This is a genomic window from Pseudomonas sp. ABa2, assembly GCF_056676075.1.
Genome location: NZ_CM155239.1, coordinates 2053246 through 2279249, shown reverse-complemented (window position 1 = coordinate 2279249; position 226004 = coordinate 2053246). Strand labels below are relative to the sequence as shown.

The window sequence follows — 226004 nt, the reverse complement described above, 5'->3', positions numbered from 1 at the left end:
TATCGCCAGACGAATTAAACGTTCGCCCCGAATATTGTCCGGACCAACTTATCGACAGCGCACCCACAACTTAACTATTCACTCGACAACAAAGAGGATAATGAGTGATGAGATGCAAAGCATCGGGCTTTATCAAGCCCCCTTATCTGCTGTTGCCGCTGAGCTGCCTGATCGGCTCGGCCGCCGCGGCTAACTTCCAGTTTGGCGAACTCGAAGCCCAACTGGATTCTTCGCTGTCGATCGGCACCAGCATCGCCACCGCCAATCCCGACCCGAAGCTGATGCAGAGTGCCAGCGGCGACGACGGTCGGCGCAATTTCGGCGCAGGCGACGCCTTCTCCGGCATCTTCAAGGGCACCCACGACCTGGAGCTGCGCCATGGCGACTTCGGCGCCTTCCTGCGCGGCAGCTACTGGTACGACTACGTGCTGCGCGACCGCGAGCAGCCGTTCAAGGACGTGGTCGACAACAACCGCAAACGCTCGGCGAAATCGGCCGGCGCCGAGCTGCTCGACGCCTTCGTCTACTACAACTACGCCGTCGCCGATCAGCCCGGCTCGGCCCGCCTGGGCAAGCAGGTGGTGAACTGGGGTGAGAGCACCTTCATCCAGGGCGGGCTCAACACGGTCAACCCCTACAACCTGTCGGCGCTGCGCCGGCCGGGCGCCGAGGTCAAGGAGGGCCTGGTGCCGGTGAACATGTTCTACCTGTCGCAGAACCTCAGCGACGCGCTCTCCGGCGACTTCTTCTACCAGCTGGACTGGGAGCAGACCCAGCTCGACAACTGCGGCACCTTCTTCTCCAGCAACGACTTCATGGCCGACGGCTGCGATGGCCTCGACGTCGGCAGCGTGCTGACCGGCATCCCGGCGGCGGTGGCGGCGCTGACGCCGTTCGGCGTCAACCTCACCGACGAGGGCATCCGCATCCCCCGCGGCCAGGACCAGGACGCCCGCAACGGCGGCCAGTGGGGCCTGTCGCTGCGCTGGTTCGCCGCCGAGCTGGATACCGAGTTCGGCGCTTACCTGGCCAACTACCACAGCCGCCTGCCCTATCTGGGCACCATCAGCAGTCCGTACTACAACAGCCCGGTATTCGGCAACGCGCTGGACAACGCCCTGCGCCTGGGCACCTCGCAGTACGTGGTGCAGTACCCCGAGGACATCCGCCTGTACGGCCTGACCTTCTCCACCAACCTGCGTACCGGCACGGCGCTGCAGGGCGAGGTCAGCTACCGGCCGAACATGCCGATCCAGTTCAACGGCACCGACGTCATCCAGTCGCTGCTCAACGACGCCGCGCGTTCGCCGCTGGTCGCCGAAGGCATCCGCCCGGCGCAGGCCGACAGCCTGTTCAACGGTTACCTGCGCAAGGAGGTGACCCAGGCCCAGGTCACCGCCACCCATTCCTTCAGCCAGGTGATGGGCGCCGATCAGCTGGTGCTGGTCGGCGAGGTCGGCGGCACCTGGGTCGGCGGCCTGGAAGGCAAGTTCGGCCCGCGCTACGGGCGCAACGGCACCTTCGGCAACGGCATCCTCGCCAGCGGCGCCTGCGCGTCCATCTCGAAGACGCCCGAGCACTGCAACGACCAGGGTTTCCTCACCTCCTTCTCCTGGGGCTACCGGCTGCGCGCCACCTGGAGCTATGCCAACGCCATCGCCGGCATCGACCTGCGCCCCAGCCTGTCGTGGCAGCACGACGTCGACGGCAACGGCCCCGGCGAAGGCTCGGCCTTCAGCGAAGGCTCCAAGGCCATCAGCCTCGGCCTCGATGCCACGCTGAACAACACCTACAACGCCAGCCTGGCGTACACCGACTATATCGACGGCGACTACGGCACCCGCGGCGATCGCGACTTCGTCTCGATCAGCCTGGGCGTCAATTTCTAAGCGGAGTCCCTGATGAACCACACCAAAACCCTGCTGCGCGGCGGCGCCCTGCTCTGCACCCTGCTGCTGGCCGGCTCGGCCCTGGCAGCCGTGACCGCCGAACAAGCGGCGCAGCTGCAAACCACCCTGACCCCCATCGGCGCCGAGCGCGCCGCCAGCGCCGACGGGCGCATCCCCGCCTGGGACGGCGGCCTGGCCAAGGCCAACCTGAGGCTGCTGGCCAACGGCATACCGGCCGATCCGTTCGCCGATGAGCAGCCGCTGCTGACCATCGATGCGAGCAACTACACCCAGCACCAGGAGCACCTCAGCCCCGGCCAGATCGCCCTGCTCCGGCGTTTCCCGGACAGCTACCGGCTGCCGGTCTACCCCAGCCACCGCAGCGTGGCGATCTCCGAGTCCGTGGCCCAGGCGGCCGCGCGCAACGCGGTCAACGCCAAGCTGAGCAATGGCGGCAACGGCGTGGAAGGTTTCGCTAGCGTGGTGGCCTTTCCCATTCCGCAGAACGGCCTGGAAGTGCTGTGGAACCACCTCACGCGCAACCGCAACCCCAGCTTCAGCCTGATCACCGACAGTGCCGCGCCGCAGAAGGACGGCGCCTACACCGTCATGACCACCCAGCAGTACTTCACCCGTGGCGAGGCGGTGCAGGGCCAGGCGCCCGACAAGGCGCGCAACATCCTCTACTACTACAGCCACAAGCTCACCGCGCCGGCGCGCATGGTCGGCGAGGTGGTGCTGGTGCACGAGACCCTCGACCAGGTCGCCGAGCCGCGTCTGTCCTGGGTCTACAGCGCCGGCCAGCGCCGCGTGCGGCGCGCGCCGAGCGTGGCCTACGACAGCGCCGGGCCGACCACCGCCGGCCTGCGCACCGCCGATGGCCGCGACATGTTCAACGGCGCGCCCGACCGCTACGACTGGCAGCTGGTCGGCAAGAAGACCCTCTACGTGCCCTACAACAGCTACCGCCTGGCCTCGCCCGAGCGCAGCTACGAGGCGCTGATCCAGCCCGGCCACGTCGCCCCCGAGGCCACCCGCTACGAGCTGCATCGGGTCTGGGAGGTGGTCGCCACCCTCAAGCCGGGCATGCGCCATATCTACAGCAAGCGCCATTACTTCATCGACGAGGACACCTGGGCGATCCTCGCCGCCGACCACTACGACAACCGCGGCGAGCTCTGGCGCGTCGGCGAGGCGCACAGCTTCTACCACCCGACCGGGCAGGCCGCGGTCAACGCCATGGAAGTGACCTACGACCTCAACAACGGCCGCTATCTGGCCTCGGGCCTGGTCAACGAACAGCGCCAGCCGTTCGACTTCAGCTACCGCGCCAGCGCCTCCGACTACTCGCCGGGCGCCCTGCGCAGCAAGGGCCTGCGCTGATGCTTTACCCGACTGCCGGCCCGTTGTGGGTCGGCGGTTTTTTTTGTGGCGGCCGCCCGAGATTCATCCGCGCCAGGCGCGACGCGCAGCCTTGTAGGCAGGGCCGGGCGGCGATCCGCTTTAGCCCACGCGGACTACCACTGGTGGGCTAAAGCCCACCCTACGGGACTTTGCCGACACTTAACGCAGACATAGCCGATAAATTCGCGCCCACAGGCGCCTTGCTCTGCCCCTCGCTCTGCAATCTGCCTCCGATCTTTCCGGTGCCCCATGATCCCTCCTCCTTTGCGCAAACCCCTGGCGCAAGCGCTGCTCGGCGGCGAAGAGCCCGACCCGCGTTTCACCCTGGCCAACGAACGCACCTTCCTCGCCTGGGCCCGCACCGCGCTGGCCCTGCTCGGCGGCGGCATCGCCGTGGAAACCTTCGCCGGTCAGGCCTTCGCGCCCTGGTTGCGGCTGTCGATCACCCTCAGCCTGCTGGCGCTGAGCCTGCTGCTGAGCCTCGGCGCCTGCCTGCGCTGGCTGGCGGTGGAGCGTGCCCTGCGCCACCGCAGCGCCCTGCCCCTGCCCGCTCTGGTGCCGGCGCTGGCGATCGGCGGCGGCCTGGCGGCGCTGTTGCTGCTGGTGCTGTTCGGGTGGCACGGGCATGGTTGATGCGGGGCTGCAGGCCGAACGCACCGAGCTGGCCTGGCGCCGTACCCAACTGTCGCTACTGGTGGTCGCCTGCCTGGCATTGCGCGGCGCACAGCCGGCGCTGATGCTGCTGGCGCTGGCCACCGCCCTGGTGCTCTGGGCCGGGCAGCGCAGGCGCTATCGCCACAGCCTGGCGATGCTCGACGCGGAACGCGGCCGGGCCAGGATCGGCACGGTGCTGGGCATCGGCCTGGTGCAGGTGAGCCTGTGCGTGCTGGCGATAGAAGCGGCCCTGGCAGGCCGCTGAAAGGCAGGCGCGACGCCCCTGGCGGGGCGCCGCGTGCAGCTCAGGGGGTGACCAGGTTGAAGTTCGACTTCGGCTGTTCCAGCCCGCCCAGCAGCTTGAACAGCTTCTGCCGCTCGCCGCTGACGACGATGGCGCCGTCTTTCGTCGCCTGGGCGAAGCTGGTCTGCTTGAGGGCGATGCGATCGAGCAGCGCCTTGCTCATGCTCAGCTCGATATCCGCCTGGGCATGGCGCGCGCCGCTGCGGTGGGTGAGCACGCCGTGGCGCAGGGTCAGGGCGTGCTCCTGCTCCAGGTCGGTGAAGCGCCAGTTGATCTGCAGGTCCTCGTCGGCTGCCTTGAGCGCATCGATGCGCACCGCCAGGTAGTCGAAGAACATGCTCGGGGTCAGCGCGCGCACCATGTCCGGCGCGCCGTTGCCCGCTCGCTTCGGGTTGACGCCCTGGCGCAGTTCCTGGGCGCCGCTGAGGTAGATGTTGCGCCAGGTGGCGTTCTCGCTCTGGTAGCCGAGCTGCTCCAGGGTGTCGGCCTGCAGTTCCAGGGCGGCGCGGTTGTCCGGCTCGTCGAACACCAGATGATTGAGCAGTTGCGCGCTCCAGCGGTAGTCGCCGGCGGCGAAGGCCTGGCGGGCGGTGTCCAGAACAGCCGCCGCGCCGCCCATGGCCGCCACGTAGCGCCGGCCCGCGGCTTCCGGCGGCAGCGGGTCGAGGTTGGCCGGGTTGCCGTCGTAGAAGCCCATGTAGCGCTGGTACACGGCGCGCACGTTGTGGCTCAGCGAGCCGTAGTAGTCGCGGCTGTACCACTTGCTGGCCAGGCGCGGCGGCAGGCTCTGCAGCTGCTCGGCGATCTCGGTGGAGGTCAGCCCCTGGTTGATCAGGCGCAGCGTCTGGCTATCGAGAAAGGCGTACATGTCGCGCTGGTCGGCCAGGTACTCGCGAATCCTTTCGCCACCCCAGGTCGGCCAGTGATGCTGTGCGAACAGCACCTCGGCCTCGTCGCCATAGCGCGCCAGCGACTCGCCCAGGTAGTGCGACCAGATCTTCGGATCGCGCACCAGCGCGCCGCGCAGGGTCAGCACGTTGTGCTGGGTGTGGGTGGCGTTCTCGGCCATGCACAGGGTCTTGAACTGCGGGAAGTACAGGTTCATCTCCGCCGGCGCCTCGGTGCCGGGGGTGAGCTGGAATTCGATCTCGACGCCGTCGATGCGGCGGGTCTCCAGCGGCTGGGCGATCAGCTCGCTGGGCGCGATCAGGGTCACCGTGGCATTGACCGGGGTGCTCTTGCCCAGGCCGGCATCCACCTGTCCGCGCTCGCCGCGCGGCAGCAGCGAGCCGTACATGTACTGCGCGCGGCGCATCATCGCCGGCCCGGCCAGTACGTTCTCGCTGACCGCGTGCTCGTAGAAGCCCTCCGGCGCGATCACCCGCACCTTGCCGGCCTTGACGTCGGCCTCGTCGATCACCCCGCGCACGCCGCCGAAATGGTCGACGTGCGAATGGCTGTAGATCACCGCCCGCACCGGCTTGCGCGGGCGGTGCCGGTAATACAGCTCGAGCCCGGCGCGGGCGGTCTCGGCGCTGATCAGCGGGTCGATCAGGATCAGCCCGCTGTCGCCCTCGATGATGGTCATGTTGGACAGGTCCATGCCGCGAATCTGGTAGATGCGTTCGCGCACCTCGAACAGGCCGGCGATGTTGTTCAACTGCGCCATGCGCCACAGGCTGGGGTTGACGCTGGCCGGCGCAGCGTTGCCGTCGAGGAAGTTGTAGGCCATGCGGTCCCACACCACCTGGCCCTTGGCGTTCTCGACGCGGCCGGCGAAGGCCTCGATCAGCCCGCGCCGGGCATCCGCGAAGCTGGTCTGATCCTCGAACGGCAGGCGTTGCAGCCAGGCCTGGTTGAGCGTGCGGGTGCTGTCGCTGGCCGGCTTGGCCGTCGCCGCGTCGGCCTGCGCCGCGGCGGAAAAAACGAGCGCCAGGGCGAGGGCGCTGAGGCGGAAAGTAGTCATGGGAAGTCCCGTGCTGTTCTTGTTGGAGTCGGTCGCGCCCGACTCTAGGGCGGCCTCGGCGCCCGCGCCAATATCAGAGGCGCATGCCTGCCATAACGCCCTGCAATGGCTCGCCCCCGGGCGGCGAACGTCAGCGGCGCCGTTGCAGGCCGCGGCTTCGTTCGACATAGGCGGCGAATTCCGCGTCCGGCACCATGCTGCCGCCGGTTCCCCAGATCAGGTGCGTGGCGTTCGCCAGCTGCGTCGCGGCGACGCCGATGCGGTCGAGGTAGGCGTCGGCGCCCAGCACCCTGAGCATCCCCGGCGCCCCCGCCAGGGCCGAGGGCTCCAGGCGCACCCGCTCCTCCTGATGGGCGATAGCCAGGAGCCGGTACAGCTCCTCGTCCGTGACCGTGTAGTAGCCGTCGATCAGCCGCTGCATCGCCCTGCCGACGAAGCCGGAGGGCCGGCCCACCGCCAGGCCGTCGGCCGCGGTGAGGTTGTCGATGCCGAAGTCCTGGACGCTGACCGCGTCGTGCAGCCCGGTGTACACCCCCAGCAGCATGCAGGGCGAATGGGTCGGCTCGGCGAAGATGCAGTGCACGGCATCGCCGAACACCAACTTGAGGCCGAAGGCGACGCCGCCGGGGCCGCCGCCGACGCCGCAGGGCAGGTAGACGAACAGCGGATGATCGCCATCGACCACCACCCCGGCCTCGGCGAACTGCCCTGCCAGGCGCTCCGCGGCGACGGCATAGCCGAGAAACAGCTGCGGCGAGTTCTCGTCGTCGACGAAATAACAGCTCGGGTCGGCCGCTGCCTGGCGACGGCCCTGCTCCACCGCGACGCTGTAGTCCGCTGCGTACTCGACCACCGTCACGCCATTGGCGCGCAGCTTGTCCTTCTTCCATTGCCGCGCATCCGAGGACATGTGCACGCAGGCCTGAAAGCCGAGCTTGGCGCTGATGATGCCGATCGACAGGCCGAGGTTGCCGGTGGAGCCCACCGCCACCTTGTAGCGGCCGAAGAACTGCCGCGCGGCATCGCTGGCCAGGGCCTCGTAGTTGTCGTCGAGGCGGATCAGGCCGGCCTGCAGGGCCAGATCCTCGGCGTGCTTGAGCACCTCATGGATGCCGCCACGCGCCTTGATCGAACCGGATATGGGCAGTTCGCTGTCCAGCTTGAGCCACAGCGAGCCGCTGCCAGGCAGGCCGGCCTCGTCCAGCAGCCGCTGGTGCAGCCTGGGCAGCGGCCGGATTGCCGACTCGATGATCCCGCCGCTGGCGGCGGTTTGCGGAAATACCTTGGCCAGGTAGGGAGCGAAGCGCTGCAGCCGCGCGCTGGCCCGGGCGACATCCTCCGCGCCCAGCCCCACGTCGGCCAGGGCCTCGGCGACCGGCGCGCTGGCCGGGTTGAACCAGGCGGTTTCGCGCAGCGCGACCAGCTCCTTGAGCAGCGGGTGACTGGCGTACCAGGCATCGAGGGTTTTGCCGTGAATCATCGTTGTTCCTGTCGACAGCTCTGCGCGACAAAGAGGCGCCGCGCACGTGTCGAACTTATCCGGCAAATCGCGGCGTCGAGCAAGGCGGCCGAGGCCGCGTGCCGTTACCGCGTCGCCCGCCCAGCGGTACGGGCACCTAGCCCTCCTCGGCCGGCGCGAGCATCCCTCCTGGGTTCAGGGCAGCGCCTGCGGCTCGCCGGGAACGCCGGCGACCGCTTCGACCAGGGGCGCCTGGCCACTTTGCAGGCGGATCTTGCGGAGCTGCTCGACCCGGCGCAGGTTGTCCCAGGCCAGGGCATAGTGAGCCGGCGATTGCTCGATGGCGCTGTGAAAGAACTGCTCGGCGATATCCAGCCGGCCCTCGATCAGGCAAACGTAGCCCACGTCGTTGCTGGCCTCGGCCCGACTGCCGACCTGCTCGAAAGCCGACAACGCCTCCTCGTAGCGCTCGCTCCTGGCCAGCAGCAGGCCGTAGTTGCGCCATAGCGGCTTATAGTTCGGCGCCAGGTCGATGCCGCGGCGATACTGACGCTCGGCCCCCGACCAGTCACCGGCCAGATACTGGGAATAGGCCAGGCTGTTGTGGGCCAGCGCCGAACCCGGGTCGATGCGCAGGCTCAGGCCGTAGTAGAGGGCTGCCGCGGCGAAATCGTTACGCAGATCGGCCAGCACGCCCATGCCGTTGTAGAGTTTGAGCGGCGACTGGCTGTCGACCTGCAACGCCTCGCCGGCGAAGCGTTTCTGGTCGATGGCCACTGCCGCGGTCAGTATCTGCGCGGCCTTCTCCTGACGGCGCAGGGCCAGTTGCAGCAGGCCCATTTCGGTCAGCGCCGCGAGGTTTTCCGCATCCTTGCCGAGCACCTCGGCAAAGGCCATCTCCGCCAACTGGTTATTACCCCGCTCGCGGTGGATGCGTCCGACCCAAACCAGCGCCGCGTAGCGCTCCGGGTCCAGTTCGAGGGCGCGCAGGTACTGGTACAGGGCCTGATCCAGGTCGCCCGCCCTATAGGCCATGGCGGCGATCTGCATGGCCTGCTCGGGCGAGTTGGCTTGCTTCTTCACCTGGTAGAGCAGCGAATTGTCGCCGGTATAGATCGAGCGCGTATTGCTCAACGGCTCCGGTCCCATGCTCTGACACCCGGACAGCACGACCATCGTAGTCAGTAGCAGACTGATCCTGTTCATTTCACACCTTCCCGAAGGCTTTGAGCACTCCAATGAGTGCGGGACCGATGGCCACCAGGAAAAAGCTCGGCCACAGGCAAAAGATTAGTGGGAATACCAGCTTGGTACCGATTTTCGCGGCCGCCTCCTCGGCTTTCTGGGTGCGCCGGTCGCGAAACTCTTCGGCATAGATACGCAGGGTATCGGCGACGCTGGTGCCAAAGCGGATGCTCTGTGCCAGCAGGCTGACCAGCCCGCGAATGTCCTCCAGACCGGTGCGCTCGGCCAGGTGTTTGAGCGCCTCGGTACTAGGAATGCCGGCACGGATTTCTGCGTTGACCAGGGCCAGTTCCACCGCCAGTTCCGCCTGACTGACCGACATTTCCTCAGCCACCCGTTCGATGGCCTGGGGCAAGGCCAACCCCGACTCCACGCAGACCACCATCAGATCCAGGGCATCGGGAAAGGCCACCAGTAGCCGGGTCATCCGCGCTTCCTTGCGCTTGTCCACATATACCGCTGGCGCCAACCAACCTACTACGAGCGCTCCTGCTGCCAACAACAGGCCACTGGTCAGGGAGACTTTAGGCAGTAAGGGCAATAACAACACTGCAGCTCCCAGCAACGATAGCGGCAGCAACAGACGGATTGCCCAGTACATTTGTACGGCTGAAGGCGAACGGTAACCGGCATGCATCAAAAGGTTGCGAGTGGCGGAAAGCTTACTGCCCTCGGTAGAGGAAAAACGCTGCCCCACCTGCTCCAACAGCAGTTGCAGGTTGCCCAGGGGGCGCGGGCCAGCGGACAGGTATCCATGGCCATGCTTGATCAAAGCTAGGCGACGCTGAACCGGATCCCGCAAGCCCATCACCAGTAAGGTTACTGTGATAACAGCGATCCCTACGCTCAAACCAATGCAGCCGATAAATACCAGGCGCGCTAATTCCTCGTTGCCCACGATACGATTGATCAAACTAAGCAGATAGTCCATGACAAACTCCCTCCCGTCGATGAGCAACCCTTAAACTTGGATCCGAATAATTTTTCGTATCCAAAAAACCCCCAGCAACATTGAAGCGAATGCCACCATAATCAGCTTCTGCCCAAGAGAGTCCATAATCATCACTGGCATGTACTCTGGGGTGGTCAACATGATCACAGCAGTCAAAACAAATGGGACAGACACCAGCACCCAGGCCGACATGCGTCCCTCAGCGGACAAGGTCTTGACCTTGCGCTGGAAACGAAAGCGTCCGCGAATCAGGCTGCTCAACCGTTCCAGTACCTCTGTCAGGTTGCCGCCGGTGTCGCGGTGGATCAGCACCGAAGTCACCAGCATCATCACCGTCATGCTCGGCATGCGTTCGAGCAGGCCGAGCATGGCCCGGCGCACGTCGTTGCCATAGTTGATATCGGCGAAGGTCAGGCCGAACTCATGGGCCACCGGGCCGCGGTGCTCCTCGGCCACCAGTTGCAGGGTCTCGTTGAACGGATGGCCGGCGCGCAGGGCACGGCACATCGCATCCAGGGCATCCGGCAGGCCCTCCTCGAACTGTGCAAAGCGCCTGCCGCGGTCGCTGGCGATCTTCAGCACCGGCAACCAGCACACCGCCAAGGCCACCGGCAAGGCCAGCCACCAGAACCGGGTGAACCACCACAGCAGCAGGCCGGCGGCCACCCCCAGCAGCAGACCGAGCAGCACCACCCGATAGGCGCGGTAATGATGCCCGGCCTGCTCGATCATCTGCGCCAGCGCTTCCATGGCCGGCAGCTGCTCCAGCCGCGCCTCCAGCGGCGACAGGCGACGCAGGTACTTCTGCCGCAGGATCGTCTGCATGTTCGGCAGGTTGCTGGCCTGCTCCAGCACGTGCAGACGCCCGCGGATGCGCTTGCGCACCTTGCCCGCCTCGCCGAACACCGGCACCACCAGTCCCTGGCTGAGGAGGAACACCGCGGCGAAGACCATGCCGAGGAAGGCCAGGATGAATTCGCTGGGAATCTGGTTCATGACTGTCCCTCCATCCATTCCGGACGGAACAGGTTCAGCGGCAGCTCGATGCCACGCTTGGCCAGCACGTCGCGGAAGGCCGGCACCATGCCGGTCGGTCGGTAGTCGCCGAGCACTTCGCCCTGCTCGCCGATGCCGCGGCGGACGAAGGCGAAGATCTCGGTCATGGTGATGATCTCGCCCTCCATGCCGTTGATCTCCTGCACGCTGACCAGCCGCCGCCTGCCATCCTCCTGGCGCTCCAGCTGGATCACCACGTCGATGGCCGAGGCGATCTGCTGACGCAAGGCCTTGATCGGAAAGGTCGCGCCGGTCATCGACACCATGTTCTCGATGCGCCCCAGGGCGTCGCGCGCGGTATTGGCGTGAATGGTGGTCAGCGAGCCGTCGTGACCGGTGTTCATCGCCGTCAGCATGTCCAGCGCCTCGGCGCCGCGCACCTCGCCGATGACGATGCGGTCTGGGCGCATGCGCAGGCTGTTGCGCACCAGCTCGCGCTGGTTGACCTCGCCGCGGCCCTCGATGTTCGGCGGCCGGGTTTCCAGGCGCACCACGTGCGGCTGCTGCAGTTGCAGCTCGGCCGAGTCTTCGATGGTGACGATCCGCTCGTTGTGCGGAATGAAGCTGGACAGCACGTTGAGCATGGTGGTCTTGCCGGTACCGGTACCGCCGGACACCAGCACGTTCAGCCGCCCGCGCACGATGGCCTTGAGCACCAGGGCGATGGCCGGGGTCAGGGTACCCATCTGCACCAGGCTCTCGGTGTTCAGCAGGTCCACGGCGAAACGCCGGATCGACATGCTCGGCCCGTCGATGGCCAGCGGCGGGATGATCGCGTTGACCCGCGAGCCATCCTTGAGCCGGGCGTCCACCAGCGGCGAGGACTCGTCGATGCGCCGCCCCAGGCTGGAAACGATGCGGTCGATGATGTTGAGCAGGTGCTGGTCGTCACGAAAGCGCACGTCGGTGCGCTGCAGCTTGCCGTGGCGCTCGACGTACACCGAGGCATGGCCATTGACCAGGATGTCCGACACGCTGTGGTCGGCCAGCAGAGGCTCCAGCGGGCCGAGCCCCAGCACTTCGTCGGTGATCTGCTTGATGATCAGTTGGCGGCTGCTGGCGCTCACCGGCGCCGAATGCTCGTCCAGCAGGCGCTGGCTGAGCTCGCGGATCTGCCGGCCGGCTTCATCCGGCTCGAGGGAGTCGAGCAGCGACAGGTCCATGACCTTGAGCAACTGCTGGTAGATCCTCTCCCGCCACTCGGCTTCCATCGGGTTGAGTCGCGACTTGGTCTCGTAGAGCGCATCCGGCGCACTGTTTTCCCAGGCCATGGGCGCCTCGGCGCTCTGTTCGCCGAGCACAAGCTCCTCGGGCACGGCCGTCGGCGGGCTCTTGACGGCTTGCTGGCGTAGGCGATTGCGAAATTCACTGAGCATGGTCTATCCCCTGAACAGTCGGCCAAAGGTGCGTTTCAGCAAGCCCTGCTCGGCAGCCTTGGTGCCGAGCAGGGCCTGGCTCAACTCGCGCATGCCGAGGGTCAGCGGGGCGCGCGGCGCATGCAGCTCCAGCGGTACCCCGGTGTTCTGGCTCTCGCTGACCACCAGGTAGTCGTTGGGCAGTTTCTTCAACGCCGTGCAGCGCAGCGCTTCGGCGATGTCCTGCAGGCTCACCGGCGCGGCCTTGTCGTAGCGGTTGACCACCACCTGCAAGCGCTCACTCTGCACGCCCAGTTCCTCACGCATGATGCGCACCAGACGGGTGGCGTCCTTCAGGTGGCTGAGGCTCTGCTGGACCAGGATATAGACCTGATCGGCCTGCTCCAGGGTAATGCCGGTGAGGTGGTCGATCTGCCGCGGCAGGTCCACCACCACCCAGTCGTAGGTGCTGCGTGCCAGCCGCAGCAGCGCCTCCAGCTGCTCCAGACGCACGTCCTGCGGCAGGCACAGCTCGCCGGAGCGGCCGCCCAGCACATGCAGGGTCGGGCTGAAATGGCTGCAGAAGCCGCGCAAGGCGACACCGTCCATGTCCTCGATCTGTTGCAGCACATCCACATGGCTGTGCGTCGGCAGCACGTCCAGGCAGTGGGCCACGCTGCCGAACTGCAGATCCAGGTCCAGCAACAGGGTATTGCCGCCGCGCGCACTCAACTGGTGGGCCAGGTTGCAGGCCAACAGGGTGGCGCCCGAGCCACCCTTGGCATTGATCACCGCGATCAGCTTGCCGCCCGAGGTTTGGCCGGCCTGGGTTTCCTGGATCATCCGCCCCAGGGCGGCCAGAAGTTCGTCGGCGGCCACCGGCTCGGGCAAAAAATCGCGGGCGCCGGCCTGCATCGCCAGGCGGATGCCTTCGCGCTCCTCCAGCGGGCCACAGACTAGCAAGGGCGGCCGCTCATGGGCCGGGCGCAGGAGCAAGGCCGCCAGCTCCTCGCGCCACAGATGGCTGACCCGCAACAGCAGGAAGTCGGGCATCCGTTCCAGGTCGTATAGCGGGTCGGTATGCCCGTTGCTAACCAGTCGCGTGCTCACCTGCAGGTTTGGCAGACGCTGGCTCACCGTGCGCAGATGATTGAGGGCAGACGCGTCGCGGCTGCTGATCAGCAGCTGCAAGCCACGCTTGCCGGCCGCGCGCGCGGCCGTCGGCGCTTCACTGGACTTCAACATGATGTGTCTCCACCCTCGCCATCGGAGCCGAGGCTTTCGCGGGGCAAGGTCGCCCTGAACACCGGCAGGCTGACGCCCCCAGCGAATCCAGGAATGAGTAACGTAAAGGCAAAGTTCTCGATGCTGAGCTGAACGAAACGGATCGAACTCAAGTTCGACGGATCATTGGGGCTGGCTACCACGGCGCCGTTCTCGTCCAGATAAACCAGATTCAGATCGGCCGTATCCAGGTTGCCGATCAGATCGCTGGCACCCTCGTCGTTCGCCGCATTGAAGATCGCCCGCCGCAGCACCACCGGGTCGCTGATCTGGCAGACCGCCGCCAGCCGCGCACCCCGCCGCACCACTTCGTTCAAGGTGCCGACGGTGAAGTACAGGCGGCCCATTTCCAGCACGCCGAACAACAGGGTGAACAGCAGCAGGCCGATGATGGCGAACTCCACCACGTACACCCCCTGCATGCGTTTTCCGTTCATCACAGCACCCTCATGACCACGCTGGAATTCAGCGTGATGCCCAGGACAATCGGTTCGCCGAAGAAGGTCGGCAGTGCGGCGCCGATCACCGGACGGAACAGGTAGGCGATACTGACCCGCACGTGCTCGCCGCCGACCGGCTCGACCGTCACGTCGGCGGTCGTCAACTGCGGTACCACCGGCGGGTAGCCGCCTGGGTTGGCCGGCACGCCATAGACGGCGACGCTCTTGGTCTTGCTCTGCAGATCGCCGTTCAGATCGATCTGCCCCAGGGTCGCATTCCAGGCTTGCCCGGCGACATAGCGACCGGCGTCGCGGCTGGCCTGCAGCAGGCTGTTGTAGTGGTAGAGCATGCGGCCGAACTCGCCGATGGCCAGCAACAGCAACAGCAGCAACGGCAGGGCGATGGCGAACTCCACCATGGCCACGCCGCGCTGAGCCTGGTCGGGCTTGAATGAATGAACGTGCATAAGCACCTCCCAGTAACTGGGTCCACCGCGTAGCCCGGAAGCAATCCGGGAACGGAGTTGCACGGGGCTCCTGCCTCCCCCGGATTGCATCCGGGCTACAACGACCGCTAACCGGTCGACACTGCGCCTAGGAATCCGGGCTCGGCGTCGTCGGGTCGAGATAGGTCTTGTAAAGCTGAATGATCTTCGGCCCCACGTCGTCCAGTACCGGCCCGGGCACGCTGTCTCCAGCACAATCGGTGACGAACTGGCCGAAGATCTGCGCCTGGTTGCCTTGCTGGCTGACCGTCTGCACCAGAAAGAAGCAGCCGTAGCCCAGCACCGGCACCGAGGTCTGTCCGCCGGAGGCGCCGTCGCAGTCGCCCACCACTATCTTCAACAGGCGTCGCTCGAACACCCCGTTGGCCTCGCAACCGCTCGGGCAGCCGGCAACGCTGTCAACCCAGTCGTTGTAGTCGAGCAGTGCGCCGCTGCTGGTGTACAGATCGCCGCCACTGGATTGGACCTGCTGGTTCTGGTGCACCACATTGGGCTCGGCGTAGGTCATGCGCGGGGTGGTGAAGCTGGTCACCAGATCCGGCGGGCAGGCCGCGGCACTGACCGGCCCGTTGTACACCCCGAAGCGGGTATTCAGACCCTGGGCCACCGGGCCCACGCTGTTGCCCGGCTCGGTCTCAACCGGCTCGCCCGTGGTCAGACACTGGTCGATGCCCTCGCACAGGGCGTCGCGGATATCGTCGGCACCGGTGTTGTCGCCCAGACGGATCAGCTGGAAGTTGCCGGGGCCGATGGCCGGCGCGTTGCCGGCGGCGCTCTTCAACACTTCCAGGTCGCCGAAGCGATAGCCCCAGAACAAGCCATTGCCCGGGTCGTACTGATCGGCATCGCCACAGACCATCAGGGGCGCCAGGTTGCAGGGTGCGGTCTGGCTCGGCCCGGCGGTGGCGATTGCCGCCACCGCCTTGTCGCCGAGGTTGCTCGCGGCGAACGCTTCGGCGAAATCCCAGAAGAACCGGCTCAAGGAATAATTGGCCACCGTCACCCGCACGAAACGGGCATCGGTTGGCCCCGGGTAGGCGAAAGGCCCTTCGACGCTGGTGGCCAGCTGCACCACGGCAAAGGCGCCGACGCCACCGGCGGCGCTGATGGCGTCGGCCAGTTCGCCGTTGCCGGCTGCGTCGGCATTGAGCGCCAGGGTAGCGAGCGCCGCATCGCGCGCCAGGCTCGAGGCATTGCCCGAGCCCATGACCTGGCTCAGGGTCTTGGCGCCGCTCAGCGCCGCGGCGTCCACGGCACTCTGCAGGCGGGTCTTGTTCACCAGCATATGGCCGCCGTCCAGGGCCAGCGCGGCCATCAGCAACATGGCCGCCAGTGCTACCACGACCAGCACTATCACCGCCCCCCGCTGACGACGTGGCAGCGGACGAAACGACCGGTGCATACGGGGGTTCATGCTCGTGCCCTCAGTTGCCGATATTGATCTGGATGGGCTGACCGACCTGCTGCGCGTCACCGGTCACCCCGCGATAGCTGTCCATGACCTTTTCCGTCAAGGGTCCATCGGTACCCGTGGCGGAGACATCGCTACCAGGAGCGGCCGCCTGCGCCTTGTCGGCGATCTGCTGGTAGTGGATGTCATAGATGGTGGAGCCCAACGGGCCCACCCGGCCCTCGTCGTAGCTCATGCAGCCGGCCAAGGCTGACGCCAGCAGGCACAGGGCAATCGTGGTTTTCATGGTCGCTGCCTCCAATCGTTGCTCTTGCGAGGCCCGCCAGGGCGAACCTCATTGCACATTTGCAGCCCGTGTAAGCGCCAGCTTGACGATCCGGCACACCGGCTATCCCTTGCTGCATCGCCAGCAAGCTGGCGCCTGCAGCTGTAACTACTCAAGATCGTGGCCGAAACTTCCCTCGCTGACGCCCAGGCTGACGGGTACCTGCCGCCCCATTTGGCGTCCCTTGGTCTTGCCGAGCAGGTAGAAATCCAGATCGCTCGGCTCGACGAACTTCTCGGTGGGCAGACGCACGCTGCGGGCATCTATGGGTTTGGCCAGGTGCGGCGTTACCAGGATCACCAGTTCGGTTTCGCCATTGAGGAACTGCTGGCTGCGGAACAGGTGACCAAGCACCGGGATATCGCCCAGTCCCGGAAAACGGCTGACGAAATCGCGGGTGTTCTCGCTGATCAAACCGGCAATGGCGATGGTCTGGCCGTTGCCCAGCTCGACAGTGGACTGCGCGCTGCGCTTGGTCAGCGACGGAATCACCTGGGTCACCCCGTCGCCCAGAACGCTGTCCAGGCCGGTGTCCAGCACCAGCGAGTTGACGTTGGAAAGTTCGCTGACCGAGACATTCAGGTTGAGGTTGATACGCCCCGAGTCGAGCACCACCGGGAGGAATTTCACCCCCACGCCGAACTCCTTGAACTCGATGGTGATGCCATCGTCCTCGGTGATCGGCACGGGAAACTCGCCGCCGGAAATGAACTCCGCCTGCTGCCCGGTGAGGGTGGTCAGAGTCGGTTCCGCCAGGACCTTGGCCGAACCGTTGTCCTTGGACGCCTCCAGTACCACGTTGAACAGGAACTCGTCGGAGAGGAACTGGGCGAAGATGCCCTTGCCGCTGCCGATCAGGCTGGTCGGGTCGGGAATGATGAAGCCGTCGTTCACCGGATCGGGGACGAAGCCCAGGGGAATGCCGCCCGCGCCGGTGCCACTGTTGAAACCGCCGCCGGACCAGCGTCCGGAGGAGCCGAAGTCCAGGGCGTTGAAGCGCACGTTGAGGTTCTTGAACAGGTTGCGCTGGATCTCCGCCACCTTGACCTCCAGCATCACCTGCTGGCTTCCGCCGACGGTGAGCAGGTTGATCACCTCCAGCGACTGCGTCGGCGCCGCCGCGGCTGCCTCGCCCTCGCCCTGCACCACGCTGGCGCTTTGCGCGGTGTAGCTCTTGGCCAGCTTGATCGCGGTATCCATCACGGCGGCGCTGCTGACCTGACCGCGCAGCACCAGGGCGCCCTGGGCGCTGAACACCTCGATGCGCTCGTTGGGCATCAGCTGATGCAGCTTGCCTTTCAGGCCGCCCAGATCGTGCACCACTTCCAGATCGAGGCTGTCGATCAGGCGGTTGTCGCCATCCCACAGCAGCACGTTGGTGCTGCCCAGGGAGCGACCGAGCAGATAGAGCTGGGTCGGGCTGGTGATCAGGATATCGGCGATCTCCGCATTGCCCACCGAGACCCGTTTCACCGGCGCACGAGTGGTCAGTACCCGCGACTTGTATATCGGCACCTGGATATTGCTGATATTGGCGGCCGGCATCGCGGCCACCGCCGATGGCGCTTCGGCTGCCTGCACCGCGGCACCCGACAGCAGCCAGGCGCCTAGCACGTACAACGCAAAGGTCCCGAGTCTCTGGATGTTATCCATGTCCTGCTCCTTTCTGGGTATGCCGCTTTGCCTGATTGCAGGGGGCGTCGAACGGTTCCGATGCCGGCACCTGGCCTCTCTACAGCTGTACCTTGCTCACCTCGACAGCGGTGCCGCGGATAATGGTGACGCCGCCGCCATCACTGCCGCGGCGTACCGCCGGCTTGAGCGCCTTGACGACCGGAGCCGGTGCAGGCGCCGCAACCGGGGCCACCGGCTTGTCGACGACCTCCGGCTTTTTCTGGTCGTTCAGCGGGTTGCGCAGCGCCAGCTGCAACTTGCCTTCGGTTTGCGCCTTGACCAGTACCTCGGCCTCTTCGCTGGTCATCTCCAGGGTCACCGCGCGCACCACCACCGGTTGGGTCTTGTCGGTGCTGGCGGTCTGGTCGACGGCGAGCACCCGCAGGTCTTCGAGGATGGTTTTCGATTCGGCTTCGTTGTTGTTGCCACTCTTCTTGGTGGCCAGTACATCGACGCGGTTGCCCGGCAGCAGGAAGCCGCCAACGCCCACCACATCGTCGACCCGCACCGACACTGCCCGCTTGTTCGCCTCGATCAGCGAGGCCAGGGTGCTGCCGCCCAGGTGCTCGGCCAGGCGCGCACCACGCAGGATGTCGCCGCGCAACATGGTGAAGGTGGCGATCTTGCCGACCACCTTGTCCGCGGCATCGAAGGCATCGTCCGGCGCGGTGCCCCTGGGCATGCGCACCACGGTCACGTGCTGGGCCTCGACCATCTGCCCGAATGGAATCTCCACGGTGCTGACCACCACGTTCTGCAGGTTGTCGTCCGGGCTGGCATTGAGCCGGGCGCTGAGCCAGTTGTTGGCCATCCAGGCGGCGCCCAGGCCGAGCATCAGGGAAAGGGCTACCAGGGTGAGAGTACGCGCGCTCATGTCTGTATCTCCTTATCCAAGAAAGTCGAGTTGGACGAAGTAGTTGCGCCAGGCCCACTCCAGCTCGCGCGGGGACAGCGGCCCGGAGCCATCGAGGTAACGCTGGCGATCCAGCGCCATGCCCAGCAGGTCGCGCGGGTGGCAGGGCACCAGCGGCATGCCCTCGGTCTCGTACAGACCTTGCAGCACATAGCGCAGCAGGATCGGGTCGTAGGCGATACCCAGGCGCTCGCATTCCTGGCGCCAGATGCGCTCGTACTCGTGGGGTTTGAGGTAGTCGAAATGCAGCTTGTAGCCGATGCGCCGGAGGAAGGCCTCGTCGGCCAGCTCCAGCGGGTTGAGGTTGGTGGAGAACACCAGCACCAGGTCGAACGGCAGCTCGCAATGCCGCCCACCGCCGAGATTGAGGAAGTCGCGTTTCTCCTCCATCGGCACGATCCAGCGATTGAGCAGCTCGGCCGGCGCCATGCGCTGGCGTCCCATGTCGTCGATGATGAACAGGCCATTGCTGGCCTTGAGCTGCAGCGGCGCCTGGTACTGGCGGCTGAATGGGTCGTAGCGGATATCCAGCTGCTCCATGCTCAGCTCGCCGCCGGTGATCACCACCGGGCGCCGGCAACACAGCAGACGGCGGTCGATGCCTTCGTTGAGCATCAGGCTGTTTGCCTGCCCGTCGTCATCCAGACGCTGATGCACCTGGGGATCGTAAATTTCGATCACGGCGTCGTTGATGGCGATGGCGTAAGGCACCCAGACGGCCTCGGCGAACAGACGGATCAGACGGCTGCTGATGTAGGTCTTGCCGGTGCCGGCCGGGCCGTAAATCATTATGGCGCGCCCGGAATTCAAGGCCACGCCCAGTTGATCGAGCATGGCCTCGGACAGCACCACGCTGGCGAAGGCCGCATGCATGTCCCGCGAGGTGATGCGGCCATGGTGGATGGTCTGCACCTTGAGCAGCGAACGGTAGCCGCTCACCGGATAGGGCGCCGCGCCGATATAGCCGCTGCGCGTCAGGGCATCGCGGGCGGCGCTGCGGCCACGCTCGGTCAAGCCATAGCGCAGCCCCTGGCTGGCCGCCTGCGCGCCGGCCTGGCCCAGCACCTCGACCCGGCCATCCTTGCGCAGAAAGGCCAGAATCTCGTCCAGCACCGCGCCGGTCAGCGCAAGACGCTCGACCAGCTGCGGCATGGCCAGCACCCCGGCATCGTGCAGGTGCTTGCACACCAGGTCGCCGAGAAAGTTGTCCGCCAGGCCGGTTTCACTGATGCTCCGCGGCTGCGGAGCCAGGCGCTCTACGGCTTCGCGTTCGCTGGGGTAGGCATCGCTGTCGCTGACTGCATACATGACGTGCCTCCCGGGTCATTGGGCGAAATGCAGCCAGTACAGACTGGCCAGGGTGCCCAACAAAATCGCCACCGAATAAGGAAAGGGCTTGCCGGCCACTTCATCAGCCGCCGGGGCCAGATAGGCGCGGGCCTTGAGCATCAGGCCGTAACGCCCCAGGGTCTGTAGCAATTGACCGTTTAGCAGCACGATCAACAAGCCGCACAGGCCTCCGGCAATCAGGCTGAACAGCGCCGCCCACAACGCACTGCTCGGCGTCATAAACACTCCGACCATGGCCATCAGCTTGACATCGCCGGCAGCCATGCCACCTAAAGCGTATAGCGGTAGCAGAACCGCAAAACCGACCAGCATGCCCAATAATCCATCGGCAACCCCTGCTAGTCCCCAGAAATAGGCTTGGCTTGCCAAGCCAGAACCAAGCCCTACCAGAACCAATAGGTTAGGTATGCGGTGCCACCGCAGATCCCACAGCACCGCAGTACCCAGTAGCACCAACAGCAGTGCAACTGAGCCCAGTTGCACTACCCAAACGTCTGATATGTCCATATCCGTTCAGGCGTCCATCAAGTCGCAGGAAGATCAAGCCGCCAGAACAGCAATAATTCCCGCAATCTCCGCGGCAACTGCCGCACCTAAGTTGGTGAACGCAGTTACCAATGCTGCAACGATCAAACCTCCGGCTACGGCATACTCAACCGTGGTCAAACCTGCTTCATCCCGCACGAACTTCATCACCGAAGTCTTGATTGCTTGAAAAGTCATTTCGCCCACCTCACTCGAAAGTTGTTCTTCCAGGAAATCGGCGGCACTACCTGCCCCGCCTGCTTGAACCCTAGTCAGGCGGGCAAGCAGGGAGTTAGGAGTTTTTTGCGAATCGCTAGGACTTTTTTGCCGCACTGGCAGGCTCGCCCGGAGGCCATCGCCGCCCTCCTCGGCCGGCCAGGAAAAGTCCAGCTAAAGGAATAACTTACGGATGATTCTGCAACTAATTCTCAAGCGACCGGCGGTAGTTGGCCAATATATCCAGAAAACACGAGGAGTCCGCGTGGCACTAGGCACGCAGATAAATCTAGAGCGTAAGAACCTAAGCCACCTATTTCTTATTTTTATTCGATCTTTACAGTAGTGGCACAGTGACAATACTCAAGGCGGGGAGGCGCAACAACAGAGGCGCAGAGCTAAGGGTATGAAGTCTAACTCGGCCACAAAGCCATTCTTGCTATGGCTCGATCTGACGCACGACCGATCGGTGGAAGAACTGATCGGCCATTTCCGTTCAACCTGCGATTGTCGTCTGGCCAAGAACTCCGCTCTGCCCGAGCGCACCCATGAACAGCCGGACATGATCTGCATGCATTTCGACCGCCCGGATGCACTCGGTCTCAACCTGTTGCTGGAGGTCAAACGTACCGCGCCCTCGATCCCGATCACCATGTTCACCGTGCAACACTCGGAGGAGTTGGCCGTATGGGCCATGCGCTCGCGGGTCTGGGAATACATGGTGCTGCCGCTCTCGGCGGCGGAGAAAAGTCGCTACCTGCACTCCCTGCAGCAACTGTGCGAGCTACGCCGCAGTGTCAGCGGTCACTCCAGGAAACCGCTGGTGGAGCGTCACCCGACCCTGCCGGAAAGCATCCGCTTGACCAGCGAGCACCAGAAGCAGCAGCCGCTGCACAAGGTGTTGCAGCATATCGATCAGCATTTCCGTGAGAGCGTCGACCAGAAGGATCTGGCGCAGCGTTGCGGCATGACCCCCTTCCGCTTCAGCCGCCTGTTCAAGGACGTCGTCGGCGTCGGTTTTATGGAGTACATCCTGAACAAGCGCATGGACTTCGCCAAGGAGCTGCTCGACAACAGCCAGATGCCCATCACCAGCATCGGTTACGAGGCCGGCTTCAAGGACCCCTCCTACTTCGCCCGCGCCTTCAAGCAGTCCTGCGGTTGCACGCCCAGCGAGTACCGCCAGGCACACCGCCCCGGCCAGGTCATCGCAGACGAGCCGCACATGCCGGCGCTCGACAGCCTGGTCCTGGGCAGCCACACCTGATCGGCCCTGCCGCCAGCCCGCCTGCCGCTCCGGCCGAACGGCTGCACGCCGTGCACCGCTAGTCGCCCCGCGCGTCTCCGTAGCCTTACGGATGGCAGCCCCCCGAGGCGGCTGGCATGATATCCGCCGTGAAGCCCCTGACCGACATCCGCACCCTGGTTCTCTGGCTGGCCCTGTTCGCTCCCGTGGCGGTCTGGATCGGCTGGCAGGAGCAGGCCGAGCGCTACGAGCGCTTCTTCCAGGACACCAGCATCGCGCAGCGCATGCTCAGCCAGAAGGTCGTCCAGCACGAAGCGGTACTGGCCACACTGAGCGCGCTGAGCCATCCGCCCAGTCCCGCCCAACTGCTGCCCAGTCTGCAGCCGGCCATGCCGCAGCTGCTGGGCCTGGGTTACCTGCGCGGCGGCGCCTGGGAGGGCAGCGGCGCAGCTCCGGCGGGCATGCCTGGCGCGCAGGAACAGGCCCGCCAGCTGCAGCGCCCCGTCACCCTGGCGGTGGATCGGGAGCGTTATTGGCTGGTGGCCCCGTCGAGCTGGAGCCTGTTGCTGGATGCCCGGCGCTTTATCCCGGCCGGCGACTTTCCCCCGACGCTGGCCAGCCTGACGCTGGACCTGGGCATGGGGCCGCTGACGCTGCTGGCGCGCCAGCCCGCTGGCGGCTCGCTGGGCGGCACCATGAGCCTGCACAAGCCCCTGGGCGCGGCCAGCCAGCCCTTTCCCCTGCACAGCTGGCGCAGGCTCACACCCAGCGACTGGCCCTGGAGCGAATGGCTGGCCTGGGCGCTGGCCAGTTACCTGCTGGCCGCGGCCAGTGCGGCCTGGCAGCGCTCGCGCGCCGAGGCGCGACGCCGGCAGGAAGAGGTCCGCCTGGCGGCGATGACGCGCCTGAACACCCTAGGGGAAATGGCCGCCGGTATCGCCCATGAACTGAACCAGCCGCTGACCGCCATCCTCGCCCAGGTACGCGCCGCCGAACGCCTGCTCGACGACGAGGAGGAGCGCCCCGCGGTGCGCCAGGCCCTGCTCGCCAGCGCCGGCCAGGCGCGCCGGGCGGCGGACATCATCAGCCGCATGCGCGGGCTGGTGCAGCCCTGCGCGCCCTCCCCGCGCGCGGCGGTAGACCCCGATGCCCTGGCGGCTTCGCTGCTGTTCCTGCGCGAAGAGGAGCTGAGCCGCCGCGGCATCCGCCTCAGCTGGCACAACGCGAGCCCCGGCGCCCGCCCGCTGGGCGACCGGGTGGCACTCGAACAGATCCTGCACAACCTGGTGCAGAACGCCGTCGATGCCCTGGCCGACTGGCCCGCCTCCCGCGTCATCGCCCTGAGCGGCGGTCGCGACGGCATGGAATACCGGTTCGAAGTCAGCGATAACGGCCCCGGCATCCCCGACGAAGCCCTGCCGCGGCTGTTCGAGCCCTTCTACACCACCCGCGCCCAGGGCATGGGGCTGGGCCTGGCGCTGTGCGAAACCCTCGCCGGCGCCATGGACGGCCGGATCACGGCGCGCAACCTCGACCCGGCGGGCGCCTGTTTCACCCTGCGCCTGCCTATCGCCGGAGCCGCTGCATGAGCCTGCCCGACCATTCCCCGCTGGTCCATCTGGTCGACGACGATGACGCCGTGCGCGAGGCCCTGGCGCTGTTGCTGCGCAGCGTCGGCTTGCGCAGCGAGGGCCATGGCGACCCTCAGGCCTTCCTCGCCTCGCTGTCGCCGCACGCGATTGGCTGCGTGGTGCTCGACATCCGCATGCCCGGCATCGGCGGGCTGGACGTGCTGGCCAGGCTGGCAGAGCTGTCCGACCTGCCGGTGGTGATGCTCACCGGTCACGCCAACGTCGACCTGTGCCGCCGCGCCTTCAAGGGCGGAGCCATGGAGTTCCTGCAGAAACCGGTGGACGACGACGTGTTCCTCGACGCCGTGCAGGCCGCCGTGCGCAGCCATATCGCCAGCCGCGAGCGCCTGGCACTGACCCAGGCGGCCGTCGAACGGCTGGCGCGCCTCTCCGGGCGCGAGCATGAGGTGCTGGTGCGTATCGTCCAGGGCATGAGCAACAAGGAAATCGCCCGCGAACTCGATCTGTCGCCACGCACCGTGGAGACCCACCGGGCCCACGTCTTCGACAAGCTCGCGGCCGACTCGCTGGCGCAGCTGATCCGCCAGTACGCCGGCCTGCTGGACGCGCCGCCTCCGTAGCACTACGGAGCCCCGGGCGTAGTCGAGCGAATACCCCGGCTGACTGGCGCTGGTCACACTGACGACTCCTCACCTCGATCCACGACAAGGAGTTAGCCATGCCCCGTTTTTCGCTCGCCGCCCTGTTCTGCGCCCTGACGTGCGCCGGCGCCGCCAATGCCGCCGTGCTGCAGGAACGCAACCTCTCCAGCGCCGACGCCCAGCAACTGGCGGCCGCCACGGTCGCCGCCTGCCAGGCCAAGGGCTACAACGTCAGTGCGGCGGTGGTGGACCGCGCCGGTCTGCTCAAGGCCTTCGCCCGCGCCGACAACGCCGGCCCGCACACCATCGAGGCCAGCCGCGCCAAGGCCTTCACCGCCGTATCGGCGAAGACGCCGACCCTGGCCATCATGGAAAACGCGCAGAAGAACCCGGGCGCCGGCAACCTCACCGACATCCCAGGCTTCCTCCTGCTGGGCGGCGGCGTCCCGGTGAAAGCCGGCGATAACGTGATCGGCGCGATCGGCGTGGCCGGTGCCCCGGGCGGCCACCTGGACGCCCAGTGTGCCGACGAAGTCCTGGCCGCCAACGCGGCCCTGTTCCAGTAAGCGAAGGTTGCCCCGACGCGGCGCAGGCGCGCCTGCAGCCTGCCGCAGTGTTGGGCAGGCTGCAGCACTAGCGAGAAGATCGCGAAAACGGCCAGTGCTAACTGGGGCTCAACAAAGCCCTGCGGGCTGCTCCCGCAAGAACGCCCGAACATTGGCAAAGGCTTCGCCGAAGTAGGCCTCGTAGCTGTGCCGCTCGACGTAACCGAGATGCGGGGTGCAGAGCACGCGCGGGTGCCTCAGCAGCGGATGGTCAACCTGCAGGATCGGCTCCTGCTCGAACACATCCAGCGCGGCCTGCCCCGGCCGGCCGCGATCCAGCGCCTCGAGCAGTGCCCCGGGTGCGATCAGCTCGGCGCGGCTGGTGTTGACCAACAGCGCGTCGGGCTTCATCCGCGCCAGGTCGGCGGCGCCCACACAATGCCGGGTTGCCGGCAGCAGGCGCAGATGCAGGCTGAGCACGTCGGCCTGCTCGAAGAAGGCCTCGCGCGTCGGCGCGGCCTCATGGCCATCGGCCACAGCGGCCTGGCGTGAGGCCTCGCTGCCCCACACCAGCACGCGCATATCGAAGGCAGCTGCATAACGCGCCAGGCGCCGGCCGATCTTGCCGTAGCCCCAGATGCCCAGCGTCTGGCCATACAGACGTTGGCCCAGGTTGACCTGCCAGTGCCCGGCGTAGAGGCCGTTCATGGCTTCACGCAGCTGGCGCCGGGCATTGAGGATCAGCGCCCAGGTCAGCTCGGCCGCGGCGATGGGCGAACCGCTGCCCTCGGCCACGGTCACGCCGCGTTCGCGACAGGCCTGCAGATCGAGATGCGGCCCGGCTCGCCCGGTCTGGCTGATCAACTTCAGGTTCGGCAGCCGCGCCAGCAGCGCGGCATCGATACGGGTGCGTTCCCGGGTCAGCACCAACGCCTGAGCGTCGGCGAAGCGCTCGGCCAGCAGGTCCGGATCGCAGACGTGATCGTGATACACGCGGACGTCGAAGCCCTCCAGCAGGCGGAAGCAATCCAGAGACTGCACGACCCGCTGATAATCGTCCGGTATCACCACACGCATGCGCATCCTCCTTCGCCGCCAATCAGGCCAGGCTGGCGGCGGTTTGCCGGCGACGTGCGCGCCAGGCGCGCCAGAACGGCAGCAGGATCATCACCGCCACCAGGCCCCAGACCACCCAGGTGATCGGGCTGGCGAACAGGATACCGATGTCGCCGCTGGACAGGGACAGTGCCCGGCGCAGGTTCTGCTCCATCATGCCGCCCAGGATGAAGCCGAGCAGGATCGCCGACAGCGGGAAGTCCAGCTTGCGCATGACGTAGCCGAAGATGCCGATGGCGATCATCAGGTACAGGTCGAAGGTCGTGGCATGCACCGCATACACCCCGATGGCGGTGATGATCGCCACCGCCGGTACCAGCGCCCAGTAAGGCACGGCCAGCACCTTGGTGAAGACCTTGATCATCGGCACGTTCATGACGATCAGCATGAGGTTGGCGACGAACAGCGAGGCGATCAGGCCCCAGACGATGTCCGGCTGGTTCTGGAACAGCAGCGGGCCCGGGGTGATGTTGTACAGCGTCAGGGCGCCGAGCATCACCGCGGTGGTGCCCGAACCCGGCACGCCGAGGGTCAGCATCGGCACCATGGAGCCACAGGCTGCGGCGCTGTTGGCGGTTTCCGGTGCGGCCAGGCCACGCAGGTCGCCGTTGCCGAACTTGTTGTCCTTGACCGCCAGGCGCTTCTCGCTCATGTAGGACACCGCGCTGGCCAGCGTCGCGCCGGCGCCAGGCAGCACGCCGAGGACGAAACCGACCACGCCGCTGCGCAGGTTGGTGGCCAGGACGAAGCCGCCCTCCTTCAGGCTGAACAGCATGCGCCCGCTGGCCTTGATGGCTTTCTGGCCATGGTGGGTGCGCTCGAGCAGCACCAGCAGCTCGCTGACCGAGAACAGACCCAGCACCAGCACCACGAACTGGATGCCATCGGCCAGCCCCAGGCTGCCGAAGGTAAAGCGATAGACGCCGCTGTTGGCATCGATGCCCACGCACGACAGCAACAGGCCGATCAGCGCGGCTATGGCGGTCTTCAACGGCTTGTTGCCGGCCATTCCCGCCAGACAGGTGATGGCGAACACCATCAGCACGAAGTATTCGGCGGGACCGAAGGCCACCGCCCAACTGGCCAGCAGCGGCGCGAACAGCACCACACCGACCGTGGCGATCAGGCCGCCGATGAACGAGCTCCAGGCCGACAGCGACAGTGCGACGCCAGCCTGGCCCTGACGCGCCAGCGGGTAGCCGTCGAGGGTGGTCATCACCGCGGACGCCTCACCCGGAATGTTGAGCAGGATCGAGGAGATGCGCCCGCCGTATTCGCAGCCCAGGTATACGGCCGCGAGCAGAATCAGCGCGGTTTCCGGCGGCAGGCCGAGGGCAAAGGCCACCGGGATCAGCAGCGCCACGCCGTTGATCGGACCGAGGCCCGGCAGCAGGCCGACGATGGTACCGATCAGGGTGCCGCACAGCGCAGTGACCAGGTTGTAGGGGCTAAGCGCCACGCCGAAGCCATGGCTGAGATAACCGAAAGTATCCATGGGTTCAGCTCTCCAGGGTTGCAAGGATGCCAAGCGGCAGTGGTACCGCGAGGGCTCTGTCGAACAGCAGGTAGAGGCCGAGGGCCAGAACGCCCCCGCTGATCAGGCTTTGCAGCCAGCTACCACCGTAGAGGCGCGCCATGCCGATACCGAACAGCACGCTGGCGGGGATGAAGCCGAGCGTTTCGAACAGCACTGCATAGCCGATCATCAGGCCGAGGAAGGCGAGCGCCTTGAACATCACCTCCCGGTTCAGCGGCGGTTCCTCGCCATGGGTATCGCTGCTCGGCTTGAGCAGCAGTTGCACGCAGCCAAAGGCGATCAGCAGCAACAGCAGCAGCGGGAAGGCCTTGGGCCCCACCGGCTCATAGGAAAAGGATGCGCTGTAACCCCAGGCGAGGAATGCCAGGACACAGCACAGCAGCAGGGTGATCCCCGCGAAGATACGATCATGCATGTGGATGCGCTCCAGAATGCTGCGCCGTCGGTGACGGCGCAGGAGGACTCGACTACTCGACCAGACCGAACTCGCGGCCCAGCTTGCGGTACTCCGCAACCTGGCTTTTCACCAGGGCTTCGAGCTCCGGACCGGTGACGTAGTAAGGCAGCACGTCGCGGTCGGCCAGGTAGGCCTGGAAGTCGCTGGAGGCGTTGAGCTTGGCGAAGCGCTCGCTCCACCAGGCCACGTCCTGCTCTTTCACATCCGGGCCGAGGAAGTAGCCGCGAATCAGCGGCCATTGGATCTCGTAGCCCTGCTCGCGGGCAGTGGGAATGGAGGCCAGCTCACCGCCCAGACGCTCCTCGCTGAAGATCGCCAGGGTACGGATCTTGTTGCCCTGCTGCGCACGAATCTCGCTGGCGCTACCGGTGACCAGATCCACGTGCCCGCCCATCAGCGCCATGTAATGCTCGGCCCCGCCCTCGAAGGCGGCATAACGCAACTCGCGCGGGTCGACGCCGGCTGCACGGGCCAGCAAGGCGATCTTCACCCAACCCTGGCCGCCGACACTGCCACCACCGCCGACCACGATGCTTTTCGGGTCTTTCTTCAGCGCCTGCACCACATCGTCGAGGTTCTGGTAAGGCGAATCCTCGCGCACCGCCAGGGTGCCGTAGTCGTTGCCGACAGTGGCCAGCCATTTCACCGCGTTCTCGTCGAAACGACCGTATTTGCCCAGGGCCAGGTTGAGCAGCGAGGCGCCGGAGAAGGCCACCAGGGTGCCGGGCTCGGCACGGCGGTTGGCGGCGATGGAGTTGTAGGCCACGGCGCCGATGCCGCCCGGCATGTAGGTCACGCGCATCGGCGCCTTGAGCAGACCCTCGTCCTTGAATCCGGCCTGGGCCAGCTTGCAGGTCAGGTCGAAGCCGCCGCCCGGCTTGCTCGGAGCGATGCACTCCGGACGCGAAGGCTCGCCGGCGAGCACCGAACCACTGGCGAGCAACAGGGCGAGGGAAAACGACAGAGTACGGCGAATGGAGCAGGTGATCATGGTGAGGTTCCTCTTATTAGACTTGTATGCACAGCCGGCGCTTTACCAGAGCGGCACGATGTAACTCAGGATCAGACGATTCTCGTCCAGGTCGCGGACGAAGCTCGAACGGTAGGTGGCGTTCCTCCAGGTCACCTTGAGATTCTTCAGCGGGCCCTCGACGAAGGCGTAGGCGATATCGGTGTTGCGCTCCCACTCCCGCCCTTCGCCGACGGCCAGGTCGACCTGATCGCCGCGCACGTAGCGGGTCATGAAGGTCAGGCCGGGCACCCCGACACGGGCGAAATCGAAGTCGTAGCGCAGCTGCCAGGAACGCTGGTCGGGGCCGGCGAAATCGTTGATCTGCAGGAAGTTGGTCAGATAGGGCGTGGCCCCGTCGACATAGGTGAAGGCGTCGTCGCCGAGCATTTTCTGGTAGGCCAGCCCCAGCGCATGGCCGGCGATGCTGTAGGTGAACATGGCGTTGATGACCTGGTTGTCGATGTCGCCCACCAGTTTCCGCCCGGCTTCGCTGTTGTTGAAGTAGCGCAGGTCGCTTTTCAGCTTGCCGTCGCCCAGCGCCAGGCCGTGCTGCAGCCCGACGAAGTGCTGGCGATAGACGTCGCTCAACTCGGCATAGTGATAGCTGGCCAAAAGTTGCGGATTGATCGCGTAATCCACCCCGCCGAAGCGCAGCTCATCGCTTTCAGGGCTGGCGCCGAAGCGGCGGTTCTTGTTGTTCAGCGCCAGCTTCTCGGAGCCCGAGACGCTGCGCTGCACCACGCGGTCGATCTCGCCGAGGGTGAAGGTGGCGCGCTCGAGGTCCTTGCTCTGCAGCTGCCAGCCCTCGAACACCTGCGGCAGCAGGCGCGCGTTGCTGTACTGCAGATAGGGCATCTTCGGCAGCAGGGTGCCCACGTGCAGCTGGCTCTCGGCGAAACGCGCCTTGCCGGTCACGCCGAGCTTGCTGTAGTCGTCCTCGGCGCGGTTGCGGCTGTTGCGCGGCAGCAGATCGGTGCCGCTGCGATCCGGCGAGGAGTCGAGCTTGACGCCAAGCATGCCGAGGGCGTCGAGGCCGAAACCGACCGTGCCCTGGGTGTAGCCGGACTCGAGGTTGAGGATGAAACCCTGCGCCCATTCCTCGCGCTTGTTCTGCCCGGCATCCTCGCGAAAGTCACGGTTGAGGTAGAAGTTGCGCAGCTCCAGGCTGGCCGTGCTGTCCTCGATGAAACCGGCGGCGTGAACGCTGGCGCCAGGCAGTGCCAGAACCGTGATGCCGAAGGCGGAGCAGCTTAGGGATTTTCTTCTTGTCATTGTGGTTGGCCCTAGGGGTGTGGGTGTGGTGAGGCGAAGTCAGCTGCCCGTACGCCGCAGGCTGGGGATGTAAACCTCGCCCGAGAACAGACGGCGCGCGGTGCGCACCAGCGAGGCGCGCAGGTTCTCGGGGTTGCCGTCGGCGGCAGGCTGCAGGGAAACCTCGATCTGCCCGCCCGGATGCTCCAGGCGCACCAGCGCCTCGCCTGCAATGGGCGCGACATCCTGGGCGACGCTGCCGGGCACGGCGCAGGCCGTGGCCAGGCCGATGGCGCCGGTGGCGGCGACCGAACGGTGGCAGTTGTGCGGCATGAAATAACGCACGCTCAGCGTGCCGCCATTGCGCGCCGGGGCCAGCAGCACCGGCTTGGGAATGACCATCTGCGCAACGTCCCCCAGCCCCATGGCCAGCCCGGCCTGCAGGCGGATGCGCTCCAGGCGCTGGAGGAACGCCGTGTCGGCATCCAGTTCGGCCGGCGACTCGTAACCGGTCTTGCCCAGCGCCTCGGCATGCAGCAGCACCATGGGCATGGCCATGTCGATGCAGGTGACTTCGACACCGTCGAACAGGTCGCGCACCCGGCCGGTGGGCAGCAGGCGGCCGGTCTTGGCACCGGCGGCATTGAGGAAGGTCAGCTTGATCGGTGCAGCGCTGCCGGGCACGCCATCGATGGTGGTATCGCCGTCGTAGCGCACGCGGCCGCCCGGGGTCATCACGTCGGAATCGACGAAGGTATTGGTGTTGAGGTTGCGGATGCGCACCCGGGTCATCGGCGAGCCCGCGTTCACCAGCCCGTGCTCGATGGCGAAAGGCCCGATGGCGCAGAGCATGTTGCCGCAGTTGGGCGCGGTGTCGACCCGGCGCTGGGTCACCATGACCTGCACGAACAGGTAGTCGACATCGGCATCCGGGTGCGGCGAACGGCTGACGATCGCCACCTTGCTGGTCTGCGGACTGCCACCGCCGATACCGTCGATTTCCAGCTCGTGGCCCGAGCCCATCAGGCTGAGCAACAGCTCGTCGCGCTGCAGCGGGTCAGTGGGCAGGTGGTTGGCCAGAAAGACCGGCCCTTTCGAAGTACCGCCTCGCATGAGTACGCAAGGTACCGTCCGCATGATGCCTCCAACGCAATAAAGCTAGTGATTGTTGCTTTGCGTCGATTATGGGGAGCAACACTTTCTTCTGTAAAATGCATATATTTCGATATTTATTGCATTATGCGCATTAATGCATGGGGATATTCCCTCGCTTGCCAGTCCTCAGCGCAAAGACTAGGGTTCATTGGTAATCTGCAGACAAAAATACGACCGACTAATAACCAAAGCGCATGAATTACGAACTTCAAGACATCCGCGCCTTCGTGAAAATCGCCGAGTTCGGCAATTTTCACGAGGCCGCCAACGCCATCCATCTGTCCCAGCCGGCGCTGACCCGGCGCATGCAGAAGCTCGAGGAAAGCCTCGGCATCCAGCTGCTGGACCGCACCACGCGCCGTGTCAGCCTGACCGCCGTGGGCCGGGATTTTCTGCCCAAGGCGCAGCGCCTGCTGGACGACTTCGAACGCTCGATCCTTGGCATCCGCGAGCTGGCCGAGCGCCAGTCCGGCCAGGTCACCCTGGCCTGCATCCCGACGGCGGCCTTCTACTTCCTGCCCACGGTGATCCGCGCCTTCAATCAGCAGTACCCGAAGATCCGCATCCGCATCCTCGATCTCAGCGCCCATGAGGGGCTGGAGGCGGTGATTCGTGGCGAGGCGGATTTCGGCATCAACATGCAGAGCGGACAGAGCGCGGAAATCGACTTCACCCCACTGGTCAACGAACCCTTCGTGCTCGCCTGCCGGCGCGACCATCCCCTGGCCAAGCAGCCGGAAGTGGCCTGGCGTGAGCTCAGCGACTACCGCCTGATCGGCGTCGGCCGCCTGAGCGGCAACCGGGTGCTGCTCGACCACGGTCTGGCCCATCTCGACTGGCGCCCGAGCTGGTTCTACGAGGTGCAGCACCTGTCGACCTCGCTGGGCATGGTCGAGGCCGGCCTGGGCATCGCCGCCCTCCCCAGCCTGGCCATGCCGGCCGAGGACCATCCGATCCTGGTCAGGCGCCCGCTGGTCGACCCGGTGATCAGCCGCACCCTGGGCCTGGTGCGCCGCCGCGGCTCGTCGCTGTCGCCGGCAGCCGAGCAGTTCGTCGAAACCCTGCTGCGGCAATGGCCCAATTACACCTCGCTGGGTATCGACAGCGAATCGAGCTGAACGCGGGCGCGCGCAATCGCTCGCGATTGCGCCGGTGCATGCCGAGCAGCCAAATACAGGAACAAAATCAGCGCCTCGCCCGCCACCCGTCTGCAATCCTTGCCGGGAAGCGACGGACACCTGAGCGGCCGGGATGGGTAATCAGACGCTCACCGGCATAACGAGGCAAACCCAAACGTTCAACCCATGAGCCCATGGACCTGGCCTGGTGCTTCGCGACCATCCGCCATCCAGACATCGCCTAAGCTGGAACCAGGCGCTGCAATCTGGCAGCAGGAGGGAGCAATAGTGATCGCCCGCTGCATCCTCACCCTGACCCTGAGTCCCGCATTGGATCTGGCCACATGCGTGCAGCACCTGCGCCCTCACGACAAGCTGCGCTGTAGCGCACCGGTGTACGCGCCTGGGGGTGGCGGGATCAACGTGTCGCGGACGATTCGACGACTCGGCGGAGAGACAGTGGCCCTGTTCCCCGTTGGCGGCTCCACTGGCGAACACCTGCTTGAATTATTGAAGGCTGAGGGCGTGCCTTTTCATGCGGTCTCGGTGTCCGGCTGGACACGCGAGTGCATCAACGTCACCAACCGGGCCGACAGCCAACAGTACCGTTTCGTCCTCCCGGGAAATCCACTCTCACCCCAGGAGCAGACAGCCGTGCTGTCGGCTTTGGAGACATTGCCCGCCGCGGATTTTCTGGTCATCAGCGGCAGCCTGCCAGAAGGTCTGGCCGCGGACTTCCTGCCGCGTCTGCTGGGCAATGCACAACGCCGGGGTTGCCGCTGCGTGGTAGACAGCAACGGCAGCGCTCTGCGTCAGATGCTGGATATCGGTGGCCTGCTGCTGATCAAGCCGAATCTGGACGAACTCGCAGCCATGCTTGGTGAGCCTATCGCCGGACCGGAACATCTGAATCAAGTGGCCCGGGATCTGGTGGCAGCGGGACGCACGGAAGCCGTGCTGGTTTCCCTTGGTGCGCAAGGGGCGCTGCTGGTGACCGCCGACGTCTGCGAGCGCATTCCGGCTCCGACCGTGCCGCGCCGCAGCACGGTTGGTGCAGGCGATAGCCTGCTGGCGGCGATGGTACTCAAACGCGCCTCAGGGGCGAGCTGGTCAGTGGCGGCACGCTACGGTGTGGCGGCCGGCACAGCGGCGATCATGGCCGAAGGCAGCGAGCTGTCCCGACTCGAAGACACGGAGCGCCTATACAGCTGGTTAGCTGCCTCCCGTTAGGAACCAGGCTAACGGTATACCGTTGCAGCTTTAAAAGGCTCACCAGTGTGACATCCCTTTCTAGATACGGGCTTATAAAGACGGGAATGAGTCGCAGCCCGCAATTAAACAAGACAGGGCGAATGGATGTACACCTTGGCGCTCGCCAGCCATTCGCTACCATTCATGGAACGCGCTGGCGTCGGAGCCATACCGATGAAATCTGCCCGAACCGCCCTGCTCAGCTTATGCAGCACGCTGGTGCTTGGCGTTTGGCTCTGGTCTGCAATCAGCCCGGTGAGCCGTCAGGATTGGTTGCTGGAGAATCTCCTGGTGTTCGCCCTGGTCGCCCTGTTGCTGATCACTCGGCGGCGCCTCGTGCTCTCATCGGTATCCTACGGCCTGCTCAGCCTGTTCCTCGTTCTGCATCTGTACGGTTCGCATTACACCTACTCGGAAACACCCTTCGGCTTCTGGCTCAGCGAACAGCTTGAACTCGAACGCAACCATTACGACCGCCTGGTGCATTTCGCCTTTGGCCTCCTGCTGACTTACCCCCTGCACGAGCTGCTGCAAAAAACCGCCAGGGTCTCCGGGCTGTGGCTGATGCCGCTTTGCCTGGCCACGGTGATGGCTCTGAGCAGCCTCTACGAGCAAATGGAAATGCTCGCCGCGCTGGTGGTGGCCCCGGATCTGGGCACGGCCTTCCTCGGCACCCAGGGCGACGAGTGGGATGCGCAGAAGGATGCAGCTCTTGCCATCCTCGGTGCCCTGCTCGCCTTGCTGCTGATCCGTCTGCTCAACCGCCCGTCCTGTCATTGACCGAGCAAGACGGAGCACGGCTGTTTTGCTGTGCAAACCCTTCCGCCGCCAGTTCGCCGACAGCCAAAGCGCACGCCTGCCGCTGGCCCTCGAGGCTACTGAGCCAGTGGCTGCTCGGTCGCACGACGGTGCCGGCCGCTGCTTGATGCACATCAATATGGCCGCCGCGAAAGCGGCGCAAAAGGACAGAACAGCGGGGATTGCCTCGCCCCAGACAATGAGGAGCGCGTCATGGACAAACATCAGCAGAGCCAGAGGAACAAGCTGTTCAAGCCGGCCCAGGACGACCCCTACCTCGAGATGCCGGGAGGCAGCGCGCACTGCCCGCAATGCGGCGCCGTGCGCCACCAGGGCCGCTGGAGCTGGCAGCAGGCGGTACCGGAGGATGCCCAGGCCCATGCCTGCCCGGCCTGCCGGCGCATCGCCGACGACCAACCGGCCGGCACCCTGCGCCTGACCGGCAGCTTCCTGGCGGCACACCGTGAGGAGGTGCTCGGCCTGATCCACAACACCGAGGCCGCTGAGAAGGCCCAGCATGCGCTGGAACGCCTGATCAAGGTCAGCGAGCGAGGGGACGGCCTGCAGGTCACCACCACCGGCATACACCTGGCCCAGCGCCTCGGCCATGCCCTGACCGGCGCCTTCAAGGGCGAATGCAGCTACCAGTATGCGGACGACGAGCACCACCTGGCGGTACATTGGTCGCGTGACTGAAACCTGGGGGCACGCCCCGCCGTGCCAAGCCCAGTTGACCCGCTGGCTGTCATTCACGGGCGCGCGGCCTGCTCGGCGGCTGGCGCAATTGGCCGAGTCGCAGGGCTTGCACTAGGTTGACAGAGGCGAGCCGCCTGGCCGAAGGCGTGCTTCACACCGCCAGGCAGTCGCGCGACCTGCCGGGAACTGGAGTGCAGACCGTGGAGAAATCGCACCGCAGGCTCGAGTGCGCGCCTGCAACAGCGCCGGGGGGCCTGGTACCACGGCCTCTGCCACCGGTTGCTCGATCCTCGGGCCGGGCACTTACGCGCAGCTACCGGAACCAGTCATCCTCCCCGGAGCCGCCTTGAACATCTCGTCTAGCTGGCTCAGCCTGGTTCTGCCTGGCATCGCCCTGCTGGCCTTTTCCGGCGGCTTGCTGCTGCGCGGCCTCGGTCAGGGCGACCTCGCCACCCTGCTGTGGAGCGGCAGCGCCCTGCTGGCCGCGGGCCTGCTGCTGGTGGAGATTCTGGCCCGCCTGCGCCGCAAGGAGATCGGCGTCGACCTGATCGCCCTGCTGGCCATCGGCACCGCCGTGTTCTTCGGCCAGGCCCTGGTGGCCGCGCTGGTCGCCCTGATGCTGGCCAGCGGTCGCGCGCTGGAGAGCTACAGCGCGCGGCGGGCCGAGCGCGAGCTGCGCCGCCTGATCGACCGTGCCCCGCGCGTGGCCTGGCGCTATCGCGGCAGCGAACTGGAACAGGTGCCGGTGGAGCAGGTCCAGGCCGGCGACCGCCTGCTGCTGCGCCTGGGCGAAGTGGTGCCGGTGGATGGCGTGGTACTCGACAGCACTGCCACCCTGGACGAGTCGGCGCTGACCGGCGAGCCGCTGCCGGTGCGTCGCGCCCCCGGCGAAGCCTTGCGCAGTGGCGCGCTGAACGCCGGCGCGCCGTTCGAGATGCGCGCCAGCCACCCGGCGACCCAGAGCACCTACGCGGCCATCGTGCGGATGGTCGAGGCCGCACGCCTGTCGCGCGCGCCCTTCGTGCGCCTGGCCGATCGCTACGCCCTGCTGCTGATCCCCGTCACCCTGGCGCTGGCTGGCCTGGCCTGGCTGATCAGCGGCGACCCGCTGCGCGTGCTGGCGGTGCTGGTGGTGGCCACGCCCTGCCCGCTGATCCTGGCGGTGCCGGTGGCGATCATGTCCGGCATTTCGCGCTGCGCGCACCGCGGCATCCTGGTCAAGGATGGCGCCACCCTGGAGGCGCTGGCCCGCGCCCGGCTGCTGTTTCTCGACAAGACCGGCACCCTGACCACCGGGCATGCCAGCGTGCTTTCCGTGGAAAGCGCGGGCAGCTACTCGCAGGAGCAGCTGATGCACCTGGCCGGCTCGCTGGCGCAGTCCTCGCCGCACCTGGTGGCGCAGGCCATAGTCGAGGCCGCGCGCAACCACGGGCTGAGCCTGGAGCCTGCCCTGGAGGTGCAAGAGCAGCCCGGGGCCGGCCTGTGCGGGGTGGTCGACGGGCACGCGGTGATGCTCGGTGGCCATGACTATGTCGCCGCAGCCACCCCGGCCGTGCCCTGGACCGAGGGCATGCTGCGGCGCATGGCCTACGAGGTGGCCGGCGCCAGCTTTATCGCCATCGACGGCGTGATGGCCGGCGCCGTGCTGTTCTCCGACCGCCTGCGCCTGGAGTCACCGCGGGCTTTGCGCCTGCTGCGCCAGGCCGGCATCCGCCACATCGTCATGCTCACCGGCGACCGTTCGGAGGCGGCGCAGACCATCGGCATGGCCGTCGGCGTCGACGAGATCCGGGCCGGCCTCTCACCCGCCGGCAAGGTCGCGGCCATCGCCCAGGGCAAGAGCGACGGCACCCGCCTGATGGTCGGCGATGGCATCAACGACGCCCCGGCCCTGGCGGCGGCCGATGTCGGCATCGCCCTGGGCGCCGGCGGTACCAGCGCCTCCTCCGAGGCGGCCGGGGTGGTGCTCTTGGCCGACCGTCTGGACCGCGTCGCCGAAGCCCTGCGCATCGCCCGCCGCTCCCGGGGCATCGCGGTGCAGGGGGTCATGGTCGGGATGGGCCTGTCGCTGCTGGCCATGCTGCTGGCAGTCGCCGGTTATCTGCCGGCACTGGCGGGAGCGATCGTGCAGGAAGTCATCGATCTGGCGGTGATCGGCAATGCGCTGCGCGCGCTCGGCGCGGGCTGGCGCGAACGGGCCGCCCCCGCGCTCACCGGCGAATGGATCGACAGCCTGCGCCAGGAGCATGCCGCCCTCCTACCCTTGCTCGAACGGCTACGTGCGGCGGCCGAAGGCCTCGACGACATGTCGCCCGAGCAGGCGCGAGGGGAACTGGCCGGCCTGGTCGAGGCCCTGCAGCGCCAGCTGATCCCCCATGAGCAGGCCGACGAGGACAGCCTGTATCCGCAACTGGCCAGGCGCCTGCCGGGCGACGACCCGCTCGCCGCGCTGAGCCATACCCATCGGGAAATCTTTCGCCTGGCGCACCTGCTGGCCCGCATGAGCACGGACCTGTCAGCCGATGCCAAGGGAACCTCGCTGACGGAAATCCAGCGCCTGCTGCTGCGCCTGGACACCCTGCTGAGCCTGCATTTCGCCCAGGAAGACGAGCTCTACCACAGCCTCGACAGGCGCTGAGGCGATGCATCTCAGGCGCGGCGAGCGAGATAGGCCACCAGCGCGTCCAGGCTGTCCAGGCGCCGGTAGTCGGCTTCGGCAATGTTCACCCCCAGGCGCTGGTGCAGCGCACTGAGCAGGCGCAGCCAGTCCATCGAGTCCAGGTCCACCTCGTCGCGCAGCGGGCGGTCGCCGCGCAGCTGTTCGGGCTCCAGCTCCGGGGCTATGCGTTGCAGCTCTTCGAGCACCAGGCGGCGGATCTCTGCGGCGTCCATCGCACCCTCCTCAGAGCCGCTCGGGCTCTTGCAGCAACCGGCCGATGGCGCCGAGAAAGCGCGCGCCCAGGTGACCGTCGCTGGCGCGATGATCGGCGGCCAGGCTGGCGACCACCTGCGGCCGCACGCAGAGCTGCCCCGCCTCGACCCAGGGACGCTCGCCGATACCGCCGAAGCCGACCAGCGCGACCTGCGGCGGATAGATCACGCCGAATACGCTGTCCACGCTCTGCTCACCCAGATTGGTGACGGTCAGGCTGGCGTCGCTCAGCTCCGAGCTGCGCAGGGAGCCACTGCGCGCGCGTTGTACCAGATCGCTGAACTCGCTCATCAACTGCACCACCGGCTTGTCGGCCACGTCGTGCAGCGCCGGGGCGATCAGCCCACCCTGGCGCAGCGCGATGGCCACGCCCAGATGAATGCCCGGCGCCGCCTGGAAGGTGTCGTCGCGCCAGAAGCCGTTGAGCTGCGGATACTCGCGCAGCGCCAGGCCCACCGCCTTGAGTAACAGCGCCGCCGGGAGCAGACGCTGCTCCGGCGGCAGCTCGGCATTGTGGGCCTGCAACCAGGCCATGAGCTGGCCTAGGGCGATAGTCTCGCTCAGGTAGTAATGCGGAATTTCGCGCTTGGAACGGCTCATGGCCATGGCGATCGCATGGCGCATGCTGGCCTGACGGTCCACCGGCACGGCTGCCCGAGCGGCTGCCTCGACGTCTTCCAGACTGACCACGCCATGGGGGCCGCTGCCCTTGAGGGTGGCGACGTCCAGCCCCAGTTCGGCGGCCCGCTTGCGCGCCGCCGGCGAGATGCGCGGCCGGGTCGCCTCAGCCAGCGCGGGTGCGACTGCCGTCGCAGCGGGTGCCGCAGGGGTGGGTTGCACCGGGCTCGGCGCCTTGCGCCGCGCGGTCTCGGGGCTCTCGCCGGGCTCCAGCAGCGTGGCGATGGGCGTGCCCACCGGGACCTTCGCGCCGGGTTCGATCAGCAGCTCGAAGACCTCCCCCTCCTGCCAGCACTCCACGTCGACCGCCGCCTTGGCGGTATCCACCACGGCGACCACCTGGCCGCGCGTCACCCGCTCGCCGGGCTGCACCTTCCACTCCAGCAGGGTGCCCTCGTCCATGTCGGAACCGAGCGATGGCAGTTTGAACTCGATCATCGGTCTTCTCCCGCGCTAACCGCACAGTGCCCGCGCCGCCGCCACGATGGCCGGCACCTGGGGCAACGCGGCTTCCTCCAGATGTTTGGCATAGGGGATCGGCACCTCGGCGCTGCACACCCGCGCCGGTGGTGCATCCAGTTCATAGAAACCCTGCTCGCTGACGCGGGCGATAACCTCGGCGGCCAGGCTGCCGCTGCGCCAGCCCTCGTCCACCACCAGCAGGCGCCGGGTCTTGCGCACCGACGCCAGCAGGGTCGCGTCGTCCAGCGGGCGCAGCACGCGCAGGTCGATGACCTCGGCGTCGATGCCCGCACCGCTCAGTTCCTCGGCCGCCGCCAGGGCCTTGCCCAGGGTGCCGCCATAAGCGACCAGGCTCAGGTCGCGACCGGCGCGGCGCACCCGCGCCGAGCGGATGTCCACCACGCCGCCCTCCTCCAGTTCGCCCTCCAGGTTGTACAGCTGGGCGTGCTCGAAGATCAGCACCGGGTCGGGGTCCTGCAGCGCCGGCCAGAGCATGCCGCGGGCGTCCTCCAGGGTGGCCGGGGCGAGAATCTTCAGCCCGGGGATATGCGCATACCAGCCTTCCAGGCTGTGCGAATGCTGCGCCGCCAGCTGGCGCCCGGCGCCGGTGGCCATGCGCAGCACCAGGGGCACGGAGAACTGGCCGCCAGACATATGCCGCAACGTCGCCGCAGTATTCATCAGCGGGTCGAGGGCGAGCAGGCTGAAGTTCACCGTCATCACCTCGACGATCGGCCGCATGCCACCGAGCGCCGCGCCGATGCCGGCGCCGACGAAACCCAGCTCCGACAGCGGTGTGTCGCGGATGCGCTCCGCCCCGAATTCCGCCAGCAAATCCCGCGACACCGCGTAGGTGCCGCCATAGCGGCCGACATCCTCGCCCATCAGAAATACCCGGTGATCGCGCTGCAGCGCCTCGCGCAGGGCCTGGCGCAACGCTTCTCGATAAGTGGTGCGCGTACTCATGCCACGTCCTCCGGGGTATGCACATCGCGCAGCAGGTCGCCAACCGGTTCCAGGCTGCCGGCCTCGGCGAAGGCCACCGCCTTCTCCACCTCGACATCCACCTCGGCGGCAATGCTCAGGAAACCCAGCTCGTCCAGCAGCTCCAACGCCTTCAACCGGGCGCTGTAGCTGTGGATCGGCCCGCGCTCCTTCCACTTGGCCACCTCGGCCTTGTCGCGGTACAGCTCGGGGTCGAACATCGAGTGGGCGCGGAAGCGATAGGTCTGCAATTCGAGAAAGTACGGTCCCGCGCCACCGCGCACCTGCTGCACCGCCGCCGCAGTGGCCTGCTGCACCGCAACCACGTCCATGCCGTCCACCACCTGGGCCGGCACCCGGTAGGAGGCCGCCTTGGCACACAGGTCGGTCTGCGACTCGGAACGCGCCAGCGCGGTGCCCATGGCGTAAAGGTTGTTCTCGCAGCAGAACAGCACCGGCAAACGCCACAGCGCCGCCAGGTTGAGCGCCTCGTGGAAGGCGCCCTCGACCATCGCGCCCTCGCCGAAGAAGCAGGCGACGATGCGCGAGCCACCCTGCATGCGTTCGGCCAGGGCCAGGCCGACCGCCAGCGGCAGGCCACCGGCGACTATTGCGTTGCCGCCGAAGAAGCGGGTGGCGGCGTCGAACAGGTGCATGGAGCCGCCACGGCCGCGCGAGCAACCCTCCTGCTTGCCGTACATCTCGGCCATGATCGCGTTCATCGATACACCCTTGAGCAGCGCGTGGCCGTGCTCGCGGTAGGTGGCCACCACCGCGTCGTCCGCCGCCAGGGCGTGCAGGGCGCCCACCGCCACCGCCTCCTCGCCGATATACAGGTGCAGGAATCCGCGGATCTTGGCCGCGCCGTACAGCTCGGCGGCGCGCTCCTCCAGGCGGCGGATGCGCAGCATGTCGTGCAGCAGGCGCAGGGCGAACTCGCGGGAAAATGGCAGCGGCGCGCTCATCTCGGGTTCTCCAGGGTCGAGGTGTCACCCTCCGGCAGGCCCAGCTCACGGGCCTTGAGCAGCCGGCGCATCAGCTTGCCGCTGCGGGTGCGCGGCAGGTCCGGCAGAAACGCCAGGGCCTTGGGCGCCACCGCGGCGCCCAGGCGCTTGCGCCCATGGCCGAGCAGTTCATCGTGCAGCGCCGCACTGGGCTCGATGCCGCTCTTCAGGCTGACGAAGGCCTTGACCGTCTCGCCGAGCAGCGCGTCGGGCAGGCCGATCACCGCCGCCTCGGCCACCGCCGGGTGCTCCAGCAGCGCGCTTTCCACCTCGAACGGGCCGATCAGGTGGCCGGCCGACTTGATCACGTCGTCGCTGCGGCCGACGAACCAGTAGTAACCGTCGGCGTCGCGGCGGGCCAGGTCGCCACTGAGGTACCAGTCACCGACGAAGCAGCGCCGGTAACGCTCCTCCTGGCCCAGGTAGCCACGAAACAGCGCCGGCCAGGGCTGCTTGAGGGCCAGCTCGCCGACTGTCTCGTCGCCCAGCAGGATCAACCCGCCCTGCTCGTCGCGAGACACGATGGCCGCCTCGACACCCGGCAGCGGCTTGCCCATGGAGCCGGGCTTGATCGGCATGGCCAGGGTGTTGGCGAGCATGATGCCGCCGGTCTCGGTCTGCCACCAGTTGTCGTGGATCGGCAGGCCGAGCACGTCCTGGCCCCACCACACCGCCTCGGGATTGAGCGGTTCGCCGACGCTGGCGATAAAGCGTAGGCGTGGAAAACGGTGCCGTCGGGCCAGCTCGGCGCCGGCCTTCATTAGCATGCGGATGGCCGTGGGCGCGGTGTACCAAACGCTGACCCCTTGCGTCTCAAGGATGCTGTACCAGCGCTCGGCATCGAACTCGCCGCTGTCGACCACGCTGGTCACGCCGAGCAGCAAGGGCGCGAGGATGCCGTAGGAGGTGCCGGTGACCCAGCCGGGGTCGGCGCTGCACCAGTAGATGTCGTCGGGGTGCAGGTCGAGGGCGTACTTGCCGGTGACCAGGTGGGTCAGCGCCGCGCCGTGCACGTGCAACGCGCCCTTCGGCGTGCCGGTGGTGCCGCTGGTGAAGTGCAGCAGCGCGGGCGTGTCGGCAGTGGTCGGCGTAATGGCAAAGTCGTCGCTTGCCTCGGCCAGCAGCTGCGCCAGGCTCAGGGTGCCCGGCGGGGTATCCACCGCGCCGCCATTGCCCTCGTACAGCAGCACCTGCCGGAGCTGCGGCAGGCGCTCGCGGATACCCGCCACCTTGCGCCGGTACAGCGCCTCGCTGGTCAGCAGCACGCTGCCCTCGCCGATGCGCAGGCGGGTCTCGATCGGCTCCGGGCCGAAGGCGGAAAACAGTGGCGAAACCACGCAGCCCAGCTTGAGCCCGCCGAGCACCCCGAGGTACAGCTCCAGGCCGCGCCCGCAGAGCACGAACAGGCGCTCCCCGGGTTGCACGCCAAGATTCTTGAGCAGGTTGGCGAAGCGGTTGCTCAGGCTGCTCAGGCGCGCGTAGCTGATGTCGCAGCGGCCGCCGTTGCGGTCGAGAAGGCGCAGGGCGACATGCCGCCGCCGGCGCCCCTGGGCGTGGCGGTCGACCGCCTCGAAGGCCAGGTTCAGGCCGCCGCCCGGCAGGCCGCTGAGCTCGCCGGCCTGCGCCTGCCAGGAGAAGGCGGCGCGGGCTGCGGCACTGTCGTCCCAGTTGGGCGTGACCGACTGCTCGGCGGGTTTGCGGATGATCGCTGGACGCATGGCTAGCCCTCGTCGGCGAAAGGTCAGCAGAAGTTGTGTTGCTCTACCCTGGGCCGAATGTAGCCCTGGCTGAGCAACTGCAAGAAGCGGTCATAGCGGTAGGTCGGCCCGTCCCGGCAGACATAGCTGGAACCCAGGTAACAGTGCCCGCACAGGCCGTCCGCACAATGCATTCGCCGCTCCAGCGAGAGCCATACCCTATCGGCGCTCAGGCCGCGCTGCAGGCAGGCCTCGGCGGTCGCCAGCATCAGCGGTTCCGGGCCGCAGCAGAGCACCGCATCGGGCGGCGCTACGCCGAACAGCTCGTCGAAATGCGCCAGCGGTGAGCCCTGGCGCATCCCTGCCGTGGCCTCGTCGAGCGTCTCGATGCAATGCAGGCGCTGGCGCCACACGGCGCGCTCGCGGCCGAGCACCTGAGCTCCGGCATGCTTGGCCCCGTAGACCAGGCTCAACTGCATCTGCAGGCAATGGCTGATGGCCTCGTTAATCACCCCCGCCAGCGGCGCCAGGCCACAACCGCCGGCCACGGCCAGCACCCGGTTGGCGCCGAAGAACAGCGGCCAGCCCTTGCCGAACGGACCGCGATAGCCCAGCACGGCGCCCTCGGGTTGCTCGAACAGAGCATCGGTCAACCTACCCACGCGACGAATCAGGGCGGTAAAACATCCACTGCTGTCCGGCAGGCTGACATAGGTGAAAGAGGCCTCGCCGAAGCCCGGCAACGTCAGCATAAAGAACTGACCAGGCATTACCGCCAGATCGCCGGGCAACGGGAAGTTGATGCGGAAGCTGAAGTGCCGCGCATCCTCGCCATCGGCATAGTGGTCGAGCAAGTGCAGTGTGCGCGGCGTTAAGTCATTCATCGCAAGCCCACCTCGCGCATCACGCCATGCACGCCGATGCCGCCGGGACAGACCCGGTCGCAACGGCCGCAGCCGACGCAGCCATAGCGCTTGAAGCGTTCCTTGAAGGCGTCGCCGAACTTGTGCGTCCAGAAGCGCTGTACCCGCTGCCCCGGGCGAGCGCTGGGGTTGTGGCCACTCGCCTCGCGCTGGAAGCCTTCGTACAAACAGGAGTCCCAGACCCGTTCGTGCTGCACGCCGTCCTCGCCGCTCGGCAGGTCCAGCGGCGCGAAGCAGGAACAGGTCGGACAAACCGAGGTGCAGCCCGAGCAGCCCAGGCAGCGCAACCCCAGTGCCTCCCAGGTGGCGGCGGCGACGCCCTCGCCGTTGAGCGTCGCTATCCCCTCTAGCACCTCGCGCTGCTCGCCCTGCTCGGCTGCCACGCGCTGGCTGTTGGCAGCCCGTTCGGCTCGCCAGTCGCACTTGGCCGCCGGTAGCCTGAGACCATTCATGGCCTTGCGCCCGGCTTCGGAGGCGACCAGCACTAGCCAGGCGCTCGATGTGTCGCGATGCGGCAGGAGAATCAGGTCGGCGGTCTCTGCATGCACCGCGGGGCCACTGTCCAGCCGGCTGCAGAAGCCGCCCCGGCAACTGTGCAGGCAATCGACCCCGACCAGCAGGGTGGCCTGGCGGCGCGCCTGGTAATGGGGGTCGGCGGCAAAGAACTGGTCCTGGTAGGCGATCGCGACCAGATCGCAGGCATGCACACCGAACAACACCTGCGCAGACACCTCCGGCAGCGCCGAGTAGAACTGGCCGCCGTCGAAACGGAACAGCAACTCGCGCTCGGCGAAAAAGAAGCTCTTGGCGGAGAACGGTGGTGGCTCGGCGGTGGCGTCGAAGGCCACCAGATCCTCGGCACCGACCAGCTGCCAGTGCGCGCCGCCCTGGCCGTCGGCACGTACCTCGTAGAGCCGGCGCGCGCGCGCCAGATGAGCGCGCAGGCGCTCGGGAAGGTCCAGGCTAAAGGCTTGCATGACCCGCGGCTCCCGCCGCCCTGCCAGCCACTGGCAGCGGCTCTACCGCCACCGCGCAGGCCTTCAGCTCCGGCATCTTGCTCTGCGGGTCCTGGGCGGCGTTGGTCAGCCGGTTGCAGGGCGCTTCGCGGAAGTGATAGGGCATCGCCAGGGTGCCCGGGGGCACGTCGTCAGTCAGGTGCACGCGGGTTTCCAGGCGACCGCGGCGCGAACGCACCGCCACCGCCTGCTGGTCGCGCAGGCCCAGCCTGGCGCCGTCGTCGGGGTGCATGAACAGCAGCGCGGCCGGCGTCTCGCGCTCGAGCAGCGGCGACTGGCGGGTCATGGAGCCGCCGCCATAGTGGAAATGCAGACGGTGGGTGGTGAAGGCGAACGGGTAGTCGGCGTCCGGGCACTCGTCGGGTTCGACCTGGGTCACCGGCAGCAGCCGCGCGCGGCCGATGGGAAAGCCCTGGCCATGCAGCAGCGGCGAGCCCTGCGGGTGCTCGCCATCGCAGGGCAATTGCAGGCCGTGCTGACGATCCAGCGCCGGATAGCTCATGGCGGAATAGATAGGCGTCAGCCCGGCCATCTCGTCGAACACCGCCTCGGCATCGGCCCAGGCCATGCCCGGGTAACCCAGGCGCGCGGCCAGCTCGCCGAGGATCTGCCAGTCGCAACGGGCTTCGCCGGGCGGCGCGATGGCCTGGCGCACGCGCTGCACGCGGCGCTCGCAGTTGGTGAAGGTGCCATGCTTCTCGGCGAAGGACGCCGCCGGCAGCACCACCTCGGCGAGCTTGGCGGTCTCGGTCAGGCTCAGCTCCACCACCACCAGGAAATCCAGCGCGGCCAGGGCGCGGGCCACGTGGCCCTGGTCCGGGTCGGTGAGCACCGGCTCCTCGCCCATGATCATCAGCGCGCGCAGCGCGCCGTCCAGCGCCGCCTTGGTCATGCCCAGGGAGGTCAGGCCCGGATGTTCCGGCGCAGGCCGGCCCCAGGCGTTGGCGAACTTGGCCCGTACCACGGCATCGGCGGCATCCTGGTAGCCGGGATAGACATTGGGCAGGCAACCCATGTCGCAGGCGCCCTGCACGTTGTTCTGCCCGCGCAGCGGGTTGATGCCGGTGCCGGGGCGGCCGACCTGGCCGCAGGCCAGGGCCAGGTTGGATACCGCAATGACATTGTTGGTGCCGCTCTGGAACTGGGTGATGCCCATGCCGTAGGCGGTATAGGCGCTACGCGCGTGGCTGTACAGGTAGGCCACCTGCTCCAGCTCGGCCACGCCGATGCCGGTCAGGGCGCTGGTGAGTTTCGGGCTCAGCTCAGCCAGATGCCGGCGCAGCGGCTGGATATCCGCGCAGCGCGCCTCCAGGAAGGCGCGGTTCTCCCAGCCGTTGGCCAGGATGATCTGCAGCAGGCCGTTGAGCAGGGCGATATTGCTGCCCAGGCGCAATTGCAGGTGGATATTGGCCAGCCGCGCCAGGCGGGTCTTGCGCGGATCGACGACGATCAGGGTGGCGCCGCGAGCCTGGGCGCGCAGGATGCGCGCGCCGATCATGGCGTGGTTCTCGGTGACGTCGGCGCCGATCACCAGGATCAGCTCGGCCTCGTCGATATCGGCGATGCTGTTGGTCATTGCCCCGGAGCCCAGGGTCAGCGCCAGGCCGGCCACCGACGGGCTGTGGCAGATGCGCGCGCAGTGGTCGATGTTGTGAGTACCGAGCACGGCGCGGGCAAATTTCTGCGCGGCGTAGTTGTCCTCGTTGCTGGCGCGGGCGCAGCTGATCACCCCCACGCCTTGCGGCCCGGCCTCCTCCAGCGCGGTGCGAAATGCCTCGGCGACCCGCGCCAGCGCCTCGTCCCAGCTCGCGCAGCGGAAGTGGCCATGCTCCTTGATCAGCGGCTCGGTCAGGCGCTTGGCCGGGTCGATGGCGAAGCTGGTGGCCCAGCCCTTGGCGCACAGCTGGCCCTGGCTGACCGGATGTCCCGGCTGCGGCTCGACGCCGATCACCCGGCCGTCCTGCACCCTCAGGCCGATGCCGCAGCCGACCCCGCAGAAGGTGCAAACGCTCGGAATCACGCGCATCGCCAACTCCTAGCCCAACCCAGTCGATTCAGCCTAGGCGGCTCAGCGAGGGCGCTGTTTGATCTTAATCAACGAACCCCGATAAGCATGTCGTCAGCTCTTGATCGAGATCAAAGTCGCCTGCCTGCGCCAGCACAGAATCAATCCTGTCCATATCAAGACTGACAAAATGGAAGGTTAAACAATGGCCAATACTGCTAAGAATGTACCCATTGCTCATCGACAGTCCGCCAGTGGCAGGCCAAGTCCGCTGACCTCCTGGTTCAACCTTCATAACCTGCGGCGCCAGATAGATCACCTGTTCGAAGCGTTCTCCCAGCGCTCGCTGCACCTTCCGTTTCGCCGCCGCGATGCGGATGTCGAGCAAGTCTGGCAGCGTGGGCTGAGCCTGTACGGTATGCCGGTGGTGGATATCGCGGAAAAAGAAACAAGCTTTGAGATTACCGCCGAACTGCCTGGCATGGATGAAAAGAATATCGAGATAACCTTGTCCAACGGCAACCTGGTAATCAAAGGCGAGAAACGGGAAAGCCTTGAAGAACAGAAGCAGGACTATTATTTGTCCGAACGCCGTTACGGCGCCTTCGAGCGAACCTTCCCTCTTCCCAAGGGCATCGATGCCGACCAGATCGATGCCAGCTTTGCCAGGGGCGTATTGACCGTATCACTGCCTAAGCAACCGGAGGCGATCAAGCCAGAGAAAATCATTCCGGTTAAATCCAGTTGAATCGCCATGGCAGATAAACGCCTGTTCCAGGATGCCTACCAGCCACGACAGATTGCCCAGCGCGTCAAGGAAATGGGGGTAGCCAAGGCACGCGCGAAGCTGCTTACGTTGTTCGTGTTAGCGGTGCTTGCGGGTGCATTTATATCACTCGGTGCTCTGCTTTTTACCGTGATAGTCACCGAAAGTAACTTGGGCTTCGGCGCTACCCGTCTACTGGGTGGACTTGGCTTTTGCCTTGGCCTTGTCTTGGTCGTAATCGGCGGAGCGGAGTTGTTCACCGGCAACAATCTGCTGGCGATGGCTTGGGCCAGCCGCTTGATCAGCGTGCAAGAGATACTGCGGAACTGGTGCATGGTCTATCTGGGCAATGTCGTCGGATGCCTGGGCACCGTGCTGCTGGTATCTTGTGCCGATACAGCCAGTATGGGGGGAGGCGCCGTGGGTGATACCGCTCTGCAGATAGCCCGAGATAAAGTTGAGCTGTCATGGCTGGAAGCCTTTGCCCGCGGAATACTCAGCAACACCCTGGTGTGCCTGGCAGTTTGGCTGGCGATGGGCGGACACAGCGTCAGCGACAAGATTCTCGCCATTCTATTGCCCATTAGTGCGTTCGTTACGGTCGGCTTCGAGCACTCCATCGCCAACTGGTTCTTCCTGCCCTACGGCCTCACGTTAGAAGGGGCAGGTATCTATGATCTGTCCAGCATCGCCGGCAACCTTATTGCAGTTACCTTCGGCAATATCGTCGGCGGCACGCTATTGGTTGCCGGCGTATATTGGCTTGCGTACCTGCGCGACGACGATGGCCAAATAACCTGAGAGTGACGCGGCGCGGTCTGAACTAAACCCTGATCGCTAAAATGCTACATGGCACCTGGTACAACAGATGCTCAGTCGTACTACCGACTAACTTGTTCAGCCCTTTGCGCTGTGACGTCCCCATCACCATGACATCGGCCTGAACTTGGCTGGCAAAATCGGCGAGTGCAGTGGTCGGTGGCCCTATGATGAAGTGCCTGCGTTCCGCAGGAACCCCATAGCGTTCAGCTAGCGCCTCAAGAGTTGCTTTCTGCGACGCCTGCATCTTCTCAACCAAAGCCGGCCAGACCCCACTTCTGGCATCAGTCTCGGTAAGAAAGACCGAGGATAGGTCGTAGCTATACACCAGATGCAGTTCTGCATTGCATTGCAGTGCAAGCCCGGTTGCCTCCTGAATGATTCGCTGGTTGAGGCCGCTGTTCTCTGACTCCGGTGACGAGGGGTCGACCGCCGCGACCACCTTACGCGGCAACGCATGGGTTAGCGCTCCGATCAGGTGAACTGGCGCCGGGCACTCGCGTAGCAGGTGCCAGTCCAGCGGCGTGACGAACGCACGTTTCAGTGCCGGCTCATGCTGCACATCCTTGATCAACAGATCCGGTTGCATTTCCGACACATGCAGGAGGATCTCCTTGAGCGTTTGGTTGGTCCAGACCGCCTCGGTGGTCACCTTGAGTCCCTTGCTGCGCAGCAAGCCGGCCTCGTCCGCCAACCATTCGCGATGTTCGCGCAGATGATCCTCGCGGATCTGTTCGCGAACGCTCTTTTCCAGCAGCGCGAAGGTGGCGAAAGGTTCGACGAAGGCGGTGATATGCAGCGCGGCGCCGCTCGCCTCGGCCAGGGCCGCGGCCCGCTGCAGCGCCTGCGAGTGGCGCATGGCCGGGTCGGCGATCAGAAACAGGCGTTGATACTGCCCCATGGGACACCTCCGCAGGCTGGTTGGACCGAGTGACCGCGCCATGGAGCGCGGCCGGTGCATGTCTACAAAGTGCGCCGCGGACGCTGCCCCGGTGTTGATGCACGTCAAGCGGAAGCATTGCGGTTGATCGCTATCAATATCGCCGTGGCGACGGTAGGCGCATGCTGTGCTGGTAGCGCCGATTGCCGAGCAAGGGAGAAGATCGATGCCGCTCGTTCGCACGCCCTACGCGCAAGGCTTCTTCCGCGTCGCAGCCTGCACTCCAGGGGTCGCACCGGCCGACCCGCGGGCTAACCTGCTCGCCACTCTGGAGTTGGCCAGCCAGGCCGACCGGCAGCGGGCGGGGCTGGCGGTATTCCCGGAGTTGGGGCTGTCGGCCTACAGCAACGACGACCTGTTCTTCCAGGATGCCCTGCTCGACGAGGTCGAGCGCTGCCTGCAGGAACTGTGTCGGGCCAGCCTCGAACTGCTGCCGATCCTGCTGGTCGGCGCGCCTCTGCGGGCGCAGGGCGCCCTGTTCAACTGCGCGCTGGCCATCCATCGCGGGCGCATCCTCTGTGCGGTGCCCAAGACCTACCGGCCGAACTACCGCGAGTTCTACGAGAAACGCCACTTCGCCTCGGCCAAGGACGCCCTCCAGCCGATGCTGCGGATCGCCGGCCAGGAGGTGCCCTTCGGCAGCGACATCCTCCTCGAAGTGCCGCAGGTGCCAGGCCTGGCCCTGCATATGGAGGTCTGCGAGGATCTCTGGGTGCCGCTGCCGCCGAGCAGCTATGCGGCGCTGGCCGGCGCCACTCTGCTGACCAACCTGTCGGCGAGCAACGCCACCATCGGCAAGGCCGACTACCGCCGTCTGCTCGGCGCCGCCCAGTCCGGTCGTTGTATCGCCGCCTACGTCTACAGCGCTGCCGGCTTCGGCGAGTCGACCACCGATCTGGCCTGGGACGGCCACGCGATGATCCACGAGAACGGTGAGCTGCTGGCCGAGAACCAGCGCTTCTCGCCTGCCCCGCAGTTGATCCTGGCCGATATCGACCTCGACCGCCTGCGCCAGGATCGCGCCCGCACCACCAGCTTCACCGATTGCGCCAGCCTGCAGCGCGAACGCCTGGCCGGCTGGCGACGGATCAAGGTGGAGTTCGATCCGCCACACCAGCCCTTGGCCCTGCAGCGCCGGGTCGCACGCTTTCCCTTCGTGCCCGACGACGCTGGCAGCCTGGATACGCGCTGCGCCGAGGTCTACGCGATCCAGCAGCAGGGCCTGGCCAAACGCCTCGCGGCCAGCGGCATCCGGCGTGCGGTGATCGGCATTTCCGGCGGCGCCGATTCGGCCCAGGCGGCGCTGGTCGCCGCCGGCGCCTTCGACCTGCTCGGCCTGCCGCGCCAGCAGATTCTCGGCTACAGCCTGCCGGGACTGGCCACTGGCGAACACACCCGGCACAACGCCATGGCGCTGATGCAGGCGCTGGGCTTCAGCGCCGCGGAAATCGATATTCGCCCCTCCTGCCTGCAGATGCTGCGCGATATCGACCATCCCTACGCGCGTGGCGAGGCGCTCTACGACATTGCCTTCGAGAACGTGCAGGCCGGCGAGCGCAGTTCGCACCTGTTCCGCCTGGCCAACCAGCACCAGGGCCTGGTGATCGGCACCAGCGACCTGTCGGAACTCGCCCTGGGCTACACCACCTATGGCGTCGGCGACCAGATGGCGCATTACGCGGTGAACGCGTCGCTGCCGAAGACCCTGATCCGCCACCTGCTGCACTGGCAGTCGGCGCGCCAGCCGAAGGTGGTCCGCCGGGTGCTGCAGGCCATCCTGGCCACACCGGCTTCGCCGGAACTGGTGCCGGATGCCGGCGGGCACGGTTTGCAACGCGCCGAGGACACGGTCGGCCCCTACCCGCTGCAGGACTTCTTCCTCTATTACCTCAGCCGCTTGGGCTACCGGCCGAGCAAGGTCGCCTACCTCGCCGAGCAGGCCTGGGGCGATGCGCGCCGCGGCGAGTGGCCGAGCGGCCTGCCCGCCGCCGAACGGGTGGCCTACTCGCCAGAGCAGATACTCGGCTGGCTGGAGGTGTTCTGCCGGCGCTTCTTCGCCGCCAGCCAGTTCAAGCGCTCGGCCCTGCCCAACGGGCCCAAGGTCGGCTCCGGCGGCTCACTGTCGCCGCGCGCCGACTGGCGCGCGCCCAGCGATGCCGGCGCGGCCCCGTGGCTGGAGGAGTTGGCGCAGCTGCGGGCCCGCCAATGAGCGGCTAAACGGGAAACGGCGGCGGCGCCGGGCTGTCCTTCTCCGCGATCTCGGTCATGGTCGCCTCGGTCAGCAGCAGCACGCTGGCCACCGAGACGGCGTTCTCCAGGGCCACGCGTACCACCTTGGTCGGGTCGATGATGCCGGCCTCATACATGTCCACGTAGCGGTTGGCCGCCGCATCGAAGCCTATGCAGCCCTGTTCGGCAAGCATCCGCGCGACCACCACGCCGGCATCCACCGCCGAGTTTTCGGCGATGATCCGCGCCGGCGCCTCCAGGGCGCGGCGCAGGATCTGCAGGCCAGTCCTCTCATCGCCCTCGCGTTCGGCTTCGGCGGCGACCAGCGCCGGTACGCAGCGCAGCAACGCCAGCCCGCCACCCGGGACTATGCCCTCGGCCACCGCCGCCTTGGTCGCCGCGATGGCATCGTCGAGGGCGTCCTTGCGTGTCTTCATCTCCGCTGTTGCAACAGCCACTCGACCCTGTCTCGGGCTCGCCGCTGCGCATCGGCAGGCATCTGTGGCTGATGAAACTTTTCTTGCATCGTCGCCCCTCCTGTCCTCTCCACGCAGCGCTGATGCCTTGGACATGCGCCCCCCCACCCGCCTGCATGCCGCTGCGAGTCGCGGCCGTTCTTCGTACTTTGCTCGGCGGTCAATCGGGGTTATTGATGCAGCTCACTTTTTATCGAATCGGGTGCTCTGGCCACCCAGGCCTTGCGCACCCCCTCCAGCAACGCCATGGCCAGGGCGAAAGGCAGCATGAACAGCCAGGCGGCCGCTGGCAGTGGTGCGCTGCCGAACAGCCAGTTGCCCAGTGGCGTATAGACGATGAGCAGGGTCAGTACGATCTCGAAGGCCAGGCCCGCCCAGATCAGCCTGTTGGGACGCCCCGTGCCGAACGGCGAACCCCGCTCGCTGCGACAGAGGAACAGGTTCATCACCTGCATCAGCACGATCGCGCCGAGGCAGGCCGTGGTGGCGGTGCGGTAGAGCTCGGTGTCGCTGGCCAACGCAGCGCCGTACTGCCAACCGCCGCTGTCGAGCACGAAGAAGAACGCGGCCAGCGCGGCGACGGCCTCCATCGGCCCGAGGAACAGATAGGCGCGCGCCAGCAGGCGCCTGTCCAGCAGGTGTTCGTGGGCCGAAGGGGGTGGACGTTGCATGAGCTCCGCCCGGGGGCGCTCGGCGCCCAGGCCCAGCGCCGGCAGCATGTCGGTACCCAGATCGACCGCCAGAATCTGCACCACGGTCAGTGGCAGCGGGATGCGCAGCAGGACGAATGCCAGATAAGGCACGATCTCGGGAATATTCGAGGTGAGGATGTAGGTCATGAAGCGGCGGATGTTCTGGAACACCGCCCGCCCCTCTTCCACCGCCGCCACTATGCTGGCGAAGTTGTCGTCGAGCAGCACCATGTCCGCGGCTTCGCGCGCCGCATCGCTGCCGGAAAGGCCCATGGCGATGCCGATATCGCCCTGGCGCAGGGCCGGCGCATCGTTCACCCCGTCGCCCGTGACCGCGACCACCTCCCCCTTGGCCTGCAGCTCCTTGACGATCAGCAGCTTCTGCTCCGGGTCCACCCGGGCGAAGATCAGTTCACGCGCCTCCAGCGCCAGGCTCAGCTGGCTGTGGGACATGGCCGCCAGGGCCGCGCCGCTGATGACCCTGGGCTGCCCCCTGGTCAGGCCGATTTCCCGTGCCACCGCTACCGCCGTGCGGGGATGGTCGCCGGTCACCATCAGGATGCGGATGCCCGCCTGTTGGCAGCGCTGGACGGCGACCGGCACCTCCGGCCTGGGTGGGTCTTCGAGCCCCACCAGGGCGATTAGTACCAGCCCCCGCTCCAGTTCGGTGCGCAGGTAGCCCTCGTCCACCGACCGGTAGGCGAAGGCCAGTACCCGCAGCCCACGATCCGCGAGGCGCCGCTCCGCCTCGCGCCAGCGCTCGCGTTCGGCATCGTCGAGCGGGCGCTCGGCGTCTGCGTCCTGCACCCGAGACGAGAGTGGCAGCAGGGCCTCCAGCGCGCCCTTGCTGAAGAGCAGCAGGCCCTGCTCGGCGCGGTGCAGGGTCGACAGCATGCGCCGCTCGGCGCTGAAGGGCAGCTCGTCGACGAGGGGCAGATTCACCTGCCCGCCCGCGTTCTGCGCCATGCGCAGCAGCGCTTCCTCCAGCGGATCGCCGACCAGCACCTGCCGGCCGTCGACCTCCCCCCGCTGCAGCGTCTGGCACAGCGAGGCCACCGCGCGCAGGCTGTGCGGCAGGGTCGCAGGCTGCCTGCTCAGGTCGATCTCGCGGCCCGCGCACACGGCCACGCGCGCCTCCATCCGGTTCAGCGTCAGCGTGCCGGTCTTGTCCGTACAGATCACCGTGGCCGAGCCCAGCGTCTCGACGCTCGGCAGGTGACGGATCAGCGCCTGCTTGGCCGCCATGCGCTGGGCGCCCATCGCCAAGGACAGCGTCACGGTGGGCAACAGGCCCTCGGGCACGTTCGCCACTATGATCCCGATGGCGAACAGGAAGCTGTTCCAGAAGCCGAGCCCGATCCACTGGCCGAGGCCGAAGAACACCAGCCCGAGCAGCACCGCCAGCATGGCGATCAGCCGGCTCAGGCGGTTGATCTGGCGTTGCAGCGGGCTTTCGACGTCGCCACCGGCCTGGATCAGGTGGGCGATGCGGCCGAACTCGGTGCGCATGCCCGTGGCGTAGATCAGCGTCCGCGCCTCGCCACTGAGCAGCGTGGTGCCGGCCAGCAGGATATTGCGGCAGTGCAGCAGATCGGGCGCATCGCTGGGCTCGGCATCCCGGGCCACCGGGTAGGACTCGCCGGTCAGCGCGGCCATGTTGATGCGCACATCGAAGGCTTCCAGAACCCGGCAATCGGCCGGCACGTTGTCCCCGGCCGACAGCAGCACCACATCGCCGGGCACCAGCAGCGCGCGATTCAGCTTGCGCAGGCGCCCGTCGCGCAGCACGCGCACGCTGTCCGGCATCAGGCGCTCCAGGGCGAGGATCGAGCGCCCCGCCCGGTACTCCTGCCAGTAGGAGAACAGTGCATTGATCAGGATGACGCAGATGATGGCCACGCCCAGCGTCGCCATGCCCTTGCCCGGATCGCGCCATTCGGCGAAGAAGGCCAGCCCCGCGGCCAGCCACAGGACAATCGCCAGGAAGTGGATGAAGCCCGCGACGAACCGCCGCCACCAGGGCGCGGCCCGCAGATGCAGGATTCTGTTGGCCTGGAATGTCGCAAGCCGCCGCTCGGCTTCCGCCTCCGCGAGCCCCTCCGGGCCACTCTGCAGACTGGCCAAGGCCTCCTGCGGCCCGAGCGTCTGAATCTTCATCCGCGCGTCCTCGCCTCAGCTTTCATTGGCCGTGCCGGTACGCCTCGAATCCTTGGCCGCCGCGCTCCCCAGATGCGGCTTAGCGAATGCCGCAGAGTGCTCACGCCCTTCCATGCCGCGCTATCGTTTCAGCCTAGGCGGCCATCCCCGCTGTCGGTTTGATGGGTATCAAGAAAACCGCGCAGCCTTGGCGGTTCGCGCACGATGGGGCGGTGCGGCCGATTGCGCCTATATTCCAGGCTAGTGACGACGCACCGCCTCGTCTGCAGCCAAGGAGATGCCCATGTCGCCGACTGTCAACGGACCAGAGCGCATCAGTTTCGAAACCGCGGCGCAGCACGCGACGCGGGACATACCGGTATTCACCCCCGAGCAACGGGTTGATGACGTCCGTGCAGCCCTGATGCAACAGCGCTACGCATGCGCCAGCCATATCGTGATCTGCACGGGCCGACGCTTCCTCGGCCTGCTCAGGATCGAGGACCTGCTGGGCGCGCCGGCCGATCTGCGCCTCGATGCCCTGATGGACCGCGAGGCTCCCCGGGTGGCGCCGGGAGTGGACCAGGAGATCGCCGCCTGGCGCGCCGTTTGCCATCAGGAGTCGGCGCTCGCCGTGGTCGACGCCGACGATGAGCTGATCGGGGTGATTCCGCCCCATCGCCTGCTGGCGGTGCTGCTGAGCGAGCACGAGGAGGATCTCACCCGCCTCGGCGGATTCATCAAGGGCACCGAGGCCGCACGCGCCTCGAGCGAGGAGCCGGTGATCCGCCGTTTTCGTCATCGCATCCCCTGGTTGCTGGTCGGGCTGGTGGGCGCGCTGCTGGCGGCCGACTTCGTCGGCCGTTTCGAGGCCCAGTTGCAGGACAAGGTCATGCTGGCGTTCTTCCTGCCGGGGATCATCTACCTGGCCGATGCCGTCGGCACCCAGACCGAGACCGTGGTGGTGCGCGGCCTCTCGGTGGGCATCGGCATGCGCAGGATGCTCGGCCGCGAACTGCTGGTGGGCCTGGCCATCGGCCTTGCCCTGGCGTTGGTCGCGGGGCCGCTGGTATGGCTGCTGTGGCATGAAGCGGACATCGCCCTGTGCGTCGGTCTCGCGGTATTTGCAGCCTGCGGGACCGCAACCCTGGCCGCCATGGCTCTGCCCTGGCTACTCAGCGCCGGGGCCATGGACCCGGCGTTCGGCAGCGGCCCGCTGGCGACCGTGGTCCAGGATTTACTGTCGATCCTGATCTACCTGGGTATTGCGAGCCTGCTGATTTGAGGTCGAGCCCTGGCGGTTGAGAGCCAGCTCAGCGCCTGGCGCCGCGCTGGAGCGCTGCGCTCAGATGCTGTTCGAACCATCCAGCGGCCAGACGCGCGACCTCCTGCAGCGTGCCCGGCTCCTCGAACAGGTGCGTGGCGTCGGGAATTACGTCCAGTCGCTGTTCGCAGGCCAATGCCCGGCTGACTTGACGATTGCCGCCGAGCGTAGGTAGGTCACGAGCACCGACGATCTGCAGGATGGGCGCTCGCAGCCGCTCGAGTTGATTACCTGCCAGATCGGTGCGTCCGCCGCGACTGACGATCGCCTGCACCCGGTCCGGTCGCTCGACGGCGGCCAGGATCGCCGCGGCGGCGCCGGTGCTGGCACCGAACAAACCCACCGGCAGATAGCTCAGCTCAGGGTCGGCGGCAATCCAGTCAAGGACGCCGACAAGGCGGTGCGTTAACAGTGGAATGTCGAAGCGTAGCTGACAGGTGACCCTGTCGATACGCTCCTCGGATTCGGTGAGTAGGTCGAACAACAGGGTCGCCAGCCCCTGCTCGCTCAGATAGCGCGCCACCTGCTGATTGCGCGGGCTCAAGCGGCTGCTGCCACTGCCATGCACGAACACCACCAAGCCCTTCGCTTCGGTAGGTAACCACAGGTCGCCCACCAATCGCACATCCGGCAGTTCAATGCTCAGTCGAGCTTGGTGCATCACTGGCCTCCCCGCGCTTAGTTGACACTCGGCAACTTGCGCTGCCAGGCATGTTGCAGCAGGCGCATCACCGCTTGATCGCTGACCTGTGAAAAATCCACATACCAGCGCCCGATAGCCGTGAAGAACTCGGGGGCAAAGGGACAGATGACCTCATCCACCTCCTCCCGCAGCTCGGCAATGGTGTCGCTTGGTGCTACCGGCACGGCGATGACGATGCGCGCCGCCCCCCGATTGCGCACCGCTTGCACCGCCGCGCGCATGGTGGCGCCGGTCGCCAGCCCGTCGTCCACCAGAATCACCTGCTGGTCGCGCAGCTCCGGCAAGGGGTGATCGCCGCGATAGACCCGCTCCCGGCGCTGCAGCTCCAGCAACTCCCGCTGCGCCACCGCATCCAGGGTGGCCTCGTCGATATCGTGCATGGCCAGCACGTCTCGGTTGAGCACGCGCACGCCGCCACTGGCGATGGCGCCCATCGCCAGCTCATCGTGATACGGCAGCCCCAGCTTGCGTACCGTCAACAGGTCCAGACGCAACTCCAGCGCGCAGGCGATCTCGTAGGCGACCGGAACGCCACCGCGCGGCAGGGCCAGGACAATGGTGTCGGCGCGGCCGCGGTACGCGTCCAGCATGGGCACCAGTGCCTGACCGGCCGCCCGCCGATCGGGAATCGGAATCTGCAGTGCGTGGCTATGGTTCATCCTGCGACCCTCGTGCAGCGCGTGAGCCATTCAGCCAGATTCGGGGCGTATGGCCAGGACGCTCCCGGGGAGCCGGTAGAGCACCGACTCCGTCGTACTGCCAATCCACTTGTTCAGCACTCTCCGGTGAACGCGTCCCATCACCACGACATCCACCTGTTGCTCTTGAGCAAATTCGATGATGCCGGCAACCGGCTGACCGGTAATGAAGTGACGCCGCTCCTGGGGGACGTCATGCCGATCGGCCAGGGCCACGAACGATTGATGCAGCGAAGCGCGCAACTGCTCGGTGATTTCTGCCCAATCGGCCACCGCTTCGCCATCGGCGACATAAGCCGGCATGTTTTCGTGGATGTAGAGCAACTGAAACCCGGCACCACATTGCGTGGCCAGGCTGGTACCGGCTGCAATGATCTGGTCGTTGAGGCCCGAGTATTGTGCATCCGGATCAGCCAGATCGACTGCCGCCGCCACCACGCGGGGTTTGGGATGACGGGCATCGCTCACGAGGTGAAGTGGCACAGGGCAACTACGTAGCAGATGCCAGTCCAAAGGCGTGACGAAAGCCCGTTTGAGCATTGTCTCGCGCTGGATGTCCTTCACCAGCATGACCGGCTGCAACTCGCGAACCTGGCAAATGATTTCCTCATGCACGTTCTCAGCCCAAGTTACCGAGCAAGTAACCTGGAGACCCTTGCTTCTGAGGGGCTCGACTTCCTTGTCCCAACTCCGCCGCTGTTCGTTGAGCATGCTTTGACGCACCTGATTCCTGATCTCGCTCGCCAATAACGAGTAAGTCATGAAGGGCTCAACTAGAACGGCGATATGCAATGGCGTATCGCCAGCCATCGCAAGTGCGACCGCCCTTTGCAAAGCCGCGGACCTGTGCTGCTCCGTATGACCCACCAGCAGGATTCTTCGAGTTTGGTTCATGCCCCACCTCCACCTGACGAGCGCTCGATCTGATGCCACCAAGACCAACTACAGATTGCGGTTCGAGGAGCAGAAACAGATTGATACAGGTCAATTTTCGCTGCGGAGGTGGGGCTGACTGTCCGGCAGAAAAGCATTGCTTACAGCGTCTTAGCAGTGCCGTTTATCTCCTACTCGGCGGATGCGTCATCGTTCCGACGAAAGGCCGCGCCCGCTGAAATATCCTGGCGGCGGCAAAAACTGAGTGCAACACCTGACCTTTCCGGTACGGTGCTGCCCCTATGTCTTATACCGAACTCAGCGTTGAAGAGCGCGCCACCATTCAAATCGGTCGTACCCAAGGCTTCAGCCTGCGCAGGATTGCCTGCTTGATCAACCGATCCCCTTCGACCATCAGCCGTGAGCTGCGCCGTAACCGAGGTGCTTGCGGTGGCTACTCGGCCCGCCTGGCCCAGCAGCAAATGCAGGCCCGCCGCCAGGTTTGTCGACCGATGCGAAAACTGTTGCCGGGTAGCGAGCGCTTCGAACTGGTGACCCATATGCTGCGTGAGCGTTTGTCTCCCGAGCAGATTGCCGGCAAGCTGCGCAGCATGAACATACCCAACCTGCGAGATGCCTACGTCTGTCGCGAGACGATCTACAACGCGATCTATGCCCTGCCAGTGGGTGAGCTGCGTAAGGAGCTGATCATCTGTCTGCGCCAAGGCAAGACGACGCGCCGGCCGCGCTCTGGTGGCGTGGATCGGCGCGGCCAGATCCCCGAGATGGTCAGTATTCATGTGCGCCCGCCGGAGATTGAAGACAGGCTGATGCCGGGGCATTGGGAAGGCGACCTCATCAAGGGTAAGGCCAACGCCTCGTCCGTCGGTACGCTGGTGGAACGCACCAGTGGCTACCTGATGTTGGTGAAGATGAACGACGCGACGGCGACTTCGGCGCTGGAAGGCTTCAGCGCCGCGCTCAATAGCATGCCGCTGGAGATGCGCAAGAGCATGACTTACGACCAGGGCCGGGAGATGGCGCGACACGCCGAGATCACCCAAAGAACCGGCGTGGCGATCTACTTCTGCGACCCGCACAGCCCCTGGCAGCGCGGCAGCAACGAAAACATCAACGGCCTGATTCGCCAGTACTTGCCCAAGGGCACAGACCTGTCGGTACATAGCCAGGAGGAGCTGGACGCCATTGCGCTGCAACTGAACATGCGACCGCGCAAGCGCTTCGACTTCAAATGCCCCATCGAGGTGATGGGAGAGGTCATGCAAAATGCCATGGCAATGCGGCATGATGCTCCGGCTTCAATTCAATAACCGTGTTGCACTCAGCTCCTGCAACCGCCCCTCTTATAAATTTACTATTCCTGCTTACGAAAGGTATTCGCGATGATTGATCGTTCGTCTGGTGGGCCAGAACCATCGCGCCTAGCACACTTAAGTTGTCATGACTGCTCTTTGGCCCGCTTGTGCCTTCCTCTCTGCCTTGACGAGACCGATATAGGTCGCCTCGAGGGCATCATCAAACGTTCCCGCCCGCTGCATAAGAACGAATACCTGATTCGTGCAGGCGATACGGTGCAGCATGTGTATGCCGTGCGCTCTGGAGCTCTCAAGAGCTACCTGCTCAACCCCGATGGCGCTGACCAGATCACCTGCTTTCACTTGCCGAGTGAACTCATAGGTCTCGATGCCCTGGGGGAGGAACGCTACCCCAGCTATTCTGTTGCTCTGGAAACCTCAATGGTGTGCGTAATACCCATACACCAACTCGAGGAGCTGGCCGGCCAAATTCCGGGGCTGCGCAAACAGCTACTTCATACCCTGAGCCGGGAAATCCATGAAGAACACGAATATCGCAGTCATGCGCGTGAAAGTGCCGAACGGCGTCTGTCGGCTTTTCTGCTCAATCTCTCGGCCCGTTATAGCCAACGCGGGCTCTCGCCCCTGCAATTCGTGCTGCCCATGAGTCGTGGCGACATCGGTAACTACCTGGGTATGACTACCGAAACGGTCAGTCGTCTGTTTACTCGCTTTCGTGAGTTGAAGCTAATTGCCGGCAGCGGCCACGAAGTGCATTTGCTGGATATTCAGCGGCTGTGCAGACAGGGTGATACCAGCGGTGCAAAGCAGTTCTAAAACAATGGGGATGCAACCGGAACCAAACCTCCGTTTGGCCGGTTCGCGATCATCGCCGGTGCGCTAGAAAACCTACTCGCCAGACTTTGACTCGGGTCGATTCGCTCTCCTGACCGATGTACAGCGTCAGACCTTCCATGGGAAGTGCTCCATTCTCGTCTCGGATAAGCTCGGCAAGCCGGCCGAATGCCGCCCCCATGTGCCCTGCCGCTCGAGGCTCCGCTCCCGATAACCTTCAGTACCGCAGAGTCGGCACGGAACCGCTGCGCAACGTCGTCGACTTACTGCAGCCGATGCAAGGCACTCGATGCTGCCCTCAAGTTGATCCCGATCAATCCGCCGCGCTGCCATGGGAGTAGAAATTTAGCGGACCACCTCCCAACGGAGTACGCAACATGCCTTCGCTCCACGACACTCAGCAGACAAACGCGCGAGTCGACGAACACTGGATCGAGCACCTGAACGATGGCAGCCACGTCCTGATCCGCCCGATCAGACCAGAGGATCGGGAGCGTGAAGCCAAGTTCATCCGCAATCTGTCACCCGAAACGCGCCATTTCCGTTTTCTTGGCGCGGTGAAGGAAGTCAGTCCTGCCCTCCTCGACTCTCTCCTGCAAGCCGACTACAGCCACAGCATGGCCTTTGTCGCCCTTGTTCACCAGGATGGGGAACTGATCGAGGTCGGGGTCAGCCGATATGCCTCGACCGGGGAAAACGGACAGTGCGAATGCGCGGTGACCGTCGCCGATGCCTGGCAGCATCGCGGGCTCGGCACCGCGTTGATGCGCCATCTCATCGATACTGCCCGACAGAACGGCTTCAAGCAGATGTACTCGGTAGATTCCGCAGCCAATAGCCACTTGCAGGCCCTGGCCCATGAGCTGGGCTTCCAACATGCCCGCGATCCTCAAGATGCCACACAGGTAATTCACCGTCTGGAACTTTAGTCGGGGGCTGACGCGCGATCCTTTGATGAAGATCAAGAATCGTCCAGGCAGGCGCTCCAAGATTCCTGGCAGGAAGAGATGAAATGGAGGTCGACCAGCGAAACAGCACCCTAAGCAGGAGGACATGAAAATGGCACATCCCGTAAAGGAAGTCCCTGAAAAAGCAGCGCCACAAACCACCAGAAGCCCTGCTCTGAGCGATCCCTGGCGGCCACTGGATACCCTGCGCACTGAGGTGGATCGCCTGTTCGAGGACTTCATCCGCCCCCCTCTGAATTTCCCCTTCGGCCGCAGCTCATTCGACATCGAGCCGTTCTGGAAACGCAGCATGTCCGGATATGGCATACCGGCGGTGGACATCGCGGAAAAGGACAAGTCGTTCGAAATCACCGTCGAACTACCGGGCATGGAAGAAAAGGACATTCAGATCAGGCTCGCGAATGGCAACCTGTCCATCAGCGGCGAGAAAAAGGACGAGAAGGAAGAAACGCGTAAGGACTACCATCTCTCGGAAAGGCACTATGGCTCGTTCGAGCGTATTTTCAGCCTTCCCAAAGGCGTCGACGTGGATCACATCGAAGCGAACTTCAGCAAGGGGGTCCTGGCGATCTCCCTGCCCAAACGCCCCGAGGCAGTCAAACCGGAGAAAGTCATCCCGGTCAAGTCGCGCTGAGCGCCGTTGCGCAGGCCCTGCATGCGTCAGGACCTGCGCCTCTCCCAGAGCCCCTGGCTTCGAGGAGGTGCGATCATGTTCAATGCAGCCCCTCTGCTTTTCGCTCTTCATGAAAGTCACTCCTTTGCCACCCGCGTAGCCCGGCACCTCGGATTGCCTCTCGGCACAGTGGGAGAGCATGAGTATGAGGACGGCGAGTACAAGTGCCACCCGCAGGAGGCTGTGGCCGGCAGGCGTGTCGTGGTCTTTGCAGGGCTCTACCCCGAATGCGGGCTAAGCGTGCACGACAAGCTGTGTCGCTTGCTGTTTCTCTGTTCCGCGATCAAGGATGCTGGGGCTCGACATCTTCAGGTGGTGTCCCCGTACCTTTGCTACTCACGTAAAGAGCAACGTATTCACGCACAGGATCCGGTCATCACGCGCTATCTCGCCATGCTGATGGAGGCGAGCCGCATCGACAGCCTGACGACCCTGGATATGCACAACAAGGCAGCCTTCGATAATGCTTTCCGCATTCCCACCCAGCATCTTGAGAGTACGCTGCTCTTTGCTGAGCACTTCATCCGCGACCACCGGGGCGAGGCACCGGTGGTCGTTTCTCCAGACCTTGGCGGAATCAAGCGCGCCGAGCGTTTCCGCCAGGTTTTAGAGCGGCGACTGGGACATTCGGTAGCCCGCGCCTGCGTGGAAAAATACCGCAGCGACGAGGCCCTCAGCGGGAGCCTGCTGGTGGGCAGTGTCGAAGGACGTAACGTCGTCCTCATCGACGATATGATCAGTACCGGGTCGACCCTGATGCGCGCCGCCGAAGCCTGCCACAACAGCGGTGCCAAGTGCGTATGGGCGATGGCGACTCACGCGCTGCTCACAAGCGGCAGCGAGTCTTTCCTGAAGAGCCAGCTGTTCGAGCGGATCGTGGTCAGCGACAGCATTCCGTCTCCCAGGATGGAGTCATTTGTACAGGCCGGTCGCGTCGAGGTGCTGGACACTTCCGCCGCAATCGCAGCAGCGCTGGAGAGCCAGTACGCGATCGGGGATGCCGGCCGATGAACGACGCCAACACGCACTGCCTATACGACGCCCAGGAACTCGATGAGGTTCTGGCATGCATGGCGCGCCAGCTGGCGGTGTTCTTCCACGGCCAGCCGTTCGCCATGGTCGGCATCCTGCGCCGGGGAGTGCCCCTGGCGACTATGCTGCAGCGGCATTACAGCAGCCAATCCGGCAAGCCGCAGCCGCCAATCTACAGCCTGAAGGTTCAGCGCTATGCAGACGACCTCAGCCTTCTGCACCCAGGCACGGCGCTCACCGAAAGCCCTGAACTGGCGGCGCTGGACCTCGCCGCTACGCCCCTGCTGGTGGTTGACGATGTCCTCTACGAAGGACACTCGCTGTTGCGCTCCTGCGCCTACCTAGCGCAATTGGGGGCACGCCGGGTACACACCGCGGTGCTGGTGGACCGTTGCGTCAGAACCCAACCGATCCAGGCAGACGTAGTGGGGATCAGGCTGCAAGTCGCGCCCGACGATATCGTCGAGTGCCATGTGCCACCCTACGAGGCGGACTTGCGCATCGAGATTGTCCGCCACGGCCAGCATCCTCTCCCACCCGAAGATTCCATGCCGCCTCGAACCAGTGGCAGGAACTAACGCCATGTCCATGTTCGATGAAATCCTCGAGCACGTCCTGAAAGCCGAGATCGCGCTTTACCACGCCCGCTGCCGCCTGCAGGCCAGCACCGACGGCGAAGCCCTGCATGACCTGAGGATTCAGCTACGACGGTTGCGAAGCCTGCTGAGGCCTTTGCGCAGGATCGACTCGGTTGGGCGCCTGGACAGCGCAGCCGCTGCGGTGGGAAACCTGACCGTCCCTGTAAGAGACCTCGAAGTACTGATTAACGAATTGGAACAAAAGGGATATCGCGAGCTGGCAGCATCCAGGCGGGCTGCCCTGAGGACATCGGTTGAGCGGGTGCTGCAAAGTCGGGCACTGGCGATACTCTTTGCCGAGCTGGATGAGTGGCCGAGGTCGTTTCGCGCCGAGCGAATGGCAGGTAAGGCCAGGAACTTGGGCAAGCTGATCAGCAAACGCTTGGACAGACAGGTTCAACAATTGGCCCAAGCGCTTGGAGATCCGAAATACGATCGCCACAAACTGCGAATTCTGGCTAAGCACGCCCGCTACATGATTGATGCCTATCCGCGGCAAGCCGCGGTTTCGCAGCAGGCAGTGCGTTCGTTGAAGGCCGTGCTGTCAGCACTCGGAACCTGGCATGACCTGTCCCAGTGGTGTCTCAAGGCTGCTTCCGAGCGGGATCTCCAGCCCTTGTTAGCGGGCTGGCAGAAGGCGTCGATCAGCGCCTTGCAAGATGCCGAAGCCGAGATTCTTCGATTGCGCCTCAACCTGGGGCACGAAAGCGGATCGGCTCATGAGCACCAGGTGTCGAGAGATCCACTCCTGCCGGTGCCTATCTCAGCCTAAGCCTGAGGGTCGCATCAACGGCTACGCCGCAGCAGCTCACGCAGTTGCGTCAGACTTCGAGTATTCAACACGTCGGCGCGCTCCAACCACCCCCGCCGAGCCTGGCCAATGCCAAAATCAAGCAGGGCGAAATCCGCCAAGCGATGAGCATCCGAGGAGATGCTCAGCAACACCCCCTCATCCTTGGCGAGTCGACAATGGTATTCGTCCAGATCCAGGCGCTGCGGTTGCGCGTTGAGCTCGAGGAAGCAACCGCGCTGCCGGGCATGCCTGATCACCGCATGCATATCCAGGACGCATGCCTCGCGCTCCAGCAGCAGACGGCCGCTGGGGTGCGCCAGGATGGTGAAATAGGCTGAATCCATGGCCCGCAGGATACGTCGAGTTTGCTGTTTGGCAGACAGCTGGAAGTTGCTGTTCACGGCGCCTACCACTATGTCCAAGCGCGCCAGGATGCTGTCATGCAGGTCCAACTTGCCGTCGGGGAGGATGTCCACCTCACACCCCTTGAGCAGGGTCAACGAATCCAGCTCATCGTTTAATCGGTCGATCTCATCGAGCTGCCGAGCCAAGCGTCCGGCATCCAGACCATGACCGATGCTCAAGCGTTGCGAATGATCGGTGATTGCCAGGTATTCCCAACCCAAGCGCTGCGCAGCCAGAGCCATTTCACGCAGGCTGTTGCGACCGTAGCCGGCACGCGTGTGGCAGTGCAGGTCGCCACACAGATCAGCCGTCTCGATCAACACCGGCAGCAGATTGTCCTCGGCGGCCGCGATCTCCCCGTTGTCCTCGCGCAACTCAGGAGCGATCCAGGGCAGGCCGAGCGCCTGGTAGGTGCCCTCCTCGGTCTCGCCGGCAAGCTGCTCGGCGCCACGGAAAACGCCGTACTCGTTGAGTTTGCAGCCCAGCGTGCGAGCCCGACGGCGCAGTGCGATGCTGTGCGCCTTGCTGCCGGTCAAGTAGAGCAATGCCGAGCCAAAACTTTCCCGGCCAACTATCCGGACATCCACCTGCATGCCACTGCCCAAGCGCAGGCTGCTGCGCGTCGCGCCGGATGCCATAACCTCGGCGACCAGGGGATAAGCCAGCAGCGCATTCATAAGCTGCTGGGTATTGCCCTGGGTGCACACGACGAAATCCAGATCGCCAACGGTATCTCGACGTCGGCGCAGGCTACCGGCCACCCGTACCTGCTCCACGCCTTCCAAACCATGGATGAAGTTCAACAGGGCCTCTGCCTGAGCTTTGGCATCGATTTGCAGGTGTCGGCGCTCGCGGGCGCTCCTGATCCTCAACGCTTTGTCTAGCTGGTCTAGCAGGCGCGGCCCGAAGCCGTGCAGATGCGCCAGACGACCGCTGCGCAAGGCTTCCTGCAAGGCCGCAAGCGAGTCGACCCCCAGCTCCCGGTGTAACTGGTGAACCCGTCTCGGCCCGATATGAGGCAACTGCAGCAATTCGATCTGGCCAGCGGGAACTTCGCCATGGAGGAGCTCGAGTAGCGGGCAACGGCCGGTAAGACTGATCGTTCGTATTTTTTCTGTCAGATCCGCGCCAATCCCCGGCAGCTTCGGCAGCGGCTTGCCAGCCCGTACCTGTGCGGTGAGTTGAGCCTCTGCGCCACGCACGCTGCGGGCGGCATTACGGTAGGCACGAATGCGGAACGGATTGGCATCTTCGAGTTCAAGCAGATCGGCTATTTCTTCAAACACATGGGCAATGTGTTCATTGTCCGGCAGCGCCCCGGCGTCTATGCGTGGATGAGCGGGCATGATCACGCACCTAGAAACCTTGGCTGCGCGCGCGTTCTGCGCGCATGCGACGGCCACCCGGCGGATAGGCAATAGTCAGAGTGGATCTGGTGGGCACGGTGCTATGGACGTCGCGACTGCAGCATTTGCCAAGGCGCATGACTGATCCCCCATAACCAAAGTGGCGTGACGGCCTTTAAACGATGGCAATGACAGTCACCGGCCATTTTGATTTACGTCAGCCGACCTCAACGCCGTGGATCGTTGACAGTAATGAGCGGACGAATGGTATTCATGAAGGCGCTAGTAAAGGCCATGAGCCACATCCGTCAAAGCGGCACCATGAACAAATGCGCGAGCGAGTCAGACGCGGCGTGGTAGCTCCAGGCTAGCCCGCAGGCCGCCGCCCTCGAGGTTGCTCAGGTGCACGCTGGCCGCATGCCGGCGGGCGATGCTCTGCACTATGGCCAGTCCCAGGCCTGCGCCCTCTCCATTACTGCGGCCATAGAAACGCTCGAATACCCGCTCGAGATCTTCGGCGGCAATGCCCGGGCCCTGATCCTCCACCTGCAGCAGCAGACGGTCACCCCTGGCCTGCAACAGCACTCGCAGCTTGCCGCCAGGCGGCGAATGGTTGACTGCGTTGCTCACCAGGTTCTGCAGGGCGATGCCCAGGCCTCCCGCATCGGCGGCCATGCGATAGTCACCCGGCTCGGCTTCCAGCGACAGTTCCAGCCCCTGCCTGAATACCCAGGGAGTCAGCTCGGCCAGGGTCTCGCGCACCAGAGCCAGCACGTCTACCTGGGGCAGATCGCCTGGTTCCAGCAGCGGCTCCACGCGCGCCAGGGTGAGCAGCTGGTTGACCACTCGGGTGGCGCGGTCGATGCCGCCGAGCAGGTAGTCCAGCGACTGTCGGCGTTCGCTCTCGGCGCTGGCCTGGAGGGCGTTCTGCGCATGCACGCGCAGCACCGCCAGCGGCGTACGCAGCTCGTGGGCGGCATCGGCGATGAAACGCCGTTCGCGTTCCAGCAGTTGTTCGATCTGCCCCAGCAGGCGGTTCAGCGCGGCCTGCATGGGCGCCAATTCGCTGGGCAGCGGTTCGAGCTGCAGGGGTTCCAGCGAGTCGGCATGCCGGGCACGAATCACCGCGGCCATGTTGCGCAGCGGCGCCAGCCCCCAGCCGATGGCCCACCACAGCAGCGCGGCGAGCAGCAGGCTGCCGAGCAGGGTCGGAAACAGGGTATGGCGCACTATGCTGGTCACCAGCTCGCGGCGCACGTCGTCGCGCTCGCCGGTCCAGATCAGCAGCCCGTGCTCGGCGTCACGCAGCAGGAAACCACGCCACTCGTGCTCGCCCTGGACGAGCATGGCGAAGCCCTCGGCCAGGGGCGGGCCGGACAGGGACGGCGCTCCGGCGCTGTGCACCAGCAGGTTGCCGGCGGCGTCCCAGACCTGGAAGGCCAGTTTGCTCTCGTAAGGGTGACCCGGCTTGCCCGGCACCGCCTGGGCCAGGGCCTCGTTGAAGGCGCGGTACAGGCCGGCGCGCTCCTCCTGGCGCACCGGCGTGCGCATCAGCCCCTGCAGCAGCCGGGCGCTGTGCGCCAGCTGGGCATCGTAGATTTCCTCGACCTCGTGAGTGCTGTCGAAGTAGTTGAACAGCGTCGTCGCCAGGGTGCCCAGCAGCATCAGCCCGAGTACCAGCGCCAGGGTGCGGCGGCGCATGGAAATCATGGCGCGTCCTCGACCAGGTAGCCGACGCCGCGCACCGTGCGGATCAGGCCGCTGAACAGCTTCTTGCGCAGGTGGTGGATGTGCACCTCCAGGGTGTTGCTCTCGGCTTCCTCGTCCCAGCCGTAGAGCAGCTGGGCCAAGCGCTCGCGGGTCAGCACCTTACCTGGCTGCGACAGCAGTTCGTGCAGCAGCAGGTACTCCTTGGGCGTCATCGGCACCGGCTTGCCCAGGTAGCTGACCTGCTGGCTGGCCGGGTCGAGACTGACCCCGGCGTGTTCGATGCGCAGCTCGGCGCGCCCGGCGCTGCGCCGTAGCAGCGCACGCAGACGGGCCTTGAGCTCATCGAGATCGAAGGGTTTGACCAGGTAGTCGTCGGCGCCGGCATCCAGCCCGGCGATGCGGTCCTCGGTGGCATCGCGCGCGGTGAGGATCAGCACCGGCAGCGCCGAGCCGCTGCGGCGCAGCTCGCGCAGCACCTGCAGGCCGCCCATGCGCGGCAGGCCGAGGTCCAGCACCAGCAAGTCGAAGTCCTCGCTGAGCAAGGCGTGCAGGGCACTGGCGCCGTCCTGCAGCCAGTCCACCGTGTAGCCTTCCTGACGCAGCCCGAGGCGCAATCCCTCGCCCAGCGCCTTGTCGTCCTCGACCAGCAATAAACGCATCCCGCCTCCTCATCTGAGCTTGCCGTTCACTTCCCGCAGCAACTGCTCGATCTCGCCCCGGCGGCCGCTGTCGGCCAGCTCGCGTCCCGGCCGCGGTGCGGCCTGCCTAGCCTTCTCCAGCGCGGCCTTGGCCTCAGCATACTGGCCCTGGCGCAGCAGGTGATCCCCCCAGAAGTAAAGACTGTCGATGCCGGCGGGGTTGACCTTGAGCGACTGGCGCAGCAGTTCGTCGGCCTTGTCCTCGTCGCCGAAGCCGATGGGCCATCCCGGCACGCGGTCGTAGAGGGTGCCCAGGCTGGTGTAGGCCGACCCCTGCAGGGCGTTGGGGTCGAGGGCGATGGCCTTCTCCAGGTAGCGCTTGGCGTCCTTGGCCTTGCCCAGCGCGCCCAGCCCGCCCTGGGCACCAGCCCAGCTGCTGGTGACGATGCCATGCCAGACCCAGGCCTCGGCCGCCTGCGGCTGTTCGCGGGTGAAGGCGGCGCTGTCGACCGCGAGTTTCTCCAGCGCGGCCTCGCGCTGGGCCTCGGGTAACTGGTACTGGATCTCTGCCCAGCGCGTCTGCACCGCGTGCAGACGGGCCTGGCCGGCCGCGTCGAGGGCCCAGGCGGGCAGGCTCAGAGCGGCCGCGAGCATCAGGATCAGCAGGCGTTTCATGGGCGCATCTCCTTGTGAGTGAATTGACGAATCAGCGGCAGCTGCTTGCGCAGCGCCTTGTCCACCAGGCCCGGCAGCAGGCCGTTGAGGCGGACGAAGAACTTTTCCGGCCACCCCAGGTAGAGCTCGCTGCGATCCAGCTCGATGGCGCGCAGTACTGCGTCGGCGACGCTTTCGGGCGGGTCCATGGCCACCTTGAGGGCGCTGTTCAGGGCCACCGCCTGCGCACTGTTCATCGCGGTGCGGGTGGCACGCGGCGCCACGTAGAGCACGCCAACGCCGGTGTCGGCCATCTCCCGGCGCAACGCCTCGGAGAAACCGCGCAGGGCGAACTTGCTGGCGCAATAGGTGGCATAGCCGGGGTAGCCGATGGAGCCGTAGATGGAGCCGACGTTGACCAGCAGCGCCTGCCGTTGCTGACGCAGCAGCGGCAGCATGGCGCGGGTCAGCTGGATGGTGGCGAGCAGGTTGATGCCCAGCAGCTCGGCCACGGCCTGGTCGTCCAGCTGCTCCAGCAGGGCGAAGCGGTTGACCCCGGCGGCATTGATCAGCAGGTTGACCCCGCCGACTGCCCGCGCGGCATCCACCACCGCCTGGCGACCACCGGCGCTAGTCAGATCGGCTGCCACCACCCGCACCTGCTTCGGGTAACGCCCGCGCAGCTCACCCAGCGCCCCCTCCTGGCGGGTCACCGCGATCAGTTGCGCGCCGCCGGCGCAGAGCCGCTCGGCCAGGGCCAGGCCGATACCGCCGCTGGCCCCGGTGAGCACCGCACGGCACTCAAGCAAACGCATGCTGCACCTCGCTCTGCACCGTGCGCGGCAGGCCACGGAACATGTCGGCGTAGAGGCGATAGACCAGCTTGCTGACATGGATGACGGCCGCCTTGTCCTCGTCGCGTTCCAGGCGGTTCATCAGCTCGCGGAAATGCTGCATGTGGCCGATGTCCAGGGCGCCGTGCGAGGTCAGGTAGCTGAACGCCTGTGGCGGCAGGGCCAGGCGCTGCTGGATGATGCCGGCCGCCTGGGTGGCCAGGGCGATGCTGGTGCCCTCCAGCACGTTGACCATGCCGAACAGGCCGACCGGATTGCCACGGGCGATGCTGTCGTACAGGTAGCTGACCATCAGCTCGATGGCCTGGCTCGGCTGCCCCAGGCGCACCGCCTCGGCGTCGCCACCGCAGGCGGCGATGTCGTTGAGGATCCACTGCTCGTGGCCGTACTCCTCGTCGATGTATTCGCACACCGCCTTGCGCAGCCACTCCAGCGAGGACGGCAGGCGTGCACCGCAGGCCATCATCAGCGGCACGGTGTGGCGCACGTGGTAATAGGCCTGGGTCAGGAAGGCGACATAGCCTTCCAGGCCGACCTGGCCAGCCAGCGCCTCGCGGATCACCGGCACGGCATAAAGGGCTTCGCGTTCCTCGCGGGTGGCGTCCTGCAGTTGATCGAAGAAATTCATGGGGATACCTCAGGCGTTGACGGGTTCGGAAAGGTGTTCGCGGTAGCGCGCCAGGATGGCGTCGCGTTTAGGTCGGCCATTGGCCGTGAGCAAACCGTTGGCGGGGCTGAAAGGCGTGTCCAGGCGCACCCAGCGCCCGACTCGGGCGTAATCCGGTAGGCCGGCATTGGCCTTCTGTACGGCGGCCTCGATGGCCGCATCGGCGCAGTTCGGATCCAACGGCCAGAGCAGCGCGATGTTGCTCGGCAGGCTCTCGCCATAGACGAAGGCCTGCATCAGCACACCGCCCTGGGTCAGCTCGGCCTCGACCCACTCGGGATTGACGTTGCGGCCGAAGCTGGTGACGAACTGGTGCTTCTTGCGGCCGCGCAGGCTCAGGTAGCCGTCGGCATCGAACTCACCGATATCGCCGGTGGGCCACCACTGCCCCGCGAAGGGCGTGTCCCCCAGGTAGCCGAGCAGGGTTGAACCGGCGACCAGCACTTCGCCATCTTCGGTCAGGCGCACCTGCACATGCGGCAGCGGCCGCCCGACAGTGCCGGGGCGCTGGGCGCCGGGACGATTGAGGCAGACCACGCTGGCGCACTCCGACAGGCCGTAGCCCTCGAACACCGGCAGGCCGACGCGCTGCGCCCGCTCCAGCAGCTCCGGCGAGACCCGCGCGCCACCGACGGCGATAAAGCGCAAGCCGGCTGCCGGGACGAAGCCGCGCTCCACCGCCACTACCAGGCCGAACAGAAGCTGCGGCACCAGGATCAGGCTCTGGCAGCCACGCTGGAGCATCTGCCCGAACAGCTTCGGCCACTCGACGGAGCCGGCGACGCTCATGCCCAGCTCCTGCTGGGTCGGCAGATGCAGGCTAGCGCCGGTGATCAGCGCGGCGTACAGGCCGAGGTTTTCCAGCAGCACGGCCAGCGGCAGCACCGCCATGTAGCGCTGCGGCGCGCACTCGCGGCTGGCCAGCTCCAGCTCGGCGGCGACCCGCAGCATGGCCTCGCCACTCAGGCACACGCCCTTGGGCGCGCCGGTGGTGCCGGAGGTGTAGGTGATCTTCGCCGTACCGGCAGGCAACAGCAGGCCGTCCGGCGCGCTTTCACGCCGCCAGAACTCGCCGGCGCCGACGAAGCCCAGCTGCGCCAGTTCCTCGGCGAACGGCCCTTCGGCCAGCGCCAGGGTGGCGCCGCTCTGCTCCAGGCAGTGGGCGCGCTGCGCCGGGCTGAAGAACGGCGGCAGGCTCAGGCAGGCCACGCCGGCGCGCAGCGCCGCCAGGTCCCAGATCAGCGCCTCGCAGCCATTGTCCAGAGCCAGCGCCAGCAGCGGCACCTGCAGGGCGCGCAACTGCTCCGCGCGGGCTTCCACCTCCAGCCACAGCTGGGCGTAATCGACCTGGCGCTGGCTGTCGCTCAGCGCCAGGGCTGAGGGGCACTGCGTGGCGTGGTGCGCCAGCGCGGCGAACAGAGGATCAGGCTGCATGGGGCGCCTCCGCACAGGCCGAGTGCAGTCCCAGGCGCTGCGGGATACCGCGCTCGTACAGCTGGCGATAGCCGAGCTGGATGCTGCCGGCGAATACCTGCGGGCGCTGCTCGTAGTACTGGCCCCAGTCGTGACGCTGCTCGCCGAGCACGGCCGGATCGGCCGAGCACAGGCGCAGCGGCTCCAGACCGAGGCGATGGAAGCTGTTGATCAGCGACGCGGCGCCGGTGAACACCACCCACTGCAGGCCGCGCCGGGCCAGCAGGCAGGTCATGATGACGATGATCATGCGCGCGCTGCCGGCGCTGATCGACGCCAGGTTGCCCACTTCGACTATGTCCTCGCGGGCCACCGGGCGCTCCGCCAGGCGGGCGATGGTCTGCTCGACCGGCGCATCCAGGTACTGTTCGAGGAACAGCGGTTGCTCGACGGCCAGGCGTGCGCCGCAGGCGGCATTCAACTGCTGTCGGGAATCGTAGAGACCGAACAGATCTGGCATAAAGCTGCTGATCCGGGCGCCATGCACTTCGTCAAAGCGTTGGTGTACGAAGCGCTCGAGGACCAGACGCTGAAGGTCTCCGACCTGCGCCAACCACAAGGTGGCACTAGGTTCTGGGTCGCTACCAAGCCGTAGTGGAAAATAGCTATTCCAATCGAAATGCCCCATGGAACTCCCCTCGGGTTTGCATTGAGGGGGGAGTATCGTCAGCAAGTCTTAATGAATCCTGAAGCTTGCCAGCACCTGCGTTGTCCGAGCCCTACGGAACTTCGTCTGCTTCTAGAAATGCCGTGAAAGGTCAACGCTGTATGAGCCCCACCTTGATCAGGCTGCATGCAGCCTGCACGCACAACGCCACTGTCATCCAGCGCGAGAGCTTCATGCCAAGCAAAGGGTTTGCAAATTTTGAAAGCTCCGCCCTATCCAATCGCAAGCGCGCCGATTATGGCCTTTAGGCCAGCAGGAATCTGTCTGGCCAAATCCAGAACCTGGAGCTGCCGAGGCTGACGGAGCCTTGGGTGATGGGTGCGCAGGTGCTGCCAGGCATCGCCAAAGATCCAAGAACTCGATCAAGCTGCCAGTGCCCGGCGAGCAGCGGTCTTCCCTCTGTGCCGGGTGACGCCTCTGACCGGCGCCAAGAACGCGCTCAAGGGCGTTGATTTCTTCCTTGGTGGCACCATGCTCCAGCTCCCGGCGGGGTGTTTCAGACCCAATGCCTGGCGGCCAGACTGCGGCTAGCGAGGGCCTTCGTACGGGCCGCCGCACTGATTTTCACGGGGCTATCGCGGCACCGGCCGACGCGATCAGGCGCAGGCTTCGGCGGCGCCCGGGTATACCGGCGCGAAGCCGCCGCCGGGGGTACGGAAGTTGGTGGTCTGGCCCTGGTACAGGCGTGCCGCTACCCACTGCACCTGGCCCTTGTAGACGTAGGCGCGCAAGTCGTACTTGAGCGCCGGAGCTGCGTCCGACAAAGCGCGCTGCCCCGGCAGAACCAGAGCCTGAGCCACATAGTCGCCGGCCAGAATCTCCTGCCAGACCCGCTGCGTCAGCTTGTCGCCACGGTAAGCAGCGCGACTGCCGTAACCGGCGCTGGGCTTGAAGAACAGTTGCTTGCGCGCGCGCCACAGGCGCTCGGCGTTGCCCGCCCCCACCGCTTCGGTGGTCGGAATCGCCGCCTGCAGCAAGTCGCGGGTGGCCGGCGGCACGCCGAGCTGTTCCAGCTGACGGGCGTCGCCGAGCAGAGTCAGGTTGTGCTTGTCAGCGTATAGGGCATGAGCGCGCGGATGCGGGGTAAGCAGCACAGCACCGTCCAAGTAGGCCTGGCGCAAGACGCCAAGGGCCGGCGCCTGCAGGGCGAAGTCGGTTAGCCGGTTGTAGACCAGGTCGATGGCCAACTCGCCGTGCCACAGCCGCCCGTCGCGCAGCTGCAGCTCGCCCGGATCGGCAATCACCGCCTGCAGCCCGTGACGCTGGAACAGTTGCTGGAACAGCAGGAACTCCGGGTAGAGGTACTGCTGCTCGGGCGCCTGATCGACGATGGCAATGCTGAGCAGCGGGCGCGACTGCCCGGTTCTGGCCCATTCCTCGTGGAACATGGCAATTATCGCCTGCTCCAGTGCCTCGGCCTGGCGCACCGGCGGCAACAGGCGCTCAAGGGCCGGGCAGCAAACCTTCTGTGCCCGCGCCAACAGCGCGTTGAGCATGGCGCCACCGGCATTGCTGTTGATCTCGATCAAGCCGAAGCCTGCCTCGGTGACATGGAAGTCGTAGCCGAAGAACACGCCCCGGGCACCGGGATCGTGCCGGGCGATGACCGGCGCTCGCGCCAGTACCCGCTCGCGGTAAGTCGGCAGCGCCACCACCGATTCGACCGCGGCGATCACTTCGGCCATGCGCTGCAGCTGGGCAGGAGCGACGAACACCGGCTGGGCGGCGAACAGATAAGGGCAGCGCTCGCGCACCAGGCGATATAGCTCGGGCCGGCCCAGGCTGCACTGCAAAGCGACGCGCAGCGCCTCGTCATCGAGGCTGATGCAGAAACAGCGGCTGTTCAGCGTCTCGACACTCAGCCCGGCCAGAGAAACCAGATGCGCCAGCGGCTCCATGGAAAGGTTCTCGTCCATCGTTCGACTCCACCCATGCCGGCCCATGGCCAGCCCTATCGGGATCAACGGATCGCGCCGGACGCCAGGTAGGCGCGAATCTCCTCCGCCGTGCTGCAAGCAGTGCGCGCGACGATGGTCATGACAAAACACTAGATCAGAGAGCGCCGAGGCAAAGAGGTATCGCCAACAAGATAATTGCGGAAAAAATAGAATTGCAGACAAACTGGCGCGACCCAGAAAATCCGTAAGCACTTGAGTTGAAGTGGTGCCCGAAGCCGGACTCGAACCGGCATGCCATTGCTGGCGAGGGATTTTAAGTCCCCTGCGTCTACCGATTTCGCCATTCGGGCGGTAGCGCTGCGCTGAAGGGCTGGACTATATACAGCGCCTACAGCAGCCGCAAGGCATGGGGATTGCCTTGGGGTAATAAAAAAGCCTCGTAAATCATGGATCTACGAGGCTTTTTTGAATTGGAGGCTGAGGTCGGAATCGAACCGGCGTTCACGGATTTGCAATCCGGTGCATAACCACTCTGCAACTCAGCCTTAAATCAAACGAGCCGCCGTGGCGACTCGTGTAAAACTGGAGCGGGAAACGAGACTCGAACTCGCGACCCCGACCTTGGCAAGGTCGTGCTCTACCAACTGAGCTATTCCCGCTTGTCTTGGTGACGGGCGCCATTCTATAGAATCGAATCGCCGCGTCAACCCTTTGATTCAAAAATACTTATTTCTTTTCCGAGGTGGTGCGCAGGTGCGGCCAGGCGGCCAGCAGGTAGTGCAACATCGACCACAGGGTCAGCACTGCGGCGATGATCAGCAGGGCATAACCGAGCAATACCCAGAAGGTGAATTGCGGCGGATTGGCCAGCAGGATCACCAGCGCCACCATCTGCGCCGCAGTTTTCCATTTACCCAGATTGGACACCGCCACATGCGCGCGCGCACCCAGTTCGGCCATCCATTCGCGCAACGCGGAGACCACGATCTCGCGTCCGATGATGATCGCCGCCGCCAGGGTCAGCCACAGGTTGGAATGCTCGGCGGTGAGCAGCACCAGCGCCACCGCCACCATCAGTTTGTCCGCCACCGGGTCGAGGAACGCGCCGAACGGCGTACCCTGTTCCCAGCGCCGCGCCAGATAGCCGTCCAGCCAATCGGTCACGGCGGCGATGGCGAAGACGGCGCTGGCGGCCCAGTAGCTCCAGGAAAACGGCAGGTAGAACAGCAGGATGAAGACCGGGATCAGCAGAACCCGGAGCACGGTAAGCAAGTTGGGGATATTCATCGGCACAACTGGGCTGCGAGGTGAGCGGGCATTCTACTCGCTGTGCAAGGTGGCATAAATCAACTCGGCGAGCTTTTTGCTGATTCCCGGTGCCTTGGCGATTTCCTCGGCGCTGGCACGGGACAGTTCCTGCAGGCCGCCGAAGTGGTTGAGCAGTTCGCGCCGGCGCTTCGGGCCGACCCCGGCCACCTCTTCCAGGCTCGAAGTGCGCCGTGCCTTGCCACGCCGGGCGCGGTGACCGGTGATGGCGAAACGGTGCGACTCGTCGCGAATCTGCTGGATCAGGTGCAGCGCCGGCGAGTTGCCCGGCAGAGTGAATTCGTGCTCGGCATCGTTCAGATAGAGCACCTCCAACCCCGGCTTGCGCGTGCTGCCCTTGGCTACGCCGAGCAGGATCAGGTCGGGCACCGCCAACTCCTGCAGCACCTCGCGGGCCATGGCCAGCTGGCCCTTACCGCCGTCGACCAGCAGCACGTCCGGCACCTTGCCTTCGCCGTCCTTGACCTTGCTGAAGCGCCGGGTCAGCGCCTGATGCATCGCCGCGTAGTCGTCGCCGGCGGTGACGCCCTCGATATTGAAGCGGCGGTAATCCGATTTGAGCGGGCCTTCCGGGCCGAACACCACGCAGGACGCCACCGTCGCCTCGCCGCTGGAATGGCTGATGTCGAAGCACTCCATGCGCTGCGGCGGCTCGTCCATCTGCAGCACCGCGGCCAGCGCCTCGAAACGCTCGACCAGATGCTGACGATTGGCCAGGCGTGCGGTCAGCGCCTGTTCGGCATTGGTCACCGCCAGCTGCTGCCAGCGCGCGCGGGTGCCGCGCACGCGATGGCTGATGCTCAGGCTGCGTCCGCGCAAGGATTCCACCGCCTCGATCAGGGTGGCGAAGTCCTCGTGCGGCACGTTGACTATCAGCTCGCTGGGCAGGTCGCGCTCGACATTGCCCAGGTAGTACTGGGCGAGGAAGGCCATCAGCACCTCGCCGCCCTCCTCCTCGATCGCCACCTGGGGGAAGAAGTTCTTGCTGCCCAGCACACGGCCACCGCGCACGCTGATCAGATGCACGCAAGCGCCGCCGGGATTGAGCATCACCGCGATCACGTCGACATCGCCGCTGCCGCCCTCCATGCTCTGCTGGTCCTGCACTCGGCGCAGCAGGGCGATCTGGTCGCGCAACTCGGCGGCGCGCTCGAACTCCAGGGCCATGGCGGCCTTTTCCATGCTGGCGGAGAGCTCGTCGCTCAAGGCATTGCTGCGCCCTTCGAGAAACATCACCGAGTGGCGCACGTCCTCGGCGTATTCCTCGGGCGTGACCAGGCCGACGCAAGGCGCCTTGCAGCGCTTAATCTGGTACTGCAGGCAAGGTCGCGTGCGGTTCTTGTAGTAGCTGTCCTCGCACTGACGGACGAAGAAGGTCTTCTGCAGCAGGCTGAGGCTCTCACGGATCGCCAGCGCGCTGGGATAGGGGCCGAAGTAGCGTCCCTTGGCCTTCTTGGCGCCACGGTGGATGCCCAGGCGCGGGAAGTCTCCGTCGGAGAGGAACACGTAGGGGTAGGATTTGTCGTCGCGCAGCAGGATGTTGTACGGCGGCCGCCATTCCTTGATCAGCGTTTGCTCGAGCAGCAACGCCTCGGTCTCGTTGGCGGTGATGGTGGTTTCGATCTGCGCGATACGCGCCACCAGCGCGGCGGTCTTGGGCGCCTGGCCGGTCTTGCGGAAATAGCTGGCCAGGCGCTTCTTCAGGTTCTTCGCCTTGCCGACATAAAGCAGCCTGGCCTCGCCGTCGAACATGCGATAGACGCCGGGGCGACCGCTGCAGGTCGCCAGGAAGGCACTCGAATCGAAGGGCGCAGACATCTTCAGCTGACGGCGTCGACCATGCCGTGGCGCACCGCGAGCAGCGCCAACTCGACGTCGCTGGTGATGGAGAGCTTCTCGAAGATGCGGTAGCGGTAGGTGTTGACCGTCTTCGGCGACAGACACAGCTTGTCCGAGATGTTCTGTACCTTGTGGCAGTTGGCGATCATCAGCGCGATCTGGATCTCGCGCTCGGACAGCAGGTCAAACGGTGAGCCGCTGCTCTGCGGCTGGAAGGACTTCAGTGCCAGTTGCTGGGCGATCTGCGGGTCTATATAGCGCTGGCCGGCGAACACTAGGCGAATGGCCTGGACCATCTCCTCCAGCGCCGCGCCCTTGGTCAGGTAACCGGCGGCACCGGCCTGCAGCAGGCGCGTGGGGAACGGATCTTCCTCGCACACGGTGACGGCGACGACCTTGATCTCGGGGTGGCTGCGCATCAGCTTGCGCGTGGCTTCCAGGCCGCCGATGCCGGGCATCTTGACATCCATCAGCACTACGTCCGGCTTGAGCTCGCGCACCTTGAGCAGGGATTCCTCCCCGGTGCTGGCTTCGCCAACGACTTGCAGGCCGTCGATATCGGCGAGCATGCGAGTGATGCCTGTGCGAACCAGATCGTGGTCGTCGACCACCAGCACCCTAATCAATCGGCCACCTCGTTGCACCTTGTCGGCCACCGCACACGGCGGTGAAGTTGAGCTTGTCGATCACCTTAGCAAAAAGCCAAAGCCTGACCTAGCTTGGCGCACGACAGTCAAAAAGCAAGCGTCAGATAAAGGTCAGAAATTGCGTCATAGCAAAAGAGATTGGCGGAGGCGGTGAGATTCGAACTCACGGATAGTTGCCCATCGACGGTTTTCAAGACCGTTGCCTTAAACCACTCGGCCACACCTCCGCTGCAGTGCGGGCGGCAATCTTACCGGAACGCAACACACTGTCAAACTCTGCGCCTTGGCACCGCACACGGCTCTGCTATGATCCGGGGCATTCGAATATCGGAACCCTTGTGCCACAGGAGCGTCGCCATGCAAGAGCAAGACTACGTACTCAATCACTCGCAGGCCGAGCAGCTGGAAGTCAGCCGCGTCCTGCGCAATACCTACGGCTTGCTGGCCATCACCCTGGCCTTCAGCGGCCTGGTCGCCTTCCTCAGCCAGCGCGCCAACCTGCCCTACCCGAACTTCTTCGTGGTGCTGATCGGCTTCTACGGCCTGTTCTTCCTCACCTACAAGCTGCGCGACTCGGTCTGGGGCCTGGTTTCCACCCTGGCGCTGACCGGCTTCATGGGCTACACCCTCGGACCGATCCTCAACCGCTACCTGGGCATGGCCAACGGCGCCGAGGTGATCAGCTCGGCCTTCTCCATGACCGCGCTGGTATTCTGCGGCCTGTCCGCCTATGTGCTGACCACCCGCAAGGACATGAGCTTCCTCAGCGGCTTCATCACCGCCGGCTTCTTCGTCCTGCTCGCCGCCGTGCTGGCCAGCTTCTTCTTCCAGATCAGCGGCCTGCAACTGGCCATCAGCGCCGGCTTCGTGCTGTTCTCCTCGGTCTGCATCCTCTATCAGACCAGCGCCATCATCCATGGCGGCGAGCGCAACTACATCATGGCCACCATCAGCCTGTACGTGTCGATCTACAACCTGTTCGTCAGCCTGCTGCAGATCTTCGGCATCATGGGCGGCGACGACTGATCCTTTTCGTCCCCCTTCAAGCCCGCCTCGGCGGGCTTTTCTTTGCGCGCTTGTTGGCGCAAAGCCCGCGCCCACCAAGGCACCGTCAAGGACTCTTTGTCTGCCATACGCCCCTGGCCTTATCATTGCCGTCAGTTTGCCTCGCGGGACGCTCCATGAAATTCGCCATCGCCCTGTTCGCTGCGCCCCATCTGCCCGCCTCCCGCCGTGCCCTGCGTTTCGCCCAGGCCGCGCTGGCCGGCGGCCACGAGATCGTGCGCCTGTTCTTCTACCAGGACGGCGTGCACAGCGCGGCCAGCAACGTGGTCAGCCCGCAGGACGAGCTCGACCTGCCGCGGGAATGGCGCGAGTTCGTCAGCGAGCACGGGCTGGACGCCGTGGTGTGCATCGCCGCCGCCCTGCGCCGCGGCGTGCTCGATGCCGATGAGGCGCAGCGTTACGCACGGCCGGCGGCCAACCTGCAGGCGCCCTGGGAGCTGTCCGGCCTCGGCCAGTTGCATGAGGCGGCGCAGCAGGCCGACCGCCTGATCTGCTTCGGAGGCCAGTAATGAGCAAGTCGCTGCTGATCATCAGTCGCCAGGCGCCCTGGAGCGGCCCCGGGGCCCGCGAGGCACTGGACATCGCCCTGGCCGGCGGCGCCTTCGACCTGCCCATCGGCCTGCTGTTTCTCGACGATGGCGTGTTCCAGCTGGCCGCCGGCCAACAGCCCGGGGCCGTGCAACAGAAGGATCTCGGTGCCAACCTGCAGGCCCTGCCGCTGTTCGGCGTGGAGGCGCTATATGCCAGCGCCCGCAGCCTGAGCGAACGCGGCCTCGACGATGCCCAATTGCAACTCGCGGTGCAGCGCCTGGACGACGGCGCACTGACCAGCCTACTCGACCGCTACGACCAGGTGATCACCCTCTGATGGCCACCCTGCATATCCTCTCTCACTCGCCCTTCGCCGACAGCCGCCTGGTCAGCTGCCTGCGCCTGCTCGGCGCGAACGATGCCCTGCTGCTCACCGGCGATGCGCTCTACGCGCTGCAGCCAAACACCGCCAACCTGCAGGCGCTGCAACTGCTGCCGAGCGGCATCGCCCTCTATGCGCTGGACGAAGACCTCGCCGCCCGCGGCCTGACGGCGCCCGAGCGGGTGCAGGCGGTGGACTACCCCGGTTTTGTCGAACTGTGCAGCCGTTACGCCAAGGTCAACAGCTGGTTATGAACGTCCTGAACCTCGACGGCCGTGAAATCGCCCTGGACAAGGACGGCTACCTGGTCGACCTGCAGGACTGGTCAGAGCCGGTCGCCGAGGCCCTGGCCGCGGCCGAAGACCTGCCACTGAGCGCCGAGCACTGGGAGATTCTCCAGTTGCTGCGCGCCTTCTACGCCGAATTCCAGCTGTCGCCGGCCAACCGCCCGCTGATCAAGTACGTGGCCCTCAAGCTGGGTCCGGACAAGGGCAACAGCCTGCACCTCAACCGCCTGTTCAAGGGCACCCCAGCCAAACTGGCGGCCAAGCTCGCCGGCCTGCCGAAACCGACCAATTGCCTATGAACCTGATCACCCCCGCCGAACACCCCTTCGCCCAGTTCGTGCGCATCCTCGGCAAGGGCAAGCGCGGCGCGCGCAGCCTGACCCGCGAGGAAGCCCGCGAGGCCATGGGGCTGCTGCTCGACGGCAAGGCCGAGGACACTCAGTTGGGCGCCTTCCTCATGCTGCTGCGGCACAAGGAGGAAAGCGCCGAGGAACTGGCCGGCTTCACCGAGGCGGTGCGTGCGCGCCTGGCAACGCCTGCCATCGATGTCGATCTGGACTGGCCGAGCTACGCCGGCAAGAAGCGGCATCTGCCCTGGTACCTGCTGGCGGCCAAGGCGCTGGCCGCCAGCGGCGTGCGCATCTTCCTGCATGGCGGTGGCGCGCATACCGCCGGCCGCCTGTACTGCGAGCAGTTGCTGCAGCCATTGGGGATTCCCCTGTGCCGCGACTGGTCGGCGGTGGACGCCGCCCTGCAACAGCACCGCCTCGCCTACAGCCACCTGGGCGACTGGATGCCAGCGCTGCAGCGCATGATCGACCTGCGCAACACCCTCGGCCTGCGCTCGCCGATTCATTCCCTGGCACGTGTGCTCAATCCGTTCGGCGCACGCTGCGGCCTGCAGAGCATCTTCCATCCCGGCTACCAGGCGGTGCACCGCGAGGCCAGCCAGCTGCTCGGCGATCACGCCATAGTGATCAAGGGCGAAGGCGGCGAGATCGAGGTCAATCCCGATGCCGTCTGCCACCTCTATGGCACGCAGGACGGCCAGGCCTGGGACGAGGAATGGCCGGCGCTGTCGGCGCAGCGCCACGTCAAACCGGAAAGCCTGCAGCCCGAACAGCTGCTCGCCTTCTGGCGCGGCGAGCGCGAAGACGCTTACGCCCGTCTGGCGGTGATCGCCACCATGGCCCTGGCCCTGCGCGGCCTGGGGCTGCCGCGCGAGCAGGCGTTCGCCGAAGCCGAGCGGCGCTGGAGCCGCCGCCTCCAATCGAACTGATCGAAGGGTTCAACCGGCTTTTTCCACCTTTCCATCGAGCCTCTGGCGCTAGACTCCAGATTCATTCGAAACGGAGGAAGGCGCGATGGGCTTGTTGATCGATGGACGCTGGCACGACCAGTGGTACGACACCGGGGACAGCGGTCGCTTCCAGCGCGAGAACGCCCAGCGCCGCCACTGGATCACCGCCGACGGCAGTGCCGGGCCGAGCGGCGACGGCGGCTTCAAGGCCGAGGCCGGACGCTACCACCTCTACGTGTCGCTGGCCTGCCCCTGGGCCCACCGCACGCTGATCCTGCGCAAGCTCAAGGGGCTGGAGCCACTGATCGAGGTTTCGGTGGTCGGCTGGCTGATGCGCGAGCATGGCTGGACCTTCGACCGCGCCTTCGGCTCCAGCGGCGACCGCCTCGATGACCTGCGCTACCTGCACCAGCGCTACACCGCCGACGACCCGCACTACAGCGGCCGGGTCACGGTGCCGGCGCTGTGGGACAGGCACACCGGCGGCATCGTCAGCAACGAATCGGCGGAGATTATCCGCATGTTCAACTCGGCCTTCGATGAGCTGACCGGCAATCGCCTGGATTTCTATCCCGAAGCGCTGCGCGAGCGCATCGACCAGCTCAACGAGCGCATCTACCCGGCGGTGAACAACGGTGTCTACCGTGCCGGCTTCGCCACCACTCAGGAGGCCTACGAGGAGGCTTTCGACGAGCTGTTCGCCGCCCTCGACGAGTTGGAGGCGCTACTGGCCGAGCAACGCTACCTGGCCGGTGTGTACCTGACCGAAGCCGATATCCGCCTGTTCACCACGCTGATCCGCTTCGATGCCGTCTACCACGGGCATTTCAAGTGCAACCTGCGGCGCCTCGAGGACTATCCGAACCTGTCCAACTGGCTGCGCGAACTCTACCAGTGGCCAGGGATCGCCGAGACGGTGGACTTCACCCATATCAAGTCGCACTACTACGCCAGCCACGCCAGCATCAACCCGACCGGGGTGATTCCGAAGGGGCCGAAGCTGGACTTCAATCACCCCCATAATCGCCAACGCTTGCCGGGCAAGGGCGTGTTCCAGCGCTAGGAATAGGCTGATTCGCGGCTGCCCCCCAGGAGAAGCCACCATCCGGCAGGGTGGATCGCGCTTTATCGATCCACTCTGACAGGAGTAACGGTGGATGCAGAAGACCTCATCCACCCTGGGTGCTGAGCACAAACGCACTCCGCTCAGACGTCGCTCTGCGCCCCTTCGAACCAGGCCAGCTTGTCACGCAACTGCACCACCTCGCCGACTATCACCAGGGTCGGCGCATGCACCTCATGCTCGGCCACCAACTGCGGCAGGCTCGCCAGGGTACCGGTGAACACCCGCTGGTTCTGCGTGGTGCCCTGCTGGATCAGCGCCGCCGGGGTGGTGGGCGCACGGCCATGGGCGATCAGTTGCTCGCAGATGCCGGCCAGCCCCACCAGCCCCATGTAGAACACCAGGGTCTGGTTGGGCGCCACCAGATCCTGCCAGGCCAGGTCGCTGCTGCCGTCCTTGAGGTGGCCGGTGACGAAGCGCACCGACTGCGCATGGTCGCGATGGGTCAGCGGGATGCCGGCATAGGCCGCGCAGCCGGAGGCGGCGGTGATACCCGGCACCACCTGGAAGGGAATGCCCTCGGCGGCCAGCTGCTCGATCTCCTCGCCGCCGCGGCCGAAGATGAAGGGATCGCCGCCCTTCAGGCGCAGCACCCGCTTGCCCTGGCGGGCCAGGTCGATGAGTAGCTGGTTGATCTGCTCCTGCGGCACGGCGTGGTCGGCGCGGCGCTTGCCGACGTAGATGCGCTCGGCGTCGCGGCGGCACAGCTCGATGATGGCCGGCGCCACCAGGCGGTCGTAGAGCACCACATCGGCCTGCTGCATCAGGCGCAGGGCGCGGAAGGTCAACAGGTCGGGATCGCCCGGACCGGCGCCGACCAGGTACACCTCGCCCAGCGCCCGCGGTGCGGCGCCAGCCAGACGCGCTTCAAGCAGACGCTCGCCCTCCTCCGGCTTGCCGGCGAACACGCTTTCGGCCACCTGGCCCTGGAAGACGTCCTCCCAGAACACACGGCGCTGCTGCACATCGGGGAACAGCTGCTTGACCCGCTCGCGAAAGCGCTTGCCCAGGTTGGCCAGCTGGCCATAGGTGGCCGGAATCCAGGTCTCGATCTTGGCGCGGATCAGCCGCGCCAGCACCGGCGCGTCGCCGCCGCTGCTGACCGCGACGATCAGCGGCGAGCGGTCGACGATGGCCGGGAAGATCACGCTGCACAGTGCCGGCGCGTCCACCACGTTGACCGGAATCCCCAGTGCCTGGGCCTGCACGGAAATCTGCGCGTTGAGCGGCTCGTCGTCGGTGGCGGCGATCACCAGGGCCACGCCCTGCAGGTCGCTGGCCTGGTAGCCACGCAGGAAGATACCGGCCGGTCCTGCCAATTCCTGCAGCTCGCTGCGGATCTCCGGCGCAACGACGCGCAGACGGGCGCCGGCGTCGCTCAGCAGGCGCGCCTTGCGCAGGGCGACTTCGCCACCGCCGATCACCAGCACCGGGCGATCCTGCAACTTGTGGAACAGCGGAAGGAATTGCATCAGATCAGCCTCGTAAGAGGTAGTAAGGCGAGCTTAGTAGGGGGCGCCATGCGCACCCTACGCGCGACGATCATCGTCCGGCATTCCGCCTAAAAAACGGGGTGGCCGCGCCACCCCTATTCTGCACCGGCTCAGCCGATCACTTCGATGCCGCCCATATAGGGCTTGAGCACCTCGGGCACGCGGATGCTGCCGTCGGCCTGCTGGTAGTTCTCCAGCACGGCCACCAGGGTACGCCCCACCGCCAGCCCGGAGCCGTTGAGGGTGTGTACCAGCTCCGGCTTGCCGGTTTCCGGGTTGCGGTAGCGCGCCTGCATGCGGCGGGCCTGGAAGTCGCCGCAGTTGGAGCAGGAGGAAATCTCGCGGTATTTGTCCTGGCTCGGCACCCAGACTTCCAGGTCGTAGGTCTTCACCGCGGAGAACCCCATGTCGCCGGTGCACAGGGCCAGCTTGCGGTATGGCAGCTCGAGCAGTTGCAGCACGCGTTCGGCGTTGGCGGTCATGCCTTCCAGCGCCTCGAAGGACTTGCTCGGCTCGACGATCTGCACCATCTCCACCTTGTCGAACTGGTGCTGGCGGATCATGCCGCGGGTATCGCGACCGGAGGCGCCCGCCTCGCTGCGGAAGCAGGGGGTGTGGGCGACGAACTTCAGCGGCAGCTGCTTGGCGTCGAGGATCTCGCCGGCGACGATATTGGTCAGCGACACCTCGGCGGTGGGGATCAGGTAGAAGTCCGCCTCGCCTTCGCGGGCGATCTTGAACAGGTCTTCCTCGAACTTCGGCAGCTGGCCGGTGCCCTGCAGGGCCGGGGCCTGCACCAGGTACGGGGTGTAGGCCTCCTCGTAGCCGTGCTCGTCGGTATGCAGGTTGATCATGAACTGCGCCAGGGCGCGGTGCAGACGGGCGATGGGGCCGCGCAGCAGGGCGAAACGGGCGCCGGAGAGCTTGGCGGCGGTCTCGAAATCCAGCCAGCCGTGCTGCTCGCCGAGGGCGACATGATCCTTGACTGCGAAATCGAAGCTGCGCGGGGTGCCCCAGCGCGATACTTCGACGTTGCCGTCCTCGTCTTCGCCGACCGGCACCGACTCGTGCGGCAGGTTGGGAATGTTCAGCAGCAGGTTGTCCAGCTCGTTCTGGATGGCATCGAGTTCACGCTTGCCCGCTTCCAGGTCACTGCCCAGCTGGTCTACTTCGGCAAGCAGCGGCGCGATGTCCTCGCCGCGCGCCTTGGCCTGGCCGATGGCCTTGGAACGGCTGTTACGCTCGGCCTGCAGTTGCTCGGTGCGCACCTGCACCGCCTTGCGCTGACTCTCCAGGGCCTCGAAGCGGGCGACGTCGAGGACGAAGCCTCGCGTGGCGAGGCGCTCGGCGATTTCGGTGAGTTGCGTGCGGACAAGTTTGGAATCGAGCATGTTCGGGTCTCAAGACAACGGCGAAATGGTGGTGGCCAGCAGTGTGGCGCGGGTTGTGGAGTGTAAAGCCTTAGCGGGTCAGGATGCCAATCGGGCCAGGCTCAACCCGGCCCAGGCCGCCAGCAGACCGCCGATGATGCTGAACGCCAGGTAGCCGAAGGCTTCGACGGCGCGACCGCCCTCCATCAGCTTCAACATCTCCAGACTGAAGGAGGAAAAGGTGGTGAAGCCGCCCAGCACTCCGGTAATCAGCCCGGTGCGCAGCTCCAGCGGCAGATCGCTGCGGGTGAGAAACAGGCCGGACAACAGGCCGATCAGCAGACAACCGAGGAGGTTCACCGCGAAGGTAGCCAGGTAGAAATGCCGCGGCCAGTGACCGGCGACCCAGCTCGCGACCAGAAAGCGCATAACCGAACCGGCCGCGCCACCCAGGGCCACGGCAAGCGCCACGCGAACCATCATTTTCGCCGCCGCCTCGGACTGCTGGCGTCCAGATTGCGCAGGTGCTTGAGCTTGTCGCGAATCTTCAGCTCCAGGCCACGCGGTACCGGGTCGTAGTACTGGCGCGGTTGCAGCGCCTCGGGGAAATAATCCTCGCCGGCGGCATAGGCATCCGGCTCGTCATGGGCATAGCGATACTCGTCGCCGTAGCCGAGCTGTTTCATCAGCTTGGTCGGCGCATTGCGCAGGTGCAGCGGCACTTCCTGCGAGCCCTGTTCGGCGGCGTCGCGCATGGCCGCCTTGAATGCCGTGTACACCGCGTTGCTCTTCGGCGCGCAGGCCAGATAGACGATGGCCTGGGCCACCGCCAACTCGCCCTCGGGACTGCCCAGACGCTCCTGCACGTCCCAGGCGTTGAGGCACAGGGTCAGGGCCCGCGGGTCGGCATTGCCGATGTCCTCGCTGGCCATGCGCACCACCCGCCGGGCGATATACAGCGGGTCGCAGCCGCCATCGAGCATGCGCGCGTACCAGTACAGCGCGCCGTCGGGACTGGAGCCGCGCACCGACTTGTGCAGGGCGGAAATCTGGTCGTAGAAGGCCTCGCCGCCCTTGTCGAAGCGCCTGCGGCTGTCGCCCAGCAGGTTCTGCAGCAGCTCCACGCCGATCTCGCCGCCATCCTCGGCCAGGTCGGCGGCGTTCTCGAGGAAGTTGAGCAGGCGCCGGCCGTCGCCGTCGGCGGCGGCCAGGAGAATCTGGAAGCTCTCCTCCGGCAGGCTCAGGTTACGCCCGGCCAGGCCCTTCGGCTCGCTCAGCGCACGACCCACCAGCTTGCGCATCGCCGCCTCATCGAGGCTCTTGAGCACGTAGACGCGGGCGCGCGACAGCAGCGCGTTGTTCAGCTCGAAGGAGGGGTTTTCCGTGGTGGCGCCGATAAAGATCAGCGTGCCGTCTTCCACATAGGGCAGGAAGGCGTCCTGCTGGCTCTTGTTGAAGCGGTGCACTTCGTCGACGAAGAGGATGGTGCGCCGGCCGTACTGGGCGGCGTGCTGCTGGGCCACCTCCACCGCCTGGCGGATCTCCTTGACCCCGGAGAGCACCGCAGAAATGGTCTCGAAGTGCGCATCGGTGACCTTGGCCAGCAACCGTGCCAGGGTGGTCTTGCCCACTCCCGGCGGGCCCCAGAAGATCATCGAGTGCAGGGCGCCCTGCTCCAGCGCCTCGCGCAGCGGCTTGCCCGGGCCGAGCACGTGTTCCTGGCCGACGTACTCGTCCAGACTGGTCGCGCGCAGGCGCGCGGCCAGGGGTTGTGCGACGGGTTGCCGACCGAACAGGTCCACGCCTTACTCCTGAATGACGTCCGCCCCTTGCGGAATGTCGAAGCTGAACAGGTGATCTTCGACCGGCTCGTTCATCTTCACGTTGAGGAACAGGATATTGGTGCGCTGGCCGATGCTGTCGATCAGCTGCATGTCGTTGAGCACGCGGTTGCGGAACGACAGGCGCAGGCTGTCGAACAGGCTGTCCTTGGCCTTGGGCTTGAGGATGAAGTCGACCACACTGCCGCCTTCCTTATAGCTGATCTCGAAGTTCTCGCGGATCTGCGACACGTCGCCGGACAGCAGCAGCGCCGGGGTATGGGTCAGGCGCTGGTCGAGAGTCTGGATGGTCACCTGCTCCAGGTCCGGGTCGTACAGCCAGACCTTCTGGCCGTTGGACACCAGCAACTGCTCCATCGGCTCGTCGGTGTGCCAGCGGAACAGCCCTGGACGCTTGAGCACCAGCTGCCCGGCGGTTTCCTGCAGCTGGGTGCCGCTGGCGTCGAGGGTGAGCTGGGAGAAACGGGCACTGATGGTCTGCGCCTGGTTGAGCAGTTCGGTCAGGCGCTGGGTGGCCGCCTCTTCGTCGGCCTGGGCGGTCAGCAGGGTGAAACTCAGAGCGGCCAGCATCAGCAGGCGGATAACACGCATATAAACCCCTTGAAGGATGGCGGGACGTCCACGCCCCGCATTGCTCGGCCGCCGCTGGGGCCGCCGTGGAATCTTGTAGACCGCGAATCCGCCGATTTGTCCGCGGTCGCCGCGCTCAGCGGTTGTGAAGAAATCGTAGCGAGCGAAGGCAGGTCGCGTTTCGCCGGAGCGCAGTAGATTTATTCACAACCTCTCAGTCGCGCGACGGCCCGGGTGCGATCACCTCGCGCGAGCCGTTGGTGTTCATCGAGCTGACCACGCCGGCCATCTCCATCGCCTCGATCATCCGCGCGGCGCGGTTGTAGCCGATCTTCAGCTTGCGCTGCACCGCGGAAATGGAGGCGCGGCGGCTTTCCAGGACGAAGTTGACCGCTTCGTCGTACAGCGGATCTTCCTCGCTGCCCTCGCCGCCTTCGCCACCACCGCTGCCGCCCTCGAAGCCGCTGCCGGCCTCTTCGACGCCGGCGAGAATGTCTTCGATATAGTCCGGCGCGCCGCGCTGCTTCCAGGCCTCGACGACGCGGTGCACCTCGTCGTCGGAGACGAAGGCGCCGTGCACGCGGATCGGCAGGCCGGTGCCGGGCGGCAGATAGAGCATGTCGCCATGGCCGAGCAATTGTTCGGCGCCGCCCTGGTCGAGGATGGTGCGCGAGTCGATCTTGCTCGACACCTGGAAGGCCATGCGGGTGGGGATGTTGGCTTTGATCAGGCCGGTGATCACGTCCACCGAGGGGCGCTGGGTGGCGAGGATCAGGTGGATGCCGGCGGCGCGCGCCTTCTGCGCGATACGGGCGATCAGTTCTTCGACCTTCTTGCCGACGATCATCATCATGTCGGCGAATTCGTCGACCACCACGACTATGGTCGGCAGCGGCTTGAGCTGTGGCGCCTCGTCCTCCATGCTCTCGCGGCGGTACAGCGGGTCGGTCAGCGGCGTGCCGGCCTCGATGGCGTCCTTGATCTTGCGGTTGAAGCCAGCCAGGTTGCGCACACCCATGGCCGCCATCAGCTTGTAGCGGCGTTCCATTTCGGCCACCGACCAGCGCAGGGCGTTGGCCGCCTCCTTCATGTCGGTGACCACCGGGCAGAGCAGGTGCGGAATGCCCTCGTAGATCGACAACTCCAGCATCTTCGGGTCGATCATGATCATCCGCGCCTCTTCCGGCGTGGACTTGAACAGGATCGACAGGATCATCGCGTTGACCCCCACCGATTTACCCGAGCCGGTGGTACCGGCCACCAGCAGGTGCGGCATCTTGGCCAGGTCGGTGATCACCGGGCGACCGCCGATGTCGTGGCCCAGGGCCAGGGTCACCGGCGACTTGGCATCGTCGTACTCGGGCGACGACAGCACCTCGGAGAAGCGCACGATCTGCCGGTCTTCGTTGGGAATCTCGATGCCCACGGTGGTCTTGCCGGGGATCACCTCGACCACACGCACGCTGACCATGGCCATCGAACGCGCCAGGTCCTTGGCCAGGTTGGAGATGCGGCTGACCTTCACCCCCGCCGCCGGCTGGATCTCGAAACGGGTGATCACCGGACCGGGATGCACGGATTCGACCACCACCTCGACGCCGAACTCCTTGAGCTTGATCTCCAGCAGGCGCGACATGGCCTCCAGCGACTCAGGCGAGAACTGCTTCTGCTTCTTCTCGGCGACGTCGAGAATGGAAATCGGCGGCAGGCTGCCTTCGATGGCCGTGTCGACGAACAGCGGCGCCTGTTTTTCCTTGAGCACGCGCTTGCTCGGCTCGGCCGCCTTGGGCGGCGCGGGCGGGGTGATCACCGGCGCCGGGCGTTTCTCGCGCTCGCTCATGTGCTTGCTCAGGGATTCTTCGCGCTCGAGCAGGCGCTCCTTGACCTTGGCCTGCTCGCGGCGATCGCTGACCACCGGCGCGGCCACCTCGCTGACCCGCTCGTCCAGCTCGCGCAGCTGCACTTTCATCTGCTTGCGTTCGTTGCGCGCGTTCCACCAGCCGGTGATGGCGCCGTTGATCAACTCGATCAGGTCCAGGGTGATCTTGCCGGTCAGGTCCATCACGCGGAACCAGGACAGGTCGGTGAACACGGTCAGGCCGAACAGGAACAGCGCCAGGAACAGCAAGGTGCTGCCCTGCACGTTCAGCGCGTGCACGGCCAGGTCGCCGAGGCTGGCGCCGAGCATGCCGCCGCCGGAGCCCTGCATGCCGGCCGCGGCCGTGAAATGAATGTCGCCGAGCGCCGCGCCGGACAGAATCAGGAATACCAGGCCGATGCTGTGCCAGGAGAACAGCCAGCCGTTCCAGTGCCAGGGCTGGTTGCGCGTGCGAAACACCTGCCAGGTCTTGATGCCCAGCAGCAGCGGGAAGATGTAGGCGAAATAGCCCAGGGCGCCGAACAGCGCGCTGGACAGCCAGGCGCCGATGCTACCGCCGGCGTTAAGAATGCGCTCGACCTGCACGCTGTTGTCCCAGGCCGGATCGGCGACGTTATAGGTCAGCAGCGTCATCAGCAGGTACAGGCACAGCGCCGCCAGGGCAATCAATGCGCCCTCCTTCAGTCGATACTGAAGTTTCTGCCGCCAGTCCGGAATCTGCGTGGTGGAATTCTTCAAAACAGCCATTTCCTGCGCCCCTGGCGCGTCCATCTGATGGTTAACCGCAGAACGCGGACATTGTACGGATTTACCCCAGGCCCGTCGCCCACCGGCCAATCGCCAAGCTCCCGCACCCGCCCCGCTTCGGTGTAGCATAGCCGGCAGCAGCTTCCATGCGGCTCAATTGGAGCACGCATTCTCTTTTGTGACAAAGGCTTATGGGGTTTTTTTATGAGCGAAGTCAAGCATTCACGCCTGATTATCCTGGGCTCCGGCCCTGCCGGTTATAGCGCAGCCGTCTACGCCGCTCGCGCCAATCTCAAGCCCGTGGTCATCACCGGCATCCAACCCGGCGGCCAACTCACCACCACCACCGAGGTGGACAACTGGCCGGGCGACGTCGAAGGCCTGACCGGCCCGGCGCTGATGGAGCGCATGCAGAAGCATGCCGAACGCTTCGACACCGAGATCATCTACGACCACATCCATACCGCCGAGTTGCAGAGCCGTCCCTTCGTACTCAAGGGCGACAGCGGCACCTACAGCTGCGACGCACTGATCATCGCCACCGGCGCCAGCGCCCAGTACCTCGGCCTGCCCTCGGAAGAAGCCTTCTCCGGCAAGGGCGTATCGGCCTGCGCCACCTGCGACGGCTTCTTCTACCGCAACCAGGTGGTGGCGGTGATCGGCGGCGGCAACACCGCCGTGGAAGAGGCGCTGTACCTGTCCAACATCGCCAAGGAAGTGCACCTGGTTCATCGCCGCGACAAGCTGCGCTCGGAGAAGATCCTGCAGGACAAACTGTTCGACAAGGCCGCCAACGGCAATATCAAGCTGCACTGGAACCACACCCTCGACGAGGTGCTGGGCGACCAGACCGGCGTCACCGGCGTGCGCCTGAAGAGCACCGAGAACGGCGCCACCAAGGAACTGCCGCTGGCCGGCGTGTTCATCGCCATCGGCCACAAGCCCAACACCGAGCTGTTCACCGGCCAGCTGGAGATGCGCGACGGCTACCTGCTGATCAAGGGCGGCAGCGAAGGCAACGCCACCACCACCAGTATCGACGGCGTATTCGCCGCCGGCGACGTGGCCGACCACGTCTACCGTCAGGCCATCACCTCCGCCGGTGCCGGCTGCATGGCTGCACTGGACGTCGAGAAGTTCCTCGACAGCCATTAATCCACCCGGGCGAGCCGCGTCGCTCGCTCTCTCCCCTGCCCTGCTCCGCCGGACACCCCGCATGCTGACCTGGCTGCAACGCGACTCCCTGGTATTCCCGCCACTGGCCAAGGCCATGCGCGAGCCCAACGGTTTGCTCGCAGCTGGCGGCGACCTCAGCGCCGATCGTCTGATCGGCGCCTACCGCCACGGCTGCTTCCCCTGGTTCCAGGACGGCCAGCCGATTCTCTGGTGGTCGCCCGATCCACGCACCGTGCTGTTTCCCGACGAACTGCATCTCTCCCGCAGCCTGGCCAAGCTGCTGCGCCAGCAGCGTTATCGGGTCAGCTTCGACCGGGATTTCGCCGCGGTGATCCGCGCCTGCGCCGCACCGCGCGATTATGCCGACGGCACCTGGATCACCCCGAGCATGCAGGACGCCTACCTGGAGCTGCACCGCCGCGGCATCGCCCACTCGGTGGAGGTCTGGCAGGGCGAGGAACTGGTCGGCGGCCTCTATGGCCTGGCCATCGGCCAGCTGTTCTTCGGCGAATCCATGTTCAGCCGCGCCGACAACGCCTCCAAGGTGGGGTTCGCCACCCTGGTCGACAAGCTGCGCCAGTGGGGCTTCGTCCTGATCGACTGCCAGATGCCCACCCAGCACCTGCACAGCTTCGGCGCCCGCGCCATCCCCCGCGCGGCTTTCGCCGACTACCTGCAGCGCCATCTGGACCTGCCCAACACGGCAAACTGGCTCGCCTAGGGCGTCGCGGGCACCGATCCGTGCGCGAAGCTGCAACGCCGTATGGCCCGACGGACTGTCCGCCGGCGCTGCAAGCGCTCGGCGCTCCGATCCGCCCTACACCCCCGAATCCACTCGCACCACTGGCAGCCTGAGGGCCTGTAGCTTGCAGCCGAACTTGGCTTACACTCTTAGGCAAGGCTTTACCGAGACACCGCCATGACCGAGCTGGCCCGCCTGAAGTTCTACGCCACCCAGCCTCATCCGTGCAGCTATCTGCCCGAAGAACAGGCCACCACCCTGTTTCTCGACCCCAGTCAGCCCATGGACGTGCTGGTCTACGCCGAACTCTCGGAAATGGGCTTTCGCCGCAGTGGCGACCACCTCTATCGCCCGCATTGCCAGCAGTGCACCGCCTGCGTTCCGGCGCGCATCCCGGCCTCGGTGTTCACCCCTAATCGCCAGCAGCGGCGTATCCTCAAGCGCAACCAAGACATCAGCGTGCGTCCCGTGCGCCCGGCCTTCACCGAGGAGTACTACGCGCTCTACGTGCGCTACATCGAGCAGCGCCACGCCGATGGCGACATGTATCCGCCGAGTCGCGACCAGTTCTCCACCTTCCTGGTACGCGACCTGCCGTTTTCGCGTTTCTACGAATTCCGTCTGCGCGGTCGCCTGGTAGCCATAGCCGTGACCGACCTGCTGCCCAACGGGCTGTCAGCGGTCTACACCTTCTACGACCCCAGCGAAGAGCGCCGCAGCCTCGGCCGCTTCGCCATCCTCTGGCAGATCGGCGAAACCGCGCGCCTGGGACTGCAGGCCGTCTATCTCGGCTACTGGATCAAGAACTGCCGCAAGATGAACTACAAGACCCAGTACCGCCCCATCGAGCTGTTCGTCAATCAGCGCTGGACCCTCCTGACCTAGAGCCTCGCGCGCACCACCGAGCAAGCTCTCCCCGCCAAGCCCCTTGGCGCAGCCTCCTGTTTTCGGGCACAATGCACGCCGCTTTTGCCTGGCGCCAGTTGCACCGGGCCATTTCCTGGATACCGAGGGCTTTACTGCATGTCGAAAGAAGACAGCTTCGAAATGGAAGGCACTGTCGTCGACACCCTGCCCAACACCATGTTCCGCGTGGAGTTGGAAAACGGGCACGTCGTTACCGCGCACATCTCCGGCAAGATGCGCAAGAATTACATCCGCATTCTCACTGGTGACAAGGTGCGCGTCGAGCTGACACCTTATGACTTGAGCAAGGGCCGCATCACCTACCGCGCCCGTTAAGCCAAGCACCAAACGAAAACGCCCGGCATATGCCGGGCGTTTTCGTTCGTCTTTCCAGCCGATCAGGCGACTTCTGCCGCCGTCTCGTACTCGAAGCTCGGCTCGCCATCCTTGATGTCGATGTGCACCACACCGCCATGCTCGGCCAGCTCGCCGAAGAGGATTTCCTCCGCCAACGGACGCTTGATCTTGTCCTGGATCAGGCGCGCCATCGGCCTGGCGCCCATCATGACGTCGTAACCGCGCTCGGCCAGCCAGCCGCGCGCCGCATCGCTGACCTCCAGGGTGACGCGCTTGTCCTCCAGCTGCGCCTGCAGTTCGGTGAGGAACTTGTCGACGATGCTCTTGATCGTCTCGTGGCTCAGGCGGCCGAACTGGATGATGGTGTCCAGGCGGTTGCGGAACTCCGGAGTGAAGCTCTTCTTGATCACTTCCATGGCATCGGTGGAGTGATCCTGCTGGGTGAAGCCGATCGACGCCCGCGCCGCAGTTTCCGCCCCGGCGTTGGTGGTCATGATCAGGATCACATTGCGGAAATCCGCCTTGCGCCCGTTGTTGTCGGTCAGGGTGCCGTGATCCATCACCTGCAGCAGCAGGTTGAAGACTTCCGGATGGGCCTTCTCGATCTCGTCGAGCAGCAGCACGCAATGCGGCTGCTTGGTGATCGCCTCGGTCAACAGACCGCCCTGGTCGAAACCGACGTAGCCGGGCGGCGCGCCGATCAGCCGCGACACGGTATGCCGCTCCATGTACTCGGACATGTCGAAGCGCACCAGCTCGATGCCCATGGCCTTGGCCAACTGCCGGGCGGCCTCGGTCTTGCCCACGCCGGTGGGGCCGGCGAAGAGGAAGGAGCCGACCGGCTTGTCCGGCGCCTTGAGCCCGGCGCGCGATAGCTTGATCGCCGTGGCCAGCGAGTCGATGGCGGCATCCTGGCCGAATACGGTGAGTTTGAGGTCGCGCTCCAGGTTGCGCAGTAGCTCCTTGTCCGAGCTGGATACGTGCTTGGGCGGAATCCGCGCGATCTTGGCGACTATGTCCTCGACCTGCGCCACCTCGATGCGCGGCACGCGCTTGTCTTCCGGCTGCAGGCGCTGATAGGCGCCCGCCTCGTCGATCACGTCGATGGCCTTGTCCGGCATATGGCGGTCGTTGATGTAGCGCGCGGCCAGCTCGGCCGCCGCACGCAGGGCCTCGTCGCTGTACTCGATATGGTGATGCTGCTCGAAACGTGCCTTGAGCCCCTTGAGGATGCCGTAGGTGTCGTCGACCGACGGCTCGACCACGTCGACCTTCTGGAAGCGCCGAGCCAGGGCGCGATCCTTCTCGAAGATGCCGCGAAATTCCTGAAAGGTGGTGGAGCCGATGCAGCGAATCTCACCTGAGGACAGCATTGGCTTGAGCAGGTTGGAAGCATCCATCACCCCGCCGGACGCCGCACCGGCGCCGATGATGGTGTGGATCTCGTCGATGAACAGGATGGCGTGCGGGCGCTTGCGCAGCTCGTTGAGCAGCGCCTTGAAGCGCTTCTCGAAATCGCCGCGGTACTTGGTACCGGCCAGCAGCGCGCCGAGGTCCAGGGAATAGACCACACTGTCGGCCAGCAGATCGGGCACCTGCTCGTCGACGATGCGCTTGGCCAGGCCCTCGGCGATGGCGGTTTTGCCGACGCCGGCCTCGCCGACCAGCAGCGGGTTGTTCTTGCGCCGCCGGGCGAGGATCTGCGCCACGCGCTCGACCTCGTGCTCGCGACCGACCAACGGGTCGATGCGCCCCTGACGCGCCAGTTCGTTGAGGTTACTGGCGTAGGCGTCCAGCGGATTGCCGGAGGCCGAGGCCTCGCCACCCTCTTCGTCCTGCATCTCCTGGTCGTTCTCGTGATGATCGCCGTGCCCCGGCACCTTGGAGATGCCGTGGGCGATGTAGTTGACCACGTCGATACGCGCCACGCTCTGCTGCTTGAGCAGGAACACGGCCTGGCTTTCCTGTTCGCTGAAGATCGCCACCAGCACGTTGGCGCCGGTGACTTCGCGCTTGCCCGAACTCTGCACATGGAACACCGCGCGCTGCAGCACGCGCTGGAAGCCCAAAGTTGGCTGGGTTTCGCGCTCTTCGTCGTGCTGGGGAATCAACGGCGTGGTGGAGTCGATGAACTCCTGCAAATCATGGCGCAGCTTGTCGAGATTGGCTCCACAGGCGCGCAACACGCTGGCCGCCGCCTCGTTATCCAGCAAGGCCAGCAGCAGGTGCTCGACCGTCATGAACTCATGACGCTTGGCGCGCGCCTCCTTGAAAGCCAGATTGAGGGTGACTTCGAGCTCTCGATTCAACATAGCTTCACCTCATACCCAAGTGGCCGGCATTAACCGTCCTTCTCGATCTCACAGAGTAGCGGATGCTGGCTTTCCCTAGCGTACTGATTGACCTGCATGGCCTTGGTCTCCGCGATATCACGGGTGAACACGCCGCATACCGCCCGCCCCTCTGTATGGACGGTCAGCATGATCTTGGTCGCCAGCTCCCGGTTCATGCCGAAAAACACTTCGAGCACTTCGACGACAAAATCCATCGGGGTGTAGTCGTCATTGAATAAGACCACCTTGTACATCGGTGGTGCCTGTAATGCTGGCTTGGATTCCTGAACAGCAACGCCGGAGGAATCGTCCTCATGCTCTGCCGGGTGATCCTGATTGAATGTTAGTCGAATCTGGCTACTTGCATGCATGCTGAAATCAGAGGTTCAGGGCCGGACGAACAGGGATGCTAGAGGGAGTTTGACTGACTTCTCAGCCGTCCGCCGCATAGCCTTGACTATCGGCAAAAGGGTGTTACAAACAATAAATACCCATTAGTGGGTATCAGGGGTTCCGCGCCCTCGCCCAGCCTGGTTGGTTTTCGCGCGGAATCGAAGTGGATGATACTCCAGAGATGGAGTCCTTTGCAGAGGGATATCAGCATGCTCAGCGGTAAGGTCAAGTGGTTCAACAACGCCAAAGGCTATGGATTCATCCTGGCCGACGGCCGAGATGAGGACCTGTTCGCCCACTACTCGGCCATCCAGATGGAAGGTTATAAAACACTCAAGGCCGGCCAGCCGGTCCGCTTCGAGATCGTGCAGGGCCCGAAAGGACTACACGCCGTCAATATCAGTGCCGCCGCCCAGGACGCCCCTGCGGCAGTACCCCAGGCGCAGAGTACCGCTAGCACTGTCGAAGTCTGAGTATCCTGGCAAATCGCCGCGAAAAAGGCCGGTCAATTGACCGGCCCTTCTTTAGACAACCCGCCGTTACATGTGCGCGATCATCGCGTCACCGAACTCCGAACAGGACAGCAGGGTCGCCCCTTCCATCAGGCGCTCGAAATCGTAGGTCACGGTCTTGGCGGCGATGGCGCCGTTGGTACCCTTGATTATCAGGTCCGCCGCCTCGATCCAGCCCATATGCCGCAGCATCATCTCGGCGGAGAGGATCACCGAGCCCGGATTGACCTTGTCCTGGCCAGCGTACTTCGGCGCGGTGCCGTGAGTCGCCTCGAACATGGCCACCGTGTCGGACAGGTTGGCGCCCGGCGCGATACCAATGCCGCCGACCTCCGCTGCCAGGGCGTCGGACAGGTAGTCGCCATTGAGGTTGAGCGTGGCGATCACGTCGTACTCGGCCGGACGCAGCAGGATCTGCTGCAGCATGGCGTCGGCGATCACGTCCTTGACCACTATGTTCTTGCCGGTGCGCGGGTTCTTGAACTGCATCCACGGGCCGCCATCGAGCAGCTCGGCGCCGAATTCGTCGCGGGCGATCTCATAGCCCCACTCCTTGAACGCACCCTCGGTGAATTTCATGATATTGCCCTTGTGCACCAGGGTTACCGAGCTGCGGTCGTTGTCGACGGCGTACTGCAGCGCCTTGCGCACCAGACGCTTGGTGCCCGCCTCGGAAACCGGCTTGATGCCGATGCCACACATGTCGGTGAAGCGGATCTTCTTGACGCCCATTTCCTCGGTGAGGAACTTGATGACCTTCTCGGCCTCGGGGCTGCCGGCCTTCCATTCGACGCCGGCATAGATGTCCTCGGAGTTCTCGCGGAAGATCACCATGTCCACGTCACCGGGCTTCTTCACCGGGCTGGGCACGCCTTCGAACCAGCGCACTGGACGCTGGCAGACGTACAGATCGAGTTCCTGACGCAGAGCCACGTTGAGCGAGCGGATGCCGCCACCCACCGGCGTGGTCAGCGGGCCCTTGATCGACACCACGTAGTCGCGCACCGCTTCGAGGGTTTCCTTGGGCAGCCAGGTGTCCTGATCGTAGACCTGGGTAGCTTTCTCGCCGGCGTAGACCTCCATCCAGGAGATCTTGCGCGCACCGCCATAGGCTTTCGCGACGGCGGCGTCGACCACCTTGATCATCACCGGGGAAATATCCACGCCGATACCATCACCCTCGATGAAGGGGATGATCGGGTTGTTCGGCACATTGAGCGACATGTCGGCATTGACGGTGATTTTGTCACCGCTGGCTGGCACCTGGATCTTTTGGTATCCCATGCTGGACTCCATCTTGTGGTTAGAACTGTGCGCAATCCCCCGAGAGTAGCGCAGTTGAATCGGGTGGAACCACATGTTCGTTGGTCTTATACAACTGGGCATTCTGCGACGCGGCGTCGCAGTGATATACTGCTTAGGTGACTAACGAGTCATAAGGGGCGCCCGTCCCGAACCGGACGGCAACCTCTTGAAACCGGCCAGTGGCTATCACCGCTGGCTGGCTCGAAATGCTCGACACTCTACTGGTGCATCCAACATCACCGCGGCGAGTCCTCGACTCCAGCCCGATCAATGACCGGGTTCAGGCGCCTACCCGCGCACGTCGAGTTTCTGTGCACGCTCAGCAAAGAAGAGAGTTAACTCTAAATGTCCACCCCTTCGAAGATCATCTACACCTTCACCGACGAAGCTCCAGCCCTCGCCACCTATTCGCTTCTGCCCATTGTAGAAGCTTTCGCCGCATCGGCTGACATCTCCGTCGAAACTCGCGACATCTCTCTTGCTGGACGGATCCTGGCAAGCTTTGCCGACCAACTGGGCGCCGACAAGCGCATCGAGGACGACCTCGCCAAGCTGGCCGAACTGGCCACCCAGCCCGAAGCCAATATCATCAAGCTGCCCAACATCAGCGCTTCGGTGCCGCAACTCAAGGGCGCCATCGCCGAGCTGCAGGCCCAGGGCTACGCCCTGCCCGACTACCCGGAAGACCCGCAGAGCGACGCCGAGAAGGAAGTCCGTGCCCGTTATGCCAAGGTACTCGGCAGTGCGGTGAACCCGGTGCTGCGCGAAGGCAACTCCGACCGCCGCGCCCCGGCCGCGGTCAAGGCCTATGCGCGCAAGCACCCGCACAGCATGGGCAAGTGGAGCATGGCCTCGCAGTCCCACGCCGACTACATGCGCGGCGGCGACTTCTTCTCCAGCGAGCAGTCGATCACCATGGCCAAGGCCGGTGACGTGCGCATCGAGTTCGTCGGCAAGGACGGCAAGGTCGAGGTCAAGAAGCAGCTCGCCCTGCAGGAAGGCGAAGTGTTCGACAGCATGTTCATGAGCTGCCGCAAGCTGCGCGACTTCTTCGAGAAGACCCTGCAGGACTGCAAGGAAACCGGCGTGATGTGGTCCCTGCACGTCAAGGCGACCATGATGAAGGTCTCCCACCCGATCGTCTTCGGCCACGCCGTCAGCGTTTACTACAAGGACGTGTTCGACAAGTACGGCGAGCTGTTCAAGGAGCTGGGCGTCAACCCGAACAACGGCATCAGCAGCGTCTACGACAAGATCAAGGCCCTGCCCGCCTCGCAGCAGGAAGAGATCCTGCACGACATCCACGAGGTCTACGCCCATCGCCCGGAAATGGCCATGGTCGACTCGGTCAAGGGCATCACCAACCTGCACATCCCGAGCGACGTGATCGTCGACGCCTCGATGCCGGCGATGATCCGCAACTCCGGCCAGATGTGGGGCAAGGACGGCAAGCAGAAAGACACCAAGGCCGTCATGCCTGAGAGCACCTACGCGCGCATCTATCAGGAAATGATCAACTTCTGCAAAACCAACGGTGCGTTCGACCCGACCACCATGGGCAGCGTGCCGAACGTCGGCCTGATGGCGCAGAAGGCCGAGGAATACGGCTCCCACGACAAGACCTTCGAAATGACCGCCGACGGCACCATGCGCGTCGTCGCTGCCGACGGCACCGTGCTGATGCAGCACCAGGTCGAGGCCGGCGACATCTGGCGCGCCTGCCAGACCAAGGACGCGCCGATTCGCGACTGGGTCAAGCTGGCCGTCACCCGCGCCCGTCAATCCAACACCCCGGCGATCTTCTGGCTGGACCCGGAGCGCGCCCACGACCGCGAGCTGCAGAAGAAGGTCGAGCTGTACCTGAAGGACCACGACCTGAGCGGCCTGGACATCCGCATGATGGGCTACAACGAAGCCATCCGCGTGTCCATGGAGCGGATGATCCGCGGCCTGGACACCATCTCGGTGACCGGCAACGTGCTGCGCGACTACCTAACCGACCTGTTCCCGATCATGGAGCTGGGCACCTCGGCCAAGATGCTGTCCATCGTGCCGCTGATGGCCGGCGGCGGCATGTACGAAACCGGCGCCGGCGGTTCGGCGCCCAAGCACGTGCAGCAGCTGGTCGAAGAGAACTACCTGCGCTGGGATTCGCTGGGCGAGTTCCTGGCCCTGGCCGTCTCCCTGGAAGAAACCGGGATCAAGACCGACAACCTCAAGGCCAAGATCCTCGGCAAGACCCTGGACGAAGCCACCGGCAAACTGCTGGACAATAACAAGTCCCCGGCGCGCAAGGTCGGCGAGCTGGACAACCGTGGCAGCCACTTCTACCTGGCGCTGTACTGGGCCCAGGCCCTGGCCGCGCAGAACGAAGACGCCGAGCTGAAGGCACGCTTCGCCCCGCTGGCCAAGACCCTGACCGAGCAGGAAGCGACCATCGTCGCCGAACTGGCCGCTGTGCAGGGCAAACCTGTGGACATCGGTGGCTACTACCGCTCCAACCCCGAGCTGACCAGCCAGGTGATGCGCCCCAGCGCCACCTTCAACGCCGCTCTGGCCGCGCTGAACGCCTGATAAGGGCTCGGCAACACGGAGAACCCCGGCCATAGTGCCGGGGTTCTTTTTTTGCATAGAGATCACTGGAGAAGCAGAAATGGAGTGGCAGCCCCATATCACCGTGGCCACGATCATCGAGGACCAGGGCCGCTTCCTGTTCGTCGAGGAGTTCAAGGCTGGCCGCCTGGTGCTCAACCAGCCCGCCGGGCACCTGGAGGCCAACGAATCGCTGCGCCAGGCCGCGCTGCGCGAAACCCTCGAAGAAACCGGCTGGGAGGTGGCGCTGAGCGGCCTGCTCGGCATTTATCTCTATACCGCGCCGAGCAATGGCGTGACCTACCAACGGGTGTGCTTTATCGCCCACCCGCTGCGCCATGATCCGGCCCGCGCACTGGACAGCGACATCCACGGCATCGCCTGGTTGAGCCGCGACGAACTGGCCGCGCAACCCGAGCGCTGGCGCAGCGAACTGGTGCTGCGCTGCGTGGACGATTACCTGGCCGGCATCCGCGGGCCGCTGGAGCTGGTGCGCGATTGAAACAATAGCCCGCGTTCGGCGTACTGCTTCGCGAGTACGCCCTACACGTCGGGTGCAGGCTTTCTGGTAGACTCGCCAGTTTTTCAGGCTTCACTCGCAGACTCCCATGCAAGCACCTAGCACCCAACGCGTGATCGTCGGCATGTCCGGCGGCGTCGACTCGTCCGTTTCCGCCCTGCTGCTGCTGGAACAGGGTTATCAGGTCGAAGGCCTGTTCATGAAGAACTGGGACGAAGACGACGGCACCGAATACTGCACCGCCATGGACGACCTGGCCGACGCCCAGGCCGTGTGCGAGCGCATCGGCATCAAGCTGCACACCGCCAACTTCGCCGCGGAATACTGGGACAACGTGTTCGAGCACTTCCTGGCCGAATACCAGGCTGGGCGCACGCCGAACCCGGACATCCTGTGCAACCGCGAGATCAAGTTCAAAGCCTTCCTCGACTACGCCCTGTCGCTCGGCGCCGACCTGATCGCCACCGGCCACTACGTGCGCCGCCGCGACGTCGACGGCCGCACCGAGCTGCTCAAGGGCCTGGATCCGAACAAGGACCAGAGCTACTTCCTGCATGCCGTCGGCGGCGAGCAGATCGCCAAGACCCTGTTCCCGGTCGGCGAGCTGGAAAAGCCGCAGGTGCGCGCCATCGCCGAGAAATACGAGTTGGCCACGGCGAAGAAGAAGGATTCTACCGGCATCTGCTTTATCGGCGAGCGCCGCTTCAGCGATTTCCTCAAGCAGTACCTGCCGGCGCAGCCAGGTGATATCGAGACCACCGAGGGCCAGGTCATCGGCCGCCATCACGGCCTGATGTACCACACCATCGGTCAGCGCCAGGGCCTCGGTATCGGCGGGCTCAAGGACGCCGGCGACGATCCCTGGTACGTGCTGCGCAAGGACCTGACGCGCAACGTGCTGGTCGTCGGCCAGGGCAACGAACACCCCTGGCTGTTCTCCCGCGCCCTGCTCGCCTCGGATATCTACTGGGTCAACCCGGTGGACCTGAGCAGCCCGCGCCGCCTGAGCGCCAAGGTGCGCTACCGCCAGGGCGACCAGGCCTGCACCCTGGAGCAGACCGCAAGCGGCTACCGCGCGATCTTCGACGAGCCGCAGCGCGCCGTGACGCCCGGCCAGTCCGTGGTGTTCTACGACGGCGAGGTGTGCCTCGGCGGCGGCGTGATCGAGACCGCCGAGCCCTGGTACGAGGACGCCCGATGAACCCGACGCAGGAACAACTGGTCGCCCTCGGCGCCGTGTTCGAGGCCGCGGTGCTGGCCGACAAGATCGCCCGCACCGGCCAGGTCAGCGAGGCGTCGATGAGCTGCATGCTCGGCAGCCTGCTGGTGCGCGATCCGAAGAGTACGCTCGACGTCTACGGCGGCGACGACCTCAACCTGCGCGACGGTTATCGCGCGCTGGTCAGCTCGCTGGAGCGCAACCCCGCGGCGCTGCAGCGCGAGCCGCTGCGCTACGCCCTGGCCCTGCTCGGCCTGGAGCGCCAGCTGGACAAGCGCGGCGACATGCTGCAGGTGATGGGCAGCCGCCTGGATCAGATCCAGCAGCAGGTCGAGCACTTCGGCCTGGTCCACGACAACGTCATCGCCGCCTGCGGCGGGCTGTACCAGGACACCATCAGCACCTTCCGCCAGCGCATCCAGGTGCACGGCGACATGCGTTTTCTGCAGCAGCCGAGCAACGCGGCGAAGATCCGCGCCCTGCTGCTCGCCGGCATCCGCTCGGCGCGGCTGTGGCGCCAGCTCGGCGGTCACCGCTGGCAGCTGGTGTTCAGCCGCGGCAAGCTGCTCAAGGAACTCTACCAACTGATGCGCAGCTGACCGCCATGGGCGCCCCGAGCCGCAGCGTCAAGCCGCTGCAGGGCGCCCTGCTGCTGGCCCTGTCCGCTCTGCTGTTCGCCCTTACCGGCGTCGGCATCCGGGAAATCTCGGCCAGCGTAAACAACGAGTCGGTGGTGTTCTTCCGCAACCTGGTCGGCGTGCTGTTCTTCCTGCCGCTGCTGCTGGTGCGCGGGGTACGCCCGCTGCGCACGACACGGCTGAAATCGCACCTGTGGCGCACCACCTACGGCCTGGCGGCGATGTACTGCTTCTTCTACGCCATCGCCCACCTGCCGCTGGCCGACGCCATGCTGTTCACCTACTCGGCGCCGGTGTTCACCCCGCTGATCGCCCACTTCTGGCTCAAGGAGCCGCTGACCCGGCGCATGCTGCTCACCAGCCTGATTGGCCTGTTCGGCGTGCTGCTGGTGGCCAAGCCCAGCGCCGCGCTGTTCGAGGGCCCGGCGCTGATCGGCCTGGCCGCCAGCCTGCTGGCCGCCTTCGCCTTCGTCTCCATCCGCGAGATGAGCGACAGCGAGCCGGCGACGCGCATCGTCTTCTACTTCTCGCTGTTCAGTGCCCTGTTCTCCGCCATTCCGCTGAGTTGGAGCTGGCAGCCGCTCGCAGCCAACCAGCTCGGCTGGCTGCTGGGCATCGGCCTGCTGGCCACCGCCAGCCAGATCATCATGTCGCGCGCCTACGGCCTGGCGCCGCCGGGGCTGATCGGCCCGATCGCCTACCTGGCCATAGTCTTCGCCGGGCTGATCGCCTGGCTGCTGTGGGGCGAGATGCCCGATCGCCTGTCGCTGCTCGGCGCCGCACTGATCTTCGCCGCCAGCCTACTGTCGGTCGCCCGGCGCAACGCATAGGCGGTCAGCCGGACGTTTTCATGTATGATATGCGCCCTTTTCGTCAGAGGCCGTCCAGGCGCCTGAGCTAGAGCCCGCTTCATCGGAGCAGGCACGATGCGCAGCAAGCCGGATGGCTTTTCAGCCCGACAGCTCGAGAACGCCCATATGCAGCTTTCCTCGCTCACCGCGGTTTCCCCCGTCGACGGCCGCTACGCCGGCAAAACCAGCGCCCTGCGCCCCATCTTCAGCGAATACGGCCTGATCCGTAGCCGTGTGCTGGTCGAAGTGCGCTGGCTGCAGCGCCTGGCCGCCCACGAGGGCATCGCCGAAGTCGCGCCCTTCTCCGCCGAAGCCAACGCCCTGCTCAACCAGCTGGCGGAGAACTTCGCCGTCGAGCACGCCGAGCGCGTCAAGGAAATCGAGCGCACTACCAACCACGACGTCAAGGCGGTGGAATACCTGCTCAAGGAGCAGGCCGCCAAGCTGCCGGAACTGGACAAGGTCAGCGAGTTCATTCACTTCGCCTGCACCAGCGAGGACATCAACAACCTGTCCCACGCCCTGATGCTGCGCGAAGGCCGCGACACCGTGCTGCTGCCGCTGATGCAGCAGCTGGCCGACGCCATCCGTGAACTGGCGGTGAAGTTCGCCGAGGTGCCGATGCTGTCGCGCACCCACGGCCAGCCGGCCTCGCCGACCACCCTGGGCAAGGAACTGGCCAACGTGGTCTACCGCCTGGAGCGGCAGATCGCCCAGGTCGCTGCGGTGCCGCTGCTGGGCAAGATCAACGGCGCCGTGGGCAACTACAACGCCCACCTGTCCGCTTACCCGGCCATCGACTGGGAAGCCAACGCCCGCCAGTTCATCGAAGGCGACCTGGGCCTGACCTTCAACCCCTACACCACCCAGATCGAGCCGCACGACTACATCGCCGAGCTGTTCGACGCCATCGCCCGTTTCAACACCATCCTCATCGACTTCGACCGCGACGTCTGGGGCTACATCTCCCTCGGTTACTTCAAGCAGAAGACCGTGGCCGGCGAGATCGGCTCCTCGACCATGCCGCACAAGGTCAACCCGATCGACTTCGAAAATTCCGAAGGCAACCTCGGCATCGCCAACGCGATCTTCCAGCACCTGGCCAGCAAGCTGCCGATCTCCCGCTGGCAGCGCGACCTGACCGACTCCACCGTGCTGCGCAACCTCGGTGTCGGCTTCGCCCACAGCGTGATCGCCTACGAAGCCAGCCTCAAGGGAATCAGCAAGTTGGAGCTCAATGCTCAGCGTATTGCTGAAGATCTGGACGCCTGCTGGGAAGTGCTCGCCGAGCCGATCCAGACCGTCATGCGCCGCTACGCCATCGAGAACCCCTACGAGAAGCTCAAGGAGCTGACCCGCGGCAAGGGCATCAGCCCCGAGGCGCTGCTGGCCTTTATCGACGGCCTGGACATGCCGGCCGAGGCCAAGGCCGAGCTCAAGCAACTCACCCCGGCCCGCTACATCGGCAACGCGGTGGCCCAGGCCCAGCGCATCTGATCCGTACCAGCCTCGAGGACGCCCGGCTGAGCCGGGCGTTTTTGTTTTAAGGTTTTTTTCTATTTCAAGGGCTTACTGATGAATCCTGATACTCCGCTGCAACTGCTGGGTGGCCTCACAGCCCGTGAATTCCTGCGCGACTACTGGCAGAAGAAACCGCTGCTGGTGCGCCAGGCCGTGCCCGGCTTCGAAAGCCCGATCAGCCCGGACGAGCTGGCCGGCCTGGCCCTGGAGGAAGAAGTCGAGTCGCGCCTGGTCATCGAGCACGGCGAACGCCCCTGGGAACTGCAACGCGGCCCCTTCGCCGAGGACAGCTTCCAGAACCTGCCCGAGCGCGATTGGACCCTACTGGTGCAGGCGGTCGACCAGTTCGTCCCGGAAGTGGCCGAACTGCTGGAGGACTTCAAGTTCCTGCCCAAGTGGCGCATCGACGACCTGATGATCAGCTTCGCCGCGCCCGGCGGCGGCGTCGGCCCGCATTTCGACAACTACGACGTTTTCCTGCTGCAGGGTTACGGTCATCGCCGCTGGCAGATCGGCCAGATGTGCGACTCCGAAAGCCCGCTGCTGCCCCACGCCGATCTGAAGATCCTGGCCGAATTCGAACCAACCGATGAATGGGTGCTGGCACCCGGCGACATGCTCTACCTGCCGCCGCGCCTCGCCCACTGTGGCACCGCTGAGGATGATTGCATGACTTATTCCGTGGGTTTCCGCGCGCCGAGCGCCGCCGAAGTCCTGACCCATTTCACCGATTTTCTCGGCCAGTTCCTCCCCGAGGAGGAGCGTTACAGCGACGCCGATATCCAGCCGAGCGAGGATCCCAACCAGATCCAGCGCGACGCCCTGGAGCGCCTGAAGGCCCTGCTCAACGAGCACATGAGCGACGAACGCCTGCTGATGACCTGGTTCGGCCAGTTCATGACCGAGCCCAAGTATCCGGAGCTGGTCGCCGGCATCGAGATCGACGAAGAAGAATTTCTCGGCAGCCTGGAAGACGGCGCCGTGATCATCCGCAACCCCAGCGCGCGCATGGCCTGGTCGGAAGTCGGCGAGGATCTGGTGCTGTTCGCCAGCGGCCAGAGCCGCCTGGTGTCGGCGCGCCTGCGCGAGTTGCTCAAGCTGATCTGCAGCGCCGATGCGTTACATATCGATAACCTTGGCGCCTGGCTGGCCGATGACGAGGGGCGTACCCTGCTCTGGGAACTGGTCAAGCAAGGTAGTCTGGGGTTCGCCGATGAGTGAGATCCGAGTTCGCGTCGCGGACTGGCACAAGGACAACGCCGAGCTGCGGCGTATCCGCGAAAGCGTGTTCGTCGCCGAACAGGCGGTGCCGCCGGAGCTGGAATGGGACGCCGAAGACGCCGAAGCGGTGCATTTTCTCGCCGAGGAAGGCGACTACGCCGTGGGCACCGCGCGCCTGCTGCCGGACGGCCATATCGGCCGCGTCTCGGTACTCAAGGACTGGCGCGGCCTCAAGGTCGGCGAAGCGCTGATGCAGGCGGTGATCGCGGAAGCGGAAAAACGCGGCCTGGATCGGCAAATGCTCAGCGCCCAGGTGCACGCCACGCCGTTCTATGAAAGGCTAGGCTTCGAGATAGTCAGCGGCGAGTACCTCGACGCCGGCATCCCGCACGTGGACATGGTGCGCACCCGCCAGTAGAGGCCGCAATGGACGACCAAGACGCCCCGCTCGAGACGAGCGATACCCCGCAGCCGGCCGAGCTCGCGGCTATCGAGTTCGAATCGCCGGGGCGTTTTGCCGTGCACAACCCCGAGCCGGCGACAGCGGACGCCCCGCAATGGGAGCCGGCGCCCTTCGTCCTCGGCGCTCACGAGCGCCTGGAGCGCTTCAGCCAGCCACAGCAGGCGCGTGCCCATGTGCTGGCGCTGATCCAGCAGGCGCAGCGCAGCCTGTGCCTGTACAGCGACGACCTGGAACCCTGGCTCTACCATCACGGCAGCGTGCAGCAGGCCTGCACCCGCTTCCTTCTGGCCAGTCCGCGCGCGCGCCTGCGCATCCTCGTGCGCGACCCGACCCGCGCGGTCAAGGAGGGGCATCGCCTGCTCGGCCTGTCGCGGCGCTTGTCCTCCAACCTGCATATCCGCAAACTCAACCCGGATTATCCCAGTGAAGAACTGGCCTACCTGATCGCCGACGACCAGGGCCTACTGCTGCGCCCCGAACTCGGCCAGCAGGCCGGCTACGCCCTGTACCGCGACCCGGCGCGGGTGCGCCAGCGCCAGGCGCAGTTCGACCAGGCCTGGGATACCAGCATCAGCGATCCCGATCTGCGGAGTTTCCTGCTATGACCCTGCGTGCCCTGCTCGCCGCCCTGCTTCTCGGCCTGTGCCTGCCGCTGCAGGCGGCCACCGAGGTGATCCCGCTCAATTACCGCACCGCCGACGAGGTGATCGGCGTGGTGCAGTCGGTGCTGGGCAACGAGGGCCGGGTCAGCCCCTACGGCAACCAGCTGATCGTCAACGCCTCACCGGCCAAGATCGACGAGGTGCGCCAGTTGCTGGAGCAGCTCGACACCCGCCCGCGACGCCTGCTGATCAGCGTGGAGAGCAGCGACAGCAACTACCAGAGCGACCGCGGCTACCGGGTCGACGGCAGCCTCAGCGCCGGCGACGCCGAGGTGCAGGTCGGCCGCGGCGAAGTGGGTGGCCGCGACCAGGTGCGCATCATCCGCCGCAGCACCGACAGCCGCGGCGGCGGCACCCAGCAGGTGCAAGCCACCGAGGGCTATCCGGCGCTGATCCAGGTCGGCCAGAGCGTGCCGCTGACCACCACCAGCACCGGCCCCTACGGCCAGGTCTACCAGGACACCCAGTACCGCGATGTGACCCGCGGCTTCTATGTCACCGCCACCCTCTCCGGCGAGCTGGTGCACGTCAGCATCAGCAGCCAGCGCGACCGCCTCAACGCCCACCGTCCCGGCGTGATAGACGTGCAGAGCACCGACACCCGGGTCAGCGGCCGCCTCGGCGAATGGATCACCCTCGGCGGGGTCAACGAGGACACCGCCTCCAGCAGCCGCGACATCCTCCAGCGACGCACCACCCAGGGCCGCGAAGACATGACCCTGCGCCTGAAGGTCGAAGCCCTCGACTGACCCCGACCAAAGTCGCAGCCCCTCGCCGCTTTCGACCAATGGACAGCCCCCGCAATCCCGCGCAACGCTGGAAACGCCCGCACCAGAGGGTTTCCACCATGACCAGCCGGTCGTCTTGAGAATATGTAGTAGTCAAAAAAAACCACTACAAAACGTTTGACGAAGCTTTTGCCGAGAGGCATGATGGCCTCGCTCCCGCTAGCCAGGGGTCCTGAAAAGGATCTCCAGATCGCCAACGAAGCACTTCGTAGCGGTCCGTGTCCCAACAGCCCACAAGGCCGTACGACGAGGTTGCGACTGGAACGAAGTTGTCCTGAGGGACGGGGAAGCGTTTAGCGTCAGACAGATCGACAGCCCGGCAGGTGCCCAAGGTTTCCACGAGCCGACCGGCCCACGCCAAGCGCCCGAACTGTTCGCCACATCCCCCCTCCTCGCGGTCAATCCTCGCCCCAGCCGTTTTCTCGCCGTCAAAGTGGAAGCCTCCCGCAGCCGCTGCATCCGTGCACGCATTGAGTGGGTAGTCGGTGCTCAACCAACACATTTTTTGAAGGATTGACCATGTCCGCATATCAAAACGACATCAAGGCTGTAGCCGCTCTGAAAGAGAAGTTCGGCAGCAGCTGGAGCGCTATCAACCCCGAGTCCGTCGCCCGTATGCGCGCTCAGAACCGTTTCAAGACCGGTCTGGAAATCGCTCAGTACACCGCTGACATCATGCGCAAGGACATGGAAGAGTACGACGCCGACTCCTCCGTCTACACCCAGTCGCTGGGCTGCTGGCACGGCTTCATCGGTCAGCAGAAGCTGATCTCGATCAAGAAGCACCTGAAGACCACCAACAAGCGCTACCTCTACCTGTCCGGCTGGATGGTCGCGGCCCTGCGCTCCGACTTCGGCCCGCTGCCGGACCAGTCGATGCACGAGAAGACCGCCGTCTCCGACCTGATCGAAGAGCTGTACACCTTCCTGCGTCAGGCCGACAGCCGCGAGCTGGACCTGCTGTTCACCGCCCTGGACGCCGCTCGTGACGCTGGCGACCACGCCAAGGCGGCCGAGATCCAGAAGCAGATCGACAACTACGAAACCCACATCGTGCCGATCATCGCCGACATCGACGCTGGCTTCGGTAACCCGGAAGCCACCTACCTGCTGGCCAAGCGCATGATCGAAGCCGGTGCCTGCTGCATCCAAATCGAGAACCAGGTTTCCGACGAGAAGCAGTGCGGCCACCAGGACGGCAAAGTGACCGTTCCGCACGCCGACTTCCTCGCCAAGATCGCTGCCGTTCGCTACGCCTTCCTCGAGCTGGGCATCGACAACGGCGTGATCGTTGCGCGTACCGACTCCCTGGGCGCCGGCCTGACCAAGCAGATCGCCGTGACCAAAGAGCCGGGCGACCTGGGCGACCTGTACAACAGCTTCCTCGATTGCGAAGAAGTGTCCGCTGCCGAGCTGGGCAACGGCGACGTGGTGATCAACCGCGGTGGCAAGCTGCTGCGTCCGAAGCGCCTGCCGTCCAACCTGTTCCAGTTCCGTGCCGGCACCGGCGAAGACCGCTGCGTCCTGGACTGCATCACCAGCCTGCAGAACGGCGCCGACCTGCTGTGGATCGAAACCGAGAAGCCGCACGTTGGCCAGATCAAGGCCATGGTTGACCGCATCCGTGAAGTCATCCCGAACGCCAAGCTGGTGTACAACAACAGCCCGTCCTTCAACTGGACCCTGAACTTCCGTCAGCAGGTGTTCGACGCCATGGTTGCCGAAGGCAAGGACGTTTCCGCCTACGACCGCGCCAAGCTGATGAGCGTCGAGTACGACGAAACCGAACTGGCCCAGATCGCCGACGAGAAGATTCGCACCTTCCAGCGCGACGGTTCGGCCCACGCCGGCATCTTCCACCACCTGATCACCCTGCCGACCTACCACACCGCCGCGCTGTCCACCGACAACCTGGCCAAGGGCTACTTCGCCGACCAGGGCATGCTGGCCTACGTCAAGGGCGTACAGCGTCAGGAACTGCGCCAGGGCATCGCCTGCGTCAAGCACCAGAACATGGCTGGCTCCGACATCGGCGACAACCACAAGGAGTACTTCGCTGGCGAAGCTGCTCTGAAGGCGAGCGGTAAAGACAACACCATGAACCAGTTCCACTAAGAACGGTTTCCCCGCTGCGGGCCACGCACCCGCAGCGTCTCGTTTGCCTAATCCGCCCCGGCCTTGCCGGGGCTTTTTTTATGCCTGAGTCGCGGGCCGCCGGGGTCGTGCGCAGCGCTGCCGCTGGCAACGACTGGTGCGCACGACGCCCCCTACGGCCCGTCCTCTGGGCAGATTTGTGCAGCAGCGCACAGCCGCTGTCACTTTCCCGTCGTCTTGCTTGGTTAGCGTCATGGCTCCGTCGATCCGCCTCAGGAGCCCCCCATGCGCAATGAACACGAGCAAGACGTGCTATTCGGCAACGGCGACGAGCCGCTCAGCAACGCCTCCGCCAATCCCCATATCAACGAGTTGATCGAAGCCGGCCTGAGCCGGCGCCAGGTGGTCGCCGGCGGCGCCGCACTCGGCGTCATGGGTTTTCTCGGCGTGGCCCTGCCCGGCAGCGCCGAGGCCGCCGGCAACCCGCTCAAGGAGCTGCTCGAGCGCCTGGACAAGCGTGGCAGGCGCCTGCCGTTCAGCCCGGTGGCGGTGACCCGCGCCGACACCATCAGCGTGCCGCCCGGCTACAAGGCCACGCCCTTCATTCCCTGGGGTACGCCGATCCGCGGCAGCTTTCCGGCCTTTCTCGACAACGCCGGCAACAGCGCCGCCGACCAGGCCGACCAGATCGGCATGCATCACGACGGCATGCACTTCTTCCCCATCGACGGCCAGCGCGGCGGCGGTCGCAACAGCGACCACGGTCTGCTGGTGCTCAACCACGAGTACATCGACGCGCCGCTGCTGCATCCCAACGGCCCGAGCCTGGTGAACGGCAAGCGCAGCAGCGCCGACGAGGTGCGCAAGGAAATCAACGCCCATGGCGCCTCGGTGGTGGAAGTGCGCCGTGTGCGCGGCCAATGGGAAGTGCTGCCCAGCGCCCGCAACCGCCGCATCACCGGCGCCACGCCGATGCAGATCGCCGGCCCGGCGCGCGGCCACGCCCTGCTCCGGACCCGCTACAGCCCCGACGGCACCGCCACCCGCGGCACCCTGAACAACTGCGCCAACGGCTTCACGCCCTGGGGCACCTACCTGACCTGCGAGGAGAACTGGGCCGGCTACTTCGCCAGTGGCGACGCCGAGCGCCCGCGTGAACTGACCCGCTACGGCGTCGGCAGCGCCAGCCGCTACGGCTGGGACCACCTGGCCGGCGACGAATTCCAGCGCTTCAACGCCACCCGCCTGGCCGCCGAGGCCACAGGCGACTACCGCAACGAGCCGAACCACTTCGGCTGGATCGTCGAGATCGACCCCTTCGCCCCGGAATCCACCCCGGTCAAGCGCACCGCGCTGGGCCGCTTCGCCCACGAGGGTCTAGTGTTCGCCCCGGTCAAACCGGGCCGGCCGGTGGTCTGCTATTCCGGCGACGACTCGCAGAACGAGTACATCTACAAGTTCGTCAGCCGCGGCAAGTACCTGCCGGGTCGCAGCGACGGCAGCCTGCTCGACGAGGGCACCCTCTACGTGGCGCGCTTCAAGGCCGACGGCAAGGGCGAATGGCTGGCGCTGGACCTCCAGGACAAGGCCTTCCAGGCCGCCTGCCAGGCCGCCGGGGTGAGCTTCGCCGACCAGGGCGAGGTGCTGATCAATACCCGCCTGGCTGCCGACATCGTCGGTGCCACCAAGATGGATCGCCCGGAATGGGGCGCGGTCAACCCGCACAACGGCGAGGTTTACTTCACCCTCACCAACAACAGCTCGCGCACCGTCGCCGATGCCGCCAACCCGCGTCCGGCCAACGCCTACGGCCATATCATCCGCTGGCGCGAACTGAGCCGCGACTACGCCGGCCGCGCGTTCGCCTGGAGCCTGTTCCTGCTGGCCGGCCCGGAAGGCGACAGCCTGGATGTCAACGGCAAGCCGCTGAGCGCCGACAACCGCCTGGCCAGCCCGGACGGCCTGTGGTTCGACGACGATGGCCGACTGTGGATCCAGACCGACATGAGCGGCAGCCAGCTGGCCAGCGGCCCGTTCGGCAACAACCAGATGCTGGTGGCCGACCCGCGTACCGGCGAGATGAAGCGCTTTTTGGTCGGCCCGGTGGGCTGCGAAGTCACCGGCATCGCCGCCACCCCGGACTTCCGCACCCTGTTCGTCAATATCCAGCACCCGGGTGAAGGCTCCACCCCCACCAACTTCCGCAGCACCTGGCCGGACGGCCCCGGCCGGCGCCCGCGCTCGGCCACCGTGATCGTCACCCGCGACGACGGCAAACCGCTGCTGTAAGCCCCCGGCGCCCTCTCATGCAACTGAGAGGGCGCCCTCCTTGCTCGCGCACGGGCAAAGCGCGGCGACAGCTTCTACGCTGTAAGCGCCATTCGACTCGCGCAAGGAGTGCCCATGCCCCGCGCCACCCTGCTGCTCGGCTGCTGTCTCGTTCTCGCCAGCGCCGCGCTGACCTGGTACTGGCAGCGTCCGCCCGCGCCGGCTCGACTCGACCCGGCTGCCGTGCCGCCTGCCCCGACCGCAGCCGCCCCCTCCAGCGCCGCGAGCGCCCAGTCGGTCAGCGCCGAACAGCTGCAATGGCTGGCGGCCCCAGAGGTTCGGGCACAACAGCAGCGTCTGGCCTTTCATAACCGCTACCGCGACTTTATCGCGCAGGCCGGGCAACTGGACGCTGCCGCCCGCGCCGCCGAAGCCCGAGCACTGGGCGAGCGCATCGACGCGCTGGAGCGCCAGGGCGAGCTGGCCCTGAGCGAGGCGCTGCTGCTGCAGGTGGCGCTGATCAAGGCGGACAGCCCGGACGAAGCCGAGCAGAAGGCCCGCGGCGAGGCGCTGGTGCGCCGCTACCAGGCCCTCAGCGCCGAGCGCGAGGCGCGTCTGGCGCAGCGCCGCGACCCGAACTTCGAACGCTACAAGGCCGAGGAGCGACGCATAGTCGAGGACGTGCTGGCCCTGCAGGACATCCCCGACGACCTCAGCCGCGATCAGTACCTGCGCCAGCGCCTGCAGGAAGCGCGCGAGCGCAGCTATCAGTAGTCCACGCCAAGGAGGCGTCATGCACTGTGGCCCTTAATCCCGCCCATCACTGCTCGTCGCCTGCCCTCTCAGCAGGCGGTAGACATGCAATGGACAATCGCATCAGCCAAAAGGACTAACGACATGCCACTCAACGCAAACATCATTCTCGCTGGCGACTTGGACAGGTACGTTCTTTCCGGGGACGACACTCACGCCATTAACGAGGTTTACAGCCGTATATCCAAGCAAGGCACAGACTTCCTAGGCGCGCTTGACTCAGATGCAAGTCTCGGCAGAGAAACCGGTTTGCGGCACTGGACCAGCAAAAGCTACAAGCGAACGATTTTCTTCCGGGCAGGCAACACGGGTGGAAATTGGACGATGACCGTTTATGGCCACGGCAAGCACTACGGGACGGGCAACAAGAAGTACAACCTGTTCACTTGGGAACATGGAAACAAACAAAAGGTGTACGGCTTTTAATCATTGGGAACAGCCGGCAGATAACGCCCGAGAACATCTGAAAGAGATCGCAGGCAGGATCGGCAATAACACCGATCCTGCCGCCAAAATCCGCGAATGCTCGAATATCACCTCAAGCGGCCACTACCGGGGCGCCATTCAGAGCAGCTGATCCAGCAGGTAGTACAGCAGGTTAAACGGCTTGCTGCGGTCGGCCATATCGCTGCTTTCCGAGGCGTCCAGCACCTGGCCGCGGCCGTCCAGCACGCTGCCGACGAAGTGATCCAGCTGCAGGTTCTGCTCCTGGATATCGGCGTTGGCGAACTCGATGATGCTGGTGCAGTGGCTTTCATTGACCCCGCGGTATTGCGGGAAGTAGCCGCCGACGTTGCCCAGGTTGGCCAGTTGGCCGCGCAGGCGCGCGGTGTCGGTGGCCCAGCGCTGCTTGATCAGCGCCTCCCTGGCGGCCTGGTTCGGCGCGTTGACGATCTCCGGGTAGAAGCGCTCGTAGGAGTAGGACGAATAGTTCAGGTCCTGCCCGAAATGGGTGTGACCCATGCGGTCGCCCGGCAGCTGGCTCGACAGCGCCGGATACAGGCTGCCCAGATCGCCGGGATTGAAGCCCGGCAGCAGCGCCTGCAGGTAATTCAGCGGCCCGCCGCTCTGATCGAGGCCCCAGGCCTGACGGATCAGGGTCTGCAGCGGATAGGACGGATAGCTCTGGTTGTCGCCGGCCAGGGCGCTGTACACCGGACCCGAATCGTTGATCAGGTAGCCGCGGTTCGGCGCCATGTCCTGGCGCAGGTTGGCGTAGTTGGTCAGGCTGCCGGCGCCGCCGGCGCTGCAGCCGGTGGCGAGCATCTGCGTCGGCCGCGGCAGGTTGTCCTTGAGCCAGCCGACCACCGCGCGCATGTTGCGCAGGCCGTTGTGATGCCACACCAGCGGCGGTTGCTGGCCCTGCGGGTCCTGGTACACCGCCACCTTGTCGCCGGAGTAGATATCGCCGGTGCAATAGGGCACGTAGACCATGTTCCAGTTCTGCGTCTTCACCCGCGTCCAGGGGTGCAGGCGTACGACGAAGGGGCTGACCAGGCTGGCGCCGGGATTGAGCAGCGACATGTAGTCGTCGGCGATGCCGTTGGGGTTGCGCGCGCCGCGGATGCCGCTCTGCCCGCTGCAGCTGGCATAGTCCCAGCAGGCGCCGCCGCCTTCGAGGTAGATGATGGTGTTGCGGGTATTCGGCACGCGGTTGACGAAGAACTTGTAGGGCGAGCCGTTGCCGCAGACCGCGCCGGTCTGCGGCGCCATCCGGATGGTCTGCCAGCCGTAGTAGTTGCCGGGCGTGAAACCGCTGTTGAAGTCGGCCGGATTGGCCAGCAGCGGATACAGGCCGGTGCGCTGCGCCGGCGTCACCGGATTGTCGGCCTTGGGCGGCGACACCAGGTTGCTCAGGGTCTGCCAGAAGTTGTAATCGCCCGGCTCGGCCTGGACCGGCGCGGCCAGGACGAGCAACAGGGCGGTGGGTAGCAGTCGCTGCAGGGACAGGGCAACGGGCATGGCGATTCCCTCATCTTGTCGTTTTGCTTGAGGGTCGGCATGCCGAGGCAGCGGCAACTACGCAGACCCCGTCGTCATTGGGTGCTGCTCGATCACCGTGGATCGTCGCCGGCTCGGCGATTCATGCACGCTAGTCCAAGAAAGTCGTCGACGACAAAGACCAGACATATCGATTCGAGATAATTACGTAAATTTTAATTATTCATCGCTATTTGAATCGCCGACGAAGTGCAACTAAGGCCCGCACGTCAGTTGCAACTTATTCTCATCGAATTCGTTTCAAGCAATTGTCAGCGGCGTCCTGAAAGCCCCGCCAATTCTGGCCCCTGGACCAAATTAAAATTTATACCGGCGCAACTGGATAACTGCGCCTAGCATTTAAATCACTTGGGTGCGCCAAGTTGGTTCGCCGCCACGGGTCTGCCGGGCCCTGCACGCACAGCCTCGGCGCAGGCGACAGCCCGCAGCGCGAAGGCAGCGCGACAACCCGGCGCACGGCAGCGATATTCAGCTACGGGGGTAAGGCATGAGCGAAGCGTTCGCCCAGCACTGGGCGCTGGCGGTGTTCCTCCTCGCGGTGGGCGGCCTGTGCGCCTTCATGCTCGGCGTATCCAGCCTGCTCGGCGGCAAGGCCTGGGGGCGCAGCAAGGAGGAACCCTTCGAGTCCGGCATCGTGCCCACCGGCAGCGCGCGGCTGCGCTTCTCCGCCAAGTTCTACCTGGTGGCCATGCTCTTCGTGATCTTCGACGTCGAGGCGCTGTTCCTCTTCGCCTGGGCCATCGCCGTGCGCGAAAGCGGTTGGGCCGGGCTGATCGAGGCCGCCGTGTTCATCCTCATCCTACTCGCCGGGCTGCTCTACCTGTGGCGCGTCGGCGCCCTGGACTGGGCCCCCGAGGCACGCCGCCGGCGCCTCGGCGCACGCAAACCCTGAGGTCATCGCGATGCAATACAAGCTCACCCGCATCGATCCCGACGCCCCCGGCAGCCGCTACCCCATGGGCGAGCGCGAGCTGGTCGACGACCCGCTGGCCGGCCAAGTGCACCGCAACGTCTTCATGGGCCGCCTCGAGCAGGTGCTGCACCAGACGGTCAACTGGGGCCGCAAGAACTCGCTGTGGCCTTACAACTTCGGCCTGTCGTGCTGCTACGTGGAGATGACCACCGCCTTCACCGCGCCGCACGACATCGCCCGCTTCGGTGCCGAGGTGATCCGCGCCTCGCCGCGCCAGGCCGATTTCATGGTGGTGGCCGGCACCTGCTTCATCAAGATGGCGCCGATCATCCAGCGTCTGTACGAACAGATGCTCGAACCCAAGTGGGTGATCTCCATGGGCTCGTGCGCCAATTCCGGCGGCATGTACGACATCTACTCGGTGGTCCAGGGCGTCGACAAGTTCCTCCCGGTGGACGTCTACGTGCCGGGTTGCCCGCCGCGCCCGGAGGCCTTCCTGCAGGGTCTGATGCTGCTGCAGCAGTCCATCGGCGAGGAACGCCGGCCGCTGTCCTGGGTGGTCGGCGATCAGGGCGTGTACCGCGCCGAGATGCCCTCGCAGCGCGAGAAAAATCGCGCCGAGCGTATCCAGGTCACCCAGTTGCGCAGCCCGGACGAGATCTGATGAGCACCAGCAGCGCCCGCCTCGCCCCCTCGCCCGCTGGCCACGACGACGTGGTCGCCGAGTTGCAGGCGCTGTTCGGCGCCGACGCCTTCGTGGTGCAGGCGACCCGCACCGGCATGCCGGTGCTCTGGCTCGGCCGCGAACGCCTGCCGGCGGTGCTGCGCGCGCTGCGCCAGCTGCCGCGCCCCTACCTGATGCTGTACGACCTGCACGCCATGGACGAGCGCCTGCGCACCAAGCGCGAAGGCCTGCCGGCGGCAGACTTCAGCGTGTTCTACCACCTGCTGTCGATCGAGCGAAACAGCGATGTACTGCTCAAGGTCGCCCTCGCCGAAGATGACCTCAGCCTGCCCAGCGCCACCGCCATCTGGCCCAACGCCAACTGGTACGAGCGCGAGGTATGGGACATGTTCGGCATCCGCTTCGACGGCCACCCGCACCTGACCCGCCTGTTGATGCCACCGACCTGGCAGGGCCACCCGCTGCGCAAGGACTACCCGGCGCGCGCCACCGAGTTCGACCCCTTCAGCCTGGATGCGGCCAAGCAGGACCTGGAACAGGAGGCGCTGCGCTTCAACCCCGAGGACTGGGGCATGCAGCGTCACGGCGCCCACGAGGACTTCATGTTCCTCAACCTCGGCCCCAACCATCCCTCGGCCCACGGCGCCTTCCGCATCATCCTGCAACTGGACGGCGAGGAGATCGTCGACTGCGTGCCGGAGATCGGCTACCACCACCGCGGCGCCGAGAAGATGGCCGAGCGGCAAAGCTGGCACAGCTTCATCCCCTATACGGATCGGATCGATTACCTCGGCGGGGTGATGAACAACCTGCCCTACGTGCTGGCGGTGGAGAAGCTGGCCGGCATCCGCGTGCCGGAGCGGGTCGAGGTGATCCGCGTGATGCTCGCCGAGTTCTTCCGCATCAACAGTCACCTGCTGTTTCTCGGCACCTACATCCAGGACGTCGGCGCCATGACCCCGGTGTTCTTCACCTTCAGCGACCGCCAGCGCGCCTACCAGGTGATCGAGGCCATCACCGGTTTCCGCATGCACCCGGCCTGGTACCGCATCGGCGGCGTCGCCCACGACCTGCCGCGCGGCTGGGACAAGCTGGTGCGCGAGTTCGTCGACTGGCTGCCCAAACGCCTGGACGAGTACCAGAAGGCCGCGCTGGACAACAGCATCCTGCGCGGACGCACCGTCGGCGTGGCCGCCTACAACACTCGCCAGGCCCTGGACTGGGGCGTCACCGGCTCGGGCCTGCGCGCCACCGGACTGGACTTCGACCTGCGCAAGGCGCGCCCCTACTCCGGCTACGAGCGCTTCGACTTCGAGGTGCCGCTGACCGCCAACGGCGACGCCTACGACCGCTGCATCATCCGCGTCGAGGAGATGCGCCAGAGCCTGCGCATCATCGAGCAGTGCCTGCACAACATGCCCGCCGGCCCCTACAAGGCCGACCACCCGCTGACCACGCCGCCGCCCAAGGAGCGCACGCTGCAGCATATCGAGACGCTGATCACCCACTTCCTCCAGGTGTCATGGGGCCCGGTGATGCCCGCCGGCGAGAGCCTGCAGATGATCGAGGCAACCAAGGGCATCAACAGCTATTACTTAACCAGCGACGGCAGCACCATGAGCTACCGCACGCGCATCCGCACCCCGAGCTTCGCCCATCTGCAGCAGATACCGGCGGTGATCAGGGGCAGCCTGGTGGCGGACCTGATCGCCTACCTGGGCAGTATCGATTTCGTCATGGCCGACGTGGACCGTTGAACATGGGCACGAACCTGATACAGACCGACCGCTTCGCCTTGAGCGCCGCCGAGCAGGCGGCCATCGAGCACGAACGCGGGCACTACGAAGACCCGCGCGCGGCCTCGATCGAGGCGCTGAAGATCGTCCAGCAGCAGCGCGGCTGGGTGCCGGACGGCGCCATCGCCGCCATCGGCGAGCTGCTCGGCATTCCCGCCAGCGACGTCGAGGGCGTCGCCACCTTCTACAGCCAGATCTTCCGCCAGCCGGTCGGCCGCCACCTGATCCGCGTGTGCGACAGCATGACCTGCTACGTCGCCGGCCACGAAGCGCTGCTGGCCCATCTGGCCCGGCGCCACGGCCTGAGGCCAGGCCAGACCACAGGCGACGGCCGCTTCACCCTGCTGCCGGTGTGCTGCCTGGGCAACTGCGACAAGGCGCCGGCGCTGATGATCGACGAGCAGACCTTCGGCGAGGTCGCGGTGGAGCGCCTCGATGCCCTGCTGGAGGCCTTTGAATGAGCCGCCTGCCCTCCTTCGCCCCGGCCAACCAGGTCGTGCGCCCGGCCGAGACCCATCCGCTGACCTGGCGCCTGCGCGACGACGGCGAGCCGGTTTGGCTGGAGGAATACCGCGCCAAGGGCGGCTATGGGGCGGCCCGCCGCGCGCTGCTGGAGCTGGCCCCGGCGGACATCGTCCAGCAGGTCAAGGATTCCGGACTCAAGGGCCGCGGCGGCGCCGGTTTTCCCACCGGGGTGAAATGGGGGCTGATGCCGGCCGACGAGGCGCTGAAGGTGCGCTACCTGCTGTGCAACGCCGACGAGATGGAGCCCAACACCTGGAAGGACCGCCTGCTGATGGAGCAGCTGCCGCACCTGCTGGTCGAAGGCATGCTGATCGCCGCGCGCGCGCTCAAGGCCGGGCGCGGCTACATCTTCCTGCGCGGCGAATACGTCGAGTGCGCCCAGCACCTGCGCCGCGCCATCGCCGAGGCGCAAGCCGCCGGCCTGCTCGGGCGCAATATCCAGGGCAGCGGCTTCGACCTCGAACTCTTCGTGCATACCGGCGCCGGGCGCTACATCTGCGGCGAGGAAACCGCGCTGATCAACTCGCTGGAGGGCCGCCGCGCCAACCCGCGGGCCAAGCCGCCGTTCCCCGCCACCGTGGGCGTGTGGGGCAAGCCGACCTGCGTCAACAACGTCGAGACCCTGTGCAACGTGCCGGCGATCATCGAGCACGGTGTCGACTGGTACCGCGCCCTGGCCCGCCCCGGCAGCGAGGACATGGGCAGCAAGCTGTTCGGCTTCTCCGGCAAGGTCAAGCGTCCCGGCCTGTGGGAGCTGCCGTTCGGCATCGAGGCGCGCGAGCTGTTCGAGGAGCACGCCGGCGGCATGCGCCCGGGTCATCGCCTCAAGTGCTGGCAGCCGGGCGGCGCCGGCACCGGTTTCCTCCTGCCCGAGCACCTGGATGCGCCGCTGCATAGCGCCGGCATCGCCAGGTACGGCACGCGCCTGGGCACCGGCCTGGCGCTGGCGGTGGACGACTCGGTGAGCATGGTCGGCCTGCTACGCAACATGGAGGAATTCTTCGCCCGCGAGTCCTGCGGCTTCTGCACCCCCTGCCGCGACGGCCTGCCGTGGAGCGTCAAGCTGTTGCGCGCGCTGGAACGCGGCGAAGGCCAGCCGGGCGATATCGAGACGCTGGAGCAGCTGTGCCGCTTCCTCGGTCCGGGCAAGACCTTCTGCGCCCATGCCCCCGGGGCGGTGGAGCCGCTTGCCAGCGCCCTCCAGTATTTTCGCGACGAGTTCGAGGCGGGGATGGCGCAGCGCACACGGATGCAGGCGGAAGGCGTGGGCTAGACGAATCGACTCGCGGCGCGAACCGCTTCTACGGCAAGGCAGACGACGAGGCAGCAGCAGATGGCCACCATCCATATAGACGGCAAGGCATACGAGGTCGACGGGGCGGACAACCTGCTCCAGGCCTGCCTGTCGCTCGGCCTGGACATCCCCTACTTCTGCTGGCACCCGGCGCTCGGCAGCGTCGGCGCCTGCCGCCAGTGCGCGGTCAAGCAGTTCAACGACGAGAACGACCAGCGCGGCCGCCTGGTGATGGCCTGCATGACCCCGGCCGGCAGCGCGCCATGGATATCCATCGAAGACGAAGAAGCGCGCCAGTTCCGCGAGAGCGTGGTCGAGTGGCTGATGACCAACCACCCGCACGACTGCCCGGTGTGCGAGGAAGGTGGCCACTGCCACCTGCAGGACATGACCGTGATGACCGGCCACAGCCAGCGGCGCTACCGCTTCAGCAAACGCACCCACCTCAACCAGGACCTGGGCCCCTGCATCGGCCACGAGATGAACCGCTGCATCGTCTGCTACCGCTGCGTGCGCTACTACAAGGATTACGCCGGCGGCAGCGACCTGGGCGTGTACGGCGCCCACGCCAACCTCTACTTCGGCCGCGTCGAGGACGGCACCCTGGAGAGCGAGTTCTCCGGCAACCTCACCGAGGTCTGCCCGACCGGGGTATTCACCGACAAGACCCACTCGGCGCGCTACAACCGCAAATGGGACATGCAGTTCGCCCCGAGCATCTGCCACGGCTGCTCGCTGGGCTGCAACATCAGCCCCGGCGAGCGTTACGGCGAGATCCGCCGCATCGAGAACCGCTACCACGGCGCGATCAACCACTACTTCCTCTGCGACCGCGGCCGCTTCGGCTACGGCCACGTCAACCGCGCCGACCGCCCACGGCGGCCGCAGCTGGCCGACGGCACGCAGCTCGACCTGGACGCCGGACTGGACCGCGCCGCGGCGCTGCTGGCCGGCAAACGGGTGATCGGCATCGGCTCGCCGCGCGCCAGCCTGGAGAGCAACTTCGCTCTGCGCCAGCTGGTCGGTGCGGATCACTTCTACAGCGGCATCGCCGCCGGCGAGCTGCACTGCCTGCACCTGGCCGTGCAGCTGCTGCAGCACGGCCCGCTGCCCAGCGCCAGCCTGCGCGAGATGGAAGGCTGCGACGCCGCCCTGGTGCTCGGCGAAGACCTGACCCAGAGCGCCGCGCGCATGGCCCTGGCGCTGCGCCAGATGGTCAAGGGCAAGGCCGTGCAGCTGGCCGCGTCGCTGCAGGTGCAGCCCTGGCTCGACGCCGCGGTCAAGACCATCGGCCAGCAGGAGCGCTATCCGCTGCACAGCGCCACGCCGGACGCCACCCGCCTCGACGACGTGGCCCTGCCCTGGCACGGCGCGCCGGCCGATATCGCCCGCCTCGGCTTCGCCGTGGCCCACGCCCTGGATGCCGAGGCGCCGGCGGTGCCCGAACTGGACGAAGCCACTCGCCGCCATGCCGAGCGCATCGCCGCCGACCTGCTGGCCGCCGAACGGCCGCTGCTGATCGCCGGCACCTCGCTGGGCCAGCCGGCGCTGCTGCAGGCCGCCGCCAGCATCGCCAAGGCCCTGCACGAACACGGCAAGCACGCGCGCATCGGCCTGGTGCTGGGCGAGGCCAACAGCCTGGGCCTGGCCCTGCTCGGCGGCGACTCGGCCGACGCCGCCCTGCACGCGCTGATCGACGGCAAGGCCGAGGCCGCCGTGGTGCTGGAGAACGACCTGTACCGCCGCGCCAACCATGCCGTGGTCGAGGCCGCGCTGCAGGCGGCCGGCAGCCTGCTGGTGCTCGATCACCAGCACGGCGCCACCGCCGCCTGCGCCGACCTGCTGCTGCCGGCCGCCAGCTTCGCCGAGGGCGACGGCACCCTGGTCAACCAGGAGGGCCGCGCCCAGCGCTTCTTCCAGGTGTTCGAGCCGAGCTACTACGACCCCGACTGCCTGATCCGCGAGGGCTGGCGCTGGCTGCACGCCCTGCACTGCACCCGCGACGGCCGCGCGGTGGACTGGACCCAGCTGGATCAGGTCACCGCCGCCTGCGCCGAGGCGATTCCGGCACTGGCCGGCATAGTCGAGGCGGCGCCGTCGGCGGCGTTTCGCATCAAGGGCCTGAAGCTGGCGCGCGAGCCGCACCGCTACAGCGGCCGCACCGCCATGCGCGCCAACCAGAGCGTGCACGAGCCGCGCGCGCCGCAGGACATCGACAGCGCCTTCGCCTTCTCCATGGAGGGCTACGCCGGCAGCACCGAGCCGCGCCAGCAGGTGGCCTTCGCCTGGGCGCCGGGGTGGAACTCGCCGCAGGCCTGGAACAAGTTCCAGGACGAAGTGGGCGGCCACCTGCGCGCCGGCGACCCCGGCGTGCGCCTGCTGGAACCTTCCGGTGCGCGCCTGGACTGGTGCCACGACATTCCGCCGGCCTTCGTCGCCGAACCCGGCTGCTGGCGGCTGGTGGCGCGTCAGCAGCTGTTCGGCAGCGAGGAAACCAGCGCCCTGGCCGCGCCGATCCAGGCGCGCATGGCGCCGCCCTGCGCCACCCTGGCGCGCGCCGACGGCCAGCGCCTGGGCCTGAGCGAGGGCGCACGGGTGCGCCTGCAGATCGCCGGCGAGTCGTTCGAGCTGCCGCTGCAGCTGAGCGATCGGCTGGCCCCCGGCCTGCTCGCCCTGCCCCATGGCATCGCCGGGCTGCCGGCAGTGTTCGACGGCCTGCTGGCCGAGCGCATCGAAGAGGTGCGGCCATGAGCTGGTTCGGCCCCGAGCTGCTGGCGATCCTCAGCGCCGTGCTCAAGGCACTGGTCATCCTGGTCGCCGTGGTGCTCTGCGGCGCCCTGCTCAGCTGGGTCGAGCGGCGCCTGCTGGGGCTCTGGCAGGATCGCTACGGGCCCAACCGGGTCGGTCCGTTCGGCGCCTTCCAGCTCGGCGCGGACATGATCAAGATGTTCTTCAAGGAGGACTGGACGCCGCCGTTCGCCGACCGCCTGATCTTCACCCTGGCGCCCATAGTCGCCCTCAGCGCGCTGCTGATCGCCTTCGCCGTGGTGCCCATCACCCCTACCTGGGGCATCGCCGACCTGAATATCGGCCTGCTGTTCTTCTTCGCCATGGCCGGCCTTGCGGTCTATGCCGTGCTGTTCGCCGGCTGGTCCAGCGCCAACAAGTTCGCCCTGCTCGGCAGCCTGCGCGCCTCGGCGCAGACGGTGTCCTACGAGGTGTTCATGGGCCTGGCGCTGATGGGTGTGGTGGCCCAGGCCGGCACCTTCAACCTGCGCGAGATAGTCGACTACCAGCACCAGCACCTGTGGTTCATCGTTCCGCAGTTCCTCGGCTTCTGCACCTTCTTCATCGCCGGCGTGGCGGTCACCCACCGTCATCCGTTCGACCAACCGGAGGCCGAACAGGAACTGGCCGACGGCTACCACATCGAGTACGCCGGGATGAAATGGGGGATGTTCTTCGTCGGCGAGTACATCGGCATCGTGCTGGTCTCGGCGCTGCTGGTAACGCTGTTCTTCGGCGGCTGGCACGGCCCGCTGCTGCCGCCCTTCGTCTGGTTCGCGCTGAAGACGGCGTTCTTCATCATGCTGTTCATCCTGCTGCGCGCGTCCATACCGCGGCCGCGCTACGACCAGGTGATGAACTTCAGCTGGCTGGTATGCCTGCCGCTGACCCTGCTCAACCTGCTGGTGACCGGCGCCCTGGTGCTGGTCGCGGCGGCTTAGGGAGGTTGCTATGTTCCGCGCCATCGGCCACATCCTGCACGGCACCTACACCCAGCTACGCAGCCTGGCGATGATCTTCGCCCACGCCTTTCGCAAGCGCGACACCCTGCAGTACCCGGAGGAGCCGGTGTACCTGCCGCCGCGCTACCGCGGGCGCATCGTGCTGACCCGCGACCCCGACGGCGAGGAACGCTGCGTGGCCTGCAACCTCTGTGCGGTGGCCTGCCCGGTGGCCTGCATCTCGCTGCAGAAGGCCGAGAGCGCCGACGGCCGCTGGTACCCGGAGTTCTTCCGCATCAACTTCTCGCGCTGCATCTTCTGCGGCCTGTGCGAGGAGGCCTGCCCGACCACCGCGATCCAGCTCACCCCGGACTTCGAGATGTGCGAGTTCGACCGCCAGCAGCTGGTGTACGAGAAGGACGACCTGCTGATCGCCGGCCCCGGCAAGTACCCGGACTACAACTTCTACCGGGTGGCCGGCCTGGCCATCGCCGGCAAACCCAAGGGCGCGGCGCTGAACGAGGCCGAGCCGGTCAATGTGAAGGGGTTGTTGCCATGACGAGAACATTCGCGTCGATAGGCTCCATGCGGCTCCCCGGAGGGGTTACCACGCAGGATCCTGCCAACATTCAATTCATCAGGCGCGCGAAGTCCCCCGTCAGGAGGCCGAACGGAGGTATTGCGCAGGGGGACGAGCCGCAGGGACGCGGCGAGAGGCGTAATGGGCCAGGGATGGCCCATGTACGCCGGCCCCCGGAGCGATACCGGAGAGAGGGGAGTCGAGCGCAGCGAGCCCCGGATGCAGGGGCGTGTTTCTTTTGCTTACTTTTCTTTGCACGAGCAAAGAAAAGTAAGGCGCCCGAGGGGGCGCAACCAGAGCTACCGGCACACGCAAAAGCGGCGGCTGCCTTTGCACCTGAAGTGCTCCAAAAACATAGACCTGAGGGAAGCCACTGACCATGGCCATCGCCTTCTACCTCTCCGGCGCCATCGCCCTGCTCGCCACGTTGCGGGTGATCGGCCACCACAACCCGATCCACGCCCTGCTCTACCTGATCATTTCGCTGCTGGCCGTGGCCATGTGCTTCTTCGCCCTCGGCGCGCCCTTCGCCGGGGCGCTGGAGATCATCGTCTACGCCGGGGCGATCATGGTGCTGTTCGTCTTCGTGGTGATGATGCTCAACCTCGGCCCGGCGGTGATCGCCCAGGAGCGCAAGTGGCTGACCCCGGGCATCTGGATCGGCCCCGGCATCCTCGCCGCGCTGCTGCTGGCCTTGCTGCTGCATGCCCTGTGGCGGCTCGACGGCGGCCAGCCGCTGGGGCACACCACGGTGCCGCCCAAGGCGGTGGGCATCAGCCTGTTCGGCCCCTACCTGCTGGCGGTGGAACTGGCCTCGATGCTGCTGCTGGCGGCGCTGGTCGCCGCCTTCCACCTCGGCCGCGCGGAGGCCAACCAGCCATGATCGACACGGTACCGCTGGAACACGGCCTGGCCCTGGCCGTACTGCTGTTCTGCCTGGGCCTGCTGGGCCTGCTGGTGCGGCGCAACATCCTGTTCATGCTGATGAGCCTGGAGGTGATGATGAACGCCGCCGCCCTCGCCTTCGTCGTCGCCGGCAGCCGCTGGGCGCAGGCCGACGGCCAGGTGATGTTCATCCTGGTGATCACCCTGGCCGCCGCCGAGGCGGCCATCGGCCTGGCCATCCTGCTGCAGCTGTACCGCCGCCACGACAGCCTCGACATCGACTCGGCCAGCGAGATGCGCGGATGAACCTGTTGCCCCTGACCCTGCTCCTGCCGCTGCTCGGCTTCCTCGCCCTGGCGTTCTCCCGCGGGCGCCTGAGCGAGAACCAGGCGGCGACCATCGGCGTCGGCTCGGTCGGCCTCGCCGCGCTGACCGCGCTGTGGGTCGGCTGGCAGTTCCTCAGCGCGCCGCCGGCCGGCGGCGTCCACGTCCAGCCGCTGTGGCAGTGGCTGGACGTGGACGGTTTCGCCCCGGCCATCGCCCTGCACCTGGACGGTCTGTCGCTGACCCTGCTCGGCGTGGTCAGCGGCGTCGGCTTTCTCATCCACCTGTTCGCCAGCTGGTACATGCGCGGCGAGGAAGGCTACGCGCGCTTCTTCGCCTACATGAACCTGTTCGTCGCCAGCATGTTGCTGCTGGTGCTCGGCGACAACCTGCTGGCGCTGTACTTCGGCTGGGAAGGCGTGGGCCTGTGCAGCTACCTGCTGATCGGTTTCTACTACCGTAACCCGGCCAACGGCGCGGCGGCGCTGAAGGCCTTCATCGTCACCCGCATCGGCGACGTGTTCCTCGCCCTCGGCCTGTTCCTGCTCTACCACGCCCTCGGCACGCTGAACATCCGCGAGCTGCTGGAGCTGGCGCCGCAACGCTTCGCCAGCGGCGATGCGCTGCTGACCCTGGCCACCCTGCTGCTGCTCGGCGGCGCGGTGGGCAAGTCGGCGCAGCTGCCGCTGCAGACCTGGCTGGCCGACGCCATGGCCGGCCCGACCCCGGTGTCGGCGCTGATCCACGCCGCCACCATGGTCACCGCCGGGGTCTACCTGATCGCCCGCTGCCACGGCCTGTTCAGCCTGGCGCCGCTGAGCCTCGGCCTGGTCGGCGCGGTGGGCGCCATCACCCTGCTGCTGGCCGGCTGCGCGGCGCTGGTGCAGCGCGACATCAAGCGCATCCTGGCCTACTCGACCATGAGCCAGATCGGCTACATGTTCCTCGCCCTGGGCGTCGGCGCCTGGCAGGCGGCGATCTTCCACCTGATGACCCACGCCTTCTTCAAGGCCCTGCTGTTCCTCAGCGCCGGCGCGGTGATCAACGCCTGCCACCACGAGCAGGACATCTTCAGGATGGGCGGCCTGCGCCGGCGTCTGCCGCTGGTCTACGCCTGCTTCCTGGTCGGCGGCGGCGCCCTGGCCGCGCTGCCGCTGGTGACCGCCGGCTTCTATTCCAAGGACGAGATCCTCTGGCAGGCCCTGGCCGGCGGCGAGCGCCTGCTGCTGGCGGCCGGCCTGGTCGGCGCCCTGCTCACCTCGCTGTACACCTTCCGCCTGATCTTCATCGCCTTCCACGGCCAGGCGCAGATCGACGCCCACCCCGGCCAGGGCCTCGCCCACTGGCTGCCGCTGGGCCTGCTGCTGGTGCTGTCGACCTTCGTCGGCGGCCTGATCGTCCCGCCGCTGGCCGATGTGCTGCCGGCCGGCCCCGGGGCGGCCCACGGTGACGGTAGGCTGGGCCTGGAGCTGCTGTCCTCGGCGGTGGCGATCATCGGCGTGGCGCTGGCCGCCGGCCTGTTCCTCGGCCAGCGCCGGCACGTCGCGGCACTGGCCGCCAGCGCCCCGGGACGCCTGCTGGTGGCCTGGTGGGGCGCGGCCTGGGGCTTCGACTGGCTCTACCAGCGGCTGTTCGTGCTGCCCTACCTGTGGCTGTGCCGGCTACTGGCCCGCGACCCCTGCGACCGCGGCCTCGGCCTGCTGCCGCGCCTGGCGCGGCTGGCGCACCTGCTGCTGAGCCTGAGCCAGACCGGCCGGCTGCGCTGGTACGCCGCCTCGCTGGCGGGCGGCGCGGTGCTACTGCTGGGAGCCCTGGCATGGACTTAAGGGTCGGTTGCCGTTTCGTTCGTGAGCCGCGTTGCTGCGCCAAATGGCGCCAGGTTAGGCGCAGGACGCCGGTAATGGCCATTCCCTTGCCAAGTCCTGCAACAACAGCTGGCGCCATTTGCCGCGCAACCCTACGGGCCGGGCCGGTTTTTCCGCGGTGCGTTGTTACTCGACGGCTCATTTGGACGACCAAACTTCGCGTCTCGTGCCTAGCCCCACGGAAAAACCGGCTCCGGCGCGGCCACGAACGAAACGGCAACCGACCCTAGCATGGAGGCGGCATGATCCTGCCCTGGCTGATCCTTATCCCCTTTATCGGCGGCCTGCTGTGCTGGCTGGGCGAGCAGCGCAGCCAGACCCTGCCGCGCTGGCTGGCGCTGCTGACCATGCTCCTGGTGCTGGCGCTGGGCCTGCTGCTCTGGGCCCAGGGCGACTTCCAGCTGGCGCCGATGCCGGGCCGCGATCCGGTCTGGGAGCTGGAATTCAAGCAGCCGTGGATTCCCCGCCTGGGCATCAACATCCACCTGGCGCTGGACGGCCTGTCGCTGCTGATGATCCTGCTCACCGGCCTGCTCGGGGTGCTCTCGGTACTCTGCTCCTGGCGCGAGATCCAGGCGCGGGTGGGTTTCTTCCACCTCAACCTGATGTGGATTCTCGGCGGGGTGATCGGCGTGTTCCTCGCCCTCGACCTGTTCCTGTTCTTCTTCTTCTGGGAAATGATGCTGGTGCCGATGTACTTCCTCATCGCCCTGTGGGGGCACAGCGCGGCGGACGGCAGCAGCTCGCGGATCAATGCGGCGACCAAGTTTTTCATCTACACCCAGGCCAGCGGCCTGATCATGCTGGTGGCCATCCTCGGCCTGGTGCTCAGCCACTTCAATGCCAGCGGCGTGCTCACCTTCGACTACGCCCTGCTGCTGCGCGCCGAGCTCGCGCCCGGCCTGGAATACCTGCTGATGCTGGGTTTCTTCGTCGCCTTCGCGGTCAAGCTGCCGGTGGTGCCGCTGCACTCCTGGCTGCCCGACGCCCATGCCCAGGCGCCGACCGCAGGTTCCGTGGACCTGGCCGGCATCCTGCTGAAGACCGCCGCCTACGGCCTGCTGCGCTTCGCCGTGCCGCTGTTTCCCAACGCCTCGGCCGAATTCGCCCCCATCGCCATGGGCCTCGGCCTGCTCGGCATCGTCTACGGCGCACTGCTGGCCTTCGCCCAGAGCGACATCAAGCGGCTGATCGCCTACACCAGCGTCTCGCACATGGGCTTTATCCTGATCGGCATCTACAGCGGCCACCCCCTGGCGCTGCAGGGCGTGGTGGTGCAGATGCTCGCCCACGGCCTGTCGGCGGCGGCGCTGTTCATCCTCTGCGGCCAGCTCTACGAGCGCCTGCACACCCGCGAGCTGGGGCAGATGGGCGGGCTGTGGAGCCGCATGCACTACCTGCCGGGGATCACCCTGTTCTTCGCCGCCGCCAGCCTGGGCATGCCCGGCACCGGCAACTTCGTCGGCGAATTCCTGATCCTGCTCGGCGCGTTCAAGGACTGGCCCTGGTTCACTGTCGTCGCCGCCAGCGGCCTGGTGCTGGCCTCGGTCTATGCCCTGATCATGATGCAGCGCGCCTTCTACGGGCCGGCTAAGAGCGAGGCGGCGCTGCAGGCGCTGGACGGCCGCGAGCTGGCCATGCTGCTCGGCCTGGTGGCGCTGCTGCTGTGGCTCGGGCTGTTCCCCCAGGCGGTGCTGGACACCTCGGCGGCCAGCATGCAGGGCGTGCAGCAGTGGCTGAGCGCGGCCTTCGCCCAACTGACGGTCGCGAGGTAGCCGGCCATGGATCTACGCCTCGAGCACTTCATCGCCCTGCTGCCGCTGCTGGTCTGCGCCGCCACTGCCATCGCGGTGATGCTCGGCATCGCCTGGCGCCGCAGCCATCGGCAGAGCTTTCTGCTCAGCGTGATCGGCCTCAACCTGGCGCTGCTGGCCCTGCTGCCGGCGCTGCGGGTGATGCCGCTGGAGGTCACCCCGCTGCTGCGCATCGACAGCTTCGCCGCCTTCTACATGGCGCTGATCCTGGTGGCCACCCTGGCCTGCGTGACCCTGGCCCACGCCTACCTCGGCGAGGGCCGCGGCAAGGGCTACCCGGGCAACCGCGAGGAGCTCTACCTGCTGATGCTGCTCAGCGCCTGCGGCGGCCTGGTACTGGTCAGCGCGCAGCACCTGGCCGGGCTGTTTATCGGGCTGGAGCTGCTCTCGGTGCCGACCTACGCCCTGGTCGCCTACGCCTTCTTCAACCGCCGCTCGCTGGAGGCCGGGATCAAGTACATGATCCTCTCCGCTGCCGGCAGCGCCTTCCTGCTGATGGGCATGGCCCTGCTCTACGCCGAATCCGGCAGCCTGGCCTTCGCCGCCATCGGCGCCAGCCTCGGCACCCCCGGCCTGCTGGCGCAGTCGGCGCTGGGCCTGATGCTGGTGGGCCTGGCCTTCAAGCTGTCGCTGGTGCCCTTCCACCTGTGGACGCCGGACGTCTACGAAGGCGCGCCGGCGCCGGTCGCCGCCTTCCTCGCCACTGCCAGCAAGGTGGCGGTGTTCGCCGCCCTGCTGCGCCTGTTCCAGCTGGCGCCGGTGGCCGCCGCGCCGGCCCTGCACGAGCTGCTCGCGGCCCTGGCGGTGGCCTCGATCCTGGTGGGCAACCTGCTGGCGCTGCTGCAGAACAACCTCAAGCGCCTGCTCGGCTATTCCTCCATCGCCCACTTCGGCTACCTGCTGGTGGCCCTGGTGGCCAGCCGCGGCCTGGCCCTGGAAGCCGCCGCGGTGTACCTGGTGACCTACGTGCTGACCACCCTCGGCGCCTTCGGCGTGATCAGCCTGATGTCCACCCCCTACAGCGGTCGCGACGCCGACGCCCTGTACGAGTACCGCGGCCTGTTCTGGCGGCGCCCGTACCTGACCGCGGTGCTCACCGTGATGATGCTGTCGCTGGCCGGGATTCCGCTCACCGCCGGCTTCATCGGCAAGTTCTACCTGATCGCCGTGGGCGTCGAGGCGCGCCTGTGGTGGCTGCTCGGCGCCCTGGTGCTGGGCAGTGCCATCGGCCTGTTCTACTACCTGCGGGTGATGGTCACCCTTTACCTGCGCGAGCCCAATCTGCATCGCCACGACGCGCCCTTCGACTGGGGCCAGCGCGCCGGCGGCATGATGCTGTTGCTGGTGGCGCTGCTGGCGTTCGCCATCGGCGTCTATCCGCAACCCCTGCTGGCCATGCTGCAGGGCGTCGCGCTCGGCTGACACCGGCAAGATTCCGCTAGGCCCGAGCGGGCCAATGGCGGGTTTCCGCCACCCGCTGTGCGCTGCGTCACGGGGCTTTTCCCGTGGTCACGGCGCTGGCGGAAAATCGCCACCCTGGCACAGCCCTTGCCATGCAAGCCACCAGCCTTGACCGCGAACCGGCGCTGCCGAGCTCCGCCGCCCGCGGCCAACGCCACCAACACCGGGCGCCCCGCGCCTCACCACAGATAAGAAGAAAAAGGTAGCAAGATGCTCAACACGATCCGCGCCCTGGCCGTCTGCGCCCTGGCGCTCAGCTCGCTTGCGGCGCTCAGCGCCCAGGCCGACGAAGCCATCCTGATCAAGTTCTCCCACGTGGTCGCAGACGGCACCCCCAAGGGCCAGGGCGCGTTGCTGTTCAAGCAACTGGTGGAGGAGCGCCTGGCCGGCAAGGTCAGGGTCGAGGTCTACCCCAACTCCAGCCTGTACGGCGACGCCAACGAGCTGGAGGCCCTGCGCAACAACGAGGTGCAGCTGCTGGCGCCCTCGCTGGCCAAGTTCGAGCAGTACACCAAGCAGCTGCAGGTGTTCGACCTGCCCTTCCTGTTCGACGACCTCGACGCGGTCAACCGCTTCCAGAAGCGCGCCAAGGGCCGCCAGCTGCTGCGCTCGATGGAGGATCACAACATCGTCGGCCTGGCCTATTGGCACAACGGCATGAAGCAGCTGTCCGCCACCCGCGCGCTGCAGATGCCCGGCGACGCCAATGGCCTGAGCTTCCGCATCCAGCCCTCGGCGGTGCTCGAGGCGCAGTTCCGCCAGCTCGGTGCAGGCGCGCAGAAGCTGCCGTTCGCCGAAGTGTTCAAGGCGCTGCAGAGCGGCCAGGTGCAGGGCGCGGAGAACCCCTGGTCGAACATCCATAGCCAGAAGCTGCACGAGGTGCAGCCCTTCATCAGCGAGACCAACCACGGCGTGCTGGACTACATGCTGGTGAGCAACTCGCGCTTCTGGTACGGCATTCCACACCAGATCCGCATGGAACTGGAAGGCATCATCGACGAAGTCACCTACGCGGTGAACCGCCAGGCCGAAGCCGCCAATCAGGCCGATCGCCAGCGCATCCTCGACTCCGGACGCAGCCAGGTGCTCGAACTCAGCGCCGAGCAGCGCCAGGCCTGGCGCGACGCCATGCGCCCGGTGTGGCAGCAGTTCGAAACGGCGATCGGCAGCGATGTGATCAAGGCCGCGCAGACGGTCAACCGCAAGCACCGCGACTAGCCTGGCGGAATCCCGCCAAGGCGCTTCAGGCCGCCGGCAACTGCTCCGGCGGCAGCGGATGACCGAGCAGGTAGCCCTGCAGCGAATCGCAGCCCAGCTCGGTGAGGAAGGCCTGCTGCTGGCGGGTCTCCACGCCCTCGGCGACGATGCGCAGGTTCAGCGCCTGGCCCAGGGCGACGATGGCCGAGACGATCGCGGCATCGTCGCCGTCATGCTGCAGATCGCGGACGAAGCCGCGGTCGATCTTCAGCTCGTTGGCCGGCAGGCGCTTGAGGTAGAGCAGGCTGGAATAGCCGGTGCCGAAGTCGTCGATGGCGATGTCCACGCCCATGGCCGATAGCTGCTGGAGAATCGCCAGACTGGCGTTCACATCGTGCATCGCCGTGCTCTCGGTGATCTCCAGGGTCAGGCAGTTGGCCGGCAGCTCATGCCGCGCCAGGGCCTGGCGCACGCTGTCGACCAGCTCACCGTGGCAGAACTGCAGCGCCGACAGGTTCACCGCCACCCGCCAGTCGCTGCGCCCCTGCTGGTACCACAGGCGCATCTGCCGACAGGCCTCGTCCAGCACCCAGTCACCGATGGCGATGATCAGCCCGGTCTTCTCCGCCAGGCCGATGAAACGATCCGGCGCCAGCAGCCCCTGTTGCGGATGCTGCCAGCGCAGCAGCGCCTCGGCGCCGATCATGCGCTCGCTGCCGGTGGCGAACTTGGGCTGGTAGTAGAGACGGAACTCGCCGCGCTCCAGCGCCGCACGCAGGTCGTGCAGCAGCTGCAGCTGCTGGCGCGCGTTGGTGTTCATCGAGCGCTCGAAGAAGCTGTAGCCGTTCTTGCCCAGGCCCTTGGCGTGGTACATCGCCGCGTCGGCGTTGATCAGCAGCTCCTGCTGGTCGCTGCCGTCGCCCGGGTAGAGGGCGATGCCGACGCTGGTGGAGACGCGCAACTCGTGCCCCTCGACCAGGAACGGCTGGCTCAGCAGACTGACCACCTGCCCCGCGAGGTTGGCCGCGTCCTGCGCCTGACGCAGCTCGGCGAGCAGGACGAACTCGTCGCCGCCGATCCGCGCCAGGCTGTCCTGGGCGCGCAGATGGGCGCGCAGACGCTGGGCCACGGCCACCAGCAGCTGGTCGCCGACATGATGGCCGAAGGCGTCGTTGACCGGCTTGAAGCCGTCCAGGTCCATGAACAGCAGGGCGAAATGGCCGCCGTTGCGCCCGACCTTGAGGATGCCCTGGCCGATGCGGTCTTCCAGCAGCAGACGGTTGGGCAGCTTGGTCAGGCCATCGTGCAGGGCCAGCTGGGTCAGCTCGGCGTTGGCCTTGGCCAGCGAGCTGCTGAGTAGCGCGGTACGCGCCTCCAGGCGGGCGTCGAGGATCGAGGTGAGCAGCGCGATGGCCAGCACCGCCAGGGTCACGACCACCACCAGGCTGGCCAGCCAGCCGCTGTCCAGGCCGCTGCCGGCGGCGGCGCAGTAGCTGCCGGCGGGGAAGTTCGCCGCGGCCATGCCGGTGAAGTGCATGCCGACGATGGCGATGCCCATGATCACCGCCGCGCCGCCGCGGGCCAGGCGCACGTAGGGCGTGTCGCGGCGCAGGCGGAAGGCGATCGACAAGGCCGCGCCCGAGGCGAGCACGGCGATCAGCAGCGACAGGGCGAAGAGCAACGGGTCGTAGTCGATCCCCGGCTGCATGCGCAGCGCCGCCATGCCGATGTAGTGCATGGCGCCGATCCCCGCGCCCATGGCCAGTGCGCCCAGCCCCAGGTGCCAGGCTGGCAGCTCGGGCTGGCTGACCAGCCACAGGGCGAAGCCCGAGGCGAGCATGGCGATGGCCAGCGACAGCAGGGTGATGGCGAGGTCGTAACCCAAGGGGATCGGCAGGCTGAAGGCGAGCATGCCGACGAAGTGCATGGACCAGATGCCGATGCCCATGGCCACCGCGCCGCCGGCGATCCACAGCGACTGGGCGATGCCCTTGGCGCTGGCGATGCGTCCGGCCAGATCGAGCGCCGTGTAGGACGCCAGGATGGCCACGCACAGCGACAGCACAACCAGGGATAAATCGTAACTACCGATCAGCATCGAAACTCTCTACAGGCGTTGCGCCGACCGCGGAGCGGCGCACGCTCCGAATCCCTGATGGCCAGTTGCAAGCATTGACGACAAGAGCGCGAATCTTAGCGGAAAGCCCGTTTCCGGGTGAGGGCAAAAAACACCTGACTAACGAGTCGAGCTGCTGTTCGTCGCCCGCTCGTCGCTTTCATGCAATCGCTCGAGCTGCCAGCCGCCGCCGAGGGCGGCGATCAGCTGCACGCTGGCGGTCAGCCGGCTGCCGAGCAGGGTCAGGCTGGAACGCTCGTTGCTCAGCGCGGTGGCCTGCACGTTGACCACGCTGTTGAAGTCCAGGGTGCCGGCGCGGTACTGGTTTTCGATCAGGCGCAGCGACTCGCGCGCGGCGTCCAGCGCCTGCTGCTGCACCTCGCTCTCCTGCTCCAGCACGCGCAGCTGCACCAGCTGATCCTCGACCTCGCGAAAGCTGTCGAGCACGGCCTGGCGGTACTGCGCCACGGTCTGGTCGTAGACCGCCTCGGTGCGCTCCAGCTCGGCGCGGCGGGCGCCGCCGTCGAACAGGCTCAACGCCAGTTGCGGGCCGAGCGACCAGAAACGGTTGGGCACCTCGATCCAGTCGGCGAAGCTGCTGCCGCGGTAGCCGCCACTGGCGGAGATCGTCAGATCGGGGAACCAGGCGGCCTCGGCCACGCCGATCTGCGCATTGGCGGCCATCACCCGGCGCTCGGCGGCAGCCACGTCGGGGCGCCGTTCGAGCAGCTGCGAGGGCAGCGCCACGGGGATCTGCGGCAGCCCCGGCACGCCGTCGCGCGCGGCGATGGCCAGTTCGGCCGGGCTGGCGCCGACCAGCACGGCGATGGCGTGCTCCAGCTGGGCGCGCTGCCACTGCAGATCGATGGCCTGGGCCTGGGTGCTCTTGAGCTGGGTGATGGCCTGGGTCACGTCGGACTTGGGCACGATGCCGGCCCGGTACTGGTTCTCGGTCAGGCGCAGCGAACGGGCGTAGGCGGCCACGGTGGCATCGAGCAGGCGCTTCTGCTCATCCAGCACGCGCAACTGCAGGTAGTTCTGCACCAGCTCGCTCTGCAGGCTCAGGCGCGCGGCGGCCAGGTCGGCGGCGCTGGCGTCATATTCGGCGCGGCTGGACTCCAGGCCGCGGCGCAGCTTGCCCCAGATATCCAGCTCCCAGGCCGCATTGAGGCCCAGTTCGTAGGTCTTGGAGATGCGCGCGGCGTTGGAGCCGCTGACGCTCACCCCGTCGCCGGTGCTGATGGTGCTGTCGCCGCCGCCCTGCCCCGCGCGGGTCACCCCGGCGCTGGCGGACAGGCTCGGGTAGAAGCTGGCGCGCGCGCCGCGCACCAGGGCGCGGGCCTGGCGGTACTGGGCCTCGGCGGCGGCCAGGTTCTGGTTGGACAGCTGCAGGCGCTCGACCAGCGCGTTGAGTTCGGCGTCACCGTACAGCTCCCACCAGGCGCCGCGTTCCAGGGCGTCGCCGGGGCTGGCCGCCTTCCAGCCTTCGATCTGCTTGAACTGCATGGGCGCCGCCAGCTCGGGGCGCTGGTAGTCGGGGCCGAGCATGCAGCCACTCAGCACGCCGGCCAGCAACAGGGACAGGAGGGTTTTGCCGACAGGAGCCTGGGTCATAGCGGATTTTCCAACGAAGCATCGGTGCGCACGCCGCGCCAGCGGTTGACGCGGTGGCGCAGGCGGTCGAAGTAGAGGTAGATCACCGGCGTGGTGTAGAGGGTCAGCAGCTGGCTGAGCACCAGGCCGCCGACTATGGTGATGCCCAGCGGCTGACGCATCTCCGCCCCCTCGGCACTGCCCAGCACCAGCGGCAGCGCGCCGAGAATCGCGGCCAGGGTGGTCATCAGGATCGGCCGAAAGCGCAGCAGGCAGGCGCGGCGAATGGATTCCTGCGGGCTGAGGCGCTCGCCGCGTTCCAGTTGCAGGGCCAGGTCAACCATCAGGATGGCGTTCTTCTTGACGATGCCGATCAGCAGGAACAGCCCCAGCAGCGAGATCAGGCTGAACTCCATGCCCACCAGCTGCAGCGCGAGCAAGGCACCGACGCCGGCCGAGGGCAAGGTGGAGAGGATGGTCAGCGGATGGATGTAGCTCTCGTAGAGCACGCCGAGGACGATGTACACCACCACCAGCGCCAGCAGGATCATCAGCGGCTGGTTGTCCTGGGTCTGCTGGAAGGCCGCACCGGTGCCGCCGAGCATGCCCTGTACCTCGCCGGGCAGGCCGAGCCGCGCCACCGCCGCCTCGATGGCGCGGCTGGCCTGGTCCAGGCTGACCCCTTCGGCCAGGGAGAAGCCGATGTTCTCGGCGGCGAACTGGCCCTGGTGGTTGACCCGGTCCTCCTCCAGGCTGCGCTCCCAGCGGGCAAAGGTGGACAGCGGCACACGCGCACCATCGGCGGTGATCAGCTGGATCTGGTCGAGCGCCTCGGGATGCTGGGCGTACAGCGGGTTGATCTCCATCACCACGCTGTACTGGTTGAGCGCCTCGTAGATGGTCGACACCTGGCGCTGGCTGAAGGCGTTGTTGAGCACCGCGGTGATCATGCTCATCTCCACGCCCAGGCGCTGCGCCGCTTCGCGGTCCACCACCAGGCGAATCTGCTGGGCGCCCTCGTTTTCCTTGGCGTCGATATCGGTCAGCTCGGGCAGCGCGCGCAGCGCCTCGCGCACCTTCGGCAGCCACTGGCGCAGGGCGTCGAGGTCGCCCGACAGCAGCATGTACTCGTTCTCCGAACTGCGCCCCTCGCGCCCGCCGATCTGCAGGTCCTGGTCCGGCATGAGGAACATGCGCCCGCCCGGCACCTTGGGCACGCTGGCGCGCAGGCGGTTGATCACCTGCTGCGCAGAGGCCTCGCGTTCACCCACGGGCTTCAAGCGCACGATCATAAAGGCGTTGTTGATCCCGCCGCTGCCGCCGATGAAGCCGGCCACGCTGTGCACCGCCGGGTCGGCCAGCACCGCCTTGCGGAAGATCTCCATCTTCGGCTGCATGACCTGGAACGACAGGCCGTCGTCGCCGCGGATAAAGCCGATCAGCTGGCCGGTGTCCTGCTGCGGCATGAAGGTCTTGGGAATGCTGACGAACAGGTAGACGTTCAGCGCAATGGTCGCCAACAGGCTCAGCAGCATCAGCAGCGAGTGACGCAACGCCCAGTCCAGGCTGCGCCCGTAGAAGGCCAGCACGCGGTTCTGCAGGCGCTCGCCCCACTGCTGCAGGCGACCCTGCGGCTGCTCGGCCTCGGCCTTGAGCCAGCGTGCGCAGAGCATCGGCGTCAACGTCAGCGACACCACCAGGGAGATCACCACGGCCACCGCCAGGGTGATGGAGAACTCGCGGAACAGCCGCTCGACTATGCCGCCCATGAACAGGATGGAGACGAACACCGCGACCAGCGACAGGTTCATCGACAGCAGGGTGAAGCCGACTTCGCGGGCGCCCTTGAACGCCGCGTCCATCGGTTTCTCGCCGTTATGAATGTGCCGCGAGATGTTCTCCAGCACCACGATGGCGTCGTCCACCACCAGGCCGGTGGCGATGATCAGCGCCATCAGCGACAGGTTGTTGAGCGAGAATCCCAGCAGGTACATGGCGGCGAAGCTGCCGATCAGCGACACCGGCACCGCCAGCGCCGGAATCAGCGCCGCGCGCCAGCGCCCGAGGAAGGCCAGCACCACCAGGATCACCAGGCCCACGGCGATCAGCAGGGTGCGCTCGGCTTCGTGCAGGGTGGCGCGGATCACCGGCGAACGGTCCATGGCCACTTCCAGGTCGACGCTGGCTGGGATCACCTCGCGCAGCGCCGGCAGCTCGGCACGTATGTCGGCGATGGTCTGCAGGATGTTCGCCCCGCTCTGCCGGTTGATCACCAGCAGCACGGCCTCGCGGTCGTTGAAGAAGCCGCTGTTGTAGCGGTCCTCGACGCCGTCGGTGACGGTGGCCACGTCGCCCAGGCGCACCGCGGCGCCGTCCTGGTAGCGGATGATCATCGGCAGGTAGTCGGCAGCCTTGGCCAGCTGGTCGCTGGCCTGCACCTGCCAGCGGCGCTGCTCGTCCTCCACCGCGCCCTTGGGCCGCAGGGCATTGCTCGCGGCGATGGTCTGGCGCACCTCGTCGAGGGCGATGCCGTACTGATCGAGCAGGCGCGGCTCCAGCGCCACCCGCACCGCCGGCAGCGAGCTGCCGCCGACCTGCACCTCGCCGACGCCGCCGACCTGGGCCAGCTTCTGCGCCAGGATGGTCGAGGCGACGTCGTACAGCTGGCCCTTGTTCAGCGTCGCGCTGGTCAGCGAGATGACCATGATCGGCGCCTGCGACGGATTGATCTTGCGGTAGCTGGGCATGGTCCGCATGCCGCTGGGCAGCAGCTCGCGCGCGGCATTGATCGCAGCCTGCACCTCGCGCGCGGCGGTGTTGATGTCCTTGTCCAGGTCGAACTGGATCATGATCCGCGTGTTGCCCTGGCTGCTGCGGCTGTTCATCTGGCTGACCCCGGCGATGGTGCCGAGCGAGCGCTCCAGCGGCGTGGCCACGGTCGAGGCCATGATCTGCGGGCTGGCGCCGGGCAGGCTGGCCTGCACGGTGATGGTGGGGAAATCCATCTGCGGCAGCGGCGCCACCGGCAGCAGGCCGAAGCTGACGCCGCCGAGCAGCATGATCGCCAGGCTCAGCAGCAGGGTCGCCACCGGGCGACGGATAAAGGGGGCGGAGAGGTTCATCTAGACCGCCAGCCCCGCCGCGCTACGCCCGCTGACGCGGCGCGACAGACGATCGAAGTACAGGTAGATCACCGGCGTGGTGAACAGGGTCAGCACCTGGCTGAGCAGCAGGCCGCCGACCATCACCAGGCCCAGCGGCTGGCGCAGCTCGGCGCCGGAGCCCGGGGCCAGCATCAGCGGGATGGCGCCGAACAGCGCGGCCAGGGTGGTCATCAGGATCGGCCTAAAGCGCAGCAGCGCCGCCTGGTAGATCGCATCCTGCGGCGCCATGCCCTGGTTGCGCTCGGCCTCCAGGGCGAAGTCGATCATCATGATCGCGTTCTTCTTGACGATGCCGATCAACAGGATGATGCCGATGATGGCGATCAGGCCCAGGTCGTTGCCGGTCAACAGCAGCGCCAGCAAGGCGCCGACCCCGGCCGAGGGCAGCGTGGAGAGAATGGTGATCGGGTGGATATAGCTCTCGTAGAGCACGCCGAGCACGATGTACATGGTGACGATGGCCGCCAGGATCAGCAGCAGGGTCGAGCTCAGCGAGGCGCGGAAGGCCTCGGCGGCGCCCTGGAACTGGGTGTCGATGGCGCCGGGCAGGCCGATCTCCTGCTCCACCCGCTCGATCACCGCCACCGCCTCGCCCAGCGACACCCCCGTGGCCAGGTTGAACGACAGGGTCACCGCCGGGAACTGGCCGATATGGTTGACCAGCAGGCTGGCCGGACGCTCCTCGATGCGCGCCAGCGAGGCCAGCGGCACCTGCTGGCCGTCGCCGGTGGCGACATGGATCTGCTCCAGCGCCGCCAGGCCGATGCGCCCGCCGTCGCGGCTCTCCAGCACCACGCGGTACTGACTGGCCTGGGTGTAGATGGTGCTGATCTGGCGTTGGCCAAAGGCGTCGTACAGCGCGTCGTCGATGTCGCCGACGCTGATCCCCAGACGCGCGGCGGCGTCGCGGTCGATCTGCAGGTACACCTGCAGGCCGCGGTTCTGCAGGTCGCTGGCCACGTCGGTGAGCACCGGCTGCTGGCGCAACGCCTCGACCAGGCGCGGCGTCCACTGCTCCAGCAGCGCGCCGTCCGGCGACTCCAGGGTGAACTGGAACTGGGTGCGGCTGATGCGATCCTCGATGGTCAAATCCTGCACCGGCTGCATGTACAGCTCGATGCCGGGAATGCGCGCCAGCTCGGGGCGCAGGCGCTCGATCACGGCGCTGGCGGTGACGTCGCGCGCGGCATGCGGCTTGAGGTTGATCAGCAGACGGCCGCTGTTGAGCGTCGGGTTGTCGCCGTCGACGCCGATGGACGAGGACAGGCTGGCCACCGCCGGGTCGCGCAGGATGACGTCGGCCAGGCGCTGCTGGCGCTCGCTCATGGCGGCGAAGGAAATCGACTGCGGCGCCTCGGAAATGCCCTGGATCACCCCGGTGTCCTGCACCGGGAAGAAGCCCTTGGGCACCGCCAGGTAGAGCAGCACGGTCAGGCCCAGGGTGGCCACCGCCACCAGCAGGGTCAGCGGCTGGTGCCTGAGCACCCAGGTCAGCCAGACGCCATAGCGCGCGATCATGGCGTCGATGACGGCGCCGGCGGCGCGGTAGAAGCGCCCTTCGTCCTCGGGCTTCTCGGCCTTGAGCAGGCGCGCGCACATCATCGGCGTCAGGCTCAGCGACACCACCAGGGAAATCAGGATGGCCACCGCCAGGGTGATGGCGAACTCGCGGAACAGCCGCCCGACCACATCGGCCATAAACAGCAGCGGGATCAGCACCGCGATCAGCGATAGGGTCAGCGAGACCAGGGTGAAGCCGATCTGCCGCGCGCCCTTGAGCGCGGCGTTCAGCGGCGTCTCGCCCTCCTCCAGGTGGCGGGCGATGTTCTCCAGCATGACGATGGCGTCGTCGACCACGAAACCGGTGGCGATGGTCAGCGCCATCAGCGTCAGGTTGTTGATGGTGAAACCGGCCAGGTACATTACGCCGAAGGTGCCGATCAGCGACAGCGGCACGACGATGGACGGAATCAGGGTGGCCGACAGTTTGCGCAGGAACAGGAAGGTCACCATCACCACCAGGGCGATGGCCAGCAGCAGTTCGTGCTGCACATCCGTCACCGCGGCGCGGATGGTCTGGGTGCGGTCGGTGAGCACCTTGACCTCGACGCTGGCCGGCAGGCCCTCGGTCAGGTGCGGCAGCAGCGCCTGGATGCGGTCGACCACCTCGATCACGTTGGCGCCGGGCTGGCGCTGCACGTTGACCAGCACCGCGGCGTTGCGATTGGCCCAGGCGGCCAGGCGCTCGTTCTCGGCGCCGTCATTGATCTCGGCGACGTCCTTCAAACGCAGCGCCGCGCCGTTCTGGTAGGTCAGGATCAGCTCGCGGTATTCCGCCACGGATTTGAGCTGGTCGTTGGCGTCGAGCTGGGAGACGCGGGTGGGGCCGTCGAAGTTGCCCTTGGGCTGGTTGACGTTGCTGGCGGTGATCAGGTTGCGCACGTCGGCCAGGCTCAGGCCGTAGGACGCCAGCGCCTCGGGATTGACCCGGATGCGCACCGCCGGACGCTGGCCGCCGGCCAGGGTGACCAGGCCGACGCCGCTGGTCTGCGCCAGTTTCTGCGCCAGGCGGGTATCGACCAGATCGAAAACCCGCGGCAGCGGCAGGCTCGCCGAGCTGAACGCCAGGGTCAGCACCGGGGTGTCGGCCGGGTTGACCTTGTTGTACACCGGCGGCGCCGGCAGGTCGCTGGGCAGCAGGTTGCTCGCCGCGTTGATCGCCGCCTGCACCTCCTGCTCGGCCACCGCCAGGGATACCTCCAGGTTGAAGCGCAGGGTGATCACCGAGGCGCCGCCGGAGCTGGTCGAGGACATCTGCTTGAGGCCGGCCATCTGGCCGAACTGGCGCTCCAGCGGCGCGGTCACCGCGCTGGTCATCACCTCCGGGCTGGCGCCCGGATAGAGGGTCAGCACGCGGATGGTCGGGTAATCCACCTCCGGCAGCGCCGACACCGGCAGCAGGCGGTAGGCGATCAGGCCGCTGAGGAAGATCGCCACCATCAGCAGCGTGGTGGCGACCGGCCGCAGGATGAAGGGGCGGGAGATGTTCATGCGTCGTTCCGCGGCTGGGCAGAACGCTCGCCCCGGCCCGGCTTGCCGCCCTCGCTCAGCGGTTGACGCGCCGCACCGTCCGGGCTGTGCACCACGGCCGGGTCGATCACCTCGACCTGGCTGCCGTCGCGCAGGCGGTCGGTGCCCTCCAGCACCAGCCGTTCGCCGGGCTGCACGCCGCCGGCCACCAGGCTGCGCTCGGCGTCGCTGGCGGCGATGGTCACCGGCCGCAGGCTGACCTTGCCACCCTCGTCGACTACGTAGACGAAGGTGCCCTGGGCGCCGAACTGCACGGCCGCCGAGGGGATGATGGTGGCCGCTTCGCGGGTTTCCACGCGCAGGCGCACGTTGACGAACTGGTTGGGGAACAGCATCTGCTCGGCATTGGCGAAGCGCGCCTTGAGCTTGACCGTGCCGGTGGCGGTATCGATCTGGTTGTCCAGGCTCTCCAGCACGCCGTCGGCCAGTTTCAGCCGCTCGCCGCGGTCCCAGGCCTCTACCGCCAGGATCGCGCCGCCGCGGGTGCGCTGCAGCACCGTCGGCAGGTCGCCCTCGGGGATGGTGAAGGTCACCGCGATCGGCAGGGTCTGGGTAATCACCACCAGCGGCGTGGTGTCGCCGGCGCTGACCAGGTTGCCGACGTCCAGCTGGCGCAGCCCGAGACGGCCGGAGATCGGCGCGCGGATCTGGGTGAAGTCGAGGTTGAGCCTGGCCGTGGCGACATCCGCCTGGTAACTCTGCAGGCTGCCGCGGTACTGGCCCACCAGCGCCTGCTGGGTGTCGAGGGTCTGCTTGGCGATGCTGTCTTCGGCGTACAGGCCCTGGTAGCGGGCCAGGTCCAGCTCGGCGTTCTTCAGCTGCGCCTGCTGCTCCTGCAGCGCGCCCTGGGCCTGCTGCAGCGCCGCCTGATAAGGACGCGGGTCGATCACCGCGAGCAGATCGCCGGCCTCGACCTGCTGGCCCTCCTCGAACAGCACCTTGACCAGCTCGCCGTCCACCCGCGAACGCACGTTGACCGTGTTGTAGGCGGTGACCGTGCCGAGGGCCTTGAGCTCGACGGCGAAGTCGTCGCGGCGCACCTCGGCCACCCGCACCGGCACCGGCCCCATGTCGCCGAAGCGGCCAGCGCCCATCGGCGCCTGCGCCTCGCTCGGCCAGAACCACCAGAGCAACAGCAGCAGCACGGCGAGCAGACTCAGGCCGATCAGCCACTGGCGGGAGGTTTTCGAGGTGGTCGAGGCGGTAACGGACATGGCGGGGACGGGTCACTTCTTGAGGGAGTCGGAACGATAAGCACTGACACCCGGCAAGCAAAGCCCATTTACCCGCTTTTTACGCTCCTCTTACGTTACCAACTGTTTGCAAAACGGCCCGTGGTGCGTAGCCCGGATGCCATCCGCGAGCGGGCTGGCGGGGCGCCGCTCTTTCCCGGTTTGCATCCGGGCCATGGGCGATGGCCGGCACAAATAAAAACGGCCTGCAGAGCAGGCCGTCGTTCCAGCACGGGCGGTTACTTGAGCACCGCCAGGGCCGCCGCGTAGTTCGGCTCGTCGGCGATCTCGCCGACCAGCTCGCTGTGCAGCACCTTGTCGTTCTCGTCCAGCACCACCACCGCACGGGCGGCGACGCCGGCCAGCGGGCCGCCGGCGATGGCCACGCCGTAGTTCTTGAGGAAATCGGCGCCGCGCATGGTCGACAGGTTGATCACGTTGTCCAGGCCTTCGGCGCCGCAGAAGCGCGCCTGGGCGAACGGCAGGTCGGCGGAGATGCACAGCACCACGGTGTTGGCCAGTTGCGCGGCCTCGGCGTTGAACTTGCGCACCGAGGTGGCGCAGGTCGGGGTGTCGATGCTGGGGAAGATGTTCAGCACCTTGCGCTTGCCGGCCAGGCTGGCCAGGCTGACGTCGCCGAGGTCCTTGCCGACCAGGCTGAAGGCCGGTGCTTGCTGACCGACCTGTGGCAGTTGACCGTCGACCGGAACCGGGTTGCCTTTGAGGGTGACTTGCGCCATGGGGAGAATCCTTTTCTGCGAAGTGAGGGTAGAAGAGTAAGGGCGCGATCCGGGCTTTTGGCAAGCCTAGAACGCGCCCTCGTCAGGCTGCGGATCAAGCTGACCCGGAGGTCAGACTACTTTGCCGACACTGGCGACACATTCGCTTGCTTGGCGAAGTACTCGCGGGTCAGCGCCACCACCACCGGGCTCAGCAACAGCAGCGAGAGCAGGTTGGGGATGGCCATCAGGCCGTTGAGGGTATCGGCCAGCAGCCAGGCGAAGTCCAGCTGGGCGATGGCGCCGAACGGCACCGCGACGACCCAGACCAGGCGGAACGGCAGGATCGCCTTGGTGCCGACCAGGTATTCCCAGCATTTCTCGCCGAAGTAGCTCCAGCCGAGGATGGTGGTAAAGGCGAATACCACCAGGGCAATGGTCAGGATCGCCCCGCCGATGCCCGGCATGGCCGACTCGAAGGCCGCCGCCGACAGTGCCGCGCCGCTGGCGCCGCTGGTCCACACGCCGGAGCAGATGATCGCCAGACCGGTCATCGAGCAGATGATGATGGTGTCGATGAAGGTCCCGAGCATGCCGATCATCCCCGAGCGCACCGGGCTGCTGGTGGTGCCGGCCGCCTGGGCGATACCGGCGGTGCCGAGGCCCGCCTCGTTGGAGAAGATGCCGCGGGCCACGCCGAAGCGGATCGCCGCCATCACCGCCGCACCGGCGAAGCCACCGGTGGCGGCGATCGGGGTGAAGGCGTAGGTGAAGATCATCTCGAAGGCCGCCGGAATCTGGCTGGCGTTGACCACCAGTACGACGATGGAGGCGACGATGTAGGCCACGCACATGGCCGGCACCAGCGAGGCGGCGACCTTGCCGATGCGCTTGATGCCACCGAGGATGACCAGGCCGACGAACACCATGGTCACCAGGCCGGTGACCCACAGCGGCACGCTGAAGGTGGTTTCCAGGGCGTGGGCCATGGAGTTGACCTGCACCATGTTGCCGATGCCGAAGCCGGCCAGGCCGCCGAAGATGGCGAAGGCGCCGCCGAGCCAGGCCCACTTGGCGCCCAGGCCGTTCTTGATCGCGTACATCGGGCCGCCGACGTGCTCGCCGCGGTCGTCCTTCTCGCGGTAGTGCACGGCCAGTACCACTTCGCAGTACTTGGTGGCCATGCCCACCAGCGCGGTGCACCACATCCAGAACAGCGCGCCGGGGCCGCCGAGGAAGATGGCGGTGGCCACGCCGGCGATGTTGCCGGTGCCGACGGTGGCGGCCAGGCAGGTCATCAGCGCCTGGAACGGGCTGATCTCGCCGCTTTCTTCGTCGTCTTTCTTGCGCCCCTGCCACATCAGTTTGAAGCCGGGGCCGATCTTGGCCAGCGGCATGAACTTCAGGCGCAGCATGAGGAACAGCCCGGTACCGAGGATCAGCACCAGCATGGGTGGGCCCCAGACCAGGCCGTTGAGTTGGTTCACCAAGTTGGTTATGGCTTCCATTGAAGGGTCCTTATTCTTGTAGTTGCGCGGTTGGGTACCCGTCGCGTGATCGACTGCCGGATAGACAGTGCCGTTTTTTCGTCACCGCCCCGCGCTGCACCAGGGTTGCCGGATCGAGGGGGCGGCTAAGTATACGAAGACGAAATAAGTTCTTTTCACTATTTAGAAAAAAATTAACGCGACCATTCTCCAAACGGTTGGGGAAAAGCCGCACGAAACACCTGGATAAGTCGGCTCGACCCCGGAAAAGCCAGAGCAGTTCCACGCCGGCTAGAAATCGCGCCGATAGAACAGGTCCAGGGAACTGGCCAAGCCGCTGGCGGCCTCAAGATAGAGCCTGCGGCCAAGCTGGTAGCGCAGCGCGATGGTATTGGCCGGTTCGAACACGCCGACGCCGTAGCGCAGGCTGAGGCGCTCGGTGAGGTTGCCGCTGGCCACCACGCTGGTGGTGATGCCACTGCCCTCGGTGTCGAGCTGGAAATCCTGGATGCCCAGGCTGCTGGCCAGGCTGCTGGTCAGCGAACTGCTGCCGGCCAGGCCCAGGGCCAGCGCGGCCTGGCCGAGCATGTTGTTGTCGCCGCTGCCCTGCCCCAGCGGCCGGCCCAGCACCAGGTAGGACAGCGCCTGCTCCTGGCTCATCGCCGGCTCGGCGAACACCGTGGTGCTGGGTTGCTCGGCGCTGCCGGACAGGCGGATGCCGGCGACCACCTGGTCCACCCGGCGAATCGCCTCGACGTCGAGGAACGGCTGGTCGATGGGCCCGGTGAACAGCAGGCGCGCCCGACGGATGGTCAGGCGCTGGCCGTAGGCGCGATAGCGGCCGTTCACCAGGTCCAGCTCGCCGCGGGTGTCGAGGTCGTCGCCGATATGCACGCGCCCGCGCAGGTCGGCGCTCAGGCCGAAGCCGCGGAAGGCCAGCTTGTCCTGGCCAACCTCGACATCGACATCCATGGCGATGCCCAGCGCCTCCTCCTCCAGCGGCGTCTCGCGCCCGGCCACCCGCGCATCGCCGGACAGCTTGACGGTGGAGGCCGGCAGCTCGCGCACGCTGATCTGCCCGCGCGGGATGCCGACCTTGCCGCGCACCGCCAGTTGCTGGGCGCGCAGCTGCAACTGCAGGTCCGGCTCCACTTCCAGCTCGGCATAGGGCTCGACCTTCAGCGGCAGGCGCTGGCCCCGCACGGACAGATCGCCGCTCAGCCCCTCGGCCCAGCTCAGCTCGCCGCGCAGGTTGCCGCGCCCCTGCTCGCCGCTGCGCCAGTCGCCGGCCAGCTGCAGCCGCTCGCCGGCGATCAGCGCCTGCAGCTGCAGCGCCTGCAGGCTGAGCGGCAGTTCGCTGCCGGCCAGTTCGCCGTCGTCCAGGCGCAGCTGGCCATCGACCTGCGGCGCCAGCAGCGGCCCGGACAGCGTGCCGCTGCCCTGCAGGCGCCCCTCCAGGCGCTCGGCCATGGGCACGAAGGGCCGCAGCACGGCCAGGTCGAAACCGGTCAGGCGGAACTGGCCGCTGAGCGGCTTGTGCGCCGGACGCGGATCGAGCTGCGCCTGCAGGCTCAGTTCGCCGAGACGTTCGCTGAGCAGGCGCAGCTCGCTGTCCACCCGCTGCGGGCGCAGCGTGCTGTCCAGGCGCAGGCTGGTGTAGGGGAAATCCAGCCACTCGTCCTGCTCCGGCTGGCGAATGCGCAGGCTGCCGCCGCCGGCATCCAGCAGGATGCGCCCGTTGGGGCCGCTGGCCGGCAGCTCCAGCTCGAGCCGGCCGTCGAGCCGCCCCTGCCAGGCGAAATCCGCCGGCAGCCAGGGTTGCAGGCTGGCCAGGGGGAAGTTCTCCAGGCGCAGATCCAGGCTCGGCTGCGGCGCCAGGCGCTGCTGACCGCCGCACAGGCTGGCATCGCCGGCCCGCCAGCAATGCGCGCCCAGGCTCAGCTGGCCGCTGGCCAGGCGCTGCAGCGCCGCCGGCTGTTGCAGCTGCCAGTCCTGGCCGCCGCTCTGGATGCGCCCGCTGGCGATGCGCCCGCGCCAGTCGCCCTGCTCGCTCAGGTTACCGTCCAGCGCCAGGGCCAGTTGCAGCAGCGGGCCCTGCAGATCCAGCTGCAGCGCCTGGCGCCGCGCATCGCCCTGGCCATCGGCCTGCAGGCGGCCGAGGTAGGTGTCGCCGAGGCGAATGCCGCGCGCCTGCAGCGCCAGCCTGCCCTGCTGACGGGCATCCAGGCTGGCGTCCAGCTGCAGGCGGCGCAGGCTGGGCTCGCCGAAGGCCAGGCGCTCGCCGCCGAGCTGCAACCGGCCCTGCGGCGCCTGCAGCGTACCGGCCAGTTCCAGGCTGCCCTGCACCTGACCCTGTAGGCCCCGCCAGAGCTGACCGAGGCGCGGTAACGCCAGTTGCAGCTGGCCGCGCAGGCGCTGATCCAGTGCGCCCTGTCCGCTCAGGCGGTTGTCGCCCAGACGCAGCAGCAGGCGCTGCACCTGCCATTGCTCGCCGGCGCCGGCGCCTTGTACCTGCAGCTGCGCGGGCTGGCCGCGCAGGCGCCCGGCCAGGTCGATATCGGCCTGCGCCTGCAGGCGGCCCTCGCTGAAACTGCCGCGGCTGTTCAGCGGCCCGCCGAGCCGGCCGGGCATCTCGGCCAGCCAGTAACCGGGATCCAGTTCGCTGAGCTGGAGCATGGCCTGCCAGTCGATGCCCGCGGCGAAGCCCAGCTTGAGCACGCCGTCGAGCTTGCCCTGGCCGGCCCGCAGCTGCAGTTGCGGCAGGCTGATCTGCTCCAGATCGCCGCTGACCGGGCTGCTCAGGCTGAAGGCGCCGGCCGGCCCCTGCAGCTGTCCGGCGAAGTTGCCCAGATAGTTGCCGCCGCTGTAGCTGAATTCGGCCTGCAACTGCTGCAGGCTCACCGGCGGCGCCTGCTCCAGCGGATACAGGCGCTGCCAGGGGAAGGCCTGCCAGTCCAGCTTGGCGTCGGCGGCGAAGGCCTCGCGCCAGTCGAGGCGGCCCTGCAGCTGCAGGTGCTGCTCGGCGTCGCCCTGCAGGCGCAGCAGCTCGATATCCGCGCCCAGGGCCTCGACGCGCCCGCGCAGGCGCACGGCGATCGGCGCCTGCTCGGCCGGCAGGCTGGCCTCGCCGTCGATGCGGTAGCCGCTGGCCAGATCGCCCGTGGCGCGCAGCTCCAGCTGCTGCAGGCGCAGGGTCGGTGGCAAGGCGCTGCTGGGCGCGAAGTCGCCGCTGCTCAGGCGCAGCTCGGCCGGCAGGTGCTCGGCCAGGGCCTGCACCTGGCCGACCAGGCGCGCCTCCAGATAGCCCGTGCTGTCGGCCTGCAGGGTCAGGCTGCGCTGCAGCTCGCCGCCGACCTGCAGCGCCAGCTGCCAGGGTTTGCCGTCCACCTCCGGCAACTGCAGGCGCCCGCTGACGGCCAGCGGCCAGTCGCCCTGCGGGGTCAGCTCGCCGCTGAGTTCCAGGCTGAGCTCGTCGCGGCGCAGGCTCAGGCGCTGCAACGTCACGCCCTGCTCGTTCCAGGCGGCGATCAGGCTCAGCTCGCTGAACTGGGCCTGGCCGTCGAGACGCAACTCACCCAACTGGATATCGCCCAGTTGCAGGCGCAGCGGCAGCCTCAGCTGCGGTAGGCGCAGCGGCTCGCCACTCGCCTCCCCGCTCGCGGGCAGGTTCAGCACGACCTGCCGCAGGTGCAGACGATCCAGGCACAGGCTCAGGCGCAGCAGGCAGGCCGGCGACCAGGCGAAATCCACCTGGTGCAGCTCGGCGCGCAGCTGGTCCTGCTGCCAGCGCAACGCATCGGCCTGCCAGGCCGCACCGAGCCGGCCGCTGAAGTTCTCCACCGTCAGCCCCGGCACCTGCGCCAGCAGCCAGCGGCTGCCGCCCTGGGTCCCCAGCAGGCCCAGCACGGCCGCACCGAGCAGCAGCGCCAGACTCAGCAGCCCCGCCGCCAGCCACTTGAGTGCGCGCCTCATAGTTCCGGACCCATGGAGAAGTGCAGGCGCACGCCGCCCTCGTCGTCCAGCGCATGGGCCAGGTCCAGGCGCAGCGGGCCGACCGGCGAGACCCAGCGCAGGCCGAAGCCGACGCCGGTCTTGAGGGTGGGAAAGTCCAGCGAGTTGAACGCGTTGCCCTGGTCGACGAAGGTGGCCAGGCGCCACTTGTCCGTCAGGCTGTACTGGTACTCGGCGCTGGCGGCGAACAGGTAGCGACCACCGATCTTGTCGCCGCGGTCGTTCTCCGGCGACAGGCTCTGGTAGTCGTAGCCGCGCACGCTCTGGTCGCCGCCGGCGAAGAAGCGCAGCGACGGCGGCACGCCGGAGAAGCCGTTGGTCTCGGTGCCGCCCAGTTGCACGCGGCCGAGCAGGCGATGGTTGTCCAGCACCGTGGTCAGGCCCTTGAGCATGACGTTGCCGTGCACCACGTTGGCGTCGGAGAGCACCCCGTCCACCGCGCCGGAGACATCGAACTGCAGGCGATAGCCGCGCCGCGGATCGAGGCGGTTGTCGCTGCGTAGCAGCGAATAGCTGACGCCCGGCATCAGCAGGGTGCTCAGGCCGGAGTCGTCGCCCAGACGGTACTCCTCGCGCTGCCACTTGAGCGACAGCACCCGCTGCCAGCCGCCGGCGCGCTGGCTGTGCCACTCCGGACCGAGGGTGAGCAGACGGCTGAGGCTGTCCTTGCTGGCCAGTTCCTCGTACTGGTAGCCGCCGGCCAGGCGCAGCTTGTCGGTCAACGGCGGGTCGCCGGGCATGTCGTACCACAGACCGAGGTTCTGCCTTGGCGCCGACAGCTCGGTCTCCACCCCGTAGCTATGACCCTGCGGGTTGCGCCAATGGCGCGTCCAGGAGCCGCGCAGGCGCGGCCCGACGTCGGTGGAGAACCCCACACCCAGGCCCAGGGTGCGCGGCTCGCGGGTCACCAGCGCGACCGCCACGGGAATGCGCAGCTGCTCGGCCTGGGTGGGAATGGCGTCGATGCGCACCGACTCGAAGTAGCCGCTGGACTGCAGCGCCTGGTACAGCTCGGCGATCAGCTCGGAATCGTAGGGGGTGTCCGCCTGGAACGGCACCATGCGCCGCAGCAGCGCCTCGTCGAAGGGAAAGTCGCCGCTGAAGGCGAGGTCGCCGAGGCGGTAGCGCGGCCCGCTGACGTACACCAGCTCGATATCGGCGACCCCGGCGACGGGGTCGATATCCAGGCGCTGGCGGGAGAAGCGGCCGTCGAAGAAGCCGTAGCGCGAGGCCTGGTTCTGGATCAGCCGCTTGGCGTCCTCGTAGCGGCCGTGGTGCAACACCGCGCCGGGCTGCAGGCGGCTGGCGCTGGGCAGGCGAAAGGCGGCCAGCTCGCTGGCCGGGCCTTCGATGCGGATGTCGACGTTGCGCAGGCGCACCCGTTCGCCGGGCTCCACCTCCAATACCAGGCGCGGCGTCTCGCCCTCCTCAATGCGGCTGCGGATGCGCGCCTGGTAGTAGCCCAGCGCCTGCGCGGCCTTGTCCGCCTCGGCCTCGGCGACCCGGCGCAAGCGCCGCAGCGCCTGGCCGTCGCGGCCCTCGAGGCTGCCCACGTAGCCTTCGATATTGGCCTTGAGGGCCGCATTGGCCGGGCTGATGCGCACGTCCAGCTCACCGGCGGCGAGGGCGCCGGTGCTGATCAGCAGCAGCGCCAGGCTGCGCCGGATATGTCCATATACGCTCATGGCCGGGGATGCTATCACGGAGCGGACGGCGAGCTAGAGCGGTGGAGAACGGCGGTGACAGCCAGGGTTCAGGCGCGGGCCCGCGCCACCGGTTGCGGATTGGGGTGGAAGAACACGTGCTCCACCACCGGGCCGATGGCCAGTTCGCCGATTTCCTCGTAACCCTGGCGCTTGTAGAAATCCAGGTAGCGCGCATTGCCGGTGTCCAGCACCACGCCCTGCGAGCCGGCATCCTCGGCGCACCAGTCGTGCAGCGCTTCGAGCAGTTGCTCGCCGCGGTGCTGCCCCTGGAACTCGGGATGGATGCCGAGCAGCGGCAGCACGTGATAGGGCCCCGGCGGCAGGCAGGCGAGCACCGCGTTGTGGTATTCGAGGTAGCGCTTGGTGCAGCGGAAACCGGTGCTCAGCAGCATGCGCAGACGCCAGCCCCAGCTTTCGGTGATATCCAGGCGCCGCTGCGGCGGGGCGATCAGCGCGGTGCCGATCAGCCGGTCGTCGAGCAGCAGGCCGATGGCCGGCAGCTCCTCGGCGAAGTGCTGCTGCACCAGTTCGCGCACCGTGGCCCGCACCCGCTGGTCGAAGCCCGGCCGCTCGGCCTCGAACAGGTAGGCGAAGGTCGGCTCGTGGCGGTAGGCGTGGTAGAGCAGCGAACGCACTTCACGGGCGTAGCCGCCGTCGAGCATGCGGACTTCGGCAGGAGCGTTATGGGGCATGGCGGACCTCTGTTGTTATGCGTTGTGTGGTCGGACGCGTCACAGCCAACTTAGCACCGCCGCCAGGGCCCTGCCAGGCGCTGGCCGCGAGCGCGGCGGATCGGCTAGCATCGCCTTTTGCCCAGGACTCGCCGCCCATGAAAATCGTCTCTTTCAATATCAATGGCCTGCGCGCCCGCCCCCATCAGCTGCAGGCCCTGATCGACAAGCACCAGCCGGACGTGATCGGCCTGCAGGAAACCAAGGTGGCCGACGAGCAATTCCCCGAGGCCGAGATCCGCCAGCTCGGCTACCACGTGCACTACCACGGGCAGAAGGGTCATTACGGCGTCGCCCTGCTCTCGCGCCAAGAACCGCTGAACCTGCACAAGGGCTTTCCCGGCGACGCCGAGGACGCCCAGCGGCGCTTTATCTACGCCACCTTCACCGACGCCCAGGGCCAGCCGGTGACCGTGATGAACGGCTACTTCCCGCAAGGCGAAAGCCGCGAGCATCCGGTGAAGTTCCCCGCCAAGCAGCGCTTCTACGCCGACCTGCAGCAGTTGCTGGTCGAGCGCTTCGATCCACAGCAGGCGCTGGTGGTGATGGGCGACATCAACATCAGCCCCGAGGACTGCGACATCGGCATCGGCGAACCCAACCGCCTGCGCTGGCTGAAGACCGGCAAGTGCAGCTTCCTGCCGGAGGAGCGCGAGTGGCTGGCGACCCTGAAGAACTGGGGCCTGGTCGACAGCTTCCGCCAGCTCCACCCCGAGGTGAATGACCGCTTCAGCTGGTTCGACTACCGCAGCCGCGGCTTCGAGGACGAGCCCAAGCGCGGCCTGCGCATCGACGTGATCCTCGCCAGCCAGGCACTGCAGGGCCGGCTCAAGGACGCCGGCATCGATTACGAACTGCGCGGCATGGACAAGCCCTCGGATCATGCGCCGATTTGGCTGGAACTGGGCTGAGAGGCTCTACGGCGCGCCCCAGCGCCGTCATATCACTGAAACCTGACTGACTTAATCTGCGCGGCACTCTCCATCACCCACTAGAAGGTGTCTGCCGCATGCCGCGCGCCCCGTCCGCCGTCGACCGCGACCTCTGGAGTCGCACCCTGTCCCTGCTGGTCCTCGGCTTCATCTGCTACGCCCTGCCGCTGTCGGTGTTCGCCGCCCTGCCCGCCTCGCAGGGCGGACAGCCGGTGCTGCGCCTGCAAGGCTCCAACACCATCGGCGCCAAGCTTGGTCCGGAACTGGTCAAGGGCCTGTTCGAGGCCCAGGGCCTGCGCGATATCCGCAGCGAGGCCGGCGCGGCGGAGAACGAACAGCGCCTGCTGGCGCGCCACGCCGACGGCCGCGCGGTGATAGTCGAGGTCGCCGCCCATGGCTCCGGCACCGGCTTCGCCGCGCTCAAGGACGGCACGGCGGACATGGCCGCCTCGTCGCGGCCGATCAAGGACAGCGAAGCCACCGCCCTGGCCGCCCTCGGCGATCTGCGCAGCGCGCAGGCCGAACAGGTGATCGCCATCGACGGCCTGGCGATCATCCTGCACCCGAGCAACCCCATCGCGGCGCTCGGCGTCGAACAGGTGGCGCAGCTGTTCGCCGGCGAGATCGGCGACTGGCGCGAGCTGGGCGGCAACCCCGGGGCGGTGCGTTTGTACGCCCGCGACGACAACTCAGGCACCTACGACACCTTCAAGGAGCTGGTGCTGGCACCGGGCGGACGCAGCCTCGCCGCCGGCGCCCAGCGCTTCGAGTCGAGCACCCAGTTGTCCGATGCGGTCAGCGGCGATCCGCAGGGCATCGGCTTTATCGGCCTGCCCTATATCCGCCAGGCCAAGGCGGTGGCCATCGCCGCCGGCGACTCGCAGCCGATGCCGCCAAGCACCACGCTGATCGCCACCGAGGACTACCCGCTGTCGCGCCGGCTGTTCCTCTACAACCAGCCGCAACCGGACAACCCCTGGGCCCAGGCGCTGATCGACTTCGCCCACAGCCCGCGCGGCCAGGCCATAGTCGACGCCAGCGGCTTCATCGCCCAGACGGTGCAAGCGATCCGCGTCGAACCCAGCGCACAGATGCCGGCCGGCTATCGCCAGCTGGCCGAACGGGCGCAGCGCCTGTCGGTGAACTTCCGCTTCCAGGAAGGCAGCGCCAGCCTGGACACCAAGGCCCAGCGCGACCTGGCACGGGTGCTGGACTACCTCAAGCGCCACGACAAGCTGCATAACCAGGTGGTGCTGGTGGGCTTCGGCGACGCCAAGAGCGACCCGGCCCGCGCCGAGCTGCTGTCCAAGCTACGGGCCATGGCCGTGCGCCGCGAGCTGGCCAGGCAGGGGGTGCTGTTTCGCGAGATCACCGGTCTCGGCGACGAGCTGCCGGTGGCGGCCAACAGCGAAGACCACGGGCGCATCCGCAATCGCCGGGTCGAGGTCTGGGTCTACTAGAGTTGCAAGCGGCAGGTGGAGCAAAACCGCGGCCTGGCTTGAGGCTTGCCGGGTTAAGCGCTAGCCTGTCTGAGCGTGACGCCGGGCCCCTCTGGCGGTGAGCTCTCACCGTGATGTCGGAGTCACTGAGTCGATATTCAACTCAGGCAGACATTTAGGGAGGGCTCATGGACGCTCTACTCGCCTTTTTCACCACCCCGCTGTTCGGTACCCCCGGCTGGTTCTGGCTGGCCTTTCTAGTGCTGATCGTCACCCTGCTGGTGCTCGACCTCGGCGTGCTGCACCGTGACCAGCACGAAATCGAGATGCGCGAGAGCCTGCTGCTGTATTCGGGCTACTTCAGCGTCGGCGTCGCCTTCGGCGGCTGGATCTGGTGGCAGCTCGGCGCGACCAAGGCGCTGGAGTACTACACCGGTTTTCTCGTCGAGCAGTCGCTGTCGATGGACAACGTCTTCGTCATGGCGATGATCCTCGGCTACTTCAACATCCCCCGCCGCTACCAGCACCGCGTGCTGTTCTGGGGCATCCTCGGGGTGATAGTGCTGCGCGCCATCATGATCGGCCTGGGCACGGCGCTGGTGCAGCAGTTCGACTGGATCCTCTACCTGTTCGGCGCCTTCCTGCTGTTCAGCGGCTTCAAGATGCTGCGCAGCGAGCACGAGCAGGAACATCACCCGGATCTGGCGCAGAACCCGCTGCTGCGCTTCCTGCGCCGGCATATCCGGGTCACCGACGAGCTGCACGAGGGCCACTTCCTGGTGCGTCTGAAGGACCAGGTCAGCGGCAAGCCACTGCTGCATGCCACGCCGCTGCTGCTGGCGCTGGTGCTGATCGAGCTGGCCGACCTGGTGTTCGCCGTCGACAGCGTGCCGGCGGTGCTGGCCATTTCCCAGGACCCCTTCATCGTCTACACCTCGAACATCTTCGCCATCCTCGGCCTGCGTTCGCTGTATTTCGCCCTGGCCGCGCTGATGCACCGCTTCATCTACCTGAAGTACGCCCTGGCGCTGGTGCTGATGTACATCGGCGGCAAGATCTTCCTCCACGATCTGGTCAAGGTTCCCGCCCTGCTCTCGCTTGGCGTAACCTTTGGCCTGCTGGCCGGCGGCGTGATCCTCTCCCTGCTGAGAACCCGCAACCGGGCCGGTCTCGATCGACAACAGAGTTGAAGCATGGCGGATGTACGCATAGATGAGCTGGAGCGTGGCGGCCAGCGCCTGTGGCAGGTGCGCGTCGGCCGCCGCGCGCTGACCTTTCACGAGGAGCTGGCCGCGCGCGCCTTTGCCGCGCAGTTGCACATGCGCCTCGGCTGGCTGGATCAGGCACGGAACTCCGACGACAAGGAGTCGCAACCGACATAAACGACGAGGCCCGCAGAAATGCGGGCCTCGTCCTTTTCAGCGCCTGGTTCAGCGGCTGGCTTTCATCACGTCGCGCGGCACGTACTTGCCGATCTCGTACTTGCCGATGGCGGCGCGGTGCACCTCGTCCGGGCCGTCGGCCAGACGCAGGGTGCGCTGCATGGCGTACCAGTAGGCCAGCGGGAAGTCGTTGGAGACCCCGGCGCCGCCATGCATCTGGATCGCCCGGTCGATCACCCTGAGCGCCACGTTGGGCGCCACCACCTTGATCTGGGCGATTTCGCTGGCGGCGATCTTGTTGCCGACGGTGTCCATCATGTAGGCGGCGTTGAGGGTCAGCAGGCGCGCCTGGTTGATCTCCATGCGCGAGTCGGCGATGTGGTCGATATTGCCGCCCAGGCGTGCCAGCGGCTTGCCGAAGGCGGTGCGGCTCACGGCGCGCTTGCACATCAGCTCCAAGGCCCGCTCGGCCATGCCGATCGAACGCATGCAGTGGTGGATGCGGCCCGGGCCGAGGCGACCCTGGGCGATCTCGAAGCCGCGCCCCTCGCCGAGCAGCACGTTCTCGTAGGGCACCCGCACGTTCTCGAACAGCACCTCGGCGTGGCCGTGCGGCGCGTCGTCGTAGCCGAACACCGGCAGCGGACGCAGCACGGTGACGCCGGGGGCGTCCATCGGCACCAGAATCATCGAATGCTGCTGGTGGCGCGGCGCGTCCGGGTTGGTCAGGCCCATGAAGATCATCACCTTGCAGCGCGGATCGCAGGCGCCGGAGGTCCACCACTTGCGGCCGTTGATCACCCACTCGTCGCCTTCGCGGCGGGCGTTGGCCTGCATATTGGTGGCGTCGGACGAGGCCACACCCGGCTCGGTCATGGCGAAGGCCGAGCGGATCTCGCCGGACAGCAGCGGCTCCAGCCACTGCCGCTTCTGCGCCTCGTTGCCGTAGCGCACCAGCACCTCCATGTTGCCGGTGTCCGGCGCGGCGCAGTTGAACGGCTCCGGGCCGATCAGCGAGCGACCCATGATCTCGGCCAGCGGCGCGTACTCGGTGTTGCTCAGGCCGGCGCCGTAGTCCGACTCGGGCAGGAACAGGTTCCACAGGCCCTCGGCCTTGGCCTTGTTTTTCAGCTCTTCCATGATCGCGGTGGGCTGCCAGCGGTCGCCCTCGGCCACCTGCCGTTCGAACACCGCTTCGGCCGGGTAGACGTGCGCTTCCATGAACGCCGTGACGCGCTCACGCAGCTGTTGAACCTTGGGGGAGTAGGCGAAATCCATGGGGGCTACCTTCTTGGCTGTGCGGTTGTGGAAAAGATGCTAGAACAGCGCCTAAGATTTATCGAACCTATTTTTAGCGTGTATGAACATTCATAACCGATATATGATCGATTGATATCGACAGCCCTGGAGCGCATCCGGCATGAACCTGACCAAGGTGGATCTGAACCTCTTCATCGTCTTCGACGCCATCTACACCGAGGCCAACCTGACCCGTGCCGGGCAGATCGTCGGCATCACCCAGCCGGCGGTGTCCAACGCCCTGGCCCGCCTGCGCGAGACCTTCAACGACCCGCTGTTCGTGCGCACCGCCCAGGGCATGGTGCCGACGCCGATGGCGCAGAACATCATCGGTCCGGTGCGCAACGCCCTGCAGCTGCTGCGCGTATCGGTGCAGGAGAGCCGCACCTTCAACCCGCAGCAGGCCAACAAGACCTACCGCATCAGCATGACCGACCTCTCCGAGCAGATTCTCCTGCCGCCGCTGTTCCAGCGCCTGCGCCGCCTGGCGCCGAACGTGTGCATCGAGAGCTTTCTGGCCAAGCGCCGCGAAACCACCAAGGAGCTGGCCGCCGGGCGCCTGGACTTCGCCGTCGACGCGCCGCTCAACACCGACCCGCAGGTGCGCCACGTCAAGCTGCTCGATGACCGCTACGTCTGCGCCATGCGCCCGGGCCACCCGCTGGCCAAGGACAAGATCAGCCTCGACGAGTACCTGTCGCTGACCCACATCCATATTTCCAGCCGCCGCAGCGGTCTGGGCTACGTGGATCTGGCCCTGGGCAAGATGGGCATCCAGCGCAAGATCGCCCTGCGCTCGCAGCACTACCTGATGGCCAGCAGCGTGATGCTGCAGACCGATATGGTGATCACCGTGCCGGAGCGCTTCGCCCGCCGTCATCACCTGCATCACGTGACGCTGCCGGTCGGCGACGTACCGGCGCTGGAAACCCATCTGTACTGGCACGAAAGCACCGATCAGGACCCGGCCAACCGCTGGATGCGCGAGCAGATGATCGAGCTGGCCCAGCAGGTCACCGCGCAGGAGAAGAAGGCCGAACAGGCCCCCGCCGCCTGAGTCAAAGGTGGTAAACGCAAGAAGGCCCGCAGATGCGGGCCTTCTCGTTTCGGGCGGGAGGGCAAATCAGCGAGCGAGCTGGCCATCCAGCGACAGCTTGCCGGCGCCTTCGACCAGCACCGCCAGGCTCATCGCCATCAGCGCCAGGGCGAACTCGTAGCCGTTGTTGCTCATGAAGAAGCCGTGCTGCAGGTGCACGGTGACGATGGCCACCAGCATGGTCACCGCCAGCACCGCGGCCGCCGGGCGCGCCAGCAGGCCGACGATCAGGGCGAGACCGCCGAAGAACTCGGCGCTACCGGCCCCCAGCGCCATCAGGTAGCCCGGCGTCAGGCCGATGCTTTCCATCCACTGCGCCACGCCGGCCAGACCATAGCCGCCGAACCAGCCGAACAGCTTCTGCGCGCCATGAGCGGCGAAGGTGATACCGGCGACAATGCGCAGGATGGTGATGCCGAAGCCGGCCTGGGTGGCGGTGATGCTCTTGATCAGGTTGTTCATTACAGCGCTTCCTTCGTGTGTGAGAGTTGATGGCGCACAGAATAACCAATTAATTCGATTTAAAAACAGCAAAAAACCACTAATTAATATCGAATTGATAGATAGCTAGTTGGCCGTCAGCCGCTGTCTTTGCGGTTCGAGCAGATAGCGCTCACGGTCATAAGCAAGGTAGTACTTATTCACCGCATTCACATAACTCACCACGCCCATGCCCATCTGCTCCATGGCCACACGCTCGACCTGGAAGAACCACTGATTGGGATTGAGGCCCCGCCTGCGTGCCTCGGCGCGCAGGCTCTGCACCCGCTGCGGGCCGAGGTTGTAGCCCGCCAGGATGAAGGCCATGCGTTCACGCTCGTTGAGCTGCGGGCTGTTGAAGAAGGTGCGGCGGATCATCGCCAGGTACTTGCTGCTGGCCAGCACATTGCCGTCCAGGCTGGCGATATTGCTCACGCCGACGGCGCGCGCCGCCGCTGGGGTGATCTGCATCAGCCCGGTGGCACCGCTGGCGCCGCGCGCCGAGGGGTTGAGGGTCGACTCCTTGAACGCCAGCGCCGCCAGCAGCAGCCAGTCGAAGCCCTGACGCTCGGCATGCTGCTGCAGCACCGGGCGCACCCGCTCCAGGCGCTGGCGCTCGGTGCGGCCGAGCGGCGAATGGACCTTGTACAGACGCCGGTAGACGCGCTGGAAGGCGGCGTCCTGGTCGGCCGGGCTCTGGTAGCCGCTGAAGAAGCGGTCGATGCTGGCGCGCAGCATCGGCGCATCCGGGCGCACGAACCAGCTCATGTCGCCGTCACGCGCCAGCACCAGGTGCCTGTCCACCCTGAGCTTGGGCATCACCTTGGCCCAGCGCTCGGCGATCGGCAGTTCCACCGCGGTACGCTCGAAGATGCCGGCCTGGACCATTTCCAGCACGTCCTCCACCGCCAGACTGGGGTCGACCCACTCCACCACGATCGGCGGCAGCTTGCGCGCCGCCAGTTGCTGGTTGACCTTGCGCAGCGCCTCGCCCACCGCGCTGCCGGCCGGCAGCGACAGGCTGCGCCCGGCCAGTTGTTCGAGGCTGCGGTAATGCCGGTTGCCCTGCTTCGCCACCAACACCAGCGGCACCTCGCGACGGATCGCCGCGCTGGCGCTGACGTCGCGCCCGGCACGCACGTTGAGCAACTCGCCCGGCGCCACCAGATCGCCCTCGCCGCGCTGCAGGGCGCCGAGCAGCTGGTCCTTGGCCTTGGGGATAATCTTCAGGCGCAGGCTGCGGCCGTCGCGGGCGTTGCGGTTGAGGTACTGCTCGAAGGCGCGCAGGCGGTGGTACTCGACGCCGATGCTCTGGCCCTTGACCGAGCCCGAGCTGTTGCGGCTCTGGTTGACCAGCACGCGCAGCTCGCCGCTGCTGCGGATCGCCGGCAGGTCGCGGGCGCTGCGGGCCTGACTGCCGACTTCCGGCGGGCCGATCAGGCGCGCGCTGGCCGGTAGCGGCAGCAGGGCCAGCAGGCACAGGATCAACAGCAATCGCGACATCGATTCTCCAGGGATGGGCGGCAGGCCGCCGGACTCAGAGCACAACCCGCGAAACAAGTTCCCAAGCTTCGCGCGGGGCGCGGAGGGTCGCACAGCTGGCGCCGGCGGCGCCAGCCCGCAACCTTGCATCAATCTTAAAAAGCGTCGCCAACTTATTGTTTCTAATTGCCTTTCTGACGAACGGAATGCTTCTGCTATGCTCCCCCTTCGCCCAGACCAGGTGGCACCATGCAACTCATCGATATCGCCGTCAATCTGACCCACCCCAGCCTCGCCGCGCAGGCCGAAGCCCTGCTCGAGCGCGCCTACGCCGCCGGCGTCTGCCAGATGCTGCTGACCGGCACCAGTCTGGCCGAAAGCGAAGCCAGCCTGGCGCTGTGCCGACGGCTGGACGGCAGCGGCGAGCGACTGTTCAGCACCGCCGGGGTACATCCGCACGACGCCAGCAGCTGGAACGGCGCCAGCGCCGACAGGCTCAAGGCCCTGCTGGGCGAAGCCGAGGTGCGCGCGGTGGGCGAATGCGGACTGGACTTCGACCGCGATTTCTCCCCCAGACCGCTGCAGGAGAAGGCCCTGGAGCAGCAGCTGGCGCTGGCCGCCGAGCTGAATATGCCGGTGTTCCTGCATGAGCGCGAGGCCAGCCAGCGCCTGCTGGAGATACTCCGCGATTTTCGCGACCGGCTGCCGGCGGCGGTGGTGCACTGCTTCACCGGCGAGCGCCAGGCGCTCTACGCCTATCTGGATCTCGACCTGCATATCGGCATCACCGGTTGGGTCTGCGACGAGCGCCGCGGCACCCACCTACATCCACTGCTCAAGGACATCCCCGGCGGCCGTCTGATGCTGGAGACCGACGCACCCTTCCTGCTGCCGCGCAGCCTGCGACCCAAGCCGAAAAACGGGCGCAACGAGCCGGCCTTCCTTGGCGAAGTGCTGCGCGAGGTGGCGCTGCACCGCGGCCAGAGCCAGGCGCAGCTGGCCGCCGAAACCACTGCCTGCGCCCGCGCCTTCTTCGCCCTGCCGCCACTGGCGGAGCGCGCCGCAGCGGAGTCTTGATCCCGGTCAACACTTGTGCCCCGGGTCTCGACGACACTGCTGGCATTTGGCCAATAGCGGCTGTCTTACACGGACACTACAAAGCATGGGCGCCTGGATCAGCGATATTTCCCTCAAGTACAAGTTCTGGGCGGTCAACGCCGTGGCCTTCGCCACCAGCCTGCTGCTGGTGCTGTTCGCCCTGCATACCGAACAACGCGCACGCGCCGTCGATGCCCGCCAGGCCGCGGCCGAGCAGGCGCGCCTGCTGGCGCACTGGCCGGCGCAGGCGGCGCTACCGGCCCTCGCGCAGTTGCACACGCTGGAAGATGGCGAACGCCTGCCCGGCGCCCTGGGTCAGGCCGACGCCAGCGGCTGGCAGGCGCTGGCGCACGATCCCTGGCTGAGCGAATCCCTGCTGATCGGCGCGCAGCTGGCGACCCTGAGCGACGGTCGCCGCATGGCCCTGCTGACCCGCGCGCCCGGCCTGCGCCAGCTGTTCGCCGAGCACGCACTGGCCTACGCCGGCGCCGTGGCCGGACTTATGCTGCTGCTTCTGGCCGCCTCGCAGCTGCTGATCCGCTTTTTGCTCAGCCACCTCAACACCCTCAAGGACGTGATGCTGCAGGTAGAGCGCAGCGGCGACCTGGCCCTGCGCGTGCCGCTGGAGGGCCGCGACGAGGTCGGCCAGATGGCCGCCGCCTTCAACGCCATGCAGGCCGGCTACCAGCGTGTGGTCGGCACCGTCGGCCAGGTCGCCGCCGAACTGGACAGCGGCACGCGCAGCATGGCCGAGCGCATGGGCGCGGTGCGCCAGGGCATGCTCGACCAGCAGAGCGAGACCGACCAGGCGGCCACCGCGATCAATGAGATGTCGGCCACCGTGCAGCACATCGCCGAACACGCCGGCAGCACCCGCGACCAGTCGCACAACGCCGACCAGCTGGCCCGCGAAGGCCAGGCCGCGGTCGGTCGCGTCGAGCAGTCCATCGCCGGGCTGTCGCGCGGCGTGCAGCAGAGCGCCGGTACCATCGAGCGCCTGGCCGAGGACAGCCAGCACATCAACCGGGTGGTCGGGGTGATCCACGGCATCGCCGAGCAGACCAACCTGCTGGCGCTCAACGCCGCCATCGAAGCGGCGCGTGCCGGCGAGATGGGCCGCGGTTTCGCCGTGGTGGCCGACGAGGTGCGCAACCTGGCCAAACGGGTGCAGGACTCCACCGACGAAATCACCCAGATGATCGGTCACCTGCAGGCCGGCACCCGCGACGCCGTGGAGTTCATGCGCGAGAGTTCCGACAGCGCCAACCATTGCGTGCAGCTGGCGCAGGAAGCCGGCGAGGCGCTGGCGGCGATCACCGCCGCGGTGGCGCTGATGCGCGACAGCAATACCCAGATCGCCGTGGCCGCCGCCCAGCAGAGTCAGGTGGCCGAGGAGATGAGCCGTTCGGTGGTGGGCATCCGCGACGTCACCGAGCAGACCGTCGGTCAGACCCTCGACTCCGCCGCCACCAGCCAGCAACTGGCCGAGCTGGCCGGCGAGCTGAGCCAGGCGATCCGCCAGCTGCGCCTGTAACCTATCTGCGCCATAGCCAGGGGCAATTCGCCGGGGCCCAGGCGGCCGGCCTAGACTCGTTGCATGACCCAGAGGAATGCAGCATGAGCAAACGCCGCCCCAACCTGCTGGCCTGGCAATGGCGCCACTACGCCGAGCAGCACCGGCACCCGACCAACCTGCTGCTGCACCTGCTGGCCGTGCCGCTGTTTCTGCTGTCGGCCGCGCTGTTGCTGATCGGCCTGTGGCGCCTGGGCTTCGTACCCCTGGCACTGGGCGCCATCGGCCTGCTGGCCGCCCTCGCCCTGCAGCGCCAGGGTCACCGCTTCGAGCAGCAGGCGCCGGAGCCCTTCGCCGGCAAGCGCGATGCGGTCAAACGCCTGCTGCTGGAACAGTGCGTGACCTTCCCGCGCTTTCTCTTCAGCGGCGCCTGGTGGCGCGCCTGGCGCCGGCGCAAGCGGCACTGACTCAGCCGAATACCGTCACCGTCTGCCGGCTGATGGCGATCAGCTCGCCCGCCGGGCTCCACAACGCCGCGGCGATATGGCCGTAGCCGTCGCGGGCGTGCTCGATCTCGGCGCGGTACAGGCACCAATGCTCGGTGCTCAGCTCCCGCAGCGGCTGGACGAACTCGATGGTCCAGGTCAGCGAACTGCCCGGCGCCGGGCTCTTCAAATGCGGCAGCACCGCCGGCGGCCAGGCATCGACCAGCGCCAGCAGATGCGCCTCGCTCAGTGCCTGCGGCTCGGTCTCGCCGTGCAGACGTACCCAGCCGCCCATCTGCCGCGAGGGGTTGTTGGTGAAGGGCATGCCGCCGATGCCCCAGCGCATGGCCAGGAAGCGAGTGAACTCGGGGGTGACGCCGCGCAGGTACGGCAGCTCCTGGCAACGCTCGGCCGGCTCGATCTGCGGTGCCGGCAGCGGCGCCACGTCGATGGCCGAGGCGCGCGCGGCGCCGAAACTGCCCTGCACCATGGTCACCACCTGGCCGTCCTGCACCGCGCGCAGGCACAGCTGGCTGACCGCCTTGCCCTCGCGCAGCACCTCGGCCTGGAAGCTCACCGGCACGTCCGCCGCCACCGGGCCGACGAAGGTGATGGCCAGCGAGCGCACCGGGCGCCCCGCCGGCACCTTGGCGCGCATGGCCTCGAAGGCCAGCGCCGCCACCAGGCCGCCGAAACTGGCGCGCCCCTGGCCCCAGAGCGGCGGAATCACCAGCGCCTCGGGGTTGCCGCGCACGGCCTGCAGCAATTCGGAAAAGGTCATAGCCACCTCGCAAACGATAGATGGCGTCAATCTTAGGGGATGGTGGAGGCCGAACGATAGGCCGAAAGGATGGTTATTCGGCCATAGTTCCGGCGAAAATGTCGCCTTATTTCTCCAGCAGGAAGTCGCCATGCAGCGCCAGCAGCGCCTCGTCCGCGCGCCGTTCGGCTGCCGCCTGGGCCTGCAACCAGGCCGCGCGGCAGGGCTGCAGGGCCTCGCTGGAATCGCTCTGCGCCAGCCATTGCAGGTGATCGTGCCAGTCGCCCAGCTCGCTCTGCGCGCGCTTCAACCGACCCTGCGCCGCGGCGTCCAGGCCGCTATGCAGCGGATAGGCCTCGGCGGCGTAACGCACCCGCTTGATCAGCAGGCGCAGGCGGTGGCGGTCGTGCGCCGGGTCGCGCAGGGCACGCGCCAGCTGGCGCTGCTGACGGCGCAAACGGCGGCGGATGCGCTTGCCCACGCCGCGCAGCTGGCCCTCGGCTGCGGCCTGACGCCAGTTGCCCGGCCAGGCATCGAGCAGCAGCAGCAAGTCGGCCAGCTCGCGACTGGCGGCGACGACGGCATGTCCGGCGACCCGCCGCGCCTCGCCGGCCTGGGCCAACTCGCTCAGCCCCAGGCGACGCAGCTCGACCGTCAGCACCTCGCGGTCGCGCAACGGCCCGCTGAGGCGCCCCAGCACGGCGGCGCCCTGCTCCAGCGCGTCCACCGCCGGCAAACCGCGCAAGGGTCGCAGCAGGCTGCGCAGCTGGCGCAGGGCGATACGCAGATCGTGCAGGGCTTCCGCGTCGGTGGCACCTGCCAGACGCGCCTGGCAGGCGTACAGACGCACCTGCAACGCCAGCACCCGGGCCAGAATCCGCTCGACGAACCCCTTCATACGCACGTCCCCTTACTCGGATCGGTCATTCACCACTGCCGGACCTAGGGTGGATGAAAAGAGCGTCGTCCACCCTAAGTGATACCGGCGCGTAGCGTATCGCGGGGCCGCCCAGGCCATGCGCACCGGGCATCCCGTCGCTCGCGGTGCGCACGGCGCACCCCAGGTGATTATTGCGAGACCGCGCCCTAGCGCAACAGGCGCCAGGGCAAGGCCCTGCGCAACTCACCCAGCGCCTGGCGCAGGGCCGCCCGCGAGGGGGGCTGGCCGGCGTAGCGCTGGGCCTCGAAACAGCGGGAAAAGGCCTGGATCGCTGCGGCCTGGGCCGGGAGTTCGCGACCCGCGCGCTCGGCGAAGGCACGCGGCCCCTCGCCCGCCTGGCGCCGCACGCCGTGCCGCGCCAGCAGCTGCTCGAAGCGGCGGAAGGCCTGGCGCTGTGGGTCGCGACGCTGCTGCCAGGGCCTCAGCAACCACAGCGCCAGCAGGCCGAGCAGCAGCGTGCCGCTGCCGACCAGGGCCAGCGCCAGGCGCTGCCAGTCGAGGCTGCCGAACCAGCGCTGCAGCAGCCGCAACTGCTGCTCGCCCTGGTAGCCCAGCACCCAGCGCTGCCAGCCGTAGTTGAGGTTTTCCCAGTTCAGGCGCAACTGGTTGAGCCAGGCCAGTTCGCGGTAGCGCAGCGGCGAGAAGGGTTGGTCGTCGAGAAAACCGTCCTCCTCGGCCAGCGCTTCCTCCAGGCCCTGCTCGATGCGCTCCGGAGCCACCTGGAAGGTGGGATCGACGCTGCGCCAGCCGCGGCCCGGCTGCCAGTACTCGACCCAGGCGTGGGCATCGAACTGGCGCACCTGGATGTAGTTGCCGCCGGGGTTGAGCTCGCCGCCCTGGTAGCCGGCCACCACCCGCGCGGGAATGCCGGCGGCGCGCAGGACGAAGGTCATGGCACCGGCGTAGTGGGCGCAGAAGCCGCGGCGGGTGTGGAACAGGAAGTCGTCGATGCTGTCCGCGCCCAGCGGCTGCGGCCGCAGGGTGTAGACGTAGGGCTCGCGGTTGAAATGCTGCAGCAGCGCGGCGACCAGCGCATCGGCCTGCGGATGCTGACGCTGCAGCTCGGCGGCCCAGGCGCGGCTGCGCGGATCGCCCTGCTCGGGCAGTTGCAGCGCGCGGCGCAACGCCGGCGGTTCGGCGTCCGCCTCGCGCAGTGCCTGCGGCCAGGAGCGCACCTGGTAGAGCAAGGGGCGATCCACCGGGCGCCGCCGCTGCCAGCGGAAGTCGCTCATCATGCGGCCTTCGTCCTGCGCCAGCTCGCCGACGTCGAGGGCGAACAGCCAGGGCTTGCCGCTGGGCTGCATGACGATGCTGTAGTCCAGCGGCTCGCCCGTCTGGCGCCATTGCGGCGCCACGGGCAACTCGGCGTAGCTGGATTGCGACCAGCGCCGGCCATCGAAGCGCTCCAGGGTCAGGGCGCGCCAGTACAGCTGATCGCGCGGCGGCACCGGGCCGTCGAAGCTGGCACGAAAGGCCAGCGCCGAGGAGCGGCTGAGCTCGGCGATATCGGCCGGCGCCATGCTGTCGGACAGGCCGGTGACGCCCTTGTCGCTGGGCAGCGGCAGCGACCACAGCGGGCCCATGCGCGGGAAGAACAGAAACAGCATGACCATCAGCGGCAGCGCCTGCAGCAGCAGGCCGCCGGCCAGGCGCAGGGTCGGCCAGGGCCGCTCGGCGAAACCGCTGTGCTGCAGCCCCACCAGCGCGGCGAGCAGCGCGGTGACCGGCAGCAGGCTGTACAGCGCGGCGAGGATGCCGTCGTCGAACAGGTAAGCGGTCACCACGCAGAAGAAGCCGAGGAAGATCAGCACCAGGGCGTCGCGCCGGCTGCGCATCTCCACCAGCTTGAGGACGAAGGTGGCGATCAGCAGCACCACCGCCGCGTCCAGCCCCACCAGGGTGCCGCGCGACAGCAGGATGCCGGCCAGCACCAGCAGCATCAGGCCGCCCTTGGCCCAGCCGTTGGGGTAGCGCGCGCGCATGCGGAAGATCTGCACGCGCCAGGCGGCGGCGCCCAGCCACAGGGCGATCATCCACAGCGGCAGGTGCACCAGGTGCGGCAGGATCACCAGCACCTGGGCCACCAGCAGCCAGGTCAGGGCGATGCGCGGAATGCCCGGCAGTGTGCTCATGCCGGTTCACCGAACAGCGCCAGGGCGCGCAGGCAGGCGTCGCGATGGCCTTCGCCGGAGTCCGGGGCGATCACCTGCCCCGGCAGCTGCAGGCCGAACGCCTGCTGCCGCTCGGCCAGTTGCAGCACCCAGTGGCAGAGCAGCGACAGGCGCAGCTCCGCATCGCCGCCCAACTGCTCGAAGTCCAGCCACAGGTCGCGCCCGCCGAGCATGGCGAACTCCTTGACCAGCAGGCCCTGGCCGCGCGAATAAGCCTTCCAGTCCAGGCGCCGCTTGGAGTCGCCCGGCTGGTAGTCGCGCAGGCCCTGGAAATCGTCGGCGCCCTGGCCGCGGGCGCGCATGCCCTCCTCGTCCTCGGCGCCCAGGCCGGCGGCCAGCGGCAGCGCGCCCTCCAGCGGCCGCGGATAGACCAGCACCGCCTGATCCAGATCGACCCAGCTCCAGGCCACCAGCAGGCCGAGGGGAAAGCGGCTCTCCACCCGCAGCCGGCCCGGGCGCAGCCAGCCGCGGCGCTGCGCCGGCAGGCTCAGTTCCAGCTCGGCCTGGCCCTGGCGCGGCACGTCGCGCGCCAGCAGCTCGGCCGGCGGCCAACCCAGGGCCACGGCCTGGTGCTCGCGCTCGCGGCTTTCCAGACGCACGCGAAAGCGCGCCTGCTCGCCGACGAACACCGCCCCGCCACCGCCGGCCTTGAGCACCAGCCCGGCCAGGTTGCGATAGGTGTGCAGGATGGCGACCACGAACACCGCCATCAGCAGGAAGGTCAGACCGTAGGCCAGGCTGTTCTGGTAGTTGATGCCGACCAGCAGCATCAGCAGCAGGGCCAGGCCATAGGCGGCGCCGACCCGGCTGGGCAGGATGAAGATGCGCCGCTGATTGAGGCGCACGCTGGCCGCCGGCGGAATGCGCCGCGCCAGCCAGCGGCTCCACAGCGGTTTCAGCGCGGCGCGCATCAGAGCGCCGGCACTTCGCGCAGCAGCCACTGCACCAGGCTGCCGCCGCCATGGCCGGTGGGGTCGGCGCGCTCGCGCAGGCGGTGGCCGACCACCGAGGGCAGCACCGCCTGCACGTCCTCGGGGATCACGTAGTCGCGCTCGGCCAGCAGCGCCCAGGCCCGCGCCGCGGCCAGCAGCGCCAGGCTGGCGCGCGGCGACAGGCCCCAGGCGAACTGCGGCTGGCTGCGGGTGGCCTCGACCAGGCGCAGCACGTAATCGATCAGCGCATCGCTGGCGCGCACCTTGGGCACCTCGGCCTGCAGCCGGGCCAGCTCGGCATGGTCGAGAATCGGCTGCAGCCGCGGCAACAGCTCGCGCCGCGCGTCGCCCAGCAGCAGCGCCTTCTCCGCCGCCTGGGCCGGATAACCCAGCGACAGGCGCATGAGGAAGCGGTCCAGCTGCGATTCCGGCAGGGCAAAGGTGCCGCCGCTGCTCACCGGGTTCTGCGTGGCGATGACGAAGAAGGGTTCGGGCAGTGGCCGGGTGGCGCCCTCGATGGTCACCTGGCCCTCCTCCATGGCTTCGAGCAGCGCGCTCTGGCTCTTCGGCGTGGCGCGGTTGATCTCGTCGGCCAGCACCAGCTCGGCGAAGATCGGCCCGGGGTGGAAGACGAACTGGCCACTGTCCTTGTCGAACACCGAGGTGCCGAGGATGTCGCCGGGCAACAGGTCGGAGGTGAACTGGATACGCTGGAAGCTCAGCCCCAGCACCCGCGCCAGGGCATGGCTCAAGGTGGTCTTGCCCATGCCGGGCAGGTCTTCGATCAGCAGGTGACCGCGCGCCAGCAGGCAGGTCAGCGCCAGGCGCACCTGCGCCTCCTTGCCCAGCAGCACCTGATTGACCGAGTCCAGGCAGGCGTCCAGTTTGCTTCGCATCGTTGGCTCCTTATGCAGACCGCCGATGCTACTGGGCCACTCAGGTACGGCAAAGTGCTATGCAATCTTTGCTGACGAAACTGTGAGCGCGCCCGCCCTTACAGACGAAAATGCCCGGCCATGCCCTGCAGCTCGCGGCCCAGCTCGGCCAGCTGGATGCTCGAGGCGGCGGTCTGTTCCATGGCGCTGGCCGACTGATCGGCGATATCGCGGATCGAGGTGACGCTGCGGTTGATCTCCTCGGCCACCGCCGTCTGCTGTTCGGCCGCCGCGGCGATCTGCTGGTTCATCTCGAAGATCCGCGCCACCGCCTCGGCGATGGCCGTCAGCGCGCCCTCGGTCTGGTTGGCGCCCTCCACCGTCTGGCTCACCAGGCTGGCGCTCTGCGCCATGTCGGCCACCGCGCGGCGGCTGCCCTCGCGCAGCGCGGCGATCAGCGCCTCGATCTCGGCGGTGGACTGCTGGGTGCGCTTGGCCAGGGCGCGCACCTCGTCGGCGACCACAGCGAAGCCGCGGCCCTGCTCGCCGGCACGCGCCGCCTCGATGGCGGCGTTGAGCGCCAGCAGATTGGTCTGCTCGGCGACGTTCTTGATCACCTCCAGCACCGCGTCGATGCGCTGGGTGTCCTGGCTCAGGCGCTGGATGCTGGAGGTGGTGGCGTCCATCGCGCCGGCCAGCTGGTCGATGCGCTGCAGGGTCTGGCGCACCACCTGGCTGCCACTGTCGACGCGCCGATCGGCCTGCTCGGTGGAAGCCGCGGCGGCCTCGGCGTTGCGCGCCACCTCATGCACCGTGGCGGTCATCTGGCTCATGGCGGTGGCCACCTGATCGGTCTCCAGCTTCTGCCCGTTGACCCCCTGGCGGGTCTGCTCGGTCACCGTCGACAGCGACTGCGCCGAGCTGGACAGCTGGGTCACCCCGCCCTGCAGACGGCCGACCATCTCGCGCAGGTTGCCGGCCATGGCCTGCATGGCGCCGAGCAGCTGGCCGATCTCGTCGCGCCGGTCGATTTCGATGCGCGCACTCAGGTCGCCGGCGGCGATGCGCTCGGCCAGGCCGATCACCCGTTTCAGCGGCCGCACTATGGCCAGGCTGATGGCCAGCGCGGCCCCCAGGCCGACCAGCAGGGCCAGGGCCGCCGCCAGCAGGATCAGGGTGCTGCTCGCCTGCTGCGCGGCCTGCATGGCCTGGCGCTGGGCGCCTAGGGCCTGCTCGACCTGACCGAGCAGTTGTTCGATCTGCGCCACCAGCTGCAGGTAAACCTGCTTTTGCTGCTGCAGCTGCTCGGCGTATTCCTTGAGCCGCTCGTTGAAGGAGTCGACATTGACCACCACCTCGCCGAGCACCGCAGCGTAGCCGGGATCGCTCAGCGCATCGCGCAGTTCGGCGGCCAGCGCCTGGGCCTCGCCGGCTTGGGCGATCTCGACCCGCTCGAGCACTTCGCTGCGGCGGCTCGCCTCCAAGCGCTGGCGGGCCTGATCCAGCGCCTGTAACAGCAACTGGTGAATCTTGCCGACCTGCCCGGCCTGCAGCACCGCCTCGCCGCCCTGCTCGCCCTGGCTGCGCTTGAGCAGGTCGACGCCGTCCTCGGCCAGGCCCTCCTGCAGCAGGTCGAGGCTGTTGGCGGCGCTGACCACCAGCCAGTCGGCGGCCTGCAGCGACAGCTGCATGTTGTCGGTGAGCTCCACGTAACGGGCGAACGCGGCGCGGTAGTCGGCCAGCGCCGGCGCCAGCGGCGCCAGGATCGCCGCGGTGCCTTCATCGAGTTCGCCCTGCAGGGCGGCGCTGGCCTGCACTATCGCCTCGGCCTGCTCGGCCAGGCGCGCGGCCTGCTGCGGATCGCCGGCCAGGGCGAAGGCCTGCTCGCTGTGGCGCATGTGCAGCACCTGCTCGCCGAGCGCACTCATGCGTTGCTGCAGCGCCGCCCCGGCGTTCACCTCGCGCAGCGCCAGCAGTCCGGTGCCGGCCACCAGCGCGGTGAGCCCCAGCACCAGGGCGAAACCCAACATCAGTTTGCTGGCCGTGCTCAGACTGGCCAGCCGATTGCTCCACGCGCTCCCCATGACCACCCCCGCCTACTGCTCGCCGCGAATGGCCGAACATAGGAGCGCCGCCCTGCTGGCGACAAGCCAGCAGGGCCTGAAATGGCAGGATCAGCTAACTGAAGGTCGTTTCCAGAGCGGATTCATGGCCGCTGCATCTGGAACAGCTCGGTGGTGCGGCAGTAGGCGCTGCCGCCGAGACGGCCGATCAGGTCGAGCTTGAGCGGGTCGAGGCGACCCTGCTCGCTGAGCACAGCGTCGTCGATATGCGCCAGCAGCACCTCGGCGAAGATCAGGTGGCAGTTGGGGTTCGCCGCCGGATAGGGCTGAATCTGCGCCACCCGGCACTCGAAGGTCACCGGCGCGCCAGCCACCCGCGGCACGTCGATGCGCTCGCACGGCAGGCTGGCGATAGCGCAATGGGCGAACTCGCTGACCTCGTGCGGCAGTATCGCTGCACTGGCGTTCATCGCCTCGGCCTGGGCGAAGCTGACCAACTGGATCGCCAGTTCGCCGCTGGCCTGGGCGTTGCGCAGGCTGTCCTTGAGGCTGCCGTCGTCGCGGGTGTTGACGTTGACCAGCAGGGTCGGCGGCTTGTCGCTGATCACCTGGAAGAAGCTGAACGGCGCCAGGTTGGCCACCCCCTGCGGGGAACGGGTGGAAACCCAGGCGATGGGCCTCGGGGTGACGCTGGCGGCCAGCCAACGGTAGGCCTCCAGCGGGCTCAGCGTGGCGAAGTCGAGCTGCATCAGCGCCCCGCTCGCGATTCGCGAATGTAGAAGCGCGCCCGCTCGGCTTTGCTGGTGCAACCCTCGTAGGCCTCGAACTGCTGCTGGGTCTTGGCCGCGGTGAGCAGCGACAGCGCCTTGGAGTAGCTGACCGTGCCGGCGAAGCCTTCGGCCTCGGCGATGCTCAGCTCCTTCCAGGCCGCGTCCAGCTGATTGGCGCAGGTGTCGCGGTACACCGTCTTGCCGGCGCAACCGCTCAGCACCAGGGCCAGTACCGGCAAACAGATCCAATGTTTCATCGACCACACTCCTTACAAGGACATGACTACGGATTGACCCAGTGTAGGACGCCGGCGCCCGGGGAAAGTGCCCGCTTCAGCGTCCGGCGCGTTGACGCAGATACTCCACCACCGCCTGCTGCTCGCCGACGAACTCGATGCGCCCGGCCTTGCTCTCGCGCTGGAACACGTACATCGGATCGTAGTACTCCACCAGCAGCGCCTCGATCCAGCCGCGGTGGGTGTCGACCTGGCCGGCGGCGGCCTGCTCGCCGAGGGCCTGGTCCATGATCGCCGCCAGGCGCTGGTAGCGCTCGCCGCCCAGGCGCCGGGTGATGTTGGCCAGGCTCTCGCGCAGGCGCGCGGCGAAGGCGGCGAATCCGCCCTCCTCGCCGTGGACGGCGACGAACTCGGCGCACAGCTCGACCACATAGGCCTTGAGGATGCGCTCGACGCGATGCTCCAGGCTGTCCTCCAGCCACACCAGCGGGTAGTCCTGCATGGCCTGGTACAGCGGCAGCGGCAGCGAGCAGCGGCCGATCAGCCGCGCCTCATCCTCCAGCACGAACTGGCGCTGGCCGCGCGCGCGACGCTTGAGCAGGTCGATGGCCAGGGCGTTCTCGAAATCGATCTGCGCCGGCTGGGCGCTGGCGCGCTTGCCGAAGCTGGAGCCGCGATGGTTGGCGTGGCCTTCCAGGTCCGGGGCGTTGTCCAGCTGGCCGATCACCTCGGTCTTGCCGGTGCCGGTCATGCCGCCGACCAGGACGAAATCGCACTCGGCCACCGCCTGCTCGCTGGTTTCCAGGAGAAAGCCGCGCATCGCCTTGTAGCCGCCGATCACCCGCGGGTAGTCGATACCCGCCTCGCTTTTCAGCCACTGCTGGACGATCTGCGAGCGCAGGCCGCCGCGAAAGCAGTACAGGTAGCCGTCCGGATGGGCCTTGGCGAAGGCCGCCCAGGCGGCGATGCGCTCGTCCTTCAGCGCACCGCTGACCAGTTGGTGGCCCAGCTCGATGGCCGCCTGTTGGCCGTGCTGCTTGTAACAGGTGCCGACCTTCTGCCGCTCGAGGTCGTCCATCAGCGGCAGGTTGACCACCCCGGGGAAGGCGCCCTTGAGAAATTCCACCGGCGCGCGGGCGTCCATCATCGGCCGGTCGCCCAGAAAGATATCGCGGTAGTCGGCGCTGTTGTCCCGCATCACAGCACCTCGACCGCGTGGCGCTGTCGCTCGACCATCTCGCCGATGGGCGCCAGCTGCAGGCCCAGCTCGGCGGCGACGGCGAGGAACTCGGCCTCGCCTTCCGGCGCTACGGCGATCAGCAGGCCGCCGCTGGTCTGCGGGTCGCACAGCAGCAGCTTGGCCAGCTCCGGTAGCGGCGCGATCTTGTCGCCGTAGCTGTCGAAGTTGCGCAGCGTGCCGCCGGGCACGCAGCCCTGCTCGAGGTAATGCTCGACGCTGGCCAGGCGCGGCACCTGGGCGAATGCCACCCGCGCGGTGAGCCGGCTGCCGTCGGCCATTTCCACTAGGTGCCCAAGCAGACCGAAACCGGTGACGTCGGTCATCGCCTTGACCCCGGCGAGCTTGCCGAAGCGGCTGCCGGGCTTGTTCAGGGTGCACATCCAGTCGCGCGCCAGGCCGACGTCCTCGCTGCGCAGCTTGGCTTTCTTCTCCGCGGTGGTGAGGATGCCGATGCCCAGCGGCTTGGTCAGGTACAGCTGGCAGCCGACGGTAGCGGTGTCGTTGCGCTTCATATGGCGCTTGTCCACCAGGCCGGTCACCGCCAGGCCGAAGATCGGCTCGGGGGCGTCGATCGAGTGGCCGCCGGCCAGCGGAATGCCGGCCTCGTCGCACACCGCGCGGCCGCCGCGGATCACCTCGCGGGCGACCTCCGGGGCCAGCAGGTTGACCGGCCAGCCGAGAATGGCGATGGCCATCAGCGGGTCGCCGCCCATGGCGTAGATGTCGCTGATGGCGTTGGTCGCGGCGATGCGGCCGAAGTCGTAGGGATCGTCGACGATGGGCATGAAGAAGTCGGTGGTGGAAACCACCCCGCGTTCTTCGTCGATGGCATAGACCGCGGCATCGTCGCGCGAGGCGTTGCCGACCCACAGGCGCGGGTCGAGGTTCTGCGCGCCGCTGCCGGCGAGGATCACCTCCAGCACCTTGGGGGAAATCTTGCAGCCGCAACCGGCGCCGTGGCTGTACTGGGTCAAACGAATCGGCTCGCTCATGTCTCTCTCTTGCATCGACGACTGGCGGCGGATTCTAGCAAAGACCGCCTTGGCGCAGCGCCTTTGCGCGAGTAAGGTCGAAACATCGACGGGGGATTTTTCCTATGAGCAAGAAAGTGGCGCTGGTACTGGGCTCGGGGGGCGCGCGCGGCTACGCCCATATCGGCGTGATCGAGGAGCTGCAGGCGCGCGGCTACGAGATCGGCTGCATCGCCGGCTGCTCGATGGGCGCGGTGGTCGGCGGCATCTTCGCCGCCGGCAAGCTGCGCGAGTACCGCGAGTGGACCGAGAGCCTGGACTACCTGGACGTGCTGCGCCTGATCGATGTCAGCTTCCGCCTCGGCGCCATCCGCGGCGAGCGGGTGTTCGGGCGTATCCACGACATAGTCGGCGAGATCAATATCGAGGAGCTGGCGATCCCCTTCACCGCGGTCGCCACCGACCTCACCAACCAGCAGGAAATCTGGTTCCAGGAAGGCTGCCTGCACCAGGCGATGCGCGCCTCGGCGGCGATTCCCAGCCTGTTCACCCCGGTGATCCAGGGCAAGCGCATGCTGGTCGACGGCGGCCTGCTCAACCCGTTGCCGATCGTGCCGGTGGTGTCCAGCCACTGCGACCTGATCATCGCGGTCAACCTCAACGCCACCAACCAGAGCCACTACCAGCTGCCGGTGATCGAGCGGCCGGCCGCGCTCAAGGGGCGCATCGACCAGTTGATGACCACGCTCGGCTCGCGCCTGCCGAGCTTCCGCCGCAAGAGCGAGGACGACGTCCTGCTGCTGGCCGCCGAGCAGCAACAGGCCGACGCCATCGGCCCGGCCGCGGCGCCGAACCGCAACGCCGCCGGCGCCGTGCCGAAATCCGCCAGCGGCTCGCGGGTCGCCGAGTTCAGCGGCCCGGCCTCGCTGCTGGAGCTGGTCAACCAGAGCTTCGAGGTGATGCAGACCTCGCTGGCGCAATACAAGATCGCCGGCTACCCGCCGGACATCCTGATCAACGTGCCCAAGCGCGTGTGCCGTTTCTTCGAGTTCTACAAGGCGCCGGAGCTGATCATGCTCGGCCGCCAGATCGCCCGCGACACCCTCGAGCGCTACGAGCGCGAGCGTTGATCACTCGCTGTGCAGCGCCTCGACCGGCTGCAGGCGCGCCGCCCGCCGCGCCGGGGCGATGCCGGAGAGCACCCCGACCAACGCCGCCAGCAGCAGCGCCAGCAGCAGAACCCCCGGCTGCACGGCAAGCGGCAGCCCCGGTAGCGCCAGCTGCAGCGCGCCGAGCAGCGCGCCCATCAGCAGCAGCCCGGCCAGCCCGCCGAGCAGCGACAGCAGCAACGCCTCACCGAGAAACAGCGCCAGCACCTGCCGCGAGGTGGCGCCGACCGCGCGCAACAGGCCGATTTCCGCCGCGCGCTCGGCCACCGCGGTGGTCATGATGGTGAGGATGCCCACCGCCCCCACCAGCAGCGAGATACCGCCCAGCGCCGCCACCGCGACGCTGAACATGGCGAGGATGCGGTCCAGGCTGCGCAACATGTCGTCCTGGGTGGTCAGGTTGAAATCCTCCTCACCGTGGCGCTCGATCAGCAGCCGGCGCACCCGCTCGCTCATCTGCGGCGCGGCGATACCGGCGTTGAACACCAGGTTGATCTTGGCCAGGCCGTCGCGGTTGAACAGGCTTTCGGCCCAGTCCACCGGCACGTAGGCGATGTCGTCGATATCGAAGCCGAGCAACTGCCCCTGGCGCGCCATCACCCCGATCACCCGAAAGCGCGTGCCGCCGACCCGCACCGTCTGCCCCAGCGGGTTGGCCGCGCCGAACAGTTCCTGGCGCAGGGTGTGGCCGAGCACCACGTAGGGCGGCGAGCGGCCGTCGCGCGGCTCGGGAAGAAACTGGCCGAGGGCCAGCGGCAGGCGCCAGGCCGTGGCCATCTGGTGGCCGCAGCCGAGCACCCCGGTGTAACGGGTCAGGCCGGCGAACTGGATGTCGCCGTTGCCCTGGATGATCGGCACCGCCGCCTCGACGTGGGCCAGGCGGCGCAACGCATCGGCGTCGGCGATGGTCAGCGGGCGCACGTTGCTGAGCACGCCGCCGAGGCCGCCGGTGCGGGTCATGCCCGGACGGATGGTCAGGTTGCGCGTGCCGAACTGGGCGAAGTTGTCCTGCACGTAGCCACGCAGGCCGTCGCCGATGGCGGTGAGCAGGGCCATGGCGGCGATGCCGATGGCCACCCCGAGCAGGGTCAGCAGGCTGCGCAGGGGCCGGCTGAGCAGCGCCGAGCCGCTCAGGCGCAGGCCGTCGCGCAGTTGCATCAGCCGCCCCCCGCCGCGCCGTGCAGCGCCTGCACCGGTGCCATGCTGGCGGCGCGGTTGGCCGGCAGCCAGGCGAACAGTGCGGCGCAGGCCAGCGCCAGGCCGAGGCTGACCAGCCGCGCCCACCCCGGCGCATGCAACGGCAGCGCGGTGGCCAGACGCGCGCCCCACAGCAGCAGCTCGGCCAGCAGCAGGCCAGCCAGCGCACCGACCAGGGCCAGCAGCAGCGCCTCGCCGAGAAACACCAAGCGCACCTGTCCGGCGCTGGCGCCGAGGGCCTTGAGCAGGCCGATCTCGGCGGTGCGCTGGTTGACCGAAATCCAGGTCACGTTCATCACCAGGATGCCGGCCACCAGCAGGCTGATCGCGGCGATGCCGCCGAGCGCCTGGGTCAGGCGCACGAGAATCTGCTCGAAGGTGCCGCGCAGGGCGTCCTGGCCGACCAGGGTGAAATCCTCCTTGCCCTGGTGACGCCGGCTCAGGCTGGTGCGAATCTCCCGCTGCGCGCTGTCCAGGTAACTGGCGCCGCGCAACTCGACGAAGATGCGCAGCAGGCCCTCGCGGTCGAACAGCGCCTGGGCGTTGGCCAGGGGTATCAACAGGCTGTCGGAGAAATCCATGCCCAGCGACTCGCCGCGCTCGGCCAGCACGCCGATCACCCGCAGCCGCCGGTCGCCGGCGCGCAGCCACTGGCCCAGCGCCGGCCCGTCGCCGAACAGCTCGCGGCGCAGCCGTGCGCCGAGCACACCGACCGCCTCGCCCTGGCCCGCGGCCAGTGCCGGCAGCGCCTGGCCCTGGGCCAGCTGCAGGCCGCGCATGGCGAAGAAGTGGTGGTCGGTACCGACGATCAGCGTCTCGCGGTGGCGACTGCCGGCGCGCACCTCGGCGCGCCCCGACTGCTGTGGCGCCACCCGGCGCACCTGCGGCAGGCGGGCGATGGCCAGGGCATCGCCGAGGGTCAGCTCGCGTGGCGCCAGGCCGGTGACCGGCGGCATGCCGCCGGTGGTCTGGTTGCGCCCCGGCACCACGATCAGCAGGTGGCGGCCGAGCTGGTCGAACTCGCCGATGACGAAGCGCCGGGCGCCCTCGCCCAGGCCGCTGAGCAGCACCACGGCGAACACGCCGATGGCGATCGCCAGCAGCAGCATGGCGCTGCGCGAACGGTGCCCGCGCAGCCCGCCAAGCCACAGGGCGCAGAGGTCGGCGGCGCGCATCAGGCCACCCGCAGTTGCGGTGGCCGCGCCTGGCCGTCGTGCAGCCACAGCTGGCGCCGTGCGCGCGCCGCATGCTGCAGGTCGTGGGTCACCACCACCAGGGTCTGGCCTTCGGCATTGAGCGCTTCGAGCAGGGCGAACACCTCGCTGCCGGCCTGGCTGTCGAGGTTGCCGGTGGGCTCGTCGGCCAGCAGCAGTGCCGGGCGCATGACCATGGCGCGGGCGATGGCCACCCGCTGACGCTGACCGCCGGACAGCTCGGCCGGGCGATGGCACAGGCGCTGACCGAGGCCGAGGCGTTCGGCCAGCTCGCGGCTGCGACGGCGCCGCTCGGCGGGGTCGATGCCGGCCAGGAGCATCGGCAGCTCGATGTTTTCCAGCACGTTCAGGCGCGGGATCAGGTGGTAGGCCTGGAACACGAAACCGATATGCCGGCTGCGCAGCTCGGCGCGGCGACGCTCGTCGAGCGCCACGGTGGCCTCATTGTTGAGCCAGTATTCGCCGGCATCCGGCACGTCGAGCAGGCCGAGAATATTGAGCAGGGTCGACTTGCCCGAGCCGGACGGGCCGACCACCGCCAGGTAGTCGCCGGCGGCGATCTGCAGATTCAGCGCCGCCAGGCCGACGACCCGCTGCTCGCCGCTGGCGAAGCCGCGCGTCACCCCCTGCAGGCGGATCATCACTGCGCTTCCGCGCTGCGCGAGACCACCGCGATGCCGTCCTTGAGTCCCTCGCGGTCGAGGCTGGCGAGAATCCGCTCGCCCTCGTGCAGGCCGTCGAGCACCTCGGTCCAGCGCCAGTTGGCCAGCCCCGTGTTCAGCTCGACCTCGCGCAACACGCCGGTGGCCGGGTCGTAGCGCAGCACCCGGCGCCCCTCCAGCAGGGTCTCGGTGGGGATGCGCAGGCTGCCGGCGCTCTGCTCCAGGAGGATTTCCACGTCGGCGCTGTAGCCGGCCAGCAGGGTCACGTCCACCGGCAACTGGGCGAAGCGCACCTCGACGTCGACGGTGCGCGCCTGCTTCTCCAGCTCGCGCACGAAGGGCGCGATGCGGCTGACCTGGCCATGGAAATGGCGGCCGCGAAAGGCGTCCAGGCTGATCCGCACCGGCATGCCGATACGCACCCGGCCGGCGTCCACCTCGTCGATAGGCGCATCGACGTAGAGGCAGCTGTCGTCGATCAGGTCCACCGCCGGCGGGGTCGGAATGCCCGGCGGCGACGGGGTAACGAATTCGCCCAGCTCGCCGTTAATCTGCGCCACCACCCCGGCGAAGGGCGCGCGCAGCACGGTCTGGTCGAGCAGCGAGCGCTGCAGCGTCAGGTTGGCCTCGGCCTCGCGAATCTGCACCTGCTGCGCGGTGCAGGCCAGTTGCGCCAGGCGCGCCTTGGTCTCGGCCTGGTCGAGGCGCTCGAGCGAGGTCAGCTTGCGTTCACCCAGGTGCTGCAGGCGGCGGTGATCGCGCTGGTACAGCTCGGCTTTGCGGCACAGCTGTTCGCGCTCGCTGCGGCGTACCTCGAGACGTGCGCCGGCCTCCTCGACCCGCGCCTGGCGGTCGTCCTGGCGCAGGCGCATGAGCACCTGGCCGAGCTCGACGTGCTGGCCCTCGTCGACCAGTAGCTCGCTGACCTGGCCGCCGACGTTGAACGACAGCCGCGAGCGGCGACAGGATTTCAGGGTACCGGCGCGGGTATTGGCGACCAGGGTTTCCACCGGGCCACGCTCCACCGCGATCAGTTGCACGGGCATCGGTTGGGGCCGCTGCCACCACCATACAACCGCCAATAAACCGGCGAAAACAATGAGGGAAATCGACAAGCCGCGCATAAGTGCCTCTTTCTTGACACCCCAGCTTCAGCCTAGGTCAGCCTCCCCTCGTCAACAACGCGGCACGCCCGCCATTGGTCTCTTGATAGAAGTTCTTAGTTTCAACGGTTGATACGTCTCATGCCTGTTTGTCCGGCGGCAGCTGGTCGAGGGCTGCCTGGTTGTCCGGCGCCTTCTCCGCAACCCAGTCGCTGAGCAGGCTGTAAGCCACCGCCAGCAGGGTCGGGCCAAGGAACAGGCCCATAAAGCCGAAGGCGAGGATGCCGCCGAACACCCCGAGCAGCACCACCACCAGCGGCAGGTTGCCGCCGCGACTGATCAGATAGGGCTTGAGGATATTGTCCACGCCGCTGATGACGAACATGCCCCAGGCGCCGAGGAACAGGGCGAAGCCGTACTCGCCCTGCCACACCAGCCAGGCGGTGGCGGGTATCCACACCAGCGGCGGGCCCATCGGCACCAGGCTGAGGACGAAGGTGAGAATACCCAGCACCAGCGCTCCCGGCACCCCGGCGATCCAGAAGCCGATCAGCGCCAGCAGGCCCTGGGCCGCGGCGGTGCCGATCACGCCGTTGACCACCCGCTGCACGGTGCCGGCCACCAGCTCCAGGTAGTGGTCGGCACGCTCGCCGATCAGCCGTTCCAGCAGGCTGTGCACGAACACCGCCAGGCGCGGGCCGTCGCGGTAGAAGAAGAACACCAGCACCAGGCTCAGGCCCAGCTCCAGCATGCCGCCGCCGAGCTGGGCGCTGCGCGCCAGCAGCCAGTTGCCGACCTGGCCGAGGTAGGGCCGCAGGGTGGAGAAGAAGGCCGCGCCCTGCTGGTCGATGGTCAACCACAGAGTGGCCAGGCGCTCGCCCACCAGCGGCAGGCCGACCAGCCAGCTCGGCGGCGGCGGCAGGCCCTCGACCTGCAGGTCCTTGATCAACGCGTTGGCGTCCTTGATGTGATCGGCCAGGTTGAAACCCAGCCAGATCAGCGGCACCGCCACCAGGATCACCCAGCCGCAGGTGAGAATGCCCGCGGCCAGCGACAGCCGCCCCTGCAGCGCCTGGGTCAGCAGACGCATCAGCGGCCAGCTGGCGAAGGCCAGCACCGCGGCCCAGAACAGCGCCGACCAGAACGGCGCCAATACCCAGAGGCTGGCGGCCAGCAGGCCGAGCAGCAGAATCTGCACCAGCAGACGATCGTTAGTGGCCATGACCCGAAACTCCCTTCGTTGCAACGACAGAGCGCCCCTGGAGGGCGCTCTGGATGTGCCTGGTTGTGCGGCGCAGCTTAGCGCAATAGACGCACCGCCAGGGCTTCGCCGGCACCCTCGCCGAGTTCCAGACGCGCCTCGCGCACGCGCTGGGCGATCAGTGCCTCGCGCCAGGCCTGCGCCTGGCTGCCGGAGAGGCTGACGCGCAGCGTGCTGTCGAGGTTGAGGCTGCGCGCCAGCACCTCGGCCCAGGCGCTATCCGCCCGGGCTGCATCCGGCAATTGCAGCAGGCCGTCGCTACGCAGCTGGCGCAGCAGGGTCGCCGGGGTCGGCAGCAGCTCGCCCAGCGGCGCCTCGGCATCCAGCTGCTCGGCGTGCAGGTAGGCGCGGCGGTTGCCGCGGGTGATGCTGTACAGCGCCAGCAGGCTGTCGTGGTTGGGCTCGGCCAGGCGCAGCAGCGCATAGGCCTGCTGGTCGTCGGAACCGTACAGGGTGGCGTTGCCGAACACCGAATTGGCCCACAGGCTGCTGGCGCCGCATTCGCGCCCCTGGCACCAGTAGAGCAGCTCGGCGCCCTGCTCCAGCAGGGACTCGCGCGCGCTGGTAAATACCTGGTCGGCGCTGTGGGTGCGCGGCAGCTCGTAGGTCACCGCGGCGTGCCGGCCCTGCGCCAGGATCTCCCGCTCGTAGCGCAGGCGCCCGCTGATGCGGCGGATCGAGCCCTGCGGGTAGATGCGTTCCAGGCTCGGGCTTTCCTTGTAGGCGACGATCGTGCTCGCCGGAAAACGCGGCAGGCTGTCGAGGTCGCGGCTGCCGGGCAGATCGGCAGCCAGCACGCCGCCGCTGCCCAGCAGCGCGACCACTAGGGCGAAACCTTTCATACGCGCCCTCATTGGATCAGCATCGCTTGCGCGGCTTTTACCAGGCGCGCCTCGTCGACCTCGCGCTGCGGCACCTGCAGGCCGCGCTGCACCGCCGGGCGCGCCGCGATGGCGTCCAGCCAGCGCTGCAGATGCGTCAGCCCGTCGAGCGAGACGCCGGCCCAGTCGTGCACGCGCACCCAGGGGAAGGTGGCGATATCGGCGATGCTGTAGTCGCCGGCCAGGTATTCGACCTCGCCCAGGCGCGTATCGAGCACCTCGTAGAGGCGGCGGGTCTCGTGCTGGTAGCGGTCGATGGCGCCCTGCAGCTTTTGCGGGAAATAGCGGAAGAACACATTGGCCTGGCCCTGCATCGGGCCGACCCCGCCCATCTGGAACATCAGCCACTGCAGCACCCGCGAGCGGCCCTTGGCATCGCTGGGCAGCAGTTGGCCGGTCTTTTCGGCGAGGTAGATGAGGATGGCGCCGGACTCGAACACGGCGAAGTCGTCATTGTCGCGATCGACGATGGCCGGAATGCGGCCGTTGGGGTTGATACGCAGAAAGGCCGCGGCCTTCTGCTCCTTGCGCTCGAAACTGAGGGCGTGCACCTGATAAGGCAGGCCGAGTTCCTCCAGGGCGATGGATGCCTTGTGCCCATTGGGGGTGGCGGCGGTATACAGGTCGATCATGCGATCCTCCATGGCAGACCGCCACACCTTTCCCCATGAGCCGTCGGCAAGTCAAGGCAAGCGCAAAAATGGATTGAAACAATCCGCGACACGTTGCGCGCCGGCCTCGTCGTCCAGGTGCAGGTGGTGGCCGCCCGGCAGGCGGCGCACCTCGAACGGCAGCCCCTGCAGCAGCTGCTGCACCGCCGGCTGCGCCTGCATCATGCCCTGCTCGGCCAGCACCAGGCTGACCGGGCATTGCAGGGCGCGGACGAAGGCCTGGGCATGGGCCCAGCTCAGGCGCAAGGGCGAAGCCAGGGTCAGGCGGGCGTCGGTGCGCCAGGTGTAGCCGCCGGGCACCGGCATCAGGCCGCGCTGGGCGAGCAGTTCGGCGGCCTCGCGGCTGACCGCGCCGACGCCCTTCATGCGCGCCTCGACGGCTCGCGCCACCTCGGCGTACACCGGCTTGCGCTTGCCATCCAGGGCGAGCTTGGCGCGCAGCGCCTCGCCGAGTTTCGCCGGTGCGGTGTCGGCCTCGCCGGTATAGGGCACCAGGCCGTCGATCAGGGCTAGGCGGGCGATGCGCTCGGGCATGGCGGCGGCCAGCAGCACCGCGGTGATCGCGCCCATGGAGTGACCGAGGATGGAAAAGCGCTGCCAGCCGAACTGCTCGGCCACCTGCAGCACGTCGTAGGCGTAATCCCACAGGGCGTAGCCGGCGCCCGCCGGGCGGTGTTCGGAATGGCCGTGGCCGGCGAAATCCAGGGCGACGATGCGCAGTCCGTCCAGCTTCGGCGCCAGGCGGGCGAAGCTGGCGGCGTTGTCCAGCCAGCCGTGCAGGGCCAGCACCGGCAGGCCGTCCTCGGGGCCGTAGAGATGGGCGGCCAGCTCGATATGCGGCAGGCTCAGGCGGACTTCTTCGAAACAGGCGCTCATGCGGACTCCTCAAGCGGGCCGGCCCAACGGGCGAACAGCTGGCGCAGCAGCTCGGCGGTGGCCTGCGGGCGCTCCAGGGGGAACATATGGCCGCCCGGCAGGCTCAAGTATTCGCCGCGCGGCATGCGCCGCAGCAGGCGGGCGTGATGCGGCAGCACCACCCTGCTGTGGCGGCCGCGGACCATGGCCAGCGGCACCGCCAGTTGCTGCGGGCGCCCCGGTGCGGTGTGCGGTACGCTGCGGTAGATGCTGATCTCGGTGGCCGGATCGAACTTCAGGCGCAGGCCCTCCCCCGCCGGCTGCAGGCCATGGCGCACGTAGGCGTCCAGGCATTCGGGATCGAAGCGGCGGAACAGGCTCTTGGCGGCGAAGTAGTCGCGCGCCTCGGCCGGGTCGGCGAAGGCCTCGCGCCGGCCCAGGGTGCGCCCGGCCGGGGTGATGCGGTCGATGAAGCCGAAGCGCTTGGCGGCGCGGATCACCATGCGGTCGGCCAGGGTCAGCAGCGGCGAGTCGAGCATCACCACGCCGCGGTACAGCTCCGGCCTGAGCAACGCGGCGTGATAATGCAGCACGCCGCCGAGGGAATGGCCGACGCCCCAGACCGGCTCGTCGCCGCCTTCCAGGTGATGGATCAGCTCGGCAACCAGGTTGGCCCAGTTGTCGTCCACCGGAAAGCGCGGATCGTGGCCGTGCTGCTGCAGGTGGCGCACCCGGTAGTCCGGCGCCAGGGCGGTGAACAGCTTGGCGTAGGTGGCCGAGGGAAAACCGTTGGCGTGGGCGAAGAAGATCGGCTGCGGCATGCGCGGCGCTCGCAAAATGAACACCGGGCGATTTTCCGGCAGCCCCGTCGCCGCGGCAATGACCGTAACCGCCATTGATGGCGGCGCTATGGCCAGAACTATCGGCGGCGCCCGCTCATGCCTTGGGCGGTTGCTCGCCCAAGGGCACTATGGCCATGGTCAGGCGTGAGATGCAGCTGGGCTTGCCGTCGTCGCCACTCAGGCGGATGTCCCAGACGTGGGTGGTGCGCCCCAGATGCACCGGCCGCGCCACGGCATGCACGCGCCCTGTGCGCAGGCCGCGCAGATGGTTGGCGTTGACCTCCAGGCCGACGCAGTAGAAGCGACTGCTGTCGATGCACAGGTAGCTGGCGGTGGAGCCGAGGGTCTCGGCCAGCACCACCGAGGCACCGCCATGCAGCAGGCCGTAGGGTTGATGGGTACGCGCATCGACCGCCATGCTGGCGCTGAGCGAATCGTCGTCGAAGGACTCGAAGCGGATGCCCAGCAACTCGCCGATGGTGTGTTTCTGCAAGGCGTTGAGCGCATCGAGATCGGGGGCTTGTCGCCACAGGCTCATGGGGCATTCCTTATGCTGTCGGGAAACCGGGCCGACGCCGCCGGCCCGCTCGCATTCACTCGTGCCAGAGCACTGCTTCGCTGCGCTGCTGCCACTCGGCGAAGCGCGCGCCGTAGGCACCTTCGACCACATTGCGCTTGATCTTCAGGGTCGGCGTGAGGAAGCCGTTCTCCACCGCCCAGACCTCCTTGACCAGCACCAACCCCTGCAGCCGCTCATGCTGGTCGAGACGCCGGTTGACCTCCTCGAGCAGCGCCTTGAGGCTGCTTTCCAGCGCGCCGCGGCTGTCGTTGGCGGCCTCCTGGCGGCCCGCCTCGGACAGTACGCAGAGCGCCAGGGGTTGTGGCAGGCCGTCGCCGACCACGCAGACCTGCTCGATGCGCGAATGCTCGCCGAGACGGTTCTCGATGGGCGCCGGCGCCACGTACTTGCCCTTGCTGGTCTTGAAGATCTCCTTGATCCGCCCGGTCAGGCGCAGGTTGCCCTCGGCGTCCTGCTCGCCCTTGTCGCCAGTGCGCAGGAAACCGTCTTCGGTGAGGGTCTCGGCGGTCTTGACCGGGTCCTTGTAGTAGCCCTGCATGGTGGCGCCGCTGCGCACCTGCACCTCGCCGTCCTCGGCGATGCGCACCTCCACGCCGGGGCTGTTCTGGCCGATCCAGCCCTGCTTGAACTTGCCCGGCCGGCACACGTGGGAGTAACCGCAGTTCTCGGTCATGCCGTAGACCTCCTGGATTTCCAGGCCCAGGCGGCGATACCAGCCCAGCAGCGCCTCGGGCACCGGTGCGGCGCCGGACAGCGCGTAGCGCACGGCGTCTAGACCGAGCCCGGCGAGCACTTTCCTGCCCACCAGGCGGCCGATCAGCGGCAGTTTCAGCAGGCGGTCGAGCTTTTGCGCCGGCATCTTGGCGTACACGCCCATCTGGAACTTGGTCCAGATGCGCGGCACGCCGAACATCACCGTCGGCCGTGCGCGCTTGAGGTCGTCGAGGAAGGTGTCCAGGCTCTCGGCGAAGAAGATCGTCTGCCCGGCGTAGATCGATGCCAGCTCGACGAACATGCGCTCGGCCACGTGGCACAGCGGCAGGTAGGACAGCAGGCGGTCGCCCTCGCCGACGCCGAACAGCTCGATGGCATTGCTGGCGGCGAAGCCGAAATTGCCGAACTGGTGCATCACCCCCTTGGGCGTGCCGGTGGTGCCGGAGGTATAGATGATGGTGGCCAGCTGGTTGGCCGCGGGTTTGGGATCGTCCTGGATCGGTGCGCAGCGCTGCAGGTCGTCCCAGCTGTAGTCGAACTCGCCCGGCGGGTGCAGCGGCAGGCTGACGGTCGGCAGCCCGGCGGGCAGCCCCGGCGCCATGGCCGGCCAGTCGTCGAGCTTGCCGATCAGGGCCAGCGCCGCTTCGGAATGCTCCAGCACCTGGCGCATCGACTCGGCGGTGAGGTTGGGGTACAGCGGCACCGAGACGTGCCCGGCCATCCAGATCGCCAGGTCGGCGACTATCCAGTGCGCGCAGTTCTTCGACACGATGGCGATGCGGCTGCCCGGTGCCAGTTCGCGGCTGCGCAACCAGTGGGCGGCGCGCCGCGCCTGTTCGCCCACCTCGGCCCAGCTCAGCTCCAGCAGCTGGCCGCCGCCGAGAGGCTGGACCATGTAGCGTTTGTTCGGGTGCTTTGCTTCACGCTCGTAGAACAGCTCGAGCGGCAGACGGATCGCATCGGCCACAGGGCTTCCTCCTTGTTGTTTTTATGGGGGTCAACCAAGCACTTGCTTGGTCGACTATTCCACGCAGACAAGGACGGCGCAAGTTAAGAAATGTTTCCCCGGTCGCCCGGCTAGCCGGCTACAACCGCGTGTCGCGAGATCAATGCGGATGGATCAGCGCCAGCAGCTCCATCAGCCCGGCCGCCGGCAGATCGCCGTCGAGTTCGGCCAGGCTGGCGGTGCGCATCGGCAGCGGCTCCTGGCGATTGCCATGCACCAGCAGGCCGCCGAGGGCGCCGATCAGCGGCTGGTGGCTGACCAGCAGCATTTCCGCGCCTTCGCGCTCGTCGAGGTACTTGAGCACCTCGCGCGGGTCGCTGTCCGGTGTCAGCCAGGGCACGGTGCCCACCGCGCCGGCGAAACCCAGCGCGCCGCGCACCAGTTCCGCGGTCTGCTGGGCGCGCACGTAGGGGCTGGCGAGAATCGCCGTGAGCGGCCGTCCGGCCAGTTGCGCGGCGGCCTGCAGCACCTCCTTGCGGCCGTGGGCGGTCAGCTCGCGCACGGCATCGCTGGCGGCCTGCGGCTCGGCCTGACCGTGACGCAACAGCCACAGCCTCACAGCTTCGGCTCCTCGTCGCGCACCGGGTGCGGCGCCGGCGGGATGCTATGGGCGGTCTCGCCTTGCGGCGCGCGCGGGGTCGGCCAGTCGGCGAACGGCCAGGGCTTCTCATCGCTGTTGAAGGTGCCGAAACGGCCGATCTGCATCAGGTACTGGCTGAGGCTGTCGCCGAAGCCCAGCAGGCTGGCGTTCGGCGCACCGTAGAACAGGCGGTAGCCGAGTTGCAGCAGCACCACGGCGCCGAGCAGCAGCTCGGCCAGTTGCCAGACGATGACGAAGATCACCATCCACAGAATGCGCAACAGGATCGACTCGCGTTCCAGCTCCTGCTTCTCATCGTTCATCACTTGCTCCTTAGAAACCCGCGGTGGGAATGAAATCGACGTCGGTCTTGGGTTCGCCGCGCATCAGCAACTCGATCACCTGCGCCAGCGTGCGCCCCTCGAACAGGATCGCGTGCAGCCCGGCGACCAGCGGCATGTACACCTCCAGCTCCTCGGCGCGCGCCTTGAGCACCTTGAGCGTATTGACCCCTTCGGCGACTTCGCCCAGGCGCTGCACCGCCTCGTCCAGGCTGAGGCCTTCGCCGAGGGCGAAACCGACCTGATAGTTGCGGCTTTTCGGTGACGAACAGGTGACGATCAGGTCGCCCACCCCGGCCAGGCCGAGGAAGGTCATGGGGTTGGCCCCCAGCTTGACGGCGAAGCGGGTCATCTCGGCCAGGGCACGGGTGATCAGCATGCTCTTGGTGTTCTCGCCCATGCCGAGGGCCGCGGCCATGCCGGACATGATGGCGTAGACGTTCTTCAGCGCGCCGCCCAGCTCGACGCCGAAGCGGTCGGCGCTGGCGTAGACGCGAAAGGTGCGACCGTGCAGGGCCTGCTGCACGCGCAGGCAGAGTGCTTCGTCCTCGCTGGCGATCACCGTGGCGGTCAGCGCGTGCTCGGCCACTTCCTTGGCCAGGTTCGGCCCGGACAGCACGCCGATGCGCGCATCGGGGGCGATTTCCTCGAGAATCTGGCTCATCAGCTTGAAGGTCTTGGCCTCGATGCCCTTGGTGGTGCTGATCAGCAGCTTGCCGGCGAGCAATCCGGCCACCGGTTGCAGCGCCTCGCGCAGGGCGCTGGAGGGCAGCGCGACCAGCACCAGCTCGGCCTGCTGCAGGGCGCCGGTCAGGTCGCTGGTCGGTTCGATGCCCGGGTGCAGCTTGACGCCCTTGAGGTAGCGCGGATTCTCGCCGCTGCGGCGCATCTGCTCGGCCTGCTCGGGGTCGCGCATCCACTGCAGGACGCGCTGGCCGTTCTCCGCCAGCAGATTGGCCAGGGCGGTGCCGAAACTGCCGCCGCCGAGTACGGCAATGGGTTGAAGCTCTGTCATAACACTTCCGAATGGGGCCATGCGCGATGGCGGTCTGCAGGCATTATACGGAGCCGCGAGTGACCGGCCAGGGCAAAAGTTCGCCGGCCGCATCGGTCCCGGCGGGCAAACGCGAAATGGCGCAGAGTGCGCGCGCCTGGCGCTGGCAAAGCGCGCCGGGTCGGTTAACATGCCGGCTCGACGTAATTTGCCAAGGACGACCCGTGCCCACAGGCAGCCCCTTGCCCCGCCCTGCCCGCTACAGCCGCCGGCAGCGCCGCACTCCGACAGGGACAGTACGACCATGAGCCAGCGCCGCGGCTGGAACATCCACACGCGCACCCAGCTGATCAGCGTCGGCCCGGCCCTGCTGCTGACCCTGCTGCTGACCGGCTTTCTCACCTTCACCCGCCTGCAGGACCTGCGCCAGGAGCAGGGCCACACCGGCCAGCTGATCGCCAACCAGCTGGCCCCGGCCAGCGAGTACGGCGTGCTCAACGGCAACCTGGGCACCCTGGAAAACCTGCTGCGCGCCACCCTGAGCACGCTGGACGTGCGCTTCGCCGAGGTGCGCGACCGCGACGACAACATCCTGGTCTACGTCGAGCGGCCCAAGGAACAGGGCCACAGCACGCCGCAGGTGGAGGTGTTCCAGGCGCCGATCCGCCTGCAGCGCCCGCCATCCGGCGCGCAAACTGCGGTGCCGCACGGCAAGACGCTCGCCGACGGCTACCTGGGACGGGTGGTGGTGGGCATGTCCAACGACACCTTCAACGCCCGCCAGCAGGAAATCCTGTTCAAGGCCGGGGTGCTGTCGCTGCTGGCCCTGCTGCTGACCTTCCTCCTCGCCCGCCGCCTGGCCCGCCGCCTGGCGCAGCCGCTGAGCGCCATGGGCCAGGCCCTGGAACGCATCCAGGCCGGCGACTACCGCCCGGCGCTGGCCGAGCGCGGCAACGACGAGCTGACCGACCTGGCGCGGCACATCAACGACCTCGCCAGCGCCCTGGATCGCAGCGGCCGCGAGCAGCAGCAGGCAATCGCCGAACTGATCCAGGCGCGCGAGGAATCCGAGCAGGCCAACCGCGCCAAGTCCGACTTCCTGGCGATGATGAGCCACGAGCTGCGCACGCCGATGAACGGCGTACTGGGCATGCTGCAGCTGCTGGAGACCACCAGTCTCAACGACGAGCAGGCCGAGTACGCGGCGCTGGCCACCGAATCCACCGAGCACCTGCTCAAGGTGATCAACGACATCCTCGACTTCTCCCGCATCGAGCGCGGCGCGCTGGAGCTCGAGGCCATCCCCTTCAACCTGCCGGAGCTGTTGCAGGGCTCGATCCAGGTGTTCCAGCACAGTGCCCAGCAGCGCGGCCTGCAGCTGCAACTGGACAGCCAGCCGGGGCTGGAGCAGCTGGAGATGCGCGGCGACCCCACGCGCATCCGGCAGATCCTGGTCAATCTGATCGGCAATGCGCTGAAGTTCACCGAAGATGGCGGCATCCGCGTGGAAACCCGCTGGCAACCGCTGGACGAGCAGGTGCTGTGGTTCACCTGTGCGGTGCACGACAGCGGCATCGGCATCGACGCCGAGCGCCTCGAGCACATGTTCGACGCCTTCCAGCAGGCCGATACCTCGATCTCCCGCCGCTACGGCGGCACCGGCCTCGGCCTGCCCATCGCGCGCACCCTGGCCGAGCGCATGGGCGGCACCCTGCGCGCCGAGAGCGAGGTCGGCGCCGGTTCGGTGTTCACCCTGGAGATTCCCCTGCCGTTCCGCCAGCGCAGCGAACAGGAACAGGCCAGCGAGAGCCTCAAGCCGGGCGGCGACGGCCAGTCGGTGCTGCTGGTGGAGGACAACCCGGTCAACCAGACGGTGATCGAAGCCATGCTGCGCAGCCTGGGTTACCGGGTCAGCCTGGTCGGCGATGGCCAGCAGGCGCTGCACAGCTTCGCCCAGCACGATTACGCAGCGATCCTGATGGATTGCCGGCTGCCGCTGATGGACGGCTACGAAGCCACCCGGCAGATCCGCCAGCAGGCCGGAGGCCAGCAGATACCGATCATCGCCCTGACCGCCAACGCCCTGCAGGGCGACCGCGAGGCCTGCCTGGCCGCGGGGATGAACGACTACCTGGCCAAGCCCTTCAAGCGCGCGGATCTGCAACACATCCTGCAGCGCTGGCTGCCACCCCGACCATAGGCGAGTGGCAGCGGCGCGGTGGCGGGGTTACAAGGAGAAATGCCGGCGGCTGTGACAAGGCCGCGGCAGCGGAGTACAACTGTACTCACCGCGCTGTGACTTTCACCACAACGCAACAGTCTATGACTAGGCTGCCGGCAGACGCCTACCAGGCGTGGCCGGCCAGGACGATTCGCCCAGCCTTAGAAGCGTGGGGACAATTGAGGAGCTCGCATGACAAGACAAAACGCCTATACCCGGGAAGACCTGCTCGCCTGCAGCCGCGGCGAACTGTTCGGTCCGGGGAACGCGCAACTGCCCGCCCCGAACATGCTGATGATCGACCGCATCGTTCACATCAGCGAAACCGGCGGCAAGCACGGCAAGGGCGAAATCGTCGCTGAGCTCGACATCAATCCGGACCTGTGGTTCTTCGGCTGCCACTTCGAGGGCGACCCGGTCATGCCCGGTTGCCTCGGTCTCGACGCCATGTGGCAGCTGGTCGGCTTCTACCTCGGCTGGCAGGGCAACCCCGGCCGCGGCCGCGCCCTGGGTTCGGGCGAAGTGAAGTTCTTCGGCCAGGTGCTGCCGACGGCGAAGAAGGTCACCTACAACATCCATATCAAGCGCACCATCAGCCGCTCGCTGATCCTCGGCATCGCCGACGGTAGCGTCAGCGTCGACGGACGCGAGATCTACAGCGCCGAAGGCCTGCGCGTCGGCCTGTTCACCTCCACCGACAGTTTCTGAAGGACTTGCACATGCGTCGTGTAGTGATCACCGGTCTGGGCATCGTTTCCTGCCTGGGCACTGACAAAGAAGCCGTAGCCGCCAGCCTGCGTGCCGGCAAGTCGGGCATCCGTTTCAACCCGTCCTATGCCGAGATGGGCCTGCGCAGCCAGGTCTCCGGTTCGGTCGACCTGAACCTGGAAGAGCTGATCGACCGCAAGGTCTACCGTTTCATGGGCGACGCCGCCGCCTTCGCCTACCTGTCCATGGAGCAGGCGATCAAGGACGCCGGCCTCAGCGAGGAACAGGTCTCCAACCCGCGCACCGGTCTGATCGCCGGTTCCGGCGGCGCCTCCACCTTCAACCAGATGGAAGCCCTCGACATCCTGCGCGAGAAAGGCGTCAAGCGCGTCGGCCCGTACCGCGTGCCGCGCACCATGGGCAGCACCGTCTCCGCCTGCCTGGCCACGCCGTTCAAGATCAAGGGCGTGAACTACTCGATCTCCTCGGCCTGCGCCACCAGCGCTCACTGCATCGGCCACGCCATGGAACAGATCCAGATGGGCAAGCAGGACGTGGTGTTCGCCGGCGGCGGCGAAGAAGAACACTGGAGCCAGAGCTTCCTGTTCGACGCCATGGGCGCCCTCTCCACCCAGTACAACGAAACCCCGGACAAGGCCTCGCGCGCCTACGACGCCAAGCGTGACGGTTTCGTCATCGCCGGCGGCGGCGGCATGGTGGTGGTCGAGGAGCTGGAACACGCCCTGGCCCGCGGCGCGAAGATCTACGCCGAAATCGTCGGCTACGGCGCCACCAGCGACGGCTACGACATGGTCGCGCCGAGCGGCGAAGGTGCGGTGCGCTGCATGCAGCAGGCCCTGGCCACCGTCGACACGCCGATCGACTACCTCAACACCCACGGCACCTCCACCCCGGTCGGCGACGTCGCCGAAAGCCGCGCGGTGCGCGAGGTGTTCGGCGACAAGGCGCCGGCCATCAGCTCGACCAAGAGCCTGTCCGGCCACAGCCTGGGCGCCGCCGGCGTGCAGGAAGCGATCTACTGCATGCTGATGATGGAAGGCAACTTCATCGCCGCCTCGGCCAACATCGAGGAAGTCGATCCGGAACTGGCCGACCTGCCGATCCAGCTCAAGACCGTGGAGAACGCCAAGCTCGACACCGTGATGAGCAACAGCTTCGGCTTCGGCGGCACCAACGCCACCCTGGTGCTCAAGCGCTGGGCCGGCAAGTGATCGCTACGCTGCAGTAACGAGAACGGCGCCTTCGGGCGCCGTTTTCATTTGCCAATCAAGGCCGCGCCAGATGCGGCCCTCCACGCGTCGTCATACCTTGAAGCGCGCCACCAGGTTGTTCAGGTCCACCGCCAGGCGCGACAGTTCCTGGCTGGCGGCGCTGGTCTGGTTGGCACCGGCCGAGCTCTGCAGCGACAGGTCGCGGATGTTGACCAGGTTGCGGTCCACCTCGCGCGCCACCTGCGCCTGCTCTTCCGAGGCGCTGGCGATCACCAGGTTGCGCTCGTTGATCGAGGCGATCGCCTGGGCGATCTGCTCCAGCGCCGTGCCGGCGGCCTGCGCCACCTCCAGGGTGGAACGGGCGCGGCCGTTGCTGCTGTGCATCGCCCCCACGGCCTGGTCGGTGCCGCTCTGGATGCCGCCGATCATCTGCTCGATTTCCTGGGTCGATTGCTGGGTGCGATGGGCCAGCGCCCGCACCTCGTCGGCGACCACGGCGAAACCGCGCCCGGCGTCGCCGGCCCGCGCGGCCTCGATGGCGGCGTTGAGCGCCAGCAGGTTGGTCTGCTCGGCGATGGAGCGGATCACATCGAGCACCTTGCTGATCTCGCGCACCCGCTCGGCCAGCTGCTCGACCTGCCCGGAGGTGCTGTTCACGTCCTCGGCCAGCTGACTGATCGAGCTGACGGTCTGGCGCACCTGCTCGCGGCCCTGCTGGGCGACCTGGTTGGACTCGCGCGAGGCCTCCGAAGTGCTCACCGCGTTGCGCGCCACCTCCTCCACCGCGGCGGTCATCTGGTTGACCGCAGTGGCCGCCTGTTCGATCTCGGTGTTCTGCTGGTGCAGGCCGCGGCTCGAATCCTCGGTCACCGCATGCAGTTCCTCGGACGCCGAGGCCAGCTGGTTGGAGGAGTCGGCGATGCTCTGGATGGTACTGCGCAGGCTCTGCTGCATGCTTTTCAGCGCCGCCAGCAGGCGCGCCGGCTCGTCGTTGCCGAGCACCTGGATCGACTGGGTCAGATCGCCCGAAGCCACCACCTCGGCTACCCGCACCGCTTCGGTCAGCGGCGCGACGATGCTGCGGGTCAGCAGCAGCGCCAGCGCCACGGTGGCCAGGGCCGCCAGCAGCAGCATGCCGATGACCCAGGCGCGCGCCGACTCGAATACCGCGCCGGCGCGCTGCGCCGCGGCCGAAGCGGCGTTGCGGTTGAGTTCCGAGAGCTCGCGCAGGCCACGGGCCATGGCATCGGCGTGCTGGTTGAGCACACCGCCGGCGACCGTGATCGCGGCATCGAAATCGCCGCGGCGCACCGCCTCGACTATCCGCCCCTGTTCCTGCAGGTAGGCCGTCTCGGCCCGCTTGAAGTCGTCGTAGAGACGACGTTCCTCACTGGTGGTGATGCGCTGCTCGTAAGCCGTTTGCGCCTTGGCGAGCATGGCGCGCAGCTCCTCGGCCAGGCGCAGGTTGTTCTGCACCTGCTCCGGTTCGCGGTTGAGCATCAGGCGCAGGGTGATGGCGCGCAGGCGCAGCGCGTCCTGACTCACCTCGGCCAGCGCCAGCACGCTGGGCAGCCAGTTTTCGTCGACCTCGGTGGACTGCTTGCGCATCTCCGCCATCTGCAGCAGAGAGAAGGCGCCGAGCAGCAGCACCAGCAGTGCCACCAGTCCAAAACCCAGGGCCGCCCGCGGGGCGATGGCAAGATTACGCAGCGACATTGATGGTGCTCCTGTTGTCGGCAACCCGCTGCCATTCCTGACTGCAGGCCTGAAAAGATTCAGCTAACTACTTTCACCTGTATCGGCTCGTGCCTTGGACGCTTGATGGGGCGCACGAAAATTTTCTGCACACATGCCGAAGGCGCCCCGTGGGGCGCCTTCGGTTGGCGAGCGGATGCTTCAGACCGCCTCCTCCAGCTCCTCTACCTTGCGCTTGCCGCGCAGGCGCGGCAGCAGCATCGGCACCCGTTGACGATAGCTGCGGTACTGCGGATACGCCCGCAGCAGGTCGCGCTCCTCGAAGACGATGGCCAGCAGGATGTAGGCGCTGGTGGCCAGGGCGAACAGCAGGTGGGTGGCGCTCATCTGCGGCGTGCACCAGAAGGCGAAGAACCAGCCCAGGTACAGCGGGTGGCGCACCAGCTTGTAAACCCCCGGGGTCTGGAACGGCAGCGCGGTGTAGGGTCGGCCGAGCAGTTGCAGCCACACCTGGCGCAGGCCGAACAGGTCGAAATGGTTGATCAGGAAGGTGCTGTACAGCACCAGCGCCCAACCGAAGCCGAAGCCGGCGTTGAGCAGCAGGCGCCCGCTGCGGTTGTCGATCTCCCAGATCATCCCGCCCAGCGGCTGCCAGAAGTAGAACAGGGCGATCAGCGCCAGGCTGGAAAACAGCACGTAGGTACTGCGCTCCGCTTCGACCGGGATGATTCGCGTCCACAGGGCCTTGAAGGCCGGGCGCGCCATCACACTGTGCTGCACGGCGAACAGGGTCAGCAGCAACAGGTCGATCGCCAGGGCGTCGGCCAGGGGCAACAGCGGTGCGCCGTCGATGGTGCGCGGCGCCGCCGGCAGGTTGCCGACGAAGGCCATGGCGTAGAGAAAGGTGGCCAGGAACAGGGCGTAGCAGGCAAGGCCGTAGATAAAGATGGCAAGGCGTTTCATGAGGAGTCCTCGATGCGCGGGCGCGCACCTGATGTTCGTCTAGGCAATCAGTTCAGTTCCATGTAGCGGCGCGTCAGTTCGGGGTTCTGCGCCAGGTAGATGCACAGCATGCGGTCGCCGGCGGCGGACGCCTTGCGGCGGCGCGCGGCGCCACGCTGGCGCGGCTCCGTCTCGCCGGCGGCCTGGCTCGGGCTCATGCGCCGGGGGGTGAAGAATGGGAGTTTCATGGGATGTTGCCTCGTGGTGGTTGGGGGCTGCAGGCTGTTGCCGAGCCCTGAGGCCAGCTTGCCGCGCCCCTGTATCGCCACGATGGCGCCGTGCTGCGCCTTTGTATGCCTTGAGTATCAGCGGGTATCAGCCGCCAGCTGGGCGCTCAGCCAGGCGTACAGGCGGCCCTGGTCCAGCGGCTTGTGCAGCAGCGCGCGCACGCCCTGGGCCAGCACCTCGGCCTCCTCGAGACGCTCGCTGAAGCCGGTGTAGAGGGCGATCGGCAGATCGGCGCGGGCGGCCAGCAGGCGCCGCGCCAGTTGCAGACCGGTCAGGCGCGGCATGCACTGGTCGATGATCGCCAGGTCCCAGGCGTAGGGATCGGCCAGCAGCTCCGCGCTGGCCTGCTCGGCGTCGCACCACAGGCGCGTGTGCAGCCCCCAGCCAGCCAGACGCTCGCAGACGAACTCGCCGACCAGGCGCTCGTCGTCGATCACCGCCACCCGCCCACACAGCGCCGGCCAGGCATGCGCGGCGGCCACCTGCGCCGTCACCGCGCGCGCCGGCGCACCGGCCTCGGCCTGCGGCGGCAGACAGATCTCGAAGCTGCTGCCCTGGCCCGGGCGGCTGTGCACGCGGATATGCCCGCCGTACTCGTGGACGATGCCGTGGGCCATCGACAGGCCCATGCCGCTGCCCTGCCCCGGCGCCTTGGTGCTGAAGAACGGCTCGAACATGTGCAGCTGCACCGCCTCGGCGATACCCGGCCCGGAGTCGCTGACCCGCAGCACCAGGTAGTCGCCGGCAAACGCCTGCTGACAGGAGGCGCAGATGCCGTGCGGCTGCAGGCCGCGCTGCAGTTCGATGCGCAGGCGGCCGTTGCCGGCCATGGCGTCGCGGGCATTGATGCACAGGTTCATCAGCACCTGCTCCAGCTGCAGCGGATCGACCCGCGCCAGCGGCAGCGCCTGGGCCAGTTGCAGGTCGATCTCGATGCTGCTCGGCAGGGTCGACTGCAACAGCTGGCGGAACTCGCCGATCAGCTGGTCGAGCGCCACCGCCTGCGCCTGGCCGCGCCCGCCGCGGCTGAAGGTGAGCATCTGCTGGATCAGGTCGCGGGCCTTCTCCGCCGAATGCTGCACCCGCGTCAGGTAGTGGCTCAGGCGTTCGTCGCCCTGACGCTCGGCCAGTTCCTCGGCCATCACCGTGTAACCGAGCATGCTGGTCAGCAGGTTGTTGAAGTCGTGGGCGATGCCGCCGGTCAAATGGCCGATGGCCTCCATGCGCTGGGCCTGGCGCAGCTGCTGCTCCAGATCGGCGCGCTGCTGCTCGGCCTGGCGGCGCTCGGTGATGTCGCGCAGAAAGCCTATGAACTGGCTGCCCTGGGCGCCCTGCACCACCGTGATGGCCAGCTCGGCGGGAAACTCCTGACCGTCGGCGCGCATCGCCTGGACCTCGACCCGACGCCCCAGGAAGGCGCCCTCGCCGGTCGCCAGATAGCGGCGGAAGCCCTGGTTGTGGGCAGCGCGATGCGGCAGCGGGATGATCAGCTCGGCCAGCTCGCGGCCCAGCGCCTGCTCGCGGCGATAGCCGAAACACTGCTCGGCGGCCGGGTTGAAGGTGGTTACGCGGCCCTCGGCGTCCATGCCGATGATGCAGTCCAGGGCGCTGGCGACTATGGTGCGGTACTGCTGCTCGCTGGCGCGCAGCGCGCATTCGGCCTCCTTGCGCTGGCTGATCTCGCGGGTGAAGGCGAGGATGCGCTCGACACCGCCGATATTGGCCCGCTTCAGGCACACCTCGTCCCAGTGCAGGCTGCCGTCGCGGTTGCGCCGGTGCCACTCGAAGCGCTGCGGGCCCTCATCGCGGGCCCGCGCCAGCCAGCCCAGGGCCTCGACCCCGGTGTAGGGTGGATAGCCGGCGCAGAAGGCGTCGAGCGGCAGGCTGAGCATCTGCGCATGGCTGTAGCCATACAGGGCGCAGGCACGCGGGTTGATGTCGAGCAGCGCGCCGCTGTCCAGTTCGTGAACGAAGATGGCGTCCTCCGAGGCCTCGAAGATCGCCCGGTAGCTGGCCTCGGCGTCCAGCCGCTGCAGCTCGGCGGCGGCGCGCACCGAGAAGATCCGCAGCACCGACTCGACCCGGCTGCGCTCGGGCAGCGCGTGGCGATGGCCGACGGCGATCAGCCCCAGCGGCCGGCCGTCGCTGGCGAACAGCGGGTAGCCGGCGTAGCTGTCGAGGCCCAGGTGGCTCAGACTGTCGTCGCCCGGGTAGCAGTGCGCCAGGTTGCACTCGACCAGGTGGAAGGCCTGACCAAAGACCTCCTCGCAGGGCGTGCCGGCGATGCTGTAGGTCAGGTTGGGCAGCAGCTGGCCGTCGAAGTACAGCGCCAGGGTGCTCAGGCGCCGGGCATCGGGATCGCAGACGCGGCTGACGAAGGCGAAATCGGCCTGCAGCGAGCGCGCCAGGTAGCGGGCGATGGCCTCGAACACCGCCTCGCCGGTGGCCGCCGAGACGCCGAGGGCGACGTGGCGCAGGGCCTCCTCGACCCGCTTGCGCTCGCTGATGTCGGTGGAGATGCCGCACACCGCGATGACCCGGTGGCGCTCGTCGAACAGCGGGAACTTGCTCGACAGGTAGACCCAGCTGCGTTCGCGCAGCAGCAGCTGCTCCTCGAATTCGATGGAGTGGCCGAGGCTGGCCACGCTGAGGTCGTTGCTGCGCAGGGCGTCGGCCACCTGCACCGGGAACAGCTCGTGGTCGCTGCGCCCGAGCACCTGCGCGGCGCTGAGCTGGAAGAAGCGCTCGAAGGCCGGATTGACCAGGCGGTAGCGGCCGTCGAGGTCCTTGATGTAGATGACCGCACTGCTGTTGTCGACGATCTGCCGCAGCGGGTGGTCGAGATCGCTGGTCACCAGGGCCGGGAGCGGGTGCATGGCGGACCTCCGCACAGGGGCTATGGCGCCAGTATAGGAAGGCGCGCGACGTCCCTGGCCGCCGGCAGGCACAGTGAAACAATTGAAACATTGCGCAGCGGCTTTAGCCGCTAACAGCCGCCACGGCAGCGTCGGTTCAGCGGGTCACCAGCATATAGCCGACACCGCGCAGGGTGCGGATGATCTGCGGCTTCTCCGGGTCGTCCTCGAGCTTGCGCCGCAGGCGGGCAATGCGAATGTCGATGGAGCGGTCGAAGGGGTTCCAGTCGCGGTTCTGCGTCAGGTTGAGCAACTGGTCGCGCGACAGCGGCCGGTTGGGGCGCTGGGCGAAGGCCTGCAGCAGGTCGAACTCCATGGCGGTCAGCTCGATCTCGCCGCCCTGCTCGTCGAGCAGCTGGCGGCGCTGCAGGTCGAGGCGGAAGCGGCCGAGGCACACGCCGCCGTCCGAGGTTGGCGCCTCCTCGCCGGCGTGTCGGTAGCGGCGCAGCACGCTCTTGACCCGCGCCAGCAGCTCGCGCGGGTCGAAGGGCTTGGCCAGGTAGTCGTCGGCGCCCACTTCCAGGCCGATGATGCGGTCGACCGGGCTGCCGGCGCCGGAAATCATGATCACCGGCAGGTCGTGGCGTTCGCGCAGAAAGCGCGCTAGGCTCAGGCCGTCCTCGCCGGGCAGGCCGACGTCGAGCAGGACCAGGTCCGGCAGGCCGTCCTGCAGCGCCTGGCGCAGCGCCGCGCTGTCGGCGCAGCCGTGCACCGCATAGCCGTGACCGCCGAGGTAGTCCTGCAGCAGCTGCCGCACCTCGCCGTCGTCGTCCACCACCAGTACCCGCTGCCCGTCCGCCATCGCCCTGCCCTGCGCCGCTCCTTTCACAGCATAGGCCGGGCGGCGGATCAACGTACCTGAAAGCGCTGTTCGGCCAGCTTGCGGTCGCCCTGGAACACCATGAAGTGCCATTCGCCGGGCACCACCTCGTGATGTTCGCTGAACTCGAAGGCCATCACGTCCTGCGGCGCACCGGCCACCAGTTGCTGCCGCACCTCGAACTTGTCGTGGCGCTGGCCGTCCGGGGTGACCACGCCGGGGGTGAAATACAGCAGGGTCAGCGGCTCGTCGCCCTCGCGCTTGCCCACCAGGCGGTAGCGCAGGCCGAACTTGGTGCCGAGCTTGGCGGGCACCTGCTCGGTGCGCTGGATGTCCTGGTTGCTGCGGGTCAGCACCCGCTCGCCGGCCTCGAAGTTCTGATACTGGCTGGTGAAGATGCCGTATTCCACCGGCCCCTCCACCCGCACCTCGGCCTGAACGGCGGCGGCGCAAGCGAACAGACCGGCCACGGCGGCCACTTGAATTGGGTGCATGTCGCGCTCCTTGTTGAGATCGGCGCGAGCCTATGACGCCCAGATGACAGCCTGATGACGGCCGCGCTAGCGGTTCAGCTCGGCCTGCACCTTGCGCGGCAGCACGGCGAGGAAGTTGTCGCGCGCCACCTGCTGCGCCACGTCCGGCGGCAAGGCATCGAGGAAGGGGACGAACCCCCTCATGTACTCGCCCAGGCTGCCGAAGCGGCCGACCACGTCGGAGCCGAGCATGAAACGCTGCGGATAACTGCTGACCAGGTGCACCCAGGCCGCATCCGCCTTGCCGTTCTCGTCCAGCAAGTAGGGGCGCAGCATGGTCCAGGACAGGTCGATATACAGATTGGGGTACTCGCCGAGCATGCGCTCGAGGGTAGGCAGGAGAAAATCCAGCTTGTCCTGATGCCGGTGAATTTCCATGCTGGTGCCGGCATGCGCCCAGATGAAGCGCACGTGCGGGTGGTTGCGCAGCGGGTCTTCGATCTCCTGCAGGTAGAGCGGGTTGCGCTCGCGCTTGGAGGTGATGTTGGAGTGCAGCATCACCGGCAGATCGTACTCGGCGGCCAGGTGGAAGACCCGCGTCAGCGCCTCGTTGTTGGCCCGCGGGGCGCTGCCGTGGATCAGCGCGGTGAGGTCGTCGTGGCGGGTGAAGATCTCGCCGATGCCCTGCCACAGCCCGGGGTCCAGCTCGAGCATGCGGCGGATATGGGCGTCGGCGTTCTTGTCGTTGGGGTTGAAGCCGGACAGGAAGGGGTGGAAGCGCTGGCGCTGCTCGGCCGGCAGGCGCTTGTAGGCGGCGGCGACGAACACGTCGGTGGCGCTGTACCAGTAGGCATTGGCGTCGTCGCCGGCGTAGTAGCGCGGCCGCTTGGGCTCGTCCTCGTCCCATTTCTTCGCCACCGGGATGCCGGACAGCATCACGTGGTCGATGCCGCTGGCGGACATCTGTTCCAGCAGCTCGTCCATCCCGGCGCTTTCCTGGAAGAAATCCACGTAGTGCAGATGGGCGTCGCTGTAGCGGTAGTCGCGCGCCTGGGCGTTGCAGGCGAGCAGGCCGGCGAGCGCCAGCGCGATAACACGGAAAATGGGCAAGACGCGTCCTCCTGACAGGTTCGAGCAGCATAGACCCCAGGCCGGCCCCGCGAGTTCGCCGCACCGCGCTGGTGCAGCAGCGGCCGGCAGCGCGCCAGCGTCGCCCCGGGCGCCTGGCGCTCGCCGCCAGGGCGCGGCGCCGCGCCAATGCTGGCACTTGGCTTGCAGCGCCTCCTGCAGACCATCAAGGGGACTCACCATGCTGCAGTTGCTGCGCAAACCGAACCGCCAGGCTCAGGACGAAGCCGCCCTCGACGCCCTGTTCCAGGACCACGACCTGACCACCCGCCTGCCCGAGCATCGGCAGTGGATGGCGCGCCTCAACGGCTTCAGCGCCGGCCTGCAGCAGCGCATCCGCGCCAGCCTCGGCGCCGCCGTCGGCATCGCCGCCCATGCCCCGCAGCTGGCGCGCATCGCCGCCGCCAACGAGCAGAGCGGCCAGGCCCTGGCGCAGTCCTCGGAGCTGATCGCCAGCGCCAGCGAACAGGTCACCACCACCCTCGACGCCGAACTGGTGCCGGGCGCAGGCGAGGTGGCGCGGCTGTCGGCCGAGGTCTCGGCGACCCTGCGCCAGTGCCAGCAGAGTGGCCAGACGGTGCTGCGCCAGGTCGAGGCGATCGGCGCCAGCGAGGCGCAGCTGGGTCAGGTGATCGAGCAACTGGCCGGCCAGCTGGACGAAGTGAGCAAGGTCATCGGGGTGATCGCCAGCATCTCCCAGCAGACCAATCTGCTGGCGCTCAACGCCGCCATCGAGGCTGCCCGCGCCGGCGAGCACGGCCGCGGCTTCGCCGTGGTGGCCGAAGAGGTGCGACGCCTGGCCGGGCATACCACCGCGGCCACCGACCAGGTCAGCGGCATCATCGAGCGCTTTCGCGACGGCATGCGCCAGCTCGGCGACGCCGGCGGCCATATGCACCAGGCGGTGGCCGACGGCCGCGACGGCATGCGCGAAGTCGGCGCCGGCCTGGACAGCACGCGCCAGGCCATGGACCGCCTGGACGCCCAGGTCGGCCAGATCGCCGCCGGCACCGAGCAGATCGGCCAGGCGCTGCGCTCGATCAACGGCGACGTGCAAGCCATCGCCCAGGTCGCCGGCGAGCTGCTCGGCAAGGCCGGCCAGGTGCTGCACCACAGCCAGGCGGTGCGCGAGGACGGCGACCGCCTGCTGGCCGGGCTCGGCGATTTCCGCCTGGAGATCCACAGCGCGGTGCGCGCCGGCGTCGAGCGCCTGGCCGGCGAACCGGCGCTGGCTGGCGAGCCGCTCGCCGCCGAGCGCCTGCTGCGCGAAACCCTGGCCCGCGACAGCCGCTTCGAGCTGTTCTATCTGGTCGACAGCCGCGGCGTGCAGCTGTCGGAGAACGTCTTCGCCGCCGACGTGCCGCACCACGACAGCGCCAGCTGCCGCGGCCGCGACTGGAGCCAGCGACCCTGGTTCCGCGCCGTCGCCGACGGCCTGCGCAGCCATATCACCCAGGTCTACCGCTCCTCGGCCACCGACGCTTTCTGCTTCACCGTCTCGGTGCCCATCCTCGACGCCCAGGGCCGTCTGCTGCGCGTGCTGGGCGCCGACGTGCGGCTGTCGGCGCTGGTCTGACCGCCCCGGCCTGCGCTAGGCTGGCAGCACCATCACTCGCCGGGACACCCGCCATGATTCGCGTAAGCACCGCCAAAGGCCTGTTGCATCACATCGACATCGGCCCGCATCGACTCGACAGCGACGTACCAGCGGAGCTGGGCGGCGACGGTGCCGGGCCGGAGCCGCACGACCTGTTCGACGCCGCCCTCGGCGCTTGCAAGGCCCTGACCCTGATGCTCTACGCCCGCCAGCGCGGCTTGCCGCTGGAGGGGCTGGACGTGAAAGTGGAGCGCGACGACAGCGAGGAGCGCCAGGGACGTTACCGCCTGGCGGTGGAACTGGAATTGCGCGGTGCGCTGGATGACAGCCAGCGCCAGCAACTGCTGCGCATCGCCGACAAGTGCCCGGTGCACAAGCTGATGACCAGCGCCGAAATCCAGGTCGACACCCGCCTGAGCGGAGCACGGCCATGAGCGACCTGCTGCTGATCCGCCCGCGCGCCGAGGATATCGCCGGCCAGCCGATCCTGCGCCCGCTGCCCTCGGCGCAGTGCCGCAGCGTCGGCCCCTTCGTGTTCTTCGACCATATACTGGCGCAGCCCTACCCGGCCGGCAGCGGCATGGACATCGCCCAGCACCCGCATATCGGCCTGTCCACCCTCACCTACCTGTTCGAGGGCCAGTTGCAGCACAAGGACAGCCTCGGTTCGGATCAGCTGGTCGGCCCCGGCGACGTCAGCTGGATGACCGCCGGCCGCGGCGTCGCCCACGTCGAGCGCACCCCGCCGCAGCTACTCGGGCAGGCCAAGCGCCTGCACGGCCTGCAGGTGTGGCTGGCGCTGCCCACAGCCGAGGAGAACGGCGAGCCCGCCTACAGCCACCACCCGGCCAGCACACTGCCGCGCAGCGACAGCCTGGGCGTGCAGATCACCCTGATCGCCGGCAGCGGCTTCTGCCTCGAGTCGCCGGTGCCGGTGCGTTCGCCGACCCTCTACGCCGAACTCAAGCTGGCCGCCGGCGCCAGCCTGGCGATAACGGCCGAGCACCGCGAGCGGGCGCTGTACCTGATCGACGGCGAAGCCGACCTGGACGGCACGGCCCTGCCCCTTCATAGCCTGGCCGTGCTGGAGGAAGGCGCCAGCCCGACCCTCAGCGCCTGCAGCGAATGCCACCTGGCGCTGATCGGCGGCGAACCGCTAGGGCCGCGGCGAATGAACTGGAACTTCGTCGCCAGCACCCCCGAGCTGATCGACCAGGCCCGCCAGCGCTGGGCCGCGGGCGACTGGCCGCAGGTGCCTGGCGAGACCCGGCGCATCGAACTGCCGCGCTGAGCAGCTTTTTGTTGCACTCGCGTGATCCGCTGACGCCGCCGGCGGGTATAAGCTGCGGGCGGACTGAACCTGGCCAACGGATGACCCATGGCGGATCGCGACTTCGACTACGACAGCACCCTGGAAGCCTGCGCGCGCGGCGACGAGCGCGCCTTCCAGGCGCTCTACCGACAGGAGGCCGGGCAACTGCTCGGCCTGGCCATCAGCATGCTGGGCCGCCGCGATATGGCCGAGGATTGCCTGCACGATGCCTTCGTGCGCATCTGGCAACACGCCGCGCGCTATCGACGCGAACTGGGCAGCGGTCGCGCCTGGGTGCATAGCATCCTGCGCTACCGCGTGCTCAACGCCTTGCGCAGCGGCGGGCGACAGGTCGAGGTAGACGATGACTTCATCGAGCGCGTGCTGGACGACAGCCCGCAGGCCGAGGCGCAGGCGCTGCAGCAATCCGAGCGGCGCCTGCTGCGTAGTTGCCTGCAACGCCTGGAAAGGCCACGCCGCCATCCGATTCTGCTGGCCTTCTACCGTGGCCTGACCCACGAGCAGATCGCCAGTCGCCTGAGCACCCCGCTGGGCACCATCAAGGGCCGTATCCGCGCCGGCCTGCGCGCGCTGCAGGAGTGTCTGCAAGCATGATTCCGCACGACCCCGAAGAACGTCGCGCCCTGATCGGCGAGTACCTGCTCGGCCTGCTCGACGGCGCCGAGGCCGACGAGGTGCGCCAGTTGCTCGAAGAGGATGAGAATGCCGCCCGTATGGTCCTGGAGTGGGAGCGGCACTTTCTCGAGCTGAGCGACCGGCTGCCCAGCCAGGCCCCCTCCCCGGCACTCTGGGTGCGTATCCGCCGCAGCCTGGGCCTGCATGATGAGCCACGCCCGAGCGCCCTGGCCAACTGGTGGAACAGCCTGCTGACCTGGCGCCTGACCGCCGCCACACTGGCCGTTGCCCTGCTGGTCGCCGTGCTGCTGCCGATCCTGCGCAGTCCGGACATCGCCGGCGAACGCTACACCGTGGTGCTGCAGCAACCGGGCGAAGCGGCCAAGCCGGGCTGGGTCATCCAGGTCGGCAGCGATGGCACGCTGCTGCTCGATCCGCTGGTCGCCGACCAGGTGCCGGAGGGCCGCGCCCTGCAGTTCTGGACGCTGATCGATCCGGCCGAAGGCCCGCGCTCGCTGGGCCTGGTCGAGGCCGGCAAGCCGCTGCGCCTGCCAGCCGAACAGATCGGCGCCGTGCAGGCGGGCCAGCTGTTCGAGCTGACGCTGGAACCGGCCGGTGGCTCGCCCTACGACCGCCCCAGTGGCCCGGTGCTCTATATCGGTCGCGCCGTGCTGGCCAGCGCCAACTGATAGGGCTTGCCGGCCGCTCGGCCGGCAAGTCGCTTGAAAAATTTTCCGCCGCCGACATCCAGCTCCATTCCTCGCGGGTATAGCTCACAGGTGTTTCGTCGAGGCACCTGCGAAACCGGCCAGCCGGTTTCGTCTCGATGCTGAAACCTTCACGAGGAACCCACATGAAACGCATCACTACCCTCTGCACCGCCGGCCTGCTGACCCTGGGCGCAGGTGCCGCCAGCGCCACCGAACTGCTCGCGCTGAGCGCCGATGGCACGCTGTACAAGGTCGATGTCGCCAGCCTCAAGGTCAGCGCCAGCATGGCGGTCAGCGGCGCCAGCGACCTGCGCGGCCTGGATGTGCGCCCGGCCAGCGGCCAGCTCTATGCCTTGAGCGGCGCCGATCGGCTCTACACCCTCGACGCCGCCAGCGGTAAGGCGACTGCAGGCAGCAAACTGCAAACCGCACTGGCTGGCAGCGGCCAGGCCGTGGTCGACTTCAACCCGGTGGCCGACCGCCTGCGCCTGCTCGGCCCGGACGGCACCAGCCTGCGGGTGAATGTCGATACCGGTGAAGTGGTCGTGGACGGCAAGCTCGCCTATGCCACCGACGGCCCCTACGCCGGCCAGCAGCCCAAGGTGGTCGCCGGTGCCTACACCAACGCCTATGCCGGCACGCAGAGCACCGCGCTGTACAACATCGACCTGGCCAGCGCCGGCCTGATGCTGCAGAACCCGCCGAACGACGGCGTGCAGCAACTGGTCGGCAAGGTCGCCGATGGCCTCGAGGCGGCCGCCATGGACATCGCCAGCGATGGCGAAGGTGGCAACACCGCCTACGTGCTGACCGGCAAGACCCTGCATCAGCTCGATCTGGCCAGCGGCAAGCCGAGCACTCTGGGCGACATCGCCGACCTGCCGGACGGCATCATCGATATCGCCGTACTGCCCGCGAAGTAAGATGAAAAAAGGCTGCGCCCACTGGGCGCAGCCTTTCGTTCAACGCGTGGTAAACCCGCGGTCACTGCTCGGCGAACACCTCGTCGAACAGATCGTTCATCGCCTTGAATGCCCGCGCGGCCACCACCGGGTGATATTCGTTGCGTCCCGGCACGTTGGCCTTGGGATTGGTGAACGAGTGCACCGCGCCCCCGTAGCTGACCAGTTGCCAGTCGGTCTTGGCCGCCTTCATTTCGGCGATGAAGCCGTCGACCTGAGCCTGCGGCACGGCCGGATCATCGGCACCGTGCAGCACCAGCACCGGCGCCTGGATGTTCTTCGCATCACTCGGGTTGGGCGTGTCCAGGTTGCCGTGGAAGGACACGAAACCCTTGAGCGGCGCGCCCGAACGCGCGAGCTCCAGCACCGTGCCGCCACCGAAGCAGAAGCCGATGGCGCCGAGCTTGTCGAGATCCAGCGCCACCTCACCGCTCTGCGCCTTGAGCACCTCGACCGCCGCCTGGGCGCGCTTGCGCATCAGCGGGCGATCGGCGCGCACGGCAGTGGCCGCGGCACCCGCTTCTTCGGCGTTGCTCGGACGAATCGACTTGCCGTACATGTCGGCGACGAACACCACGTACTTGTCGCCTGCAGCACGGGCGGCCTTGGCCACGGTGTCCTCGTTCACCCCCATCCAGTTGGGCACGGCGAGCAGCCCCGGACGCGGCGTAGTCACCGAGTCGTCGTATACCAGCACGCCTTCGAAGGCTTCGCCTTCGATCTCGTAGGCAATCGTCTTGGTCACGACAGCCGCGTCGGCAAGACCGGCGAATGCGGCGCACAACAGGGGAACCAGTGTCTTCTTCTGCATGGCGAGGCCTTCCTTCGCAAGGGTTGGCCCCTAAACATAGTCCTGCAACCGGCGATGACCAAGCCGCTGGCGCACGGGTTTTACACAGGACGTGTCAGAGTGCGTGCAACTCGGTCCAGCGTGCCTTGATCCGCAGGAGCTGGAGCTAGCGCCTGGCGGGAGCGGAGCGCGAGCTTGCGCCATCTGCAGCACTGGCTCGTTTGTCACGCTTACCCTTTGCGCAAAAATGCGCAGAACCATAAAAAAAGCCCGCCGAAGCGGGCTTTTCTACTGCTTGGCCAGTCAGGCGGACAGCTCCACCAGCAGCTTGTTCAAGCGCTGCACGTAGGCGGCCGGATCCTTCAGGCTGTAGCCGGCGGCCAGCGCGGCCTGGTCGAAGAGGATGTGCGACAGGTCGACGAAACGGTCCTCGTCGGCCTCGGCATCCAGGCGCTCGATCAGCGGATGGCCGGGGTTGAACTCGAAGATCGGCTTGGATTCCGGCACCTTCTGCCCGCTGGCCTCGAGGATCTGGCGCATCTGCAGACCCAGGTCCTGCTCGCCGATGGCGAGGATCGCCGGCGAGTCGGTCAGGCGATGCGACACGCGCACTTCCTTGACCTGCTCGCCCAGCGCGCCTTTCAGACGCTCGATCAGCCCTTCCTTGGCCTTGGCCACTTCTTCCTGGGCCTTCTTGTCCTCTTCCGAGTCCAGCTTGCCCAGGTCCAGGTCGCCACGGGCCACGTCGACGAACTGCTTGCCGTCGAACTCGGTCAGGTAGCTCATCAGCCACTCGTCGATGCGGTCGGTGAGCAGCAGCACCTCGATGCCCTTCTTGCGGAACACCTCCAGGTGCGGGCTGTTCTTGATCTGCGCGTAGGATTCGCCGGTCAGGTAGTAGATCTTGTCCTGACCTTCCTTGACCCGGCCCATGTAGTCGGCCAGCGCTACCGACTGCTCGTCGCCCTCGCCTGCGGTGGAGGCGAAGCGCAACAGACCGGCGATCTTCTCCTTGTTGGCAAAGTCTTCCGCCGGGCCTTCCTTGAGCACCTGGCCGAAGGCCTTCCAGAAGGTCTTGTAGTCCTCCGGCTTGTCCTTGGCCAGCTTCTCCAGCATGTCCAGCACGCGCTTGGTCAGCGCCGACTTCATCGAGTCGATCACCGGATCCTTCTGCAGGATCTCGCGCGACACGTTCAACGACAGGTCGTTGGAATCCACCACGCCCTTGATAAAGCGCAGGTACAGCGGCAGGAACTCGTCGGCCTGGTCCATGATGAACACGCGCTGCACATAGAGCTTGAGGCCCTTGGGCGCTTCGCGGTGGTACAGGTCGAACGGCGCGCGGCCCGGCACGTAGAGCAGCGAGCTGTATTCCAGCTTGCCCTCGACCTTGTTGTGGCTCCAGCTCAGCGGGTTCTCGAAGTCGTGGGCGACGTGCTTGTAGAACTCCTGGTATTCCTCGTCCTTGACCTCGCTGCGCGGGCGGGTCCACAGCGCGCTGGCGCGGTTGACGGTTTCCCACTCCGGCTCGGCCGGCTTGTCCTTGTCTTCGCCGTAATGCTCTTTCGGCAGCTCGATGGGCAGGGCGATATGGTCGGAGTACTTCTTGACGATATTGCGCAGGCGCCAGCCGTCGGCGAACTCTTCCTCGCCGCTTTTCAGGTGCAGGACGATGCGGGTACCGCGCTCGGCCTTGTCGATGGTGGCGACCTCGAACTCGCCCTCGCCCTTGCTCGACCAGTGCACGCCCTCGCTAGCCGGGGCGCCGGCACGGCGGCTGAACACGTCCACCTTGTCGGCGACGATAAAGGCCGAATAGAAGCCCACGCCGAACTGACCGATCAGGTGCGAGTCCTTCTTCTGGTCGCCGGAGAGGTTCTTGAGGAAGTCGGCGGTGCCGGACTTGGCGATGGTGCCCAGGTGCGCGATGACTTCCTCGCGGCTCATGCCGATGCCGTTGTCTTCGAGGGTGACGGTCTTGGCGTCCTTGTCGAAGGACAGGCGGATCTTCAGCGGATCGCCGCCTTCGAGCAGCTCGGGCTTGGCCAGCGCCTCGAAGCGCAGCTTGTCGGCGGCATCGGAGGCGTTGGAAATCAGCTCGCGCAGGAAGATTTCCTTGTTCGAGTACAGCGAATGGATCATCAGGTGCAGCAGCTGCTTCACCTCGGTCTGGAAGCCCAGGGTTTCTTTTTGAGTTTCCACACTCATGGTCGTCTAACTCCACATGCAGGACTAAGCCACTAACGCGGCGGATGTCCTACAGGTGGGGGCAGAGCGATGGATTTCAAGGGCTTGGCGGAATCAGGGCTCGAGCAATTCGAGGCGGCCGATTTCCTGCGGCTTGAAGCTGAAGCTGGCCTGGCCGGCGCCGCTGCCCAGCTGCTGGTTGAGGCGGATGCTGCCGTCGGCGTCGATGCCGACGAAGCGCCCCTCCACCGTGCCGCCGCTGGCCTTGCTCAGGCGCATGCTGAGGTTGCGGTACTGCTCGGGGTTGCGCTGCAGGCGCGCCAGGCTGAAGCGCTGGCGGCGGTCGAGCGGTCGGCTGAGGCGCTCCTCCACCGGCTGCGCCTCGGGCTGCGCGGCCGGCGGCGCCGCAGCCAGCGTCGGCAGCGGCGGAAAGCGATCGCCAAGCACTGCCCAGCCCTGCTGGTCGCGCTTGCTCAGGCGGATCGGCAGACGCTCGGCACGCCCGTCGATCACAGCTTCGACCGGCAACTCCAGCTCGTCGCCGTCGAAGGTAAAGGGCGGCAGTTTCAGCTCGCGCACGTCGCGGCTGGCGAAACGCCGCTGCAGGTAGTCGTGCAGCACATAGGCGATGGTGTCGCGCGAGTCGAAACGGCGGTCGACTTCGCCGTCCTCATAACGCAGGCGGTCGCTGTACAGCTCCACGCGGCCGCTCAGGCTGGTCTTGAAACGCGGCGGCAGCACCAGGTGGAAATCGCCGACCAGGCGGTTCGGCGCCTGCGGTTGCAGATCCAGGTGCAGGGTATAGCCGCGGCTCAGGCGCCGCGCCTCGGGCAGGTCCTGCTCCGGCAGCAGCCAACTCAGCTCCACCTCCGGCAGGTTGCCGCCGTCCTGCGGCAGTACGTCGAGGCGCAGCGCGCCGCTGACCGGCTGGGGCAGGCGGATGTTCAGCTCGCGCTGGGCGAAGAAATCCAGGCCCTCGCGCAGGCTGAGCACGCCGTCGATCAGCTCGCCCTGTTGCGGGCGGAACGGCTGGCCGTTGAGCTCGCCGCGCAGCTCGATGGCCAGCTCGGCCGGCACCTGTACCTCGGGCTTGAGCCAGTCCAGGCGCATGATCGCCGCCAGGCGCTCGGCGTCCTTGGCCGCCAGCAGGGTCAGGCCGACCACCAGGGGAATCACCCCCAGGCCGATCAGCGCCACGGCGCTGCGCGCGCGAGTCCAGTGGCGCAGCAGGTAGATCAGGGTCAGCGGCGGGATCAGGCTACCCCAGCCCCACAGCAGGCTGGTGGCGAATGCCCGCATCACCAGCCAGACCAGACCGGCCAGCATCAACAGCAGGCCACCGATTATCAGCAACGCATCCATCCACAGGTTCCTTGTCGTTATTGCGGCGCGCTGCGTTAAGGCTCGTCGACCTTGAAATGGGCGCGGGCGGTGGCGATCGGCTCGGTCTGGGTGGTCTGCCAGGCGGTGATCGCCACGTTGGCGACCCGCCGGCCCTGGCGCCAGACCTGGCACTGCGCGTAGGTGTCACGATAATGACCGGCGCGCAGGTAATCTATCGAGAAGTCGATGATTTTCGGCAAATGTGGGATGCCCATGAACATCAGCAGATGGAGCATGGCGGCATGTTCCATGAAGCCGGCGATCACCCCGCCGTGCAGCGCCGGCAGCACCGGGTTGCCGATGCAGTCGCGGTTGGCCGGCAGGCGAAACACCATGTCCTCGCCCAGGCGCAGGCACTCGATGCCGAGCAGCTTGGCGTAGGGGATCAGGTTGATCAGCGGGTCGTAGTCGTTCTGCTGGTGGGCGCGGGCCACCAGTTGCTCCAGGTTCAGTTCGCTCATGCCGCACCGCCCTGCTGGATGTTCTGCTTCAGCTCGCCGCCACCCTGCACGGCCTTGCCCATACGCATGAAGGCACCGACCACGTGGGCGATGGGCTGCTCGGGATCGTCCTGGTAGGCGTAGCCGCGGGTAAAGATGACGTTGGGGGTGACCCGGTAGCACTCGGCGAAACCGAACACGTCCTTGCCGGGCTCGGCCGGGTGCATGTAGTCGATGCGCAGGTCCAGGGTCGGGCAGATCTCGAACTCCGGCAGCACGCAGACGGTGGAGATGCCGCAGGTGGTGTCCATCAGCGTGGTGATGGCGCCGCCGTGGATCACGCCGCTGTCCGGGTTGCCGACTATATGTGCGCTGTGCGGCAGACGCAGGGTCAGTCCCCGGCTGTCGGCCGCCTCCACGCGCATGCCCAGCACCTGACAATGACGCAAGGCGGCGAGAAACCGCTGCGCCCGCGCCTGAATCGACTGCTCGCTCATCACTACGACCCTACTGCTTCACGGGAAAAGGCTGCGCATGATAACGCCTCGCGGCCCCGCCCGGCCAAGGCCGGCGAGACGCACCGGGAACTTAAGCGCGTCCGCTCGCTCCAACGGGGTGCGCATGGGATCACCCCAGCCGCCTATAACTTCCACACATGGAGTGCCGACCGTGAACAAACCCCTGACTTATGCCCTGCTGCTTGCCGCTACCCTGGGTCTCGCCGCCTGCGAGAAGACCCCGGAAGACAAGATGGAGTCGGCCAAGGAGTCAGCCTCCGAGGCCATGGAGAACCTGGGCGACGCCGCCAAGGAAACCGGTGACGCCATCGAACAGAAAGCCGACGAAGTGATGGGCACCGAGCCGACCACTGGCGAAAAAATTCAGGACGCCGCCGAAGACGCCGCCGATGCCATCGAAGAGGCCGGCGACGAAGCCAAGGACGCCGTCGAAGGCCAGTAAGGCCCGAGTAACGAAAAAGGCCCGCCAATGCGGGCCTTTTTCTTTTACAGCGCCGGGCTGAGCATCAACAACAGACTGCACAGCAAGCCGACCACCCAGATCAGGCTGCGCTGCCAGTGCAGGTCGTACCAATAGCACAGCAGGTACAGCACCCGACTGACCACGAAGGTCACCGCCAGCACATCCACCAGCACCCCGTAGTTCTGGGTCACGTGGGCCATCAACACGCCGACGGCGAACAGCGGGAAGGCCTCGAAACTGTTCTGGTGGGCAGCCAGGGCGCGCGCGCCGAAGCCCGTCAGGCGGTTCTGCTGGGTACGCGGATGACGGTTGTCGTAGCGCCCGCTACCCTCCTCGGCCATCGCCTTGGCCACCGGGGCCTTGGCGATGAAAATCAGCAGGGCGCTGATGAAGACGCACCAGAACGGCAGACTCATTCGCTCTTCTCCTTGGCCACTTCGGCGGCCGGCGTTGGGGTGTAGACCATCACTTCCAGCACATCCGAGTGGAATTCGCGGCGATACAGCACCAGCACCACGCCGGCGCTGACCAGCATGAAGAACCAGGGGTTGATGAACCAGGCCAGGGTCGCCATGCCGAAGTAGTAGGCGCGCAGCCCCTGGTTGAACTGGTTGGCGGCCATCGAGATGACCCGCGCGGTGCGCTCGGCGAAGGCCTTGCGCTCCTGCTCGGTGACGTGCCGTTCGCCGACCATGGGCGCCGAACCGACCAGCACCGCGGCGAAGTTGTACTGGCGCATGCACCAGCTGAAGGTGAAGAAGGCGTAGACGAACACCACCCCCAGGCACAGCAGCTTGACCTCCGACAGCTCGCGGCTGGCCGGTTGCACGAACGGCAGGTCGGCCAGCAGCGACAGCGCGCGGTCGGAGGCGCCGAGCACGGTGAGGATGCCGGCGAGGATAATCAGGGTGCTGGAGGCGAAGAAGGAGGCGTTGCGCTCCAGGTTGCCGATCACGTTGGCGTCGGCGATGCGGTTGTCGCGCAACAGCATGCGGCGCATCCAGTCTTCCCGGTACAGGTGCAACACACTGGCCAGACAGGGCGTGGCGCGGCCCTTCCACAACGCATAGCGGGTGTAGCCGGCCCAGCAGACGACGAACCAGAGCGCAGCCAGTAGATGGGGCAAGTAATAATCGCTGATGGGCATGCCAACTCCTTGTAGGACTGGCGGCGATTATAGCCAGGGCACCCCGGCGGTTGCCCAAGAAAAAGGCCGCCTCGTGGGCGGCCTCTGGTGGCGCTGGCGACTCAGGCCGCAGCCGGCTGGCGCAGGGCCAGCAGCCGGTCGAGCGCCGCGGCCAGCACCAGGGTCACCAGCACCGGCAGCAGCCAGCCCAGGCTCTGATCGGCCAGCGGCAGTTGGCCGAACCAGGCCGGCACCTGCTCGCTCCAGCCCGCAGCGGCGATGCCGTCGGCCAGGCCGAACACCAGGGTCACCGCCATCACCGGCACGAACACCAGCGACTGCGAGACCCACAGGCGATTGGCCAGGCTCAGCGCCACCAGCACGATGGCCAGCGGATAGAGGCCCACCAGCACCGGCACCGAGACGCTGATCAACTGGGTCAGCCCCTGGTTGGCCACGCCCAGGCTGAACAGACCGAAGACGATCACCACGCTGCGGTAGGACACCGGCAGCAGGTTGCTGAAGAACTCGCCGCAGGCGGTCAACAGGCCCACCGCGGTGGTCAGGCAGGCCAGGGTGATGACCACCGCCAGCAGCAGGCTGCCGGGGGTGCCGAAGGTGTGCTGCACGTAAGAGGTCAGCACCTGCACGCCGTTCTGCGCATCGCCGGCAATGCCCTGGCTGGTGGCACCGAGGTAGAACAGCGCCAGATAGACCAGCGACAGGCCGATGGCGGCGATCACCCCGGCGATCACCGAGTAACGGGTGATCAGGCCGGCGTCGCTGACGCCGCGGTCGCGGATGGCGCTGGCGATGACGATGCCGAACACCAGCGCGCCGAGGGTGTCCATGGTCAGGTAGCCCTGCAGGAAGCCCTGCACCAGCGGCGCCTCGCGGTAGCTGTCGGCCACCGTGCCGATCTCGCCGGCCGGCGCGAACAGCGCCGCGCCGCCCAGCACCAGCAATGCCGCCAGCAGCACCGGGGTGATGTACTTGCCGATGCGGTCGACCAGTTGCCCGGGGTTGAGCGAGAGGAACAGCACGGCGGCGAAATAGGCCAGGGTATAGAGCAGCAGCGGCAGGCCCTCGTTGCCGGTGAAGGGCGCCACGCCCATCTCGAAGGACACCACGGCGGTGCGCGGAGTGGCGAACAGCGGGCCGATGGCCAGGTACACCGCCACCGCCAGAACGGCGCCGGCGAGCTTGCCGATGGGCGCGGTCAGGCGCTCCATGCCGCCGCCGACGCGGGCCAGGGCGACCACGGTGAGCAGCGGCAGGCCGACGCCGGTGAGCAGAAAGCCCAGCGCCGCTGGCAGCAGGTTCTCGCCCGCCGCCAGACCGGCGCTGGGCGGAAAGATGATGTTGCCGGCGCCGAGAAACAGCGCGAATGTCATGAAGCCGAGGGCCAGGAGGTCCGAGCCTTGCAAACGAGTCATAAAGGGGAATACCACAAGCAGGAAATCGAAGAGTTGCGGGGGTTTCCTTCAGGGATCGGGGAAACGTCGCCCGAGCGTTTGGCTCGAACCACTGCAGGCATCGCCAGGCGCTTGTGGCGCCGCGGACACCGGATAGTTGCGATACTAACGAAATTTGCGCGATAGCAGCACAGTCGCCGGACGAGCTGTCGAACTGGCGTAACTCGCTGTCGCATGCCCGACAGTTGCACGACTCCGGCGACAACTGCCCTGCCCGCCTGCCTTCCTGCAGGAGCGAAGGGCGGCGTTCCGCGGTATTCGCGATTTCGCTGCGAGCTTCGCGGATGTATCCGCCCCTACCCGAATCTGCGCAGCATCGACAGGCAGCAGGAACGGGCGCAAACAAAAAGGCCACCCGAAGGTGGCCTTTTTGCGCAGAGTCAACGAAGGCTTAGGCCTTCTTGACTTCCCAACCGGTCAGCTCGGCCAGGGCCTTGCCGATGTCGGCCAGGGAACGCACGGTCTTCACACCGGCGTCCTGCAGCGCAGCGAATTTCTCGTCTGCAGTGCCCTTGCCGCCGGAGATGATGGCGCCAGCGTGGCCCATGCGCTTGCCGGGCGGAGCGGTCACACCAGCGATGTAGGAAACCACCGGCTTGGTGACGTTGGCCTTGATGAAGGCCGCCGCTTCTTCCTCGGCCGAACCGCCGATCTCACCGATCATGACGATCGCTTCGGTCTTCGGATCTTCCTGGAACAGCTTGAGGATATCGATGAAGTTGGAGCCTGGGATGGGGTCGCCGCCGATGCCCACGCAGGTGGACTGGCCGAAGCCGGCGTCGGTGGTCTGCTTCACGGCTTCGTAGGTCAGGGTGCCCGAACGGGACACGATGCCGACTTTGCCTGGCAGGTGGATGTGACCCGGCATGATGCCGATCTTGCACTCGCCGGGAGTGATCACGCCCGGGCAGTTCGGGCCGATCAGGCGTACGCCCAGCTCGTCGCACTTGACCTTGGCTTCCAGCATGTCGATGGTCGGGATGCCTTCGGTGATGCAGACGATCAGCTTGATGCCGCCGTTGGCCGCTTCCAGGATCGAGTCCTTGCAGAACGGCGCCGGCACGTAGATCACCGACGCTTCGGCGCCGGTGGCTTCCACGGCTTCCTTGACGGTGTTGAACACCGGCAGGCCCAGGTGAGTGCTGCCACCCTTGCCCGGGGTCACGCCGCCGACCATCTTGGTGCCGTAGGCGATGGCCTGTTCGGAGTGGAAGGTGCCCTGCGAGCCGGTGAAGCCCTGGCAGATGACCTTGGTGTCTTTGTTGATCAGGATGCTCATTACTTACCCTCCGCGGCCTTGACGACCTGCTGGGCAGCGTCGGTCAGGCTGGTTGCCGCGATGATGTTCAGACCGCTGTCGGCCAGGACCTTGGCGCCCAGGTCGGCGTTGTTGCCTTCCAGACGGACGACCACCGGAATCTTCACGCCGACTTCTTTGACCGCGCCGATGATGCCTTCGGCAATCATGTCGCAGCGCACGATGCCGCCGAAGATGTTGACCAGAACGGCTTTGACATTGCTGTCGGAGAGGATGATCTTGAACGCTTCGGTCACGCGTTCCTTGGTCGCGCCACCGCCTACGTCGAGGAAGTTGGCCGGCTTGCCGCCGTGCAGGTTGACGATGTCCATGGTGCCCATGGCCAGGCCAGCGCCGTTGACCATGCAGCCGATGTTGCCTTCCAGCGCGACGTAGTTCAGTTCCCACTTCTGCGCATGGGCTTCACGCGGATCGTCCTGGGACGGGTCGTGCATGGCGCGCAGCTTGGGCTGACGGTACATGGCGTTGGAGTCGATGTTGATCTTGGCGTCCAGGCAGTGCAGGTTGCCGTCGGCCTTGATCACCAGCGGGTTGACTTCCAGCAGGGCCAGGTCGTAGTCCTGGAACAGCTTGGCCAGGCCAACGAAGATGTGGGTGAACTGCTTGATCTGATCGCCTTCCAGGCCCAGCTGGAACGCCAGCTCGCGGCCCTGGTACGGCTGCGCGCCGACCAGCGGATCGATGGTGGCCTTGAGGATCTTCTCAGGGGTTTCGTGGGCCACTTTCTCGATGTCCACGCCACCTTCGGTGGACGCCATGAACACGATGCGACGGCTGGAGCGGTCCACTACCGCGCCCAGGTACAGTTCCTTGGCGATGTCGGTGCAGGATTCGACCAGGATTTTGCTGACCGGCTGACCGTTGGCGTCGGTCTGGTAGGTCACCAGACGCTTACCCAGCCAGTTGGCGGCGAAGGCCTTGGCGTCTTCCTTGCTCTTCACCAGTTTGACGCCGCCCGCTTTACCGCGGCCGCCAGCGTGGACCTGAGCCTTGACGACCCACTCGGTGCCACCGATTTTTTCGCAGGCTGCTGCGGCTTCTTCCGGGGTGTCTACCGCGAAGCCCTTGGATACGGGCAGGCCGTATTCAGCGAACAGCTGCTTACCCTGATACTCGTGGAGATTCATGCTTGTCTACCGTCTTCGTTTAGGTATTGCGCATTCGGCGCTGTACTTGTGATACCGCGCCACCTGTGACTGCCGGAGCAGTCCGCCGGGCTTTCCGCGGCGCGTGCCGAGCACTCGACGCGGGCCACCCGCCGTGGTTCTGCTTGCAAACACCGCCGTGGCGATGAGGCGATTACGCGACGCCTCGCCTACCACGGCGGCTTACAACAACTTGCGTGGCCGGACGGGCCGGCCACCTCTGCCGCTTAGCGCTTCTTGCGGTTGGCGATGTGAATGGCGCCGCCATTCACCGCCAGGGCTGCTTCGTGCAGCGCCTCGGACAGCGTCGGGTGCGAGAACACCATCATGCCCAGGTCTTCGGCGCTGGTGCCAAATTCCATGCCGATCGCGCCCTGCTGCACCAGCTCGGCCGCGCTCGGGCCGATCACGTGAACGCCCAGCACGCGGTCGGTCTTGGCATCGGCGATGACCTTGACCAGACCACCGGTATCGTTGGCAGCCATGGCACGACCGCTGGCGGCGAACGGGAAGGTGCCGACGTTGACGGCAACGCCTTCGGCCTTCAGCTGCTGCTCGGTCTTGCCGACCCATGCGATTTCCGGGTGGGTGTAGATCACCGACGGGATCAGGTCGTAGTTCATCTGCGCCTTGTGGCCGGCGATGCGCTCGGCAACCATCACGCCCTCTTCCGAGGCCTTGTGCGCCAGCATCGCGCCACGCACCACGTCACCGATGGCGTAGACGCCCGGCACGCTGGTGGCGCACTGGTCGTCGACATAGATGAAGCCACGCTCGTCCAGGGTCACGCCGCTGTCGGCGGCCAGCAGATCGGTGGTCACCGGGCGGCGGCCCACGGCCACGATCAGCTTGTCGAAGGTCAGCTTCTGCTCGCCTTCGGCGTCGGTGAAGCTCACGGTGACCTGCTTCTTCTTCACTTCCGAACCGGTCACGCGGGCGCCCAGGCGAATCTGCAGGCCCTGCTTGGTCAGGGTCTTCAGGGCTTCCTTGGCGATCTGCTCGTCGGCAGCCGGGAGGAACTTGTCCAGCGCCTCGATCACGGTGACTTCCGCGCCCAGGCGCGACCACACCGAACCCAGCTCCAGGCCGATCACGCCGGCGCCGATCACGCCCAGCTTCTTCGGTACGCTCTGGAATTCCAGGGCGCCGGTGGAATCGACGATCACGTCCTGATCGACCGGGGCCGGCGGGATGTCCACCGGACGCGAGCCGGAAGCCAGGATCACGTTGCCGGCTTCGATGACCTGGGTCTTGCCGTCCTTGTCGGTGACTTCGACCTGCTTGTTCGCCAGCAGCTTGCCGTGGCCTTCGAGCAGGGTCACGCCGTTGGCCTTGAACAGGCCGGCGACGCCACCGGTGAGGTTCTTGATGATGCTGTTCTTGCGCGCCACCATGGCCGGCACGTCGATGGTCACGCCCTTGGCTTCGATGCCGTGCACGGCGAAGCCGTCTTTGGCTTCGTGGTATTTCCAGGAGCTGTCCAGCAGCGCCTTGGACGGGATGCAGCCGACGTTCAGGCAAGTACCGCCGAGGGCGACCTTACCCTCCTTGTCCTGGTACTTCTCGATGCAGGCGGTCTTCAGACCGAGCTGCGCTGCTTTGATGGCCGCTACGTAGCCACCAGGGCCGGCACCGATGACTACCACGTCGAATTTCTGGGTCATAACGTATTCCTTCTCGAATAAACCGGACGGCCCTGTGAACAGGGCCGCCGTGGGAGAGACTGGCTTTTAGATATCCAGCAGCAGACGCGCCGGGTCTTCCAGCAAGTTCTTGATGGTCACCAGGAAGGTCACGGCTTCCTTACCATCGATCAGGCGGTGGTCGTAAGACAGCGCCAGGTACATCATCGGGCGGATCACCACCTGACCGTTGATCGCCATCGGACGCTGGATGATGTTGTGCATCCCCAGGATGGCCGCTTGCGGCGGGTTGACGATCGGGGTCGACATCATCGAGCCAAAGGTACCGCCATTGGTGATGGTGAAGGTACCGCCGGTCATCTCCTCGATCGACAGCTTGCCGTCTTTGGCCTTCTTGCCGAAGGTGGCGATGCCGCTCTCGATCTCGGCCAGGCTCATCAGCTCGGCGTTGCGCAGCACCGGCACCACCAGGCCGCGGTCGCTGGATACGGCGACGCCGATATCCTGGTAGCCGTGGTAGACGATGTCGTTGCCGTCGATCGAGGCATTGACCGCCGGCAGGCGCTTGAGTGCCTCGACAGCGGCCTTGACGAAGAACGACATGAAGCCCAGGCGCACGCCGTTGTGGGTCTTCTCGAACAGCTCCTTGTACTTCGCGCGCAGCGCCATGACTTCGGTCATGTCGACTTCGTTGAAGGTGGTCAGCATGGCCATGGAGGACTGCGCCTCGACCAGACGCTCGGCGATCTTGGCGCGCAGGCGGGTCATCGGCACGCGCTTCTCGGTGCGGTCGCCAGCGGCGAAGACCGGAGCGGCAGCGGCCGGAGCGGCGGCAGGCTTGGGCGCCTGCGCGGCCGGGGCGTTCTTCTTGGCTTCGACGGCGGCGACCACGTCTTCCTTGGTCACGCGGCCACCCTTGCCGGTGCCGGCGATGCTGTTCGGGTCGATGCCGTTCTCTTCGGCCAGCTTGCGCGCGGCCGGCGAGAGGATGGCGTCGTCGCCAGCAGCAGCCGGGGCGGCGGCCTGAGCCGGAGCAGCAGCGGCGGCGGCCGGAGCGGCAGCCGGAGCAGCGGCGGCAGCACCGCCTTCGCTCAGCTTGCCCAGCAGCTCGTTGGAGAGCACGGTGTCGCCTTCGTTCTTGACGATTTCGGCCAGGACGCCGTCGGCCTCGGCCAGCACTTCGATCACCACCTTGTCGGTCTCGATGTCGACGATCAGCTCGTCGCGCTTGACCGCATCGCCCGGCTTCTTGTGCCAGGTGGCCACGGTGCCGTCGGCAACCGATTCCGGGAAGGTTGGGGCTTTGATCTCGATAGCCATTGTGTGTGTTTCCTTAAATTCGGTTTTTACCAGGAGGCGACACCCGCCGCCCCCTGGGTGAAGGCGTTAAACAGTAAAGGCGTCCTGCAGCAGTTTTTCCTGCTGTTCGGCGTGCATCGAGGCGTAACCGCAAGCCGGTGCGGCCGAGGCCTCGCGACCGGCGTACTCGAGGAACAGGGCCTTCTTGTGCGCACTGGCAACCCGACGCATGTGGTGCTGGCTGCAGTACCAGGCGCCCTGGTTCATCGGCTCTTCCTGGCACCAGACGATGTGCTTGAGGTTCTTGTACGGCGCCATCACCTCGGCCAGATCCTCTTCCGGGAACGGGTAGAGCTGTTCGATACGGACGATGGCGATGTCCTCGCGCCCCTCGGCACGGCGCTTCTCCAGCAGGTCGTAGTAGACCTTGCCGCTGCACAGGATCAGACGCTCGACCTTCTTCGGATCGAGTGCATCGATCTCGCCGATCACGGTCTGGAACGAGCCTTCGGCCAGGTCTTCCAGAGTCGAGATGGCCAGCTTGTGGCGCAGCAGCGACTTCGGCGTCAGCACCACCAGCGGCTTGCGCAGCGGGCGGATCACCTGGCGACGCAGCATGTGGTAGACCTGCGCCGGGGTGGTCGGTACGCAGACCTGCATGTTGTGCTCGGCGCACAGCTGCAGGTAGCGCTCCAGGCGCGCCGAGCTGTGCTCGGGGCCCTGGCCTTCGTAGCCGTGCGGCAGCAGCATGGTCAGGCCGCAGAGACGACCCCACTTGTGCTCGCCGCTGGAGATGAACTGGTCGAACACCACCTGGGCACCGTTGGCGAAATCGCCGAACTGGGCTTCCCAGATCACCAGCGCGTTCGGCACGGTGGTCGAGTAGCCGTATTCGAAGGCCAGTACCGCTTCCTCGGAGAGGAAGGAGTCGTACAGCTCGAACTTGGGCTGTCCTTCGTAGAGATTCTTCAGCGCCACATAGGTGCTGGCGTCCTTCTGGTTGTGCAGCACCGCGTGACGGTGCGAGAAGGTGCCACGGCCGATGTCCTGGCCGGTCATGCGGATCGGGTGGCCTTCGAACAACAGGGTGGCGTAGGCCATGGTTTCGGCGTAGCCCCAGTTGATCGGCAGACCGCCTGCGCCCATCTTCTGGCGATCCTCGAGAATCTTCGCCACCTGGCGCTGAACCAGGAAACCCTCGGGGATTTCCAGCAGCTTGGCGGACAGATCCTGCAGGGTCTTCAGATCGAAGCGGGTGTCGTGACGCGCGGTCCAGGCGTGGCCCAGGTACGGACGCCAGTCGACGAACAGCTCCTTGTTCGGCTCCTTGACCAGGCTCTTGACCACGTGCTGGCCGTTGTCCAGCGCAGTGCGGTACTCGTCGATCTTGGCCTGCACCTCGTCGCTGCTCTGCACGCCGGCGGCAACCAGGGCGTCGGCGTAGAGCTCGCGGGTGGTGCGCTGCTTGGCGATCTGCTGGTACATCAGCGGCTGGGTGCCGTTCGGCTCGTCGGCCTCGTTGTGGCCACGACGACGGTAGCAGACCAGGTCGATGACCACGTCGCGCTTGTACTGCATGCGGTAGTCGACGGCCAGCTGGGTGACGAATAGCACGGCCTCCGGATCGTCGCCGTTCACGTGGAAGATCGGCGCCTGGATCATCTTCGCCACATCGGTGGCGTATTCGGTCGAGCGCGAGTCTTCCGGACGGCTGGTGGTGAAGCCAACCTGGTTGTTGATCACGATGTGGATGGTGCCGCCCGTCTTGTAGCCACGGGTCTGCGACATCTGGAAGGTTTCCATGACCACGCCCTGGCCGGCGAAGGCCGCGTCGCCGTGGATGGAGATCGGCAGCACCTTGTCGCCAGCGGCGTCGTTGCGACGATCCTGGCGGGCACGCACCGAACCCTCGACCACCGGGGAGACGATCTCCAGGTGCGAGGGGTTGAAGGCCAGCGCCAGGTGCACTTCACCGCCGGCGGTCATGACGTTGGAGGAGAAGCCCTGGTGGTACTTCACGTCGCCGGACGACAGGCCTTCGGTCTTCTTGCCCTCGAACTCGTCGAACAGGTCGCGCGGGTTCTTGCCGAAGGTGTTGACCAGCACGTTGAGGCGGCCGCGGTGGGCCATGCCGATGACGATTTCCTTGGTGCCGTAGGAACCCGAGCGCTGGATGATCTCGTCCAGCATGGGGATCAGGCTTTCGCCGCCTTCCAGGCCGAAACGCTTGGTGCCCGGGTATTTGGTGCCCAGGTATTTTTCCAGGCCTTCGGCAGCGGTGACGCGCTCGAGCACGTGTGCCCGCACCTCGGCGGAGAACTGCGGACGACCGCGCACGCTTTCCAGGCGCTGGGCGAACCAGTGGCGCTGACCGGAGTCGACGATGTGCATGAACTCGGCGCCGATGGTGCGACAATATGTCTGCTGCAGCGCATCGCGAATTTCGCGTAGCGTTGCCTCCTCTTTGCCGATGTACAGTTCGCCGGTGCGGAAGGTGGTGTCCAGATCGGCGTCGGTCAGACCGTAGTGGTTGATCGACAAGTCGGACGGCGCAGTGCGCACCCACAGCCCCAGCGGGTCGAGCTGGGCGGCCTGATGGCCACGCACGCGATAGGCCTGGATCAGACGCAGCACTTCCACCTGCTTCTTCTCGTGCTCGCTGCTCACGGTTCCCGCGGAAACCGGCTGGGCACGACGCGAATTCTTGGCGAGCAGGACGAAGTGGTCGCGAATGGTCGAATGCGACACGTCCGTTGCGGCGCTGCCGTCGGTCGGCAACTTCTGGAAGTAAGTGCGCCACTCTTCTGGCACAGCGTTGGGATCGTGCAGGTAGAGCTCGTAGAGCTCTTCCACGTAGGCAGCGTTGCCACCGGATAGGTGGGCACTGTCCCACATGCGCTGCATCACGCTTTCTTGCATGCTTGGTCACCCTCGGTAAGGGGACACCACCGGCGTGGACACCGCATGGTCGTACCCGAGCCCTGGTGCTGCGACTCGGATAAAGCCACTTCGGTTCCCGCAGATAGTCCGGGTACCAGCCCGGATGCCCCTGCTGGTCGTCATATTTTTCGAGTAGGAACCGCGGCTTTGTGGGCTGCGGTTCTAGCTTTACTGCGAGACCGGCCGAAGCCGGGCTCGCAGGTGTTACGGGTACAGCAACTTGCGAATCAGGTACCGCTCTGCAGCAGCATGTGGCGTACGTGACCGATGGCCTTGGTCGGGTTCAGACCCTTGGGGCACACGTTCACGCAGTTCATGATGCCGCGGCAGCGGAACACGCTGAACGGATCGTCCAGGGACGCCAGACGCTCGGCGGTCTTGGTGTCGCGGCTGTCGGCCAGGAAGCGATAGGCCTGCAGCAGCGCGGCCGGACCGAGGAACTTGTCCGGGTTCCACCAGAACGACGGGCAGCTGGTCGAGCAGCAGGCGCACAGGATGCACTCGTACAGGCCATCCAGCTTCTCGCGCTCTTCCGGGCTCTGCAGACGCTCGATGGCCGGAGCCGGGGTATCGTTCTGCAGGAACGGCTGCACCTTCTCGTACTGCTTGTAGAAGATGCTCATGTCGACGACCAGGTCACGAATGACCGGCAGACCCGGCAGCGGACGAATCACCAGCTTGCCGCCTTTCAGCCCCGCCGCGGACAGCGGGGTGATGCAGGCCAGGCCGTTCTTGCCGTTGATGTTCATGCCGTCGGAACCGCATACGCCTTCACGGCAGGAGCGACGGTAGGAGAAGCCTTCGTCCTGCTCCTTGATCAGCGCCAGCACGTCGAGAACCATGACGTCCTTGCCGCCGGTGTCGACCTGGAAGTCCTGCATGAACGGAGCGGCGTCCTTCTCCGGGTTGTAGCGATAAACACTGACTTGCAACATATCAGTCACCCTTAATAAGTCCGAACCTTGGGTTCAAATGCCGGAACGGTCTTCGGCGCGAAGTTGACCGCACGCTTGGCCACGCGCTTCTCACCCGGGAAGTACAGGGAGTGGCACAGCCAGTTTTGGTCATCGCGCTCTTCGAAGTCTTCACGAGCGTGGGCGCCACGGGACTCTTTGCGAGCCTCGGCCGCCACCGCGGTCGCTTCGGCGACTTCGAGCAGGTTTTGCAGTTCCAGCGCTTCGATACGCGCAGTGTTGAACGCCTGGCTCTTGTCCGCGATCTTGACGTTCGCGATGCGCTCACGCAGGTCGGCCAGTTGTTGGATGCCCTTCTGCATGTATTCGCCGGTACGGAATACACCGAAGTAGTTCTGCATGCACTGTTGCAGCTCTTTGCGCAGCGGGGCGACGTCTTCGCCGGTGCTGCGCTGGTTGACGCCGGACAGGCGCGCCAGCGACTGCTCGATGTCGGTCTCGCTGGCACCGCG

At 66.9% G+C, this 226004-nt stretch carries 197 protein-coding genes, 4 tRNA genes and 5 pseudogenes (1 of these 206 running past the window's edge); 84 read left to right on the top strand and 122 right to left on the bottom strand.

Going from position 1 to position 226004, the window contains the following annotated elements; translation table 11 throughout:
• The first annotated feature begins 107 nt into the window (after positions 1-107).
• From AC1G9C_RS11160 to AC1G9C_RS11145, 4 genes are all read left to right on the top strand, one after another.
• Positions 108-1889 (top strand): DUF1302 domain-containing protein, encoded by a 1782-nt coding sequence (locus AC1G9C_RS11160; protein WP_480410209.1) that lies wholly within the window; start codon positions 108-110, stop codon positions 1887-1889.
• 12 nt (positions 1890-1901) lie between these two features.
• On the top strand, positions 1902-3272 hold the full coding sequence (locus AC1G9C_RS11155) for a DUF1329 domain-containing protein (RefSeq protein ID WP_480410208.1): 1371 nt from the start codon (positions 1902-1904) through the stop codon (positions 3270-3272).
• Positions 3273-3542: 270 nt separating this feature from the next.
• Complete coding sequence (locus AC1G9C_RS11150) at positions 3543-3926, top strand: YidH family protein (RefSeq protein WP_480410207.1); 384 nt, start codon at positions 3543-3545, stop codon at positions 3924-3926.
• A complete protein-coding gene (locus AC1G9C_RS11145; protein ID WP_480410206.1) occupies positions 3919-4212 on the top strand; it encodes a DUF202 domain-containing protein in 294 nt (97 codons plus the stop codon). The genes AC1G9C_RS11150 and AC1G9C_RS11145 overlap by 8 nt, the downstream gene beginning before the upstream one ends.
• Before the next feature lie 40 nt (positions 4213-4252).
• Here the strand turns inward: AC1G9C_RS11145 and AC1G9C_RS11140 are convergent, their stop codons facing one another.
• The 16 genes from AC1G9C_RS11140 to AC1G9C_RS11065 form a co-directional block, all read right to left on the bottom strand.
• Positions 4253-6217, bottom strand: a complete 1965-nt coding sequence (locus AC1G9C_RS11140; protein WP_480410205.1) for an alkyl/aryl-sulfatase — start codon at positions 6215-6217, stop codon at positions 4253-4255.
• Positions 6218-6347: 130 nt separating this feature from the next.
• Positions 6348-7697 carry a D-serine ammonia-lyase gene (dsdA, locus tag AC1G9C_RS11135; protein ID WP_480410204.1) on the bottom strand — a complete coding sequence of 450 codons (1350 nt, stop codon included), beginning with the start codon at positions 7695-7697 and terminating at the stop codon, positions 6348-6350.
• Between the two features lie 174 nt (positions 7698-7871).
• Positions 7872-8882, bottom strand: a complete 1011-nt coding sequence (locus tag AC1G9C_RS11130; RefSeq protein ID WP_480410203.1) for a tetratricopeptide repeat protein — start codon at positions 8880-8882, stop codon at positions 7872-7874.
• A 1-nt stretch (position 8883) separates the two neighbouring features.
• Complete coding sequence (locus AC1G9C_RS11125; protein ID WP_480410202.1) at positions 8884-9852, bottom strand: type II secretion system F family protein; 969 nt, start codon at positions 9850-9852, stop codon at positions 8884-8886.
• Between the two features lie 30 nt (positions 9853-9882).
• Positions 9883-10869 carry a type II secretion system F family protein gene (locus AC1G9C_RS11120; protein ID WP_480410201.1) on the bottom strand — a complete coding sequence of 329 codons (987 nt, stop codon included), beginning with the start codon at positions 10867-10869 and terminating at the stop codon, positions 9883-9885.
• Positions 10866-12305, bottom strand: coding sequence for a TadA family conjugal transfer-associated ATPase (locus tag AC1G9C_RS11115; protein WP_480410200.1), 1440 nt, complete (start codon positions 12303-12305; stop codon positions 10866-10868). Before AC1G9C_RS11115 ends, AC1G9C_RS11120 begins: the two co-directional genes overlap by 4 nt.
• A gap of 3 nt (positions 12306-12308) precedes the next feature.
• Positions 12309-13529: an AAA family ATPase gene (locus tag AC1G9C_RS11110; protein ID WP_480410199.1), complete on the bottom strand. Its 1221-nt coding sequence runs from the start codon at positions 13527-13529 to the stop codon at positions 12309-12311.
• Positions 13523-14005: a TadE/TadG family type IV pilus assembly protein gene (locus AC1G9C_RS11105; protein WP_480410198.1), complete on the bottom strand. Its 483-nt coding sequence runs from the start codon at positions 14003-14005 to the stop codon at positions 13523-13525. Before AC1G9C_RS11105 ends, AC1G9C_RS11110 begins: the two co-directional genes overlap by 7 nt.
• Entirely contained in the window at positions 14005-14475 is a 471-nt protein-coding gene (locus tag AC1G9C_RS11100; protein WP_457787225.1) for a TadE/TadG family type IV pilus assembly protein, read from the bottom strand. Before AC1G9C_RS11100 ends, AC1G9C_RS11105 begins: the two co-directional genes overlap by 1 nt.
• A 127-nt stretch (positions 14476-14602) precedes the next feature.
• Positions 14603-15916 (bottom strand): pilus assembly protein TadG-related protein, encoded by a 1314-nt coding sequence (locus tag AC1G9C_RS11095; protein WP_480410197.1) that lies wholly within the window; start codon positions 15914-15916, stop codon positions 14603-14605.
• Between the two features lie 22 nt (positions 15917-15938).
• The gene (locus AC1G9C_RS11090) at positions 15939-16211 is read right to left on the bottom strand and encodes a hypothetical protein (RefSeq protein ID WP_480410196.1); all 273 of its coding nucleotides are present in this window, start codon (positions 16209-16211) and stop codon (positions 15939-15941) included.
• 147 nt (positions 16212-16358) lie between these two features.
• Positions 16359-17903 (bottom strand): type II and III secretion system protein family protein, encoded by a 1545-nt coding sequence (locus AC1G9C_RS11085; protein WP_480410195.1) that lies wholly within the window; start codon positions 17901-17903, stop codon positions 16359-16361.
• Between the two features lie 79 nt (positions 17904-17982).
• Positions 17983-18798 carry a Flp pilus assembly protein CpaB gene (gene cpaB / locus AC1G9C_RS11080; RefSeq protein WP_480410194.1) on the bottom strand — a complete coding sequence of 272 codons (816 nt, stop codon included), beginning with the start codon at positions 18796-18798 and terminating at the stop codon, positions 17983-17985.
• A 12-nt stretch (positions 18799-18810) separates the two neighbouring features.
• Positions 18811-20145, bottom strand: coding sequence for an AAA family ATPase (locus AC1G9C_RS11075; protein ID WP_480410193.1), 1335 nt, complete (start codon positions 20143-20145; stop codon positions 18811-18813).
• Positions 20146-20160: 15 nt separating this feature from the next.
• Entirely contained in the window at positions 20161-20694 is a 534-nt protein-coding gene (locus AC1G9C_RS11070; RefSeq protein WP_480410192.1) for an A24 family peptidase, read from the bottom strand.
• Positions 20695-20727: 33 nt separating this feature from the next.
• The gene (locus tag AC1G9C_RS11065) at positions 20728-20910 is read right to left on the bottom strand and encodes a Flp family type IVb pilin (RefSeq protein WP_480410191.1); all 183 of its coding nucleotides are present in this window, start codon (positions 20908-20910) and stop codon (positions 20728-20730) included.
• 424 nt (positions 20911-21334) lie between these two features.
• Between AC1G9C_RS11065 and AC1G9C_RS11060 the strand changes: the two genes are divergently transcribed.
• The 4 genes from AC1G9C_RS11060 (at position 21335) to AC1G9C_RS11045 (ending at position 24973) form a co-directional block, all read left to right on the top strand.
• Entirely contained in the window at positions 21335-22195 is an 861-nt protein-coding gene (locus tag AC1G9C_RS11060) for a helix-turn-helix transcriptional regulator (protein ID WP_480410190.1), read from the top strand.
• A gap of 128 nt (positions 22196-22323) precedes the next feature.
• Positions 22324-23763: a sensor histidine kinase gene (locus tag AC1G9C_RS11055; RefSeq protein WP_480410189.1), complete on the top strand. Its 1440-nt coding sequence runs from the start codon at positions 22324-22326 to the stop codon at positions 23761-23763.
• Positions 23760-24386, top strand: a complete 627-nt coding sequence (locus tag AC1G9C_RS11050; protein ID WP_480410188.1) for a response regulator transcription factor — start codon at positions 23760-23762, stop codon at positions 24384-24386. The genes AC1G9C_RS11055 and AC1G9C_RS11050 overlap by 4 nt, the downstream gene beginning before the upstream one ends.
• Before the next feature lie 98 nt (positions 24387-24484).
• Positions 24485-24973 (top strand): GlcG/HbpS family heme-binding protein, encoded by a 489-nt coding sequence (locus AC1G9C_RS11045; RefSeq protein WP_122107865.1) that lies wholly within the window; start codon positions 24485-24487, stop codon positions 24971-24973.
• Between the two features lie 108 nt (positions 24974-25081).
• Here the strand turns inward: AC1G9C_RS11045 and AC1G9C_RS11040 are convergent, their stop codons facing one another.
• From AC1G9C_RS11040 to AC1G9C_RS11015, 6 genes are read right to left on the bottom strand one after another with little or no spacing between them, the layout of a single operon-like run.
• Positions 25082-26029 carry a D-2-hydroxyacid dehydrogenase family protein gene (locus AC1G9C_RS11040; RefSeq protein WP_480410187.1) on the bottom strand — a complete coding sequence of 316 codons (948 nt, stop codon included), beginning with the start codon at positions 26027-26029 and terminating at the stop codon, positions 25082-25084.
• A 22-nt stretch (positions 26030-26051) separates the two neighbouring features.
• Positions 26052-27563, bottom strand: coding sequence for a tripartite tricarboxylate transporter permease (locus AC1G9C_RS11035; RefSeq protein ID WP_122107863.1), 1512 nt, complete (start codon positions 27561-27563; stop codon positions 26052-26054).
• Between the two features lie 4 nt (positions 27564-27567).
• Complete coding sequence (locus AC1G9C_RS11030; protein ID WP_480410186.1) at positions 27568-28020, bottom strand: tripartite tricarboxylate transporter TctB family protein; 453 nt, start codon at positions 28018-28020, stop codon at positions 27568-27570.
• Positions 28021-28072: 52 nt separating this feature from the next.
• Positions 28073-29053, bottom strand: coding sequence for a tripartite tricarboxylate transporter substrate binding protein (locus tag AC1G9C_RS11025; protein ID WP_480410185.1), 981 nt, complete (start codon positions 29051-29053; stop codon positions 28073-28075).
• A gap of 42 nt (positions 29054-29095) precedes the next feature.
• The gene (locus AC1G9C_RS11020) at positions 29096-30346 is read right to left on the bottom strand and encodes an OprD family porin (RefSeq protein WP_480410184.1); all 1251 of its coding nucleotides are present in this window, start codon (positions 30344-30346) and stop codon (positions 29096-29098) included.
• A 39-nt stretch (positions 30347-30385) separates the two neighbouring features.
• Entirely contained in the window at positions 30386-31462 is a 1077-nt protein-coding gene (locus AC1G9C_RS11015; protein WP_122107859.1) for a 4-oxalomesaconate tautomerase, read from the bottom strand.
• A gap of 212 nt (positions 31463-31674) precedes the next feature.
• Here AC1G9C_RS11015 and AC1G9C_RS11010 point away from each other — a divergent pair, with 212 nt between their 5' ends.
• From AC1G9C_RS11010 to AC1G9C_RS10990, 5 genes are all read left to right on the top strand, one after another.
• Positions 31675-32598, top strand: coding sequence for a LysR family transcriptional regulator (locus tag AC1G9C_RS11010; protein ID WP_021442547.1), 924 nt, complete (start codon positions 31675-31677; stop codon positions 32596-32598).
• Positions 32599-32886: 288 nt separating this feature from the next.
• Positions 32887-33828: a 1-phosphofructokinase family hexose kinase gene (locus tag AC1G9C_RS11005; RefSeq protein ID WP_457787208.1), complete on the top strand. Its 942-nt coding sequence runs from the start codon at positions 32887-32889 to the stop codon at positions 33826-33828.
• A 135-nt stretch (positions 33829-33963) separates the two neighbouring features.
• The gene (locus AC1G9C_RS11000; RefSeq protein ID WP_480410183.1) at positions 33964-34629 is read left to right on the top strand and encodes a DUF2238 domain-containing protein; all 666 of its coding nucleotides are present in this window, start codon (positions 33964-33966) and stop codon (positions 34627-34629) included.
• Between the two features lie 231 nt (positions 34630-34860).
• Positions 34861-35343, top strand: a complete 483-nt coding sequence (locus AC1G9C_RS10995) for a BCAM0308 family protein (RefSeq protein WP_122107856.1) — start codon at positions 34861-34863, stop codon at positions 35341-35343.
• Between the two features lie 352 nt (positions 35344-35695).
• Positions 35696-37981, top strand: coding sequence for a heavy metal translocating P-type ATPase (locus AC1G9C_RS10990; RefSeq protein ID WP_480410402.1), 2286 nt, complete (start codon positions 35696-35698; stop codon positions 37979-37981).
• Positions 37982-37992: 11 nt separating this feature from the next.
• On the opposite strand, the gene AC1G9C_RS10985 is transcribed toward AC1G9C_RS10990, so the two are convergent.
• Genes AC1G9C_RS10985 through fdhF form a run of 8 tightly spaced genes read right to left on the bottom strand, consistent with a single transcriptional unit; the run spans position 37993 to position 47065 of the window.
• The gene (locus tag AC1G9C_RS10985; protein WP_480410182.1) at positions 37993-38235 is read right to left on the bottom strand and encodes an acyl carrier protein; all 243 of its coding nucleotides are present in this window, start codon (positions 38233-38235) and stop codon (positions 37993-37995) included.
• A 10-nt stretch (positions 38236-38245) separates the two neighbouring features.
• On the bottom strand, positions 38246-39391 hold the full coding sequence (locus AC1G9C_RS10980) for a dihydrolipoamide acetyltransferase family protein (protein ID WP_480410181.1): 1146 nt from the start codon (positions 39389-39391) through the stop codon (positions 38246-38248).
• Positions 39392-39406: 15 nt separating this feature from the next.
• Positions 39407-40381 carry an alpha-ketoacid dehydrogenase subunit beta gene (locus AC1G9C_RS10975; protein ID WP_480410180.1) on the bottom strand — a complete coding sequence of 325 codons (975 nt, stop codon included), beginning with the start codon at positions 40379-40381 and terminating at the stop codon, positions 39407-39409.
• Positions 40378-41364, bottom strand: coding sequence for a pyruvate dehydrogenase (acetyl-transferring) E1 component subunit alpha (gene pdhA, locus AC1G9C_RS10970; protein ID WP_480410179.1), 987 nt, complete (start codon positions 41362-41364; stop codon positions 40378-40380). Before pdhA ends, AC1G9C_RS10975 begins: the two co-directional genes overlap by 4 nt.
• Positions 41361-43121 carry an acetate--CoA ligase gene (acsA, locus tag AC1G9C_RS10965; protein ID WP_480410178.1) on the bottom strand — a complete coding sequence of 587 codons (1761 nt, stop codon included), beginning with the start codon at positions 43119-43121 and terminating at the stop codon, positions 41361-41363. The genes pdhA and acsA overlap by 4 nt, the downstream gene beginning before the upstream one ends.
• 23 nt (positions 43122-43144) lie before the next feature.
• Positions 43145-43984, bottom strand: a complete 840-nt coding sequence (locus AC1G9C_RS10960; RefSeq protein ID WP_480410177.1) for an FAD/NAD(P)-binding protein — start codon at positions 43982-43984, stop codon at positions 43145-43147.
• Positions 43981-45000, bottom strand: coding sequence for a 4Fe-4S dicluster domain-containing protein (locus AC1G9C_RS10955; RefSeq protein ID WP_480410176.1), 1020 nt, complete (start codon positions 44998-45000; stop codon positions 43981-43983). The genes AC1G9C_RS10960 and AC1G9C_RS10955 overlap by 4 nt, the downstream gene beginning before the upstream one ends.
• Positions 44987-47065, bottom strand: a complete 2079-nt coding sequence (fdhF, locus tag AC1G9C_RS10950) for a formate dehydrogenase subunit alpha (protein ID WP_480410175.1) — start codon at positions 47063-47065, stop codon at positions 44987-44989. Before fdhF ends, AC1G9C_RS10955 begins: the two co-directional genes overlap by 14 nt.
• Before the next feature lie 184 nt (positions 47066-47249).
• Here fdhF and AC1G9C_RS10945 point away from each other — a divergent pair, with 184 nt between their 5' ends.
• On the top strand, positions 47250-47792 hold the full coding sequence (locus AC1G9C_RS10945) for an Hsp20/alpha crystallin family protein (protein WP_480410174.1): 543 nt from the start codon (positions 47250-47252) through the stop codon (positions 47790-47792).
• A 6-nt stretch (positions 47793-47798) separates the two neighbouring features.
• Positions 47799-48611, top strand: coding sequence for a formate/nitrite transporter family protein (locus AC1G9C_RS10940; protein WP_480410173.1), 813 nt, complete (start codon positions 47799-47801; stop codon positions 48609-48611).
• Between the two features lie 22 nt (positions 48612-48633).
• Here AC1G9C_RS10940 and AC1G9C_RS10935 read toward each other — a convergent pair whose 3' ends face one another.
• Complete coding sequence (locus AC1G9C_RS10935; protein ID WP_480410172.1) at positions 48634-49530, bottom strand: universal stress protein; 897 nt, start codon at positions 49528-49530, stop codon at positions 48634-48636.
• 205 nt (positions 49531-49735) lie between these two features.
• On the opposite strand from AC1G9C_RS10935, the gene AC1G9C_RS10930 reads away from it, so the two are divergent.
• Entirely contained in the window at positions 49736-51778 is a 2043-nt protein-coding gene (locus AC1G9C_RS10930) for an NAD(+) synthase (protein ID WP_480410171.1), read from the top strand.
• 4 nt (positions 51779-51782) lie between these two features.
• On the opposite strand, the pseudogene AC1G9C_RS10925 reads toward AC1G9C_RS10930, so the two are convergent.
• Together AC1G9C_RS10925 and AC1G9C_RS10920 are read right to left on the bottom strand one after the other, a co-directional pair.
• Positions 51783-52253 (bottom strand): annotated as a pseudogene (locus AC1G9C_RS10925) (TCP-1/cpn60 chaperonin family protein); the annotation flags it as partial.
• Positions 52254-52444: 191 nt separating this feature from the next.
• Positions 52445-55123, bottom strand: coding sequence for a cation-translocating P-type ATPase (locus tag AC1G9C_RS10920; RefSeq protein WP_480410170.1), 2679 nt, complete (start codon positions 55121-55123; stop codon positions 52445-52447).
• Positions 55124-55406: 283 nt separating this feature from the next.
• Here AC1G9C_RS10920 and AC1G9C_RS10915 point away from each other — a divergent pair, with 283 nt between their 5' ends.
• Complete coding sequence (locus AC1G9C_RS10915; protein ID WP_480410169.1) at positions 55407-56387, top strand: magnesium transporter; 981 nt, start codon at positions 55407-55409, stop codon at positions 56385-56387.
• A 28-nt stretch (positions 56388-56415) separates the two neighbouring features.
• Here the strand turns inward: AC1G9C_RS10915 and AC1G9C_RS10910 are convergent, their stop codons facing one another.
• Genes AC1G9C_RS10910 through AC1G9C_RS10900 form a run of 3 tightly spaced genes read right to left on the bottom strand, consistent with a single transcriptional unit; the run spans position 56416 to position 58721 of the window.
• Entirely contained in the window at positions 56416-57087 is a 672-nt protein-coding gene (locus AC1G9C_RS10910; protein ID WP_480410168.1) for a dienelactone hydrolase family protein, read from the bottom strand.
• Positions 57088-57104: 17 nt separating this feature from the next.
• Positions 57105-57788, bottom strand: coding sequence for a phosphoribosyltransferase (locus AC1G9C_RS10905; RefSeq protein ID WP_480410167.1), 684 nt, complete (start codon positions 57786-57788; stop codon positions 57105-57107).
• Positions 57789-57818: 30 nt separating this feature from the next.
• Positions 57819-58721 (bottom strand): universal stress protein, encoded by a 903-nt coding sequence (locus AC1G9C_RS10900; RefSeq protein WP_021444744.1) that lies wholly within the window; start codon positions 58719-58721, stop codon positions 57819-57821.
• Between the two features lie 281 nt (positions 58722-59002).
• Between AC1G9C_RS10900 and AC1G9C_RS10895 the strand changes: the two genes are divergently transcribed.
• The 7 genes from AC1G9C_RS10895 (at position 59003) to AC1G9C_RS10865 (ending at position 64954) form a co-directional block, all read left to right on the top strand.
• Positions 59003-60031 (top strand): IS30-like element ISPsp7 family transposase, encoded by a 1029-nt coding sequence (locus AC1G9C_RS10895; protein ID WP_033959121.1) that lies wholly within the window; start codon positions 59003-59005, stop codon positions 60029-60031.
• Between the two features lie 72 nt (positions 60032-60103).
• Positions 60104-60853, top strand: a complete 750-nt coding sequence (gene fnr / locus AC1G9C_RS10890; protein ID WP_480410166.1) for a fumarate/nitrate reduction transcriptional regulator Fnr — start codon at positions 60104-60106, stop codon at positions 60851-60853.
• Between the two features lie 395 nt (positions 60854-61248).
• Complete coding sequence (locus tag AC1G9C_RS10885) at positions 61249-61800, top strand: N-acetyltransferase family protein (RefSeq protein WP_480410165.1); 552 nt, start codon at positions 61249-61251, stop codon at positions 61798-61800.
• A gap of 130 nt (positions 61801-61930) precedes the next feature.
• Complete coding sequence (locus AC1G9C_RS10880; protein WP_122107834.1) at positions 61931-62473, top strand: Hsp20/alpha crystallin family protein; 543 nt, start codon at positions 61931-61933, stop codon at positions 62471-62473.
• Between the two features lie 75 nt (positions 62474-62548).
• Positions 62549-63523 carry a ribose-phosphate diphosphokinase gene (locus AC1G9C_RS10875; protein ID WP_480410164.1) on the top strand — a complete coding sequence of 325 codons (975 nt, stop codon included), beginning with the start codon at positions 62549-62551 and terminating at the stop codon, positions 63521-63523.
• Positions 63520-64122: a phosphoribosyltransferase family protein gene (locus AC1G9C_RS10870; protein ID WP_021444737.1), complete on the top strand. Its 603-nt coding sequence runs from the start codon at positions 63520-63522 to the stop codon at positions 64120-64122. The genes AC1G9C_RS10875 and AC1G9C_RS10870 overlap by 4 nt, the downstream gene beginning before the upstream one ends.
• Positions 64123-64126: 4 nt before the next feature.
• Entirely contained in the window at positions 64127-64954 is an 828-nt protein-coding gene (locus AC1G9C_RS10865; RefSeq protein WP_480410163.1) for a CHAD domain-containing protein, read from the top strand.
• Between the two features lie 14 nt (positions 64955-64968).
• On the opposite strand, the gene polX is transcribed toward AC1G9C_RS10865, so the two are convergent.
• The 8 genes from polX to AC1G9C_RS10825 form a co-directional block, all read right to left on the bottom strand.
• Positions 64969-66726: a DNA polymerase/3'-5' exonuclease PolX gene (gene polX, locus AC1G9C_RS10860; RefSeq protein ID WP_480410162.1), complete on the bottom strand. Its 1758-nt coding sequence runs from the start codon at positions 66724-66726 to the stop codon at positions 64969-64971.
• 342 nt (positions 66727-67068) lie between these two features.
• Positions 67069-68436, bottom strand: coding sequence for an ATP-binding protein (locus AC1G9C_RS10855; protein ID WP_480410161.1), 1368 nt, complete (start codon positions 68434-68436; stop codon positions 67069-67071).
• Positions 68433-69095, bottom strand: a complete 663-nt coding sequence (locus AC1G9C_RS10850) for a response regulator (protein WP_480410160.1) — start codon at positions 69093-69095, stop codon at positions 68433-68435. The genes AC1G9C_RS10855 and AC1G9C_RS10850 overlap by 4 nt, the downstream gene beginning before the upstream one ends.
• A 9-nt stretch (positions 69096-69104) precedes the next feature.
• A complete protein-coding gene (locus AC1G9C_RS10845; RefSeq protein ID WP_480410159.1) occupies positions 69105-69749 on the bottom strand; it encodes a tetratricopeptide repeat protein in 645 nt (214 codons plus the stop codon).
• Complete coding sequence (locus AC1G9C_RS10840) at positions 69746-70543, bottom strand: SDR family oxidoreductase (RefSeq protein ID WP_480410158.1); 798 nt, start codon at positions 70541-70543, stop codon at positions 69746-69748. The genes AC1G9C_RS10845 and AC1G9C_RS10840 overlap by 4 nt, the downstream gene beginning before the upstream one ends.
• Positions 70530-71210, bottom strand: a complete 681-nt coding sequence (locus AC1G9C_RS10835; protein ID WP_480410157.1) for an iron-containing redox enzyme family protein — start codon at positions 71208-71210, stop codon at positions 70530-70532. The genes AC1G9C_RS10840 and AC1G9C_RS10835 overlap by 14 nt, the downstream gene beginning before the upstream one ends.
• A gap of 9 nt (positions 71211-71219) precedes the next feature.
• The gene (locus AC1G9C_RS10830) at positions 71220-72683 is read right to left on the bottom strand and encodes an AMP-binding protein (protein WP_480410156.1); all 1464 of its coding nucleotides are present in this window, start codon (positions 72681-72683) and stop codon (positions 71220-71222) included.
• Entirely contained in the window at positions 72673-73350 is a 678-nt protein-coding gene (locus AC1G9C_RS10825; protein WP_480410155.1) for a thermostable hemolysin, read from the bottom strand. The genes AC1G9C_RS10830 and AC1G9C_RS10825 overlap by 11 nt, the downstream gene beginning before the upstream one ends.
• 335 nt (positions 73351-73685) lie before the next feature.
• On the opposite strand from AC1G9C_RS10825, the pseudogene AC1G9C_RS10820 reads away from it, so the two are divergent.
• A pseudogene (locus AC1G9C_RS10820) lies at positions 73686-73872 on the top strand (organoarsenical effux MFS transporter ArsJ); the annotation flags it as partial.
• 113 nt (positions 73873-73985) lie between these two features.
• Here AC1G9C_RS10820 and AC1G9C_RS10815 read toward each other — a convergent pair.
• From AC1G9C_RS10815 to AC1G9C_RS10780, 8 genes are all read right to left on the bottom strand, one after another.
• Positions 73986-75305: a hypothetical protein gene (locus AC1G9C_RS10815; protein ID WP_480410154.1), complete on the bottom strand. Its 1320-nt coding sequence runs from the start codon at positions 75303-75305 to the stop codon at positions 73986-73988.
• Positions 75306-75550: 245 nt separating this feature from the next.
• Positions 75551-75637: transfer RNA gene (locus tag AC1G9C_RS10810), tRNA-Leu, on the bottom strand.
• Between the two features lie 121 nt (positions 75638-75758).
• Positions 75759-75832 (bottom strand) — tRNA-Cys (locus AC1G9C_RS10805).
• Between the two features lie 38 nt (positions 75833-75870).
• Positions 75871-75946: transfer RNA gene (locus tag AC1G9C_RS10800), tRNA-Gly, on the bottom strand.
• Between the two features lie 67 nt (positions 75947-76013).
• The gene (gene pgsA / locus AC1G9C_RS10795) at positions 76014-76574 is read right to left on the bottom strand and encodes a CDP-diacylglycerol--glycerol-3-phosphate 3-phosphatidyltransferase (RefSeq protein ID WP_480410153.1); all 561 of its coding nucleotides are present in this window, start codon (positions 76572-76574) and stop codon (positions 76014-76016) included.
• 33 nt (positions 76575-76607) lie between these two features.
• Positions 76608-78431 carry an excinuclease ABC subunit UvrC gene (uvrC, locus tag AC1G9C_RS10790; protein ID WP_480410152.1) on the bottom strand — a complete coding sequence of 608 codons (1824 nt, stop codon included), beginning with the start codon at positions 78429-78431 and terminating at the stop codon, positions 76608-76610.
• Positions 78432-78433: 2 nt separating this feature from the next.
• The gene (gene gacA / locus AC1G9C_RS10785) at positions 78434-79078 is read right to left on the bottom strand and encodes a response regulator transcription factor GacA (RefSeq protein ID WP_480410151.1); all 645 of its coding nucleotides are present in this window, start codon (positions 79076-79078) and stop codon (positions 78434-78436) included.
• A gap of 160 nt (positions 79079-79238) precedes the next feature.
• Positions 79239-79326, bottom strand: a tRNA-Ser gene (locus tag AC1G9C_RS10780).
• Between the two features lie 130 nt (positions 79327-79456).
• Here AC1G9C_RS10780 and AC1G9C_RS10775 point away from each other — a divergent pair.
• The 7 genes from AC1G9C_RS10775 to AC1G9C_RS10745 all read left to right on the top strand — a co-directional run bounded on the left by AC1G9C_RS10775 (position 79457) and on the right by AC1G9C_RS10745 (position 83727).
• Positions 79457-80125, top strand: coding sequence for a Bax inhibitor-1/YccA family protein (locus tag AC1G9C_RS10775; RefSeq protein ID WP_021442551.1), 669 nt, complete (start codon positions 79457-79459; stop codon positions 80123-80125).
• A 155-nt stretch (positions 80126-80280) separates the two neighbouring features.
• Positions 80281-80673 carry a sulfurtransferase complex subunit TusD gene (gene tusD / locus AC1G9C_RS10770; RefSeq protein WP_021442552.1) on the top strand — a complete coding sequence of 131 codons (393 nt, stop codon included), beginning with the start codon at positions 80281-80283 and terminating at the stop codon, positions 80671-80673.
• Positions 80673-81032 (top strand): sulfurtransferase complex subunit TusC, encoded by a 360-nt coding sequence (gene tusC, locus AC1G9C_RS10765; protein ID WP_397484780.1) that lies wholly within the window; start codon positions 80673-80675, stop codon positions 81030-81032. Before tusD ends, tusC begins: the two co-directional genes overlap by 1 nt.
• Positions 81032-81331 carry a sulfurtransferase complex subunit TusB gene (gene tusB, locus AC1G9C_RS10760; RefSeq protein ID WP_122107824.1) on the top strand — a complete coding sequence of 100 codons (300 nt, stop codon included), beginning with the start codon at positions 81032-81034 and terminating at the stop codon, positions 81329-81331. The genes tusC and tusB overlap by 1 nt, the downstream gene beginning before the upstream one ends.
• Positions 81328-81663 (top strand): TusE/DsrC/DsvC family sulfur relay protein, encoded by a 336-nt coding sequence (locus AC1G9C_RS10755; protein WP_021442555.1) that lies wholly within the window; start codon positions 81328-81330, stop codon positions 81661-81663. The genes tusB and AC1G9C_RS10755 overlap by 4 nt, the downstream gene beginning before the upstream one ends.
• Positions 81660-82643 carry a glycosyl transferase family protein gene (locus tag AC1G9C_RS10750; protein WP_480410150.1) on the top strand — a complete coding sequence of 328 codons (984 nt, stop codon included), beginning with the start codon at positions 81660-81662 and terminating at the stop codon, positions 82641-82643. Before AC1G9C_RS10755 ends, AC1G9C_RS10750 begins: the two co-directional genes overlap by 4 nt.
• Positions 82644-82728: 85 nt before the next feature.
• Positions 82729-83727 carry a glutathione S-transferase family protein gene (locus AC1G9C_RS10745; protein WP_397497117.1) on the top strand — a complete coding sequence of 333 codons (999 nt, stop codon included), beginning with the start codon at positions 82729-82731 and terminating at the stop codon, positions 83725-83727.
• A gap of 143 nt (positions 83728-83870) precedes the next feature.
• On the opposite strand, the gene cysG is transcribed toward AC1G9C_RS10745, so the two are convergent.
• The 6 genes from cysG to ftsK all read right to left on the bottom strand — a co-directional run bounded on the left by cysG (position 83871) and on the right by ftsK (position 91687).
• Positions 83871-85259 (bottom strand): siroheme synthase CysG, encoded by a 1389-nt coding sequence (gene cysG / locus AC1G9C_RS10740; protein ID WP_021442558.1) that lies wholly within the window; start codon positions 85257-85259, stop codon positions 83871-83873.
• Between the two features lie 131 nt (positions 85260-85390).
• Positions 85391-86671, bottom strand: a complete 1281-nt coding sequence (gene serS, locus AC1G9C_RS10735) for a serine--tRNA ligase (RefSeq protein ID WP_480410149.1) — start codon at positions 86669-86671, stop codon at positions 85391-85393.
• A gap of 78 nt (positions 86672-86749) precedes the next feature.
• On the bottom strand, positions 86750-87130 hold the full coding sequence (gene crcB, locus AC1G9C_RS10730) for a fluoride efflux transporter CrcB (RefSeq protein ID WP_031302765.1): 381 nt from the start codon (positions 87128-87130) through the stop codon (positions 86750-86752).
• Entirely contained in the window at positions 87130-88452 is a 1323-nt protein-coding gene (locus AC1G9C_RS10725; RefSeq protein WP_021442561.1) for a replication-associated recombination protein A, read from the bottom strand. Before AC1G9C_RS10725 ends, crcB begins: the two co-directional genes overlap by 1 nt.
• Positions 88453-88455: 3 nt before the next feature.
• Positions 88456-89082 carry an outer membrane lipoprotein periplasmic chaperone LolA gene (lolA, locus tag AC1G9C_RS10720; protein ID WP_021442562.1) on the bottom strand — a complete coding sequence of 209 codons (627 nt, stop codon included), beginning with the start codon at positions 89080-89082 and terminating at the stop codon, positions 88456-88458.
• Between the two features lie 193 nt (positions 89083-89275).
• Positions 89276-91687 carry a DNA translocase FtsK gene (gene ftsK / locus AC1G9C_RS10715; protein WP_457790655.1) on the bottom strand — a complete coding sequence of 804 codons (2412 nt, stop codon included), beginning with the start codon at positions 91685-91687 and terminating at the stop codon, positions 89276-89278.
• A 204-nt stretch (positions 91688-91891) separates the two neighbouring features.
• Here ftsK and trxB point away from each other — a divergent pair, with 204 nt between their 5' ends.
• The 4 genes from trxB (at position 91892) to infA (ending at position 94847) form a co-directional block, all read left to right on the top strand.
• Entirely contained in the window at positions 91892-92842 is a 951-nt protein-coding gene (gene trxB / locus AC1G9C_RS10710) for a thioredoxin-disulfide reductase (protein ID WP_480410148.1), read from the top strand.
• A gap of 61 nt (positions 92843-92903) precedes the next feature.
• Complete coding sequence (gene aat / locus AC1G9C_RS10705) at positions 92904-93584, top strand: leucyl/phenylalanyl-tRNA--protein transferase (protein WP_397497123.1); 681 nt, start codon at positions 92904-92906, stop codon at positions 93582-93584.
• A 198-nt stretch (positions 93585-93782) separates the two neighbouring features.
• Positions 93783-94490, top strand: a complete 708-nt coding sequence (locus AC1G9C_RS10700; protein WP_122107817.1) for an arginyltransferase — start codon at positions 93783-93785, stop codon at positions 94488-94490.
• A gap of 138 nt (positions 94491-94628) precedes the next feature.
• On the top strand, positions 94629-94847 hold the full coding sequence (gene infA / locus AC1G9C_RS10695; RefSeq protein WP_002553999.1) for a translation initiation factor IF-1: 219 nt from the start codon (positions 94629-94631) through the stop codon (positions 94845-94847).
• A 62-nt stretch (positions 94848-94909) separates the two neighbouring features.
• Here infA and clpA read toward each other — a convergent pair whose 3' ends face one another.
• Positions 94910-97180 (bottom strand): ATP-dependent Clp protease ATP-binding subunit ClpA, encoded by a 2271-nt coding sequence (gene clpA / locus AC1G9C_RS10690; protein WP_397484792.1) that lies wholly within the window; start codon positions 97178-97180, stop codon positions 94910-94912.
• A gap of 29 nt (positions 97181-97209) precedes the next feature.
• Positions 97210-97572: an ATP-dependent Clp protease adapter ClpS gene (gene clpS, locus AC1G9C_RS10685; RefSeq protein WP_031303861.1), complete on the bottom strand. Its 363-nt coding sequence runs from the start codon at positions 97570-97572 to the stop codon at positions 97210-97212.
• Positions 97573-97803: 231 nt separating this feature from the next.
• On the opposite strand from clpS, the gene cspD reads away from it, so the two are divergent.
• Positions 97804-98067 carry a cold shock domain-containing protein CspD gene (gene cspD, locus AC1G9C_RS10680; RefSeq protein WP_031303859.1) on the top strand — a complete coding sequence of 88 codons (264 nt, stop codon included), beginning with the start codon at positions 97804-97806 and terminating at the stop codon, positions 98065-98067.
• A 66-nt stretch (positions 98068-98133) separates the two neighbouring features.
• On the opposite strand, the gene icd is transcribed toward cspD, so the two are convergent.
• The gene (gene icd / locus AC1G9C_RS10675) at positions 98134-99390 is read right to left on the bottom strand and encodes an NADP-dependent isocitrate dehydrogenase (RefSeq protein ID WP_480410147.1); all 1257 of its coding nucleotides are present in this window, start codon (positions 99388-99390) and stop codon (positions 98134-98136) included.
• A 366-nt stretch (positions 99391-99756) separates the two neighbouring features.
• Here icd and AC1G9C_RS10670 point away from each other — a divergent pair, with 366 nt between their 5' ends.
• The 14 genes from AC1G9C_RS10670 to AC1G9C_RS10605 all read left to right on the top strand — a co-directional run bounded on the left by AC1G9C_RS10670 (position 99757) and on the right by AC1G9C_RS10605 (position 115487).
• The gene (locus AC1G9C_RS10670; RefSeq protein ID WP_480410146.1) at positions 99757-101985 is read left to right on the top strand and encodes an NADP-dependent isocitrate dehydrogenase; all 2229 of its coding nucleotides are present in this window, start codon (positions 99757-99759) and stop codon (positions 101983-101985) included.
• Positions 101986-102064: 79 nt separating this feature from the next.
• Positions 102065-102505, top strand: a complete 441-nt coding sequence (locus AC1G9C_RS10665; protein WP_480410145.1) for an NUDIX hydrolase — start codon at positions 102065-102067, stop codon at positions 102503-102505.
• Positions 102506-102611: 106 nt separating this feature from the next.
• Positions 102612-103724 (top strand): tRNA 2-thiouridine(34) synthase MnmA, encoded by a 1113-nt coding sequence (mnmA, locus tag AC1G9C_RS10660; protein WP_480410144.1) that lies wholly within the window; start codon positions 102612-102614, stop codon positions 103722-103724.
• Positions 103721-104341, top strand: a complete 621-nt coding sequence (gene hflD, locus AC1G9C_RS10655; RefSeq protein ID WP_021445852.1) for a high frequency lysogenization protein HflD — start codon at positions 103721-103723, stop codon at positions 104339-104341. The genes mnmA and hflD overlap by 4 nt, the downstream gene beginning before the upstream one ends.
• A 5-nt stretch (positions 104342-104346) precedes the next feature.
• Positions 104347-105210 carry a DMT family transporter gene (locus AC1G9C_RS10650; RefSeq protein WP_021445851.1) on the top strand — a complete coding sequence of 288 codons (864 nt, stop codon included), beginning with the start codon at positions 104347-104349 and terminating at the stop codon, positions 105208-105210.
• A 147-nt stretch (positions 105211-105357) separates the two neighbouring features.
• Complete coding sequence (gene purB / locus AC1G9C_RS10645) at positions 105358-106728, top strand: adenylosuccinate lyase (protein ID WP_457790592.1); 1371 nt, start codon at positions 105358-105360, stop codon at positions 106726-106728.
• Between the two features lie 78 nt (positions 106729-106806).
• Complete coding sequence (locus AC1G9C_RS10640) at positions 106807-107973, top strand: ribosomal protein uL16 3-hydroxylase (protein ID WP_021445849.1); 1167 nt, start codon at positions 106807-106809, stop codon at positions 107971-107973.
• The gene (locus tag AC1G9C_RS10635) at positions 107966-108391 is read left to right on the top strand and encodes a GNAT family N-acetyltransferase (protein ID WP_021445848.1); all 426 of its coding nucleotides are present in this window, start codon (positions 107966-107968) and stop codon (positions 108389-108391) included. Before AC1G9C_RS10640 ends, AC1G9C_RS10635 begins: the two co-directional genes overlap by 8 nt.
• 8 nt (positions 108392-108399) lie before the next feature.
• Positions 108400-109041: a DUF7931 domain-containing protein gene (locus tag AC1G9C_RS10630; RefSeq protein WP_021445847.1), complete on the top strand. Its 642-nt coding sequence runs from the start codon at positions 108400-108402 to the stop codon at positions 109039-109041.
• On the top strand, positions 109038-109847 hold the full coding sequence (locus AC1G9C_RS10625) for a secretin N-terminal domain-containing protein (protein WP_122107808.1): 810 nt from the start codon (positions 109038-109040) through the stop codon (positions 109845-109847). Before AC1G9C_RS10630 ends, AC1G9C_RS10625 begins: the two co-directional genes overlap by 4 nt.
• A gap of 558 nt (positions 109848-110405) precedes the next feature.
• Positions 110406-112001 (top strand): isocitrate lyase, encoded by a 1596-nt coding sequence (locus AC1G9C_RS10620; RefSeq protein ID WP_021445845.1) that lies wholly within the window; start codon positions 110406-110408, stop codon positions 111999-112001.
• 264 nt (positions 112002-112265) lie between these two features.
• Positions 112266-114269 carry a PhoX family protein gene (locus tag AC1G9C_RS10615; RefSeq protein ID WP_480410143.1) on the top strand — a complete coding sequence of 668 codons (2004 nt, stop codon included), beginning with the start codon at positions 112266-112268 and terminating at the stop codon, positions 114267-114269.
• A 114-nt stretch (positions 114270-114383) separates the two neighbouring features.
• Entirely contained in the window at positions 114384-115022 is a 639-nt protein-coding gene (locus tag AC1G9C_RS10610) for a hypothetical protein (RefSeq protein ID WP_480410142.1), read from the top strand.
• A gap of 84 nt (positions 115023-115106) precedes the next feature.
• Entirely contained in the window at positions 115107-115487 is a 381-nt protein-coding gene (locus tag AC1G9C_RS10605; protein WP_480410141.1) for a hypothetical protein, read from the top strand.
• Positions 115488-115625: 138 nt separating this feature from the next.
• On the opposite strand, the gene AC1G9C_RS10600 is transcribed toward AC1G9C_RS10605, so the two are convergent.
• Positions 115626-117023, bottom strand: a complete 1398-nt coding sequence (locus AC1G9C_RS10600) for a pectin acetylesterase-family hydrolase (protein WP_480410140.1) — start codon at positions 117021-117023, stop codon at positions 115626-115628.
• A gap of 526 nt (positions 117024-117549) precedes the next feature.
• Between AC1G9C_RS10600 and ndhC the strand changes: the two genes are divergently transcribed.
• From ndhC to AC1G9C_RS10530, 14 genes are all read left to right on the top strand, one after another.
• A complete protein-coding gene (gene ndhC / locus AC1G9C_RS10595; protein WP_397487613.1) occupies positions 117550-117954 on the top strand; it encodes an NADH-quinone oxidoreductase subunit A in 405 nt (134 codons plus the stop codon).
• 10 nt (positions 117955-117964) lie between these two features.
• Positions 117965-118639: a NuoB/complex I 20 kDa subunit family protein gene (locus AC1G9C_RS10590; protein WP_021442956.1), complete on the top strand. Its 675-nt coding sequence runs from the start codon at positions 117965-117967 to the stop codon at positions 118637-118639.
• Positions 118639-120417, top strand: coding sequence for an NADH-quinone oxidoreductase subunit C/D (gene nuoC / locus AC1G9C_RS10585; protein WP_457790575.1), 1779 nt, complete (start codon positions 118639-118641; stop codon positions 120415-120417). Before AC1G9C_RS10590 ends, nuoC begins: the two co-directional genes overlap by 1 nt.
• Before the next feature lie 2 nt (positions 120418-120419).
• A complete protein-coding gene (gene nuoE / locus AC1G9C_RS10580) occupies positions 120420-120917 on the top strand; it encodes an NADH-quinone oxidoreductase subunit NuoE (protein ID WP_480410139.1) in 498 nt (165 codons plus the stop codon).
• A complete protein-coding gene (gene nuoF, locus AC1G9C_RS10575; protein WP_480410138.1) occupies positions 120914-122254 on the top strand; it encodes an NADH-quinone oxidoreductase subunit NuoF in 1341 nt (446 codons plus the stop codon). Before nuoE ends, nuoF begins: the two co-directional genes overlap by 4 nt.
• A gap of 60 nt (positions 122255-122314) precedes the next feature.
• A complete protein-coding gene (gene nuoG, locus AC1G9C_RS10570; RefSeq protein ID WP_480410137.1) occupies positions 122315-125026 on the top strand; it encodes an NADH-quinone oxidoreductase subunit NuoG in 2712 nt (903 codons plus the stop codon).
• On the top strand, positions 125023-126003 hold the full coding sequence (gene nuoH / locus AC1G9C_RS10565; RefSeq protein WP_480410136.1) for an NADH-quinone oxidoreductase subunit NuoH: 981 nt from the start codon (positions 125023-125025) through the stop codon (positions 126001-126003). The genes nuoG and nuoH overlap by 4 nt, the downstream gene beginning before the upstream one ends.
• 10 nt (positions 126004-126013) lie before the next feature.
• Positions 126014-126562, top strand: coding sequence for an NADH-quinone oxidoreductase subunit NuoI (nuoI, locus tag AC1G9C_RS10560; RefSeq protein WP_021444219.1), 549 nt, complete (start codon positions 126014-126016; stop codon positions 126560-126562).
• Between the two features lie 400 nt (positions 126563-126962).
• A complete protein-coding gene (gene nuoJ, locus AC1G9C_RS10555; RefSeq protein WP_122107800.1) occupies positions 126963-127466 on the top strand; it encodes an NADH-quinone oxidoreductase subunit J in 504 nt (167 codons plus the stop codon).
• The gene (gene nuoK / locus AC1G9C_RS10550; RefSeq protein ID WP_122108003.1) at positions 127466-127774 is read left to right on the top strand and encodes an NADH-quinone oxidoreductase subunit NuoK; all 309 of its coding nucleotides are present in this window, start codon (positions 127466-127468) and stop codon (positions 127772-127774) included. Before nuoJ ends, nuoK begins: the two co-directional genes overlap by 1 nt.
• Positions 127771-129618: an NADH-quinone oxidoreductase subunit L gene (nuoL, locus tag AC1G9C_RS10545; RefSeq protein WP_480410135.1), complete on the top strand. Its 1848-nt coding sequence runs from the start codon at positions 127771-127773 to the stop codon at positions 129616-129618. Before nuoK ends, nuoL begins: the two co-directional genes overlap by 4 nt.
• Positions 129619-129899: 281 nt before the next feature.
• Positions 129900-131432, top strand: a complete 1533-nt coding sequence (gene nuoM / locus AC1G9C_RS10540; RefSeq protein WP_457790564.1) for an NADH-quinone oxidoreductase subunit M — start codon at positions 129900-129902, stop codon at positions 131430-131432.
• A gap of 6 nt (positions 131433-131438) precedes the next feature.
• Positions 131439-132893, top strand: coding sequence for an NADH-quinone oxidoreductase subunit NuoN (gene nuoN / locus AC1G9C_RS10535; protein ID WP_480410134.1), 1455 nt, complete (start codon positions 131439-131441; stop codon positions 132891-132893).
• A 249-nt stretch (positions 132894-133142) separates the two neighbouring features.
• Complete coding sequence (locus AC1G9C_RS10530) at positions 133143-134150, top strand: TRAP transporter substrate-binding protein (RefSeq protein ID WP_397497145.1); 1008 nt, start codon at positions 133143-133145, stop codon at positions 134148-134150.
• Positions 134151-134175: 25 nt separating this feature from the next.
• Here AC1G9C_RS10530 and AC1G9C_RS10525 read toward each other — a convergent pair whose 3' ends face one another.
• The 10 genes from AC1G9C_RS10525 to AC1G9C_RS10480 all read right to left on the bottom strand — a co-directional run bounded on the left by AC1G9C_RS10525 (position 134176) and on the right by AC1G9C_RS10480 (position 153939).
• Positions 134176-136227, bottom strand: coding sequence for a putative bifunctional diguanylate cyclase/phosphodiesterase (locus tag AC1G9C_RS10525; RefSeq protein ID WP_480410133.1), 2052 nt, complete (start codon positions 136225-136227; stop codon positions 134176-134178).
• A 138-nt stretch (positions 136228-136365) separates the two neighbouring features.
• Positions 136366-137859, bottom strand: a complete 1494-nt coding sequence (locus AC1G9C_RS10520; protein WP_480410132.1) for an efflux transporter outer membrane subunit — start codon at positions 137857-137859, stop codon at positions 136366-136368.
• Positions 137856-140960: a multidrug efflux RND transporter permease subunit gene (locus tag AC1G9C_RS10515; RefSeq protein ID WP_480410131.1), complete on the bottom strand. Its 3105-nt coding sequence runs from the start codon at positions 140958-140960 to the stop codon at positions 137856-137858. Before AC1G9C_RS10515 ends, AC1G9C_RS10520 begins: the two co-directional genes overlap by 4 nt.
• The gene (locus AC1G9C_RS10510) at positions 140961-144053 is read right to left on the bottom strand and encodes an MdtB/MuxB family multidrug efflux RND transporter permease subunit (protein ID WP_480410130.1); all 3093 of its coding nucleotides are present in this window, start codon (positions 144051-144053) and stop codon (positions 140961-140963) included.
• On the bottom strand, positions 144050-145306 hold the full coding sequence (locus tag AC1G9C_RS10505; protein ID WP_480410129.1) for an MdtA/MuxA family multidrug efflux RND transporter periplasmic adaptor subunit: 1257 nt from the start codon (positions 145304-145306) through the stop codon (positions 144050-144052). Before AC1G9C_RS10505 ends, AC1G9C_RS10510 begins: the two co-directional genes overlap by 4 nt.
• A 257-nt stretch (positions 145307-145563) precedes the next feature.
• Positions 145564-146064 carry a thiol peroxidase gene (gene tpx / locus AC1G9C_RS10500; RefSeq protein ID WP_021441837.1) on the bottom strand — a complete coding sequence of 167 codons (501 nt, stop codon included), beginning with the start codon at positions 146062-146064 and terminating at the stop codon, positions 145564-145566.
• Positions 146065-146180: 116 nt separating this feature from the next.
• The gene (locus AC1G9C_RS10495) at positions 146181-147551 is read right to left on the bottom strand and encodes an alanine/glycine:cation symporter family protein (protein WP_122107789.1); all 1371 of its coding nucleotides are present in this window, start codon (positions 147549-147551) and stop codon (positions 146181-146183) included.
• Between the two features lie 270 nt (positions 147552-147821).
• Positions 147822-151502, bottom strand: a complete 3681-nt coding sequence (locus AC1G9C_RS10490) for a translocation/assembly module TamB domain-containing protein (RefSeq protein ID WP_480410128.1) — start codon at positions 151500-151502, stop codon at positions 147822-147824.
• A complete protein-coding gene (locus tag AC1G9C_RS10485) occupies positions 151499-153226 on the bottom strand; it encodes an autotransporter assembly complex protein TamA (RefSeq protein ID WP_457790549.1) in 1728 nt (575 codons plus the stop codon). The genes AC1G9C_RS10490 and AC1G9C_RS10485 overlap by 4 nt, the downstream gene beginning before the upstream one ends.
• 68 nt (positions 153227-153294) lie before the next feature.
• Positions 153295-153939 (bottom strand): GNAT family N-acetyltransferase, encoded by a 645-nt coding sequence (locus AC1G9C_RS10480; RefSeq protein ID WP_480410127.1) that lies wholly within the window; start codon positions 153937-153939, stop codon positions 153295-153297.
• A gap of 137 nt (positions 153940-154076) precedes the next feature.
• Between AC1G9C_RS10480 and xthA the strand changes: the two genes are divergently transcribed.
• From xthA to AC1G9C_RS10460, 4 genes are all read left to right on the top strand, one after another.
• Positions 154077-154889, top strand: coding sequence for an exodeoxyribonuclease III (gene xthA / locus AC1G9C_RS10475; RefSeq protein ID WP_480410126.1), 813 nt, complete (start codon positions 154077-154079; stop codon positions 154887-154889).
• Between the two features lie 98 nt (positions 154890-154987).
• Positions 154988-156370, top strand: coding sequence for a substrate-binding domain-containing protein (locus AC1G9C_RS10470; RefSeq protein ID WP_480410125.1), 1383 nt, complete (start codon positions 154988-154990; stop codon positions 156368-156370).
• A 167-nt stretch (positions 156371-156537) separates the two neighbouring features.
• Positions 156538-157539, top strand: a complete 1002-nt coding sequence (locus tag AC1G9C_RS10465; RefSeq protein ID WP_480410124.1) for a TerC family protein — start codon at positions 156538-156540, stop codon at positions 157537-157539.
• 3 nt (positions 157540-157542) lie between these two features.
• Entirely contained in the window at positions 157543-157731 is a 189-nt protein-coding gene (locus tag AC1G9C_RS10460; protein WP_021446005.1) for a hypothetical protein, read from the top strand.
• A 48-nt stretch (positions 157732-157779) separates the two neighbouring features.
• Here the strand turns inward: AC1G9C_RS10460 and AC1G9C_RS10455 are convergent, their stop codons facing one another.
• Positions 157780-159009 (bottom strand): acyl-CoA dehydrogenase, encoded by a 1230-nt coding sequence (locus AC1G9C_RS10455; protein WP_021446006.1) that lies wholly within the window; start codon positions 159007-159009, stop codon positions 157780-157782.
• A 142-nt stretch (positions 159010-159151) separates the two neighbouring features.
• Between AC1G9C_RS10455 and AC1G9C_RS10450 the strand changes: the two genes are divergently transcribed.
• Complete coding sequence (locus tag AC1G9C_RS10450) at positions 159152-160087, top strand: LysR family transcriptional regulator (protein WP_021446007.1); 936 nt, start codon at positions 159152-159154, stop codon at positions 160085-160087.
• 66 nt (positions 160088-160153) lie between these two features.
• Here AC1G9C_RS10450 and AC1G9C_RS10445 read toward each other — a convergent pair whose 3' ends face one another.
• Both AC1G9C_RS10445 and AC1G9C_RS10440 read right to left on the bottom strand, forming a co-directional pair.
• Positions 160154-160588, bottom strand: coding sequence for a DoxX family protein (locus AC1G9C_RS10445; protein ID WP_021446008.1), 435 nt, complete (start codon positions 160586-160588; stop codon positions 160154-160156).
• A 105-nt stretch (positions 160589-160693) separates the two neighbouring features.
• Positions 160694-162109: an MltF family protein gene (locus AC1G9C_RS10440; protein ID WP_480410123.1), complete on the bottom strand. Its 1416-nt coding sequence runs from the start codon at positions 162107-162109 to the stop codon at positions 160694-160696.
• 228 nt (positions 162110-162337) lie between these two features.
• Between AC1G9C_RS10440 and AC1G9C_RS10435 the strand changes: the two genes are divergently transcribed.
• The 3 genes from AC1G9C_RS10435 to AC1G9C_RS10425 all read left to right on the top strand — a co-directional run bounded on the left by AC1G9C_RS10435 (position 162338) and on the right by AC1G9C_RS10425 (position 165166).
• The gene (locus tag AC1G9C_RS10435) at positions 162338-163165 is read left to right on the top strand and encodes a TatD family hydrolase (protein WP_480410122.1); all 828 of its coding nucleotides are present in this window, start codon (positions 162338-162340) and stop codon (positions 163163-163165) included.
• An 85-nt stretch (positions 163166-163250) separates the two neighbouring features.
• The gene (locus tag AC1G9C_RS10430; protein WP_480410121.1) at positions 163251-164720 is read left to right on the top strand and encodes a methyl-accepting chemotaxis protein; all 1470 of its coding nucleotides are present in this window, start codon (positions 163251-163253) and stop codon (positions 164718-164720) included.
• 83 nt (positions 164721-164803) lie between these two features.
• Entirely contained in the window at positions 164804-165166 is a 363-nt protein-coding gene (locus tag AC1G9C_RS10425; RefSeq protein WP_480410120.1) for an Mpo1-like protein, read from the top strand.
• A 1-nt stretch (position 165167) separates the two neighbouring features.
• On the opposite strand, the gene AC1G9C_RS10420 is transcribed toward AC1G9C_RS10425, so the two are convergent.
• From AC1G9C_RS10420 to selD, 10 genes are all read right to left on the bottom strand, one after another.
• The gene (locus AC1G9C_RS10420; protein ID WP_480410119.1) at positions 165168-165965 is read right to left on the bottom strand and encodes an acyl-CoA thioesterase; all 798 of its coding nucleotides are present in this window, start codon (positions 165963-165965) and stop codon (positions 165168-165170) included.
• Between the two features lie 106 nt (positions 165966-166071).
• Positions 166072-166842: a CHAD domain-containing protein gene (locus AC1G9C_RS10415; RefSeq protein ID WP_480410118.1), complete on the bottom strand. Its 771-nt coding sequence runs from the start codon at positions 166840-166842 to the stop codon at positions 166072-166074.
• Between the two features lie 188 nt (positions 166843-167030).
• A complete protein-coding gene (locus AC1G9C_RS10410) occupies positions 167031-169016 on the bottom strand; it encodes a transglutaminase TgpA family protein (RefSeq protein WP_480410117.1) in 1986 nt (661 codons plus the stop codon).
• Positions 169013-169966 carry a DUF58 domain-containing protein gene (locus AC1G9C_RS10405; protein WP_480410116.1) on the bottom strand — a complete coding sequence of 318 codons (954 nt, stop codon included), beginning with the start codon at positions 169964-169966 and terminating at the stop codon, positions 169013-169015. Before AC1G9C_RS10405 ends, AC1G9C_RS10410 begins: the two co-directional genes overlap by 4 nt.
• The gene (locus tag AC1G9C_RS10400) at positions 169966-170883 is read right to left on the bottom strand and encodes an AAA family ATPase (protein ID WP_397487650.1); all 918 of its coding nucleotides are present in this window, start codon (positions 170881-170883) and stop codon (positions 169966-169968) included. Before AC1G9C_RS10400 ends, AC1G9C_RS10405 begins: the two co-directional genes overlap by 1 nt.
• A 98-nt stretch (positions 170884-170981) precedes the next feature.
• Entirely contained in the window at positions 170982-172946 is a 1965-nt protein-coding gene (locus tag AC1G9C_RS10395; RefSeq protein ID WP_480410115.1) for a methyl-accepting chemotaxis protein, read from the bottom strand.
• A gap of 122 nt (positions 172947-173068) precedes the next feature.
• Positions 173069-173674 carry a flavin reductase family protein gene (locus AC1G9C_RS10390; RefSeq protein ID WP_480410114.1) on the bottom strand — a complete coding sequence of 202 codons (606 nt, stop codon included), beginning with the start codon at positions 173672-173674 and terminating at the stop codon, positions 173069-173071.
• Positions 173674-173952 (bottom strand): hypothetical protein, encoded by a 279-nt coding sequence (locus AC1G9C_RS10385; protein WP_021444222.1) that lies wholly within the window; start codon positions 173950-173952, stop codon positions 173674-173676. Before AC1G9C_RS10385 ends, AC1G9C_RS10390 begins: the two co-directional genes overlap by 1 nt.
• A gap of 76 nt (positions 173953-174028) precedes the next feature.
• Positions 174029-175129 (bottom strand): tRNA 2-selenouridine(34) synthase MnmH, encoded by a 1101-nt coding sequence (gene mnmH / locus AC1G9C_RS10380; protein ID WP_397497210.1) that lies wholly within the window; start codon positions 175127-175129, stop codon positions 174029-174031.
• Positions 175129-176163, bottom strand: coding sequence for a selenide, water dikinase SelD (selD, locus tag AC1G9C_RS10375; protein ID WP_480410113.1), 1035 nt, complete (start codon positions 176161-176163; stop codon positions 175129-175131). Before selD ends, mnmH begins: the two co-directional genes overlap by 1 nt.
• A gap of 104 nt (positions 176164-176267) precedes the next feature.
• Here selD and AC1G9C_RS10370 point away from each other — a divergent pair, with 104 nt between their 5' ends.
• Entirely contained in the window at positions 176268-177272 is a 1005-nt protein-coding gene (locus AC1G9C_RS10370) for a patatin-like phospholipase family protein (protein WP_122107768.1), read from the top strand.
• On the opposite strand, the gene AC1G9C_RS10365 is transcribed toward AC1G9C_RS10370, so the two are convergent.
• The 14 genes from AC1G9C_RS10365 to AC1G9C_RS10300 form a co-directional block, all read right to left on the bottom strand.
• Positions 177273-178469, bottom strand: coding sequence for an ABC transporter permease (locus AC1G9C_RS10365; RefSeq protein WP_397487656.1), 1197 nt, complete (start codon positions 178467-178469; stop codon positions 177273-177275).
• A complete protein-coding gene (locus AC1G9C_RS10360; protein WP_480410112.1) occupies positions 178469-179683 on the bottom strand; it encodes an ABC transporter permease in 1215 nt (404 codons plus the stop codon). Before AC1G9C_RS10360 ends, AC1G9C_RS10365 begins: the two co-directional genes overlap by 1 nt.
• Positions 179683-180363, bottom strand: a complete 681-nt coding sequence (locus AC1G9C_RS10355) for an ABC transporter ATP-binding protein (protein ID WP_480410111.1) — start codon at positions 180361-180363, stop codon at positions 179683-179685. The genes AC1G9C_RS10360 and AC1G9C_RS10355 overlap by 1 nt, the downstream gene beginning before the upstream one ends.
• Positions 180363-181508, bottom strand: coding sequence for an efflux RND transporter periplasmic adaptor subunit (locus tag AC1G9C_RS10350; RefSeq protein ID WP_457790513.1), 1146 nt, complete (start codon positions 181506-181508; stop codon positions 180363-180365). The genes AC1G9C_RS10355 and AC1G9C_RS10350 overlap by 1 nt, the downstream gene beginning before the upstream one ends.
• Before the next feature lie 118 nt (positions 181509-181626).
• The gene (locus AC1G9C_RS10345) at positions 181627-182709 is read right to left on the bottom strand and encodes an AI-2E family transporter (protein WP_480410110.1); all 1083 of its coding nucleotides are present in this window, start codon (positions 182707-182709) and stop codon (positions 181627-181629) included.
• 77 nt (positions 182710-182786) lie between these two features.
• Positions 182787-183590 carry a DUF4892 domain-containing protein gene (locus AC1G9C_RS10340; protein WP_457790511.1) on the bottom strand — a complete coding sequence of 268 codons (804 nt, stop codon included), beginning with the start codon at positions 183588-183590 and terminating at the stop codon, positions 182787-182789.
• Between the two features lie 8 nt (positions 183591-183598).
• Positions 183599-184261, bottom strand: coding sequence for a glutathione S-transferase family protein (locus AC1G9C_RS10335; protein ID WP_457790509.1), 663 nt, complete (start codon positions 184259-184261; stop codon positions 183599-183601).
• Between the two features lie 51 nt (positions 184262-184312).
• Positions 184313-185176, bottom strand: a complete 864-nt coding sequence (locus AC1G9C_RS10330; RefSeq protein WP_457790507.1) for an alpha/beta hydrolase — start codon at positions 185174-185176, stop codon at positions 184313-184315.
• Positions 185173-185976 (bottom strand): alpha/beta fold hydrolase, encoded by an 804-nt coding sequence (locus AC1G9C_RS10325; protein ID WP_480410401.1) that lies wholly within the window; start codon positions 185974-185976, stop codon positions 185173-185175. Before AC1G9C_RS10325 ends, AC1G9C_RS10330 begins: the two co-directional genes overlap by 4 nt.
• 115 nt (positions 185977-186091) lie before the next feature.
• The gene (locus tag AC1G9C_RS10320; RefSeq protein WP_480410109.1) at positions 186092-186535 is read right to left on the bottom strand and encodes a hotdog fold thioesterase; all 444 of its coding nucleotides are present in this window, start codon (positions 186533-186535) and stop codon (positions 186092-186094) included.
• A gap of 55 nt (positions 186536-186590) precedes the next feature.
• A complete protein-coding gene (locus AC1G9C_RS10315; protein WP_480410108.1) occupies positions 186591-188258 on the bottom strand; it encodes an AMP-binding protein in 1668 nt (555 codons plus the stop codon).
• Between the two features lie 139 nt (positions 188259-188397).
• Positions 188398-188856 carry a phosphohistidine phosphatase SixA gene (sixA, locus tag AC1G9C_RS10310; protein ID WP_122107761.1) on the bottom strand — a complete coding sequence of 153 codons (459 nt, stop codon included), beginning with the start codon at positions 188854-188856 and terminating at the stop codon, positions 188398-188400.
• Entirely contained in the window at positions 188853-189200 is a 348-nt protein-coding gene (locus tag AC1G9C_RS10305; RefSeq protein WP_397497223.1) for a DUF4389 domain-containing protein, read from the bottom strand. The genes sixA and AC1G9C_RS10305 overlap by 4 nt, the downstream gene beginning before the upstream one ends.
• Positions 189201-189210: 10 nt before the next feature.
• Positions 189211-190233: an NAD(P)H-dependent glycerol-3-phosphate dehydrogenase gene (locus AC1G9C_RS10300; RefSeq protein ID WP_480410107.1), complete on the bottom strand. Its 1023-nt coding sequence runs from the start codon at positions 190231-190233 to the stop codon at positions 189211-189213.
• Positions 190234-190516: 283 nt separating this feature from the next.
• Between AC1G9C_RS10300 and AC1G9C_RS10295 the strand changes: the two genes are divergently transcribed.
• From AC1G9C_RS10295 to fabB, 3 genes are all read left to right on the top strand, one after another.
• Positions 190517-192412, top strand: a complete 1896-nt coding sequence (locus AC1G9C_RS10295) for a response regulator (protein ID WP_480410106.1) — start codon at positions 190517-190519, stop codon at positions 192410-192412.
• A gap of 213 nt (positions 192413-192625) precedes the next feature.
• The gene (gene fabA, locus AC1G9C_RS10290; RefSeq protein WP_021443686.1) at positions 192626-193141 is read left to right on the top strand and encodes a 3-hydroxyacyl-[acyl-carrier-protein] dehydratase FabA; all 516 of its coding nucleotides are present in this window, start codon (positions 192626-192628) and stop codon (positions 193139-193141) included.
• An 11-nt stretch (positions 193142-193152) separates the two neighbouring features.
• The gene (fabB, locus tag AC1G9C_RS10285; protein ID WP_021443687.1) at positions 193153-194373 is read left to right on the top strand and encodes a beta-ketoacyl-ACP synthase I; all 1221 of its coding nucleotides are present in this window, start codon (positions 193153-193155) and stop codon (positions 194371-194373) included.
• Between the two features lie 90 nt (positions 194374-194463).
• Here the strand turns inward: fabB and AC1G9C_RS10280 are convergent.
• From AC1G9C_RS10280 to AC1G9C_RS10245, 8 genes and pseudogenes are all read right to left on the bottom strand, one after another.
• Positions 194464-195633, bottom strand: a pseudogene (locus AC1G9C_RS10280) (methyl-accepting chemotaxis protein); the annotation flags it as partial.
• Positions 195607-196089, bottom strand: a pseudogene (locus tag AC1G9C_RS10275) (MCP four helix bundle domain-containing protein); the annotation flags it as partial. The pseudogenes AC1G9C_RS10275 and AC1G9C_RS10280, both read right to left, overlap by 27 nt.
• Before the next feature lie 180 nt (positions 196090-196269).
• Positions 196270-197031: a methanethiol S-methyltransferase gene (mddA, locus tag AC1G9C_RS10270; RefSeq protein ID WP_480410105.1), complete on the bottom strand. Its 762-nt coding sequence runs from the start codon at positions 197029-197031 to the stop codon at positions 196270-196272.
• Between the two features lie 47 nt (positions 197032-197078).
• Entirely contained in the window at positions 197079-197258 is a 180-nt protein-coding gene (locus AC1G9C_RS10265) for a hypothetical protein (RefSeq protein WP_480410104.1), read from the bottom strand.
• Positions 197259-197375: 117 nt separating this feature from the next.
• Positions 197376-200174, bottom strand: a complete 2799-nt coding sequence (locus tag AC1G9C_RS10260; RefSeq protein WP_480410103.1) for a PAS domain-containing hybrid sensor histidine kinase/response regulator — start codon at positions 200172-200174, stop codon at positions 197376-197378.
• Between the two features lie 136 nt (positions 200175-200310).
• Positions 200311-201015, bottom strand: a complete 705-nt coding sequence (locus AC1G9C_RS10255) for a response regulator (RefSeq protein ID WP_021444021.1) — start codon at positions 201013-201015, stop codon at positions 200311-200313.
• 47 nt (positions 201016-201062) lie between these two features.
• The gene (locus AC1G9C_RS10250) at positions 201063-201527 is read right to left on the bottom strand and encodes a DUF3859 domain-containing protein (RefSeq protein ID WP_480410102.1); all 465 of its coding nucleotides are present in this window, start codon (positions 201525-201527) and stop codon (positions 201063-201065) included.
• Between the two features lie 66 nt (positions 201528-201593).
• On the bottom strand, positions 201594-202634 hold the full coding sequence (locus AC1G9C_RS10245; protein ID WP_480410400.1) for an amidohydrolase family protein: 1041 nt from the start codon (positions 202632-202634) through the stop codon (positions 201594-201596).
• A gap of 670 nt (positions 202635-203304) precedes the next feature.
• Here AC1G9C_RS10245 and AC1G9C_RS10240 point away from each other — a divergent pair.
• From AC1G9C_RS10240 to AC1G9C_RS10215, 6 genes and pseudogenes are all read left to right on the top strand, one after another.
• Positions 203305-204210: pseudogene (locus AC1G9C_RS10240) on the top strand (methyl-accepting chemotaxis protein); the annotation flags it as partial.
• A gap of 53 nt (positions 204211-204263) precedes the next feature.
• On the top strand, positions 204264-204665 hold the full coding sequence (locus AC1G9C_RS10235; RefSeq protein ID WP_480410101.1) for an OsmC family protein: 402 nt from the start codon (positions 204264-204266) through the stop codon (positions 204663-204665).
• Positions 204662-205522: a pirin family protein gene (locus AC1G9C_RS10230; RefSeq protein ID WP_122107751.1), complete on the top strand. Its 861-nt coding sequence runs from the start codon at positions 204662-204664 to the stop codon at positions 205520-205522. Before AC1G9C_RS10235 ends, AC1G9C_RS10230 begins: the two co-directional genes overlap by 4 nt.
• A gap of 87 nt (positions 205523-205609) precedes the next feature.
• Positions 205610-206158, top strand: coding sequence for a sigma-70 family RNA polymerase sigma factor (locus AC1G9C_RS10225; protein ID WP_480410100.1), 549 nt, complete (start codon positions 205610-205612; stop codon positions 206156-206158).
• Positions 206155-206868 carry an anti-sigma factor gene (locus AC1G9C_RS10220; protein WP_480410099.1) on the top strand — a complete coding sequence of 238 codons (714 nt, stop codon included), beginning with the start codon at positions 206155-206157 and terminating at the stop codon, positions 206866-206868. Before AC1G9C_RS10225 ends, AC1G9C_RS10220 begins: the two co-directional genes overlap by 4 nt.
• A gap of 164 nt (positions 206869-207032) precedes the next feature.
• Positions 207033-207812, top strand: a complete 780-nt coding sequence (locus AC1G9C_RS10215) for a DUF4394 domain-containing protein (RefSeq protein ID WP_480410098.1) — start codon at positions 207033-207035, stop codon at positions 207810-207812.
• A gap of 61 nt (positions 207813-207873) precedes the next feature.
• Here the strand turns inward: AC1G9C_RS10215 and AC1G9C_RS10210 are convergent, their stop codons facing one another.
• The 5 genes from AC1G9C_RS10210 to AC1G9C_RS10190 all read right to left on the bottom strand — a co-directional run bounded on the left by AC1G9C_RS10210 (position 207874) and on the right by AC1G9C_RS10190 (position 213148).
• Positions 207874-208662 carry a dienelactone hydrolase family protein gene (locus AC1G9C_RS10210; RefSeq protein ID WP_397497234.1) on the bottom strand — a complete coding sequence of 263 codons (789 nt, stop codon included), beginning with the start codon at positions 208660-208662 and terminating at the stop codon, positions 207874-207876.
• 282 nt (positions 208663-208944) lie between these two features.
• Positions 208945-210849 carry a molecular chaperone HtpG gene (gene htpG, locus AC1G9C_RS10205; RefSeq protein WP_480410097.1) on the bottom strand — a complete coding sequence of 635 codons (1905 nt, stop codon included), beginning with the start codon at positions 210847-210849 and terminating at the stop codon, positions 208945-208947.
• Between the two features lie 93 nt (positions 210850-210942).
• Complete coding sequence (locus AC1G9C_RS10200) at positions 210943-212190, bottom strand: MFS transporter (RefSeq protein WP_480410096.1); 1248 nt, start codon at positions 212188-212190, stop codon at positions 210943-210945.
• A 35-nt stretch (positions 212191-212225) separates the two neighbouring features.
• Positions 212226-212672 (bottom strand): PaaI family thioesterase, encoded by a 447-nt coding sequence (locus tag AC1G9C_RS10195; protein ID WP_021442493.1) that lies wholly within the window; start codon positions 212670-212672, stop codon positions 212226-212228.
• On the bottom strand, positions 212669-213148 hold the full coding sequence (locus tag AC1G9C_RS10190; protein ID WP_480410095.1) for a PaaI family thioesterase: 480 nt from the start codon (positions 213146-213148) through the stop codon (positions 212669-212671). The genes AC1G9C_RS10195 and AC1G9C_RS10190 overlap by 4 nt, the downstream gene beginning before the upstream one ends.
• A 172-nt stretch (positions 213149-213320) precedes the next feature.
• Here AC1G9C_RS10190 and AC1G9C_RS10185 point away from each other — a divergent pair, with 172 nt between their 5' ends.
• Complete coding sequence (locus tag AC1G9C_RS10185; RefSeq protein ID WP_457790475.1) at positions 213321-213611, top strand: hypothetical protein; 291 nt, start codon at positions 213321-213323, stop codon at positions 213609-213611.
• 44 nt (positions 213612-213655) lie between these two features.
• On the opposite strand, the gene AC1G9C_RS10180 is transcribed toward AC1G9C_RS10185, so the two are convergent.
• From AC1G9C_RS10180 to sdhA, 10 genes are all read right to left on the bottom strand, one after another.
• Positions 213656-214048, bottom strand: coding sequence for an MAPEG family protein (locus AC1G9C_RS10180; RefSeq protein ID WP_480410094.1), 393 nt, complete (start codon positions 214046-214048; stop codon positions 213656-213658).
• Entirely contained in the window at positions 214045-214779 is a 735-nt protein-coding gene (locus AC1G9C_RS10175; protein WP_122107742.1) for a DUF599 domain-containing protein, read from the bottom strand. Before AC1G9C_RS10175 ends, AC1G9C_RS10180 begins: the two co-directional genes overlap by 4 nt.
• Positions 214780-214880: 101 nt before the next feature.
• Positions 214881-216194 (bottom strand): branched-chain amino acid transport system II carrier protein, encoded by a 1314-nt coding sequence (gene brnQ, locus AC1G9C_RS10170; RefSeq protein WP_480410093.1) that lies wholly within the window; start codon positions 216192-216194, stop codon positions 214881-214883.
• 430 nt (positions 216195-216624) lie between these two features.
• On the bottom strand, positions 216625-217512 hold the full coding sequence (gene sucD / locus AC1G9C_RS10165; RefSeq protein WP_480410092.1) for a succinate--CoA ligase subunit alpha: 888 nt from the start codon (positions 217510-217512) through the stop codon (positions 216625-216627).
• Positions 217512-218678, bottom strand: coding sequence for an ADP-forming succinate--CoA ligase subunit beta (gene sucC / locus AC1G9C_RS10160; protein ID WP_122107741.1), 1167 nt, complete (start codon positions 218676-218678; stop codon positions 217512-217514). The genes sucD and sucC overlap by 1 nt, the downstream gene beginning before the upstream one ends.
• Before the next feature lie 245 nt (positions 218679-218923).
• A complete protein-coding gene (gene lpdA, locus AC1G9C_RS10155) occupies positions 218924-220360 on the bottom strand; it encodes a dihydrolipoyl dehydrogenase (protein ID WP_021442501.1) in 1437 nt (478 codons plus the stop codon).
• 66 nt (positions 220361-220426) lie between these two features.
• Positions 220427-221659 (bottom strand): 2-oxoglutarate dehydrogenase complex dihydrolipoyllysine-residue succinyltransferase, encoded by a 1233-nt coding sequence (gene odhB, locus AC1G9C_RS10150; protein WP_480410091.1) that lies wholly within the window; start codon positions 221657-221659, stop codon positions 220427-220429.
• Positions 221660-221725: 66 nt separating this feature from the next.
• Positions 221726-224557, bottom strand: a complete 2832-nt coding sequence (locus AC1G9C_RS10145; protein ID WP_480410090.1) for a 2-oxoglutarate dehydrogenase E1 component — start codon at positions 224555-224557, stop codon at positions 221726-221728.
• Between the two features lie 248 nt (positions 224558-224805).
• Positions 224806-225513, bottom strand: a complete 708-nt coding sequence (locus AC1G9C_RS10140; protein ID WP_480410089.1) for a succinate dehydrogenase iron-sulfur subunit — start codon at positions 225511-225513, stop codon at positions 224806-224808.
• Between the two features lie 11 nt (positions 225514-225524).
• Positions 225525-226004, bottom strand: the final stretch of a protein-coding gene (sdhA, locus tag AC1G9C_RS10135) for a succinate dehydrogenase flavoprotein subunit (protein WP_480410088.1). Its footprint extends 1293 nt past the window's final position; only the last 480 of its 1773 coding nucleotides appear in the window; the start codon falls outside the window, past its right edge — the gene reads right to left on this strand; it ends in the stop codon at positions 225525-225527.

Coding starts and splice junctions, on each gene's coding strand:
- nuoG (WP_480410137.1), top strand. CDS start 122,315: ATGGCCACCATCCATATAGACGGCAAGGCATACGAGGTCGACGGGGCG.
- AC1G9C_RS10920 (WP_480410170.1), bottom strand. CDS start 55,123: ATGAAGATTCAGACGCTCGGGCCGCAGGAGGCCTTGGCCAGTCTGCAG.
- AC1G9C_RS10625 (WP_122107808.1), top strand. CDS start 109,038: ATGACCCTGCGTGCCCTGCTCGCCGCCCTGCTTCTCGGCCTGTGCCTG.
- AC1G9C_RS10525 (WP_480410133.1), bottom strand. CDS start 136,227: ATGCTGATCGGTAGTTACGATTTATCCCTGGTTGTGCTGTCGCTGTGC.
- AC1G9C_RS10600 (WP_480410140.1), bottom strand. CDS start 117,023: ATGCCCGTTGCCCTGTCCCTGCAGCGACTGCTACCCACCGCCCTGTTG.
- AC1G9C_RS10930 (WP_480410171.1), top strand. CDS start 49,736: ATGCCGCTCGTTCGCACGCCCTACGCGCAAGGCTTCTTCCGCGTCGCA.
- crcB (WP_031302765.1), bottom strand. CDS start 87,130: ATGGTTCGCGTGGCGCTTGCCGTGGCCCTGGGTGGCGCGGCCGGTTCG.
- AC1G9C_RS10445 (WP_021446008.1), bottom strand. CDS start 160,588: ATGAACAACCTGATCAAGAGCATCACCGCCACCCAGGCCGGCTTCGGC.
- AC1G9C_RS11060 (WP_480410190.1), top strand. CDS start 21,335: ATGAAGTCTAACTCGGCCACAAAGCCATTCTTGCTATGGCTCGATCTG.
- AC1G9C_RS10665 (WP_480410145.1), top strand. CDS start 102,065: ATGGAGTGGCAGCCCCATATCACCGTGGCCACGATCATCGAGGACCAG.
- AC1G9C_RS10180 (WP_480410094.1), bottom strand. CDS start 214,048: ATGAGTCTGCCGTTCTGGTGCGTCTTCATCAGCGCCCTGCTGATTTTC.
- AC1G9C_RS10630 (WP_021445847.1), top strand. CDS start 108,400: ATGGACGACCAAGACGCCCCGCTCGAGACGAGCGATACCCCGCAGCCG.
- AC1G9C_RS10300 (WP_480410107.1), bottom strand. CDS start 190,233: ATGACAGAGCTTCAACCCATTGCCGTACTCGGCGGCGGCAGTTTCGGC.
- AC1G9C_RS11140 (WP_480410205.1), bottom strand. CDS start 6,217: ATGACTACTTTCCGCCTCAGCGCCCTCGCCCTGGCGCTCGTTTTTTCC.
- AC1G9C_RS11090 (WP_480410196.1), bottom strand. CDS start 16,211: ATGAAAACCACGATTGCCCTGTGCCTGCTGGCGTCAGCCTTGGCCGGC.
- AC1G9C_RS10225 (WP_480410100.1), top strand. CDS start 205,610: ATGGCGGATCGCGACTTCGACTACGACAGCACCCTGGAAGCCTGCGCG.
- AC1G9C_RS11085 (WP_480410195.1), bottom strand. CDS start 17,903: ATGGATAACATCCAGAGACTCGGGACCTTTGCGTTGTACGTGCTAGGC.
- cspD (WP_031303859.1), top strand. CDS start 97,804: ATGCTCAGCGGTAAGGTCAAGTGGTTCAACAACGCCAAAGGCTATGGA.
- fabA (WP_021443686.1), top strand. CDS start 192,626: ATGACAAGACAAAACGCCTATACCCGGGAAGACCTGCTCGCCTGCAGC.
- tusB (WP_122107824.1), top strand. CDS start 81,032: ATGGCCACCCTGCATATCCTCTCTCACTCGCCCTTCGCCGACAGCCGC.
- AC1G9C_RS10140 (WP_480410089.1), bottom strand. CDS start 225,513: ATGTTGCAAGTCAGTGTTTATCGCTACAACCCGGAGAAGGACGCCGCT.
- nuoL (WP_480410135.1), top strand. CDS start 127,771: ATGAACCTGTTGCCCCTGACCCTGCTCCTGCCGCTGCTCGGCTTCCTC.
- cysG (WP_021442558.1), bottom strand. CDS start 85,259: ATGCAATTCCTTCCGCTGTTCCACAAGTTGCAGGATCGCCCGGTGCTG.
- AC1G9C_RS11015 (WP_122107859.1), bottom strand. CDS start 31,462: ATGCGGACGGTACCTTGCGTACTCATGCGAGGCGGTACTTCGAAAGGG.
- AC1G9C_RS10505 (WP_480410129.1), bottom strand. CDS start 145,306: ATGTCCGTTACCGCCTCGACCACCTCGAAAACCTCCCGCCAGTGGCTG.
- AC1G9C_RS10395 (WP_480410115.1), bottom strand. CDS start 172,946: ATGGGGAGCGCGTGGAGCAATCGGCTGGCCAGTCTGAGCACGGCCAGC.
- tusC (WP_397484780.1), top strand. CDS start 80,673: ATGAGCAAGTCGCTGCTGATCATCAGTCGCCAGGCGCCCTGGAGCGGC.
- AC1G9C_RS10495 (WP_122107789.1), bottom strand. CDS start 147,551: ATGGAAGCCATAACCAACTTGGTGAACCAACTCAACGGCCTGGTCTGG.
- lpdA (WP_021442501.1), bottom strand. CDS start 220,360: ATGACCCAGAAATTCGACGTGGTAGTCATCGGTGCCGGCCCTGGTGGC.
- AC1G9C_RS11075 (WP_480410193.1), bottom strand. CDS start 20,145: ATGTATGCAGTCAGCGACAGCGATGCCTACCCCAGCGAACGCGAAGCC.
- AC1G9C_RS10405 (WP_480410116.1), bottom strand. CDS start 169,966: ATGCGCGCCGCGCTGAAACCGCTGTGGAGCCGCTGGCTGGCGCGGCGC.
- AC1G9C_RS10255 (WP_021444021.1), bottom strand. CDS start 201,015: ATGGCGGACGGGCAGCGGGTACTGGTGGTGGACGACGACGGCGAGGTG.
- AC1G9C_RS10640 (WP_021445849.1), top strand. CDS start 106,807: ATGAATCCTGATACTCCGCTGCAACTGCTGGGTGGCCTCACAGCCCGT.
- selD (WP_480410113.1), bottom strand. CDS start 176,163: ATGAGCGAGCCGATTCGTTTGACCCAGTACAGCCACGGCGCCGGTTGC.
- AC1G9C_RS10875 (WP_480410164.1), top strand. CDS start 62,549: ATGTTCAATGCAGCCCCTCTGCTTTTCGCTCTTCATGAAAGTCACTCC.
- AC1G9C_RS11035 (WP_122107863.1), bottom strand. CDS start 27,563: ATGGATACTTTCGGTTATCTCAGCCATGGCTTCGGCGTGGCGCTTAGC.
- AC1G9C_RS10350 (WP_457790513.1), bottom strand. CDS start 181,508: ATGCGCGGCTTGTCGATTTCCCTCATTGTTTTCGCCGGTTTATTGGCG.
- AC1G9C_RS10620 (WP_021445845.1), top strand. CDS start 110,406: ATGTCCGCATATCAAAACGACATCAAGGCTGTAGCCGCTCTGAAAGAG.
- infA (WP_002553999.1), top strand. CDS start 94,629: ATGTCGAAAGAAGACAGCTTCGAAATGGAAGGCACTGTCGTCGACACC.
- AC1G9C_RS10650 (WP_021445851.1), top strand. CDS start 104,347: ATGGGCGCCCCGAGCCGCAGCGTCAAGCCGCTGCAGGGCGCCCTGCTG.
- AC1G9C_RS10250 (WP_480410102.1), bottom strand. CDS start 201,527: ATGCACCCAATTCAAGTGGCCGCCGTGGCCGGTCTGTTCGCTTGCGCC.
- AC1G9C_RS10510 (WP_480410130.1), bottom strand. CDS start 144,053: ATGAACATCTCCCGCCCCTTCATCCTGCGGCCGGTCGCCACCACGCTG.
- AC1G9C_RS10915 (WP_480410169.1), top strand. CDS start 55,407: ATGTCGCCGACTGTCAACGGACCAGAGCGCATCAGTTTCGAAACCGCG.
- AC1G9C_RS10305 (WP_397497223.1), bottom strand. CDS start 189,200: ATGAACGATGAGAAGCAGGAGCTGGAACGCGAGTCGATCCTGTTGCGC.
- AC1G9C_RS11120 (WP_480410201.1), bottom strand. CDS start 10,869: ATGAACCAGATTCCCAGCGAATTCATCCTGGCCTTCCTCGGCATGGTC.
- AC1G9C_RS10435 (WP_480410122.1), top strand. CDS start 162,338: ATGCAACTCATCGATATCGCCGTCAATCTGACCCACCCCAGCCTCGCC.
- AC1G9C_RS11095 (WP_480410197.1), bottom strand. CDS start 15,916: ATGCACCGGTCGTTTCGTCCGCTGCCACGTCGTCAGCGGGGGGCGGTG.
- AC1G9C_RS10755 (WP_021442555.1), top strand. CDS start 81,328: ATGAACGTCCTGAACCTCGACGGCCGTGAAATCGCCCTGGACAAGGAC.
- nuoN (WP_480410134.1), top strand. CDS start 131,439: ATGGATCTACGCCTCGAGCACTTCATCGCCCTGCTGCCGCTGCTGGTC.
- AC1G9C_RS10515 (WP_480410131.1), bottom strand. CDS start 140,960: ATGAACCTCTCCGCCCCCTTTATCCGTCGCCCGGTGGCGACCCTGCTG.
- aat (WP_397497123.1), top strand. CDS start 92,904: ATGCTGACCTGGCTGCAACGCGACTCCCTGGTATTCCCGCCACTGGCC.
- serS (WP_480410149.1), bottom strand. CDS start 86,671: ATGCTCGATTCCAAACTTGTCCGCACGCAACTCACCGAAATCGCCGAG.
- AC1G9C_RS10980 (WP_480410181.1), bottom strand. CDS start 39,391: ATGATCGAGTTCAAACTGCCATCGCTCGGTTCCGACATGGACGAGGGC.
- AC1G9C_RS10955 (WP_480410176.1), bottom strand. CDS start 45,000: ATGCAAGCCTTTAGCCTGGACCTTCCCGAGCGCCTGCGCGCTCATCTG.
- AC1G9C_RS10410 (WP_480410117.1), bottom strand. CDS start 169,016: ATGAGCACACTGCCGGGCATTCCGCGCATCGCCCTGACCTGGCTGCTG.
- AC1G9C_RS10400 (WP_397487650.1), bottom strand. CDS start 170,883: ATGCGAAGCAAACTGGACGCCTGCCTGGACTCGGTCAATCAGGTGCTG.
- brnQ (WP_480410093.1), bottom strand. CDS start 216,194: ATGACTCGTTTGCAAGGCTCGGACCTCCTGGCCCTCGGCTTCATGACA.
- odhB (WP_480410091.1), bottom strand. CDS start 221,659: ATGGCTATCGAGATCAAAGCCCCAACCTTCCCGGAATCGGTTGCCGAC.
- AC1G9C_RS10340 (WP_457790511.1), bottom strand. CDS start 183,590: ATGAAAGGTTTCGCCCTAGTGGTCGCGCTGCTGGGCAGCGGCGGCGTG.
- AC1G9C_RS10835 (WP_480410157.1), bottom strand. CDS start 71,210: ATGAATTTCTTCGATCAACTGCAGGACGCCACCCGCGAGGAACGCGAA.
- AC1G9C_RS11010 (WP_021442547.1), top strand. CDS start 31,675: ATGAATTACGAACTTCAAGACATCCGCGCCTTCGTGAAAATCGCCGAG.
- AC1G9C_RS10440 (WP_480410123.1), bottom strand. CDS start 162,109: ATGTCGCGATTGCTGTTGATCCTGTGCCTGCTGGCCCTGCTGCCGCTA.
- mnmA (WP_480410144.1), top strand. CDS start 102,612: ATGCAAGCACCTAGCACCCAACGCGTGATCGTCGGCATGTCCGGCGGC.
- AC1G9C_RS10230 (WP_122107751.1), top strand. CDS start 204,662: ATGAGCGACCTGCTGCTGATCCGCCCGCGCGCCGAGGATATCGCCGGC.
- AC1G9C_RS10520 (WP_480410132.1), bottom strand. CDS start 137,859: ATGACCCAGGCTCCTGTCGGCAAAACCCTCCTGTCCCTGTTGCTGGCC.
- AC1G9C_RS10210 (WP_397497234.1), bottom strand. CDS start 208,662: ATGCAGAAGAAGACACTGGTTCCCCTGTTGTGCGCCGCATTCGCCGGT.
- AC1G9C_RS11105 (WP_480410198.1), bottom strand. CDS start 14,005: ATGAACGGAAAACGCATGCAGGGGGTGTACGTGGTGGAGTTCGCCATC.
- uvrC (WP_480410152.1), bottom strand. CDS start 78,431: ATGTCTGCGCCCTTCGATTCGAGTGCCTTCCTGGCGACCTGCAGCGGT.
- lolA (WP_021442562.1), bottom strand. CDS start 89,082: ATGCGTGTTATCCGCCTGCTGATGCTGGCCGCTCTGAGTTTCACCCTG.
- nuoI (WP_021444219.1), top strand. CDS start 126,014: ATGTTCCGCGCCATCGGCCACATCCTGCACGGCACCTACACCCAGCTA.
- fabB (WP_021443687.1), top strand. CDS start 193,153: ATGCGTCGTGTAGTGATCACCGGTCTGGGCATCGTTTCCTGCCTGGGC.
- AC1G9C_RS11150 (WP_480410207.1), top strand. CDS start 3,543: ATGATCCCTCCTCCTTTGCGCAAACCCCTGGCGCAAGCGCTGCTCGGC.
- clpA (WP_397484792.1), bottom strand. CDS start 97,180: ATGTTGAATCGAGAGCTCGAAGTCACCCTCAATCTGGCTTTCAAGGAG.
- AC1G9C_RS10335 (WP_457790509.1), bottom strand. CDS start 184,261: ATGATCGACCTGTATACCGCCGCCACCCCCAATGGGCACAAGGCATCC.
- AC1G9C_RS10295 (WP_480410106.1), top strand. CDS start 190,517: ATGAGCCAGCGCCGCGGCTGGAACATCCACACGCGCACCCAGCTGATC.
- AC1G9C_RS10590 (WP_021442956.1), top strand. CDS start 117,965: ATGCAATACAAGCTCACCCGCATCGATCCCGACGCCCCCGGCAGCCGC.
- AC1G9C_RS10480 (WP_480410127.1), bottom strand. CDS start 153,939: ATGCCCCATAACGCTCCTGCCGAAGTCCGCATGCTCGACGGCGGCTAC.
- AC1G9C_RS11020 (WP_480410184.1), bottom strand. CDS start 30,346: ATGACAAGAAGAAAATCCCTAAGCTGCTCCGCCTTCGGCATCACGGTT.
- nuoC (WP_457790575.1), top strand. CDS start 118,639: ATGAGCACCAGCAGCGCCCGCCTCGCCCCCTCGCCCGCTGGCCACGAC.
- purB (WP_457790592.1), top strand. CDS start 105,358: ATGCAGCTTTCCTCGCTCACCGCGGTTTCCCCCGTCGACGGCCGCTAC.
- nuoJ (WP_122107800.1), top strand. CDS start 126,963: ATGGCCATCGCCTTCTACCTCTCCGGCGCCATCGCCCTGCTCGCCACG.
- AC1G9C_RS10175 (WP_122107742.1), bottom strand. CDS start 214,779: ATGCCCATCAGCGATTATTACTTGCCCCATCTACTGGCTGCGCTCTGG.
- AC1G9C_RS10330 (WP_457790507.1), bottom strand. CDS start 185,176: ATGAGCGCCTGTTTCGAAGAAGTCCGCCTGAGCCTGCCGCATATCGAG.
- AC1G9C_RS10940 (WP_480410173.1), top strand. CDS start 47,799: ATGGCAGATAAACGCCTGTTCCAGGATGCCTACCAGCCACGACAGATT.
- AC1G9C_RS10985 (WP_480410182.1), bottom strand. CDS start 38,235: ATGGACGCCGCAGAGATCCGCCGCCTGGTGCTCGAAGAGCTGCAACGC.
- AC1G9C_RS10530 (WP_397497145.1), top strand. CDS start 133,143: ATGCTCAACACGATCCGCGCCCTGGCCGTCTGCGCCCTGGCGCTCAGC.
- AC1G9C_RS10815 (WP_480410154.1), bottom strand. CDS start 75,305: ATGGACGAGAACCTTTCCATGGAGCCGCTGGCGCATCTGGTTTCTCTG.
- AC1G9C_RS10390 (WP_480410114.1), bottom strand. CDS start 173,674: ATGCAGCTCGACTTCGCCACGCTGAGCCCGCTGGAGGCCTACCGTTGG.
- AC1G9C_RS10385 (WP_021444222.1), bottom strand. CDS start 173,952: ATGAAACATTGGATCTGTTTGCCGGTACTGGCCCTGGTGCTGAGCGGT.
- AC1G9C_RS10455 (WP_021446006.1), bottom strand. CDS start 159,009: ATGGATTTCGCCTACTCCCCCAAGGTTCAACAGCTGCGTGAGCGCGTC.
- nuoF (WP_480410138.1), top strand. CDS start 120,914: ATGAGCCGCCTGCCCTCCTTCGCCCCGGCCAACCAGGTCGTGCGCCCG.
- AC1G9C_RS10460 (WP_021446005.1), top strand. CDS start 157,543: ATGGCGGATGTACGCATAGATGAGCTGGAGCGTGGCGGCCAGCGCCTG.
- AC1G9C_RS10870 (WP_021444737.1), top strand. CDS start 63,520: ATGAACGACGCCAACACGCACTGCCTATACGACGCCCAGGAACTCGAT.
- fdhF (WP_480410175.1), bottom strand. CDS start 47,065: ATGCGCGTGATTCCGAGCGTTTGCACCTTCTGCGGGGTCGGCTGCGGC.
- nuoH (WP_480410136.1), top strand. CDS start 125,023: ATGAGCTGGTTCGGCCCCGAGCTGCTGGCGATCCTCAGCGCCGTGCTC.
- AC1G9C_RS11065 (WP_480410191.1), bottom strand. CDS start 20,910: ATGACTTTTCAAGCAATCAAGACTTCGGTGATGAAGTTCGTGCGGGAT.
- AC1G9C_RS10635 (WP_021445848.1), top strand. CDS start 107,966: ATGAGTGAGATCCGAGTTCGCGTCGCGGACTGGCACAAGGACAACGCC.
- AC1G9C_RS10615 (WP_480410143.1), top strand. CDS start 112,266: ATGCGCAATGAACACGAGCAAGACGTGCTATTCGGCAACGGCGACGAG.
- AC1G9C_RS10145 (WP_480410090.1), bottom strand. CDS start 224,557: ATGCAAGAAAGCGTGATGCAGCGCATGTGGGACAGTGCCCACCTATCC.
- icd (WP_480410147.1), bottom strand. CDS start 99,390: ATGGGATACCAAAAGATCCAGGTGCCAGCCAGCGGTGACAAAATCACC.
- cpaB (WP_480410194.1), bottom strand. CDS start 18,798: ATGAGCGCGCGTACTCTCACCCTGGTAGCCCTTTCCCTGATGCTCGGC.
- nuoE (WP_480410139.1), top strand. CDS start 120,420: ATGGGCACGAACCTGATACAGACCGACCGCTTCGCCTTGAGCGCCGCC.
- AC1G9C_RS10220 (WP_480410099.1), top strand. CDS start 206,155: ATGATTCCGCACGACCCCGAAGAACGTCGCGCCCTGATCGGCGAGTAC.
- nuoM (WP_457790564.1), top strand. CDS start 129,900: ATGATCCTGCCCTGGCTGATCCTTATCCCCTTTATCGGCGGCCTGCTG.
- trxB (WP_480410148.1), top strand. CDS start 91,892: ATGAGCGAAGTCAAGCATTCACGCCTGATTATCCTGGGCTCCGGCCCT.
- AC1G9C_RS10260 (WP_480410103.1), bottom strand. CDS start 200,174: ATGCACCCGCTCCCGGCCCTGGTGACCAGCGATCTCGACCACCCGCTG.
- AC1G9C_RS11070 (WP_480410192.1), bottom strand. CDS start 20,694: ATGGACATATCAGACGTTTGGGTAGTGCAACTGGGCTCAGTTGCACTG.
- AC1G9C_RS11160 (WP_480410209.1), top strand. CDS start 108: ATGAGATGCAAAGCATCGGGCTTTATCAAGCCCCCTTATCTGCTGTTG.
- pgsA (WP_480410153.1), bottom strand. CDS start 76,574: ATGAATATCCCCAACTTGCTTACCGTGCTCCGGGTTCTGCTGATCCCG.
- AC1G9C_RS10895 (WP_033959121.1), top strand. CDS start 59,003: ATGTCTTATACCGAACTCAGCGTTGAAGAGCGCGCCACCATTCAAATC.
- AC1G9C_RS10610 (WP_480410142.1), top strand. CDS start 114,384: ATGCCCCGCGCCACCCTGCTGCTCGGCTGCTGTCTCGTTCTCGCCAGC.
- AC1G9C_RS10900 (WP_021444744.1), bottom strand. CDS start 58,721: ATGAACCAAACTCGAAGAATCCTGCTGGTGGGTCATACGGAGCAGCAC.
- AC1G9C_RS10605 (WP_480410141.1), top strand. CDS start 115,107: ATGCAATGGACAATCGCATCAGCCAAAAGGACTAACGACATGCCACTC.
- AC1G9C_RS10430 (WP_480410121.1), top strand. CDS start 163,251: ATGGGCGCCTGGATCAGCGATATTTCCCTCAAGTACAAGTTCTGGGCG.
- sucC (WP_122107741.1), bottom strand. CDS start 218,678: ATGAATCTCCACGAGTATCAGGGTAAGCAGCTGTTCGCTGAATACGGC.
- AC1G9C_RS11115 (WP_480410200.1), bottom strand. CDS start 12,305: ATGCTCAGTGAATTTCGCAATCGCCTACGCCAGCAAGCCGTCAAGAGC.
- clpS (WP_031303861.1), bottom strand. CDS start 97,572: ATGCATGCAAGTAGCCAGATTCGACTAACATTCAATCAGGATCACCCG.
- htpG (WP_480410097.1), bottom strand. CDS start 210,849: ATGAGTGTGGAAACTCAAAAAGAAACCCTGGGCTTCCAGACCGAGGTG.
- AC1G9C_RS10195 (WP_021442493.1), bottom strand. CDS start 212,672: ATGAGCGAACTGAACCTGGAGCAACTGGTGGCCCGCGCCCACCAGCAG.
- mnmH (WP_397497210.1), bottom strand. CDS start 175,129: ATGCGGGACAACAGCGCCGACTACCGCGATATCTTTCTGGGCGACCGG.
- hflD (WP_021445852.1), top strand. CDS start 103,721: ATGAACCCGACGCAGGAACAACTGGTCGCCCTCGGCGCCGTGTTCGAG.
- AC1G9C_RS11125 (WP_480410202.1), bottom strand. CDS start 9,852: ATGGACTATCTGCTTAGTTTGATCAATCGTATCGTGGGCAACGAGGAA.
- AC1G9C_RS11030 (WP_480410186.1), bottom strand. CDS start 28,020: ATGCATGATCGTATCTTCGCGGGGATCACCCTGCTGCTGTGCTGTGTC.
- AC1G9C_RS10490 (WP_480410128.1), bottom strand. CDS start 151,502: ATGAGGCGCGCACTCAAGTGGCTGGCGGCGGGGCTGCTGAGTCTGGCG.
- AC1G9C_RS10265 (WP_480410104.1), bottom strand. CDS start 197,258: ATGAAACTCCCATTCTTCACCCCCCGGCGCATGAGCCCGAGCCAGGCC.
- AC1G9C_RS10355 (WP_480410111.1), bottom strand. CDS start 180,363: ATGATCCGCCTGCAGGGGGTGACGCGCGGCTTCGCCAGCGGCGAGCAG.
- AC1G9C_RS10370 (WP_122107768.1), top strand. CDS start 176,268: ATGAGCAAGAAAGTGGCGCTGGTACTGGGCTCGGGGGGCGCGCGCGGC.
- AC1G9C_RS10450 (WP_021446007.1), top strand. CDS start 159,152: ATGAACCTGACCAAGGTGGATCTGAACCTCTTCATCGTCTTCGACGCC.
- AC1G9C_RS10465 (WP_480410124.1), top strand. CDS start 156,538: ATGGACGCTCTACTCGCCTTTTTCACCACCCCGCTGTTCGGTACCCCC.
- sucD (WP_480410092.1), bottom strand. CDS start 217,512: ATGAGCATCCTGATCAACAAAGACACCAAGGTCATCTGCCAGGGCTTC.
- xthA (WP_480410126.1), top strand. CDS start 154,077: ATGAAAATCGTCTCTTTCAATATCAATGGCCTGCGCGCCCGCCCCCAT.
- AC1G9C_RS10995 (WP_122107856.1), top strand. CDS start 34,861: ATGGACAAACATCAGCAGAGCCAGAGGAACAAGCTGTTCAAGCCGGCC.
- AC1G9C_RS10945 (WP_480410174.1), top strand. CDS start 47,250: ATGGCCAATACTGCTAAGAATGTACCCATTGCTCATCGACAGTCCGCC.
- AC1G9C_RS10960 (WP_480410177.1), bottom strand. CDS start 43,984: ATGAATGACTTAACGCCGCGCACACTGCACTTGCTCGACCACTATGCC.
- mddA (WP_480410105.1), bottom strand. CDS start 197,031: ATGAAACGCCTTGCCATCTTTATCTACGGCCTTGCCTGCTACGCCCTG.
- AC1G9C_RS10865 (WP_480410163.1), top strand. CDS start 64,127: ATGTCCATGTTCGATGAAATCCTCGAGCACGTCCTGAAAGCCGAGATC.
- AC1G9C_RS10360 (WP_480410112.1), bottom strand. CDS start 179,683: ATGCGCGCCGCCGACCTCTGCGCCCTGTGGCTTGGCGGGCTGCGCGGG.
- AC1G9C_RS10850 (WP_480410160.1), bottom strand. CDS start 69,095: ATGCGTTTATTGCTGGTCGAGGACGACAAGGCGCTGGGCGAGGGATTG.
- AC1G9C_RS10470 (WP_480410125.1), top strand. CDS start 154,988: ATGCCGCGCGCCCCGTCCGCCGTCGACCGCGACCTCTGGAGTCGCACC.
- AC1G9C_RS10885 (WP_480410165.1), top strand. CDS start 61,249: ATGCCTTCGCTCCACGACACTCAGCAGACAAACGCGCGAGTCGACGAA.
- AC1G9C_RS11130 (WP_480410203.1), bottom strand. CDS start 8,882: ATGAACAGGATCAGTCTGCTACTGACTACGATGGTCGTGCTGTCCGGG.
- AC1G9C_RS11145 (WP_480410206.1), top strand. CDS start 3,919: ATGGTTGATGCGGGGCTGCAGGCCGAACGCACCGAGCTGGCCTGGCGC.
- AC1G9C_RS10830 (WP_480410156.1), bottom strand. CDS start 72,683: ATGCAGCCTGATCCTCTGTTCGCCGCGCTGGCGCACCACGCCACGCAG.
- AC1G9C_RS11040 (WP_480410187.1), bottom strand. CDS start 26,029: ATGCGTGTGGTGATACCGGACGATTATCAGCGGGTCGTGCAGTCTCTG.
- AC1G9C_RS10935 (WP_480410172.1), bottom strand. CDS start 49,530: ATGGGGCAGTATCAACGCCTGTTTCTGATCGCCGACCCGGCCATGCGC.
- AC1G9C_RS10910 (WP_480410168.1), bottom strand. CDS start 57,087: ATGCACCAAGCTCGACTGAGCATTGAACTGCCGGATGTGCGATTGGTG.
- AC1G9C_RS10845 (WP_480410159.1), bottom strand. CDS start 69,749: ATGAAACGCCTGCTGATCCTGATGCTCGCGGCCGCTCTGAGCCTGCCC.
- fnr (WP_480410166.1), top strand. CDS start 60,104: ATGATTGATCGTTCGTCTGGTGGGCCAGAACCATCGCGCCTAGCACAC.
- AC1G9C_RS10750 (WP_480410150.1), top strand. CDS start 81,660: ATGAACCTGATCACCCCCGCCGAACACCCCTTCGCCCAGTTCGTGCGC.
- AC1G9C_RS10700 (WP_122107817.1), top strand. CDS start 93,783: ATGACCGAGCTGGCCCGCCTGAAGTTCTACGCCACCCAGCCTCATCCG.
- AC1G9C_RS11045 (WP_122107865.1), top strand. CDS start 24,485: ATGCCCCGTTTTTCGCTCGCCGCCCTGTTCTGCGCCCTGACGTGCGCC.
- tpx (WP_021441837.1), bottom strand. CDS start 146,064: ATGGCGCAAGTCACCCTCAAAGGCAACCCGGTTCCGGTCGACGGTCAA.
- AC1G9C_RS10320 (WP_480410109.1), bottom strand. CDS start 186,535: ATGAGCCTGTGGCGACAAGCCCCCGATCTCGATGCGCTCAACGCCTTG.
- acsA (WP_480410178.1), bottom strand. CDS start 43,121: ATGCGTCCAGCGATCATCCGCAAACCCGCCGAGCAGTCGGTCACGCCC.
- AC1G9C_RS11155 (WP_480410208.1), top strand. CDS start 1,902: ATGAACCACACCAAAACCCTGCTGCGCGGCGGCGCCCTGCTCTGCACC.
- AC1G9C_RS11025 (WP_480410185.1), bottom strand. CDS start 29,053: ATGATCACCTGCTCCATTCGCCGTACTCTGTCGTTTTCCCTCGCCCTG.
- AC1G9C_RS10425 (WP_480410120.1), top strand. CDS start 164,804: ATGAGCAAACGCCGCCCCAACCTGCTGGCCTGGCAATGGCGCCACTAC.
- AC1G9C_RS10235 (WP_480410101.1), top strand. CDS start 204,264: ATGATTCGCGTAAGCACCGCCAAAGGCCTGTTGCATCACATCGACATC.
- AC1G9C_RS10840 (WP_480410158.1), bottom strand. CDS start 70,543: ATGCGTTTGCTTGAGTGCCGTGCGGTGCTCACCGGGGCCAGCGGCGGT.
- AC1G9C_RS10420 (WP_480410119.1), bottom strand. CDS start 165,965: ATGACCTTTTCCGAATTGCTGCAGGCCGTGCGCGGCAACCCCGAGGCG.
- AC1G9C_RS10365 (WP_397487656.1), bottom strand. CDS start 178,469: ATGCAACTGCGCGACGGCCTGCGCCTGAGCGGCTCGGCGCTGCTCAGC.
- AC1G9C_RS10215 (WP_480410098.1), top strand. CDS start 207,033: ATGAAACGCATCACTACCCTCTGCACCGCCGGCCTGCTGACCCTGGGC.
- pdhA (WP_480410179.1), bottom strand. CDS start 41,364: ATGAGCGCGCCGCTGCCATTTTCCCGCGAGTTCGCCCTGCGCCTGCTG.
- AC1G9C_RS10825 (WP_480410155.1), bottom strand. CDS start 73,350: ATGGGGCATTTCGATTGGAATAGCTATTTTCCACTACGGCTTGGTAGC.
- AC1G9C_RS10775 (WP_021442551.1), top strand. CDS start 79,457: ATGCAAGAGCAAGACTACGTACTCAATCACTCGCAGGCCGAGCAGCTG.
- AC1G9C_RS10745 (WP_397497117.1), top strand. CDS start 82,729: ATGGGCTTGTTGATCGATGGACGCTGGCACGACCAGTGGTACGACACC.
- AC1G9C_RS10200 (WP_480410096.1), bottom strand. CDS start 212,190: ATGGATGCGTTGCTGATAATCGGTGGCCTGCTGTTGATGCTGGCCGGT.
- AC1G9C_RS10670 (WP_480410146.1), top strand. CDS start 99,757: ATGTCCACCCCTTCGAAGATCATCTACACCTTCACCGACGAAGCTCCA.
- AC1G9C_RS11100 (WP_457787225.1), bottom strand. CDS start 14,475: ATGCACGTTCATTCATTCAAGCCCGACCAGGCTCAGCGCGGCGTGGCC.
- AC1G9C_RS10345 (WP_480410110.1), bottom strand. CDS start 182,709: ATGGCCACTAACGATCGTCTGCTGGTGCAGATTCTGCTGCTCGGCCTG.
- AC1G9C_RS10325 (WP_480410401.1), bottom strand. CDS start 185,976: ATGCCGCAGCCGATCTTCTTCGCCCACGCCAACGGTTTTCCCTCGGCC.
- AC1G9C_RS10975 (WP_480410180.1), bottom strand. CDS start 40,381: ATGAGTACGCGCACCACTTATCGAGAAGCGTTGCGCCAGGCCCTGCGC.
- AC1G9C_RS10190 (WP_480410095.1), bottom strand. CDS start 213,148: ATGAGCGAGCAGTCGATTCAGGCGCGGGCGCAGCGGTTTCTCGCCGCC.
- ndhC (WP_397487613.1), top strand. CDS start 117,550: ATGAGCGAAGCGTTCGCCCAGCACTGGGCGCTGGCGGTGTTCCTCCTC.
- AC1G9C_RS11050 (WP_480410188.1), top strand. CDS start 23,760: ATGAGCCTGCCCGACCATTCCCCGCTGGTCCATCTGGTCGACGACGAT.
- ftsK (WP_457790655.1), bottom strand. CDS start 91,687: ATGGCTGTTTTGAAGAATTCCACCACGCAGATTCCGGACTGGCGGCAG.
- polX (WP_480410162.1), bottom strand. CDS start 66,726: ATGCCCGCTCATCCACGCATAGACGCCGGGGCGCTGCCGGACAATGAA.
- AC1G9C_RS10855 (WP_480410161.1), bottom strand. CDS start 68,436: ATGATTTCCATGCGCCGCCGCACCCTGGCGCTGGTACTCGGGCTGATG.
- dsdA (WP_480410204.1), bottom strand. CDS start 7,697: ATGATTCACGGCAAAACCCTCGATGCCTGGTACGCCAGTCACCCGCTG.
- AC1G9C_RS10485 (WP_457790549.1), bottom strand. CDS start 153,226: ATGAGCGTATATGGACATATCCGGCGCAGCCTGGCGCTGCTGCTGATC.
- tusD (WP_021442552.1), top strand. CDS start 80,281: ATGAAATTCGCCATCGCCCTGTTCGCTGCGCCCCATCTGCCCGCCTCC.
- AC1G9C_RS10880 (WP_122107834.1), top strand. CDS start 61,931: ATGGCACATCCCGTAAAGGAAGTCCCTGAAAAAGCAGCGCCACAAACC.
- AC1G9C_RS10415 (WP_480410118.1), bottom strand. CDS start 166,842: ATGAAGGGGTTCGTCGAGCGGATTCTGGCCCGGGTGCTGGCGTTGCAG.
- AC1G9C_RS11110 (WP_480410199.1), bottom strand. CDS start 13,529: ATGTTGAAGTCCAGTGAAGCGCCGACGGCCGCGCGCGCGGCCGGCAAG.
- AC1G9C_RS10905 (WP_480410167.1), bottom strand. CDS start 57,788: ATGAACCATAGCCACGCACTGCAGATTCCGATTCCCGATCGGCGGGCG.